Annotated in this window: 250 protein-coding genes, 4 tRNA genes, 1 other RNA gene, 2 pseudogenes and 1 other annotated feature (1 of these 258 cut by a window edge); of the genes and pseudogenes, 230 read left to right on the top strand and 27 right to left on the bottom strand. The window is 48.4% G+C overall.

The window, feature by feature from the left end; translation table 11 throughout:
* Window positions 1-405 precede the first annotated feature (405 nt).
* A complete protein-coding gene (locus ACQSGY_RS02330; RefSeq protein WP_427050507.1) occupies window positions 406-600 on the bottom strand; it encodes a hypothetical protein in 195 nt (64 codons plus the stop codon).
* Between the two features lie 162 nt (window positions 601-762).
* Here ACQSGY_RS02330 and ACQSGY_RS02325 point away from each other — a divergent pair, with 162 nt between their 5' ends.
* The 26 genes from ACQSGY_RS02325 (at window position 763) to rnpB (ending at window position 24647) form a co-directional block, all read left to right on the top strand.
* Window positions 763-1146, top strand: coding sequence for a hypothetical protein (locus ACQSGY_RS02325; RefSeq protein ID WP_216517158.1), 384 nt, complete (start codon window positions 763-765; stop codon window positions 1144-1146).
* Window positions 1147-1608: 462 nt separating this feature from the next.
* Window positions 1609-1968 carry a histidine triad nucleotide-binding protein gene (locus ACQSGY_RS02320; RefSeq protein WP_111271869.1) on the top strand — a complete coding sequence of 120 codons (360 nt, stop codon included), beginning with the start codon at window positions 1609-1611 and terminating at the stop codon, window positions 1966-1968.
* Between the two features lie 178 nt (window positions 1969-2146).
* Window positions 2147-2320 carry a 30S ribosomal protein S21 gene (rpsU, locus tag ACQSGY_RS02315; RefSeq protein WP_005547957.1) on the top strand — a complete coding sequence of 58 codons (174 nt, stop codon included), beginning with the start codon at window positions 2147-2149 and terminating at the stop codon, window positions 2318-2320.
* 15 nt (window positions 2321-2335) lie between these two features.
* Window positions 2336-2779: a GatB/YqeY domain-containing protein gene (locus tag ACQSGY_RS02310; protein WP_111271870.1), complete on the top strand. Its 444-nt coding sequence runs from the start codon at window positions 2336-2338 to the stop codon at window positions 2777-2779.
* A 282-nt stretch (window positions 2780-3061) separates the two neighbouring features.
* Window positions 3062-4387, top strand: coding sequence for an NfeD family protein (locus ACQSGY_RS02305; RefSeq protein WP_427050560.1), 1326 nt, complete (start codon window positions 3062-3064; stop codon window positions 4385-4387).
* Between the two features lie 165 nt (window positions 4388-4552).
* Window positions 4553-5560: a flotillin-like protein FloA gene (gene floA, locus ACQSGY_RS02300; RefSeq protein WP_188591250.1), complete on the top strand. Its 1008-nt coding sequence runs from the start codon at window positions 4553-4555 to the stop codon at window positions 5558-5560.
* 13 nt (window positions 5561-5573) lie between these two features.
* A complete protein-coding gene (locus tag ACQSGY_RS02295; protein ID WP_427050506.1) occupies window positions 5574-6176 on the top strand; it encodes a hypothetical protein in 603 nt (200 codons plus the stop codon).
* 237 nt (window positions 6177-6413) lie between these two features.
* Complete coding sequence (yqfC, locus tag ACQSGY_RS02290) at window positions 6414-6707, top strand: sporulation protein YqfC (RefSeq protein WP_145404117.1); 294 nt, start codon at window positions 6414-6416, stop codon at window positions 6705-6707.
* Window positions 6704-7897, top strand: coding sequence for a sporulation protein YqfD (gene yqfD, locus ACQSGY_RS02285; protein ID WP_427050505.1), 1194 nt, complete (start codon window positions 6704-6706; stop codon window positions 7895-7897). Before yqfC ends, yqfD begins: the two co-directional genes overlap by 4 nt.
* 6 nt (window positions 7898-7903) lie before the next feature.
* A complete protein-coding gene (locus ACQSGY_RS02280) occupies window positions 7904-8875 on the top strand; it encodes a PhoH family protein (RefSeq protein ID WP_184182278.1) in 972 nt (323 codons plus the stop codon).
* A gap of 16 nt (window positions 8876-8891) precedes the next feature.
* Window positions 8892-11141: an HD family phosphohydrolase gene (locus ACQSGY_RS02275; RefSeq protein WP_427050504.1), complete on the top strand. Its 2250-nt coding sequence runs from the start codon at window positions 8892-8894 to the stop codon at window positions 11139-11141.
* 33 nt (window positions 11142-11174) lie between these two features.
* Window positions 11175-11672, top strand: coding sequence for an rRNA maturation RNase YbeY (ybeY, locus tag ACQSGY_RS02270; RefSeq protein ID WP_427050503.1), 498 nt, complete (start codon window positions 11175-11177; stop codon window positions 11670-11672).
* Entirely contained in the window at window positions 11672-12043 is a 372-nt protein-coding gene (locus ACQSGY_RS02265) for a diacylglycerol kinase family protein (RefSeq protein WP_289370816.1), read from the top strand. Before ybeY ends, ACQSGY_RS02265 begins: the two co-directional genes overlap by 1 nt.
* A gap of 588 nt (window positions 12044-12631) precedes the next feature.
* Window positions 12632-13045, top strand: coding sequence for a cytidine deaminase (locus ACQSGY_RS02260; protein ID WP_188591246.1), 414 nt, complete (start codon window positions 12632-12634; stop codon window positions 13043-13045).
* A 31-nt stretch (window positions 13046-13076) separates the two neighbouring features.
* Window positions 13077-13976, top strand: a complete 900-nt coding sequence (gene era, locus ACQSGY_RS02255) for a GTPase Era (RefSeq protein WP_111271879.1) — start codon at window positions 13077-13079, stop codon at window positions 13974-13976.
* A gap of 128 nt (window positions 13977-14104) precedes the next feature.
* Window positions 14105-14245 carry a YqzL family protein gene (locus tag ACQSGY_RS02250; RefSeq protein WP_110897984.1) on the top strand — a complete coding sequence of 47 codons (141 nt, stop codon included), beginning with the start codon at window positions 14105-14107 and terminating at the stop codon, window positions 14243-14245.
* A gap of 33 nt (window positions 14246-14278) precedes the next feature.
* Window positions 14279-15031, top strand: a complete 753-nt coding sequence (gene recO / locus ACQSGY_RS02245) for a DNA repair protein RecO (RefSeq protein ID WP_427050502.1) — start codon at window positions 14279-14281, stop codon at window positions 15029-15031.
* Window positions 15032-15119: 88 nt separating this feature from the next.
* The gene (locus ACQSGY_RS02240) at window positions 15120-15266 is read left to right on the top strand and encodes a hypothetical protein (RefSeq protein WP_216517174.1); all 147 of its coding nucleotides are present in this window, start codon (window positions 15120-15122) and stop codon (window positions 15264-15266) included.
* 137 nt (window positions 15267-15403) lie between these two features.
* A complete protein-coding gene (gene glyQ / locus ACQSGY_RS02235) occupies window positions 15404-16291 on the top strand; it encodes a glycine--tRNA ligase subunit alpha (RefSeq protein WP_427050501.1) in 888 nt (295 codons plus the stop codon).
* Window positions 16284-18359 (top strand): glycine--tRNA ligase subunit beta, encoded by a 2076-nt coding sequence (glyS, locus tag ACQSGY_RS02230; RefSeq protein WP_427050500.1) that lies wholly within the window; start codon window positions 16284-16286, stop codon window positions 18357-18359. Before glyQ ends, glyS begins: the two co-directional genes overlap by 8 nt.
* 231 nt (window positions 18360-18590) lie before the next feature.
* Window positions 18591-19058, top strand: a complete 468-nt coding sequence (locus ACQSGY_RS02225; protein WP_427050499.1) for a YaiI/YqxD family protein — start codon at window positions 18591-18593, stop codon at window positions 19056-19058.
* A gap of 47 nt (window positions 19059-19105) precedes the next feature.
* Window positions 19106-20926 (top strand): DNA primase, encoded by a 1821-nt coding sequence (gene dnaG / locus ACQSGY_RS02220; protein ID WP_216517180.1) that lies wholly within the window; start codon window positions 19106-19108, stop codon window positions 20924-20926.
* A gap of 45 nt (window positions 20927-20971) precedes the next feature.
* Entirely contained in the window at window positions 20972-22111 is a 1140-nt protein-coding gene (gene rpoD / locus ACQSGY_RS02215; RefSeq protein WP_110897979.1) for an RNA polymerase sigma factor RpoD, read from the top strand.
* Window positions 22112-22294: 183 nt separating this feature from the next.
* Window positions 22295-23053 (top strand): tRNA (adenine(22)-N(1))-methyltransferase, encoded by a 759-nt coding sequence (locus ACQSGY_RS02210; RefSeq protein WP_427050498.1) that lies wholly within the window; start codon window positions 22295-22297, stop codon window positions 23051-23053.
* Window positions 23029-24144 carry a Nif3-like dinuclear metal center hexameric protein gene (locus ACQSGY_RS02205; protein WP_427050497.1) on the top strand — a complete coding sequence of 372 codons (1116 nt, stop codon included), beginning with the start codon at window positions 23029-23031 and terminating at the stop codon, window positions 24142-24144. Before ACQSGY_RS02210 ends, ACQSGY_RS02205 begins: the two co-directional genes overlap by 25 nt.
* Before the next feature lie 91 nt (window positions 24145-24235).
* Window positions 24236-24647, top strand: an RNA gene (rnpB, locus tag ACQSGY_RS02200) — RNase P RNA component class A.
* Between the two features lie 198 nt (window positions 24648-24845).
* Here the strand turns inward: rnpB and ACQSGY_RS02195 are convergent.
* On the bottom strand, window positions 24846-26075 hold the full coding sequence (locus ACQSGY_RS02195; RefSeq protein ID WP_427050496.1) for a PLP-dependent aminotransferase family protein: 1230 nt from the start codon (window positions 26073-26075) through the stop codon (window positions 24846-24848).
* A gap of 107 nt (window positions 26076-26182) precedes the next feature.
* Here ACQSGY_RS02195 and ACQSGY_RS02190 point away from each other — a divergent pair, with 107 nt between their 5' ends.
* Together ACQSGY_RS02190 and ACQSGY_RS02185 are read left to right on the top strand one after the other, a co-directional pair.
* Window positions 26183-27715, top strand: a complete 1533-nt coding sequence (locus ACQSGY_RS02190) for a PLP-dependent aminotransferase family protein (protein WP_427050495.1) — start codon at window positions 26183-26185, stop codon at window positions 27713-27715.
* Window positions 27716-27779: 64 nt separating this feature from the next.
* Window positions 27780-28058, top strand: a complete 279-nt coding sequence (locus tag ACQSGY_RS02185; RefSeq protein ID WP_427050494.1) for a hypothetical protein — start codon at window positions 27780-27782, stop codon at window positions 28056-28058.
* A 170-nt stretch (window positions 28059-28228) separates the two neighbouring features.
* On the opposite strand, the gene ACQSGY_RS02180 is transcribed toward ACQSGY_RS02185, so the two are convergent.
* Window positions 28229-30103: a S8 family peptidase gene (locus ACQSGY_RS02180; RefSeq protein ID WP_427050493.1), complete on the bottom strand. Its 1875-nt coding sequence runs from the start codon at window positions 30101-30103 to the stop codon at window positions 28229-28231.
* A gap of 304 nt (window positions 30104-30407) precedes the next feature.
* Here ACQSGY_RS02180 and ACQSGY_RS02175 point away from each other — a divergent pair, with 304 nt between their 5' ends.
* The 6 genes from ACQSGY_RS02175 to thiI all read left to right on the top strand — a co-directional run bounded on the left by ACQSGY_RS02175 (window position 30408) and on the right by thiI (window position 35339).
* Window positions 30408-30914: a YpuI family protein gene (locus tag ACQSGY_RS02175; RefSeq protein ID WP_111271888.1), complete on the top strand. Its 507-nt coding sequence runs from the start codon at window positions 30408-30410 to the stop codon at window positions 30912-30914.
* 202 nt (window positions 30915-31116) lie between these two features.
* Window positions 31117-31335 carry a DUF1540 domain-containing protein gene (locus tag ACQSGY_RS02170; RefSeq protein ID WP_110897971.1) on the top strand — a complete coding sequence of 73 codons (219 nt, stop codon included), beginning with the start codon at window positions 31117-31119 and terminating at the stop codon, window positions 31333-31335.
* Between the two features lie 35 nt (window positions 31336-31370).
* Complete coding sequence (locus ACQSGY_RS02165; protein WP_427050492.1) at window positions 31371-31799, top strand: hypothetical protein; 429 nt, start codon at window positions 31371-31373, stop codon at window positions 31797-31799.
* Between the two features lie 223 nt (window positions 31800-32022).
* A complete protein-coding gene (locus tag ACQSGY_RS02160; RefSeq protein ID WP_427050491.1) occupies window positions 32023-32766 on the top strand; it encodes a lytic transglycosylase domain-containing protein in 744 nt (247 codons plus the stop codon).
* Between the two features lie 174 nt (window positions 32767-32940).
* The gene (locus ACQSGY_RS02155) at window positions 32941-34089 is read left to right on the top strand and encodes a cysteine desulfurase family protein (RefSeq protein ID WP_427050490.1); all 1149 of its coding nucleotides are present in this window, start codon (window positions 32941-32943) and stop codon (window positions 34087-34089) included.
* 8 nt (window positions 34090-34097) lie between these two features.
* On the top strand, window positions 34098-35339 hold the full coding sequence (gene thiI / locus ACQSGY_RS02150; protein ID WP_427050559.1) for a tRNA uracil 4-sulfurtransferase ThiI: 1242 nt from the start codon (window positions 34098-34100) through the stop codon (window positions 35337-35339).
* A 144-nt stretch (window positions 35340-35483) separates the two neighbouring features.
* On the opposite strand, the gene ACQSGY_RS02145 is transcribed toward thiI, so the two are convergent.
* Window positions 35484-36185 carry a TerC family protein gene (locus ACQSGY_RS02145; RefSeq protein WP_188591235.1) on the bottom strand — a complete coding sequence of 234 codons (702 nt, stop codon included), beginning with the start codon at window positions 36183-36185 and terminating at the stop codon, window positions 35484-35486.
* A gap of 88 nt (window positions 36186-36273) precedes the next feature.
* Between ACQSGY_RS02145 and ACQSGY_RS02140 the strand changes: the two genes are divergently transcribed.
* The 6 genes from ACQSGY_RS02140 (at window position 36274) to ACQSGY_RS02115 (ending at window position 42149) form a co-directional block, all read left to right on the top strand.
* Window positions 36274-36933, top strand: a complete 660-nt coding sequence (locus tag ACQSGY_RS02140) for a TerC family protein (protein ID WP_184182309.1) — start codon at window positions 36274-36276, stop codon at window positions 36931-36933.
* Between the two features lie 380 nt (window positions 36934-37313).
* On the top strand, window positions 37314-37808 hold the full coding sequence (locus ACQSGY_RS02135) for a hypothetical protein (RefSeq protein ID WP_427050489.1): 495 nt from the start codon (window positions 37314-37316) through the stop codon (window positions 37806-37808).
* A gap of 187 nt (window positions 37809-37995) precedes the next feature.
* Window positions 37996-39843, top strand: coding sequence for a translational GTPase TypA (gene typA, locus ACQSGY_RS02130; protein WP_427050488.1), 1848 nt, complete (start codon window positions 37996-37998; stop codon window positions 39841-39843).
* A 310-nt stretch (window positions 39844-40153) separates the two neighbouring features.
* On the top strand, window positions 40154-40450 hold the full coding sequence (locus tag ACQSGY_RS02125; RefSeq protein WP_427050487.1) for a YlaH-like family protein: 297 nt from the start codon (window positions 40154-40156) through the stop codon (window positions 40448-40450).
* Between the two features lie 90 nt (window positions 40451-40540).
* On the top strand, window positions 40541-41602 hold the full coding sequence (locus ACQSGY_RS02120) for an LCP family protein (RefSeq protein WP_427050486.1): 1062 nt from the start codon (window positions 40541-40543) through the stop codon (window positions 41600-41602).
* A 94-nt stretch (window positions 41603-41696) separates the two neighbouring features.
* Window positions 41697-42149, top strand: a complete 453-nt coding sequence (locus ACQSGY_RS02115; protein ID WP_289370851.1) for a pyridoxamine 5'-phosphate oxidase family protein — start codon at window positions 41697-41699, stop codon at window positions 42147-42149.
* Window positions 42150-42156: 7 nt separating this feature from the next.
* Here ACQSGY_RS02115 and ACQSGY_RS02110 read toward each other — a convergent pair whose 3' ends face one another.
* Window positions 42157-42813, bottom strand: a complete 657-nt coding sequence (locus ACQSGY_RS02110) for a YhcN/YlaJ family sporulation lipoprotein (RefSeq protein WP_427050485.1) — start codon at window positions 42811-42813, stop codon at window positions 42157-42159.
* Window positions 42814-43040: 227 nt separating this feature from the next.
* Between ACQSGY_RS02110 and ACQSGY_RS02105 the strand changes: the two genes are divergently transcribed.
* Together ACQSGY_RS02105 and ACQSGY_RS02100 are read left to right on the top strand one after the other, a co-directional pair.
* Entirely contained in the window at window positions 43041-44375 is a 1335-nt protein-coding gene (locus ACQSGY_RS02105; protein ID WP_427050484.1) for a PhoH family protein, read from the top strand.
* 250 nt (window positions 44376-44625) lie between these two features.
* Complete coding sequence (locus tag ACQSGY_RS02100; protein ID WP_427050483.1) at window positions 44626-45900, top strand: extracellular solute-binding protein; 1275 nt, start codon at window positions 44626-44628, stop codon at window positions 45898-45900.
* Here the strand turns inward: ACQSGY_RS02100 and ACQSGY_RS02095 are convergent.
* Both ACQSGY_RS02095 and ACQSGY_RS02090 read right to left on the bottom strand, forming a co-directional pair.
* Window positions 45897-46976: a hypothetical protein gene (locus ACQSGY_RS02095; protein ID WP_427050482.1), complete on the bottom strand. Its 1080-nt coding sequence runs from the start codon at window positions 46974-46976 to the stop codon at window positions 45897-45899. The two genes, ACQSGY_RS02100 and ACQSGY_RS02095, sit on opposite strands and share 4 nt — an antisense overlap.
* Window positions 46977-47143: 167 nt before the next feature.
* Window positions 47144-47380 (bottom strand): DUF2626 domain-containing protein, encoded by a 237-nt coding sequence (locus ACQSGY_RS02090; RefSeq protein WP_090923772.1) that lies wholly within the window; start codon window positions 47378-47380, stop codon window positions 47144-47146.
* A gap of 314 nt (window positions 47381-47694) precedes the next feature.
* Between ACQSGY_RS02090 and ACQSGY_RS02085 the strand changes: the two genes are divergently transcribed.
* The 37 genes and pseudogenes from ACQSGY_RS02085 to ACQSGY_RS01905 all read left to right on the top strand — a co-directional run bounded on the left by ACQSGY_RS02085 (window position 47695) and on the right by ACQSGY_RS01905 (window position 90023).
* A complete protein-coding gene (locus ACQSGY_RS02085; RefSeq protein WP_427050481.1) occupies window positions 47695-48345 on the top strand; it encodes an RsfA family transcriptional regulator in 651 nt (216 codons plus the stop codon).
* 206 nt (window positions 48346-48551) lie between these two features.
* On the top strand, window positions 48552-49526 hold the full coding sequence (locus ACQSGY_RS02080; protein WP_427050480.1) for a ketopantoate reductase family protein: 975 nt from the start codon (window positions 48552-48554) through the stop codon (window positions 49524-49526).
* Window positions 49526-49900, top strand: a complete 375-nt coding sequence (locus ACQSGY_RS02075; RefSeq protein ID WP_110898521.1) for a DUF3397 domain-containing protein — start codon at window positions 49526-49528, stop codon at window positions 49898-49900. The genes ACQSGY_RS02080 and ACQSGY_RS02075 overlap by 1 nt, the downstream gene beginning before the upstream one ends.
* A gap of 150 nt (window positions 49901-50050) precedes the next feature.
* Window positions 50051-51751 carry a peptide ABC transporter substrate-binding protein gene (locus ACQSGY_RS02070; RefSeq protein ID WP_145404091.1) on the top strand — a complete coding sequence of 567 codons (1701 nt, stop codon included), beginning with the start codon at window positions 50051-50053 and terminating at the stop codon, window positions 51749-51751.
* Window positions 51752-51942: 191 nt separating this feature from the next.
* On the top strand, window positions 51943-52875 hold the full coding sequence (locus ACQSGY_RS02065) for an ABC transporter permease (RefSeq protein ID WP_145404090.1): 933 nt from the start codon (window positions 51943-51945) through the stop codon (window positions 52873-52875).
* Window positions 52876-52922: 47 nt separating this feature from the next.
* Window positions 52923-53804 (top strand): ABC transporter permease, encoded by an 882-nt coding sequence (locus ACQSGY_RS02060; protein ID WP_373288430.1) that lies wholly within the window; start codon window positions 52923-52925, stop codon window positions 53802-53804.
* A gap of 17 nt (window positions 53805-53821) precedes the next feature.
* Window positions 53822-55591, top strand: a complete 1770-nt coding sequence (locus ACQSGY_RS02055; protein ID WP_427050479.1) for a dipeptide ABC transporter ATP-binding protein — start codon at window positions 53822-53824, stop codon at window positions 55589-55591.
* Between the two features lie 154 nt (window positions 55592-55745).
* Window positions 55746-57377: a bacillithiol biosynthesis cysteine-adding enzyme BshC gene (bshC, locus tag ACQSGY_RS02050; RefSeq protein ID WP_427050478.1), complete on the top strand. Its 1632-nt coding sequence runs from the start codon at window positions 55746-55748 to the stop codon at window positions 57375-57377.
* 85 nt (window positions 57378-57462) lie between these two features.
* Window positions 57463-58728 carry an adenosylhomocysteinase gene (locus ACQSGY_RS02045; RefSeq protein WP_184182332.1) on the top strand — a complete coding sequence of 422 codons (1266 nt, stop codon included), beginning with the start codon at window positions 57463-57465 and terminating at the stop codon, window positions 58726-58728.
* A 277-nt stretch (window positions 58729-59005) separates the two neighbouring features.
* Window positions 59006-59443, top strand: coding sequence for a division/cell wall cluster transcriptional repressor MraZ (gene mraZ / locus ACQSGY_RS02040; protein ID WP_427050558.1), 438 nt, complete (start codon window positions 59006-59008; stop codon window positions 59441-59443).
* 18 nt (window positions 59444-59461) lie between these two features.
* Window positions 59462-60412, top strand: a complete 951-nt coding sequence (gene rsmH / locus ACQSGY_RS02035) for a 16S rRNA (cytosine(1402)-N(4))-methyltransferase RsmH (protein WP_145404085.1) — start codon at window positions 59462-59464, stop codon at window positions 60410-60412.
* 26 nt (window positions 60413-60438) lie between these two features.
* The gene (locus tag ACQSGY_RS02030) at window positions 60439-60867 is read left to right on the top strand and encodes a hypothetical protein (RefSeq protein ID WP_427050477.1); all 429 of its coding nucleotides are present in this window, start codon (window positions 60439-60441) and stop codon (window positions 60865-60867) included.
* A gap of 12 nt (window positions 60868-60879) precedes the next feature.
* Window positions 60880-63228 (top strand): penicillin-binding transpeptidase domain-containing protein, encoded by a 2349-nt coding sequence (locus tag ACQSGY_RS02025; RefSeq protein ID WP_427050476.1) that lies wholly within the window; start codon window positions 60880-60882, stop codon window positions 63226-63228.
* Between the two features lie 92 nt (window positions 63229-63320).
* A complete protein-coding gene (locus ACQSGY_RS02020; protein ID WP_145404082.1) occupies window positions 63321-65273 on the top strand; it encodes a stage V sporulation protein D in 1953 nt (650 codons plus the stop codon).
* 70 nt (window positions 65274-65343) lie between these two features.
* Window positions 65344-66900, top strand: a complete 1557-nt coding sequence (locus ACQSGY_RS02015) for a UDP-N-acetylmuramoyl-L-alanyl-D-glutamate--2,6-diaminopimelate ligase (RefSeq protein WP_427050475.1) — start codon at window positions 65344-65346, stop codon at window positions 66898-66900.
* The gene (locus ACQSGY_RS02010) at window positions 66900-68312 is read left to right on the top strand and encodes a UDP-N-acetylmuramoyl-tripeptide--D-alanyl-D-alanine ligase (RefSeq protein ID WP_427050557.1); all 1413 of its coding nucleotides are present in this window, start codon (window positions 66900-66902) and stop codon (window positions 68310-68312) included. The genes ACQSGY_RS02015 and ACQSGY_RS02010 overlap by 1 nt, the downstream gene beginning before the upstream one ends.
* A gap of 12 nt (window positions 68313-68324) precedes the next feature.
* Window positions 68325-69293 carry a phospho-N-acetylmuramoyl-pentapeptide-transferase gene (gene mraY / locus ACQSGY_RS02005; protein ID WP_123062528.1) on the top strand — a complete coding sequence of 323 codons (969 nt, stop codon included), beginning with the start codon at window positions 68325-68327 and terminating at the stop codon, window positions 69291-69293.
* Window positions 69294-69296: 3 nt separating this feature from the next.
* Window positions 69297-70718 carry a UDP-N-acetylmuramoyl-L-alanine--D-glutamate ligase gene (gene murD / locus ACQSGY_RS02000; RefSeq protein WP_427050474.1) on the top strand — a complete coding sequence of 474 codons (1422 nt, stop codon included), beginning with the start codon at window positions 69297-69299 and terminating at the stop codon, window positions 70716-70718.
* Between the two features lie 48 nt (window positions 70719-70766).
* Entirely contained in the window at window positions 70767-71864 is a 1098-nt protein-coding gene (spoVE, locus tag ACQSGY_RS01995; protein ID WP_427050473.1) for a stage V sporulation protein E, read from the top strand.
* An 8-nt stretch (window positions 71865-71872) separates the two neighbouring features.
* Window positions 71873-72982, top strand: coding sequence for an undecaprenyldiphospho-muramoylpentapeptide beta-N-acetylglucosaminyltransferase (gene murG / locus ACQSGY_RS01990; protein WP_427050472.1), 1110 nt, complete (start codon window positions 71873-71875; stop codon window positions 72980-72982).
* Window positions 72983-73137: 155 nt separating this feature from the next.
* A pseudogene (locus ACQSGY_RS01985) lies at window positions 73138-73233 on the top strand (UDP-N-acetylmuramate dehydrogenase); the annotation flags it as partial.
* Between the two features lie 146 nt (window positions 73234-73379).
* Complete coding sequence (gene murA / locus ACQSGY_RS01980; protein WP_111271940.1) at window positions 73380-74663, top strand: UDP-N-acetylglucosamine 1-carboxyvinyltransferase; 1284 nt, start codon at window positions 73380-73382, stop codon at window positions 74661-74663.
* Window positions 74664-74722: 59 nt separating this feature from the next.
* Complete coding sequence (locus ACQSGY_RS01975) at window positions 74723-75490, top strand: cell division protein FtsQ/DivIB (RefSeq protein WP_289370891.1); 768 nt, start codon at window positions 74723-74725, stop codon at window positions 75488-75490.
* 296 nt (window positions 75491-75786) lie between these two features.
* Window positions 75787-77064: a cell division protein FtsA gene (ftsA, locus tag ACQSGY_RS01970; protein ID WP_184182354.1), complete on the top strand. Its 1278-nt coding sequence runs from the start codon at window positions 75787-75789 to the stop codon at window positions 77062-77064.
* Between the two features lie 150 nt (window positions 77065-77214).
* Window positions 77215-78324, top strand: a complete 1110-nt coding sequence (ftsZ, locus tag ACQSGY_RS01965) for a cell division protein FtsZ (protein ID WP_184182356.1) — start codon at window positions 77215-77217, stop codon at window positions 78322-78324.
* A gap of 355 nt (window positions 78325-78679) precedes the next feature.
* Complete coding sequence (gene spoIIGA, locus ACQSGY_RS01960; RefSeq protein ID WP_216517436.1) at window positions 78680-79660, top strand: sigma-E processing peptidase SpoIIGA; 981 nt, start codon at window positions 78680-78682, stop codon at window positions 79658-79660.
* An 11-nt stretch (window positions 79661-79671) separates the two neighbouring features.
* Window positions 79672-80394 (top strand): RNA polymerase sporulation sigma factor SigE, encoded by a 723-nt coding sequence (gene sigE / locus ACQSGY_RS01955; protein ID WP_110898502.1) that lies wholly within the window; start codon window positions 79672-79674, stop codon window positions 80392-80394.
* 111 nt (window positions 80395-80505) lie between these two features.
* Window positions 80506-81288: an RNA polymerase sporulation sigma factor SigG gene (gene sigG, locus ACQSGY_RS01950; protein WP_110898501.1), complete on the top strand. Its 783-nt coding sequence runs from the start codon at window positions 80506-80508 to the stop codon at window positions 81286-81288.
* 224 nt (window positions 81289-81512) lie between these two features.
* A complete protein-coding gene (locus ACQSGY_RS01945) occupies window positions 81513-81905 on the top strand; it encodes a YlmC/YmxH family sporulation protein (protein WP_240636762.1) in 393 nt (130 codons plus the stop codon).
* Between the two features lie 58 nt (window positions 81906-81963).
* Entirely contained in the window at window positions 81964-82860 is an 897-nt protein-coding gene (gene pgeF, locus ACQSGY_RS01940) for a peptidoglycan editing factor PgeF (protein ID WP_427050471.1), read from the top strand.
* Window positions 82861-82865: 5 nt separating this feature from the next.
* Window positions 82866-83567: a YggS family pyridoxal phosphate-dependent enzyme gene (locus tag ACQSGY_RS01935; RefSeq protein WP_427050470.1), complete on the top strand. Its 702-nt coding sequence runs from the start codon at window positions 82866-82868 to the stop codon at window positions 83565-83567.
* Window positions 83558-84025, top strand: a complete 468-nt coding sequence (locus ACQSGY_RS01930; protein WP_111271924.1) for a cell division protein SepF — start codon at window positions 83558-83560, stop codon at window positions 84023-84025. The genes ACQSGY_RS01935 and ACQSGY_RS01930 overlap by 10 nt, the downstream gene beginning before the upstream one ends.
* A gap of 7 nt (window positions 84026-84032) precedes the next feature.
* Window positions 84033-84302: a YggT family protein gene (locus ACQSGY_RS01925; RefSeq protein ID WP_184182362.1), complete on the top strand. Its 270-nt coding sequence runs from the start codon at window positions 84033-84035 to the stop codon at window positions 84300-84302.
* 16 nt (window positions 84303-84318) lie between these two features.
* Window positions 84319-85101, top strand: a complete 783-nt coding sequence (locus tag ACQSGY_RS01920) for an RNA-binding protein (RefSeq protein ID WP_216517243.1) — start codon at window positions 84319-84321, stop codon at window positions 85099-85101.
* A 249-nt stretch (window positions 85102-85350) separates the two neighbouring features.
* Window positions 85351-85860 (top strand): DivIVA domain-containing protein, encoded by a 510-nt coding sequence (locus ACQSGY_RS01915; protein ID WP_111271926.1) that lies wholly within the window; start codon window positions 85351-85353, stop codon window positions 85858-85860.
* A 57-nt stretch (window positions 85861-85917) separates the two neighbouring features.
* Window positions 85918-86209 (top strand) — a binding site (T-box leader).
* Window positions 86210-86337: 128 nt separating this feature from the next.
* Window positions 86338-89436, top strand: a complete 3099-nt coding sequence (gene ileS / locus ACQSGY_RS01910) for an isoleucine--tRNA ligase (protein ID WP_427050469.1) — start codon at window positions 86338-86340, stop codon at window positions 89434-89436.
* Between the two features lie 224 nt (window positions 89437-89660).
* On the top strand, window positions 89661-90023 hold the full coding sequence (locus ACQSGY_RS01905) for a DUF5665 domain-containing protein (RefSeq protein WP_427050468.1): 363 nt from the start codon (window positions 89661-89663) through the stop codon (window positions 90021-90023).
* Here ACQSGY_RS01905 and ACQSGY_RS01900 read toward each other — a convergent pair.
* Window positions 90020-90748 (bottom strand): TraR/DksA C4-type zinc finger protein, encoded by a 729-nt coding sequence (locus tag ACQSGY_RS01900; protein ID WP_427050467.1) that lies wholly within the window; start codon window positions 90746-90748, stop codon window positions 90020-90022. The two genes, ACQSGY_RS01905 and ACQSGY_RS01900, sit on opposite strands and share 4 nt — an antisense overlap.
* A gap of 237 nt (window positions 90749-90985) precedes the next feature.
* On the opposite strand from ACQSGY_RS01900, the gene lspA reads away from it, so the two are divergent.
* The 4 genes from lspA (at window position 90986) to ACQSGY_RS01880 (ending at window position 94171) form a co-directional block, all read left to right on the top strand.
* A complete protein-coding gene (lspA, locus tag ACQSGY_RS01895) occupies window positions 90986-91480 on the top strand; it encodes a signal peptidase II (RefSeq protein ID WP_090923795.1) in 495 nt (164 codons plus the stop codon).
* The gene (locus tag ACQSGY_RS01890; protein WP_427050466.1) at window positions 91473-92435 is read left to right on the top strand and encodes an RluA family pseudouridine synthase; all 963 of its coding nucleotides are present in this window, start codon (window positions 91473-91475) and stop codon (window positions 92433-92435) included. Before lspA ends, ACQSGY_RS01890 begins: the two co-directional genes overlap by 8 nt.
* Window positions 92436-92547: 112 nt before the next feature.
* The gene (locus ACQSGY_RS01885; protein ID WP_145404069.1) at window positions 92548-93801 is read left to right on the top strand and encodes an LL-diaminopimelate aminotransferase; all 1254 of its coding nucleotides are present in this window, start codon (window positions 92548-92550) and stop codon (window positions 93799-93801) included.
* A 139-nt stretch (window positions 93802-93940) separates the two neighbouring features.
* Window positions 93941-94171: an HTH domain-containing protein gene (locus ACQSGY_RS01880; protein WP_427050465.1), complete on the top strand. Its 231-nt coding sequence runs from the start codon at window positions 93941-93943 to the stop codon at window positions 94169-94171.
* An 853-nt stretch (window positions 94172-95024) separates the two neighbouring features.
* Here ACQSGY_RS01880 and ACQSGY_RS01875 read toward each other — a convergent pair.
* Window positions 95025-97700, bottom strand: coding sequence for a YhgE/Pip family protein (locus ACQSGY_RS01875; protein ID WP_427050464.1), 2676 nt, complete (start codon window positions 97698-97700; stop codon window positions 95025-95027).
* 673 nt (window positions 97701-98373) lie between these two features.
* Here ACQSGY_RS01875 and pyrR point away from each other — a divergent pair.
* The 20 genes from pyrR (at window position 98374) to ACQSGY_RS01775 (ending at window position 119241) form a co-directional block, all read left to right on the top strand.
* On the top strand, window positions 98374-98937 hold the full coding sequence (gene pyrR, locus ACQSGY_RS01870) for a bifunctional pyr operon transcriptional regulator/uracil phosphoribosyltransferase PyrR (protein ID WP_184182374.1): 564 nt from the start codon (window positions 98374-98376) through the stop codon (window positions 98935-98937).
* Window positions 98937-99848, top strand: a complete 912-nt coding sequence (locus ACQSGY_RS01865; protein ID WP_397366371.1) for an aspartate carbamoyltransferase catalytic subunit — start codon at window positions 98937-98939, stop codon at window positions 99846-99848. Before pyrR ends, ACQSGY_RS01865 begins: the two co-directional genes overlap by 1 nt.
* 126 nt (window positions 99849-99974) lie before the next feature.
* Window positions 99975-101279, top strand: a complete 1305-nt coding sequence (locus ACQSGY_RS01860) for a dihydroorotase (protein WP_427050463.1) — start codon at window positions 99975-99977, stop codon at window positions 101277-101279.
* Between the two features lie 395 nt (window positions 101280-101674).
* Entirely contained in the window at window positions 101675-102817 is a 1143-nt protein-coding gene (gene carA, locus ACQSGY_RS01855) for a glutamine-hydrolyzing carbamoyl-phosphate synthase small subunit (protein WP_427050462.1), read from the top strand.
* A 1-nt stretch (window position 102818) separates the two neighbouring features.
* Window positions 102819-106034, top strand: a complete 3216-nt coding sequence (carB, locus tag ACQSGY_RS01850) for a carbamoyl-phosphate synthase large subunit (protein WP_427050461.1) — start codon at window positions 102819-102821, stop codon at window positions 106032-106034.
* Between the two features lie 105 nt (window positions 106035-106139).
* Window positions 106140-106880, top strand: a complete 741-nt coding sequence (gene pyrF, locus ACQSGY_RS01845; RefSeq protein ID WP_427050460.1) for an orotidine-5'-phosphate decarboxylase — start codon at window positions 106140-106142, stop codon at window positions 106878-106880.
* On the top strand, window positions 106877-107518 hold the full coding sequence (gene pyrE / locus ACQSGY_RS01840) for an orotate phosphoribosyltransferase (protein WP_427050459.1): 642 nt from the start codon (window positions 106877-106879) through the stop codon (window positions 107516-107518). The genes pyrF and pyrE overlap by 4 nt, the downstream gene beginning before the upstream one ends.
* Before the next feature lie 273 nt (window positions 107519-107791).
* Complete coding sequence (locus tag ACQSGY_RS01835) at window positions 107792-108733, top strand: ABC transporter ATP-binding protein (RefSeq protein WP_427050458.1); 942 nt, start codon at window positions 107792-107794, stop codon at window positions 108731-108733.
* Window positions 108696-109808 (top strand): efflux RND transporter periplasmic adaptor subunit, encoded by a 1113-nt coding sequence (locus ACQSGY_RS01830; RefSeq protein WP_427050457.1) that lies wholly within the window; start codon window positions 108696-108698, stop codon window positions 109806-109808. Before ACQSGY_RS01835 ends, ACQSGY_RS01830 begins: the two co-directional genes overlap by 38 nt.
* Window positions 109808-112717: an ABC transporter permease gene (locus ACQSGY_RS01825; protein WP_427050456.1), complete on the top strand. Its 2910-nt coding sequence runs from the start codon at window positions 109808-109810 to the stop codon at window positions 112715-112717. The genes ACQSGY_RS01830 and ACQSGY_RS01825 overlap by 1 nt, the downstream gene beginning before the upstream one ends.
* A gap of 2 nt (window positions 112718-112719) precedes the next feature.
* A complete protein-coding gene (locus ACQSGY_RS01820; protein WP_110898476.1) occupies window positions 112720-113583 on the top strand; it encodes an ABC transporter ATP-binding protein in 864 nt (287 codons plus the stop codon).
* 22 nt (window positions 113584-113605) lie between these two features.
* A complete protein-coding gene (locus tag ACQSGY_RS01815; RefSeq protein ID WP_427050455.1) occupies window positions 113606-115057 on the top strand; it encodes an ABC transporter substrate-binding protein in 1452 nt (483 codons plus the stop codon).
* Window positions 115058-115223: 166 nt separating this feature from the next.
* Window positions 115224-115388, top strand: a complete 165-nt coding sequence (locus ACQSGY_RS01810; RefSeq protein WP_167434093.1) for a hypothetical protein — start codon at window positions 115224-115226, stop codon at window positions 115386-115388.
* A gap of 69 nt (window positions 115389-115457) precedes the next feature.
* A tRNA-Met gene (locus ACQSGY_RS01805) sits at window positions 115458-115531 on the top strand.
* Between the two features lie 59 nt (window positions 115532-115590).
* Window positions 115591-115664: transfer RNA gene (locus ACQSGY_RS01800), tRNA-Ile, on the top strand.
* Between the two features lie 240 nt (window positions 115665-115904).
* A complete protein-coding gene (locus tag ACQSGY_RS01795; protein WP_427050454.1) occupies window positions 115905-116327 on the top strand; it encodes a hypothetical protein in 423 nt (140 codons plus the stop codon).
* Window positions 116328-116529: 202 nt separating this feature from the next.
* Complete coding sequence (locus tag ACQSGY_RS01790; protein WP_427050453.1) at window positions 116530-118083, top strand: tetratricopeptide repeat protein; 1554 nt, start codon at window positions 116530-116532, stop codon at window positions 118081-118083.
* 111 nt (window positions 118084-118194) lie between these two features.
* Window positions 118195-118374 (top strand): hypothetical protein, encoded by a 180-nt coding sequence (locus tag ACQSGY_RS01785; protein ID WP_427050452.1) that lies wholly within the window; start codon window positions 118195-118197, stop codon window positions 118372-118374.
* 266 nt (window positions 118375-118640) lie between these two features.
* On the top strand, window positions 118641-118754 hold the full coding sequence (locus ACQSGY_RS01780; protein WP_260410912.1) for a YjcZ family sporulation protein: 114 nt from the start codon (window positions 118641-118643) through the stop codon (window positions 118752-118754).
* Window positions 118755-118911: 157 nt separating this feature from the next.
* Window positions 118912-119241: a DUF1904 family protein gene (locus tag ACQSGY_RS01775; protein ID WP_111272233.1), complete on the top strand. Its 330-nt coding sequence runs from the start codon at window positions 118912-118914 to the stop codon at window positions 119239-119241.
* A 47-nt stretch (window positions 119242-119288) separates the two neighbouring features.
* Here the strand turns inward: ACQSGY_RS01775 and ACQSGY_RS01770 are convergent, their stop codons facing one another.
* On the bottom strand, window positions 119289-119903 hold the full coding sequence (locus ACQSGY_RS01770; RefSeq protein ID WP_427050451.1) for a hypothetical protein: 615 nt from the start codon (window positions 119901-119903) through the stop codon (window positions 119289-119291).
* 609 nt (window positions 119904-120512) lie between these two features.
* Here ACQSGY_RS01770 and ACQSGY_RS01765 point away from each other — a divergent pair.
* Window positions 120513-121661, top strand: a complete 1149-nt coding sequence (locus tag ACQSGY_RS01765) for an ATP-binding protein (RefSeq protein WP_427050450.1) — start codon at window positions 120513-120515, stop codon at window positions 121659-121661.
* A gap of 118 nt (window positions 121662-121779) precedes the next feature.
* Window positions 121780-122265 carry a NucA/NucB deoxyribonuclease domain-containing protein gene (locus ACQSGY_RS01760; RefSeq protein ID WP_427050449.1) on the top strand — a complete coding sequence of 162 codons (486 nt, stop codon included), beginning with the start codon at window positions 121780-121782 and terminating at the stop codon, window positions 122263-122265.
* A gap of 319 nt (window positions 122266-122584) precedes the next feature.
* Here the strand turns inward: ACQSGY_RS01760 and ACQSGY_RS01755 are convergent, their stop codons facing one another.
* Complete coding sequence (locus ACQSGY_RS01755) at window positions 122585-122809, bottom strand: hypothetical protein (RefSeq protein WP_184190483.1); 225 nt, start codon at window positions 122807-122809, stop codon at window positions 122585-122587.
* 214 nt (window positions 122810-123023) lie between these two features.
* On the opposite strand from ACQSGY_RS01755, the gene ACQSGY_RS01750 reads away from it, so the two are divergent.
* The 16 genes and pseudogenes from ACQSGY_RS01750 (at window position 123024) to ACQSGY_RS01675 (ending at window position 134051) form a co-directional block, all read left to right on the top strand.
* The gene (locus ACQSGY_RS01750) at window positions 123024-123473 is read left to right on the top strand and encodes a general stress protein (protein WP_427050448.1); all 450 of its coding nucleotides are present in this window, start codon (window positions 123024-123026) and stop codon (window positions 123471-123473) included.
* A gap of 226 nt (window positions 123474-123699) precedes the next feature.
* A tRNA-Leu gene (locus tag ACQSGY_RS01745) sits at window positions 123700-123785 on the top strand.
* A gap of 155 nt (window positions 123786-123940) precedes the next feature.
* Window positions 123941-124900 (top strand): tyrosine-type recombinase/integrase, encoded by a 960-nt coding sequence (locus tag ACQSGY_RS01740; RefSeq protein ID WP_427050447.1) that lies wholly within the window; start codon window positions 123941-123943, stop codon window positions 124898-124900.
* Between the two features lie 702 nt (window positions 124901-125602).
* Window positions 125603-126064, top strand: a complete 462-nt coding sequence (locus tag ACQSGY_RS01735; protein WP_427050446.1) for a hypothetical protein — start codon at window positions 125603-125605, stop codon at window positions 126062-126064.
* Window positions 126064-126492 carry a helix-turn-helix domain-containing protein gene (locus ACQSGY_RS01730; RefSeq protein WP_145412406.1) on the top strand — a complete coding sequence of 143 codons (429 nt, stop codon included), beginning with the start codon at window positions 126064-126066 and terminating at the stop codon, window positions 126490-126492. The genes ACQSGY_RS01735 and ACQSGY_RS01730 overlap by 1 nt, the downstream gene beginning before the upstream one ends.
* Window positions 126493-126761: 269 nt before the next feature.
* A pseudogene (locus ACQSGY_RS01725) lies at window positions 126762-127292 on the top strand (SLOG family protein).
* Window positions 127293-127580 (top strand): hypothetical protein, encoded by a 288-nt coding sequence (locus ACQSGY_RS01720; RefSeq protein ID WP_427050445.1) that lies wholly within the window; start codon window positions 127293-127295, stop codon window positions 127578-127580.
* Window positions 127581-127703: 123 nt separating this feature from the next.
* Window positions 127704-128054, top strand: coding sequence for a hypothetical protein (locus ACQSGY_RS01715; RefSeq protein WP_427050444.1), 351 nt, complete (start codon window positions 127704-127706; stop codon window positions 128052-128054).
* A gap of 79 nt (window positions 128055-128133) precedes the next feature.
* Window positions 128134-128874, top strand: coding sequence for a BRO family protein (locus tag ACQSGY_RS01710; protein ID WP_427050443.1), 741 nt, complete (start codon window positions 128134-128136; stop codon window positions 128872-128874).
* The gene (locus tag ACQSGY_RS01705; protein WP_427050442.1) at window positions 128875-129276 is read left to right on the top strand and encodes a hypothetical protein; all 402 of its coding nucleotides are present in this window, start codon (window positions 128875-128877) and stop codon (window positions 129274-129276) included.
* A gap of 243 nt (window positions 129277-129519) precedes the next feature.
* Complete coding sequence (locus ACQSGY_RS01700) at window positions 129520-129891, top strand: hypothetical protein (RefSeq protein WP_427050441.1); 372 nt, start codon at window positions 129520-129522, stop codon at window positions 129889-129891.
* A gap of 431 nt (window positions 129892-130322) precedes the next feature.
* Window positions 130323-130754 (top strand): hypothetical protein, encoded by a 432-nt coding sequence (locus tag ACQSGY_RS01695; protein WP_427050440.1) that lies wholly within the window; start codon window positions 130323-130325, stop codon window positions 130752-130754.
* On the top strand, window positions 130744-131058 hold the full coding sequence (locus tag ACQSGY_RS01690; protein ID WP_427050439.1) for a hypothetical protein: 315 nt from the start codon (window positions 130744-130746) through the stop codon (window positions 131056-131058). The genes ACQSGY_RS01695 and ACQSGY_RS01690 overlap by 11 nt, the downstream gene beginning before the upstream one ends.
* Before the next feature lie 148 nt (window positions 131059-131206).
* The gene (locus tag ACQSGY_RS01685; protein ID WP_427050438.1) at window positions 131207-131641 is read left to right on the top strand and encodes a hypothetical protein; all 435 of its coding nucleotides are present in this window, start codon (window positions 131207-131209) and stop codon (window positions 131639-131641) included.
* Window positions 131642-132117: 476 nt separating this feature from the next.
* On the top strand, window positions 132118-132435 hold the full coding sequence (locus ACQSGY_RS01680; RefSeq protein ID WP_427050437.1) for a hypothetical protein: 318 nt from the start codon (window positions 132118-132120) through the stop codon (window positions 132433-132435).
* Window positions 132436-132695: 260 nt separating this feature from the next.
* Window positions 132696-134051, top strand: a complete 1356-nt coding sequence (locus tag ACQSGY_RS01675) for a DNA helicase (protein ID WP_427050436.1) — start codon at window positions 132696-132698, stop codon at window positions 134049-134051.
* On the opposite strand, the gene ACQSGY_RS01670 is transcribed toward ACQSGY_RS01675, so the two are convergent.
* A complete protein-coding gene (locus ACQSGY_RS01670) occupies window positions 134052-134267 on the bottom strand; it encodes a helix-turn-helix domain-containing protein (protein ID WP_427050435.1) in 216 nt (71 codons plus the stop codon).
* 152 nt (window positions 134268-134419) lie between these two features.
* Here ACQSGY_RS01670 and ACQSGY_RS01665 point away from each other — a divergent pair, with 152 nt between their 5' ends.
* Together ACQSGY_RS01665 and ACQSGY_RS01660 are read left to right on the top strand one after the other, a co-directional pair.
* A complete protein-coding gene (locus tag ACQSGY_RS01665) occupies window positions 134420-134632 on the top strand; it encodes a helix-turn-helix domain-containing protein (RefSeq protein WP_427050434.1) in 213 nt (70 codons plus the stop codon).
* Complete coding sequence (locus ACQSGY_RS01660) at window positions 134629-135612, top strand: toprim domain-containing protein (protein ID WP_427050433.1); 984 nt, start codon at window positions 134629-134631, stop codon at window positions 135610-135612. Before ACQSGY_RS01665 ends, ACQSGY_RS01660 begins: the two co-directional genes overlap by 4 nt.
* A 52-nt stretch (window positions 135613-135664) precedes the next feature.
* Here ACQSGY_RS01660 and ACQSGY_RS01655 read toward each other — a convergent pair whose 3' ends face one another.
* On the bottom strand, window positions 135665-135928 hold the full coding sequence (locus tag ACQSGY_RS01655; RefSeq protein WP_427050432.1) for a helix-turn-helix domain-containing protein: 264 nt from the start codon (window positions 135926-135928) through the stop codon (window positions 135665-135667).
* A 101-nt stretch (window positions 135929-136029) separates the two neighbouring features.
* Between ACQSGY_RS01655 and ACQSGY_RS01650 the strand changes: the two genes are divergently transcribed.
* Entirely contained in the window at window positions 136030-136620 is a 591-nt protein-coding gene (locus ACQSGY_RS01650) for a hypothetical protein (protein WP_427050431.1), read from the top strand.
* 264 nt (window positions 136621-136884) lie between these two features.
* On the opposite strand, the gene ACQSGY_RS01645 is transcribed toward ACQSGY_RS01650, so the two are convergent.
* Complete coding sequence (locus tag ACQSGY_RS01645) at window positions 136885-137022, bottom strand: hypothetical protein (RefSeq protein WP_427050430.1); 138 nt, start codon at window positions 137020-137022, stop codon at window positions 136885-136887.
* A 121-nt stretch (window positions 137023-137143) separates the two neighbouring features.
* Here ACQSGY_RS01645 and ACQSGY_RS01640 point away from each other — a divergent pair, with 121 nt between their 5' ends.
* From ACQSGY_RS01640 to ACQSGY_RS01460, 37 genes are all read left to right on the top strand, one after another.
* A complete protein-coding gene (locus ACQSGY_RS01640) occupies window positions 137144-137584 on the top strand; it encodes a hypothetical protein (protein ID WP_427050429.1) in 441 nt (146 codons plus the stop codon).
* Between the two features lie 131 nt (window positions 137585-137715).
* A complete protein-coding gene (locus tag ACQSGY_RS01635; protein ID WP_427050428.1) occupies window positions 137716-138480 on the top strand; it encodes a single-stranded DNA-binding protein in 765 nt (254 codons plus the stop codon).
* Between the two features lie 23 nt (window positions 138481-138503).
* A complete protein-coding gene (locus ACQSGY_RS01630) occupies window positions 138504-138764 on the top strand; it encodes a hypothetical protein (protein ID WP_427050427.1) in 261 nt (86 codons plus the stop codon).
* Window positions 138765-139193 (top strand): hypothetical protein, encoded by a 429-nt coding sequence (locus ACQSGY_RS01625; protein ID WP_427050426.1) that lies wholly within the window; start codon window positions 138765-138767, stop codon window positions 139191-139193.
* Window positions 139194-139231: 38 nt separating this feature from the next.
* Window positions 139232-139792: an HNH endonuclease gene (locus tag ACQSGY_RS01620; RefSeq protein WP_427050425.1), complete on the top strand. Its 561-nt coding sequence runs from the start codon at window positions 139232-139234 to the stop codon at window positions 139790-139792.
* Between the two features lie 31 nt (window positions 139793-139823).
* On the top strand, window positions 139824-141668 hold the full coding sequence (locus ACQSGY_RS01615) for a DNA polymerase (protein WP_427050424.1): 1845 nt from the start codon (window positions 139824-139826) through the stop codon (window positions 141666-141668).
* A gap of 2 nt (window positions 141669-141670) precedes the next feature.
* Entirely contained in the window at window positions 141671-142000 is a 330-nt protein-coding gene (locus ACQSGY_RS01610; RefSeq protein WP_427050423.1) for a DUF7296 family protein, read from the top strand.
* Entirely contained in the window at window positions 141997-143085 is a 1089-nt protein-coding gene (locus ACQSGY_RS01605) for a DNA polymerase (RefSeq protein WP_427050422.1), read from the top strand. Before ACQSGY_RS01610 ends, ACQSGY_RS01605 begins: the two co-directional genes overlap by 4 nt.
* Before the next feature lie 233 nt (window positions 143086-143318).
* Window positions 143319-143651, top strand: coding sequence for a hypothetical protein (locus ACQSGY_RS01600; RefSeq protein ID WP_427050421.1), 333 nt, complete (start codon window positions 143319-143321; stop codon window positions 143649-143651).
* A 633-nt stretch (window positions 143652-144284) separates the two neighbouring features.
* On the top strand, window positions 144285-144683 hold the full coding sequence (locus ACQSGY_RS01595; RefSeq protein WP_427050420.1) for a hypothetical protein: 399 nt from the start codon (window positions 144285-144287) through the stop codon (window positions 144681-144683).
* A 211-nt stretch (window positions 144684-144894) separates the two neighbouring features.
* Window positions 144895-145437 carry a crossover junction endodeoxyribonuclease RuvC gene (locus ACQSGY_RS01590; protein ID WP_427050419.1) on the top strand — a complete coding sequence of 181 codons (543 nt, stop codon included), beginning with the start codon at window positions 144895-144897 and terminating at the stop codon, window positions 145435-145437.
* Window positions 145434-145625, top strand: a complete 192-nt coding sequence (locus ACQSGY_RS01585; RefSeq protein ID WP_427050418.1) for a hypothetical protein — start codon at window positions 145434-145436, stop codon at window positions 145623-145625. The genes ACQSGY_RS01590 and ACQSGY_RS01585 overlap by 4 nt, the downstream gene beginning before the upstream one ends.
* Before the next feature lie 144 nt (window positions 145626-145769).
* Window positions 145770-148085, top strand: a complete 2316-nt coding sequence (locus tag ACQSGY_RS01580; RefSeq protein ID WP_427050417.1) for a ribonucleoside-diphosphate reductase subunit alpha — start codon at window positions 145770-145772, stop codon at window positions 148083-148085.
* Between the two features lie 50 nt (window positions 148086-148135).
* Window positions 148136-149167: a ribonucleotide-diphosphate reductase subunit beta gene (locus ACQSGY_RS01575; protein ID WP_427050416.1), complete on the top strand. Its 1032-nt coding sequence runs from the start codon at window positions 148136-148138 to the stop codon at window positions 149165-149167.
* A gap of 531 nt (window positions 149168-149698) precedes the next feature.
* Window positions 149699-150172, top strand: a complete 474-nt coding sequence (locus ACQSGY_RS01570) for a hypothetical protein (protein WP_427050415.1) — start codon at window positions 149699-149701, stop codon at window positions 150170-150172.
* Between the two features lie 155 nt (window positions 150173-150327).
* The gene (locus ACQSGY_RS01565) at window positions 150328-150627 is read left to right on the top strand and encodes a hypothetical protein (RefSeq protein ID WP_427050414.1); all 300 of its coding nucleotides are present in this window, start codon (window positions 150328-150330) and stop codon (window positions 150625-150627) included.
* Window positions 150624-150767 carry a hypothetical protein gene (locus ACQSGY_RS01560; RefSeq protein ID WP_427050413.1) on the top strand — a complete coding sequence of 48 codons (144 nt, stop codon included), beginning with the start codon at window positions 150624-150626 and terminating at the stop codon, window positions 150765-150767. Before ACQSGY_RS01565 ends, ACQSGY_RS01560 begins: the two co-directional genes overlap by 4 nt.
* 20 nt (window positions 150768-150787) lie before the next feature.
* Window positions 150788-151441, top strand: coding sequence for a PhoH family protein (locus tag ACQSGY_RS01555; protein ID WP_427050412.1), 654 nt, complete (start codon window positions 150788-150790; stop codon window positions 151439-151441).
* 20 nt (window positions 151442-151461) lie between these two features.
* Window positions 151462-151701, top strand: coding sequence for a hypothetical protein (locus ACQSGY_RS01550; RefSeq protein ID WP_427050411.1), 240 nt, complete (start codon window positions 151462-151464; stop codon window positions 151699-151701).
* A 153-nt stretch (window positions 151702-151854) separates the two neighbouring features.
* Window positions 151855-152253: an HAD family hydrolase gene (locus ACQSGY_RS01545; protein ID WP_427050410.1), complete on the top strand. Its 399-nt coding sequence runs from the start codon at window positions 151855-151857 to the stop codon at window positions 152251-152253.
* Window positions 152250-152444, top strand: a complete 195-nt coding sequence (locus ACQSGY_RS01540; protein WP_427050409.1) for a hypothetical protein — start codon at window positions 152250-152252, stop codon at window positions 152442-152444. The genes ACQSGY_RS01545 and ACQSGY_RS01540 overlap by 4 nt, the downstream gene beginning before the upstream one ends.
* Window positions 152445-152602: 158 nt before the next feature.
* Window positions 152603-153268, top strand: coding sequence for an FAD-dependent thymidylate synthase (thyX, locus tag ACQSGY_RS01535; RefSeq protein ID WP_427050556.1), 666 nt, complete (start codon window positions 152603-152605; stop codon window positions 153266-153268).
* Window positions 153269-153493 carry a hypothetical protein gene (locus ACQSGY_RS01530; protein ID WP_427050408.1) on the top strand — a complete coding sequence of 75 codons (225 nt, stop codon included), beginning with the start codon at window positions 153269-153271 and terminating at the stop codon, window positions 153491-153493. It abuts the gene before it with no gap.
* A complete protein-coding gene (locus tag ACQSGY_RS01525) occupies window positions 153490-153699 on the top strand; it encodes a hypothetical protein (RefSeq protein ID WP_427050407.1) in 210 nt (69 codons plus the stop codon). The genes ACQSGY_RS01530 and ACQSGY_RS01525 overlap by 4 nt, the downstream gene beginning before the upstream one ends.
* Window positions 153696-153866, top strand: a complete 171-nt coding sequence (locus ACQSGY_RS01520; protein WP_427050406.1) for a hypothetical protein — start codon at window positions 153696-153698, stop codon at window positions 153864-153866. The genes ACQSGY_RS01525 and ACQSGY_RS01520 overlap by 4 nt, the downstream gene beginning before the upstream one ends.
* Window positions 153841-154284 carry a hypothetical protein gene (locus ACQSGY_RS01515; protein WP_427050405.1) on the top strand — a complete coding sequence of 148 codons (444 nt, stop codon included), beginning with the start codon at window positions 153841-153843 and terminating at the stop codon, window positions 154282-154284. The genes ACQSGY_RS01520 and ACQSGY_RS01515 overlap by 26 nt, the downstream gene beginning before the upstream one ends.
* Before the next feature lie 21 nt (window positions 154285-154305).
* Window positions 154306-154803 carry a hypothetical protein gene (locus ACQSGY_RS01510; RefSeq protein WP_427050404.1) on the top strand — a complete coding sequence of 166 codons (498 nt, stop codon included), beginning with the start codon at window positions 154306-154308 and terminating at the stop codon, window positions 154801-154803.
* A gap of 35 nt (window positions 154804-154838) precedes the next feature.
* A complete protein-coding gene (locus ACQSGY_RS01505; RefSeq protein ID WP_427050403.1) occupies window positions 154839-155273 on the top strand; it encodes a 3D domain-containing protein in 435 nt (144 codons plus the stop codon).
* Between the two features lie 23 nt (window positions 155274-155296).
* Window positions 155297-156631: a hypothetical protein gene (locus ACQSGY_RS01500; protein ID WP_427050402.1), complete on the top strand. Its 1335-nt coding sequence runs from the start codon at window positions 155297-155299 to the stop codon at window positions 156629-156631.
* Window position 156632: 1 nt separating this feature from the next.
* On the top strand, window positions 156633-156845 hold the full coding sequence (locus ACQSGY_RS01495; protein ID WP_427050401.1) for a hypothetical protein: 213 nt from the start codon (window positions 156633-156635) through the stop codon (window positions 156843-156845).
* Window positions 156842-157384 (top strand): AAA family ATPase, encoded by a 543-nt coding sequence (locus tag ACQSGY_RS01490; RefSeq protein ID WP_427050400.1) that lies wholly within the window; start codon window positions 156842-156844, stop codon window positions 157382-157384. The genes ACQSGY_RS01495 and ACQSGY_RS01490 overlap by 4 nt, the downstream gene beginning before the upstream one ends.
* Window positions 157381-157551: a hypothetical protein gene (locus ACQSGY_RS01485; RefSeq protein ID WP_427050399.1), complete on the top strand. Its 171-nt coding sequence runs from the start codon at window positions 157381-157383 to the stop codon at window positions 157549-157551. Before ACQSGY_RS01490 ends, ACQSGY_RS01485 begins: the two co-directional genes overlap by 4 nt.
* Window positions 157535-158761 (top strand): DNA cytosine methyltransferase, encoded by a 1227-nt coding sequence (locus ACQSGY_RS01480; protein WP_427050398.1) that lies wholly within the window; start codon window positions 157535-157537, stop codon window positions 158759-158761. The genes ACQSGY_RS01485 and ACQSGY_RS01480 overlap by 17 nt, the downstream gene beginning before the upstream one ends.
* On the top strand, window positions 158761-158988 hold the full coding sequence (locus ACQSGY_RS01475) for a hypothetical protein (RefSeq protein ID WP_427050397.1): 228 nt from the start codon (window positions 158761-158763) through the stop codon (window positions 158986-158988). The genes ACQSGY_RS01480 and ACQSGY_RS01475 overlap by 1 nt, the downstream gene beginning before the upstream one ends.
* Window positions 158988-160148 carry a phosphoadenosine phosphosulfate reductase family protein gene (locus ACQSGY_RS01470; protein WP_427050396.1) on the top strand — a complete coding sequence of 387 codons (1161 nt, stop codon included), beginning with the start codon at window positions 158988-158990 and terminating at the stop codon, window positions 160146-160148. The genes ACQSGY_RS01475 and ACQSGY_RS01470 overlap by 1 nt, the downstream gene beginning before the upstream one ends.
* Before the next feature lie 320 nt (window positions 160149-160468).
* Window positions 160469-160861: a hypothetical protein gene (locus tag ACQSGY_RS01465; RefSeq protein WP_427050395.1), complete on the top strand. Its 393-nt coding sequence runs from the start codon at window positions 160469-160471 to the stop codon at window positions 160859-160861.
* Complete coding sequence (locus ACQSGY_RS01460; protein WP_427050394.1) at window positions 160830-161393, top strand: hypothetical protein; 564 nt, start codon at window positions 160830-160832, stop codon at window positions 161391-161393. Before ACQSGY_RS01465 ends, ACQSGY_RS01460 begins: the two co-directional genes overlap by 32 nt.
* Window positions 161394-161407: 14 nt before the next feature.
* Here the strand turns inward: ACQSGY_RS01460 and ACQSGY_RS01455 are convergent, their stop codons facing one another.
* Window positions 161408-161638, bottom strand: coding sequence for a helix-turn-helix domain-containing protein (locus ACQSGY_RS01455; RefSeq protein ID WP_427050393.1), 231 nt, complete (start codon window positions 161636-161638; stop codon window positions 161408-161410).
* Window positions 161639-161776: 138 nt separating this feature from the next.
* On the opposite strand from ACQSGY_RS01455, the gene ACQSGY_RS01450 reads away from it, so the two are divergent.
* The 4 genes from ACQSGY_RS01450 (at window position 161777) to ACQSGY_RS01435 (ending at window position 163237) form a co-directional block, all read left to right on the top strand.
* The gene (locus ACQSGY_RS01450; protein WP_427050392.1) at window positions 161777-162049 is read left to right on the top strand and encodes a hypothetical protein; all 273 of its coding nucleotides are present in this window, start codon (window positions 161777-161779) and stop codon (window positions 162047-162049) included.
* Complete coding sequence (locus tag ACQSGY_RS01445) at window positions 162046-162333, top strand: hypothetical protein (RefSeq protein WP_427050391.1); 288 nt, start codon at window positions 162046-162048, stop codon at window positions 162331-162333. Before ACQSGY_RS01450 ends, ACQSGY_RS01445 begins: the two co-directional genes overlap by 4 nt.
* Before the next feature lie 8 nt (window positions 162334-162341).
* On the top strand, window positions 162342-162536 hold the full coding sequence (locus tag ACQSGY_RS01440; protein ID WP_427050390.1) for a hypothetical protein: 195 nt from the start codon (window positions 162342-162344) through the stop codon (window positions 162534-162536).
* 206 nt (window positions 162537-162742) lie between these two features.
* Complete coding sequence (locus ACQSGY_RS01435; protein WP_427050389.1) at window positions 162743-163237, top strand: hypothetical protein; 495 nt, start codon at window positions 162743-162745, stop codon at window positions 163235-163237.
* 37 nt (window positions 163238-163274) lie between these two features.
* Here the strand turns inward: ACQSGY_RS01435 and ACQSGY_RS01430 are convergent, their stop codons facing one another.
* Entirely contained in the window at window positions 163275-163730 is a 456-nt protein-coding gene (locus ACQSGY_RS01430; RefSeq protein ID WP_427050388.1) for a hypothetical protein, read from the bottom strand.
* 595 nt (window positions 163731-164325) lie between these two features.
* Between ACQSGY_RS01430 and ACQSGY_RS01425 the strand changes: the two genes are divergently transcribed.
* The 6 genes from ACQSGY_RS01425 to terL all read left to right on the top strand — a co-directional run bounded on the left by ACQSGY_RS01425 (window position 164326) and on the right by terL (window position 169549).
* Window positions 164326-164988 carry a hypothetical protein gene (locus tag ACQSGY_RS01425; RefSeq protein ID WP_427050387.1) on the top strand — a complete coding sequence of 221 codons (663 nt, stop codon included), beginning with the start codon at window positions 164326-164328 and terminating at the stop codon, window positions 164986-164988.
* Between the two features lie 345 nt (window positions 164989-165333).
* The gene (locus ACQSGY_RS01420; protein WP_427050386.1) at window positions 165334-165543 is read left to right on the top strand and encodes a hypothetical protein; all 210 of its coding nucleotides are present in this window, start codon (window positions 165334-165336) and stop codon (window positions 165541-165543) included.
* Window positions 165543-165782 carry a hypothetical protein gene (locus ACQSGY_RS01415; protein ID WP_427050385.1) on the top strand — a complete coding sequence of 80 codons (240 nt, stop codon included), beginning with the start codon at window positions 165543-165545 and terminating at the stop codon, window positions 165780-165782. Before ACQSGY_RS01420 ends, ACQSGY_RS01415 begins: the two co-directional genes overlap by 1 nt.
* Window positions 165783-165863: 81 nt before the next feature.
* Window positions 165864-166544, top strand: a complete 681-nt coding sequence (locus ACQSGY_RS01410; RefSeq protein ID WP_427050384.1) for a hypothetical protein — start codon at window positions 165864-165866, stop codon at window positions 166542-166544.
* Window positions 166544-166924, top strand: a complete 381-nt coding sequence (locus ACQSGY_RS01405) for a phBC6A51 family helix-turn-helix protein (protein WP_336120395.1) — start codon at window positions 166544-166546, stop codon at window positions 166922-166924. Before ACQSGY_RS01410 ends, ACQSGY_RS01405 begins: the two co-directional genes overlap by 1 nt.
* Window positions 166925-168079: 1155 nt before the next feature.
* A complete protein-coding gene (gene terL, locus ACQSGY_RS01400) occupies window positions 168080-169549 on the top strand; it encodes a phage terminase large subunit (RefSeq protein ID WP_427050383.1) in 1470 nt (489 codons plus the stop codon).
* Between the two features lie 8 nt (window positions 169550-169557).
* Here the strand turns inward: terL and ACQSGY_RS01395 are convergent, their stop codons facing one another.
* On the bottom strand, window positions 169558-169917 hold the full coding sequence (locus ACQSGY_RS01395; RefSeq protein WP_427050382.1) for a hypothetical protein: 360 nt from the start codon (window positions 169915-169917) through the stop codon (window positions 169558-169560).
* A 72-nt stretch (window positions 169918-169989) separates the two neighbouring features.
* Between ACQSGY_RS01395 and ACQSGY_RS01390 the strand changes: the two genes are divergently transcribed.
* The 25 genes from ACQSGY_RS01390 to ACQSGY_RS01270 all read left to right on the top strand — a co-directional run bounded on the left by ACQSGY_RS01390 (window position 169990) and on the right by ACQSGY_RS01270 (window position 190274).
* The gene (locus ACQSGY_RS01390; protein ID WP_427050381.1) at window positions 169990-171549 is read left to right on the top strand and encodes a portal protein; all 1560 of its coding nucleotides are present in this window, start codon (window positions 169990-169992) and stop codon (window positions 171547-171549) included.
* A complete protein-coding gene (locus ACQSGY_RS01385) occupies window positions 171549-172385 on the top strand; it encodes a phage minor capsid protein (protein WP_427050380.1) in 837 nt (278 codons plus the stop codon). The genes ACQSGY_RS01390 and ACQSGY_RS01385 overlap by 1 nt, the downstream gene beginning before the upstream one ends.
* Window positions 172386-172464: 79 nt before the next feature.
* Window positions 172465-173124 carry a scaffolding protein gene (locus ACQSGY_RS01380; RefSeq protein WP_427050379.1) on the top strand — a complete coding sequence of 220 codons (660 nt, stop codon included), beginning with the start codon at window positions 172465-172467 and terminating at the stop codon, window positions 173122-173124.
* Between the two features lie 74 nt (window positions 173125-173198).
* Window positions 173199-174317, top strand: coding sequence for an SU10 major capsid protein (locus tag ACQSGY_RS01375; RefSeq protein WP_427050378.1), 1119 nt, complete (start codon window positions 173199-173201; stop codon window positions 174315-174317).
* Window positions 174318-174375: 58 nt separating this feature from the next.
* A complete protein-coding gene (locus ACQSGY_RS01370) occupies window positions 174376-174618 on the top strand; it encodes a hypothetical protein (RefSeq protein ID WP_427050377.1) in 243 nt (80 codons plus the stop codon).
* Between the two features lie 15 nt (window positions 174619-174633).
* Entirely contained in the window at window positions 174634-175020 is a 387-nt protein-coding gene (locus ACQSGY_RS01365; protein WP_427050376.1) for a hypothetical protein, read from the top strand.
* The gene (locus ACQSGY_RS01360) at window positions 175020-175340 is read left to right on the top strand and encodes a hypothetical protein (protein ID WP_427050375.1); all 321 of its coding nucleotides are present in this window, start codon (window positions 175020-175022) and stop codon (window positions 175338-175340) included. Before ACQSGY_RS01365 ends, ACQSGY_RS01360 begins: the two co-directional genes overlap by 1 nt.
* A complete protein-coding gene (locus ACQSGY_RS01355; protein WP_427050374.1) occupies window positions 175340-175741 on the top strand; it encodes a hypothetical protein in 402 nt (133 codons plus the stop codon). Before ACQSGY_RS01360 ends, ACQSGY_RS01355 begins: the two co-directional genes overlap by 1 nt.
* Window positions 175742-176122 (top strand): minor capsid protein, encoded by a 381-nt coding sequence (locus tag ACQSGY_RS01350; protein ID WP_427050373.1) that lies wholly within the window; start codon window positions 175742-175744, stop codon window positions 176120-176122. It begins immediately after the preceding gene.
* 44 nt (window positions 176123-176166) lie between these two features.
* Complete coding sequence (locus ACQSGY_RS01345; RefSeq protein ID WP_427050372.1) at window positions 176167-176697, top strand: hypothetical protein; 531 nt, start codon at window positions 176167-176169, stop codon at window positions 176695-176697.
* A 61-nt stretch (window positions 176698-176758) separates the two neighbouring features.
* On the top strand, window positions 176759-177148 hold the full coding sequence (locus ACQSGY_RS01340; protein ID WP_427050371.1) for a hypothetical protein: 390 nt from the start codon (window positions 176759-176761) through the stop codon (window positions 177146-177148).
* A gap of 134 nt (window positions 177149-177282) precedes the next feature.
* Window positions 177283-177432, top strand: coding sequence for a hypothetical protein (locus ACQSGY_RS01335; protein WP_427050370.1), 150 nt, complete (start codon window positions 177283-177285; stop codon window positions 177430-177432).
* Window positions 177429-182027, top strand: a complete 4599-nt coding sequence (locus ACQSGY_RS01330; protein WP_427050369.1) for a phage tail tape measure protein — start codon at window positions 177429-177431, stop codon at window positions 182025-182027. The genes ACQSGY_RS01335 and ACQSGY_RS01330 overlap by 4 nt, the downstream gene beginning before the upstream one ends.
* Window positions 182024-182566: a phage tail domain-containing protein gene (locus ACQSGY_RS01325; protein WP_427050368.1), complete on the top strand. Its 543-nt coding sequence runs from the start codon at window positions 182024-182026 to the stop codon at window positions 182564-182566. Before ACQSGY_RS01330 ends, ACQSGY_RS01325 begins: the two co-directional genes overlap by 4 nt.
* Window positions 182567-182577: 11 nt before the next feature.
* Entirely contained in the window at window positions 182578-182976 is a 399-nt protein-coding gene (locus ACQSGY_RS01320) for a phage tail fiber protein (protein ID WP_427050367.1), read from the top strand.
* A gap of 12 nt (window positions 182977-182988) precedes the next feature.
* Complete coding sequence (locus tag ACQSGY_RS01315) at window positions 182989-184887, top strand: tail fiber protein (protein WP_427050366.1); 1899 nt, start codon at window positions 182989-182991, stop codon at window positions 184885-184887.
* A 5-nt stretch (window positions 184888-184892) separates the two neighbouring features.
* Window positions 184893-185201: a hypothetical protein gene (locus ACQSGY_RS01310; RefSeq protein ID WP_427050365.1), complete on the top strand. Its 309-nt coding sequence runs from the start codon at window positions 184893-184895 to the stop codon at window positions 185199-185201.
* A gap of 1 nt (window position 185202) precedes the next feature.
* Window positions 185203-185442 (top strand): hypothetical protein, encoded by a 240-nt coding sequence (locus tag ACQSGY_RS01305; RefSeq protein ID WP_427050364.1) that lies wholly within the window; start codon window positions 185203-185205, stop codon window positions 185440-185442.
* Window positions 185435-185956 carry a phage distal tail protein gene (locus ACQSGY_RS01300; protein WP_427050363.1) on the top strand — a complete coding sequence of 174 codons (522 nt, stop codon included), beginning with the start codon at window positions 185435-185437 and terminating at the stop codon, window positions 185954-185956. Before ACQSGY_RS01305 ends, ACQSGY_RS01300 begins: the two co-directional genes overlap by 8 nt.
* 20 nt (window positions 185957-185976) lie before the next feature.
* Window positions 185977-188157: a phage tail protein gene (locus tag ACQSGY_RS01295; RefSeq protein WP_427050362.1), complete on the top strand. Its 2181-nt coding sequence runs from the start codon at window positions 185977-185979 to the stop codon at window positions 188155-188157.
* 50 nt (window positions 188158-188207) lie between these two features.
* The gene (locus tag ACQSGY_RS01290; protein ID WP_427050361.1) at window positions 188208-188768 is read left to right on the top strand and encodes a stalk domain-containing protein; all 561 of its coding nucleotides are present in this window, start codon (window positions 188208-188210) and stop codon (window positions 188766-188768) included.
* Window positions 188769-188891: 123 nt separating this feature from the next.
* The gene (locus ACQSGY_RS01285; protein WP_427050360.1) at window positions 188892-189053 is read left to right on the top strand and encodes a hypothetical protein; all 162 of its coding nucleotides are present in this window, start codon (window positions 188892-188894) and stop codon (window positions 189051-189053) included.
* A gap of 67 nt (window positions 189054-189120) precedes the next feature.
* A complete protein-coding gene (locus ACQSGY_RS01280; protein WP_427050359.1) occupies window positions 189121-189342 on the top strand; it encodes a hypothetical protein in 222 nt (73 codons plus the stop codon).
* Between the two features lies 1 nt (window position 189343).
* The gene (locus ACQSGY_RS01275) at window positions 189344-190030 is read left to right on the top strand and encodes an N-acetylmuramoyl-L-alanine amidase (protein WP_427050358.1); all 687 of its coding nucleotides are present in this window, start codon (window positions 189344-189346) and stop codon (window positions 190028-190030) included.
* 1 nt (window position 190031) lies between these two features.
* A complete protein-coding gene (locus ACQSGY_RS01270) occupies window positions 190032-190274 on the top strand; it encodes a hypothetical protein (RefSeq protein ID WP_427050357.1) in 243 nt (80 codons plus the stop codon).
* Between the two features lie 54 nt (window positions 190275-190328).
* On the opposite strand, the gene ACQSGY_RS01265 is transcribed toward ACQSGY_RS01270, so the two are convergent.
* Window positions 190329-190862, bottom strand: coding sequence for a hypothetical protein (locus ACQSGY_RS01265; RefSeq protein WP_427050356.1), 534 nt, complete (start codon window positions 190860-190862; stop codon window positions 190329-190331).
* Between the two features lie 92 nt (window positions 190863-190954).
* Window positions 190955-191353: a hypothetical protein gene (locus tag ACQSGY_RS01260; RefSeq protein WP_427050355.1), complete on the bottom strand. Its 399-nt coding sequence runs from the start codon at window positions 191351-191353 to the stop codon at window positions 190955-190957.
* A gap of 748 nt (window positions 191354-192101) precedes the next feature.
* On the opposite strand from ACQSGY_RS01260, the gene ACQSGY_RS01255 reads away from it, so the two are divergent.
* The 4 genes from ACQSGY_RS01255 to ACQSGY_RS01240 all read left to right on the top strand — a co-directional run bounded on the left by ACQSGY_RS01255 (window position 192102) and on the right by ACQSGY_RS01240 (window position 195036).
* Window positions 192102-193859 (top strand): tail fiber protein, encoded by a 1758-nt coding sequence (locus ACQSGY_RS01255; RefSeq protein ID WP_427050354.1) that lies wholly within the window; start codon window positions 192102-192104, stop codon window positions 193857-193859.
* 155 nt (window positions 193860-194014) lie between these two features.
* Window positions 194015-194254: a hypothetical protein gene (locus ACQSGY_RS01250; RefSeq protein WP_427050353.1), complete on the top strand. Its 240-nt coding sequence runs from the start codon at window positions 194015-194017 to the stop codon at window positions 194252-194254.
* 29 nt (window positions 194255-194283) lie between these two features.
* Entirely contained in the window at window positions 194284-194496 is a 213-nt protein-coding gene (locus ACQSGY_RS01245) for a phage distal tail protein (protein WP_427050352.1), read from the top strand.
* Window positions 194497-194508: 12 nt separating this feature from the next.
* Entirely contained in the window at window positions 194509-195036 is a 528-nt protein-coding gene (locus ACQSGY_RS01240) for a hypothetical protein (protein WP_427050351.1), read from the top strand.
* Window positions 195037-195315: 279 nt separating this feature from the next.
* On the opposite strand, the gene ACQSGY_RS01235 is transcribed toward ACQSGY_RS01240, so the two are convergent.
* Complete coding sequence (locus ACQSGY_RS01235) at window positions 195316-195987, bottom strand: SOS response-associated peptidase (protein WP_427050350.1); 672 nt, start codon at window positions 195985-195987, stop codon at window positions 195316-195318.
* A gap of 252 nt (window positions 195988-196239) precedes the next feature.
* Between ACQSGY_RS01235 and ACQSGY_RS01230 the strand changes: the two genes are divergently transcribed.
* Window positions 196240-196527 (top strand): hypothetical protein, encoded by a 288-nt coding sequence (locus ACQSGY_RS01230; RefSeq protein WP_427050349.1) that lies wholly within the window; start codon window positions 196240-196242, stop codon window positions 196525-196527.
* Between the two features lie 484 nt (window positions 196528-197011).
* Window positions 197012-199933, top strand: a complete 2922-nt coding sequence (locus ACQSGY_RS01225; protein ID WP_427050348.1) for an insulinase family protein — start codon at window positions 197012-197014, stop codon at window positions 199931-199933.
* A gap of 232 nt (window positions 199934-200165) precedes the next feature.
* Here the strand turns inward: ACQSGY_RS01225 and ACQSGY_RS01220 are convergent, their stop codons facing one another.
* A complete protein-coding gene (locus tag ACQSGY_RS01220; RefSeq protein ID WP_111272242.1) occupies window positions 200166-200873 on the bottom strand; it encodes a helix-turn-helix domain-containing protein in 708 nt (235 codons plus the stop codon).
* Between the two features lie 266 nt (window positions 200874-201139).
* Between ACQSGY_RS01220 and ACQSGY_RS01215 the strand changes: the two genes are divergently transcribed.
* The 5 genes from ACQSGY_RS01215 (at window position 201140) to ACQSGY_RS01195 (ending at window position 204986) form a co-directional block, all read left to right on the top strand.
* On the top strand, window positions 201140-202405 hold the full coding sequence (locus ACQSGY_RS01215) for a MalY/PatB family protein (protein WP_427050347.1): 1266 nt from the start codon (window positions 201140-201142) through the stop codon (window positions 202403-202405).
* A gap of 264 nt (window positions 202406-202669) precedes the next feature.
* Window positions 202670-203338: a uracil-DNA glycosylase gene (gene ung / locus ACQSGY_RS01210; RefSeq protein ID WP_184190514.1), complete on the top strand. Its 669-nt coding sequence runs from the start codon at window positions 202670-202672 to the stop codon at window positions 203336-203338.
* A gap of 20 nt (window positions 203339-203358) precedes the next feature.
* Window positions 203359-203778: a hypothetical protein gene (locus ACQSGY_RS01205; RefSeq protein ID WP_427050346.1), complete on the top strand. Its 420-nt coding sequence runs from the start codon at window positions 203359-203361 to the stop codon at window positions 203776-203778.
* A 372-nt stretch (window positions 203779-204150) separates the two neighbouring features.
* Window positions 204151-204735 (top strand): TIGR00730 family Rossman fold protein, encoded by a 585-nt coding sequence (locus tag ACQSGY_RS01200; protein ID WP_427050345.1) that lies wholly within the window; start codon window positions 204151-204153, stop codon window positions 204733-204735.
* Between the two features lie 122 nt (window positions 204736-204857).
* A complete protein-coding gene (locus ACQSGY_RS01195) occupies window positions 204858-204986 on the top strand; it encodes a YjcZ family sporulation protein (RefSeq protein WP_216517289.1) in 129 nt (42 codons plus the stop codon).
* A 157-nt stretch (window positions 204987-205143) separates the two neighbouring features.
* On the opposite strand, the gene ACQSGY_RS01190 is transcribed toward ACQSGY_RS01195, so the two are convergent.
* Window positions 205144-205488: a hypothetical protein gene (locus ACQSGY_RS01190; protein WP_427050344.1), complete on the bottom strand. Its 345-nt coding sequence runs from the start codon at window positions 205486-205488 to the stop codon at window positions 205144-205146.
* 331 nt (window positions 205489-205819) lie between these two features.
* Here ACQSGY_RS01190 and ACQSGY_RS01185 point away from each other — a divergent pair, with 331 nt between their 5' ends.
* The 7 genes from ACQSGY_RS01185 (at window position 205820) to ACQSGY_RS01155 (ending at window position 212540) form a co-directional block, all read left to right on the top strand.
* Window positions 205820-206881 (top strand): FecCD family ABC transporter permease, encoded by a 1062-nt coding sequence (locus ACQSGY_RS01185; RefSeq protein WP_145404038.1) that lies wholly within the window; start codon window positions 205820-205822, stop codon window positions 206879-206881.
* Window positions 206881-207912 carry a FecCD family ABC transporter permease gene (locus tag ACQSGY_RS01180; protein WP_427050343.1) on the top strand — a complete coding sequence of 344 codons (1032 nt, stop codon included), beginning with the start codon at window positions 206881-206883 and terminating at the stop codon, window positions 207910-207912. The genes ACQSGY_RS01185 and ACQSGY_RS01180 overlap by 1 nt, the downstream gene beginning before the upstream one ends.
* Window positions 207913-207962: 50 nt before the next feature.
* Window positions 207963-209678: an ABC transporter ATP-binding protein gene (locus ACQSGY_RS01175; RefSeq protein ID WP_427050342.1), complete on the top strand. Its 1716-nt coding sequence runs from the start codon at window positions 207963-207965 to the stop codon at window positions 209676-209678.
* A gap of 250 nt (window positions 209679-209928) precedes the next feature.
* Window positions 209929-210252 carry a hypothetical protein gene (locus ACQSGY_RS01170; RefSeq protein WP_427050341.1) on the top strand — a complete coding sequence of 108 codons (324 nt, stop codon included), beginning with the start codon at window positions 209929-209931 and terminating at the stop codon, window positions 210250-210252.
* 276 nt (window positions 210253-210528) lie between these two features.
* The gene (locus ACQSGY_RS01165) at window positions 210529-211707 is read left to right on the top strand and encodes an IS110 family transposase (RefSeq protein ID WP_427050340.1); all 1179 of its coding nucleotides are present in this window, start codon (window positions 210529-210531) and stop codon (window positions 211705-211707) included.
* 221 nt (window positions 211708-211928) lie between these two features.
* Entirely contained in the window at window positions 211929-212108 is a 180-nt protein-coding gene (locus tag ACQSGY_RS01160) for a ribbon-helix-helix protein, CopG family (protein ID WP_188591202.1), read from the top strand.
* 138 nt (window positions 212109-212246) lie between these two features.
* Window positions 212247-212540: a DUF6809 family protein gene (locus ACQSGY_RS01155; RefSeq protein WP_427050339.1), complete on the top strand. Its 294-nt coding sequence runs from the start codon at window positions 212247-212249 to the stop codon at window positions 212538-212540.
* Between the two features lie 172 nt (window positions 212541-212712).
* Here the strand turns inward: ACQSGY_RS01155 and ACQSGY_RS01150 are convergent, their stop codons facing one another.
* On the bottom strand, window positions 212713-213615 hold the full coding sequence (locus ACQSGY_RS01150; RefSeq protein ID WP_427050338.1) for a manganese catalase family protein: 903 nt from the start codon (window positions 213613-213615) through the stop codon (window positions 212713-212715).
* 337 nt (window positions 213616-213952) lie between these two features.
* On the opposite strand from ACQSGY_RS01150, the gene ACQSGY_RS01145 reads away from it, so the two are divergent.
* The 4 genes from ACQSGY_RS01145 (at window position 213953) to ACQSGY_RS01130 (ending at window position 215253) form a co-directional block, all read left to right on the top strand.
* A complete protein-coding gene (locus ACQSGY_RS01145) occupies window positions 213953-214222 on the top strand; it encodes a hypothetical protein (protein ID WP_427050337.1) in 270 nt (89 codons plus the stop codon).
* 57 nt (window positions 214223-214279) lie between these two features.
* The gene (locus ACQSGY_RS01140) at window positions 214280-214609 is read left to right on the top strand and encodes a DUF3889 domain-containing protein (RefSeq protein WP_184190458.1); all 330 of its coding nucleotides are present in this window, start codon (window positions 214280-214282) and stop codon (window positions 214607-214609) included.
* Between the two features lie 151 nt (window positions 214610-214760).
* Complete coding sequence (locus ACQSGY_RS01135; protein WP_427050336.1) at window positions 214761-214988, top strand: hypothetical protein; 228 nt, start codon at window positions 214761-214763, stop codon at window positions 214986-214988.
* Window positions 214972-215253, top strand: a complete 282-nt coding sequence (locus tag ACQSGY_RS01130; RefSeq protein WP_427050335.1) for a helix-turn-helix domain-containing protein — start codon at window positions 214972-214974, stop codon at window positions 215251-215253. Before ACQSGY_RS01135 ends, ACQSGY_RS01130 begins: the two co-directional genes overlap by 17 nt.
* A 122-nt stretch (window positions 215254-215375) precedes the next feature.
* On the opposite strand, the gene ACQSGY_RS01125 is transcribed toward ACQSGY_RS01130, so the two are convergent.
* Together ACQSGY_RS01125 and ACQSGY_RS01120 are read right to left on the bottom strand one after the other, a co-directional pair.
* Window positions 215376-215612 carry a DUF3892 domain-containing protein gene (locus ACQSGY_RS01125; RefSeq protein WP_111272271.1) on the bottom strand — a complete coding sequence of 79 codons (237 nt, stop codon included), beginning with the start codon at window positions 215610-215612 and terminating at the stop codon, window positions 215376-215378.
* A gap of 149 nt (window positions 215613-215761) precedes the next feature.
* Window positions 215762-216205: a GNAT family N-acetyltransferase gene (locus ACQSGY_RS01120; protein ID WP_216517306.1), complete on the bottom strand. Its 444-nt coding sequence runs from the start codon at window positions 216203-216205 to the stop codon at window positions 215762-215764.
* 727 nt (window positions 216206-216932) lie between these two features.
* On the opposite strand from ACQSGY_RS01120, the gene ACQSGY_RS01115 reads away from it, so the two are divergent.
* From ACQSGY_RS01115 to ACQSGY_RS01080, 8 genes are all read left to right on the top strand, one after another.
* Window positions 216933-217005, top strand: a tRNA-Val gene (locus ACQSGY_RS01115).
* Window positions 217006-217218: 213 nt separating this feature from the next.
* Window positions 217219-219444 (top strand): M1 family metallopeptidase, encoded by a 2226-nt coding sequence (locus ACQSGY_RS01110; RefSeq protein WP_427050334.1) that lies wholly within the window; start codon window positions 217219-217221, stop codon window positions 219442-219444.
* Window positions 219445-219596: 152 nt separating this feature from the next.
* Window positions 219597-221321: a CotH kinase family protein gene (locus ACQSGY_RS01105; RefSeq protein ID WP_427050333.1), complete on the top strand. Its 1725-nt coding sequence runs from the start codon at window positions 219597-219599 to the stop codon at window positions 221319-221321.
* 205 nt (window positions 221322-221526) lie between these two features.
* Window positions 221527-221946, top strand: coding sequence for an organic hydroperoxide resistance protein (locus tag ACQSGY_RS01100; protein WP_111272259.1), 420 nt, complete (start codon window positions 221527-221529; stop codon window positions 221944-221946).
* 272 nt (window positions 221947-222218) lie between these two features.
* Window positions 222219-222407 (top strand): hypothetical protein, encoded by a 189-nt coding sequence (locus ACQSGY_RS01095; protein ID WP_427050332.1) that lies wholly within the window; start codon window positions 222219-222221, stop codon window positions 222405-222407.
* 39 nt (window positions 222408-222446) lie between these two features.
* The gene (locus ACQSGY_RS01090; protein WP_311768674.1) at window positions 222447-222692 is read left to right on the top strand and encodes a hypothetical protein; all 246 of its coding nucleotides are present in this window, start codon (window positions 222447-222449) and stop codon (window positions 222690-222692) included.
* A gap of 200 nt (window positions 222693-222892) precedes the next feature.
* A complete protein-coding gene (locus ACQSGY_RS01085) occupies window positions 222893-223447 on the top strand; it encodes a copper amine oxidase (protein WP_111272261.1) in 555 nt (184 codons plus the stop codon).
* A gap of 109 nt (window positions 223448-223556) precedes the next feature.
* Window positions 223557-223877, top strand: a complete 321-nt coding sequence (locus tag ACQSGY_RS01080) for a DUF1292 domain-containing protein (protein ID WP_111272262.1) — start codon at window positions 223557-223559, stop codon at window positions 223875-223877.
* A gap of 171 nt (window positions 223878-224048) precedes the next feature.
* Here the strand turns inward: ACQSGY_RS01080 and ACQSGY_RS01075 are convergent, their stop codons facing one another.
* Window positions 224049-225524 (bottom strand): aminotransferase class I/II-fold pyridoxal phosphate-dependent enzyme, encoded by a 1476-nt coding sequence (locus ACQSGY_RS01075; RefSeq protein ID WP_216517316.1) that lies wholly within the window; start codon window positions 225522-225524, stop codon window positions 224049-224051.
* A gap of 177 nt (window positions 225525-225701) precedes the next feature.
* On the opposite strand from ACQSGY_RS01075, the gene ACQSGY_RS01070 reads away from it, so the two are divergent.
* Window positions 225702-227012, top strand: a complete 1311-nt coding sequence (locus tag ACQSGY_RS01070; RefSeq protein WP_427050331.1) for an MFS transporter — start codon at window positions 225702-225704, stop codon at window positions 227010-227012.
* A 429-nt stretch (window positions 227013-227441) separates the two neighbouring features.
* Window positions 227442-228041 (top strand): hypothetical protein, encoded by a 600-nt coding sequence (locus tag ACQSGY_RS01065; RefSeq protein WP_427050330.1) that lies wholly within the window; start codon window positions 227442-227444, stop codon window positions 228039-228041.
* A 150-nt stretch (window positions 228042-228191) separates the two neighbouring features.
* Here ACQSGY_RS01065 and ACQSGY_RS01060 read toward each other — a convergent pair whose 3' ends face one another.
* Window positions 228192-228797, bottom strand: coding sequence for a suppressor of fused domain protein (locus ACQSGY_RS01060; protein WP_427050329.1), 606 nt, complete (start codon window positions 228795-228797; stop codon window positions 228192-228194).
* A gap of 212 nt (window positions 228798-229009) precedes the next feature.
* Here ACQSGY_RS01060 and gndA point away from each other — a divergent pair, with 212 nt between their 5' ends.
* Window positions 229010-230419: an NADP-dependent phosphogluconate dehydrogenase gene (gene gndA / locus ACQSGY_RS01055; protein WP_184190443.1), complete on the top strand. Its 1410-nt coding sequence runs from the start codon at window positions 229010-229012 to the stop codon at window positions 230417-230419.
* A gap of 266 nt (window positions 230420-230685) precedes the next feature.
* A protein-coding gene (locus ACQSGY_RS01050) for a shikimate kinase (RefSeq protein ID WP_253299272.1) crosses the window boundary here: on the top strand, window position 230686 shows a 1-nt sliver of it. Its footprint extends 509 nt past the window's final position; just 1 of its 510 coding nucleotides falls inside the window; only part of the start codon is in view: it crosses the right edge, with 1 base visible at window position 230686; its stop codon lies off the right edge, out of view.

The following is a 230686-nucleotide window of genomic DNA, read 5'->3' as shown; positions in this document are numbered from 1 at the left end:
ACATCACAGATACAGGTTCAACCCGCTGTTATACTACAGTTAAGCCGACAAACTTGCTTTAAGCCCCCCGTCGGACATCTGTTCAGGAATGCTTCCTGTATGGATGTCCGCGCAGCCGGACTTCTCCCGAAGCCCGCTCACGAGGGGCTTCTTTTTTATGCTGTTTTTTACGGATCGTGTTAATTATATATATAAAACTAAAGAAACGACATTATGCCGCTTAACGATCCATGATCGTCAAAGATCGCTGTAATGGGGCAAGATACCAGCCTTGGTAGGCTGTTTAAGTCGAAGAGGGAAGGCTAACGATCTCCATAGAGCTTATTTTCCCTGAATCGGGGACATTTGAATTCTAACGATCTCCAGGAAGCTTATTCCATTCGAAATCCTGAAAAATGAGCCTGATCAAGCTGATTTCAGCAGAATAGCGTCTCTGGGGATCGTTAGAATTTTCCAAAGCCCGAATATGCCGAAATAAGGCTTCTCCTGATCGTTAGCGCTCGCAGTAGAGGGTGGCAGACTTGCACTTGCCATGAGCGATGGACGATATTGGACTAATGTGCCTGGATTGATGAGTATATTGGAGTGGATTGTGTACATTCTTTAGTTCAACTTATATAGTTCCTCCTTAATTACATTATTTAATGCTCCCTTAATTGCTTTATATAATGCTTACTTAATTAATTCACTTGATGCACCTTAGGGTATACTGCTTGCTTCAAATCCGGCGAAGCAGTGTCAATTCGCCCAGTTCTGAATACGATGAAGGGAGAAGAAGAGCTGAACTGGGAGGCGTTAAATGTGGATAAAGCAGAAGCAAAGAAACTGTGTAAGGATCACATCCATCGGTACGTATGTATTCAGATGAACGATGGTTCGTACTATGATGGCATTGTAGAGAATGTGGATGATGAGATGATTTATCTGGCAGTTCCGGTTGGAAACGAAGTTATGGCAGCCCATGCCAACATGGGGCCGAATATGATGCCTGCTGTTCATTATCCGGCGGCTCAAGCCCGCGGGTTCTATCCTGGATATGGCTATCCTGGTCCGTACCCGTATTATGGATATGGACGGAGACGCTTTAACAGGCTCGTACTGCCTTTATTTGCGCTTACGGCATTAACGCTGTTGCCTTATTATTAAGCATTGCGGAATTATAGCTGCATCAGATATGGAGAAAGTATGCACAAAAGCTGACCAAGCAAACAAGAAAACTTAATCAAGGTCATACCCGGTCAAGAGCATTGTTGGCCTCAGGGTGTGGCTTTTCTTTTTCCATACAACAGGGGGAACTGACATACAGCCGGAAAACGGATGAAACGGAGTATTTTATTTAGGGCGTGTCTTGAAACCTGCTGAAGTGCATCTTTTACCACCTTTTCGCCCCCTGCTGCCTCATTTTCCCTTGGCGTGCCCCGGCACGCCTGCGGTAAACTTCCTGACTTGGAACGAAAATTCGGCAAACTCTGCATCCTTCAGCGTTTTCAGACACACCCTAGATCAACTGGTTAAATCGTGACGGGGCAGCATTGGACGTAGCATTTTACTTTTAGTATGATATAAAGGAATACATAATTTGAACTCAAAGGAAGGAGGGATTGTACGATGGATTGCTTGTTTTGCAAAATTGTAGAGGGCACCATTCCCTCCAACAAAGTATTGGAGAATGATCATGTCATCGTTTTTCATGACATTCAGCCAGCGGCTCCAACCCATGTGCTGGTCATTCCGAAGAAGCACATCACTTCGATGAATGACGTAACTGCAGAAGATCTGCCCTTGATCGGGGAGATGCATGCAGCTGCACAGGAGGCGGCAAACCGGCTTGGAATCAAGGAATCGGGATATCGCCTGATTAACAATTGCGGCCGCGACGGAGAGCAGACTGTGCATCATTTACACTATCATTTGCTGGGCGGTGCTCGTATGGGCGCGCTCACAAGTTTGTCTGATTCACATCGATAAGAGCCAGAAGAATGCAATTTAGCAACTTTTCTTGTTTTGGACTTGAAAAACTGCTGCGGCTCAGCTAATATTAAGGGATCACGTTAAGGTTGACACTTTTATTGCCTTTCGCCTATAATGAAAGATGATGAACCGTGTTATTGCTCTTGGACGGTCTGGTCGGAGGGAGGGAAAACTGGTGTCTGAAACTAAAGTTCGCAAAAACGAGACTATTGATGCTGCACTTCGTCGCTTTAAACGTTCCATCGCTAAAGATGGCGTATTGGCTGAGGTGAAGAAACGTAAGCATTATGAGAAGCCAAGCGTAAAGCGCAAGAAAAAGTCCGAGGCTGCTCGTAAGAGAAAGTTTTAGGAGGATTTTAACTACATGAATCTTAGCGAACGATTGAACGAAGATATGAAGCAAGCGATGAAGAGTAAGGACAAGTTCAGACTCTCCACCATTCGGTTGATTCGTTCGACGATCAAGAATCTTGAAATAGATTTGAAAAGAGATTTGGATGACAACGAAGTGCTTGATATCCTGAGTCGTGAAATCAAACAGCGCAAAGATGCCCTCCAGGAATTTGGCAAAGCAGGTCGCGAAGAACTCGCGGCAAATGCCGAAGCGGAAATTGAAATACTTATCCAGTATCTTCCTGAACAGCTTACCGAAGAAGAAATTAAAGTTATTGTACAGCAGACCATCCAGGAAACCGGTGCTTCTTCGAAAGCAGAGATGGGGAAAGTGATGGCGGCCCTTATGCCTAAAGTAAAAGGTAAAGCGGACGGCAAACTGGTTAATCAAGCAGTTCAACAATTTCTGCAATAAAGCAAATTCTATAAACACCTCCTGACTTGTCAGGGGGTGTTTTTTCAATGGTTTCGCAGTGTTTTTCACTGAAAATACATAACTAATTATAGAAAATGGGTTTTATTCATGATTATGGGTATATATTTCTTGCATTTACGTATGCATTCAAATATAATTTAAAGTTTTTGAAACGCAAGCTTGCTTTGTGCGTAATAAATACCATAAGCTGGACAGTATAACATTATTGGAAAAGGAGGGACTATTGTGAAGGGAAAGCGCCGGAAGAAGCTTACGGGGTCCATGCTGCTCTTGATGCTGCTGACGCTTTTGCTTCCTCTCTGGATTGGAATACCGTCAGCGCAAGCAGCTGAAAAAAGCGGCGCCGTATATATTATTCCGGTTGATAAACCAATCGAGCAGGGGTTAGGCAAATTTATGGAGCGCGGATTCAAGGAAGCAGAGAAAATGAACGCTGGCTTGATCGTTCTCGATATCAATACGCCGGGAGGCCGTGTCGATACAGCTGAAAAGCTCGGTTTGATGATTAAAGAAAGCCCGATCGAAACCGTGGCATTTGTTCGCGGTGATGCTGCGTCAGCCGGGAGTTTTTTAGCGCTGAATGCAGATAAGATAGTAATGTCGCCCGGAAGTATGATCGGGGCTGCTGCCATGGTGGATAGCACAGGCAAACATGTGGATGATCCGAAGCTGGTAGCCTTCTGGAAAAGCAAAATGCAGGGAGCTGCCGAGAAGAGCGGTCGGGATAGTGATATTGCGGCAGGCATGACGGATGTCAACATCGTAGTCGAGATGCCGGAGATCAATAAAACCAAGCAAAAAGGTGAAATTATTGCTCTCTCCGCTGAAGAAGCGCTGAAGGTAGGATATGCGGATCATATCAGCAATACACCGGAAGAAGCGGCAAGCTGGCTTGGGTATGGTCAAGGAGATGTGTTCAAGATGGAACGCACGACTGCGGAGAACATTTCCACTTTTCTGACCAATCCGATTGTGATGACGATATTGCTGTTTATCGGTATTGCCGGTGTCATCATTGAGCTTATCGTTCCTGGCTTTGGCGTACCGGGAATCGTTGGTATTGTATGTTTTGTTCTTTATTTCTCTGGCAATTACATTGCGGGGTTTGCCGGAGCGGAAACATGGGTATTATTTACGATCGGGCTCGTGATGATGATTCTGGAGATGTTTATCCCAAGCTTTGGTATTCTGGGCATTGTGGGATCGATTGCGCTGGTGGCTGGTGTAGTACGGGCAGCCTATGATACAAGTGATGCCTTTGTATCTCTTGGGATTGCCTTTGGAGCCGCACTTGTCGTTGTAGCCATCATTGCGATTGTGTTCAAAGACAGAGGAATATGGAACCGGTTTATATTAAGTGAGCGATTGTCTACTGATCGCGGGTATTCCTCGGCAACAGAGCGCAAGGAGCTGATTGGCATGCAGGGCATCAGTTTGACTCCGCTTCGTCCAGCAGGCACGGCGATGTTTGATGGTGAACGGATCGATGTGGTTACGGATGGCGGCTTCATTCCTGTGGATACGCCAATTATCGTAATCAAAGCGGAAGGTACCCGAATTGTTGTACAACAGGCATTGCCTGTGTAATTCTGCAATGGCCGAAGTGAGATGATCGCTTCGGCCGTGTACATAACCACATTGCCGACATGCGGGCAATAGGGTGGAAGCATGCTTCAGCAGCGCATGTGTACAGCGTCAGTTCTGATGCTCTTTTTTTCAAAAAAAATTATTGCAAACGGAGGAATTTAATTTATGGACCCAATGATTACGATTCTGCTCATCGCGGTGCTGGCTATTATCGTGTTGAGCGTATTTTTCAGTTTTTTCCCGGTTATGCTCTGGATTTCGGCCATCGCATCCGGCGTACGAATCGGTATTATTACACTGGTCGCGATGAGATTGAGACGTGTAACCCCTAGCCGAATTGTTAACCCGTTAATCAAAGCAACAAAAGCAGGTCTTGGACTGAATATTAATCAGCTCGAGAGTCACTTCCTGGCGGGTGGTAACGTTGACCGCGTTGTAAACGCACTTATTGCTGCACAGCGTGCAAATATTCCACTCGAATTCGAACGTGCCGCAGCGATCGACCTTGCGGGTCGTGACGTACTGCAAGCCGTGCAGATGAGTGTTAACCCGCGTGTTATTGAAACGCCGATCGTATCTGCGGTTGCCAAAGACGGTATTGAAGTAAAAGTCAGAGCGCGTGTTACGGTGCGTGCCAACATTGATCGACTCGTCGGTGGTGCTGGTGAAGAAACGATTATCGCCCGTGTCGGCGAAGGTATTGTAAGTACGAACGGTTCCTCGAATTCTCACAAAGACGTTTTGGAAAACCCGGATTTGATCTCTCGTACCGTTTTGTCCAAAGGGCTTGATGCGGGTACTGCATTTGAAATTTTGTCAATCGATATCGCGGACGTAGATGTAGGTAAAAACATTGGTGCCTTCTTGCAAACCGAGCAGGCTGAAGCCGATAAACGTATTGCACAGGCAAAAGCGGAAGAGCGTCGTGCGATGGCCGTAGCCCAAGAGCAAGAGATGAAAGCGCGCGTTGTTGAGATGAGAGCGCGTGTCGTAGAGTCCGAGTCTCAAGTACCGCTTGCTATGTCTGAAGCACTCCGTAGCGGTAAAATTGGCGTGATGGATTATATGAATCTGAAAAACATTGAAGCAGATACTCAGATGCGCAGTACTTTGGGAAAACCTGCTGAAGGTTCGAATTCCAGCGATCAGGGTGATTCCAAAAACGGAAGATAGGCGGTGAATGCATATGAGCCTATTCGAATGGATATTTAATAATCTGTATGTGGTAGCCGTTGCGGCCTTTGTACTTTTTTCATTCCTGGGCAAGCTGGGTAAGTCGGCCAATCCGAATCAGAAGCGTCCTGGTAACGGAATGCCAACATTTGGCGGCGGTGAAGACCGCAATCGTCGCGTAGACAATGCTCCTCCGCAGCAGCCATCCAGAGCGGATGACCGTCGATATGAGGAACAGTATGATGAACGCTATGACGATGAGCGCTATGATGACCAATATGATGAGCGTTATGATCAGCCTTACTCCGAGCCTGCTGCATCCTCTCGCCAAGGGGATGATTTCAGTCGTGAACAGTCACTGGACAGCATGCGCAGCTCGGTGGATGAGCAGATGCGCAAGATGGAAGAGCAGCAACGTCTAATTCAGGATAGACTGAATCGTATTTCCTCAGGAGGTCTTCCTGCTGTGTCGGGTTCAAGTGTAGAAGATACGGATACTTCGGATTCAGGCAGCTCGCGTCTTCGTGCCGAGGATATTCGCACAGGTGTGCTTTGGGCAGAGGTGCTTGGTGCTCCGCGCGCGAAGCAGCCATTCGGTACAAGAGGTAAGCTGTAGTTTGTGGTGAGTGATCCGATGAATGCCGATATGAAGCCTTTAGAGTAAACGTTCAGATAAACCTTTTAAGTGAAAGTTGAAACGAAGCCTTTTCTGGTGAGTAATGTGCTCCCGGAGAAGGCTTTTTTCGTATGCTTGTTTTTTCTGCAAAATAAGTACCTAACCGCTCACCGATTCTTCATAATTCCCTGAATTTGCGCATAAGTTGAACTGTAGAGGAAGGGGGAAGACCTTCGAATGACCCGGATCAGCCGCAAGCTGCGCAGATGGACCAGTGAGGTGCTCGATCTGCCGCAGGATGTGCTTTATGATATGCCACGGTTAACCCTGATCGGCAGCAAGCAGCTGTATATAGAGAATCATCGGGGTGTGATTCATTTCACGCCGAATCGCATCGTGCTCGCCCTGTCACAAGGCCAATTGGAGATCAAAGGCAGTGCCTTGGTTATACGTAACATTTTGCCGGATGAAGTAGCTGTAGAAGGTACGATTCTGGATATTCATATGAATGGAGTGGAGGGGAACGAATGAAGCAGCCAAGTCTGTATAAATTGCGAGGCGCCGTGCGGATTAAGGTTACAGGCGGAGATATCGAGACGTTAATCAACATGATCACTGAACAGAGACTAAGTGTATGGGATTTACGTGCGCAGGATGGACGCCAGGCGGAGATGAGCATATTGCTTCCGCATTTTTTCAGACTGCGTCCCATCGTAAAAGGGACAGGCTGCAGGGTGAAAATCACGCATCGCAGCGGTTTTCCCTTTTTTGCGGCTCGCCTCCTGCGCAGGAAGTTTTTTGTCTTGGGCATGGTGTTTTTTATGGCAGCGTTATTTGCATTATCCTCTATGGTCTGGAATGTGGAGGTTAAAGGCAATGTGAGAATTCCGACAGATGAAGTGCTGGCCGCAGCTAAAAAGGAAGGCATTTATCCTCTCCAATGGTCATTTCGAATGGGAAGTCAGGACAAGCTCTCAAGGCAGCTGGCCCTTGCGCTCCCGGATGTAACCTGGGTTGGCGTAACCAAAGAGGGGACAAGTGTCACCATCCAGGTGGTAGAGTCGGCACAGCCCAAGCGTGAGCCTTTGCTGAGCCCCAGACATCTCATCAGTAAATCGGATGCTGTAGTCACCCGGATTTATGCAGAACAGGGACGACCTGTTGTGCAGAAGGACATGCGTGTGAAGAAAGGACAAGTGCTGATCTCGGGTATTCTCGGTGATGAGGAGAACACCAAAACGATTGTGGCCAAAGGAGAAGTTCGTGGAATGGTATGGCGGGAGTATGATATCCAGGTGCCGCTTCTTCAGAAACATCAAACGATGACGGGGGAGAGCAAAGAGCGATTTTATGTGGTGCTGGGGGATTGGGCTATTCAATTATGGGGTTATGGAAATACACCCTTCAAGTCATATGATACGGAGACCTATCACAAGCCGCTGACATGGCGTTCCTTCAACCTGCCTATGGGATGGATGACGGAGAAGGATATGGAAACAAGCTTTCATCAGGAAGAACAGACGGTGACCTGGGCCAAAACGAAAGGTTTGGAGGGGGCGCGAAACGATATTTTAGCCAAAAACGGCAAGGGAACGAAAATTTTAAGTGAAAAAATTTTGCATGAGAAGAAAGAGAATGGTAAAGTTTATATGAAAGTATTATTTGAAGTGGAAGAGAACATCGCGGAAGAACTTCCGTTAGTCCATAGTCAAGGAGAATGAGGATATTTGTCAGAGCAAACACGCAGCATACAAATCTCGCTCCAGAGTGCGGGAGAGGGTCAAGCACTATTCGGACCCCAAGATATTTTTCTGAAACTGATTGAGAACGAAATTCCTGCCCAGATCGCATCACGCGAAGCGGAGATTAATATCTTTGGTACTGCGCAGCATGTAGAATCACTTGAACAATTATTTGATGTTTTATTACAATTGATCCGTAACGGGTATGTGTTAACTGAACGAGATGTCCTGTATGCTATCGAGCTTGCCAAGGATTTGCGTGCAGAACAGCTGCTGGATCTATTCAAGGGTGAAATTACAACGACATTCCGCGGGAAGCCGATTCGTGTAAAAACGATTGGACAGAAGCACTATGTCACAACGATCAAAAAGAGAGATATCGTATTCGGGATCGGACCTGCCGGAACGGGCAAAACCTATCTGGCTGTTGTACTGGCTGTAGCCGCGCTCAAAGAAGGCAGTGTGAAACGCATCGTGCTGACACGACCTGCGGTTGAAGCGGGTGAGAGTCTGGGATTCCTTCCGGGGGATCTTCAGGAGAAAGTAGACCCGTACCTGAGACCGCTGTATGACGCGCTCTACGATGTGATGGGGCAGGAGCAGACGGCGAAGGCTCTGGAACGCGGATTGATTGAAATCGCTCCTCTGGCTTATATGCGCGGGCGTACACTGGATGATTCCTTTATCATTTTGGATGAAGCGCAGAACACAACGCCTGAACAGATGAAAATGTTTTTGACTCGTCTCGGCTTTGGCTCCAAAATGGTCATTACCGGAGACGTAACCCAGATTGATTTACCGCGCGGCAAAAAATCAGGACTGGTGGAAGCGAGTGCAATTCTGAGTGAAGTTCAGGAAATCGGATTTGTGCATTTCGCTGAGCAGGATGTTGTCCGGCATTCTCTTGTCCAGAAAATTATCGTAGCTTACAACAACGCCGCAGAAAATCAAGCATAGAAAGGGATTGTCTAAAGTGACCTCGAAAGAAATGTCAAAAGGCAAATCTTTTCAGAATAGAGCGACAGGATGGAAGTATAGCGTGTGGGCACGCTATCTTCTCTTTTTGTTTTTAGTGCTTCTCTTTTATATAAGTCTATCTTCAAAGCTGTTACCTGAACGATATGATATTCAGGAAGGGACACGCAGTGAAGTGGACATTGCTGCGCCAATGCAGATTCCGAATAACAAGGCTACACTCAAGGCTCAGGAAGAAGCAGCCGAACGAGTACAGCCGATATATCAGATCGTGACGATGCGTAACGAAAACCTGATGACCACGCTGCTTGACCGTATCGATCGTTTGAATCAGGATGATCAGATCTCAAGTCAGGACAAAATTGATATCTACCGAGATGAAATTCCGCAGCGTCAAAAGGATTTTGTGTCTAATTTTATTAATAATAATCGGAAAACAGGTACATACTCTGACACGCTGCTCGAAGAGATTCGAAACGTGGTGCAGGAGCAGAGCTATCGTATTCCTGAGGAGACATACATCAAAATCTCTCGTCTGACTTCGGATGACATTCAGGAGATGAAGCCTGTTGCGCGAAATATCGTCGCCAGATTAATGACTGATCAGGTTAGTGAGGCGACAACGGCGCGTGCCAAAGTGGCAGAGATGGTCAGTGCGAGCTCACTCAGCAAACGTACACAGCGGGAAGTGGTGCAGGAGCTCACACGCCTGGTAGTTACCGCCAACCGTTTTTACGATGAAGAGGGCACCAAGGAAGCGAAGGTTCAGGCACGTGAAAATACACCTACGGTGTTTATCAAACAGGGGGATACGCTGGTAGCCAAAGGGGAAATGATTACCCCCGAATTGTATGCACTGCTTAGTGAGAATGATCTACTGAAAAATGAAGTTAACTACTGGCCGCAGCTGGGACTGCTTCTGTTCTCGTGTATGCTGTCAGCGGCGATTTTGATGTTTATTCAGCAGAGCAGCGGGACACATTTCAAATATAATAATGCGCAGCTGCTTATGCTTGTTATTATTTTTATGATCACAATTGTAGTTATGCATGTCACAGCAGTGATTCAGACAAATGAGCGACCATTTATCGGTTTTCTCGCTCCGGTGGCCGTGGGAGCCATGCTGATTGCGTTGCTGCTGGATACAACACTTGCTTTTGTATGCTCCATCCTGATCGGACTGTTGTCCAGTATCATTCTAAATACACATCAGGGGCAGCTTTTCGACTTTGAGCTTGGCTTCTTTGCCATTGTTGTTTCGTTTGTAGCGATCTTTGCTACCCATCGTGCGAGTCAGCGCTCGACCATCTTGAAGGGTGCCATTATGGTCTGCCTTTTTGGATCATTGGCTGTATTTACACTGGCTCTGATTGATACTGGTGACTGGAATCGTACAACCGCGTTATATGGCATTGGGTATGCCTTTGCAGGCGGGGTGCTTACAGCAATTCTGGTTATCGGATTAATGCCGTTTTTTGAAACGTCATTTGGCATCTTGTCCGCACTCAAGCTGGTGGAGCTCTCCAATCCCAATCATCCTTTGCTTCGCAAATTGCTTACGGAGACACCAGGCACGTATCACCACAGCGTTATGGTTGGCAACTTATCCGAGGCAGCAGCTGAAGCGATAGGGGCTAACGGATTGTTATGTCGTGTCGGATCGTATTATCATGATATCGGCAAGACCAAGCGGCCTGTCTATTTTATAGAAAATCAGAACAATATGGAAAATCCGCATGATTCGATTGATCCCAAGCTGAGCAAGTCTATTATTGTTGCTCATGCAAGGGATGGTGTAGAGATGCAGAAGGACTATAAGCTGCCAAAGCCAATTCGTGACATTGCCGAACAGCATCATGGGACAACGTTTTTGCACTACTTCTACCATAAGGCATTGCGTCAGGCGGAGGAGGCCGGAATTGAACCGGACTTCACGGAAGAGGATTTTCGCTATCCTGGCCCGAAGGCACAGTCCAAGGAATCTGCTATTGTGGGTATAGCGGATAGTGTTGAAGCGGCGGTTCGTTCGCTGCGCAAGCCAACAGTGGAGCAGGTAGAGTCTATGATTGAAAAAATTATCAAGGGACGTCTCGATGATCATCAGTTCAACGATTGTGATCTTACGATGCGTGAGCTGGATATCGTCGCCAAAACGCTGAAGGAAACGGTGATGGGTATTTTCCATTCCAGAATCGAATATCCGGAAGAAATCAAGAAACCGAAGCCGACATCACCTGAAGCCGGCTGATCAATATTACGAGCAGACAGGAGTTATGAAGGAATGAGTCTTAACCTCGCATGGAATAATGAACAACAGGATAAAGAAATTACGGAGCCGATGATCGCAATGCTCGAGCAGCTGCTGGCTATTGCCGGTGAAGCAGAAGGAATCACTGAAGGAGAGGTTGCGCTCACGTTTGTTAACGATGAGCAGATTCACGAGCTGAACCGTGATTACCGAGGCATCGACCGTCCGACAGATGTGCTGTCCTTTGCCATGAATGAAACCGTGGATGAAGAGCTGGATATTATCTATGAGCTTGATGAGGACGAGGAAATGGAAGAAATGCCTGATGTTCTTGGCGATATCATTATTTCCGTTCCCCGCACCGTCTTGCAAAGTGAGGAGTACGGGCATTCATTTGAGCGTGAGTTAGGATTTCTATTTGTACACGGTTTCCTGCACCTCCTCGGTTACGACCATCAGGATGAAGCCAGCGAAGCGGAAATGATGGGCAAACAGGAAGCTGTCCTTGCTCAAGCCGGGTTGACACGATAATGAAAAGGCGCTCCTGGGGTCTCGTATTCCTGAATGCTCTGGAAGGAATTGCATACGGCTTGCGAACGCAGCGGAATGTTAGAGTTCACACTGGAGTAGCCATTTTGATGTGTGGAGCCGGATTTTTTTTCAACATTTCGGGAACGGATTGGATGTTTGTACTGACAGCCGTATTTATGGTTATCGTTACGGAATTGATGAATACAGCGGTAGAAGCAGCCGTTGACCTGGCACAGCCGCATATCCATCCGCTCGCAAAAGCGGCAAAAGACACCGCTGCCGGGGCCGTACTGCTGGCTGCGGTGTTCGCCGTCATCATTGGATGTTTTGTTTTCCTGAAACCTGTGATGACCTGGCTGGGTCTCTTATGAGGATAACAGCGATCGAAAGCTTGTTCTTTCATCGGAGTGGCCCGTGTAATCCAAAAAGGGTTTTCAAGCTTTGAATCTTTAAATGACACACACCAATAAAGTGTGAATCTGCCTTTAAGCTGATTTCTGTTGAGATTACACCCTAACGGAGAGGACAGAAAAAAGCTGGAGAAGCGGAGCGCTCGCGTTTATCACCGGATTTTCACTTTGGAAAAGTGATGCAGAAAAATTCGGGGATAACAGCGATCGAAAGCTTGTTCTGTCATCGGAGTGGCCCGTGTAATCCAAAAAGGGTTTTCAAGCTTTGAATTTTTAAACGACACACACCAATAAAGTGTGAATCTGCCTTTAAGCTGATTTCTGTTGAAGATTACACCCTAACGGAGAGGACAGAAAAAAGCTGGAGAAGCGAAGCGCTCGCGTTTATCATCGGATTTTCACTTTGGAAAAGTGATGCAGAAAAATCCGAGGATAACAGCGATCGAAAGCTTGTTCTTTCATCGGAGTGGCCCGTGTAATCCAAACGGTCTAATCAGCTTAACGAAATGAGCTCACAGTTTATACACACCCTAAGGGAGAGAAAAACAAATGGACAATGGCTTGTTAATGCAAGAAGCAATAAAGGCACGTACGAAAGCGTACACGCCATATTCCCATTTTGGGGTAGGTGCAGCACTGCTCGATAGTGAAGGTCATGTGCACCATGGGTGCAATATTGAAAATGCCGCGTACACACCAGGAAACTGTGCGGAGCGTACCGCGATGTTCAGTGCCATCGCAGGAGGACAGAAGCCTCGCAGCTTTAAGGCGATGGCGATTGTCGGAGATACGGAAGGGCCAATTGCCCCTTGCGGGGTATGCCGCCAAGTCATGTATGAGCTGTGTGAGCCAGACATGAAAGTCATTTTGGGAAACTTAAAGGGTGACCTGTTAGAAACAACAGTGGCAGAGTTGCTGCCATGGGCTTTTGGGCCCTCAGATCTGAACAATGTTAAAAAATAAATTCCAGGCCTAGGCGCCTGAGGAGGACCATATGAAAAAGCAAGCATTCAAATCCGGATTTGTCGCGATCATCGGACGTCCTAACGTAGGCAAGTCTACCTTGATGAATCAGGTAATCGGGCAAAAAATCGCAATTATGTCGGACAAGCCGCAAACCACACGCAACAAAATTCATGGAGTATACACGTCCGAGGAACAGCAGATTGTATTTCTGGACACGCCGGGCATTCACAAACGTCAATCCAAGCTTGGCGACTACATGAATGAAACGGCTCTCAACACCCTTGGTGAGGTAGAGGCGGCTTTGTTCCTGATCGATGCTTCAGAAGGCATGGGAGGCGGAGATCGTTACATTGCCGAGCAATTGAAAAGTGTGCGCACTCCGGTCATTCTCGTTATGAACAAGATCGATAAAATTGCACCGGAAGCTCTCCTGCCGCTGATTGAAGAATATCGCAAGCTACATGATTTTGCAGAAATCGTGCCTGTGTCGGCGATGCTGGGCAGCAATGTGAGCACATTGCTTGAGCAGATCGGCAAGTATTTGCCTGAAGGGCCGCAGTATTATCCGGACGATCAGGTAACGGATCACCCTGAGCAGTTTGTATGCGCAGAATTGATTCGTGAGAAAATTTTGCAAATGACTCGTGAGGAAGTTCCTCACTCTATCGCCGTAACGATCGAAGACATGAAAGTACAGGATAATGGCGTGGTTTATATATCCGCCGTTATTTTCGTTGAACGTGATTCACAGAAAGGCATCATCATCGGCAAGCAAGGAGCTTTGTTAAAAGAAGTAGGCAAGCGGGCGCGTCAGGATATCCAAAATCTGCTTGGCTCCAGAATCTTTATGGATTTGTGGGTCAAAGTGAAAAAAGACTGGAGAAATCAGGACCGTGTGCTGCGGGATCTTGGTTTTGGACGTGAATAACTGTATGAAATCGTGAGACTACGATCGTGATTTTCATATCCATTAATTGCAACACATAGTTTCCCTTGCAAGGCTCCATCCTATCGGGTAGAACCAGACGTCATTTCCGAAGAGAGGATGAATTTCCGATGCGGGATTTTTCATGGAAGGTATTTGCGATGACAGGGGATGTTGAATCCTATTTGTTATATACCGAGACGTGTAACTCGTCAGGTCAGGAGTCGGATACTGCAAGGGAAGTGAATGAAGACGAAGAAGCTGAAGCTTGATAGGCTGATTCAGGAATGGTTAGGTGACGAGGCATGCTATACAGGGTGGAAGGCATTGTCATCCGCAGCATGGACTACGGCGAGGGTAATAAAATTGTTACGCTTTGTACCGAAAGTGGCGGAAAAGCAGGAGTTCTCGTCCGGGGTGCGAAAAAGCCAAAAAGTCGGCATGCTGCACTGGTGCAGCCGTTTACGTATGGTCAATATGTTTATTTTCGTAATACAGGTCTCGGCACACTGAATGCAGGCGAGATTATTGAATCCAATCATGAGCTGCGAGAGGATCTGGTGAAGGCAGCTTATGCTTCCTATGCATGTGAGCTGCTGGATCGGGTGCTTCAGGATGAAGAGACCGGTGCGTTCTGGTTCAAACAATTGAAAGCTTGTCTGCAGGCCTTGAAGGAAGATAAGGACCCTGCCATTATCATTAGTTTGTATGAGATGAAAATATTACAGGCAGCTGGTTACGGTCCGCAGCTGCTTGAATGTATTTCCTGCAACCATGAACGGCCCGATGAGCAGCTTTTTATTAGTCCCAGACTCGGCGGTGTTCTGTGCAGAGCATGCAAACATTTTGATCCGCCGGCAATGGCTGTCAGCTCAAAAACGTTAAAGCTGCTGCGTTTGTTTGGGCAGCTGGACCTGCAGCGTTTGGGAAATATATCAGTGAGTGAGTCAACCCGTAATGAAATTAAAAAAGTCATGCGGGCTTTTATGGACCATCAGCTTGGTCTTCACCTTAAATCCCGTTCTTTTCTGGATCAAATGGAGAAGTACGGGATATGACTTGTGTAAAGAACTCTTAAAATTTGTATTGACTTCATATTTGATTTTATATATTATAAAGTATAAATTCTCTTTTTGGAGACATGCATTGAACGAGAAAGTAGGAAGCTGGATTCAGAGTGATAAGCGAGTCAGGGACGGTGGAAGCCTGATTGAATCGGTTTGTGAACAGGGCACTCGGGAGCATGAATGGACACGGAAAAGTGGGCCGGAGCAGACAATAAGTGTTGTTTGACTCAGGCCAAGTAGGGTGGAACCGCGGGAACAGCTCTCGTCCCTACGTCTGTATATCAGGCGTAGGGCGAGGGCTGTTTATTATGGACTTGACTTCTTCTACGCTTGCTAACAAACCAACCGAAAAGGAGCATGATTATGAATTTTCAGCAGATGATCTTGACGCTGCAGCAATTCTGGGCCGAGCATAACTGTATTATCGTTCAGCCATATGACACGGAAAAAGGGGCAGGCACGATGAACCCGATGACCTTTTTGCGTTCACTTGGACCAGAACCGTGGAAAGTGGCTTATGTAGAGCCTTCCCGCCGTCCATCTGACGGACGATATGGAGAAAATCCGAACAGGCTCTATCAGCATCACCAGTTCCAGGTCATTATCAAGCCTTCCCCGGACAACATTCAGGAGATTTATCTGGAAAGTTTGAACCGCCTTGGTATCGACCCGCTCAAGCATGACATTCGGTTTGTGGAAGACAACTGGGAGAACCCTTCGCTTGGCTGCGCAGGACTGGGCTGGGAAGTATGGCTGGATGGTATGGAGATAACGCAATTTACGTATTTCCAGCAGGTCGGTGGAATTGAGACGAATCCGGTTGCTGTGGAGATTACGTATGGTATGGAGCGACTTGCTTCTTACATACAGGAAAAAGAAAATGTATTTGATCTGGAGTGGGTAGAAGGCATCGCATATGGAGATGTGTTCCGTCAGCCTGAGTATGAGCATTCCAAATATACGTTTGAAGTTTCTGACGTTAAAATGCTGTTCACTCTTTTTAATATGTATGAGGAAGAAGCAAACAAAGCAATAGCACAGCACCTGGTATTCCCGGCTTATGATTATGTGCTGAAATGCTCACATACCTTTAACCTACTGGATGCACGGGGAGCGATCAGTGTAACCGAACGTACAGGATATATTACACGTGTTCGTAACCTTGCTCGTCAAGTGGCAGCGACATATGTGGAAGAGCGCGAGAAGCTGGGCTTCCCGCTGATCAAGAAAGGGGGAGCCGAGAATGTCTAAAGATCTGCTGTTTGAAATTGGTTTGGAAGAAGTGCCTGCACGTTTCATGCGTGCAGCCATCGCACAGCTTGAAGAACGCATCGTGAAATGGCTTGATGCATCCCGTATTGCTTATGGTGAAGTTAAGGCCTATGCTACACCTCGTCGTCTTGCAGTTCTGATCCAGAATGTTGCAGAGAAACAGGAGGATGTGGAGGAAGAAGTTAAAGGTCCTTCTCGCAAAATTGCGCTGGATGACAGCGGCAGCTGGAGTAAGGCAGCGCTCGGATTCGCGCGCAGTCAAGGTGTGGAACCGGATCAGTTCATATTCAGAGAGCTGAATGGTGTCGAATACATTTATGCAACCAAAAGCAGCAAAGGCGTAGATACGGCTTCAGTGATTGGCGAAGGACTGCTTTCCGTTCTGCATGCGATGACTTTTCCGAAATTTATGCGCTGGGCGTCCTATGACTTCAAATTTGTTCGTCCAATCCGCTGGATTGTAGCGCTGTTTGGAACCGAAGTAATTGAACTTGAAGTAACGGGGGTCAAATCAGGCAACGTTACGCGCGGACATCGCTTTCTGGGCAGTGAAGCTGTCGTGACCGAGCCTTCCGCTTATGTGGAAGTATTGCGTACCCAGCATGTTATTGCAGATATTCAGGAACGTGAACAGATGATTGTGTCCCAGATTGAAGCACTGGCTGCCGAGAAAAGCTGGAATATCGCCATCAAGGAAGATTTGCTGGAAGAGGTGCTTTTCCTGGTTGAGACGCCAACGGTACTGTTTGGCACATTTGATTCCTCTTTCCTGAACATTCCACAGGAAGTGCTGATTACATCAATGCGTGAGCACCAGCGTTATTTCCCGGTACTGAATCAGGAAGGTCAGCTGCTGCCGTACTTTGTTACGGTTCGGAACGGGGGCAGTGATTCACTGGATGTCATCGCAAAAGGAAACGAAAAGGTGCTGCGCGCCCGTCTGTCCGATGCGAAGTTCTTCTACGAGGAAGATCAGAAGCTGGAGATTAAGGACGCATTGTCCAAGCTCGAAAGCATCGTGTTCCAGGAAGAACTCGGTACCGTCGGGGACAAAGTACGCCGCATTCGTAAAATTGCTGATAGTCTTGCTGCAAAGCTGCAGGTATCGGCAGATACAGCTCAGGCGGTTAGCCGGTCCGCAGATATTTGCAAATTTGACCTTGTGACGCTGATGGTTGGGGAATTCCCTGAACTGCAAGGTGTAATGGGTGAAGATTATGCCCGCAAAGCTGGTGAAAAAGAAGAGGTTGCCAAGGCGGTATTTGAACACTACCAGCCACGCTTCGCCGGAGACCAGTCTCCTGCATCTCTTGTTGGAGCCATCGTTAGTGCAGCAGATAAAATCGATACGATTGTAGGCTGCTTCTCTATTAATATTATCCCTACAGGATCCCAGGACCCTTATGCACTGCGCCGTCAGGCAGCGGGCATTGTACAAATACTGCTGGATCATCAGCTTCCGCTGACCTTGTCCGATGTATTTGGGGCTGCGCTTGAAGTACATGCTCAGATGAATCTGTTGAAACGTGCTGACGCAGAGGTCCGTAAAGACCTGCAGGACTTCTTCGCATTACGTGTGAAAAAATTGCTGTCCGAAACGGTACGATATGACGTCGTGGATGCGGTCATTGCTTCCGGATTCGACGATATCAGTGCGATCGTTCCTAAAGGTGAGGCATTGATGAAAGCTGTGTTGTCAGGAGAAGAGTTCAAAACAACGGTGGAGTCCTTCAATCGTGTCGGAAACCTGGCGGCCAAAGCATCCAACGCTTCTGTACATCCTGAACTGTTTACAGAAGATGGAGAGCGTCAACTGTTTGATGCCTGGAATCAAACGAATGCAGCTTATCGTGATGCACTCGCTAAGCACAATGCTGAAGAAGCATTAGCTACCGCTTCCGCTTGGAAGGCTGCGATTACGGTATTCTTCGATTCTGTCATGGTTATGGCTGAAGATGAAGCGATTCGTGCGAATCGCCTTGCACTGCTTGCTGCCATTGATCAGGATTTGAAAGGTTTTGCAGACTTCTCCAAATTGGTAGGCTAAATTGTGCTGTAACTGCAATTCACGTTACAAAGTACGACAGCTGTACATGATCAGTATTAAAGAAGGATACATGAGGGTATAAATATACGGAGCGGATTGTAGAATTTGCCTTAAAACAACCGCTCCGTATTTTAGACTTTGTTTTTCTCCATTGGACGCAGAAGGAATTTGAATGGCAAAGGTCGTATATTACCATTATGCAGTTATTTTATGAAACCGGGTGGTTTGGGTTTGAGTGAATTGAATATACGTCACATCGTTGTGGATGGAGATGCGTGCCCGGTCAAGACCGAGATTGTCAGCACCGCACGTCTTTTTAATATTCCTGTGCTGATGGTATCTTCCTTTGATCATTTGCTGCAAGGAGGAGAAGGCGTACGAACCGTGCAGGTGGATCGCAGTGATCAAAGTGCAGACCTGTATATTGCAAATCACATCAAGCCATACGATGTGGTCATAACCCAGGATTATGGACTTGCAGCGCTTGCACTTGGTAAACGTTGTTATGTTCTGTCGTTTAGAGGTCGTGAATTTAATGACCGGGATATTGATTTTATGCTTGATTCTCGCCATACTGCGGCCAAAGCCAGACGCCGAGGTCATTATGGGAAGGGGCCAAAGCCCTTCACAGAGCAGGATCGAGAAATTTTTCAACATAAACTGACAAAACTTTTGAAAGATTTGCAGGAGAATGTGTAAGTTTATCGAATTATATTTACGTGTTAGAAGAGATGAAGGTGGCCGAGATGAGTAACGGACAAGGCGGTATACCCGAAAGTATTATTGAATCGGTATTGCAGCAACATGATATCGTCGATACGGTAAGCCGATTTGTACATCTGACCAAGCAGGGGAAGTATATGAAAGGCCTCTGCCCTTTTCATTCCGAGAAGACGCCTTCGTTCACTGTTACACCCGAGAAACAGATTTTCTATTGCTACGGATGCGGCACGGGCGGAAACGCCATCAAATTCAGGATGGAAATCGAAGGATTATCCTTTCCCGAGGCTGTCAAAACGATGGCAGAAGAAAGTCACATCTCCATGGGTGACTGGCAGGGACGTGAAGCAGCTCATGTGAATCCGGAGACGGCACGTCTGCTGGAGGCTTATGAGCTGACCGCGAAGCTGTATCATTTTCTATTGAAAAATACAGAGCATGGCAAGGCGGCCATGGAATATTTACGCTCACGCGGTATTGGTGACAAATTGATTGATCAGTTCCAGATTGGATATGCACCCAATCGTTGGGACACGCTGGTACAGTTTCTGGAGAAGCGAGAATATCCGCTGGAAGAGATGGAGCGGGGCGGACTTCTTTCAGAGCGAAGTGAAGGTCACGGATATGTGGACAAGTTCAGAGACCGAATCATGTTCCCCATCCATGGCAGGAGCGGTAAGCCGATTGCATTTGCGGGCCGTATATTGGGAGAAGGCCAGCCTAAATATCTGAACTCCCCGGAAACCCGGTTGTTCAACAAAGGTCGTGTTCTCTACAATCTGCACCAGGCCAAAAATGCAATACGCAAACAGAGACAAGTTATTTTGTTTGAAGGTTATGGTGATGTGATCTCTGCATGGGATCAGGACGTTCAGAATGGTGTCGCTGCTATGGGAACGGCGCTTACGGAAAATCAGGCTTTGATGATCAAAGGCATGTGTGATGAGGTCATTCTGTGTTATGATGGCGACCGGGCTGGACAGGCCGCTGCCATGAAGAACTTTCCCATCTTGGAGGAAGCCGGATTACAGGTGAAAATCGCGCTCATTCCTGAGGGACTTGATCCGGATGATTTTATTCGAAAGCACGGCGGTGAACGATTCCGTAACCAGATTGTGGACGGTGCCGTAACAACTACAAAATTTAAGCTTATAAACCTTAAAAAAAACCATATACTGCTAGAAGGCGGCGGTCAGATCGCTTATTCCAAAGAAGCAGTAAAACTGATTGCTCCTCTGTCTTCACCGACGGAGCGTGAAGTATATCTTCGTGAACTTGCGGCTGAAGTTGATGTATCCTTCGAGACATTGAAGCAAGAATGTAACGAGGAACGGGAAGCAATGAAAAATAACGAGGATTATGGGGATAATAACACGAAAAGGTGGAATAATGGTAGGCAACAAAATAGGCATGTGCCTACACCCAATCTGTTGCCGGCTTACCATGCTGCTGAGCGCAAGCTGATCGCCTGGATGCTCCAGGATGATGAAGCAGCCCAGTATGTCAATGAGCATCTTGGAGAAGCCTTTAACTTGGATGATCATGCAGCTATTGCTGCTTATCTATATGCCTATTACGCGCAAGGCAAACCGCCGGATACAAGCCGTTTTATGTCTTCTCTGCATGATGATCGTCTGGAAAAGACGGTCAGCTCAATCTCGATGATGGATGGTCCAGGTGAATGGAGTGTTCAAGTGCTTGATGATTGTATCAGGGAAGTTCTGAAGTATCCGCGCAAAAAAGAGTACGATCTGAAGAAAGAAGAAATGATTGCTGCAGAGCGGGCAGGTGATTCTGTACGCGCGGCACAAATTGCACTTGAGATGATTGCCCTAGAGAGACAGTGAACATCTAGATTACACGGATGTTTCTAGGGAGGAGGGAGTCGAGTTATGGCGAATGATCAGCATACTGAACTAGAAACAGAATTAACACTGGATCAGGTTAAAGATCAATTGATTGAATCAGGTAAGAAAAGAGCTTCACTGAACTACAAGGAAATTATTGAAAAACTCTCTCCGTTCGAGCAGGATGCAGAGCAGATGGATGAGTTCTACGAGCAGCTCAGTGACCTTGGAATTGATGTGGTTAACGAAAATGATGAAGAGGTTACCCTTCGTCCAAACGATGATTCCGAAAACGGAGGAAGAGATGGGGACGATGAGTTCCATTTTGATGATGATCTGAGCCTGCCGCCTGGCATCAAAATTAACGACCCTGTGCGGATGTACCTCAAGGAAATTGGACGCGTGCCTTTGTTGTCTGCTGATGATGAAGTACAGCTTGCCAAACGAATTGAGAACGGGGATGAGGAAGCCAAGCGTCGCCTTGCTGAAGCTAACCTTCGTCTCGTTGTAAGTATTGCCAAGCGTTATGTAGGACGTGGCATGCTGTTCCTTGATTTGATTCAGGAAGGTAATATGGGTCTGATCAAAGCGGTAGAGAAATTTGACCATAAAAAGGGTTACAAGTTCAGTACGTATGCAACATGGTGGATTCGTCAGGCGATTACACGTGCAATTGCTGACCAGGCACGTACAATTCGTATTCCTGTACACATGGTGGAGACGATTAATAAGCTGATTCGGGTATCCCGTCAGCTGCTGCAGGAACTTGGACGCGAACCGACTCCTGAAGAGATCGCTGCGGAGATGGACTTGAGTGTAGAAAAGGTTCGTGAAATTACAAAGATTGCGCAGGAACCGGTTTCCCTGGAAACACCGATTGGTGAAGAGGACGATTCTCATCTGGGTGATTTCATTGAGGACCAGGAAGCACTCGCTCCAGCCGATGCTGCTGCCTACGAACTCTTGAAAGAACAACTCGAAGATGTTCTGGACACATTGACAGAGCGTGAAGAAAATGTTCTTCGTTTGCGTTTTGGTCTGGATGATGGACGTACAAGAACTCTCGAAGAAGTGGGCAAAGTATTTGGTGTTACGCGTGAGCGTATTCGTCAGATCGAAGCCAAAGCTCTTCGTAAATTGCGCCACCCGAGTCGCAGCAAACGACTCAAGGATTTCCTCGAATAATTGAACTGTGGGAGACTTTCTGCGAGACGCTTTGGCGGCGGCGGGGTCTCCTTTCGTTTTAATTTGAATAGTTAGATTTCTTTCTTTTGGAAATTCATCCTTGAAATGTTTGATTGGATTTCATTTTATCGTTTTTCTTCACGCAATGCAAATCAATAAATTAAATGAATGGTCAGGTGCTTCATGAAACTTTCGAATCGATTACAACGGATACATGATCAAATTCCTGAAGGAAGCCGGATGGCGGATATTGGCTCAGACCATGCTTTGTTACCTGTTGCCGCAATTCGTAGTGGCAAAGCTTCAGCGGCTGTAGCAGGGGAAGTCAATCCTGGTCCATATGATGCTGCCTGCAAGCAGGTCAGTGATGCCGGGTTAAAAGAAAAAATTACAGTGCGTCGTGGAGACGGACTGGATGTGATCTCCACAGGAGAAGTCGATGTCATTACGATTGCGGGCATGGGCGGCGCATTGATTGCCTCCATTCTGGAGCGCGGCTTGTCCAAATTGGAAGGTGTACAGCTTCTGATCTTGCAGCCTAACGTAGGTGAAGATATTCTGAGACGTTGGCTGCTGGAGCATCATTGGGTTGTCGTAGCGGAGCAGCTTCTGGAGGAAGACGGAAAAATTTATGAGATAATCACTGCGATGCCGCAGGCGAGCAGTCCAATTGCGAATGAAGAGGTATACCGTGCTCGTCCCCTAAAGGACGGCGTGGAATTGACCGAAGATTTGCTGCTGCGTATGGGGCCGTATCTGACGGACCGTGCTACCGAAGTGTTTTTTGCCAAATGGGAGAGTGAGATCTGCAAGCTGCAGGGCGTGTTACAGTCCATTTCCAAATCGGATCAGGAATCATCCAGGGACAAAGCAGCTGAGGTGCAGCAGCTGATCAGCAGTTTACAGGAGGTGTTGGCATGTTTGCCAAAGGTCAAACCGTAATTCAACTGATGGAGCGGCTGGCTCCGAAACATCTGGCTGTACCTGATGATCGCATCGGTTTGCAGCTGGGAAGTCTGCAAAAAGAAATTACCCATGTGCTTGTGGCACTGGATGTCACTGATGAAGTCGTGGAGGAAGCAATCCGTATTGGAGCCAATCTGATCATTGCGCACCATGCTATTATGTTCCGTCCCGTAAAGTCACTGAGTACAGATACACCTATGGGCAAGCTGTATGAGAAACTGATCAAAAACGACATCGCGGTTTATATTGCCCACACCAATCTCGATGTAGCCGAGGGCGGAATTAATGACTGGATGGCTGAAGCGCTTGGCATTGAGAGCAAGGAATCGCTGGAAGACGTGCATACAGACCAACTCTACAAGCTGGCAGTGTTCGTCCCCCGTACGCATCATGAGCAGGTGCTGCAAGCGATTCTGGAGGCAGGGGCAGGAAGTATTGGTCAATACAGCAAATGCAGCTTTAACACTGAAGGAACAGGCACGTTTGTTCCGGGTGAAGGCACACAGCCGTTTATCGGAGCGCAGGGGCAGATGGAGCGTGTCGAAGAGATGCGGATTGAAACGCTTGTACCTCAAAGCTTGCGAAGCAAAGTGATTCAGGCGATGTTAAAGGCGCATCCGTATGAAGAGGTGGCGTATGATCTCTTTGCAGTTGATTTAAAAGGGCGTACACTTGGCCTGGGACGTCTCGGTCCTTTGAAGGAGTCTAAAACCCTTGGTGAGCTGGTCGAAGTCGTTAAAGCGCAATTTAACGTTCCGCAAGTACGCGTGGTCGGTGATTTGAATAAAAAAATCAAAAAAGCGGCCGTGCTCGGCGGGTCAGGCAGCCGGTATGTGCTCACAGCCCGTTTCAAAGGAGCGGATGTCATTGTAACGGGAGATATTGACTATCATACGGCACATGATGCTTTGATGGCGGGCATGTGTATCATTGATCCGGGTCATAATACAGAAAAAATTATGAAGCCCAAAACAGCGGATTGGCTCCGTGCTCAGCTCGCAGATCAGCGATATGAGACGAAGGTGACTGCATCCGAGGTGAATACAGAAGTATTCCGTTTCATATAAAAGGGTAAAAAAGCAGGCTGTACGCTGATTTCCATTAATATTTAGCTTGTATGGGGAGGCAAATGCCTGTATACTATGTAATGTTGTTCGGAAAGCTTGACAGACAATCGCTGGTGGCCTTCGTTGCCACGAGAGGAAAGTCCGGGCTCCACAGGGCAGGATGCTGGATAACGTCCAGTCAGCGCGAGTTGAAGGATAGTGCCACAGAAATGGACCGCCGATGGCCGGGTATCCCCCGGTACAGGCAAGGATGGAACCGAGGTGTAAGAGACCCCGAGGAACGCTGGTGACTTCGTTCCTGGTAAACCCCATCTGGAGCAAGACCTAAAGGGACACCGTCACCTCTTCGGAGGAGACAGCCTTAGCCCGAGGTGTGTCTAGGTTGGTCGCTTGAGCTGTGCAGCAATGTACGGCCTAGATAGATGATTGTCGCTTCTGGTGGGAGGGTAGTTCCCGTTTGAACCACGAAGAGCACAGAACCCGGCTTACGGTAAGCTTTCCTAACTGCAACAACAAAACGATGTATGAATTCCTGTTCAACACAACAGGTTATATAAAAATAAGGCGTCAGATTCATTTTTGAATCTGACGCCTTATTTTTATTCCAACGTAAGTAGCACGGCTATAGAAAAAGAAAAACCGCTTAGCCTGTAAAAAAAGGCTAAAGCGGTCAACTGTTATGCTATCGGAATGACAGTTTGTTACATTGTAACCACATGATCGGATTGGCTGGAAGCATGCCAGCGCTGAATGGCACGATCCATACGTTCTACCGCTTCAGGAAGAAGCTCAGGGTCTGTATGGGTAAAGTTGATCCGCATCCGGTTAAGCTCTGGTGTTCCGGCATAGAAGGAATCACCAGGTACGATACATACCTTCTCCTGGATGCCGTATGTGAACAGGTTGCTGGCAAGCATGCCTTCAGGAAGTGTCAGCCACAAGAACATGCCGCCTTGCGGCGAGTTCCATGTAATGCCCTCCCATGATTTACGGGCCATGAGCTCGGTCAGCGTTCTCATACGCTGTTCATAGTCCTGAGAAATGTGGCGAATATGAGCATCGAGATCAAACGTCTCAAGTAATGCGTGCAATGCTCGCTGATCAATGCTGCTGGAGTGCAGGTCTGCGCCTTGCTTGGCGCGAGCAGCAATTTTAACAATATCGGGAGCAGCGAGAATCCAGCCGGTACGGAGGCCCGGAGCTACTGTTTTGGAAAAAGTGCTGGTATAGATTACGTTGGACGGCCCTTCATATGATGCAGCATCCAGTGCAGCGAGAGCAGGTGCATCTAATTGTTCAGGGTTAAAGCGGATTTCACCATAAGGATCATCCTCCAGAATAAGTACACCGTATTTTCGGCATAAATCCACGGCTTGTTGTCTTCTCTCACGGGACCACACTTTGCCTGTCGGGTTAGAGAACGTGGGGTTAATGTAGACCAGTTTAGGGCGATGCAGCTGAAGCTGCTCTTCCAGAGATTCTGGCAGCATACCGTGATCATCACAGGCTACGCCGTGTGATACGCCCTGATAAGATTGGATGACCTGCAGAGCCGCCAGATAAGTAGGTGATTCCACAAGTACGCTGTCACCCGGATCAAGCAGGATGCGGCAGACCAGGTCGATGGATTGCTGTGATCCAGTCGTTAACAGCATATGATCAGGTGAAGCAGGCAGTCCTTTGGCTTCCAGACGCTCAGCAATTTTGACACGAAGCGGACGATAGCCTTCCGTTTCTGCATATTGAAGAGCGGAAGATCCACTCATGAATACTTTCTCATAAGCTGCGCGGATCGCTTCAAGCGGGAAAGAAGTTTGTGCAGGAAGGCCACCTGCAAGTGAAATCATTCCGGGCGCTTGTGCGGCCTGTAACATGTCGCGAACGACAGAGGACGGGGTGTTTTGTGCCATTTTAGACCAAGGTGTACTCATGATATTCTCATCTCCTGTTATTCACTGTTATACTGATATTATAAACTATAATAGATAGAACGCACTATAACAGTAAAACGACGATAATAACAGTTGGGGGAGTGATTATGCATATTGAATTGAAACGGGGGAGCAGCACCAGGCTGTATGTGCAGATTGCTCTTACGATTGCAGACCGTATCCGTTCAGGATTAATTGAGCCGGGAACCCGGTTGCCCTCTGTGCGAAAAATGACTGTTGATCTGGGAGTGAGCCTGGTCACAGTGACCAAAGCTTATGCTGAACTTGAAGCCATACAACTGATCAGCTGTTCCCAGGGCAAAGGCTGTTATGTGACTGGTTCGGCGGCTTCCGCTACAACACCTCAGACCCAAGAGGATGGTGCTGGTAATGTTCACAGGAAGGGAAGCAGTGATACAGGTGCAGCGCTGAATTGGCAAATGACATTAATCGACTATTTGCCAAGGGCGCAGTTGTGGCGGCATTTTGACGTCTCTCCTCAGGTTCGCTATGAACTGCATATGTCCGCGATTCAACCAGAAATGCTGCCTACGCGTGATATCATCGACAGCGCCTACCATCTCTCATCAGATCATACGGAGCGCATGGCCGCATATGGATCATTTCAGGGGGATTGGGAACTAAGACAAACTTTTGCTTCACATTTCAATTCTCGTGGACTTCATGCGGCACCTGAACGTATGTTAATCACGAGCGGTGCACAGCAGGGTATTGATCTGGTAGCTCGTACATTTGTCGGGCCTGGCGATGTTGTATATATGGAGGCCCCAACGTATACAGGAGCAATTGATGTATTTACGAGCAGGGGAGCCAAGATTATCACAGTTCCTATGGATGATGAAGGCATGCGTATCGATCTGCTGACTCGTCTGTGTGATACCTATGCACCGAAGCTGATTTATACTGTTCCTACCTATCATAATCCAACGGGCATAACGATGAGTGCAAGAAGACGGGCCCAACTGCTTAACATTGCGCAAAGTTATCACTGTCTTATTCTTGAGGATGACCCTTTTGCTGATTTGTATTTTCATGAGCCGCCGCCAGCTTCCATTAAATCGATGGATAATGCCGGACATGTCGTTTACATCAAAAGCTTCAGCAAGGTGCTGTCTCCGGGATGCCGTGTAGCTTGCGCCATTGCCGATGGAAGTGTGCTTACCCGGCTTGTAGCCGCCAAATCTACAGCTGATCTGGGGAGTCCACTATTAACACAGAAGGCCCTGCAGACGTACATTCAGAATCAGTACGATGTTTATGTGCGTAAGCTTCGAGAGAAATTGTATGCGCGGCTGTGTGCTGCTTCCGAGGTGTTGAACGAGCATGCAGCGAAGGGGATGCAGTGGCGTCTGCCAGATGGAGGACTTAACTTGTGGCTTGAATTACATGGGAACTTTGATATACACGAGCTGCATCGGCAGTCTCTTGCTGCGGGGGTATCCTTTTTGCCTGGATCAGCCTGTTTTGTCGGGGAGAGTGATACGTCAAGCTTGCGCATCTGTTTCACGGTGACCAGCGAAGAAGCGCTGCGGCAGGGGCTAATTACGTTATGCGAAGTGATTGAAAGATACACTTCCCAGCAGGCCGGGTCAGCTGCGGACAGGCTGCCGCTCATATAATTTTTTTGACTATGGACATCCATCCATACCACTTCGGGTGAACTGCAATAGGTTATAGTATCACTTGAAAGGGAGTTGGTTTGAAATGAACCATTGCTGTCCAGAGGTTTCTCCAATTGTATGTGATCCGATCCAGGTCGTTCAAGATTATTACATTCCACAGATCGTACCAGTTATTCACCCGATTGAAATTGTAAAGCAGCATCACTGCGTTCCGATCCCTCACCATATGTATCCGGTTGTTGTGAAGGAAGAAGGACCAGCACCGCTGTATGTGTCCAGCCATAAGAAAAAATCCGTGAAAAAATCACGCAAAGCCCGCACTACTTCTCGCAAGCGCTAGTCGTAGCGAGTGCCTCGGGGAAAACAGGTGCAAAACCAAAGAGCAGCATACGCCCCGAGGCGCAGCTGCTTTTGTTTGTTTCCATATTCAATCAAGGCGAACAAAATACATTGCTGCATGATGGAGTATATTTTGTTCAGCATATTGTTGCGTGTAGATGCTCAACGTATTTACCGAGTATATTTGTTCAACGTATTATCTAACTGCTGTCTGACATGCTGCGGCCAAAATTGCAGCGGGGCACTGCTGCCCGAGGCGGCCTGCAGCGCTTTGTATACATCAATCTGCCCGTAGCCGTAGTATTTATCGTGGCCCGGATCACCCAGATCAATAACGCTCTGACGCATCAAGTCCATAACTTCGGTATTGGTCAGGTCTGGATTCAGAGAGCGAATCAGGCCAGCCAGTGCGGCAACGTGCGGACTCGCCATGGATGTACCTGACAGAGCGGCATATTGATTATCCGGGTACGTACTGGCGATGCTCGAACCCGGGGCGGTCACATCAACGTAGTCCCCATAGTTGGAGTAAGATGCCTTGTTCATATCCGGGTCAGTGGCCGAGACAGCAAAGACCTCCGGATACGCGGCGGGGTAACCTGGACGCTCGGTATTATCGTTGCCGGTAGCAGCGATGAGTACGATATCCCGGTCAAAAGCGTATTTGATGGCGTCATGCAGAAATTGGGCATCTGCATAATTACCCAAACTCATGTTAATGACTTTGGCGCCATGATCTGCTGCCCAGATGATTCCTTCGGCAACAGCATACGTTGTACCCGATCCCGAGTTATCGAGCACCTTGACGGGCAGCACCTTGTTATACCAGCTCATGCCAGCGACACCTTCGTTATTGTTCACGATCGCTCCGATAATACCGGCAACATGTGTACCGTGGCCCACATCATCCATCGGCTTGCTGCCCGGTTTTACGACATTGTATCCTTCGAGTAATTTGCCTTTGAGATCCGGGTGATTCACATCAACCCCTGTATCTACTACGGCCACAATGACATCCTTGTTCCCTTTGGTAATGTTCCATCCGCGATTCGTCTCGATTGCAGGTAAATTCCACTGATAATCCGAGAAGAGCACGTCATTGGGGATGGTGACATCGGTTTGTTCAGCGGGTGCTTCATTGGTTAAATACATATAGTGAGGTTCCATATACAGCGGGTTCCACTTACTGCCGAAATAATCCCGCAATTGTTTATAATTCATCGTCTCGGATCGAAAAACATACGTATACCCAAGCTTGCGCGCAGATTGTGTTTTCAAGTCCGAACGAATGATCCGCATATCGCGTTCACTAGGATCTTGCCGGAAGCGTATGACGATTTCATTTTCGTAAAAATGGCTTGCATTCGCGTTGTCATGTCCGGTCTTGACTGTAATTTCGTTCAAGGTATCGGGGTGCACCGATTCGATTTTGAATTTCCCTTCACGCGGGTATGGGATCATCCGCAAATTTTTGCGCTGGTGTTCTTCCACGGCATTAAGTACACTTTGACTGAACAAAGCGATGACTGCCCGTTTGCCATCCTTGGAGGGCTGTCCCATCACAAAATATTTCTCTTTCCCCAGCGGAAACGAAGAGGATTCAAAGCTCTGGCGTTTGTTGACTGCCTTTTTTGCCAGATTCAACGTATGATTTAATTTCTGCTGCTCGAGCTTGCTTCCGGGTTTGACTGTACGATCAAATCGTTTGCTGGATGTGCCATCCATGTTCATAAGCTGGATCGAACGAATGTGTCCGTGTGAATCCTGGAGATGCTTCATGTATCGGTTGAGCTGGGCCTCGTTCATTGAAGCCGTTTTGTTCAGCATAATACCGAGATGCTGTTTGGCATCTACACGGGTAAGCTGATCGGTGGCTTTGATATCCTGAACCTTCAGGCGTTGCTTGCTTGCATGTTCCTTCTGTGGATTTTCTTGCAGTGCACTTGGTCTCGGAACAGTGCGGTTGGATGTGGGAAGCAGTAAAGTGAGCGCGAGTGCGCCAGCGCCTGCGGCAAGAGCCCAGTTCATCCATCGTGGTCTGGACATGGAACAGAACCTCCTTCGTTCATTTTGCACAAGCTCATTGGATGTGTTTGTTACGCATCCAGGCTTGTTATGGATTGTAGTTAGCGTTAGGAGAACGGCATATTTTTATGCAAAAGAGTTTCAGTTCCTATGCCGGGTATCCACCAGGTTCCGTGACATGACTGGAAAGCAAGATTAAGGGATACCGCTCGTCAACTTTTTATGGTAGGATTATATCTGAGTATTCAAAAGGTCAGGAACAAATGTTGTTTTGACCAAACTATATGTAAATATGTAAGGACTTATTTAAGGGGGAGCTACCTTTATGTCAGCAGCCAATGTACAGAAAACATGTGAGTCAACTAGGGAAAAGTTAAAACCGGCGATCGATCGGATCGAAAAGTTTTTAAATGAAAATGCTTTGCCTGAACTGGATCAGAATCAGACGGAGGAATCAACAGCCTTCTACAAAGGATTCCTTTCAGATCTCCGTCATTTGCTCGTTTTTTCTGAAGTTTCTTACGAAAAACTTGGCGTTGTGCTGCGTCGTGCCAACTTTGATGTCGAATTTGCCGAAAAGGCTCTTTATAATACGTATCACCAGAGTGTAAACAGCTTTTTCTATCCGAAAAACGAGTGCTACTCCGAAGACGGAAGATACGCTTACACTGGTCAGGATGCGATTCGTTTCCGTGATAAGCCCGTTCGTGCCGTGCGCGACGTTATTCTTGAAATTTCCAAAACGTATGAGGAACTTCGCGATGATCTGGCTTATTATGAAAGTGATTATCTGACCCAGCGCCGTATGCAAAATCAACGTAATCACGCTTAATTTTGCTATAGTTTTGAACTTATTTATTGAATGACAATATGTTTCTAATGGAAAAACCGCCCTTGTGGCGGTTTTTTGTGTTGGACGGATGGAAGAAATGGCTGACGATCAGCGGTTTGCTCCCGACATGTTATCATCTGGCATTTAGGCGGAGAATATCGGATTTCACGCGGGGCAACAATACATGTCGAGGTGATAAATAATGAGCCATGACAAACCAATCGTCAAATGCAGCGTATCTAACTGTCATTTCTGGGGAGAAAACAACTTCTGTCAGGCCGATGCCATCATGATTGACATCGACCAGCATGCTACCCGTCGTTTGCATGAGGAATTTGCCGGGGAGACCTTCGACTCCGACCATCATGATCATGCGCGTACTTCGTCAGCTACCTGCTGCCACACATTCAAACCCAAGTAAGCAGTCATCCTATTGAATAACGGAGGTGCTTTCACGTGAAGAATGATGATACTAATGATGATCGCTTGGAACGTTACAACACGGATGGACAAGGTGAGCATCAACGTCAGCGAGTGGACTACCCTAGAAAAGCATTCCGTGAGGAATACGGGGCAGAGGTGGCACCACCAGCAGCTGTAAGGAGAGAACGTACAGATCGTACAGATGAAGTGCCAGCAGATGCAGTGCCTGTGAAGCATGAAGCAGACAGGGTGATGGAATCTACAGGCCGTGCAGCGGGCTATTTGGGTCTTGCTTTTGGTATCGCATCTTTGTTTATGTGGTCCATCGTGCTTGGTCCGGCGGCAGCTGTGCTTGGGTATTATGCGTATGTGAATGGTCGCAAAACAGCAGGAGCCTGGTCGATCGGGCTAGGTATTGTTGCTACGTTAAGTTACTTTTTTATGATTCCTTTTGCACGTTAAAAAAATCGAATCACAGGATAGGGGTAGCCGCTATCCTTGTCTGTGAAGAAAATGCTAACCTTCTGTCCTCACTTGTTTATGGTGAAAGGCGGAAGGTTTTTTTCGTATTAACGCATATGTGAACGTGGAATCGATTATTTTTTATGAAAATGATGGAACCTGTATGTAAAACAATGTAGAATAAAGTCAGCAAGGTTAAATGAAACGGGAGTGAATATACCACATGCAGATTGATCCACGCAGTTCACGGCAGCTACTGGAGCTGCAATTGTCCAATATGAATACCCAAACGAGCGGGTCGGCTGGGGCTGATTCAACGAATGATTTTTCCGATGTGATCAGCGGTTTGTTAAATACAAATGCTAGCGGTGCAAGTAATGCGGAGAATCAGGCTTTACTTTCCAAAAGGTCGAATGATGGCCTGCTGTGGCTGCAGCTTGGCGGTACATATAGCCCGGATATGCATACAGGAAATACAACCGATACGAATGCTTTGAGCGCTCTGCTTGCATCCTCTGATGCAGGAGCAGTGGATTCCGGTAAATCGGTACCTACCGATTATGAATCGCTAATCGCACAGGCAAGCATCAAGTACGGTGTACCCGAATCTTTAATCAAGGCTGTCATTGATACCGAATCGGGCTTTAATCCGAATGTGGTCTCTTCTGCAGGGGCGAAGGGTCTAATGCAATTGATGGATGGCACAGCTGCTGGCCTTGGCGTAAGTGATTCATTTGATCCGGCTCAAAATATTGATGCGGGAACCAAATATTTATCACTTCAGCTCCAGCGTTTCGGAGGTCAGGAAAAGATGGCTTTGGCTGCTTATAATGCCGGACCCGGAAGGTTATCGAGACTTGGGATTACGAGTGATAGCGAGCTGATGAGCATGCTTCATCTTCTGCCTGTCGAAACCCAGAATTATATTTCCAAGGTAGAGCGGGCTCGCTCTAAATATATGCTTTAATTGAACATGTTAAACACAGCAATCGGCACATCATGCTGTGCACGAAGATCCAACGCAAAAGGCGGGGCTTAGATACAGCCTGCTCCTGGTTGGTCTTTTTGTGTTGTACAGAGATCGTGGTACAATGCTCACTGTAGGCTGATGAACGAACTGATAAGGAGGGTACACCTCGTTTTGAAATATTTTGATTATGCTGCAACGACACCCCCGCATTCTGACGTGGTCCGCACGATATCGGAAATTATGGAAACCCAGTTCGGGAATGCCTCTTCCATCCACGGATATGGTGAACGTGCAGATCAATTGCTGCGCCGGGCGCGTGCGGGTTGTGCTGCTGCCATCGGTGTAAAAGCAGATGAGATTATATTTACATCCGGGGCTACGGAGAGCAACAATCTGGCGATTAAGGGAGCAGCGCTTCGGTATGCTTCTAGGGGGAAACATATCATTACGACTGCTGCGGAGCATGCCTCTGTGTATGAGAGTGTGCTGCAGCTTCAGCAGTGGGGATGGGATGTAACCTTTTTACCAGTGGACTCGGGAGGTGTGGTTACTGCGGAGCAGGTGACAGACGCTGTGCGTTCAGATACAGTGCTTGTCAGTTTAATGCATGTGAACAATGAAACGGGTGCAGTTCATCCGGTGCAGGAGATTGGCAGGCAGCTGAAGCAAAAGGCACCGAAGGTTCTTTTCCATGTAGATGGTGTCCAGGGCTTCGGAAAATTACCTGTGGCGCCAGCCCGGTGGCAAGCAGACCTGTACAGCCTGTCTGCCCATAAAGTTCGGGGGCCGAAAGGCACGGGATTGCTTTATGTACGAGATGGTGTAGAGCTTACACCTCTCCTGTCCGGAGGTTCGCAGGAACATGGTCTCAGGGCAGGTACAGAGAACGTAGCCATGATCGTGGGTATGGCTAAAGCGATGCGAATCGCGGCGGAAGGACAGCCTGATTTTGCAAGGCGTATACAAGTTCTTCGTGATCGAATGATCGATACAATTGCTGTTATTCCTGGACTGCAGCTGAACAGCACCAAAGAAGGAGCCCCGCATATCGTGAATTTCTCTTACCCCGGCATGAAGGCTGAGGTGGCACTTCATACGCTGGAACAGCTGGGGTGTACTGTATCTACCCAATCTGCTTGCTCCTCGCGTTCGGCTGAACCGAGCCGTGTGCTGCTTGCAATGGGGAGAGATGATGCCTGCGCCGCGGGGGGATTACGAATCAGTTTTGGCGATGAACATACAGAAGAGGATGCAGCAATGCTGGAACAGGCACTGCATCAGATGGTGGCACAGCTGCGGCCACTCGAAAGGCGGATGTAACTTAAATGTTGAATTATGATATGCTGCTTCTCCGTTTTGGAGAGTTTATGTTAAAAGGAAAAAATCGTGCACGTTTCGAAAAAACGATAATTACTCAAGTCAAAGCGCTGCTCAAACCTTACCCTGGAGCCTCGCTGCGTAAAGAATACGGACGGGTCTACGTGGACCTCGGCGGGGAATCCCATACACAGCTCATCCCAGTACTGAAACGAGTGTTTGGTGTAATGTCAATTAGCCCAGTTAAAGTTACACCTTCTGAGGTTGACGCCATAGTACAGACGGCGGTTGCATTTATGGATGAACGTGCAGAGGAATTCGGAGAAGATACAACCTTTAAAGTAAATGCGCGGCGGGTATGGAAGGCGTTCCCCCATTCCTCGCATGAAACGAATCATTTGGTCGGCTCGCCGATACTACGTAAATTTCAGCAGCTGAAGGTGGATGTGCGTAATCCTGATATCGAACTGCGTGTGGAAATCCGTGAACAAGGCACGTACATTTTCAGCGAAGTGATTCCAGCGGCAGGCGGATTCCCGCTTGGAACCAATGGCAAGGCGATGGTGCTGTTATCTGGTGGCATCGACAGTCCTGTGGCAGCCTGGTCTTCCATGCGCCGGGGACTTGAAGTGGAATGTGTACATTTTTACAGTTATCCTTTTACAAGCCAGCGCGCCAAGGAAAAGGTCATTGATCTGGCCCGTGCGCTTGCCGATCATGCGGGATCGATCAAGCTGCATCTCGTTCCGTTCACGGAAATCCAGACCGCATTCACCCAGTTGGGGCAGGATAATCTGATTATTACATTGATGCGCCGTTCGATGCTGCGTATTGCTACGAAGCTGGCTGAGCGTGAGCGTGCTCTTGCCCTGATTACCGGAGACAGCCTGGGACAGGTCGCGAGCCAAACGCTTCCAAGCATGAATGTCATCGGACGTGCTACAGACTTGCCGCTGCTGAGACCGCTGGTCATGATGGACAAACAGGAGATCGTGACACTTTCCAAACAGATTGGCACCTACGATATTTCCATTCTGCCCTATGAGGACTGCTGTACACTGTTTGTTCCAAAATCTCCGTCTACCAATCCAAATCTACGTATCGTGGACAAAATTGAAGCGACGATGAGCCAGCTGCCGGAATGGCTAGATCAGGCGGTTGAACAGACTGAAACGATTACCTTGCATGCAGGCGAAGCTTCCGTGCTCACAGGGCAGCCGGAGGACAGCGTAATGAAGGATGATTGGTTTTAAATTGCGGACTTTGCAGCCAGGAATGGGTAGACATAACAAATGAAATGTTAATAGACACAAAACAGGACTGGCCGACATAAACGGACAGTCCTGTTTGTGTTTGGAATATTCATGCGCTGCAAGTTTGTATTTTTACTGTGCGGGCTATGAATAGGAACGCTGGCGTTCGCCCTGGGCTTTGCTGCTTGCACTGCGTTTGCGATAACCTGCTAGAACGATGCCGACAATCACCGCAATGATAAACAGAATGCGCAGCGCCGGGTGTTCGGTGAAAAAAGGCATGAGCCGCTTCTCTTCGGTAATCATGTTAGAGGCGGTGTAGCCCAGTACAATCGCGCCAACATAAATAATCCATGGAAACCGGTTAATCAATTTGATAAACAAGGTGCTGCCCCAAACAATAATAGGCACACTAATCAGCAGTCCGAGGATGACAAGCACCAGATGCTGCTGCGCAGCCCCCGCTACGGCAATCACATTATCAAGTCCCATGGCCGCATCCGCGATAATAATCGTGCGCACGGCGGCCCAGAGTGAGGTTCCTGCCTGAATGTCGGTGTGCTCATCCCCTTGATCAGCCAGCAGCTTGTAAGCAATCCATATGAGCAGCAAGCCTCCTACAAGCAGCAACCAAGGTACTTTGAGCAGCCATAGTACAACGACGGTAGCCACGATTCGAATGAGAAGCGCGCCGCCAGTGCCGTACAGAATAGCTTTTTTTTGTACAGAAGGGTGTAGATTTCTGGCAGCAAGTCCAATAACGATGGCATTATCGCCAGCCAGAATCAGATCAATAAAGACAACGTTCAACAAAGCCAGCCAGAATGCGGGACTAAACAGCTCCATGGCAATATGTCACTCCCTGTATATTCTTCAATCACTAAGAATAGCATGTACAACTTCGACATACAAGTTAGAGTGGGGGGATGAGGACATGGATACACTGTGGCTGTTAACTCAAATTTTAATGATCAATCTGGTGCTGAGTGGAGATAATGCGGTAGTCATTGCACTAGCAAGTAAAGACTTACCTCCAGCTCAACGTAAAAAGGCGGTATGGTGGGGGGCGTTCGGAGCGGTGCTTCTGCGCTGTGTGCTTACGTTTGCTGCTGTATTGCTGCTGGGCATTCCATTTATTCAGGCGGCTGGCGGATTGTTATTATTCTGGATTGCCTTTAAACTGCTGCTTCAGAACGATGACGAAGTACATATTCGCAATGCGTCCACAACCTGGAAGGCGATTCAAACCATTCTGGTTGCTGATTTTGTGATGAGCCTGGATAATGTATTGGCTATTGCAGCTCTGGCAGATGGAGATCTGGCTTTGATTGTCATCGGAATTGCAATCAGTATCCCTATTGTTGTGTGGGGCAGTGGTATTATTGTAGGTTTGCTGAAGCGTTTCCCCATTCTGGTGTATGCCGGATCAGGCATACTCGCATTTACGGCTGGTGAGATGTTAATGAAGGACCCGAAGCTTGGAGAGTGGCTGGGAGGTATGGCGGGGGAAGCACACGCGATGCTTCCTGCAGCCATGGCTTGTCTGGTCATTGCGGCAGGAGGCGCACACAGATTCGTTCGCCGCAACGCATAAATGATTCTGAAATAAAACGATTGCTCATATTAGGCGGGGTGTCTTAGGCGGACACCCTCTTTTGAATGTGTAAAAAATAAATCAATGTATACGAGTGACTGAATTTATAATTGTTCCTGCTCAGGGGAATACAGAATCATATTGGACTCTGATTTCATACGTCTTGAATAGGGAAAACAGGTTGGTACTGTGACTTTTGATGTGTTAGTTCTGGCTTGTCGAATGAGTGTATTTTCGACATCAAGTATAGTTTTTTGCAGAAACATCAGATACACTAGAGATAGTGAGACAGCTTGTTTTTGCGAATAGAAATGTGTTCAGTGCTAAAAGTTGGCACAGCTTGGAAATTACATAGCTAATGAAAACAAGAGGTGAATAAGATGAAAAATGAAAAAGCGATCGGACTGTTTATAGTTGCTGCCGGGCTGGTGATTTTGCTTGGCAAGCTAGGGGTGTTTGCATTTATCGGACGAAACTTCTGGCCTCTTCTGCTTTTGCTGCCGGGTATCGCGCTGTATGTATTATTTTATGCTCGCATGACACCTGCCTGGTCGTTATTACCAGCCGGAGTGCTCACCGTATATGGCCTACTGTTCAGCATAACGAACATATGGGGGGCTGGACTGATGAGAAATCTGTGGCCTGTTCTGCTGCTGGGCATTGCTGTCGGTTTGCTTGGATACGGCATGGTTGAGCGGCGAAGACCCGAATTTGTATACCCTGCAGCATTGATCATCGGGGCGGTATCTGTTGTCTTGCTGGCGTTTACATTGCTGCAAACCGGTATCATTTATGTGTTTGCTGTCCTGCTTATTCTGGGCGGCATCTGGTTGCTTGCTGGACGAGGACGTACAGGCCGAGGCAGGGGATGGTAAACATCTCCGCTCCTGAACTGTGCAGCTTCGAGCGAAATATCTTGATTTTTACCTATGATAAACTATAATATAAGGGATATAGACATGCGTCGGGTTATCACCGACGCTTATTTTGTGAGTAACCTGCGATTTTTGCGGGAAGTTTAGTAGATAAGAATTGAAATTGGAAAGGATATGGATACAAACCATGCATTCAAGAGAACACATTCGCAATATTGCGATTATTGCCCACGTCGACCACGGGAAAACAACACTCGTCGACAAGTTGCTCCAGCAATCCGGTACATTCCGTGATCACGAGACGGTACAGGAGCGCGCAATGGACTCCAACGATTTGGAGCGTGAACGCGGTATTACGATTTTGGCCAAAAACACGGCTATAACTTATAAAGACTACCTGATCAACATCGTGGACACACCAGGACACGCCGATTTCGGCGGTGAAGTAGAACGTATCATGAAAATGGTTGACGGCGTATTGCTCGTTGTTGATGCTTATGAGGGCTGTATGCCACAAACGAAGTTCGTACTTCGTAAAGCACTGGAGCATAACCTGACTCCAATCGTTATTGTAAACAAAATCGACCGTCCAGCGGCTCGTCCGGCTGAGGTTATTGATGAAGTACTTGACCTGTTCATCGAACTGGGTGCCAACGATGAACAACTTGAATTCCCTGTCGTATATGCTTCCGCATTAAACGGAACATCCAGCATGGAAGACGATCCTGCCAAACAAGATGACAACATGATGGCGATCTACGATACCATCGTAAGTCATATCCCCCACCCAACAGAGAACGTTGAAGAGCCGCTGCAATTCCTCGTTACTCTGATGGACTACAATGAATACCTCGGACGTATCGCTATCGGTCGTGTAAACCGCGGTGTGATTCGTCAAGGCCAATCCGTTACTGTTATTATGCGTGATGGCAAAAGCAAAACAGCTCGTATCGAGAAACTGTTCGGTTTCCAAGGACTGAAACGTGTGGAGACAGAGGAAGCTGGCGCAGGTGACATCGTTGCGATCGCGGGTATTAAGGATATCAACATCGGTGAAACGATCGCTGATCCGAATAATCCTGAAGCTTTGCCGGTTCTGAAAATCGATGAGCCAACACTGCAAATGACATTCCTCGTAAACAACAGTCCATTCGCAGGACGTGAAGGTAAATGGGTAACTTCCCGTAAATTGCGCGAGCGTTTGTTAAAAGAATTGGAAACTGATGTATCCCTTCGTGTTGAAGAAACAGACAGCCCGGATGCATTTATCGTTTCCGGACGTGGTGAGCTTCACCTGGGTATCCTGATTGAAAATATGCGTCGTGAAGGTTATGAGCTTCAAGTATCCAAACCGGAAGTTATCGTCAAAGAAATTGACGGTAAAAAAATGGAGCCTATCGAGCGCCTGTTGATTGATATTCCTGAAGAAAGCATGGGCTCCGTAATGGAAAGCCTTGGCGCACGTAAAGCAGAGATGGTTAACATGATCAACACAGGTAGCGGTCAAGTGCGTCTGGAGTTCCTGATCCCTGCACGTGGTCTGATCGGATACAGCACGAACTTCCTGACATTGACTCGTGGTTATGGCGTAATGAACCATGCATTTGACAGCTACGCTCCAGTCGTATCCGGTCAAGTAGGTGGACGTCACCAAGGTGTGCTTATCTCAACTGAAACGGGTACATCTACGTTCTACGGAATGATGGGCGTTGAAGATCGTGGTACGCTCTTCCTTGAGCCAGGAACAGAAATTTACGAAGGTATGATCGTTGGTGAGCATACACGGGACAACGACATCGTTGTCAACATTTGTAAAGAAAAACAACTGACTAACGTTCGTTCTTCAGGTAAGGATGACACGGTTAAAATTAAAACTCCGATTATCTTCTCGTTGGAGCAGGCGCTTGAATATCTGAATGAAGATGAATTTTGTGAGATTACACCAAAATCTATTCGTCTTCGCAAGAAGATCCTGAACAAATCCGAGCGTGAGCGTGCAGAAAAACAACGCAAAATGGCTCAAAATAACGCGTAATACCACTACCCTAAGAGGTACAAAAGTCAAAGTTTGAGGGGACATCATTGCACGATTGAACGATTCCTGCCTCTCGCCACAGGTAGTGGAGGGAGAGGAATCGATTCTGAAGAAGCGAAGCGTTCGCCTTTGTCACCGAATTTCACCACTTGATAGAGTGTTCAAAGAAATTCGGGGACAACAGCGATCAAAAGAACGATCCGAACCCGGAATGGTCGAACGAGCGACGAAGAATCTCATGGTGCAGCAGTAAGGTCCGATCAATGAATTGATTTTTGTACAGCATGATCATGAAAGGAGATGCTTTAACATGCAAGCATGGTTTGCATCACACCCGATCATTGCCTATATCGTCATCTTTGTACTGATTACTTACGTGTATAACAAGGTCTTTCGGGTACGTCAGAAATTGCCGATCGGTAAGGAAATTGTGTTATATATATTGATGGCGATGGGCACGTTCATGCTTCTTATTTTTCAGATCGACAAGCTGCCCATCATTCAATGTTTGCTGGTAGCGGTAGGTTTGATGCTGTTAGTGCGCGTGCGTTATTTCGTTGAAGGTCGTCAAAAGAAAAAAGCGGAAGCTGCCACTCGAAACTCATAATGCTGTCTATGCATAAATACATCCGTTTTCCTTCGGGAAAGCGGTTGTGTTTTATTTAGAACAAACAGATGTGATAAAGGTGTTGAACATATGAACTCAAATTCAAACGGGCTGCCTCCACGGAGACAAGCTTCGAATTCATCAGGCACTTCAGGAAATAGAAACAGCAAAGGGAAGCAGCCGAAGAAGAAGAAACGCATGAACGGGTTTGTAAAATTTTTTCTGAGTATACTGGTCATCGGCATTCTGGTGGGTGGGGGTTATTTGTACTGGATCTATAATCAAGTGGCAAATACAGGTGTAGACAAACCTGTTCCTCCTGGTATGTCGGCAACGACGAAGCCCCTTACGATGCTGCTGCTGGGTACGGACAATCGTCCCGAAACTGGTACGTTTTTATCTGATGTGGTTATGGTTGCTGCTCTCAATCCGAATACGAAAACGGCAACGGTGGTCTCCCTGCCTCGTGACACGCGCATTCAGCTTGATGGATATAAGTCCAACAAACTTAACGCTTATTATCCAAGGTTCAAAGCGCAGGAGAAGACCTCGGGCAAAAAGGCTGAGGATCAAATGAAGGATATGATGGGACAGTATCTGGGAGTAGATATCAATTATGCGACAGTAATCAACTTCCAAGCCTTTCGTGATGCAGTGAATGCTGTGGGCGGAGTAGATGTCACGGTGGATAAAAATATGTGTTGGCGAGACAAAGCTGACAATACAGATATCAATCTGAAGGCCGGTGCTCAGCATTTGGACGGTAAAGAGGCGCTCGATTTTGTACGTTATCGTAAATCCAATTGCACACCCAAGACAGCAGAGTCAAACGATTTTGACCGAAACAAAAGACAGAATCAGGTCATGAACGCGATGCTTGATCAGATGAAATCTCTCGGTGGCATTGCCAAAATTGGCAAAGTAATCAGTGCGGTAGATAAAAATATGACCACGGATGTGGAATCCGAGCAAATGAAAAATTTCATTGCTACCTACTGGAATATCTCGACCACCGATGTACACTTTACTCCGGTTACCGGTGAGTGGAGAAGTCCTTATGTTTATATTAATGAAACGGAACTGGCAAATGCAAAACAGGCGATTCAAGATACACTTGAAGGGAAAGTGAAGGCCGCGACATCAGCTCAATAGACTCAAGCTTTGGGGATTGGAAGCCGGGTTCGCAGTGTGTTATAATAACTTCACAAGATAAGAATTGCATAAAGAAGGTTAGGGGGCTGGTTGAATGTCCGAAGCCGTCACACAATTAACAGAGTCTTTGTTACAGCAATTCAAAGATGAGACCTTTGTGCTTCTGAACACCGTGGATGTGGAATCCGGAGGTCCGACTTCAACAGCAATCTCCTGGATTTATGCCGAGAATGCTTCTACTTTTCGTTTGGCGATTGACCATCGATCCCGTCTTGTGAACAATATGATTCAGAATCCGTTGATTACGATAACCGTTTTTGGCGAAGAAATGGTGTATGCGGTGAACGGACGTGCCTCCGTGCGACAAGATCCGTTGCTGGGTGTACCCTTTAATATGTGCTGTTTCGACATAACGATTGAAGCGGTGAGAAATGCGCTGTTTTATGGCGCTCAGCTGTCCTCTGTGCCTCAATTTGTCAAAATATATGATCAGCGTGCTGCGGAGAAGCTTGATGAACAAGTTTTTGCAGCCATGAAAAAAGCCTAGTGAGAGATCACTGGGCTTTTTGTTGTCTTTTTTCAGAGGTGTGCTGCTGCATATACTGATCTTGGGCAGGTTCATCCGGGTTTTGACGAACTTTGACATCTTTCGGAAGCTGTGGAATGATGCGTCCAACCATATCAGCCAGCTCTGAAGCAAAACCGGAGATCGGATGTCCTTTGCGGATATGTTCACCAATTTCTTTAACTCGTTCGGTGACGTCCGCATCAGCGGTTACGATGGAGTCGACACCTTCCGGGTCTTTGCGCAGGGCTTCTGCAACTGCATATTTAATGGTGCCGACACGAGCGCGTTCCAGATCACCATCTACATCAATGCCGACAACAGCTGTGTTGCCAAGGATTACACAGTTTGCATCTTTCACACCTTCAACTTGTTTAGCAAGTGCCTTGAGATGACTTACTCTTTTTTGATTTGACATACGGCCTGTCTCTGTTTCGTTGGCAGTATTAAGGTTAGGGGCTTCACCGGTATTTTCATTTAAATGATCCAGCCGTGAAGCATTCATTCGATCTTCCTGCTGTGTAGTTATGTTTCCTCCGTAGCTTCTCGGATGCATCTCGTGCAGGTCTTGTGAAGCATTGCGTGTAGAAGAGTTACAGCCTGTCAGTATAAAAATCAGAAGCAGCGTGCAGATCCCCTTTTTCATAAATGTTCAATCCTTTCTTGGCGTTTTTCAGAATGGTTGACAATTATTTTGCCCTAGTCGAATACATTTATGTATGGGAGCATGATTGTCCATGCCGCTGCTGAAGATCACACGACCAAGATGAACTCGGGAATGAAGGGAAACGGACGGCTCATAGAGCCCCTTCGTCATTCCCGAGAACACGTTCCAGCCCATGCATTTAACGACGCCGCTTTGGAGGGGATTGAATGAAAAAGATTTTTGTATTGGATACCAATGTGCTTCTGCATGACCCCAATGCCATTTTTGCCTTTGAAGAACATGAGGTAATCATTCCCGCGGTAGTACTGGAGGAGATTGACTCCAAAAAAAGAAATGCCGATGAGATCGGCCGGAACGCCCGCAATGTGTCCAGACTGCTGGATGGACTTAGAGAACTCGGCCATCTGCACAGCGGTGTACCTCTTGCGAATGGAGGCAATCTGAAAGTTGAACTGAATCACCGCAGCTTTGTGAAGGTTCAGGAGATGTTTGGGGAAGTGTCCAATGACAATCGAATCTTGGCCGTCGCGCTGAATTATCAGATTGAAGAAAACGAAAAAGAAGTGGTGGAGCGTCAAGTTGTTCTTGTCAGCAAAGATGTTCTGGTACGAATCAAAGCGGACGTACTTGGATTGTTCACACAAGATTACTTATCGGATCGTACGGCAGGTCTTAGTGAGATGTACCCGGGATATACCGCACTGAAGGTTCATCCGTCCGTGATTGATGAGTTTTACACATATCGTTTCTTGCCGATCAAGCCATTGCAGCTCTCCTACTCGCTCTATCCGAATGAGTTTGTGATTCTGAAGGATGAGATGGGTACGAACAAATCCGCTTTGCTTAAAGTGAATACGGAAGGCACCAAGCTGGAGCCGCTGTTTCTCAGCAATGATAGTGTGTGGGGGATAAGCGCACGTAATGCACAGCAGCGGATGGCACTGGAGCTTCTGCTGAATGATGATATTCCGCTGGTGACTATTACTGGAAAAGCAGGCACAGGTAAAACGCTGTTAGCACTGGCGGCAGGACTGCTGAAGGTGGAGGATGATCACAAATATAAAAAGCTGCTGATAGCACGGCCGGTCGTACCTATGGGGAAAGATATCGGCTATCTGCCAGGAGAGAAGGAAGAAAAGCTTCGTCCATGGATGCAGCCTATATACGATAATCTCGAGTTTTTGTTTGATACCAAGAAGGCTGGAGATATTGACAAAATTTTGATGGGTCTTGGCAGCATTCAGGTAGAAGCACTCACTTATATTCGCGGCAGATCGATTCCTGGTCAGTTCATCATCATTGATGAGGCCCAGAACCTGTCACGTCATGAGGTGAAAACAATCGTATCTCGGGTAGGGGAAGGAAGTAAAATTATTCTGATGGGAGATCCTGAACAGATTGACCATCCTTACCTCGACTCTGCAAGTAATGGCTTAACGTATATCGTAGAACGTTTTAAACAAGAGGGTATCAGCGGACACATTATGCTTGAAAAAGGAGAACGTTCCAAGCTGGCTCAGCTTGCGGCAGATTTGTTGTAATAAAAAGTTAAACCTATGTCTCCTGGATTTATTTCCCGGAAAATGTTTTGAAGAAAGCCGACTCTAGCAGTCGGCTTTTTTTGCTAAAAAAAGAAAAGCGAGTTGTTATACAGAACTGGATATGCTCGTAATATGCAAAAGAGATGAAAAGTGTTTTTTGGCAGGATAGGACAACAGCACTATATATTTGTTACAATGGTTGTTGCGGGAAAATATCAAAGGAACAGAAATGATCTAAGGAGGAGAGTGAATGAAGCGTAGACATCAAGTAGTTTTATTTGCAGTGCTGCTGCTCTCGCTAACGATCCTTTCTCCTAGCTTTGATTTTAGAGGTTCGCAGCATAATCAGGAACGAAATCAAGAGAACGATACATATCCGGGAACTTTATCCCGAGCTGATGATACAAGAGCACCTTTGAATGTAACGGTATCGATGTCCAAAGAGGAATTTGCTGCTTTTGAGAAGCTGGCCGAAGAAGTGGCGGCTGCTCGTTATGTTGAAATTAAACTTCGGAATGTGGAGCCTGGAGAATATAATGATGTGCTTGATCAGGAGTTTTCTTTGGGGGAGAACGGAGATGTTATTCTGCTCGAAAATGGTCAGGTACAGCTATACGCCAAAAAGGGGTACTTGCTTCCGTTAAACGGAACGCAGCTGTCTAAATCTATCGGAGAAACGGTAGCTGAACTTCGCGCCATAACAGAGTGGAACGGGTACCAGTGGGGGCTGCCTTTTGATTTTGACCCATATGTAATGGGGGCCAGAACGTCATTTTTGAATAAAGCCGGGCTGCAAGCGTTCCCTAACAATAAGGAGCAGTGGTCCAAACTGATTCAGGAAGCACAGGCGGAGGGCACGGCTTTGATCTCGCTGGGCATGGAAGATATTGAAGGAGCAAATGTATGGATGAGCTACTTGCCGCCTGGAATGAGTCCGGATCAAGTGCTCCGTTCACAGTCTGTATCCCCTGCAGATGAGCTTCAACGTGGAGTCAGATTGCTGAGTGACTTGCAGCCATACATTAAAACGATGGCTGCTGTTCCGGTGCTTTCTTCGTCAAATTATAACGTAAAAACGCCGATGTTTGTGACCACATTGTCCCGAATTCTTTACGCAGACGAATCCGCACAGGATGGAGCAACAGTTCGTGCGTCCATTTCCTTGGAACCGCTTCAGGCGGTAAAATCCAGAACCCTGGTCATTACGGCCGGTTCTGCGGAGACCGATGCGGCCAGCCGATGGATTGAGGGAATGACGTCTGCGGCAGTTCAGAATAAATGGTATGTCCAGACCAAACGTTTATCTGCCAGGCAGCAGGAGCAGAACCAGCAAGCTTCACAGGTTCAGGCGCGTTATAACGCGCAGCTGAAACCATTGTGGTTTTCGAAAGACGACGATCCGATCCGGCTGGCTGAACGTCAAACCATGCTTGTTCGTTTTCAGAAACAGGTGAGGCAGGTTCTTCAAGGAGAAATAAGTGTAGCTCAATACGTGAACAGTATCAGAAATGCGATTAATCCCTAGAACGAAATTGCTAATTTCACTTCCAGAATACCTTCATCTGTGGCAACATCGGTTGCTTTGACAAAGGAAAGAATTTTTTGCGGGTAAAAACCGAGATCGAATTCTCTCTCCAGCATGCTGCGTGTTGTGTCTGGCAGTTCAAGTTGATTGAACACCAGCTTATCTACATGATAACGAATCGCGTTTTGTGGCTCGTTTTCAACCGTGTAGTGCCCTTCAATGCTTAGCTGCAGTTGATCACGTTGGCCTGACGCTGTAATTTTGTCCTGTTCAAAGGTAAAAGCAAAATCGTTGAAAATTTCATTTTGTGAGCGCAGAAATGTATTTAACTCGTCTTGACCAATGCGAATCGTATACGTTGTTCCTGTGGTAGAGATGGCCCCGTTCTGCTTCTGAATAAAATCAGGAAGATTCTGCATCGCGGATGCCAGTGCCTTGAAGTAACGCTTCACCTCATATATTCCGATATTTTCCCAATACAAGGTCAATTCGTTCATTAATTTCTGAATAGCTGCCGCGTCCCCGCTGGCGGTTATTTGCTCATCGACTTCATTTTGCAGTGATGCTACGCGTGTGCGTTGATTTTGAAGGTTTGTTTTCATCTCCGCCAGTTCTACAGAGGTTTGCCGAATTTGATTGGAGGTTTGCTGAAGGCTGTTATACCGGGTCTGGTACTTGTCCAGCGTGGCTTGATCTCTGCCAATAATAATCTGATAGTAGTCATACAGCACAAACAAATCTTTAAATGATTTGGCTCCAAGCACCGTCATAAGCAGACTGTCCCGCTCTCCCGTATAATAGGACCTCACAACGGCTCCTGCCCGTTCTTGCTGGATATGTATCTCCTGCTCCTGCTGCTGCAGCTGTGCGGATAGTGTCTTATGCTGTGCGGCCAGTTCCTCCTGCTTTTTAGTGATGCGCTCAATTTCATGATCTATCTCTACAATAGATAACGCCTTTTGTAAAATGGCTTGTGTATCTGCGGGTGTAGATTCTCCATAGATATAAGATGATGCGGGCTGCAGGAATAATCCTATCGTTAATATGATGGCTCCTAAGTTATGTCGAAGCTTCACCAGGCATGCTCCTTTCCCTGCGAACTTGATTTATTCTTCCAGACAATATATGAAATCCATACGTAAAATATCCTTACTGGTTACATAACACCATAGCTTTATATGTAAGCTGAGAACAACAAAAAAGCAACCCGACATAGCCGGATCGCTTTGATGCTGCTGGCGGATTAGAGCGGCAGCCCCATTTGAAATACTGTCCAATAGCTGAACCCTGTGAACGTCACGATCATATAACCCCAGAAGAGCAATATGTATGTGCGTTCTGTAAACTTCAAGTATCCCAAAAGGACAAAAAACGCAGTCTGCAGGAAGAAAAGCAAAGCCATTTCGACCAAGTCTCCTGCAAAAGCCATCAGGCCAATCGCAAGCGTGAAGAACCCGAGTACCCGAAACATGCGTGCCACGGTAAATCCTCCTCTCTTATGTACGTTCATAGATTGTCTACACAACATTATACCGACAAAGGAAAAAGGTGTAAACAAATTTGGGTATGAAAGCGAATTCTTTTTTTGGCATAACTACTCAAAAGCAAGAGGATTTGCATCAATTACGTATGCGGGAGCTTGAATATGGAAATACATTTTAGTATGAAAATCAATTCTATGAACTCTATGAGAGGCATAAGAATGAGTAAAGCAACTTTTATACCTAATTCACATAACGGTTTACCGGTTATGCGGACGGTTATTTCAGGATGGTGTTAGGAGGGTATTATAGCATGACTGCAGTGAGACAGGATGCTTGGAGTACAGAGGATGATTTGATTTTGGCAGAGGTTACATTGCGTCATATTCGGGAAGGTAGCACGCAGCTGGCCGCGTTTGAAGAAGTGGGTGAGAAAATAGGAAGAACTTCAGCCGCATGCGGGTTTCGCTGGAACAGCTGTGTACGTAAAAAGTATGAATCAGCAATCAGTAATGCGAAAGCGCAAAGACAGAAGCGCAGTTATCTCAGAAAACAGCCGGCTATGCTTGGTCCACAAGTCGCCGCTCTGGCTGCAATGGAAACTGAAGAGGGGATTTACAAGACAGATGGTGTGTCTGAAGAGTCTCTCTCCATCGATGCGGTGATTCGCTTCCTGCGGCAGTGGAAGGGCACTGTACAGGAGAGCAGCCGCCAGCTTAAAATGCTGGAGAAAGAACTTCGTGAGAAGGAAGATGAGCTGCTTGAGCTTCGCTGTGAAAACGACCGACTTTCCAAGGAGGTCAACGAGGTTCAGACGGATTATCGTGTTGTCAACGATGATTACAAGGCATTAATCCAGATTATGGATCGTGCACGCAGGCTTGCCTTTTTATCAGAAGAAGAAGAGGAACTCAAAACAAGATTTAAGATGGATGCTAACGGAAATTTGGAACGAATTGAGTAGTGTGATTCGATCTGGATGTAACATTGTAATATGAGCCCGCCACACCTCCGTGACATTACGGAAGGTATGACGGGTTTTTAGTGTGTGCATTTTGTTCTATTATAGAAGAAGAAAGATTGAGCCAGTTATATGAGTCAGGTATGGAAGATCAAAAATGGAATCAGGAAGCCTGAAGGATTCGAGGCCATGAAAGTGGGGATGGTAATATGAATATAGACGTTGTCGGAGCGGGATCATTAGGTCTCTTATTTGGAGGCAAGCTGCAGGCGGCTGGCATCAGTGTACGGTTCTGGACTAGAACCTTAGAACAGGCGGAGCAGCTTCAACATAAGGGAATTGTTATCACGGAGAGGAGCGGAGATAGCTATATCAAACCAGAGGTTGTTCAGGCCAAGCCTCTATCGAAACTGGCAGAGATTTGGCGTGAGGCGCCGGGAGACTGGATGCTTCTTACGGTGAAGCAAACCCATGTGCATGATTTTATAGATCAGATGAAATCTCTCAAAGAGCTAAAAGACAGGCAGCATGTAAGGATAGCTTGTTTTCAAAATGGTATGGGACATCTGGACAGGCTTCATGCAGCTTTACCAGATTCTTTGTTATGCAGTGCCATTACAACAGAAGGCGCAAAACGTGATGTATCCCGGGTGCATCGGGCAGGAGCAGGAGAGACACATCTAGGTTTTAGCGTTACTTCAATGGACAGAGGTGAAGATGCGGAGCGGGAACTAAGTATATTTACTTTGGCTGAGGTTATGCGGCAGGCAGGATTTGACTGTACAGTGTCGAATGAAATCGATAAGCATTTCTTCAGAAAACTGTTGATTAACGCGGTGATTAATCCGCTTACGGCAATATGGAGAATCCCTAACGGTGAACTGCTTCAACGCACGGAGCGATTAAATATGATGAGGCAGCTGTATGATGAGGCCATTGCTGTATATAAGGCTATGGGGGTACAAATGGATGAGGACTTGTGGGAACAAGTGATGGGCGTGTGCCGCAGCACGGGTTCCAATACATCCTCCATGCTTGCAGATGTACTGCATAAACGCACAACAGAGGTTGAATCGATTAATGGATCAATTATAACTATGGCGAAGCAGTTTAATTTGAATGTATCTGCACATGAAACGCTGCTTCATCTGATCCAAGGCATGCCATCAGAAGGAGTGAGTTAATGGAGATTTTCATCGTATTGAGCATATTGCCCTTTTTTCCTTTTCTTCTAGTGTACTGGGGCATGATTGTTTGGAAGAAGGACAAGTCCATTGCGCTTCGAACAGCGATGGACGTCACTACATTTTTTCTTATTTTCTCTGTATCAGCGTTATTCAACTTAACATTTGACTCGAATTTCGGATTTTATTTAACTTTAATACTCATACTAATTGCGCTTGGATTTATCGGAGGTGCGCAAAATCGACTAAAAGGGAAGGTTGATGGGGGAAGAATGTTCCGGGCCGTATGGCGCATGTCATTTGTGATCATGAGTTTTGGATATATTTTGTTTACTTTATTTGGATTATTTAGATACATTATGAATCAAATGTAAGGTTACATAACGCGAAATGCCCAAATATTGTGGCGAATTTGTCGAAAACTGAAAAAAACATTACTTTCTGAAAAAGTAATGTAGATTTTTTTGACCGGTGGTTGTATAATCTATAAACATAAACCACATCAATTTAGGGGGAAAAGTTAGATGAAAAGGAAAAGTCTATTAGTCCTTTTGACGCTGATCTTGGCGTTCGGTACCGTACTTGCAGCGTGCGGATCGAAAAATGAAGGCACAGGTACCACAACAGATAACGGTTCTGCAAGTGAAGAAAAGGGTCTTGCCAAAGATCAGGTTCTGAAAATTAACTTGTCAGCTGAACCTCCTACGTTGGACCCGGCTCAAGCAAAAGACAGCCAAACCAACACGGTACTGAAGTTCTTGTATGAAGGTCTTGTTCGCATTGGTGCTGATGGTAAAGAAGCTCCAGGTGTTGCTAAAGACTGGACTATCTCTGAAGATGGTTTGAAATATGTATTCAACCTGAACCCGGATGCTAAATGGAGCAATGGTGATCCTGTAACAGCTGAGGATTTCGTTCGTTCCTGGGAACGTGCTTTGAAACCGGAAACAGCTTCTCCTTATGCATACCAATTGTACTACATCAAGGGTGCAGAAGGTTTCAACATGAGCAAAGACAAAGACTTCAAAGGGACTAAAATCACTGATTTCTCCCAAGTGGGTGTGAAAGCTACGGACGAGCACACACTGGAAGTAACGTTGGAAAATCCAACTCCTTACTTCCTGGGTCTGACAGCATTCTACACATACTACCCAGTACACAAGTCTGCTGACACAAATGACAAATTCTTCACAGATTACAAAAACATGATCGTTAACGGACCATTCGTAATGGATCAATACGCTAAAGGTCAAAAAATTGTTGTGAAGAAAAATGAAGGATACCACGCAGCTTCTGATATTAAATTGACTCAAATTGATATGTCCCTGACAAACAGCAGTGCTTCCGAGCTTCAAGCTTACAAATCAGGACAATTGGATTACACAGGTGCACCTAACGGTGAGATTCCTTCTGACCAAATTCCAGCTGTAAAAGCTGAATTGCCAAACGAGTTTAAAGCTACTGGTATTGCAAGTACTTACTACTACCAGTTCAACGTAAATGAAGCACCATTCAACAACGCTAAAATCCGTAAAGCATTTGCAATGTCCATCAACCGTCAACTGATCGTTGATAAAGTAACACAAGGTGGTCAAATTCCGGCATTCGGATTTGTACCTCCAGGTATCCGCGGTGAAAATGGTGAGTTCCGCGATGAGCACAAAGATGATTACTTCAAAGAAGATGTAACTGAAGCTAAAAAGTTGCTTGAAGAAGGTATGAAAGAAGAAGGATACACTACACTTCCAGCTGTTACTTTGATCTACAACACAAGTGATGGTCATGCGAAAATCGCTTTGGCAATCGCTGATATGTGGAAACAAAACCTTGGTGTTGATGTGAAAACAGAAAACCAAGAGTGGGGCGTATTCCTTGAGAACCGTCAAAACCAAAACTTCCAAATCGCTCGTGCGGGCTGGTCTGCTGACTACAACGATCCGTACAACTTCTTGGAAATGTGGACTACTGGCAACACAAACAATGACTCCAAATTCAGCAACGAACAGTATGACAAAGATGTTAAAGACACTGTAAAAACAGCTGATCCAGCTGCACGTATGGCTGCGTTTGCTGATGCTGAGAAAGTTCTGATTCAAGATGAAATGGCTGTAATGCCAATCTACTACTACACTAACGTATCTTTGACTAAGCCTTACCTTAAAGGTGTACAACTTGATTTCAGTGGAGCAATTGACTTCACTCGCGCATATTTGGAAGAGAAGTAAGTTGTTCTGAAGTCTAATATGATTTACTTCGGGATATATATGTGGAATTCCATATATATCCCGATTTTTTTGTATGTGCACTGATTTTCCTTATAATTCTTGAAATTTCCGATAAATGGATTGGACTTTATCGCTGTCTAATTCTACAATCGATTTGTATACAAAATATTGTTTGTGGAGGTGTGCAAGGGTTGGTTAAGTACGTTTTGAAAAAACTGCTATTTATGCTGCTATCGCTTTTCATACTCGCTTCAATGACCTTCTTCCTGATGAAGGCCATTCCTGGTGACCCTTTTACATCGGAGAAAAAAGTATCACCTGAAATCCGTGCGCTTCTGGAAGCCAAATATGGATTGGACAAGCCGATGTATGAACAATATCTGCAATACATGGGTGGAATCATCAAAGGTGACTTTGGAGTTTCAATGAAGTATCTGAACCGTGATGTGTCCGGCATGATTGCGGAAACATTCACTGCTTCATTGAAGCTGGGTATATTTGCGATCATTATCTCAATCATTGTCGGAGTGCTGCTGGGTCTGCTCGCAGCTGTTTATCACCGCAAACTGATTGATGACGTAACCATGGTTCTTGCTGTTATCGGGATCGCTGTACCAAGCTTCTTGCTGGCGTCCCTATTACAATATGTATTTGCATTTAAACTGGGCTGGTTTAACGTTATGGGCTTCGATGGACCACTAGACTATGTGCTTCCTGTTGCTGCCTTGTCGGCATCACCAATTGCCTTTATTGCACGTTTGACGCGTTCAAGCATGCTGGAAGTTTTACATGCAGATTATATCAAAACCGCTAAAGCCAAAGGTTTGAAATGGCCTGCAATCATGTTCAAACACGTTGTTCGTAACGGTATTTTGCCTGTTGTTACGTATGTAGGTCCAATGACCGCCAACATTATTACGGGTTCTGTTGTTATTGAGCAGATCTTTAATATTGGTGGTATTGGTAAAGTGTTTGTTGAAAGTATCACAAACCGTGACTATACAATGATCATGGGAATCACTATCTTCTATGGTATTCTCCTGATGTTGGCACGTTTCCTTACAGATATCGCTTACGTATTAATTGATCCTAGAATTAAGCTGGAAAGCCGGAAGGGGGCATAACGTTGTCTGGCACGAATAATAACAATAATGGAACGGCGAACACTGACCTGAACAGTCAGGCAGCGGTGAAGCCGCAGGAAAGTGTATCCCTTTTTAGAGACGCAATGTACAGATTGGCTACCAACAAAGCTGCGATGATCAGTCTTGGTGTATTGGTTCTCGTTGTACTCTTTGCTTTGATTGGACCAACTTCTTTGTTTACGAAATACAATTATTATTCCAATGATTTGCTTAATGCGAACAGTGCGCCAAGTGCGGAGCACTGGTTTGGTACAGATGACCTGGGTCGTGATGTATGGGTAAGAACATGGGTCGGAGCACGGGTATCCTTGACAGTGGGTCTTGCTGCAGCGTTGATTGACCTTGTGATCGGTGTAATCTATGGTGCAATCATGGGTTATTATGGTGGACGCGTCGATGGTATCATGAACAAGTTTTCCGAAATTTTATACTCTTTGCCATACATGCTGGTAGTTATCCTGCTGTTGGTTGTTCTGGAGCCAAGTCTTACAACAATTATTATTGCACTTACCATTACTGGCTGGATCAGCATGTCCTGGATTGTACGTGGTGAGATTATGCAGCTGAAAAATAGAGACTTTATCCTTGCCGCACGTTCGATGGGTGCAAGCACTGGACGTCAATTGTTCCGTCACTTGCTGCCAAATGCGGTCGGACCGATTATCGTTACATTGACATTGTCCATTCCAAATGCAATCTTTGCTGAGGCCTTCTTGAGCTTCCTCGGTTTGGGTGTATCTGCACCAAGATCTTCCTTGGGATCAATGATCAACGATGCACTTACAGGCTGGACACTGTATCCATGGCGGATGTGGTTCCCGGCAGGTCTGATGGTTGTTACGATGCTTGCATTTAATTTGCTCGGTGATGGATTGCGTGACGCACTTGATCCGAAATTACGTAAATAGAAACAGGAGGTGGGATTATGGAGCCGATTTTAACAGTCAAAGACTTGAGTGTATCGTTCTCGACACGCTCGGGAGAATTTGATGCCGTTAAAAATGTAAGTTTTGAAATTGGCAAAGGAGAAACGCTGGGAATCGTAGGTGAATCAGGTAGTGGTAAGAGTGTTACCGCCCAGACCATCATGAAATTGATTCCCTCCCCGCCTTCAAAAGTTAAGAGCGGAGATATTACGTTTCACGGGCAAGATCTGTTGAACAAAACAGATAAAGAGATGGAATCCATTCGTGGTAAAGATATCGGTATGATCTTCCAGGATCCGATGACTTCCCTGAACCCTACAATTAAAGTGGGTAAACAGATTACGGAAGTATTACGTAAGCACCAGAATATGTCCAAACAGGCAGCGGACAAAGCTGCGCTTGAGATGCTGGAGCTTGTAGGTATCAAAAATGCTGCAATTCGTATGAATCATTACCCGCACCAATTCTCTGGCGGTATGCGTCAGCGTGCCATGATTGCAATTGCGCTTGCTTGCCGTCCGTCTCTTCTGATTGCCGATGAGCCGACTACAGCACTTGACGTTACCATTCAGGCTCAAATTCTGGATGTAATGAAGGACATGCAGCGAAAACTGGGTACCTCCATTATGCTGATTACGCATGACCTTGGTGTCGTTGCGGGCATGTGTGACCGTGTTGTAGTTATGAAGGAAGGCGAAGTGGTTGAAACGGGAACAACGACTGAAATCTTCAGCAACCCGCAGCATCCATATACGATTAAATTGCTGAATGCACTTCCTCGTCTGGACGAGCCGAAAAAGGAAAAACCAGCGCCAGCAGGCATTGTTAAAGGCAGCAACAAACCTTTGGTTCAAGTGAAAAACTTGAAGCAATACTTTAACCTTGGTAAAGGTAACGTTCTTAAAGCCGTTAATGATGTAAGCTTCGATATTTTCGAAGGAGAAACACTTGGCGTTGTAGGGGAGTCAGGTTGTGGTAAATCTACGACTGGACGTACCATTTTGCGTCTTTACGAGCCAACGGGCGGAAGTGTGAACTTCAATGGCACGGACATTTACAAGTTGTCCCCACGCAAAATGAAGGAAATGCGTAAGGATATGCAGATGATTTTCCAAGATCCATACGCATCGCTTAATCCACGTTTTAACGTTATGGATATTATCGGGGAGTCCCTTGATATTCATGGCTTGGCGACTAGCTCCAAAGAGCGTAAGAGACGCGTGGAAGAGTTGCTTGATCTGGTAGGTTTGAATCCAAGTCATGCACTGCGTTACCCGCATGAATTCTCTGGTGGACAGAGACAACGGATCGGTATTGCGCGTGCGCTTGCCGTTGACCCTAAATTTATCATCTGTGACGAGCCGCTTTCTGCGCTTGACGTATCCATTCAGGCACAGGTTGTTAAATTGCTCGAGGAGCTGCAGCAGCGCCTTGGCTTGACGTATCTCTTCATTGCCCATGACTTGTCTATGGTTAAACATATTAGTGACCGTGTAGCCGTTATGTATATGGGTAAAGTGGTAGAATTGGCAGAGAGTGAAGAATTGTACTCCAACCCGATCCACCCGTATACCAAAACATTGCTTTCTGCGATTCCGGTACCAGACCCGGAAGTGGAAGCGAATAAACGCCGCATTTTGCTGCCGGAAGAACAATCCGGCCCAATTCAAAATGCTGCGGGCGGTCCTGTAAATGATCCATATAACCTGGAGAACGCTCAATTAATTGAGGTTTCCAAAGGACATTGGGTCGCAGAGCCCTACGTATAATAGTCAGCAAAAAGAATATGCTATTATATACATCATAACCGCCGACATGTTCGGCGGTTTTTTTTATATAATTTATGACTTTGCTTTGACGAAGCGCTACTGAATTCGGTACAATCAAGGAAGGCTCTTTGAAGCAGAATAGGAGGCAGACCTCATGAAAGGGATTACTGAGGCGCTCCGCAGCGGATCAAAGCTTGCAGAGGATTATATCTGTACGGCAGATGCTGCGCGAAGCCTGTATGAATATGATATTCGCTGGGAAAATGGCCTCCACGCGCGCGCTGAATGGCTTAAACAATCGGAGCATACACGTGTTGATCGTCATGAACTGGCGTCATATTTACGTATATATAATAAACGAGTGAACAATCATGATCATGTTCATGCTTCCATTACCCGTCTTGTGGAAGAGAACGCATGGGTCGTTACTGGAGGGCAACAGAGCGGGCTTCTCACCGGACCTTTGTTTGTCATATACAAAGCAGCGAGTGTGGTTGCCGCCGCTCGTGAAGCAGAGAAGCAATTAAAACATCCGGTTGTACCTGTGTTCTGGATTGCGGGTGAGGATCATGACTGGGATGAGGTTAACCATACGTATCTGCCCGAACCACAGGGGGATATGCGCAAAGTAAAACTGCAGGGACACTTTACGGGAAGAGACTCTGTCAGTCATGTGCAGGTGAAACCGGAACAGTGGGAGCATGTGCTTGAGCAGGTAGAGCACTTGCTGCCGGATACCATTTATAAGCCTGGACTAATAAAGCAGCTTACAGAAATTCATCGTGCCAGCTCTAATCTGAGCGATGCTTTTGCCCGTATTATATCGGCTTTGTTTGCAAGCAGCGGCCTGATTCTTATGGATGCAGCCGATCCGGAATTGCGTAAACTGGAGCAGCCTGTATTTGCAAGAATGATTCAGCAAAATACGTCATTACGTACCTCTTACTTACAGGGTGCTTCGTTAGTTGAACAAGCGGGTTATGCGATGCCAGCCGAGGTGGCAGAGGATGGTGCCAACCTCTTTTATATTCACGAAGGGGTCCGTTTGTTATTGACGCTCAAGGATAACCTTTATCAGGACCGCAAAGGGCTTGTATCGTTTACAGAAGAGCGTTTGCTGCAGGAACTGAAGCAGCATCCTGAACGTTTCAGCAACAACGTACTGACTCGTCCATTGATGCAGGATTCTTTACTGCCTGTGGCAGCTGTAATTTTGGGACACGGCGAGATTGCATACTGGGGTCTGACACGCGAAGCGTTCCGCACATTTGGCTTGCAGATGCCTATACTGCTGCCGCGTCTCTCTTTCACGATTCTGGAGGATGTGCACGATAAACATATGAAACAATATGGACTTTCTTTCCAGGACGTGCAGTATCATTTGCAGGAAAAGAAAGAAAATTGGCTTGCACAGCAGGAAACGTTCCAAGTAGATGAGCAGTTTACACGGATTCGTGAAGAGTTTATGACACTGTACCAACCGTTGCTGGAGCAGGTAGCAGAGCTGCATCCTGGACTGGGCCGAATCGGTGAAGCGAATGTGGGTAAAATTCATGAGCAGATTCAATATCTGGAGCGGCAGACTCGCAAGGCTATTGAAGATAAACATGCAGTGAGTTTAAGGCATTGGAACGGTATTCAGCATGCTCTGTTCCCGATGGGGAAACCGCAGGAACGAGTACATAATGCACTCTTTTACCTGAATCGTTATGGAACGCATTGGATTGAGGAATTGATTCAAGCATCTGCTGAATTCAAAGGGCAGCACCAGGTTATTAAATTGTAAGTATGTTGATAATATCAATCTTTACTAAGTGTGATGATGACATGAATGTTTTAAATAGAAGAAACACATATGAGGAGGAGATCGAGTGACCACATCTTCACTGCAGAACAGTATCGTTAAAGATATGGGCCTTGCTTCAGAGGGACATTTGAAAATTGATTGGGTTGAGGCGCATATGCCGGTGTTGAACCGAATTCGCCGTCAGTTTGAACAGGATCTTCCGTTTAAAGGGCTCAAGGTTGCTATTTGTCTTCATCTGGAAGCAAAAACAGCTTATCTGGCAAAAGTCATTCAGGCTGGAGGGGCTGATGTAACGATTACACACAGTAATCCGCTCTCCACTCAAGATGATGTCTGTGCGGCATTGGTTGAAGACGGTGTGACGGTATATGCTAAATATAATCCGGAGCCAGCAGAATTCAAGGCATTGCAGCTTCGTGCTCTTGAAGTGAAGCCTGATCTGATTATAGATGATGGCGGAGATTTTGCCACGATTATCGCGTCGGAGCGCCCTGACCTTGCTGCTACGATTCGCGGCGGGGCAGAAGAAACGACAACAGGTATTATTCGACTGAAAGCTTTGGCGAAAGAGGGACAGCTGAGATTCCCGATGGTTGCGGTGAATGACGCATATTGCAAATACCTGTTTGATAATCGCTATGGTACGGGACAATCCGCTTTTGACGGGATTATTCGTACAACCAACCTGGTGGTTGCTGGTAAAAATGTTGTCGTTGCTGGCTACGGATGGTGTGGCAAAGGGGTAGCGATGCGTGCCAAAGGCCTGGGGGCCAATGTCATTGTCACTGAAATTGATCCGATTAAAGCGGTCGAAGCTCACATGGACGGTTTCCGGGTGATGACGATGCTGGAGGCGGCGAAGATCGGAGACTTCTTTATCGCAGTGACAGGTAATAAGGATGTTATTACAGGTGAGCATTACGATGTAATGAAAGACGGAGCGATTTTGAGTAATGCTGGTCACTTTGATGTTGAGGTTAACAAACCTGAGCTCGCCAAACGTTCCGAATCCATACGCACCGTTCGCCGCAATATTGAGGAGTATCGCTTCAAGGATGGTCGCAAAATGTATCTTCTTGCAGAAGGACGTTTGGTTAATCTGGGAGCTGCTGACGGGCATCCGGCTGAAATTATGGACACGACCTTTGCGTTGCAAGCGCTTGGGCTGCGGTATGTAAGTGAAAACTACGAGGCTCTAGGCAAAAACGTGGTAAATGTTCCGTATGAGATTGATCAGCAGGTCGCAAGTTACAAGCTGGAAAGTTTGAATATCGCGATCGACACCTTGTCTGCTGAGCAGGAAAAATATTTGGATAGCTGGAAATTTTAAACGATATCCATTAATTACAAGCTGATAACCTGATTCAAAAGATATAGAATGGTGTATTGATGATATGGCTCATATGCGGGTACACATAATACGATTGCCCGTAACCGGGAAACGTCTTTGATCCTGAATGACAGGATCAGAGACGTTTTTTTTGATGAAATGAAAATAAAAAGCAGGAATGTCAAGAAGGGTTTTGATTTTTTTAACCGAATCTATTATGCTTAGGTGGTGGAAAGTGGGGCAAAGTGGGGGAAATGGGTGAGGGGTGAGTGGACCAATGTTTATGGGAGAGTTTCAGCATAGCATTGATGATAAAGGTCGGGTTATCATTCCGGCTAAATTCCGCGAATCACTCGGACCTTCTTTCGTTGTCACACGAGGTTTGGACCAGTGTCTTTTCGTGTACCCCATGGAGGAGTGGGGGATCATGGAACAGAAGCTCAAAGCACTGCCACTGATGAAATCTGATGCACGTGCGTTTACCCGGTTTTTTTTCTCAGGTGCAACCGAATGTGAACTGGACAAACAGGGCAGGGTAAATCTGCCGGGCAACTTGAGAGAGTTCGCCAAACTGGACAAGGATTGTGTTGTTCTTGGCGTGTCCAACCGGGTGGAGATTTGGAGCAAAGGCATATGGGAGAGTTATTTCAATCAATCCGAGGAAGCATTCAACGACATTGCCGAAAAGCTGGTCGATTTTAATTTTGACTTATAACGTTAGGAGGGGTGCAGGTTGTTTCACCACATCACCGTACTCAAAGAAGAGGCAACCGAGGGACTAAACATCAAGCAGGACGGTATATACGTGGACTGCACTTTAGGAGGCGCGGGACACAGCTCTGTCATTGCATCCAAGTTAGGTCCGGGGGGACGTCTGATCGCACTGGATCAGGATGATTGGGCTTTGGATAATGCACGAGAGAAGCTCGCTGCTTATGAAAACCAGGTTACATTGGTGAAAACCAATTTCAGGGATTTGGAACAGGTTCTCAAGGACCTTGACGTTCCGATGAAAGATGGCATACCGCAAGTTGATGGAATTTTGTATGATCTGGGGGTTTCCTCTCCACAATTTGACGAGGGAGAACGCGGGTTCAGCTACAATCACGATGCACCGCTGGACATGCGTATGGATCAGGATGCTTTTCTGACAGCCAAAGAGATTGTGAATGAGTGGCCGGAAGAAGAGATTGCCCGGATTCTCTATCGTTACGGGGAAGAGAAGTTTTCCAAACGGATCGCTCGCGTCATTGTGGAGAAGCGCAGTCAGTCCGAGATCGAAACGACAGGTGAGCTTGTGGAATTGATCAAGGAAGGTATTCCGGCAGCTGCCCGCCGAACCGGTGGACATCCTGCCAAACGAAGTTTTCAGGCGCTGCGTATTGCTGTGAATGATGAACTGGGTGCTTTTGAAGAAGGGCTGCATCAGGCTGTTCGTTGTCTCGCGCCAGGGGGGCGCGTATCTGTGATTACCTTCCATTCCCTTGAGGATCGGATATGTAAGCAGATCTTCAGCAGTTATCTTGAAAAATGCACATGTCCACCTGACTTTCCGTTATGTGTATGCGGCGGCAAAGGGACCCTGCGTCTCGTGAACCGAAAACCGCTGACTCCAACGGAGGCGGAACTTACTGAAAACTCTCGTGCGCGATCAGCCAAGCTGCGTGTAGCTGAGAAATTGTAGAACAAAAATGGAGGAGGAGCCTTCGAATGGCATATACACGTGGCAATCTAGCGGTAAAACCAAAAGCACAAGAGCGTGTAACGCAGCAGAGGTATAAGGAAACCACCAAAGTAGTTACACGTCGAACGGGTCTGCCAGCTCGCGAAAAGTTTCTATATCTGCTCACGCTTATAGCAGTGATTGTTGTGGGGGGAATGCTGATGTCTCGCTACGCACATATTTATGATCTGAACAAGCAGGCCCAGTCCACCATTGCAGATGTCAAGAAAGATCAGAATGCAATTGCTGATTTGCAAGTGGAGAAGGAAAGACTGAACAATCAGGTAATAGAAAATGCAAAAGCTCTAGGTTACGTTGAAGCTTCCGACAAGGATGTTATTTTTGTACCTCGCACAACAACGACAAACACATCAACGGGTGCTGAATCATCCTCGAATGCAGCTAGCAGCAAATAAAGAGGTGTTTCGATGGTAAAACGAATAAAAATGCGCACGTTGTTAATAGGGGGATTTATTACCCTCTTTTTTCTTGTACTCGTAACACGTATATTTTTCATTCAGGTAGTCAATGGCGGCGAATGGCAGGAACGGGCAGCAGGTCTGATTGAGAGGGAACAGACGATCAAGGCTGCTCGGGGAACAATTACAGACCGCAATGGCAATGTGCTCGCCACGGATTCACCGGCCTACACGGTTTCAGTGAACCCGCTTTTGATTAATCAATTGGGCATTGAGGACGAAGTGACACAGAAGCTGTCCGCTTTGCTGAAAAAAAATGAGAGTGAGATGCGTGCTCTTGTTACAGCGAAGAAGGATGATGGAGAATTCTTTCAGCAGCGTGAAGTGCGCAGTGAAGGCTACAAAATCAGCCCCGAGCTTGCTGAAAAGGTTAAAGCACTGCGTGAAGAGCTGCAGGATGAGTACAAGGCTGGTAATGCAATTGTCATGACACAGGAATCCAAGCGTTTTTATCCTGAGCAGACGCTGGCTTCTCATGTGCTCGGTTATATGAGCCGTGATGGTAAAGCAGTCAATGGGCTTGAAGTATCATACAACGATGTTTTGACAGGCACAGACGGCTATTTGAACTATCAGAAGGATGCCAAGGGCATCAAGCTTCCAGATTCACAAGATAGCTACCTGCCACCTCAAAACGGTAAAAACCTGAAGTTGACGATTGATGATACGATCCAGCTCTATATTGAGGAGGCCATGAAAGAGACGGTTGCCAAGTATAATCCGCTTAGTATGACCGTCATTGCTGCCGATCCGAACACGATGGAAATTCTGGGCATGGCCAATTGGCCAACCTTTAATCCGAATACGTATGCGTCCACGCCGGATCAGAAAAACTTTATCAACCATGCAACGCAGTCCATCTATGAACCGGGTTCCACGTTCAAAATTGTTACCCTTGCGGGCGCCGTGGAAGAGAAGCTGTTTGATCCAAATGCGATGTTTGAATCAAAACCAACACGTATTGGTGGCTATACCATCAGTGATAATGGGCATTCCTATGGATTAATTTCTTATCTTGAAGGCGTCAAACGCTCCAGTAACATTGCTTTTGTTAACCTTGGTTATAAAATGCTTGGAGGAGAACGGTTGCGCCACTATATTGATGAGTTCGGTTTTGGTAAAAAGACGGGTATTGATCTGCCAAGTGAAGCAGCTTCGCCAATCAAACCACTGATTTATAAATCGGAAATTGCTACCGCTGCTTACGGTCACGGTCTCGTTCAAGTAACTCCGATTCAGCAGTTAGCTGCCATCTCGGCCGTTGCCAACGGCGGAAAGTTAATTCAGCCTCACCTGGTGAAGGAAATTATTAATCCGAATGACGGTTCAACAGAAGTGATCAAACCGAAAGTTGTTCGTCAAGTGATCTCGAAAGAGTCTGCCAAGCTCGTCAGCGGGTATCTGGAACAGGTCGTGGCAGATCAGACGATGGGTACAGGTCGCAATGCCTATATTGAGGGCTACCGAGTTGCAGGCAAGACGGGAACAGCGAGAAAGGTTATTAATGGTCAATACAGCAAAAGCAAAGATGTCGTTTCGTTTATCGGTTTTGCACCAGTCAACAATCCGAAGATTGCCATGCTGATTGTTATTGACCAGCCAGATGGTACCAACATTGGGGGAGGCACTGCGGCTGCTCCGGTGTTCAAAAAGGTTGTAAGCCAAACGCTGCAATATATGGGTGTTCCGAAAGATACCGCCAAAACGAATGACAAAAAGTCAAAAGAAACGGTTGTATTGCAGGCCAAGGCTCCAGACTTGAGTGGTAAAACAGCGAAGCAGGCCAGAAGTCAGCTTCTGAACTCAGGTATCGCTTATGTAACACTGGGTCAGGGCGAAAATGTCATTCGACAGTATCCGCAGGCCGGGGCTTCGATGAATCCGGGTCAGCGTGTGTATCTGCTCACTGAGGAAAGCAGCAAGATGAAGGTGCCTGATCTGACCGGTGAATCCCTGCGTGATGCTTTAGAAATACTTTCACTCATGAAGGTGGGAGTTACAACCAAGGGTGAGGGATACGTTGTGAAGCAAAAGGAACAGGTGTCAGGCGAGCAGCGTACAGTACAGCTGACGTTACAGACAGCGAAGGCCGCTGTAACCGGCATCGCTGATGACGCGCCAGATTCATCCGATCCGGACGCAGAGAAGAAGGATGAGAACGCGAAAACCAATGATAAGGTTGCAACGGAGGAGAAAGACGAGTCTGGGGGAACCCAGAGTCAAAGCGACTCCCAAAAGCAGACAAATCAGGAAGCAACCTCGGATTCATCAGCCGGTGAAGGGGCTTCGCTTCCATAAGCTTCATAGACAGCTTGTTCTAACCCCCGGTTGTCCTGAATATTCATGAATGAGACAGTTCATGATTTTGGGACGAGTGGGGGGATCTTTTCGTGAAGGGATCAAGTGTGAATCTGCGGCGCAGGCTGCTGTGGAGTTTATTGATTTTGGTGATGTTATTCTCAGCCTTGGTAATCAGGCTTGCTTATGTACAGTTGGGTCAAGGCCCGGAATTATCGGCAAAAGCGGAGGAATCCTGGCGCCGTAACATACCTTACACAGCCAAAAGAGGAGAGATCCTTGATCGAAACGGCACCGCTCTGGCCTATAACGTAACTACTCCGACAATTATGGCGATCCCGGCTCAGGTCAAGGAAGCCGAGACAACGGCTCGTGCACTTGCACCGTTATTGGGGATGACGGAAGAAAAAGTGCTGGCAACCATCAAGAAAAGAGAGCTAATCGTACGACTACAACCCGGCGGCCGCAAAATTACGATGGAGAAAGCTCAGCGCATCCGTGATTTGAAGCTTCCGGGTATCGTTGTTGCCGAGGATAATAAACGTTTCTATCCGTATGATGATCTGGCCGCCCACATTCTTGGATTTACAGGTATCGACAATCAGGGGCTGACGGGTGTGGAGAAAAGGTATGATGACAAGCTGAATGGTCTGAATGGCAGTGTATCCTACTTGTCCGATGCGGCCGGAAGGCTTATGCCGGGCTCATCCGAGAAGTATGTGGAACCGAAGGATGGGCTTAATCTCAAGCTGACGATTGATAAATCCATTCAGTCGATTATGGAACGTGAGCTCGATCAGGCTATGGTCAAGTTTCAGGCCAATTCCGCTCTGGCGATTGCCATGAATCCCAAGACAGGCGAGATTCTGGGGATGTCGAGCCGCCCGGGCTACGAGCCGGCAGATTATCAGCAATACCCGTCGGAGATTTATAACCGCAATCTGCCCATCTGGATGACCTATGAACCAGGTTCAACCTTCAAGATCATTACACTCGCTGCTGCGCTGGAAGAAAAAAAGGTGAATCTGCAGCAGGATCAATTTTTTGATCCAGGCTTTGTCGAGGTCGGCGGTGCGCGTCTGCGCTGCTGGAAGAAGGGGGGGCATGGAAGCCAGACCTTCCTTCAGGTGGTAGAAAACTCTTGTAACCCGGGCTTTGTCGCTTTGGGACAAAAGCTTGGCAAAGAGTCCTTGTTTTCCTACATCCGAAATTTCGGTTTTGGTACCAAAACGGGAATCGATCTTAGCGGTGAAGCAAGCGGTATCCTTTTTAAATTATCCAATGTAGGTCCTGTCGAGCTTGCCACAACGGCTTTCGGTCAAGGTGTATCTGTAACGCCTATTCAGCAGGTAGCTGCAGTATCCGCTGCGATCAACGGAGGCAAGCTCTACAAACCTTATGTGACGAAGGCCTGGGTACATCCCGAAACCGGAGAGGTATTGGAGGAAGTGAAGCCCGAGCTGGTTCGTCAGGTGATCTCGGAGAATACATCCAAGCAAGTGCGAGAAGCGCTTGAAAGTGTCGTAGCCAAAGGTACAGGACGTCCGGCATTTATTGACGGGTACCGGGTCGGCGGCAAAACGGGTACAGCTCAGAAGGTTATTAATGGACGTTATTCCTCCACCGAGCATATTGTATCTTTTATCGGATTCGCTCCAGCCGATGACCCGCAGATCGTTGTATATACTGCAGTGGATAATCCCAAGGGCATTCAATTCGGGGGTGTGGTTGCCGCTCCGATTGTGCAAAATATTCTGGAGGATTCACTGCACTACATGAATGTGCCTGTACGCAAGGATCAGCTTTCCAAAGAGTATAAATATGGTGAAACCAAAATTGTGACGGTTCCTGATCTTACCGGCGCAACGGTTGCAGATTTGTACGAGGACCTGAACATGAATTTTATGTTGGCAAAGTCCGGCAGTGGCAAATATGTAATTAATCAGGCACCCAAACCCGGGGCGAGGGTGGATCAAGGCTCAACGATACGCATATATATGGGTGACGTGCTGAAGGATGGGCATGACCATAGCAAGGACGAATGAGTGGGCAGGCGCGGGTTTCAGGCTTACACCGCAACAAAATTCTTTAAAGTGCGTTTCATTATTTGGTGATATGGCCGATATTAATAATGCAGCGTATCCGTTAATTACAGAAGTCTATTTGAAAAGTGAGGTTATTCATGTGCTTTTAAACCAATTTGAATCCAAGTTGACGACCGCTCGTCTCGTAGGCGACTCCAATATAGAATGCCACAACCTTCAGACAGATTCCCGGCAGGTTCAGCCGGGTGATCTGTTTATCTGTCTTCCGGGGCATACGGTGGACGGTCATGATTATGCTGCAAAAGCAGTGGAAGCTGGAGCATCAGCTCTTGTGGTGGAGCGTCAGCTGGATCTGCCTGTGCCGCAGCTGATTGTCAAAGACAGCCGTTTTGCAATGGCAGTTCTTTCGGACTTCTTTTTCGACTCGCCAAGCCGCAAAATGAAAATGATTGGTGTAACAGGCACCAACGGCAAAACAACCACTACGTATTTGATCGAGAAAATTATGAGCGATTATGGTCAGAAAACGGGGCTAATCGGTACGATTCAGATGCGCTATGATGGGCGTACATATCCGATGTCCGGAACAACGCCTGAGGCGCTTGATCTGCAGCGCAGTCTGCATGATATGGTTCAGGCCGGTACGGACTGCTGCGTGATGGAGGTTTCATCTCATGCGCTGGAGCAGGGGCGTGTCAAAGGTACAGATTTCCGCACAGCGGTATTCACCAACCTGACGCAGGATCACCTGGACTACCATCACTCGATGGAGGAGTATCGTGGAGCTAAAGGGCTCTTCTTTGCACGGCTGGGTAACACTTACGCTGATGAAGCTTCCCGTCGCAAATATGCGGTAATCAACGCAGATGATCCGGCATCGGCATATTTTATTTCAGTAACAGCTGCTGAAGTGATTACATACGGCATGGGGGAAAAGGCAGACGTGCGTGCTTCTGAAATCTCGATCACAGCTCAGGGAACGTCATTCCATGTAGATACCTTTGCAGGCAGCACTGACATTGGGCTGCGTATGGTAGGCAAATTCAATGTGTACAATGCAATGGCAGCAATCTCTGCAGCACTGGTGGAGGGGGTTCCACTGGAAGAGATCAAGCGCAGTCTGGAAACTGTTCCAGGCGTGGATGGCAGAGTGGAGGCCGTTGATGAAGGGCAGCCTTACGCCGTTATCGTCGATTACGCTCATACACCGGATGGACTCGAAAATGTACTGCGTACCGTCAAAGAGTTTGCAGCAGGACGAGTGATCTGTGTGTTTGGCTGCGGCGGTGACCGTGATCGAACCAAGCGGCCGTTGATGGGGAAAATTGCTGCGAAATATAGTGATTTTGTGCTGGTAACTTCCGACAATCCGCGGACAGAAAATCCGGATTTGATTCTGAAGGACATTGAACAGGGGCTGATTGAAGATGCTGTTCCGGCTGAGCAGTACACTTTGATTGTGGATCGGCGTCTGGCAATCCAGGAAGCTATTGAAATGGCAAGCCCAGACGATGTAGTATTGATTGCGGGCAAGGGTCACGAGACTTATCAGATTATCGGTACGACCAAGACTGATTTTGATGACCGAATCATAGCCAAAGAAGCGATAAGGGGCAAATCCAATTGATAAAACGAACATTGGCGCAAATCGCCGAAATGTGTGGCGGTACAATAAATGACGCTGCCGTCTATAGCGGAGTTATGGCCGAAGGGGTGTTTACCGATTCCCGTAAACCGGTGAAAGGCAGTCTGTTTATCCCTTTGGTTGGTGAACGTTTTGATGGACATGAATTTGTGCAGGCATGTCTGAAGCAGGGAGCTGCGGGTGCCATGTGGCAAAAGGATCACGGACTTCCGCCGCAGGGCGCTGTTATTATCGTCGAGGATACACTCACCGCTTTGCAGTCACTTGCTTCAGCCTATCTGGCCGAGAGTCAGGCGTCTGTCGTAGGCATCACGGGCAGCAACGGCAAAACAACAACGAAGGATATTGTAGATGCTCTTCTCTCCACAACATTCAAAGTGCATAAAACGCAGGGCAACTTCAATAATCATATTGGCCTGCCCTTGACGGTATTGAGTATGCCCGAGGATACAGAGATAATCATTCTGGAAATGGGCATGAGCGGCCGGGGCGAAATTAAAGAGTTGTCTCTGATTGCGCAGCCCGATGCTGCAATCATTACAAACATTGGTGAATCACATCTGCTGCAGCTTGGATCAAGACTCGAAATTGCGAGAGCCAAGGCTGAAATTGCCGCGGGATTGAAAAAGAACGGGCTGCTCATCTACAACGGAGACGAGCCTTTGATTGCTCAGGTGCTGGGTGAGTCCGAGACCAGACAGCCAGAGAACATGCAGCGATTTACCTTTGGCCTGCAAGCCGGGAATGATGATTATGCAACAGGGCTGATGAACGCGCAGAATAGCATGGTGTTTACAACGAAGCAGTCCGGGGAGCAAGCATATACCCTTCCGCTGCTGGGCACGCATAATGTGGTCAACTGCCTGGCTGCGATGGCTGTGGCACGTCATTTTGGCGTTACCTCAGAGAATATGGCGGCGGGTTTATCACAGCTGAAGCTGACAGGCATGCGTATTGAGGTGACACAGGCGGTTAGTGGGCTGACTCTCCTGAATGATGCATACAATGCAAGCCCCACTTCGATGAAGGCGGCCATTGATGTGTTGGAAGGTCTGAAAGGATACCGGATGAAGGTTGCTGTGCTCGGAGATATGCTTGAATTAGGTCCTCAGGAAGAGCAGCTTCATCATGAGATAGGCATGTATATTACCCCTGCCAAAGTGGATAGAGTGCTGGTATACGGACCGTTATCCCTGCATATTGCCGAGGGAGCGAGGAAGCATATGGCGGCAGATGCTGTGCATGCCTTTGACAGCAAAGAAGCGCTGACCCGTTATTTGCTGGAGCATCTTCACGCCAGAGACGTTGTTCTGTTCAAGGCCTCCCGAGGCATGAAGCTGGAGGATGTGGTTCAGGCACTGCAGACAGCACCATTACACAATCGAGTAGACTAGAGGGGTGAACCCATGGATTTCCAAGTATTACTGTTAACAATCGGCGTTTCATTTATTCTGGCGGTGATTGCCGCACCGCTTCTCATTCCGCTGCTGCGCCGAATGAAATTCGGGCAGCAGGTCAGAGAGGATGGACCTCAGAGCCATCTGAAAAAAAGCGGGACACCAACGATGGGCGGAGTTGTGATTTTACTTGCCTTCACGTTGGCTTTTCTTAAATTCTCGGCGGTCAAGAACACCGATTTTTATGTGCTGCTTGTCGCAACGCTGGGATTTGGACTCATTGGGTTTCTCGATGACTATATCAAAATTGTATTCAAGCGCTCGCTTGGACTTACAGCCAGACAAAAAATGCTGGGACAGCTGCTCTTTAGTGCCCTGATGTGTTATTTGCTTATTCAAAATGGACACAGCACCGCGATTTCCATTCCCGGAACCTCGGTTTCATTTGACTGGACAGGATGGTTCTATTATCCGTTTGTTGTATTTATGATGCTTGCCATTACGAATGCGGTGAACTTCACGGACGGACTTGATGGTTTGCTTTCTGGAGTCAGTGCGATTGCGTTTGGTGCCTTTGCTATTGTAGCGATGCAGGCAACGTCAATGCCAGCCGCCGTGTGTGCAGCTGCGATGATTGGAGCTGTTCTTGGTTTCCTAGTCTACAATGCACATCCAGCCAAGGTATTTATGGGCGATACGGGCTCACTCGGAATCGGGGGAGCAATCGGTGCGATTGCTATCGTTACGAAGACAGAGCTTCTCTTCCTCGTCATTGGAGGTATTTTTGTCATCGAGGTTCTCTCTGTCGTGATCCAGGTCGTATCTTTCAAGACCCGTGGCAAACGTGTATTCAAAATGAGTCCCATTCATCATCATTTTGAGCTGAGTGGCTGGTCAGAATGGCGGGTTGTCATTACCTTTTGGGCGGTAGGTGCGATTTTGGCCGCTCTTGGACTTTATCTCAACAAGGGGTTGTAAACTATGAACCATCCAGAAACCTATCGCGGACAGCAAGTGGTTGTGCTTGGACTTGCAAAGAGCGGTGTACAAGTTGCCAAAGTGCTGCATCGTGCCGGGGCAATCGTTACGGTAAATGACAAAAAAGAAAGAGAACAGTGTCCCGAAGCTTCCGAACTGGAGGCTTTGGGAATTTCTGTTGTATGCGGTGGACACCCGACTGACCTCATTCATGATCAGGTGAAGCTGGTTGTGAAAAACCCGGGCATTCCTTACCATGCCGCTCCAGTGCAGCAAGCGCTGGAATTAGGAATTGAAGTGGTGACAGAGGTAGAAGTGGCGTACCATCTCTGTGCAGCACCTATGATTGGCATTACAGGCTCTAACGGAAAAACAACAACAACAACCTGGGTTGGGAATATGCTGGAGCAAGCAGGCCTGAAGCCTATTGTTGCCGGCAATATTGGCACTCCACTCTGTGAGGCGGCTGAGCAGGCTACGCCCGATAACTGGATGGTGGTAGAACTGAGCAGCTTCCAGCTGAAAGGCACCGTTGAGTTTCGACCGCGCATTGCTGCGCTGCTTAACGTGGCAGAGACTCATCTGGATTACCATGGAGATATGGAGGATTATGTCGCTTCCAAAGCAAAGCTCTTTGCAAACCAGCAAGCAGATGATGTTGCTGTTCTGAATTGGGATGATGCGGTCTGCCGTGGGCTGGTTCCTTATATCAAAAGCAAACTGATTCCGTTCTCGCTGACTGAACGACTTGAGACAGGAGTATATGCTGACCCGCCATATGTGGATGACCAGGAGGATGATGTGAAACGTCAGGTGGTCTACGCAGATGACCAGGGCAAGAAGCTTGTCATCATGGACATAGAGAACATTGGCCTTCCCGGCCGCTTTAATGTGGGCAACGCACTTGCTGCTGTAGCGATCGCCGTTGCGGCTGGTGCTGATCCTGCACAGCTGGCTGCGCCCCTTGCTGAGTTCAAAGGCGTTGAGCATCGACTTGAATATGTGCTGGAGCACAATGGCGCAGCGTATTATAACAATTCCAAAGCAACCAATTCCAAAGCAACGGTAATGGCATTGAATTCCTTTAAGAAACCGGTTGTGCTCATTGCGGGCGGCCTGGATCGTGGCTCGGATATGATGGAGCTGCTGCCAGTGTTCGAAGATCGTGTCAAAGCGGTCGTACTGCTGGGTGAAAATCGGGCCAAAATTGCCAAAGTCGCAGAGCTTGCCGGACTAAAGCAAATTAAGGTCGTCGATAATGAGGAGGACGCTGCCCGTACATTAACGGCTGCCGTTCAAGAGGCAGCAAGGCTTGCTGCACCGGGTGATGTTGTTTTGCTGTCACCTGCATGTGCAAGCTGGGACATGTTTGCTTCGTATGAAGAACGGGGACGCATTTTTAAACAGGCGGCGCATAACTTGTAAGTAGGGGGGTGGAAAAGCCCCTACTTCCATGCAAGGGGTGGCCTCCTGATGAAACAGACGCGACCGGCGCCGGACATTTGGCTCCTGATTTGTATTTTGGCTTTGCTTGCCATCGGCATCATCATGGTATACAGTGCAGGTTCGGTGCTTGCTTTTCGCAACTATGGCGATTCATTCTATTTTGTGAAAAGACAGGTTTTGTTCGCCGTACTGGGACTGGCAGCGATGTTTGTAACAACGAATGTGGATTACAGGGTATGGAGGAAATATGCCAAGCCCATTTTAATTGTTTGTTTTATTATGCTCATTGCTGTGTTAATCCCGGGGATTGGTGTCGTTCGTGGAGGTGCACGTAGCTGGCTGGGCATCGGGTCCTTTGGTATTCAACCCTCGGAGTTTATGAAACTGGGCATGATCCTGTTTCTTGCCCACTGGCTGAGCAAAGATCCTGGCAAGATTCAGACCTTTACAACGGGGCTGCTTCCTCCCTTGGGGCTCATGGGGGGCGCCTTTGGCATCATTATGCTGCAGCCGGATTTAGGTACAGGCACTGTAATGATGGGAGCTTCCATGCTTATCATTTTTACAACGGGTGCACGCATGAAACATCTGGCTTTGCTTGCATTAGGGGGAGTGGCAGGTTTTGCGGCATTGATCGTGGCTGCGCCTTACCGTTTGCAGCGAATTACTGCATTTCTGGACCCGTGGTCCGATCCGCTTGGGGCAGGGTATCAGATCATTCAGTCACTCTACGCCATCGGTCCGGGTGGACTGGCAGGTCTCGGTCTGGGCATGAGCCGGCAAAAGTACAGTTATGTGCCTGAGCCGCAGACGGACTTTATTTTCAGCATTTTGGCAGAAGAGCTTGGTTTCATTGGTGGAATAATCGTTTTATTATTGTTTCTGGTACTGGTGTGGAGAGGCATGCGTGTAGCGATGACCGTTCCAGATGCCTTTGGCAGTCTGCTGGGCGTGGGCATTATCGGCATGGTTGCCGTGCAGGTCATTATTAATATCGGTGTCGTGATTGGCCTGATGCCTGTTACGGGCATTACACTGCCGCTGATTAGCTATGGTGGATCATCCTTAACGCTTATGCTGACAGCACTAGGTATATTATTGAATTTATCCCGTTATGCGAGGTGACTTATACGATGCGAGTCGTTCTTAGCGGCGGCGGTACGGGGGGACATATTTATCCGGCCGTTGCCATAGCAAGACAATGCGAGGCGGAGAACCCGGACTCGACATTTCTATACATTGGCGGGACGCGCGGGCTGGAGAGCAAACTTGTTCCGCAGGAGGATATTCCGTTTAAGTCTATTGATATTACTGGCTTTCGCCGTAAGTTATCTCTTGAAAATGTGAAAACCATTATGCGTTTCGTTCAAGGGGTACGCAAGTCCAAAAAAATGCTGAAGGAGTTCAAGCCGGATGTTGTGATTGGTACAGGCGGATATGTTTGCGGACCTGTTGTGTATGCGGCAGCGAAGCTTGGAATTCCATCTGTAATTCATGAACAAAATGCAATTCCGGGTTTGACCAACAAGTTCCTGATGCGTTATGTGGACACTGTTGCGGTCAGCTTTGAAGGCTCTGAAAAATCATTCTCGGGTGCTAAAAAAGTTATTTATACGGGTAACCCGCGAGCAACAACGGTCGCTCAGGCCAGTCGGGATCGAGGCTTCGCTACACTTGGAGTGCCGATGGACAGCAGGGTTGTGCTTGTTGTTGGCGGAAGCCGGGGAGCCAAAGCCATTAATCAGGCGATGATCGAGATGGCGCCTCTGCTGGAACAGTTACATGATGTACATGTGGTTTACGTTACAGGAGAGACCTATTTCGATGAAACCCGTGAAGCGATTCGCAGTTCACTTGGAACGATGCCTAATCATCTGCATGTGCTTCCTTATGTGCATAACATGCCTGAAGTGCTGGCCTGCACCTCGCTGATTGTCAATCGGGCGGGAGCTTCATTCCTGGCAGAAATTACGTCACTGGGCATACCGTCCATTCTGATTCCTTCGCCAAACGTGACGAACAACCATCAGGAAGCTAACGCGCGTACCCTTGAAAAGGGCGGGGCATCGCTCACTATGCTGGAGAGAGATCTTACAGGCCAAGGATTGTATGAAGCGATCGCAGGTATTATGAACGATGAATCGGGGCGTAAACAGATGGCAGCGGCCTCACGAAAATTGGGTAAACCGGATGCCGCTGAAGTGCTTGTGAGCGAGATCAAACGTCTTGCTTCACGGCGGTAATGTGCGTTAGTGGGCGATTGTCACACACCAGGCGGGACTGACATAAGATACCGTATAAATCGTGACAATCGTTCCATGATACCGCAGCACAGCATTCAAGCCGCAGAAAACGCATGTTGAGGTGAAGAGTTTGGAGCCAGGCCTCAAGGTGTGATATTCCGGTATTGTTCGGTGGAGCTGTAGGATGGATTGCAGGTGCTCATGGATCGGATGTGTCACGGATATTTCAATTCGCTGGGATTGTACTGGAGATGATCCAGGCCAAGCGACAGCAGAGGACGTCTTCACCCTTATGCAGCCTATTCAGAGCACGATATCATCTCATAACGGTATGAAGGTATATTCTTGGTACCGTATGTCTTCGCAGTGGGTGAGCGTAAACCCCGGAGGTGATACATTGGACAAATTGGTGATTGAAGGCGGGAGACCCCTATCAGGAACCATACGCATCCATGGAGCAAAAAATGCCGCTTTACCGATTATGGCCGCAAGTTTGCTCGCAGACGGTGAAATTACGCTGCACAACGTTCCACACTTGCTGGACATCGAAGTAATGCTGTATATCTTGGAACGGCTTGGATGCACGTGTCGGCATGAACAGGGAACCGTGACGATTAATACGTCGCAGATTCGGTCACATGATGTGCCAGAAGATCTCATGAAACAGATGCGCTCCTCCATTTTTCTAATGGGGCCATTGCTGGCAAGATTCGGGAAGGTTTCCGTATATCAGCCCGGTGGCTGCGCGATTGGAGAACGGAAAATTGATCTTCACCTTCGTGGTCTGGAGGCTCTCGGAGCACGGATTGAAGAGCAGGATCAGCAAATCATCTGTCATGGAGCTCATCTGACAGGTGCGGATATTCATCTCGATTTTCCAAGTGTGGGAGCAACCGAGAATATTATGATGGCAGCTGTGCTGGCTGAGGGGACAACGACGATATTCAATGCGGCGAGAGAGCCAGAGATCCAGGATTTACAGCACTTTCTGAATGCAATGGGTGCACGTATTATGGGGGCAGGGACCGACACAATTACGATCAGTGGTGTTAAGAAGCTGCAGCCATGCACCTATGAGATCATTCCAGATCGCATTGTGGCCGGCACGGTTATGATCGCTGCTGCTGCAACCCGAGGTAATGTTACGCTCACACAGTGCAATCCGTCACATCTTACTTCACTTATACATGTGTTGAAGCGCACTGGTGTTCAAATCACAGTCTGCAATGATATAATGACTGTGAGTTGCATGACTCGCCCGAAATCGGTGGATCGTATTGTGACTTCTCCATACCCCTCATTCCCCACCGATCTGCAATCACAGATTATGGTGCTGCTCAGTTTGGCAGACGGGTTTAGCGTGATGAAAGAAACGGTATTTGAAGGCCGATTCAAACATGTGGATGAGTTGAACGTCATGGGAGCCGATATTTCGGTGGATCTGAACGCAGCATTTATCCGTGGAGTTCCGAGGCTGTATGGCGCTACTGTGGAAGCAACAGACCTCCGTGCAGGTGCTGCTTTGGTTATTGCAGGACTAGCGGCTCAAGGTAAAACGGTTGTGGAGCAAGTGCATCACATTGACAGGGGATATGATCGGATCGAAAAGTTATTTCAGAGTCTTGGAGCCTCGGTGGAGAGACAGTCAACTGTTTCGAAACAGTTGGATTTTGCCAATTAACGTCCTTGGCGTCCCCTTCTTGAAAGGGAGGGGGACCTGAGGCTTTGTGGAGCGTTATTATGCCTAAAAGTCAAATTCCGGTTCTCAAGGAGAATCGCCCAAAAAGAAACACAAGCCGAAAAGTTGTAATTATCCTGTTATTATTATTTATTGTATTACTGGCCGTATTATTCTTTCGTTCTTCGATGAGCCGTATATCAGCCATCGAAATTACGGGTAATGTATACACGGCGACTTCGGAGCTACTGGATAAAAGCGGTTTGAAGGAAGGCGACCAGTTTTTTGGAACAACCGCTTCTGAAATCATCGAACGTCTCAAAACGATTAAAGCTGTTTCAACCGTTACTGTGGACAAGCAGTTTCCCGGAACGATTCACATCAAGGTTCAGGAATATCCCACTGTCGCTTATGAGCTTGACTCCAGCGGCGCATTGAAAGCAATCCTGTCCAGTGGGACAAGCCTGAATGTTCCACCAACGATTGGCGTTGCAGTAGAGAAGCCGATTCTGACGCAATGGAAGCCGAATGATCCGCTCAAAGCAAAACTGAGTCAGGCGCTGGCTCAAATTCCGAACGAGCTGACTACAGACATTTCTGAGATTATTCCGAACCCGACACCTTCATTTCCGGATCAGATTCGCATGTACACCAAATCACAGTTTGAAGTGATTACAACGATATCGTTGTTAACGGATAAAGTGGAGTATTTGAATCAGGTGATTGAAACAGAGCGGCCGGGCAAAATTACGATGCTTGAGGCAGATACGTATGTGCCGTTTATCCCCGATGATGAAGAGAATGACGCAGAACCAGGAACAAAGCCCTGATCATTCGCTTGTCTTGCTTTATGCAATACGCAAAAGTGTAGGCGGGATAAGGCTTTGGGCCCGATTGATGTGTGAAACTTGTTCTTTCTGAAAATAAGAAAAAATGGTACACTTGAGCTTATGGCGCCTGAAATGCCTCCTTCTTTTTTCTTCAAGGTTTTATGTTTCGCAACCAGAACTTGGCACCCAAAAAAATTGTAGAAAAAAGAGGGAAAGTCTAAAGTGTGTTGAATATGTTTTAATGAGTGTTTGAACCCGAACGTAATTTATTATTGAAGTCAGGAGGTGCCACAGACTTGAGCAACAATGACATCATTGTTAGTTTGGACATCGGTACATCCAAAATTCGCGCTATTATTGGGGAAATTAATAATGGAACCTTTAATATTATTGGAGTTGGATCTGCCGACTCGGAAGGAATTCGCAAAGGTGTAATCGTAGATATCGATCAGACGGTGCAGTCGATCCGCAATGCAGTGGATCATGCAGAGCGTATGGTAGGTATTCAAATATCCGAAGTATATGTTGGAATCTCAGGGAATCATATCGGACTGATGAGCAGTCATGGTGTGGTGGCAGTATCGAACGAGGATCGTGAGATCGGAGAAGAAGACATGGAACGGGTGTTGAAAGCAGCCGAGGTCATTGCGGTTCCGCCGGAACGGGAAATTATCGATGTTGTCGCCAAGCAGTATGTTGTAGACGGCTTGGAGGGCATACAGGACCCGCGGGGTATGATTGGTGTTCGTCTCGAGGTTGAAGCGACTATCATTACGGGTGCAAAAACCGCGATACATAATCTTTTGCGCTGCGTGGAAAAAGCGGGATTAAAAGTGAGTGATCTCGTTCTCATGTCACTAGGGGCTGGCCAACTGGCTTTGTCCAAGGATGAGAAAACGATGGGATCGGTACTCGTGGATATCGGAGCCGGGGCAACAACCATCGCGATCTTTGAAGAGAACAGCATGGTTGCAACTTCAACGTTGCCAATTGGCGGGGAATTTGTAACGAATGATATTGCTTATGGTTTACGTACTCTGACGGATCAGGCGGAGAAAGTAAAGTTGAAATACGGCTGCGCCTGGCTTGATGATGCTGCTGCAGATGTGATGTTTAAAGTTACCCGCATTGGCAGCAATGTAGACAAGGAGTTTTCACAAGAGGATCTGGCGGCTATTATTGAACCAAGGGTTCAGGAAATATTTCAGATGATCGGTCAAGAAGTGAAACGCCTTGGTTACAACGAGCTGCCTGGAGGTTATATACTTACGGGTGGTACGGTCTCCATGCCGGGTGTACTGCAAGTAGCACAGCATGAGCTTGCTGCATCGGTACGGGTTGCCGTTCCGGATTACATTGGTGTGCGTGATCCTGGATACACCAGCGGTGTTGGCATTTTGCACAATGTTATTCGCGGTTTGCGCATCAGGCCCTCGAGTAGCGGCGGCGGTAACAATAATAACACCAATAACAAAAAACCGACGAACCGTCCGAAGCCAAATACGGCACAGGAATCGGAACAAAAACCCGGTCTGTTCGAACGACTGAAGAATATGTTCAGTGAATTTATATAACAGGTTGGATCCATTTCATACATTCTTGAAGCCGTCTGAATGCGCTGGTACTAAAATAAACGCTTTCGTTCGTCGATATATGAAATTGATTCGGTTCAAATCAAAAATTGGACGGGCCATCCATGCACATTGAGGGGGAGATGGAATAATATGTTGGAATTTGATTTTGAGATGGAGAGCTTGGCTCAGATTAAGGTCATCGGGGTAGGCGGCGGCGGAAGCAACGCGGTTAACCGAATGATTGAAGGTGGAGTACAAGGTGTTGAATTTATTACAGTGAATACGGATGCTCAGGCGTTACACCTGGCAAAATCCGAGCATAAATTGCAAATCGGTGATAAATTAACCCGTGGTCTTGGCGCTGGTGCCAACCCGGATGTAGGTAAAAAAGCAGCGGAAGAGTCTCGAGAGCTGATCATGAACACTCTTAAAGGGGCGGACATGGTATTTGTTACAGCAGGTATGGGCGGCGGTACAGGTACTGGGGCAGCTCCAGTCATCGCTGAAATTGCCAAGGAGTGCGGTGCACTTACTGTCGGTGTCGTAACACGTCCCTTCACTTTTGAAGGCCGCAAGCGTTCCACCCATGCAGAACAAGGGATTGAGGCACTCAAAGAAAAAGTGGACACGCTGATTGTCATTCCGAATGATCGTTTGCTTGAGATTGTTGACAAAAAGACGCCGATGCTGGAAGCATTCCGTCAAGCGGATAATGTACTGCGTCAAGCCGTACAAGGTATCTCCGATCTTATCAAGGTGCCAGGTCTGATCAACCTTGACTTTGCAGACGTCAAAACGATCATGCATGAGCGCGGCTCAGCCCTGATGGGGATTGGTGAGGCAACTGGTGAGAACCGTGCAGCTGAAGCGGCACGCAAAGCTATTATGAGTCCGTTGCTTGAAACGTCCATTGAAGGCGCGCGCGGTGTCATCATGAACATTACAGGCGGCATTAACCTGTCTCTGTATGAAGTCAATGAAGCAGCTGAGATCGTCACTTCGGCTTCCGATCCGGAAGTGAATATGATCTTTGGTGCGATTATTGACGAAGATCTGAAAGAGGAGATCAAGGTTACGGTCATTGCTACCGGATTCGAAGATAAACCAGCAGCTCCGCCAGTGCGTAAACCTGCCGCGGCAGCAGAAACAGGAGAGACCCGTTCGCCGAATCTTCGTCCATTCGGAAATCAGCCGAGCAGTGATCAGCTGGACATTCCGACATTTTTACGGAATCGTTCCCGCAACAACAATAACGAATAAATGATCGATCTTTACCTGGAAACCCGGTACTGCTTCTGAAGCAGCCGGGTTTTTTGCTGTTTTTTTATCTAGCGTAACATACAGGAATGAACAAATTCTGAACAAGTCGCCTGCGCATTCCGACAAAAAAAGTTGGAAACAAGCTCCCACATTTAGACAGACTTTGAACAGGAGGCTCCGTATACTTGGGAATATGCTCATGAAATATCGAGAAGATTAAGCAGCTGAGGTTGTTACAGGTCGGATATACCTGAGTTCGTCTAATGGGTTGCATCTGTAGTCATTACAATCTGATACATCTATGATCGTTGCAATCCTTCGTTTCGGCAGGTTCCGATGCAGGCAGGTGAAGAGCGTGGTTGTGTATGTCGATCTGATTTTTTTGACCAATCTGATTATTGATGGAGCGCTCATTGGACTGACCGCCTGGATGCGCCAAACGAAGCTGGTCTGGTGGAGATGGCTGTTATCGGCCATTGTTGGCGCGTTATACGTGGTGATGATGTTTGTACCGCAGTTTGATTTTATGTTCACGTTTCTGATCAAGTTTGGCTTTTCTCTCGTTATGTTAAGTATTGCGTTTGGATATAAAGGGCTGCAGGCATTTACGCGGATACTGGGCACATTCTACGTCATCAACTTTGTCGCGGCTGGAGGTATTCTGGGTGTGCATTACATGCTGCAGAGCTCGGGAGAGCTGTTCAATGGCATCTGGTTTACAGCTTCGGGCGGCATGTCATTTGATCTGAAGATTGCGTTCTGGTTTACATTCATTGTATTCTTCGCGGTCCTTTTATTATTCAAAATTGTGCAGAGTGCCAAACGAAAATCGGATCGGTTATCCACCTACCTGGGTAAGGTCGAGGTCTGCATTGATGAGATAGTTGTGTCTTGTACAGGCCTTCTGGATACGGGCAATCAGCTTACCGATCCTTTGTCGCGAATGCCGGTGATGGTGATGGAGGTGGCATTGTGGCAGGAGTGGCTGCCTGATTCCTGGAAGCACAGACTGAAGCAGGAATCACCGGATAAGCTCATTATGGAGCTGGATCAGGAGCAGTTTAAGTGGCAGGACCGACTGCGGCTGGTTCCCTACCGGGGGATTAACAAAGGAACAGCCTTTATGCTGGCTATCAAGCCGGACCGCGTAAGAGTGACGATGGAGGAAATGGCTTATGAGACAACCAAGGTTTTGATTGGGCTGGATGGGGGCGTTTTGTCGTCCGATGGAAAATATCAGGCCGTGATTCATCCTGAACTTGTGCAAGAAGCTGCTTCTGCGCAGTCTACGGCTCAATCCGCGGAAGCTACAGAAAAGCCGCTGAATGTGGTATAGGAGGAACCGACATGCTTGTGAAATGGAAACTGGCTGCTCAACTGAATTATTACCGCTTGTTATTCCTGTTTGGGCTGAAAAGTGAAGAGATTTATTATATCGGGGGAAGTGAAGCGCTCCCGCCTCCACTGACACGGGAAGAAGAGGAATATTTGCTGCAGAAGTTATCGTCTGGGGATGCTGCTATTCGTGCGATGCTGATCGAGCGCAATCTGCGTCTGGTGGTGTACATTGCACGCAAGTTCGAAAATACAGGCATTAACATCGAGGACCTGGTATCGATTGGTGCGATTGGCTTGATCAAGGCCGTAAATACATTTGATCCCGAAAAGAAAATCAAGCTCGCTACTTACGCCTCGCGCTGTATCGAAAACGAAATATTGATGTACTTGCGGCGTAACAGTAAAATTCGTACCGAAGTTTCTTTTGACGAACCGCTGAATATTGATTGGGATGGAAACGAGCTTTTATTATCCGATGTGCTCGGTACCGAGAACGATACAATCTATCGAAATATTGAAGAACAGGTAGATCGCAAGCTGCTGCACAAGGCACTGGAGAAGCTCACGGATCGGGAGCGAATGATTATGGAGCTTCGTTTTGGCTTGACCGATGGCGAGGAGAAGACACAGAAAGATGTGGCTGATCTGCTTGGAATCTCCCAATCCTATATTTCTCGTTTGGAAAAAAGAATCATTAAAAGGCTTCGCAAAGAGTTCAACAAAATGGTCTGATCCGGTTAAAAAGGAAGAATGGGTATTACTGGCAAGGGTGCCAACTACGAATAAAAAAGCCTGCCCCGGAGATAATGTACATTAATGTTTCTCCTTGGGAGGTAAATCACGATGACCCGAAACAAAGTCGAGATTTGTGGGGTGGACACCGCAAAATTGCCTGTTCTCACCAATATTGAAATGCGGGAATTATTTCATTCCCTTCAACAGCACCATGATCGCTCAGCAAGAGAGAAATTGGTGAATGGTAACCTGCGTCTGGTACTCAGTGTCATTCAACGTTTTAACAATCGGGGGGAGTTTGTCGATGATCTGTTCCAGGTCGGCTGCATCGGCCTGATGAAAGCCATTGATAATTTTGATTTATCCCAGAATGTCAAATTTTCAACCTATGCGGTACCGATGATTATCGGTGAAATTCGCAGATATCTGCGTGACAATAACCCGATTCGAGTATCCCGTTCTTTGCGGGACATTGCCTATAAGGCACTTCAGGTTCGGGACAGCCTGACCAATAAAAATTCACGCGAACCGACGATATTTGAAATTTCCGAGGCGCTGAACGTGCCGAAGGAAGATGTTGTTTTTGCACTCGATGCGATTCAGGACCCGGTATCCCTGTTTGAACCGATCTACCACGACGGTGGGGACCCGATCTATGTGATGGATCAGATCAGTGATGACAAAAACAAAGATGTGTCCTGGATCGAGGAGATTGCTTTGCGCGAAGCGATGCACCGACTCGGCCAGCGGGAAAAAATGATTTTGTCGATGCGCTTCTTTGAAGGAAAAACGCAAATGGAAGTTGCAGATGAAATCGGGATATCACAGGCGCAGGTTTCACGACTTGAAAAGTCAGCCATACAACAGATGCAGAAACATGTGAAGTCGTAGTGTGATCGTGTGAAATAAGTAAAAGGGCGATTGATCGGATAACAACTCCATTGATCGTCCTTTTTTTGTGCACAGCCACAGCAAAATTTGCAGCTGAAGCCACTATCTCGTTTATGATTTTGGAGCATGCAAGCGAAAAAACAGGACATTTTTCACCCAAAGGACATATATTAAATACAGATGGATGCAGAACGGGAGACGAGTGTTAACAGGGGGCGGAAGGAATGAGAGTGAATACAAATGAGCCGGCTTCGCGCGGTATGAAAATTTCCGATTTTCAAACGAAGGATGTTATTAATATCACGGATGGCAAACGACTTGGACAGATTAGCGATCTGGAACTGGACCTGCAGCAGGGCAGAATCGAGGCCATCGTTGTACCGGGGTATAGTCGTTTTATGGGGTTGTTTGGCGGCGGAACGGATCTCATCATTCCTTGGAGAAATATTGTGAAAATTGGTTCGGACGTCATTCTTGTGAAAATGGATGAGGTCAAAGAACAGACCTATGACGAGCGTGAGCGGGAAGCTCGGCTTTACGATGAGCAGCAGCAGAGCCGCACCGACCGAGCAGAACGACTGGAACGCCTGAATCGGAGTCAGCGCAGAACGATATAAATGATAAGTGAGACAGAACTCTGCTCATTTGGTACACTGGAAGTTGTGAGGTGAGAGAATGGAACCATTTGTATTGGACAAAAATGTATTGAAGGAAATAGCTGAGCAAACGTATCGTAATGATCAAGATCCACTTTTGTTATACATTCAACCTTGGCAATCGTTCGAACGGTTGACTGCCGGATTTACAACCAGACATGGTGGCATTGGTCAAGCGCCTTACGCTTCGCTGAATTGTGCGTATCATGTCGGGGACGATGCTGAAGCTGTATTGAGCAATCGTCGTCTTGTTACGGATAAACTTGCTTTTCCACTGGAGGCCTGGACTTGCGGAGAGCAGGTGCATGGCAAGCATGTAGCTGTTATTACCGCTACAGAGCGCGGCAGAGGGCTGCTGGATCGTCAATCGGCCTTACAGGATACAGATGGCCTGGTGACCAATGTGCCAGGTGTGCTGCTGACTTCATTTTACGCTGACTGTGTTCCGCTGTATTTCTATGACCCTGTGAAACAGGCTGTAGGCCTTGCACATGCGGGATGGAAGGGCACGGTAGCAGGCATTGCTGTCTCTATGGTGGAAACGATGGAACGCGAGTATGGAAGCCGGAGAGAAGATATCCGGGCGGCTATCGGTCCATCTATCGGGGAATGCTGCTATGAAGTAGATGAGGCTGTAATGCAGCATGTCCGGGTTTGGCTCGATGAACCTCAGGGTAATGATGAATACGAGCGCTCTGTATCCAGAAGCGTATATACCCCTGCTGAAGACGGCAAAACGATGTTAAACTTGAAAGAATGTAATCGACACATTATGATGAAAGCAGGAATATTGCCGGATCATATCGAATGTACAACATGGTGTACAAGTTGTCATCCTGAGCTTTTTTTCTCTTATCGTAAGGAAAACGGGACTACAGGAAGAATGGCAAGCTGGATTGGGCTGGAAGAGAGGTGACCTCTGTGTCATTGGAGGAGCGTATTCAACAAGTTAATCAGAAGATTGAAGATGCGTGCAAGCGCAGCAACCGTCAGCGTGAGCATGTGAATGTGATTGCGGTCACGAAATATGTCTCATTGCAAACGACAGGGTCTGTGCTTGAACACGGTCTTGAGCATATTGGAGAGAATCGCTGGCAGGATGCACAGGCAAAATGGGAAGCTTTCGGGCAGAAGGGCACCTGGCATTTTATCGGTCATCTGCAGACAAACAAAGTGAAGGACGTCATTGGCAAGTTTGCATACATACATTCACTGGATCGTTTGTCACTGGCCAAGGAACTGGATAAAAAAGCCGGCTCACTCGGCCTGAAGGTAAACACATTCATGCAGGTGAATATTTCGGGTGAAGAGAGCAAGTATGGATTGCAGCCTGAACAGGCAAGTTCATTTTTGAAAGAAATTCAATCGTTGAACAACCTCAATATCATCGGTCTGATGACGATGGCACCTCATGAGGAAGATCCAGAGAAGACGCGTCCTGTATTTCGAGGGCTGCGCGAGCTGAGAGATGATCTGAATGGACAAGCGTTGACAGCACAGCCGCTGACGGAATTGTCAATGGGCATGTCCAACGATTTCGAAGTAGCCATTGAAGAAGGGGCAACCTGGGTGCGGCTTGGATCAATACTCGTAGGAAAAGAGGAGGGAACACGATGGGCGTAATGAATAAATTTATGAATTTCCTTGGACTTCAGGAAGAGGAAGAGATTGTGGAGCGTGAGCGGCTTGCTGCACAGGAGGAACAAGAGCCAGAGCAGCAAGAAAATGAAACCTCTGCGTTAGATAAACGTAGAAACCAAAGGGGTAATAATGTGGTCAGCATTCATTCCCAGAAAAATGTTAAAGTTGTCCTGTATGAACCTCGTTCTTATGACGAAGCACAGGAGATCGCCGACCATCTTCGCTCGCATCGTACCGTTGTGGTCAATCTGCAGCGAATCCGTCAGGATCAGGCTTTGCGTGTCATTGATTTTCTGAGCGGCACGGTATACGCATTAGGTGGCGGTATATCTAAAATTGGCGGCAACATTTTTCTCTGTACGCCAGATACGGTTGAAATTCAGGGAACCATTACGGAAATACTGGCTGACAGCGAGCAAGATTATAACAGAATGAGGTGAGCCGCTTTTGTATCAAGTTGAAGTTATATTGTCAACGCTATATCAGATTTATTTTTACATGGTCATTGTCTACATATTGATGTCATGGCTTCCTAACGCGCGGGAAAGCTTCATCGGTGAATTGTTAGGCAAATTCGTGGAGCCGTATTTAAGTCCTTTCCGCCGGTTTATTCCGCCTTTGTTCGGCGTGCTGGATATTTCCCCGATCGTTGCGCTGCTTGTTCTTCGACTTGCGCTTGTAGGGTTAATCTCGGTACTTCGGTATTTTGTATACTAGGCTAAGGGTGACATAGATGAGCAATGAAATTTACGAACATTTTAGCCATGATGAGCGGGATTTCGTAGATAAAGCCTCCGATTGGATTGAGCGGGCGAGCAAGTATCATGATATGAAGCTCACCGACTTTCTTGATCCAAGACAGGTCTTTATTTTGCAATCCCTGGTTAATCGCAGTCAGGACGTTCAGGTTCGTCTGGATGGCGGATATGAGGCGGCTGAACGCAAACGAGCATTAATTGCACCGGATTATCGTTATCTCGATGAGGAAGATATGGGAATGCAGGTGCTCAGCATCACGTCAGATGACGCGAAGATTTCGGAACTGGAGCATGGGGACTACATGGGTTCCCTGCTCGGACTCGGGATGAAGCGTGGCAAGATTGGAGACATTCAAGTGCTGGAGGAAGGTTGCCACACAGTCGTGGCAGCGGAAACCGGCGCTTTTTTATCGCTTCAACTGAATCAGGTCCATCGGTTGCATGTGTTCACAGAGCTGCTGCCGCTGGATCAGATGAAATGGTCTGAGACAAAATTGGACACCATAGATATTACCGTAGCTTCCTTGCGGCTTGATGGCATCTGTGCGGATGTGTATCGATTGAGCCGCAGCAAGGTGCTGGTTCCCATCAAGGCAGGGCGCTGCAAGGTGAACTGGAAAGTGGTGGAAGATCCCTCGAAACCGCTTAAGGCAGGAGATGTCGTATCCATTCAAGGCTTTGGTCGTTTTAAGGTGCTGGAGCAGGAAGGAATGACCAAAAAGGGACGCTGCAGGGTGAAAATCGGGAAATTTGCTTGATCATGTTGCAGGAAAATCTGAATTCTTGTCGAAATGTTAAACGTAAAGGGTAAAAGGGTAAAAAAATACTTGGTGTTTCCGATATACATTAAAGTACATGTTGTCAATGGACCTCTGATAAGTCGAGGCAGGTCCTTCATTCCGTACCAGATGCCAGCTACAGGTGTCTTGCTACGGCTTCTTGGGTGGAACCCATGTGCTGCAAACCTTCTCTGGATTGGGAAGGAATTTTTACAGGAGGTGGACAGCATGCCATTAACGCCGCTGGACATACATAACAAGGAATTCTCCCGACGCTTGCGCGGGTATGACGAGGATGAAGTCAATGAATTTCTGGATCAAGTCATCAAAGACTACGAAGGCGTCATTCGCGAGAACAAGGAGCTGAGCAATCAGTTGCTGTCCGTTCAGGAGAAGCTGGATCATTTTGCTACGATTGAGGAAACCCTCAGCAAAACAATCATCATTGCACAGGAAGCTGCGGATGATGTGAAAAACAATGCGAAGAAAGAAGCGCAGCTCATCGTGAAGGAAGCAGAGAAAAATGCTGACCGAATCGTGAACGAAGCGCTTGGCAAGTCCCGCAAGATTGCTTTGGAAGTGGAAGAACTGAAAAAGCAGGCTTCGATCTATCGCGCACGTTTCCGCACGCTTGTAGAAGCTCAGCTTGAATTGCTGACTCAGGATGGCTGGGAAGCGCTGGAGAGCCGGGAACAGGAAGTAAAGGACCGTGAGCGGGAGATGAAAGAGATTTATTAGTCTGCCGCCCGGTTGACTTTTGCGGGCAAAGAAGCTATAACTATATTCATATTGAATAGTGATTCCATGACGGGCTCAGTACGTTATGATCTCATCCCTCAGAGAGTTGGTGTCTGGTGCAAACCAACGGATGAGTTATAGCCGAATATCTTCCCGGAGAAGTGACGCTGAAGCGGTGTAAGCATGACCGTGTGTAAGCTGAACCGTAAGCCGTACGTTATAACGGTACCCTGCAGCATTACAGCGGGGCTTAAGCGCTGTTGATGACAGAGCATACTCAGAGTGATCTGAATGTGGTTTGTGATGAACAGAATTAGGGTGGTAACGCGAGCAGAGCCTCGTCCCTTTCCAGGGATGAGGTTTTTTTGTGTTCTCAAACGGCGGTTGGAGCGGAAGGCAAGGAAAACCTGAAGAGGTTGAAGTGCTCGTCGCGAGCAATCCAATATTGATTTAATAAGAGAAAGGAAGTTGAGTAGCATGCAGCGAGTTGATGTCAAAGAGAAAGCACGTGCGAGAGAATTACGCATGTTAAATAAATGGAAGACAGAGAACACCTTTAAACGTTCCATTGAAAATCGGGAGGGCAAGCCAAACTTTGTCTTCTATGAAGGCCCGCCTACAGCGAACGGTAAACCTCATATCGGGCACGTGCTCGGACGTGTAATCAAGGACTTTGTTGGTCGTTACAATACGATGAAGGGATACCGTGTCGTTCGTAAAGCCGGATGGGATACCCATGGTTTGCCGGTAGAGCTCGGAGTACAGAAAAAATTGGGTATCTCTCACAAGTGGGAGATCGAAGATTACGGTGTGGAGAAATTCATCAACGAATGTAAAGCGAGCGTATTTGAATACGAGCAGCAATGGCGCGACTTGACGGAAGGCATCGGTTACTGGACGGACATGGATAATCCATACATCACACTCGATAACAACTATATCGAAAGTGTATGGAACATCCTTGCGACAATTCACGAAAAAGGACTATTGTATCGCGGTCATCGCGTTAGTCCATACTGTCCTTCCTGTCAGACAACGTTGAGCTCGCATGAAGTTGCACAAGGCTATAAGGATGTCAAAGACCTGAGTGCTACAGCCAAGTTCAAATTGCATGATAGCGGTGAGTTCGTGCTGGCCTGGACGACAACACCTTGGACACTGCCTTCTCACGTGGCACTTGCGGTCAACCCGGACATGGATTATTCCCGTGTACGTCAAAACGATGAAGTATACATCATGGCAACCAATCTGGTAGAGAAGGTCATGAAGGACAGCAAAGGTGAATATGAGATCATTGGCACACTGAAGGGCGCCGATCTGGTTGGCAAAACCTACAGTTCGCCATTTAATTATGTTCAGGCAGAGAAAACAAATATCGTATTAGGTGCCTCCTTTGTAACGGATGCAAGCGGTACGGGTATCGTGCACATGGCTCCTGCACACGGTGAAGATGACTATCGTGTCTGCCGCGAGAATGGCATCAGCTTTGTTAATATGGTTGATCTGGAAGGTAAATTTGTCGCACAAGTGACGGATTTTGCTGGCCGATTTGTGAAGGATTGCGACATCGACATCGTCAGATACTTGTCCGAAAATGGTCGCCTGTTCAGCAAGGAAAAATACGAGCACAGCTACCCGTTCTGCTGGCGTTGTGATACACCGCTTCTGTACTATGCAATGGACAGCTGGTTTATCCAGACCACAGCGATCAAGGATCAGCTTATCGCCAATAACAGCGAAGTGGAATGGTATCCAGGGCATGTGCGTGAAGGCCGCTTCGGGAAGTTTCTGGAGGACCTCGTGGACTGGAACATCAGCCGTGACCGTTACTGGGGTACGCCGCTGAACATTTGGGTATGTGAAGAGACAGGGGAACAATTTGCACCACACAGCATTGCTGAGCTTCGCGCCCGTGCGATCGGAGAGGTGCCTGAAAATCTCGAGCTGCACAAGCCGTATGTGGATGAAGTGAAGGTGCTAAGCTCATGTGGCAAATATGAGATGAGACGTACGCCAGAAGTGATTGATGTCTGGTTCGACAGCGGCTCGATGCCGTTTGCACAGCAGCATTATCCTTTTGAAAATAAAGAAGTATTTGAACAGCAGTACCCTGCGGATATGATCTGTGAAGGCATCGACCAGACGCGCGGCTGGTTCTACAGCCTGCTCGCGGTGTCCACTCTTTTGACAGGCAAAGCACCTTACAAAGCCGTTATGGCAACAGGGCACGTACTGGACGAGAACGGCCAGAAGATGTCCAAATCCAAAGGCAATGTCATTGACCCATGGGAGGTTATCGAGGAATACGGTACGGATGCGTTCCGCTGGGCATTGCTGTCTGACAGCGCGCCATGGAACAGCAAACGTTTCTCCAAAGGCATCGTCGGGGAAGCCAAATCCAAAATGGTCGATACATTGGTGAACACCCATGCATTCCTGACGCTGTATGCAACGATCGATGGATTCGATCCGCAGGAGCATCCGTTCCAATTGTCTGCACACAAGCTGGACCGCTGGATTCTGTCGAGACTTAACAGTCTGATCCTTGTTGTGGAAAAAGCACTGGCAGTGAATGATTACCTGAATTCCTCCAAAGCTATTGAAGCGTTTGTAGATGAGCTGAGCAACTGGTACATCCGCCGTTCCCGTGACCGATTCTGGGGAAGTGGTCTGACAGAGGATAAGCTGGATGCGTATCGTACCCTGACCGAAGTGCTGGTGACTTCAGCGAAGCTGGTGGCGCCATTTACACCTATGCTGGCTGAAGATATCTATCTCAACTTGACGACGGGTGAGAGCGTGCATATGGACGATTACCCGACAGCTAATGAAGCCTTGATCGATGCAGCGCTGGAGCAGGATATGGAAACGGCTCGCCGCGTGGTAGAGCTGGCTCGTAACGTTCGTAATGAAACGGGCATCAAAACACGTCAGCCATTGTCCGAACTGATCGTTTCTTTGGATAAAGGCTTTGATCTGGCAAGTTATGAAGAGATCATCAAGGAAGAGATCAATGTCAAAGGAATCCGTACCGAGCATAATGATGCGGAATTCGTAGACTTTACACTCAAGCTTAACTTGAAGGTTGCGGGTAAAAAATACGGCAAAAACGTAGGTTTCCTACAAAACCTGTTTAAAGGCATGACTGCGGATGAGACACGTAAAGTGGTAGCGGAAGGCGTATTTAACGTCGTTTCTCCAGAAGGAGAGGAGCTGCAGGTGACGAACGAGGAACTGCTGGTTGAGAAGCAGGCGAAGTCCGGGTTTGCATCGGCGTCAGGTTATGGTCTTACTGTTGCACTGAACACAGAAATTACGGAAGCACTTGAACAGGAAGGCTGGGTGCGTGAAGTCGTTCGAGCTGTACAGGATACACGGAAACGACTCGATCTGCCGATTGAAAAAAGAGTGCGTTTGACGCTGGATGTCGATGCGGATCTTCAAGCAGCGATTCAAGCATTTGACGAAGTTCTGCGCGAGAACGTACTTGTAACAGACGTGACCTTTGGTACGGCTGATGACATGGAACGTGTAGATGCCGGAGGCAAAGCGATCGGAATCTACATTGAAGCGTAGCCTGTAGAGTAGTTTAATTAAAATAAGGATAACCTAATTAAATCGTGAACCAACATAAATGAGCCTCAGCCAGGGAAGCAATTCCTGAAGCTGGGCTCGTTTGTTTTTTGCACGATAAGGAAATGATTAAATTGTGAACTTCCATCAAATGCTTGAATTGTGCACTTGTATCAAATGATTAATTGTGAACCTTGCATTAATATTATAAACGATTGGAGCGAAATATGAGCAAACAGGACCAGCAAGGCGCATCCACTCCTGCCGTCTCTAGTGCGGGATCTGTGCATACGCCTCAAGACAAAATTGAAGAATTACATACATTAACGAGCAGGATCGCAAATGAACTGGAGCGTTCACGCATTGCACAATATACAGAGCTGCTGAACCGACCATGGAAGCTCATCTGGTTAAATCTGTTGTCTGGAACGGCGAGAGGTGTAGGGATCGCCATTGGATTTACTTTTTTTGCAGCAACGATTATCTATGTGTTACAGGTTCTGGGCGCATTAAATCTGCCGATTGTCGGAGATTACATCGCTGATATTGTGCGAATCGTGCAGCGTCAGCTGGATATGAATACGTATTAATCCTCCTCGGAGCCCGGTTCGAGCAGTCCTGACCCTTCACCATTTTCCAGGTACTTCCGATACTGCCGATTACGAACAATGGATACATCATGACCATAAATATCTGTTGCCACAAAGCTCTCGTATGCTTCAACAAAACCGTCCAGCTCTTCTGCAGCTTCAATAGCCATCACATCGTAACTGTCGATATCACCGCTTTCTGCCATTGCAGGAGTATTGGAGGTTCCCCAGCTCTCTACAATCTGCCAGGCATCTTCACCGTCGAAGCCGTTCTGATCCTCTCGTTCGTCCAGACTGGTACGTCCAAACGCCGGGGCAAGAAATTGTTCTTCCACAGGACGGTTCTCGGAAACGACCGTTTCGGGTTGATGTTTTTTGCAGTATTTGGTGTACGGGACAGCTTCCATACGCTCATAAGGAATCGGCTGCTGGCAGACTGCACAGGTTCCGTAGTGACCTTCTTCCATCGCATGCAGTGCAGAATCAATGCGTTCAAGTTGAAACTCATCATGCTCAAGCAGGGAAATATCCTTCTCTCGTTCATATACCTCTGTAGCCAAATCGCCAGGATGATTATCGATGGGTGACAGTTCTCCGGTCTGGAGCTTTAGAGAATCCCCCAAGCCATAATGTTCATTCTCGGACAATCGGTGTTCAATATCACGTTTATTGCTCATTAGCTGGGAATGCAGTGATTGCAGTTGCTTGGCTGTGAAATGTGACATGGCTTTCCCCTTTCTGGTTCGTTCGGAATCCGGTTGATGTCTCCAATCTAGGATGTGCCTTTTCAGGCGGGATTACAGAAGGCAAATGTTATCGCTTTTTCCAAGGCTTTTTCCAAGGAATCTGCGGACCGGAGCGTTTGCCTGTCATGGACGATCTCTGAATAGCTGTGCTACAATAAATAAGTCTGGCGAATGCGTGTTATCGCTGGAAAAGACAAGAACGGAGTGACAACAAACGTGGTGTATTATATCCTTGCTTTTATCGTATTTTTAGTCGATCAGGGAACAAAGTACCTGATTGCTACCCGGATGGAGCTTAGAGAAGAGATTCCGGTCATTGGCAATTTTTTTGTCATCACTTCCCATCGTAATTCAGGTGCGGCGTTTGGCATTTTGCAGGACCAGCGCTGGTTCTTTATTGTGGTTACAATTATTGTGGTTGTCGCTTTGATCTGGTATTTGCAAAAGGTAAAAGATACACCGCACAAATTGCTGCCAGTGGCTCTTAGCCTGGTGCTTGGTGGAGCGATCGGCAACTTCCTTGACCGGGCTTTGACAGGGGAAGTTGTAGATTTTGTACAGCTTAATTTCGGAAGTTACACGTTTCCCATCTTCAACATTGCTGACTCGGCGATCTGTATCGGAGTAGCATTAATTATTGTGGAGACATTATTGGAAGGACGCCGTGAGAAAGCGGCTGCAAAGATTGAAGGGAATGAGCATCATGAGTAATGTGAATGAAGAACAGGTTCATAACGAAGAAGAATTTAACGGTGAGGAACGTATGGAATGGACCGTTGCCGCTGAACATAAGAAAGAACGCGTGGACAAATACATTACCGATGCTTTAGAGGACGTATCCCGTTCACAGGTCCAGCTATGGATCGGAGACGGTGCGGTTACAGTAAACGGTGCTATTGTGAAAGCCAACGCCAAGCTGTCTGAAGGCGATCAGATTGTTCTGCAGATTCCTGAGCCGGCAGCGGTGGAGATTATTGCAGAAGATATCCCGCTCGAAGTGGTTTATGAAGACAGTGACCTCATTGTCATTAACAAACAGCGTGGACTTGTTGTGCACCCGGCACCAGGTCATACGTCAGGCACGCTTGTAAACGCTTTGATGTATCATTGCAAGGATCTGTCCGGCATTAACGGGGAGCTGCGTCCGGGAATTGTGCACCGGATTGATAAGGACACGTCAGGTTTGATTATGGCAGCCAAAAATGATCGTGCCCACGCCTCCCTGGCTGCACAGTTGAAGGAACATAGCGTAAACCGACGTTATATTGCGCTGGTGCATGGTCATCTGAGCCATGATCAAGGTACGATTGATGCACCAATTGGCCGTGACACGAATGATCGTAAAATGTACACTGTGACCGAGCGCAACAGCAAACATGCGGTGACTCATTTTACAGTGACGGAGCGCATTAACGATTACACTTTGCTGGAGTTAAAGCTCGAAACAGGACGTACCCACCAGATTCGGGTGCATATGAAATTTATCGGACATCCGCTCGTGGGTGATCCGACATACGGACGCAACAAAGGGATCAAAATGAACGGACAGGCCTTGCATGCTGCAACGCTTGGCTTCGTACATCCTTCTACAGGAGAATACATGGAATTCAGCGCGCCGATCCCGCAGGATATGGAGGATGTACTGGCTTCGCTGAGAAGCCGCTGACGTTTGTAGAAAGTACAAATGTTCGGATATTTTGTCCATGGTGTTGTTTGCTCAAATGCTTCATATTAAGACATGAGAAATTTGCGTCACAATGAGGAGATGAATCGCATTTATGAGTATTGAACAATATCAAGAAACGTACATCCAAACTAATTTTGCCGACCGTATCGGCGGCTCCAACTATGGTAAAGACACTAACATCTATAAATTCGAGAAAATCAAACGTGCCAAAGCTTCTGCCAAAAAAGACTTTCCCGATGTCGAGCTGATCGACCTTGGGGTAGGTGAACCGGATGAAATGGCAGATGCAGGCATCGTTGCTGCACTTGCTGCAGAAGCGGCCAAGCCGGAGAACCGCGGTTATGCCGATAACGGTATCCCTGAGTTCAAGGCAGCGGCAGCAGCCTACCTGAAAAACGTATTTAACGTGGATGGAATTGATGCAGATACGGAGATTGTTCACTCCATCGGCTCCAAGCCCGCTTTGGCGATGCTGCCTTCCTGCTTCATCAACCCGGGAGACGTAACCATTATGACGGTTCCTGGTTACCCGGTAATGGGTACGCATACCAAATATCTCGGTGGAGAAGTGTTTAACGTTCAATTGACGAAAGAAAATAACTTCCTGCCTGATCTGCAAGCAATCCCTGAGGATATTGCAAAACGCGCAAAATTACTCTATCTGAACTACCCGAACAACCCGACTGGTGCAAGTGCAACAGTGGAGTTTTTCACTGAGGTTGTTGCATGGGCGAAAAAATACAATGTCGTTGTTGTACATGATGCACCCTATGCAGCCTTGACATATGACGGTAAAAAACCGTTCAGCTTCCTGTCCGTGCCTGGCGCGAAGGATGTTGGTGTGGAGCTTCACTCCTTATCCAAATCCTACAACATGACAGGCTGGAGAATTGGCTTTGTTGCTGGTAATCCGCTCGTTGTCAAAGCATTCAGTGATGTGAAGGACAACAATGACTCCGGTCAATTCATCGCAATCCAGAAAGCGGCAGCATATGGCTTGAATCATCCGGAAATTACAGAGAAAATTGCTGAGAAATATTCCCGTCGTCATGACATGCTGGTAGCGGCATTGAATGAACTTGGCTTCCAGGCTGAGAAACCGAAAGGTTCCTTCTTCCTTTACGTAGAAGCGCCAAAAGGTGTTGTTGGCGGACGCCGCTTCGAATCCGGTGAGGATTTCTCTCAATTCCTGATCCGTGAGAAGCTGATCTCCTCCGTACCTTGGGATGATGCAGGTAACTTTGTTCGTTTCTCCGTAACGTTTATTGCAAATGGCGAAGAGGAAGAGAAACGGGTTATTGCTGAAATTAAACGTCGTTTGAGCGATGTAGAGTTTGAATTTTAATTGAAGCATACAGTGAAATAGACGATGTAAAGTGTGAAGAGTGAACTGTGACCCGTAAGATGGACACTTTGAAAAAAGTGCCCTCTTACGGGTCTTTTGTGTTTTAATCAGATTATAAAAGTTTGTGGGGATGTAGATTATGAGGAAAATTAGACGGGTTTTTACGGAGAAAGAGATCAAGCTACTGGAGTCGAATCCATCCGTTCTTCGCGTATCAGAGAAGAATATCACGTATTCCCCTGCCTTTAAGATTGTGGATGTACAGGCCAGTCAGGCGGGGCATACACCCATGGAAATCTTCTTACAGGCAGGATTTAACGTTGAACTGATCGGACAGGAGACGCCAAAAAGATGTTTGGAGCGTTGGTGAAAAACATATGTTTCTTCAGGTGAAGCTGGACTACTGGAAGAGCGTAGGGGGAAGGGAAGCTCGGGAAGACCGGTTAGTCGTGAGCTTTCGGCTGAGGAAAAGCTCCGTCTTGCCGAGGCACGTATCAAGCTTTTGGAAGCCGAGAATGAACTCTTAAAAAAGCTAGAAGCGCTCGAAAGGCACAAGGACAACAATGAATTACTAGCGTCTTCCGAGCGCTTTCAGCTCATCAATCAGGTCATTCGTAAACATGGACCTGAGACGCGTGACTCGCTATCTTTGTAAGCTTGCTGAGGTAAGTACAAGCGGGTATTATCGCTGGTGTGCGGCGGAAGAACACCGCCAGCTTCGAGAGGCTGCCGATGAACGAGACAATGCATTATGGAAATGGCCAGCGGGCTTATTTGTCCTGTGTAAAAGATGGTGCAACCAAAGAAATCTTAGCTCACTATCTGTCCTCATTTTTGGGATTGTCTCTTGTTCAACGAACAGTGAAGCGACTGCTTAACCGTTTAGATGGGGAAGTACATCCGGAGGCTTTAAAGAATAGGGACCCTTTTTAAGAGGATTCATAAATGGGGTCACAGTTCAGAGACCGGAAACGGTCTCTTTTTTCCTATTCGCTTATGGAAAATCTATTGGAAAGTCTTTATAACTAATATTTACACTTTAACGGAGAGGACAGAAAAAACCTGAAAAAGCGAAGCGTTCGCCTTTATCACCGGATTTTACCCTTTGGAAAAGGGAATCCAAAAAATCCGGGGATAACAGCGATTGGAAGGTTATTCTGTCATTGGAGTGGACTGTGTAAAATCTTTAGTTCAAGTTATATAGATGATGAAGTAAAAATCAATCAAGCGATGATTTTTGTTTTTTTCGCATTTTCGGCGGAACGCTTGGTCAGACTGCTTAACGGTCGTTTTAACAACAGAGCCAGAACCAGACTTAGTACAATGAACAGACATAACCACAGAATGTCCTTAATAGCAGAGGACCATAGAATGCCGCCAACCGCTTCTCGCAGCAGGCTGATCGCATAGGTGAACGGCATGAACGGATTGAGCGCCTGGAAAAAGGGCGATGTCATGCTGATCGGAAAGGTGCCGCCCGAACTGGAAAATTGAAACACCATAAAAATAATGGCAATGCCCTTGCCGATATTACCGAACACGGACAGCAGCGTGTATGTGATGGTTACAAAGACGGCACTTACGAGCATTGCAAACAGAATGAACCACCATTTATCTGCCACGTAAGTTCCGAGAATCAGAATATCTCCTGCCGTGACGCATATCGCCTGTAAAAGTCCAATCGTCAGAAACGTGGCGAGACGACCAAGGTACAGCTCATATCCGCGATATTGTGCCTCCGGATTTTCCGCTTCCGCACGCAGCAATGATATAAGGAGGGTCGAGCCCACCCACAAAGACAATACGGCATAGAAGGGAGACATGGCTGAGCCGTAATTCGGAATAGGGTACAGCTGCTGTTCTTTAATCTGTACAGGACTCGCTAGAAAGGCACTTTCCTTTTCGATATCCCCCCGCAGCAGCTTGGCAAGCTCGGCAAACTGATTATTGCCTTCGACTTCTCTCAGCTTGACTGCAGCTTTGCGGATTGCATTTTCCAGTGCAGGCAGGTCATCACGTACAAGGCCCGCTACACGATGAACACCCTTCTGCACCTCAGGCAGCTGATGTTGTACAAAGCTGGACGCCTTGCCAATCTGCTTCTCTGCCTGCGGCAAATCATTACGAACGAAGTCGGCGGCTGCATTCAGCTTGTCCTCAAGCTTGGGCAGGTCACGCTGAACAAGAGAGGACACGGTATGGATTGCCTGGATGAAGGCTTTGCTTTTCGTATCCAGAGCTTGCGAGATTTCATGTATTTTAGCCTGAATCTGAGGCAGATCACCCTGAATTTTCTCAAGCTCGGATTGCCCAAACGTAATCCCTTGCTTTGCCGTTGCAAGAATGTCTGCTATGTCGGGAAGACGCTCCTGTACTCCCTCCAGTGTAGTTGCTGAAGTCGAGAGGATCGATTTTAATTGATCCGTACCTGCCGAGAGCGCAGGGGAGATTTGGCTGTCATAGGTGCTGATGAACCGATCTATGCCGCTGCTTATACTACTTGTAATCTCGTTTAATCTGGCAACCATGTCTGCCGGGGGCGTAGTATTGTTACGCAGTGCGTTACTGATGATGCCGGCAATCCTTATCTGCTGCTGAAGCTGATCGGATATCGTTTGCAATTGCTGTACCTTTGCAGATAACGGATGAGACGGCAGTAAGTCATCCATTTTCCCAAGCAGGGCAGCCATGCTGTCCACGATCTTCAAGGCAGTGCCTAAACGTGATTTAATACGGTCTATATCGTCTGCGCTTGGAAGCTTGCTCAGATCGGTTTTATTTAATTGTGCAAATACATCACCAGCCGCATTGGTGATTTGCTGGATCAGCAGCAGGTTTTGCCTAATCGTTGGTGTAATTGTCTGGAATGCCTCCTGAGTGGCATCAACGAAGCGATTCAGGCCCTCCGTCAGCTGCGCGCCACCTGCAGCGATGTCGGATATTTTATCAAGATCCTGCTCGGCAGCAGATACTATAGCCAGTGCTTTGTCGGTTTTATCCAACGCAGTCTGTATTACGCCGGATACTTGTCCGAAGTTGGCATCCACTTCTTGAATGCGGGCAACAGCCTGCTGAATGTCAGGAATGCGAGTCTCCAGAGCCACGACTTCGGCAGCGGCTGCTTTAATCTGCGGCCAGTATTGCTGTACCTTCAGTACGTATCCGGCCGCTTCATTGATTTCAGGCAATCTCTTCTCCAGCTCTACGATTTTTTGTGCTTGTGTCACAATCTCGGGCATGGCCTGATCCACTTCCAATACCTTTTGACCAGCCTCCTGAATGGCAGGAAGATTTTTCTCCAGCATAAAGATGCCGTGTTCCATTTTACGCAGCGTTGGAAGCTGGGCATTGACCTCGATCCCGGCTTCCTTCAGCTTGGTGAGCACTGCTTCACTGACGGCTTCGGTGAAATTCTCGTTAATTTGTTTGGTAATCGCCGACACACCGGAACCCGTTATTTTGGGCGCGATGGCGTTTACCTTTTCATTAACGGTATAGATTACTTCCGGCCGATCCAGCTTTCCTTCCACAATGCCAGTTATTTTGGACGAAAAATCAGCAGGAATCAGCAAGCTGGCGTAATACGCTCCTGTTTGAACTCCGCGGCTTGCCTCTTCCTTATCAACGAAGGTCCATCCCAGCTTTTTGTTTTGCTTTAAACTTCGAATGAGCTCCTCACCTATATTGACCGAAGTTCCCGTGACAGTTGCACCTTGATCTTCACTGGTAACAGCTATTTTGATGCCTTGTGTATTGCTGTACGGGTCCCAGACGGATTTCACATTTACCCAATCATACACACCAGGTAGAAGAATAATTGCAGCAATCAAAAATATGCCTGTCGGTACTTTCAAAATATGCATCCAGTCTGTCTTGTAAATATGCCATATGTGACGCATTGATGTCCTCCTTCTTATAACAGTGCGGGAGTTTGAGCATAGGAAGGCTGGTCATCCTTCCGTCGTCTGCTCCCAAGCTATATGTATATCGGAAAAAGAAAGCTTTTATTAAATGGTGCTGTGTATAAACTTTCCCCAATTTACAGTGGACTGATTCATGTTATTACATCTAAATAAGGACTGGTTTGCACAGGTGAAAATTGGATAAGCAGCTTGCTGTAATTGTCTATGGATAAATATGCAGGTTTGTTGTATAATTATAAACGACGAATGACATGTGATGTGACATGGATGTTTTTCGGCCCAAATGCTGATTCTAATCATAGATAAAGCAGAGGATATGCACCTGAGATGGTGAGGTGTTGACAGAGAGTTGTCTTTCTGTCATAATTCATGAAGACAAACGGGCATAATGAGATAGAACTCTGTGAGGTTCCTCATATGCACGACATGAATAGCACCTTTAAATCAGTCCCGTGAGACTGGCAAGGTAACGTGAATGATACATCGTTTATTTGCTGCGGCAGATAAGAGATGCATCCTGAGAGTAAACGTTCTTCAGCGACGTCTGAAGTTTGGAGACTCCTTGCCAATAAACACGGCAAGGAGTCTTTTTTGTTCTCCTCGTCACGGGGCCATGGTTTCGAAGGAACATCCTGAGGAGGCTGAACGCATGAGCACAGAAACACATGTCATTATGGATGAAACGGCGATCCGCCGAGCACTGACAAGGATTGCCCACGAAATACTGGAGAAGAACAAAGGTATCGACGATTGCGTACTGGTTGGAATCCGCACACGCGGAGTGTACCTGGCCGAACGAATCGCCGCCAAGATTGAAGAGATTGAAGGCGCCAAAGTTCCATGGGGCGAACTGGATGTAACCCCTTATCGCGATGACCGTCTGGATAACAATCAGGCGAGCCGCAAGGAGCTGTTGATTATGACGCCTGAATCCCTTTCCATCCACAACAAGAAAGTGATCTTGTTCGATGATGTGCTGTACACCGGACGTACGATTCGGGCCGCGATGGATGCGCTGATGGACTGCGGGAGACCCCAGAACATACAGCTGGCTGTACTCGCAGACCGCGGACACCGGGAGCTTCCGATCAGGCCTGATTTTATCGGCAAAAACGTGCCGACGTCCAAATCAGAAGAGATCGAGGTTGCACTGATGGAAACGGATGGACAGGACGAAGTCAAAATCATTCAGAACCGGGGGGAGCAGGCATGATGATTACACAGACAGCGTTGAAAGACCGAAGCTTGCTTGGACTTAAGGACATTAGCCGTGAAGAGATTGAATCCATTCTGAATCGTGCAGCCCACTGGGAAGCCCAGCAAGAAAAGCTGGTTCCGATTCTGGAATCTCGCTTTGTAGCTAACATGTTCTTTGAGAACAGCACGCGTACCCGCTTCTCCTTCGAGATGGCCGAGAAACGTCTGGGAGCTCAAGTGCTGAACTTTACGGCAGCCGCATCCAGTGTGGAAAAGGGAGAATCGATCTACGATACGGTTCGCACACTGGAATCAATGGGCATTGATGCCGGGGTTATCCGGCTGAAACCGGCTGGTGTGCTGCAGCAGCTGGCCCAGAAAGTGAACGTGCCACTTGTGAATGCGGGAGACGGGAACAATGAGCATCCGACGCAGGCGCTGCTTGATCTCTATACGATGCGGAAGACCTTTGGTGAACTGAAAGGCTTGCGAGTGTCAATCATCGGAGATATTTTGCACAGCCGGGTCGCGCGCTCCAATCTGTGGGCATTGCAAAAGTTTGGTGCAGATGTGCGCTTCTGCGCACCACCAACAATGCAAGCACCCGAGCTTGCACAGCACGCACCTTATGTGGCTCTTGAGGAAGCGCTGGATGCTGATGTAGTCATGATGCTCCGGGTTCAACTGGAACGTCACCAGCATGGACTGATCACTTCAGCTGAGGATTATCGTGAACACTACGGATTGACGGAAGAACGGGCATCCCGCCTGAAGCCAAGCACAATTATTATGCACCCTGCTCCGGTAAACCGTAACGTCGAGGTGGATGATGCGGTTGTGGAGAGTGAAGCTTCACGAATTTTCCCGCAGATGGCTAACGGAGTTCCGATCCGCATGGCGGTTATGGAACGTGCGATGAAGCTGTAACAGGGTCTGCACGATAATCATAGGCTGGCGAGACGATGTTTTCTGCAGAACAAATAAACAGAGTAGACGATAAACCATTCATTCAGCGGATTCATCTGCTGGACAGAACTGAAGCGGAGGTCAATTATGGTACAGGTGATTAAGAACGCAAACGTCTTGAATCAAGAAGGGGAACTTGAACGGAAAACCATTCTTATAGAAGAAGGTAAAATTAAAACGATCGCTGACCCGGAAAGTGAAATCGTACGGAATGCCGAGAAGTCAGCGCAAAATGTAACAGATGCTTCAGGAAAACTGGTCATTCCTGGATTGATCGATATGCATGTGCATCTGCGAGAACCTGGATTCGAACATAAAGAAACGATTGAAACAGGCGCACGCTCTGCTGCACAGGGTGGTTTTACAACGATTGCCTGCATGCCAAACACAAGACCTGTCACCGACACACCAGAGATTGTAGAGCTGGTGCTGAACAAAGCGAAGGAAGCGGATCTGGTTAAAGTGCTGCCTTATGCGGCAATAACCAAAAACGAACTTGGACGCGAGCTGACCGACTTTGCTGCCTTGAAAGCCGCAGGCGCGATTGGTTTCACGGACGACGGAGTAGGTGTACAGAACGCACAGATGATGAAGGATGCCATGAGTCTGGCAGCCAGCATGGATATGCCGGTCATTGCTCACTGTGAGGATGATTCACTGGTTGTGGGCGGATATGTGACCGAAGGTGAATTCTCCAAGCGTCACGGGATCAAGGGTATTCCGAATGAATCCGAAGCGATCCATGTAGGCCGCGACATTCTGCTGGCTGAAGCAACAGGTGTTCACTACCATGTGTGCCACGTCAGCACAGAGCAATCGGTTCGTTTGATCCGTCTGGCGAAATCTATCGGTATCAAGGTGACTGCAGAGGTTTGTCCGCATCACCTGGTGCTGTCGGATGAAGATATTCCAGGTATGGATGCGAATTGGAAAATGAACCCACCACTGCGCTCCCCGCGTGATGTGCAGGCTTGTATCGAAGGTTTGCTGGACGGAACACTGGATATGATCGTGACCGACCATGCACCGCACAGTGAAGAAGAGAAGGCAAAAGGCATGGAGCTCGCACCATTCGGTATCGTTGGATTCGAAACAGCCTTCCCGCTGCTGTACACCAAGTTTGTTGAAACGGGATTGTGGACACTGGATTTCCTGGTGAAACGCATGACGACTGATCCGGCTCGTGTATTCAGACTGGATACGGGTAAACTGGAAGCGGGAGCACCTGCCGATCTGACCATGATTGATCTGGGTGAAGAGAAAGCGGTTGACCCGGCAACGTTTGCGACCAAGGGAAGAAACACACCATTCACAGGCTGGAAGCTGAAAGGCTGGCCGGTACAAACATGGGTGGATGGCAAAAGCGTATGGAATAACACGTTACAGCAATAAAACAGCACTATGCTGACGTAATACATCGTTAAAAAGATACAATTGCACTTATAACATATATTTTTAAACGAACTAAATGCTTGATCAGTAATAACTTTTTATGAACAAACTCAAGGCAAGTCAAGCCTTGAGTCAAAATATACGCAACAAAGAAAAGTTGAATCCTGCTTTTGAACATAGACTCGAACGTAACTGCGGAGTGGGCAGAAAAGACCCGAAGAAGCGAAGCGCTCGCCTTTATCACCGGATTACCCCATTTGAAAAATGGAAAGAGAGTAATCCGGGGATAACAGCGATCGCAGGGTTTTCTGACCACGAAGCTTCAACCTACGTAACATCGCTTATGTTCAACTCCAAGTATTCAACTTTGATAAACACAGAGGGAGTGAGATGGGATGCAGGGACAGGCAAGATTATTGTTGGAAGACGGCACACTGTTCACCGGTAAAGCATTTGGTGCGGAAGGTGAAACGACAGGTGAGGTCGTTTTTAATACGGGAATTACAGGCTATCAAGAGGTGCTTTCAGACCCTTCATACTGCGGACAGATCGTGACGATGACATACCCGCTGATTGGTAACTACGGTATTACTCGGGATGACTTTGAGTCCATTCGTCCATATGTGCATGGCTTTGTCGTAAGACGCCATGAGCCAACACCAAGCAACTGGCGTGCGGAATACAGCGTGGATAATCTGCTGAAAGAATACGGAATCGTAGGCATCAGCGAGATTGATACACGTATGTTGACTCGCCGGATTCGTCATCAGGGTACAATGAAGGGAATTCTCACAACAGGATCGAAACCTGTCGCAGAACTGCTGGAGATGATGGGCGACACTACGATTGCCGAGCTGCGCAACCAGGTTCCAATGACTTCTACGGAGCATGTGTACAACAGCCCGGGTACAGCAGAGCGTATTGTACTGGTGGACTACGGTGCCAAAACAGGTATTTTGCGTGAGCTGAGCAAACGGAACTGTGACGTCGTTGTGGTGCCGCATAACGTAACGGCTGACGAGATTCGCCGCCTTAATCCGGATGGCATTCAGCTCTCCAACGGTCCTGGGGACCCGAAAGACGTACCTCATGCCGTGAACATGATCAGTGAATTGCTGGGCGAATACCCAATCTTCGGCATCTGCCTTGGTCACCAGCTGTTCGCTTTGGCAGCAGGTGCGGACACGGAAAAACTCAAGTTCGGACATCGCGGTGGCAACCACCCGGTTAAAGAGCTGGAGAGCGGACGCTGCTTCATCACATCCCAGAACCACGGCTACACTGTAAACGAAGAGTCTGTGAAGAGCACAGATCTTGAAGTTACACACATCAACAATAATGACAAGACCATTGAAGGTCTGAAACATAAAAAATATCCTGCCTTCTCCGTACAATATCACCCGGAAGCAGCGCCAGGACCGTATGATAACAGCTACCTGTTTGACCGTTTCATCGAGATGATTCGTCAGCACAAGATCACTAACCCGCAAAAGCCGCGTCAAGCCGTATTGGCAGCCGCAGTGAAAGGAGCGCAATAACATGCCGATTAACAAAGATCTCAAAAAAATCCTGGTGATTGGTTCCGGTCCAATTGTCATCGGTCAGGCGGCCGAGTTTGACTATGCCGGTACACAAGCTTGCCAGGCCCTGAAAGAAGAAGGCGTGGAAGTTGTACTCATCAACAGCAACCCTGCAACAATCATGACAGATACAAATATGGCAGACAAAGTCTACATCGAGCCAATTACACTCGATTTTGTAACTCAGATTATTCGTCAGGAGCGTCCGGACGGCTTGCTGCCAACGCTCGGTGGTCAAACGGGGCTGAACATGGCGGTAGAGCTGGCACGTGCAGGCGTACTTGAACGTGAAAATGTGAAATTGCTCGGAACACAGCTCACTTCCATCGAAAAAGCGGAAGACCGCGATCTGTTCCGTGATCTGATGCGTGAACTGGAACAGCCGGTACCTGAAAGTGTTATCGTGACAACCCTTGAAGAGTCCCTGCAATTTGCAGGTGAGATCGGTTATCCAATCATCGTTCGTCCTGCCTACACCCTTGGTGGAACAGGCGGTGGTATCTGTGCGAACGAAGAGGAGCTTCGTGAAACCGTAGCAGCCGGACTTCGTTACAGCCCGATCGGTCAATGTCTGGTCGAGAAGAGCATCGCTGGCATGAAAGAAGTCGAGTACGAGGTTATGCGTGACAAGAACGATAACTGTATCGTGGTCTGCAATATGGAAAACTTTGACCCGGTAGGTGTTCACACAGGGGACAGTATCGTTGTGGCGCCAAGCCAAACGCTGTCTGACCGTGAGTACCAAATGCTTCGTTCCGCTTCCCTGAAAATCATTCGTGCCCTGAACATCGAGGGAGGATGTAACGTACAGTTTGCGCTTGATCCGCACAGCTTCCAATACTATGTAATCGAGGTTAATCCACGGGTAAGCCGTTCCTCCGCTTTGGCTTCCAAAGCAACAGGATACCCGATTGCGAAAATGGCTGCCAAAATTGCCATGGGATATACGCTGGATGAGATCGTTAACCCGGTTACAGGTCAGACGTACGCTTGCTTTGAGCCAACGCTGGACTATATCGTGAGCAAAATCCCGCGCTGGCCGTTCGACAAGTTTACAACGGCGAACCGCAAGCTGGGTACACAGATGAAAGCGACAGGCGAAGTCATGGCGATTGGACGTACCTTTGAAGAATCCATTCATAAAGCGGTTCGTTCCCTGGAGATCGGTGTACACCGTCTCTACCTGAAAGGTGCAGAAACACTGGATGAAGAAACACTGAATGAAAGACTTATCAAAGCGGACGATGAGCGCATGTTCCTGGTGGCAGAAGCGTTCCGCAGAGGATATACATTGCAGCAGCTTCAGGACCTGACGAAGATCGACTGGTGGTTCCTGGATAAAATTGAAGGGCTCATTAAGTTCGAAGATCGCGTTCGCGCAGAATCCGAATTGACTTCCGAAACGCTCTATCAAGCGAAACGCCTTGGCTTTACGGACCGTGCTATCGCTGAGTTGCGCGCTGAAGGGCAGCCTGGCGGTACGCTGACAACAGAGGCAGAAGTCAGAGCACGTCGTAACGAAGAGAACCTGCGCCCGGTATACAAAATGGTAGATACATGCGCGGCCGAGTTCGAAGCAACAACGCCTTATTACTACTCGACATACGAGACAGAAAACGAAGTTCTGCCTTCCGACAAGAAAAAGGTTGTTGTTCTTGGCTCCGGTCCAATCCGCATCGGTCAAGGGATCGAATTTGACTACTCCACCGTACATGCGGTATGGGCTTTGCAGAAAGCCGGATATGAGGCAGTTATTATCAATAACAACCCGGAGACGGTATCGACAGACTTCAACACATCGGATCGTCTGTACTTCGAACCACTGTTCTTCGAGGATGTCATGAACGTTATCGAGCAAGAGCAGCCAGTTGGGGTTATCGTGCAGTTTGGTGGCCAAACGGCGATCAACCTGGCGGCACCGCTGCGCAACGCAGGCGTGACGATTCTCGGAACAGACCTGGAAAGCATTGATGAAGCAGAGGACCGCAAAAAGTTCGAGCGTCTGCTCTCTCGCCTTGAGATTGCACAGCCAAAAGGCAAAACAGTAACTTCCGTAGACGATGCGGTGGAAACAGCTCAAGCGCTCGGATATCCTGTACTTGTTCGTCCTTCGTATGTCCTGGGTGGTCGCGCAATGGAGATTGTATACTCCGATGCAGAACTCTTGACTTACATGGAACAGGCGGTAAAAATCAATCCGGAGCATCCGGTTCTGATCGACCGTTACATGCTGGGTAAAGAGGTTGAGGTAGACGCCATCTGTGACGGCGAAACGGTACTGGTGCCGGGTATTATGGAGCATATCGAACGCGCAGGGGTACACTCTGGCGACTCTATCGCGGTATATCCTCCGCAGCACCTGTCTGCTGATCTGAAAGAGAAAATTGTAGAGATCACCATCAAAATTGCGAAGGAATTGAAAACGGTCGGACTGGTGAACATCCAGTTTGTTATCCATGAGGGTCAGGTTTATGTGATCGAGGTGAACCCGCGTTCTTCCCGGACCGTGCCTTTCCTGAGCAAAGTAACCAACATTCCGATGGCAAACCTGGCAACACAAGCGATCCTCGGTGTAAAACTGAAGGACCTTGGGTATGTCGATGGACTGTGGCCTGAAACAGATCATGTATCGGTTAAAGTACCAGTGTTCTCCTTTGCGAAGCTGCGCCGCGTTGAGCCTACGCTCGGACCTGAGATGAAGTCTACTGGTGAAGTTATGGGGCGTGATCCGAACTATGCCAAAGCTTTGTTCAAAGGTTTGATCGGAGCGGGCATGAAAATTCCGGCTACTGGAGCAATTGTGGTAACGGTAGCAGACAAAGATAAGGACGAAGCAGTACCTTTGCTCGAAGGTTTCTACAGACTGGGCTACAAAATCATGGCAACTGGCGGAACGGCAGCTGCGCTTCAAGCAGCGAACATTCCGGTAACGGTTGTGAACAAATTAAGCGAAGGCTCTCCTAACATTCTCGATATGATCCGCAGCGGTGAAGCGAACTTTGTGTTCAACACCCTGACTAAGGGTAAAACACCGCAGCGTGACGGATTCCGGATTCGTCGTGAAGCGGTAGAGAACGGTGTGGTATGTATGACTTCCCTGGATACGATTCGCGCGCTGCTGATTATGCTGCAAACGATCAACTTCTCCTCGGAGGCTATGCCAGCCTTTGTATAACAAATAGTCACTTGATGAAGGACATCAGTCAGCCTGCGGGCTGGCGGGATGTCCTTTATATCGGGCAAAAACGGAAAAATAAGCACGCGGAAGGGGCGCTGGGTTATGAATCACCCGAATTTCAATGAGATGGCCGGACGTCTGATGGTTGCACTGGATTATCCGGGAGTGGAAGAGGCTCAGAAGCTGGTACAGGCCCTTGAGGGCATCCCTTGTTATCTCAAGGTTGGTATGCAGCTGTTCTATGCAGCGGGGCCAGATTTCATTCGGCAGTTGAAAGCGAAAGGATACTCCGTGTTTCTCGATGTGAAAATGCATGATATTCCCAACACGGTGCGCGGCGGAGCCGAGAGCATTACCCGTCTTGGGGTGGACATGTTTAATGTGCATGCAGCGGGCGGAGCCAGCATGATGCGTGCGGCGTGTGAAGGCGCAGAAGCAGCGCTTGCCGTTGACCCTTCTCTGAAGAAACCCGAGATTATCGCGGTAACACAGCTGACCAGCACCAGTCTAGAGACAATGAATAACGAGATCGGCATTCCCGGGAGTGTGGAGCAAGCCGTGGTTCGTTATGCAGGACTTGCTCAGGAAGCGGGGCTGGATGGCGTAGTGGCCTCACCGCTGGAGGTGCCAGCTATTCGTGCTGCGTGCGGCAGTGATTTTCATACAGTGACTCCAGGCATTCGTCCTGCGGGCAGTGGCCTTGGTGACCAGACACGTGTCCTGACACCAGGTGAGGCCATCCGCAGAGGCAGTCATTACATTGTTGTTGGCAGACCGATTACGGGTGCACCCGACCCGCGTGAAGCAGCAGAAACTATTTTGAAGGAGATGTTGAACGCATGATCAAACTAAGTCAAATTCCAAACCATATCGCTTCCCAGCTGTTAAAAATCAAAGCCGTGGCGCTGCGTCCGCAGCAGCCATTCACATGGACGTCCGGCATCAAATCACCGATCTATTGTGATAATCGCCTGACGATGTCTTATCCGGAGATCCGTAACGACATTGCCGAAGCATTTGCGGCTATCATTCGTGACCAGTACCCGGATGCAGAAGTGATCGCAGGTACTGCAACCGCTGGTATTCCGCACGCAGCATGGGTCGCTCAGAAGCTGAACCTGCCTATGGCCTATATTCGTGATAAAGCAAAAGGTCATGGCAAGGAAAACCTGATTGAAGGCTTGATCAGCGAAGGGCAGAAAGTAGTTGTGATCGAGGATTTGATTTCAACTGGAGGAAGTTCGATTAAAGCGGCAGAAGCTGTACGTGCGGCAGGAGCTGAACCACTGGCTGTGCTGGCCATTTTCAGCTATCAGCTGGATAAAGGTGTGAAAGCATTCGAGGAAGCGGGCATTCCGCTGCAAACCCTGTCGAACTATACAGCGCTGATGGAGGTTGCACTCGCGGAGGGAACGATTCAGGAAAGTGACTTTGCTTTGCTTCGATCATGGCGTGAAGATCCTTCTTCATTTGGTAAATAATATCATTGGGCGAACGACAAGTTACCGTCTGGCAAACGGTATCAAAATTGTAATGATTGCCGTTACGACGGTAAAACGATTGAATATTCAGGTGGCATCCCGCATGTTGGGATGCTTTTTTGTTATGTTCATCAAAATATTAACTTTTTCACGCTGACGTTGTAAAAAGCTTGTAACTTTTAGTAGAGAGCAGTCGTTTATAATTCAGTGTAGTATGGAACAGATTTCTAGTTTTAGGGCGCATGAAGGAAATGCGCAGGATAACAAGAGAGGATGAGCGTGATTGCTGGCATGAAAAAGTTATTCTCAAAAAAAAGACCTGCCAAGAGCCAATCGGGCGATGAACATCAACTGGAGCAGCCTAAGCCGGAGGAGGGAGCAGCAGCGGAAGCATCTTCATACATAGTACAACCCGAGCCTTCTGTCGTTGCCGGGGTCTCTTCAGATGTGCAAGCTGCGGTGGAGGAGACAGCTGTTGCTGTCGAGGAACAACCTCAGAAGGCTGCAAAAAAGCCAAAGAAGGAGCTGCTTCCTCCGTATGATGGTCCTGTTCTGGAGGTTCGCAACGTTCATCGCAGCTTTCAGACAGGCAGTCGCATTATTCATGTGCTCAAAGGCATTGATATGGAAGTGAAGCCGCAGCAGCTTGTTATGCTCAAAGGACGATCGGGTTCGGGTAAAACGACGCTGCTCAATATGCTTGGCGGGCTTGACCAGCCTTCCAGCGGGGAGATTTTATTTGCCGGACAGCCCTTGCAGGATTGGGGAGACCAGCGGCGAACGGCTTTGCGGCGCAAGGAAATCGGGTTTATTTTTCAGGCGTATGCGCTTATGCCCTTGTTATCGGCTTGGGAAAATGTAGAGCTGTCGCTTCGCATGGCGGATGTGCCGCGCTCGGAATGGAAGGAAAGAGTAGGTCACTGCCTCGATCTGGTCGGCTTGACCAAACGGGTGAAGCACCGTCCTTTTGAAATGTCCGGGGGGGAACAGCAGCGGGTAGCTATCGCGAAAGCGATTGCACACCGGCCAAGGCTGCTGCTTGCGGATGAACCAACGGCTGAACTGGATTCCAAGATGGGCGCACAGGTAATGACCGTGTTCCGCAATATTATTGAAGTAGAGCAAGTAACGATATGTATGACTACACACGATCCTACAATTTTGGAGGTTGCGGACCATGTTTATGAAATGGCGGACGGCAGATTTCTCAAGTAAAGGTGCCGCTCCGAAGAGGGGGAAACGCGCAGCACTTATTGTACTTGGTGCAATACTCGCTGCAACGATGTCAGGCTGTTCATTGCTGCCATCCGAATCGGAGGAAGAGGTGCTTCCACCGATCACACCGCCAACGATCTCCAAGAAACCGGAATATGAGGTTCGCACGGAGACGCTGGAGAAAAAGGTCAGCGGAAGCGGCAAGATGATGAGTCAGCGCGAAGAGAAGGTATATTTTACACTGGATGGCATGCATGTCAAAGAGCTGAATGTTAAACCGGGGGACAAAGTGAAGAAGGGGCAGGTGCTCGCAGTACTTGATGTCGCCAGTGTGGAGAAGGAAATTCGCGGCAAGCGGCTTCAGATTCGCAAGTCCGAAGTACAGATGAAGGAAACGCTGCGCAAAAAAGACGAGATGGACCCGGTGGAGTTCGAGGAAGCAACCATCGCTTTTGAAGAGCTTCGTCAGGAGCTTGTCGATCTGGAGGAACAGCTTGGTCAGTCCACATTAACGGCCCCATTTGGCGGAACCATTATTGCGGTTCAAGTTGAGAAGGGGGCTGCGGTCAAAGCCTATGATCCCATCGCAACGATTGCGGATACGTCCAATCTTGTTGTGGCGGCTACGTTTGCGAAGGAGGATCTGGAGAAATTTACGGCAGGTATGAAGGCTGAAGTAGATATTAATGGTGCTGGCAAGGTGGCTGGCAAAATCAAAGTGATGCCTACCGCTGAAGCTTCAAACAACAACAATAACGGCAGCGGATCAGGCCAGGGAGGATCACCTCCTCCGAAGGAATCACTTGATCAGTATGTCATTGTTACCCTGGCGAAAATGCCGAAAGGTGTGGAACGCGGCACGCCTTTAACGGTTTCGATCGTAACACAGCGTACCGAGAACGCAATTGTCATTCCTGTATCCGCTCTGCGCTCCATCGGCTCCAGAACCTATGTACAGGTCATTGAGAGTGATGGAAGCAAGCGCGAGGTGGACGTTGAGGTTGGACAGCAGACATCGACCGATGTCGAGATTCTGAAAGGTCTGACAGTAGGTCAGAAGGTTGTGGGACGCTAATGGGGCTGCCATTGCTACGGCTGCTGTTCCGCAAAATGTGGAACACACGCTGGATGACCTTCAGTACACTAATCGGCTTGATTGTGGCGGTAGCGTTCACCGTCAGTATTCCGATGTATGCCGATGGTGCACTGAAACGGGTTGTCGCGCAGACGCTACAGGATAACAGTGAGGGTTTGCCAGCAGGATCGCTGCTAATGAGTTATCAGGCACCCGGGGGTGCAAAGACAGATTTAAGAGGCCTTGATGAGGTCGATCGCTACATTCGCGAGGATGTTGCCCGTGACATAGGCTTTCCATTCCGTACGTATGTGAATACAAGATCCATTCGCAGTACCGAGGTCAGTCCTGAAGATCCAACCAAAGTGGATGCAAGCCGGGTACGGAGCATGACGCTGGCAACGATGAGCGGGCTGGATGCACAGGTGAATTACTCTGCCGGTGTAAAACCCGGAAATCAGGTCAAGGACGATGTGATCGAGGCCGTGATGCTGGAAGAAGGAATGTACCGGAATGATCTGCATGTGGGCGATATTCTGGAGTATCCGATATACAGTGGTCTTGACATCACACTTCGTATCAAAATTACAGGTTCATTCAAAGCGGACGATGTAAACAGTCCTTACTGGGTACAAGGGTTCGATGGCATGATGAACGGGCTTTATGTGAATGATACGGTTTTTAATGACGTATTACTCAAGGAGAAGGGCATTCCGCTTCAAAACTCGCGTTGGTATTATGCCTTTGACCTGAAAGACATTCAAACCAGCCAGCTGTCTGGTCTCAGCGCTATGCTGGAAAGGCTGGATATTGATCTGTATCAGCGGTTGAAGGATACCAAAGTAGATATTACGTTCGGTGATCTGCTGAAGCAGTTCCGCAGTCAGAGTCTGCAGCTGCAGACGATGCTGTTTACCTTGGCTGCGCCGATGATTGCAATGGTCTTTTATTTTATCGCGATGAATGCAAGACAATCGCTGCAAAAGCAGGAGAGTGACATTGCGGTGCTTCGCAGCCGCGGAGCCTCGGCTCGTCAAATCTTCTCGCTGTATCTGTTGGAAGGCATCTTTCTGGGGGCTATAGCGCTGGTGGTTGGACCGTTTCTCGGGTGGTTCATGGCAAAAAGCATTGGCTCTGCAAGCGGCTTCTTGTCTTTTGTTGATCGGAAATCCATTCCGATCGGTGTATCCAAGGAGGCGGTGCTGCTCGGGATAGCAGCTGTACTCGTTGCCATTATTGCATCTCTGATTCCAGCAATCACTTATGCACGGGCGACGATTGTATCCGCGAAACGGCGTCAGGCTCGTACAGACCGTGCGCCGCTGTGGCAGCGCTGGTTCCTCGATGTCGGGCTGCTGGGATTGGCAGGATACGGCTATTATCTGTTCTATGAACGTCAGATGCTGACGTTCCAGACAGGCATGACCACAGATCAGTTACAGGTGCAGCCGTTTCTGTTCTTCGTACCTGCACTTGCCATCTTTGCACTGGGATTGTTTTTCCTGCGTTTGTTCCCTTGGATTCTGAAGCTGATTCAGTTCATTGGACGCAAGCTGCTTCCAGTCCCCCTGTATCTGACGTTGACGCAGTTGTCCCGTTCCTCTTCATCCTACTACCCGCTGATGATTCTGCTGGTGCTGACACTCGGTCTTGGGGTGTATAACTCGGCTGCGGCCCGCACCATTGATTTGAATTCGACAGAGCGTACACTATACCGTTACGGTTCGGATGTTATTATGCAAACGGTATGGGAAGGAACGCCGGAGATTAAGCCTGGAGGTTCTGGACAGGGCGGAGGATCAGGTGGCGGCCAGCAAGGCGGAGGCGGCAGTGGTGGCGGAGCTAATGGCGGTGCAGGAGGAGGAAATGGTGGTGGCGGTGCTGGTGGCGGTTCGTCACAGCCAACCAAAATTATTTACTCCGAGCCTCCGTTTGAAGTGTTCCGCAAGCTGCAAGGTGTAGATCATGCTGCGCGTGTCCTGCAAACGAAGGGGAACATCATTGTTTCGGGTAAATCTGGCGGTCAGGGGATGTTAGTCGGTATTGATAATGTTGATTTTGCCCAGGTAGCCTGGTTCCGAAACGATCTGTTCCCTGCCCATCCGTACAAGTATCTGGATTTGCTTGGAAAGTATGAAGGGGCTGTGCTCATCTCTTCGAAATTTGCAGACAAATTCAAGCTTAAAACCGGAGATATGGTCTCTATGGGTATTCAAGGTCAAGCGATCGAATTTGTTGTGTTTGGTATCATTCCATACTGGCCTTCACAATACCCGGATCAGATGCCGTTCTTCGTGGCCAATCTGGATTATATATATGATCAGGTGCCTCTAATCCCTTATGAGGTATGGTTGAAAATGAAACCGGACGCCAAGGTGGCTCCGTTAATGGAGAAACTTGCGGCTGAGGGGATTGAGCTGTCATCCGTTCGGGATGTACGAACAGAACTGGTTACTCAGGGAAAACATCCTTCAAGGGGTGGAGTGTTCGGTATTTTGAGTCTGGGCTTCCTGGTATCAGTAATTATCTCGTTAATCGGGTATGTGCTTTACTGGTTCTTTAACCTTTCGGGACGTGTGGTGCAGTTTGGTGTGCTGCGTGCCATGGGGCTGTCGAGGGCACAGCTTAGCGGCATGCTGCTGCTGGAGCAGGTGTTCACGGCGGGACTTTCGATCCTGCTGGGGATCGGTATTGGTCAGGTTTCAAGCAGGCTCTTCCTGCCATTCCTGCAAACGACAGATAATGTGTCCGCCCAGGTACCGCCATTCCGCATCGTCTTTGAACAGCAGGATATGCTTCAGCTCTACGGCGTAACCGTGGTCATGCTGATTATTGGAGCGTCCATGCTGCTTTGGCAGATTCGCAGGCTGAGAGTGCATCAGGCGGTCAAAATGGGAGAGGAGAGGTAAACGTGATCCAATGCGAGGGACTTGTCAAAATTTTTAAATCCAGCGATGTGGAAGTCGTTGCCCTTCAAGGCCTTAACTTGACTGTCAATCAAGGAGAGATGATGGCGATTATCGGCAACAGTGGCAGCGGCAAATCGACCCTGCTTAACATTCTGGGTGGTCTGGATCGTCCAACTGCCGGCACAGCCGTTGTAGGTGACTGGGATCTGCTCAAAATGACGGATGCTCAATTGGTCGAGTATAAACGTCACACGGTCGGGTTCATCTGGCAGAACAATGGGCGCAACCTGCTGCCCTATCTCACAGCGCTGGAGAATGTAGAGACACCGATGATTCTGGGAGGCAAGCGTGATCGTGCGTATGCGATGCAGTTGCTGGAATGGGTTGGTCTGAAAGACCGGATGCATAACAAGCTGCATCAGTTGTCAGGAGGGGAGCAGCAACGGGTAGCCATTGCCATCTCCTTGTCCAATCGACCCAAAATTCTGCTGGCAGACGAACCGACAGGCTCGGTGGATTCCGAGACATGTGATACGATCATGAATATTTTCCGCAAAATGAACAAGGAACTCGGGGTAACGATCGTTATCGTTACCCATGATTTGACACTGGCGGGCAAAGTGGACCGTATTGTTGCAATTCGGGACGGCCTCACAAGCACCGAATTTGTGAAGCGGAATCCCAATCTTGACGATGAACAGGGCCTGTCTGAGGCAGGGGCACCTGACGTTCATGAAGCCTTTGTTATTATTGATCGCGCAGGGCGGCTTCAGGTGCCTAAAGAGTATCTGGAAGCTTTGTCGATTGATAGCCGGGCAACGTTGGAGTTTGATGGTGAACGGATTGTCATTACACCGCCAAGATAATAAATGAGGGGGAAATTGTGAGATGAAGAACAGGTTGTGGGGAAAGCGTGTGCTGGCTATTATGGCAACAGCAACGTTGGCATTGCCTTTAATTGCGGGATGTACAGCCAGTGAGAGTAAAGATAACGAGCAGCGTGTGCTGCGTGTAGCTACACTGTGGGGAGGACAGGATGACAGCTATTTCCGTCAGCAATTCACGGATGCTTTTGAGCTTACACATAGCAATGTTACTGTCGAAATCGTACCGGCTGTCGATCAGGGCAGCATGTACGGCTATGGAAATTCGGAAGAGCAGCAAGAAATCCCGGATACGCTGGAAAGTTTGAAGAAAATTATGACTGGAGATAATCCGGTTGATGTTGTCATTGCCGGCACCTCTACAGTAAAAGCATTAATTCAGGAAAATATGGTTAAACAGCTTGATCCATTGATGCAGGAAGACAAGTTTGACACCAGCGATATTGTGCCAAGTGTACTTGAGGGAATCAAGGATCTGGGTGACCAGAACATCTATGCATTAACACCTACATTCTCTTCCTCGGCGCTGTTTTACAACAAAGGGTTGTTTGAAAAAGCAGGTGTTGAACCGCCTACAGATAATATGACGTGGGATGATATCTTTAATCTGGCCAGACGTCTTACAAAAGGGGAAGGAAAAGATCATGTCTTCGGATTGGCATTTTCCACCTATCAAGGCGGTTCTTCGTATTACTCCATGGCGCAGTATTACAACGCGCTGCAGTTGAAGGTGTTTGACGATAAGGCAGAAAAGATGACGGTGGACTCTCCGCAGTGGGAGAAGGTATGGAGCACGATCAGTAAGCTGGCGATTGATAAAGTGATCCCGAAAGGTGATGAGCAGCAGGATCAACAGTCGGAAGGTCGCTACAATCCTATGCAGGGCGACTTGTTCATGAGTGGTGAGGCGGCGATGGCGATCGGAGATTACAGCTATATTAATCAACTGATTGATGCGAACAAAAATGCAGATAAAATGAAGGATTTCACCAAGGTTGAATGGGACGTCGTAACACCACCGGTTCATCCGGAAGCGCCTGAAATTGGCGGCAACATTTACTTGAGTAATTTGATGGCAATCAACAGCTCGGCTCAGAATCCGGATGATGCCTGGGAACTGATCAAGTATATGAACAGTGAGGATTGGGCGAAGATCAAGGCACGCAGCAGCTACGAGATGGTATCCCGGAAGAGCTTTATCAAATCGAAAGATGGTCTGGACTATAATATTCAGGCATTCTACACATTGAAGCCGGTACCGCCTACCAATACCAACCTCGACAAGCTGTATCAAAAGATGCCTAACCTATGGCAGGTAAGCGATAAAGGAATGGAATACTTTAATCAGGTATTAGAAAACAAAAAAACACCAAAAGAAGCACTTGCCGAATGGGCAGCGAAAGGCAACGAAATGCTTGAAAAGTTGAAGAAGGACCCTAAAGCGACATTCCAATAAGTCATATTTTTTCACGTTCGTATCTAGGGAAAACATAAAATGTAGCGTGAATTCTTAATTTTAAATGGCCGCCGGAGATTTATTAATCTCTGGCGGCTATTTTTACGAAAAAGGGGCATTCTACAATTAACAGCAATATATGATGCCATTGGAAAGGACGAGCAGCATGAGATGGGTATATTTCGGCAAGCTGTACACAACTAAATTTCAGGCAGGCTGTCTGGCCAAAAGACTGGAGCAGGATGGCTGGATTTATGGTCATAACGAGCCTGAAGAAGTCGAAGTATATCGTTCACGCAAAGGCCGTTATGGAGTGCGATTTATTCCCTGAGATTACCCCTTGACTTATAATGTATTAATAGTGTATATTAATTAAGTCGCTGTTTATTATTCTTAACGACGCGGGGTGGAGCAGCCCGGTAGCTCGTCGGGCTCATAACCCGAAGGCCGCAGGTTCAAATCCTGCCCCCGCAATATAGCTTTACTGGATGATTTACAGCCATCATCTGCACTGTTATATATTATTTTGTCTAGGGCCCTTAGCTCAGTTGGTTAGAGCGGTCGGCTCATAACCGATTGGTCACAGGTTCGAGTCCTGTAGGGCCCATATTTCAAAACCCTTGCGATGCAAGGGTTTTTTTCTGTTTTCATAGTGAAGATTCCATAGATTGCAGAGGAATTTGATGTGCACGATACGTTGGACACCAAGTTACACCTATTTGAGTGAACGAGTTGCAATTCTACATCTCTAGTCATCTGACTTTTTTTCACACCGGGTATGTATGTCCATGCCAGAATACAATTCTCACATATACTATCTTATCCCAACACATAGGAGGTAGATTTCATGAGTCAATTTATTGACGCAAGAACATCGCAGAATGCGAGCTTGGCGAACTCTATTGCGATTCCGATCCTTGCAATTAACACACCGCAATTGTTTGGTCAGATTGGTCTGGTTACAGATAATATTGGTGCCAATCCACGGGTTCAAATGAAAGGAACCGTTTCGGTACAATTGCCGCTTGCACTAGTAGGAGTTACAATCACTATAGTCAGAGGTACAGTTTCAACAGATCCGGTTATATACTCTGCCACATCTACATTCAGTTTGAGTGTACTTGCGCCTCAAGTTATCACATTCTCTGCGGATGACTTTAATCCACCAATCACACCTCAATTAACGTACACGGCATTTATTAGTTCTAACTTGCTCGGTACCATTCGTGTAGGCCCTGAAAACTTTGATGGTGCATTGTACTCTGACTAAGATTGAATTGGCTATCAAGAGATTTGAGTCTGCTTATCTACTAAGCAGGCTTTTTTTGTAGTTTAGAAAACGTGAATGCATTTTTTCTTCAGGGGGAATATTAATAGGGAGTATTGAAAATGAAGTATGATATAATGATATTTTTGCATCGAATGACATGGGTGATATTTTGGATACATAAATAGAAAGCAGGTTAATACAAGTGAAGATAGAAAAAGAAAGTCAGCTTTTCCGGTTCAGTGAAGCACCAATCTGGGAGTGGCAGAGAGCGTATTACGAACAAAAGGGTTTACAGGCCTGGGAGGGCAGCCAGGTACCGCAGTATATTACGAGCAACCCGTTCATTGCAACGGCGTATGCGGAGATGATTTTTGCGTTTTTGCAGGATTTGGCTGCCCGAGGTGTACAGCGCGAGACGATCACCATTGTTGAGCTTGGTGCAGGAGCGGGACGTCTAGCCCATCACATATTAGTCAAGCTATGTGCGCTGAAGGAACTTGCGGGGATTGAGCTGCCAGCTTTTCGGTATGTCATGACAGACCTGGCTATGGAAAATGTAATGGGATGGAGAGAGCATCCCTCTATGCAAGCTTATATAGCCCAAGGGCTGCTGGATTTTGCATGTTTTGATGCGATGCAGGACAAGGAATTGAATCTGGTTGTGTCGGGAATGACCATAAGTCAGGGGGATTTGCAGCAGCCGCTGCTGCTCATTGCCAATTATTTTTTTGACAGTATTCCGCAGGAGCTGATCTATATTGGTGAGGGGCAGGTATTTGAGTGTGATCTGCTTGTGGAGCTTCCGCAAGATGTAGATACACAAGAGCCTGCCGAGATGCTGGAACAGATGTCATTACACTATACCTATCGTGTTGCACCCGAGTATAGTTCGAACAGTTATCCATACTCCGAATTGATCGGCCTGTACCGGGCTGAATTGGAGGATTCGCACATTCTGCTTCCGACTGCAGGTCTGAGCTGTCTCGAACGTCTGGGCAAGCTGTCACGGTCAGGTTACATGCTGATAACGGCAGATAAGGGGGATCATCGGCTGGATTACTGGAAATATGCGGAGCCTCCCGAATTTGCCCTGCATGGCAGCTTCTCGCTGTCAGCTAATTACCATGCAATCCAATATGTGCTTGAACAGCAAGGCGCTGAGGCCTATTTTACGGCACATCATTATAAAGACCTGAACATTGGTATGATTTTGATGCTGGAGAACCCGATCAGTTATGTGAACACAAGGCTGGCCTACCATCGCTTTGTTGAGCGATTCGGTCCAGATGATTTTTTCAGTCTCAAGGAGTGGAGCGACTCCAAGGTGCATCAGATGGAGCTGAAGCAGCTGCTGCCCTTCTGGCGTTTGGGTGGGTACGATGCCGAATTTCTGATGCATGCTTTTCCTCGTTTTAAATATCTGCTGCCAGATGCAAGTGATGAGGAAATGTCTGACCTTCAATCGGGGATCAGGCAGATGTGGTCCGCTTATTACAATATGGAGCATCATGCGCAGCTTGCCTTGATAACGGGCCAGTTGTTTATGGAGATGTTTATGTATGAAGATGCAAAGCCTTTTCTGGAGAAATCACTCACAGCTACCTCTGATGAACATCTGACAAAACATTTATATGAACTGGCTGTGTGTTGTTATGAGCTTGAACTGGAGCAGGAAGCGCTCAGCTATGCTCGTCGTGTGGTAGAGTTGGACCCGAGCCATCAGGATGCTGCAGCCCTTTTGCAAAGTCTGGAGTGACGCTCACTCCAGATCCAGCTTGTTCAATTGATTCCATTAAAATGAAACTTCCCTTCAAGTGTTGACGTATAATTAACAGAAGTTTACTTTTTAGAAGAAGGAGGGTACGCGATGAAAAAAGGTCTTTCCATTTTGTTTTTTCCTTTGTTATGGCTTTTAGGGGCATTTAGCATTCTCAGCGTTAATAGCGACGGTATGAAAAATCTTATATTACTTGGAAGAGATGTTGCGCGGGAACCTGGCTATGATGGGCAAGCGATCTATGATCAGATTGAACGTAGAAATGGTTAGTTACATAGTTTAATGAAGACATGAGCCGAGCCGTGTCATACCTGAACGTTTGAGGTGTGATTCGGCTTTTATTATGAAAGTCAGAGCACTTGTCTTGTGGCGGTTTGCTCTTAATGCAGGCATCAGGCAGACATGATGTGGATTTCGGACCGAGATCATGTACACCCCCCAAGGATTGGGCGACTAGACTTGGACATCCGCCCGGTCACTGCCAGAAAAACCGCATATGTTATGGCATACCTTGAAATTCAAAGGAGGCCAATCAAATGAGTCATGTTGGATATGGTTACGGTTGTGGATATGGAGCATGGACTTCGACTAGCGCTATCCTCGTTCTCTTCATTTTGCTTGTAATCATCACGAAATCTTTCTGGCTGTAATTTAGCGTTTGGGTGTGGCAGCATCAGCTCCATCAAAACATTGGTGGGGCTTTGCTCTCGTTCGTAGGGCCATATATGGCATGAGTGACATTTGACAACTGAAAACAATGTGCTTAAAATCACATAAGAGACTATTATAGAGATTGAAGGGATCGCAATGCCGTTTATTCGTTTTAAAGGATTCACAGGTCATGAGCTGGAGGAGGTTGTACCTCAGATTACCGAGCAAATGGCTCTGATCACTCAACTTCCGCAGGAAAGAATGAAAGCAGAGCGTCATGATGTACAAGCCCTGACACCTTCCCCGGCCTCCATCGAGATTTTGATGTTTCAGCGTGACCAGGAAATACATGATCGGATCGCATCATGCATGCAGTCTATCCTTGAGAAGGCGGACATGCCGGATGTGCATATTTTTTTCAATATATTATCGCCGAATTTGTATTATAAGCAGGGCAAGCCATTGACGGATTATCGCTTGGATTAGAGTGTGGAGACAGCAGTAGACGAGCCCGTTAACCGTGCTCGTCTTTTTTATTTGTGGTGTGCGTGCCTGGGGCTGAGTTTTAGTGAAGAATGAGAGGGGGTGCGAATCAGGCGCTGAACGGTACCGATTAGCGCCAGTGCAGCCAAGGACAGGCTTGCCGCGATCCACAGTGCCAGTGGGATACCGGCATACAGGATGGTAATTGAGGTCATAATCAGCCCGATGCCTGTTACAGTGTAATTTGCAAACGAGATCAGATTGTTTGTTTTGTCCAAGTCTTCTCCTTCAATGAGTTGTGGCTGAAGAGCCTCCAGAAGCAAGCTTTCCCAGCGAATTACAACGGAGAGTGAAATGAAGCTTATATATATTAAAGCGGCATATTCTGTCAGGTGAGACGATGCAAAGGCAGCTCCCACAAGTAGCAGTGCTTTGATCAAGGGCATTGCAAGCATTAGTCCTGATGATGCAAAGTGTTTGGTCAGCCAAGGAAAGATTAGCTTGGCTGCTGTATGACCGAGCGAATAAATACATAGAAGCAATACAGCATAGATAACGGAATCTGTTTGTTTATAGGTCAGGCAGGTCAGCGTAGTAATGGAGATAACCTGGATGAGTGAGAGCAACGTGCTCGCAGCCCAGAATGGATAAAATGCAATATTCATAATGTAATGTCCTTTCTGAAACGATAATTCTATATTACGGCGCTTATTCAAATTTCACCACAAATAAAGTTATCATTTTCCCGTCAGTGCAGGGCAAAGACCAGCTATCCTAGAGACAGCTGGTCTTTTTCTTGCAGTTATTTATCGGTTCATGCCATTGTGAGAGTAAATGCGATTATCAGCATAAACAGACTGGACATTCGGACCATAAGCATGTAAGATTTGCTAGGTTCGCTCTCACCATGAACGAGCCAGCCATATCGCAGGTACCAGCCAAACTTGGGGAAGCACAGATTGATCATACATAACACCATAAAGATAAAAAAGAGAGTTTTCATCACCGATCTTCCTTCCTCGTTAACCATTAACGGCCCCGCCTTGAGGTCTGGCGTTAGGAAATGCAGACAATCAGTACATGCACGATGATGACACATCATAAATGGATATCTGTATAATCTGATAAAAGGCGGTAGATTGTCAACAGTTGTGCAAGGTATAATTAAGAACTATTACCCAAGAACTACAATGAATGAATAACTGTGGTACAATAATATAGATTGTATTATATCAACACATACCATCTAAAGGATGTGAGATGGAGGAGCAGACATGAGTCTATATAGTCAAGTCCCAATGCAATGGGAATTTATCATCTCAAAATTAAAATCCTCCGTTACGGTAGTTGATGCTACCACACCTGAGTTTCCGCTCATGTATGTTAATGAACATTTTACCTCGTTAACTGGATATACGTACGCAGAGTCAATCGGCCGGAATTGCCGATTTTTACAAGGAACAGATACCGACCCCGAGACGGTTACACGAATTCGGGAAGCATTAGCGAAGAAACAATCCATTAAGGTGGAGATATTAAACTATACCAAAAGTGGCCAGAAGTTCTGGAACGAGCTGAATATTGATCCTATTTTCAATGAATCCGGAGATTGCCTGTATTTTGTGGGGATTCAATATGATATTACGGAACGCAAATTTGCGGAACAACAGTTGAAGCTTGCCGCTTCTACGGCTGAGAAAACGAGCAGAGGGCAGCTGGAATTCATCGGTAAGCTTAACCATGAGCTTCGTACACCGCTGAACGGTATTATGGGCATGATTGAGCTTGTTGGCATGGGCGATATCACTGAGGAGCAGCAGGAATATTTGGAGCTGGCCCGTCAATCCGGGGAAGCACTCCTGACTATCGTAAATAACAGTCTGGATATGGCGAAGCTGGGGAGAGGCAAAATGGGAATGGAGCATATTGAATTTCAGCCTCTCAAGCTGATTCAGCAAATTGTGAAGACCCATGAGCCAGCGGCTGTTAATAAACAAATCCGTTTGTTCTGCCATGCGGATCTGAGCATGCCTGATGTGCTCTGGGGTGATCCGCTGAGACTTCGGCAGGTACTGGATAATCTGCTGAGCAATGCGGTTAAATTCACGGAAAAAGGTGAAGTACAGCTGCAAGTGGATGTGAAGCAGCATTCACAGGAGGAAACGATGCTCGCATTCTCGGTTCGGGATACAGGCATCGGAATACCTTCGAATCAGATAGATCAGCTGTTTGATGCCTTCACTCAATCCGATATATCCCATGCGAGAAGGTTTGGCGGAAGTGGTCTGGGTTTAACCATTTGCAAAGAGCTATTAGAGCTGATGGACGGCAGCATTACAGTAGATAGCGTGGAAGGAAAAGGAACGGAGTTCCATGTAATGGTCCCATTCCTAAGCAGACAGAGTATTACTAATGCAGGATAGGAAAATTGCATAACATTAGGCAGCCGGAGCAATCCGGCTGTTTTTATATATGCATATTATTGTTCTGCGAACTGACGTTCTGTTATAATGCTAGTGTGCTATATGGGGGAGGAACATCATGAGTAAAAGACGCAGCAGCAGAAAAGGCAGTAGAGGAAACCGTCGATTTATCAAACAAATGCTGACATTAGCAGGTATGGTATTGATTGCATTATACGCCTGGGCAGGAGGAGAGTGGCCGCAGCAATTCCCGTCTCCATTCAATGCTACCGACAAGGGTGTTGATCATACGATTACTTTTCCTGCAGATCGGTATCCCGAGACAGCGAACCATATTCGTAAGGCGATCAAGGCGGGGCATTCGGATGTCTGCACGATTGACCGAAAGGGTGCCGAAGGGAACAGGGAGCTCTCGCTCCGAGGTGTGCCGGTGAAAAAAGGCAAGGATCGGGATGAGTGGCCTATGGCGATGTGTGCCGAAGGGGGAACGGGAGCAGATATCCAGTATATTACACCCAAAGATAATCGCGGTGCAGGCTCTTGGGTAGGAAATCAGTTAAGTACATATCCTGACGGTACGCGTGTCAGATTTGTTGTGAAGTAGTATTGTTGAATAAACAAAAACCATAAGAAAAGAAAAACCAGACGTCTATCGTCTGGTTTTTTGAATATAGGCGTGCTGTTATATAAGTTGAACTAAAGATTTTACACAGTCCACTCCGATAACAGAATAACCTGGAGAGTAGCGGTTATCCCCAGAGTTTCTCAATTCCCTTCTCCAAAGGGAAGAATCCGGTGATAAAGGCGAAGCTTATGCTTCCGATGTAGCTTTCTTGCAGAAAGCTTTTAGCTTCGCTTTTTCTTATCTGTTGAAGTGTACTGAGGGCTCCAGGAGCGTGATTCAACATCTGGGCGGCCAGATGTTATACAAGCTGCATAGTACCCAGATGGTGAGAACGAAGGGTCAACAGGCGAGTCACCTGTTCCACTTCATCAAATGGAATCCACACATTGCCCTGTACGGTGCGCAAGGAGAGAATGGAACTGTCCGCTGTGCGTTCCGGGAAGCCGGTTACGGTCTGCCCGCTCGTATTACGAACCATAACTTGTTGTTTGCGTCGAATGGCAATTTCTACCTCTTTTTTCATATGTCATTACTCCTGATTAATAAGATATTTATTACAAGGTTAAAGTTTTCAATGGTTAATTTGTCTTCTTTATCTAGTCTATCAGAACTAGGTATGGATTTCCAGTCAAGAAATATTTCAGTTGTTCTAGGTGAATTGACTTAGCATAGACGTTTAGCGTTACTGAACAGCGTCTTCGGGGTTATATGTAGATAAGAAAGGGGAGGGGAACGGGATGACAAAATTGCTGGTAGGGCTTGCTCATACAGAGCAGGATGCTATTATTTTATTAAATAATCTTAGAAGAGAAGGCATTGAGGAGAAGCATTTGGGTGCTGTAGCGAAGGAGCAGCTTGATCTTGAGATGATTAGTGAGCAAACAGGGCTGCCGAAACCACTCAAGGGTGCTGGAACGGATGGCGCATTTGGAGCACTCAAGGGCATATTGGCTGGATTGGGAAAACGCATGCATCAGACGGCATCCATCGGAACAGCGGTGCGACGATTGGCGGGCAATGAGATTGGCAGTGAGACGGATGATCTGGTCTTAACGCTAACGGATGCAGGCATCACTGAAGAGGATGCACGTTATTATGAGGAATGGCTGCTGCAAGGTCATATTCTGATCTTTGTAGAGTGCAGCGAGGAACAGGCAGAGCAAGTAAAAACAATTTTGCATTTTTAGTTTAATTTAAGGCTGATTTTAGGTTTCTTTAATGTTGGGGAGGTATTCTTATATCACACCTCCCTTAATATAGATGGTTTACCGGAAGTCCGGGACCGCAACTCGGACTTTCTAGGCACTGTGAGCTGACGCTTGCAGTGCCTGTTTCATTATTTTAGGAAAAAGGGTTGCATTATTAATTTATTCATGGTAAGATATTTCTTGTCGCCAAGAAAAAATTACATTTGCCGGGGTGGCGGAATTGGCAGACGCACAGGACTTAAAATCCTGCGGTAGGTGACTACCGTACCGGTTCGATCCCGGTCCTCGGCATCTCGCGGTTTTACCCCGCAAACACAGCGTTAAATGAGCGTCAAAACACGTCGGGTCCTGCGTACTTAAAGCGAGGTAATTCGCAGGTACACAGGATTCGCGCAAACACATCGGAGCATCCCACCGTTCACCAAACGGAAGGGGTGCTTTTTGCATTGGCGCGATTACGCGAAATTAAAAAGAATAACGGAAGCAAACGGCGAGACTGGCCGGAGGTATTAACGGAGTTTCTTGAATACAAACGGTTCGATGACGGAGTGGGCCAGCAAACACTAGCGGACTATACGCGGACTGTGGAGTTACTGTTCAAGCGGTTTCCCGACGCGTGGGAGACGGATAGCACGCTCAAGGACGCCGTCATGACGCACTTAGCGGAAGACATCAAGCCAGCGACGTTTAATAACCGGCTTGTCTATCTGCGCGCATTCTTTAAATACTGCGTAAGTGAAGGAATACTCACGATGAATCCGCTCGAGAACGTTAAAAAGAGGAAGACGAGTGATCGTGCAGTGGCGGTGGAAACGGGGGTACTACAGGCGCTACTTGCCGCGCCAGATCAAAATACGTTTGTCGGACTACGCGACTACACGTTAATCCTGTTAACGCTTGATTCCGGGATACGTCCGTCGGAGGCTACGAAGCTAATACCGCAGGATTTTGTACTATCGTTAAAGGAAATACGCGTGCCTGCGGAGGTTGCGAAAGACCGGAATACGCGTACACTGCCACTATCGGATATGACCGTTAAGGCCCTGCGTAAATTAATTTCCGTTAGGGACCCGGAATGGAAAGAGAACGTTCCGATATTCTGTTCATACGAGGGGCGTCCGCTAAACCGGCATACCTGGGGTGATCGTATGGAAATATATTGTAAGAAAATCGGAACTAAGATTCGACCGTATGATTTGCGGCATGTGTTCGCGTTGGAATTTCTTCGTAATGGAGCGAATTCCTTCGCAGTACAAAAGTCTCTCGGACACTCCACTATGGAGATGACGCGTAGATACGTTGCCCTCGTAAATAACGACTTAAAAGCGGAGCACGCGAAGGCTAGTCCGATCAACCGTTTGCTCTCGAAACCTAAAGCGAAACGTAATACGAAAATTAAACGATAAACACTGACGCATGTCTCTCCGGAGGCGTGCGTTATTTTTTTTTTTTATTTACGATGTCCCAATTCCGCGATTTTGTGTCCCTATATAATACGAGAAGTAAAACGGAGAGGAGACGGAGACATGACGCGCAGTCCTAAATTGAACCTCGAGCTTTTACAAGACGCATTAGATAGCGGAGCTTCAATAGCAGATGTTGCTCGTAAATTTAACGTTCATCACGAAATTATCCGCAGGCAGATTAACCGCGGACACGTAGAGTTATACGTTGCGTACGATGAAGACATAGAAATTAGTACCCAGGAAGTGACGACCTGGGATATAGAAGATATATTGGACGACTGGTGGCGAGCCGCATTCAGTGGAGACGAAGTGTATATTCCGCCACCCAATCGAAACAGCGCAGTAACTACGAAGTTGTATCAATATATTGGGGAGATTTATGGCGGGGTAGTTGGTTGGATGCGAAAAAGAGGTATCACGCGACTTCGGTCATCCTTTCTAAAAGTATGCACAGGATGTGGTCTTTTTCAATCGCTTAACCAATTTACGCAAAAGAGTCAATGTCTTATTGGTATGAGTTCTAGATGCCGAGTGTGTACATCCGATCAACGTAATATAGACGCGGTGCGATCGGCAGCAAATCGTAGGCGAACGCTATTGCTAAGTCTCCCTACGAATTGGGAACGTAGTCATCGTCTAGCAATGCGACTTGACGGAGGAGGTACGTGCGATCTTACGGATGAACTCGAATGTGACGATGACCACTTCATCCCGGTAGCAACCGGACATTGCGGAACTTATCTCGGAAATATGCGCCCGTTAGCTTCGTGGCTGAACGCTAACAAAAGCGCTGCAAACCCTTACGAATGGTTCGAAGCGAACAGGCAACGCTTTGACCTCGATCAGTCCCGTTTTGACGCGCTAGTTTGGCGATTAGCGGCACAGAACGGATTGACTCCGGAAGAGTTTCGCAAATTCACGTATTGGTGTTTCGAAAATCCGCGCACCGTCGAACAGATTGCGGAAGATAACGCACGATACGGATACAAAAAATCATCGATTGAAATATGGCGCGACCAGACGGGATTACCGTTTCCTATCGCAGTAGACTTCGGATATACAGCGCTTAACAACGATACTACACGAAAGGAGGACGCAGCATAATGACGCAATCAACCGAATCCCAACGCCTAGTCTCCGTCGAATCCCAAACGGAATACTCCGTCACATCCGGCGCAACTGAAACGCGCATATTCGTTAAAATGTACGTCGATGCCGCCAAAGCCGGGCTCATTGCGGATATGGGCGCGCAGAACTGGACGACGCTATGCGTAATCGCTTCGTTTATGGACGCGGCAGGCAACTGCTATCCAACGCAGGAGCAAATAGCGCGGTTCCTTGGGGTCAACCGGACGACGGCGAATAAGTATGTTCGCAGGCTTACGGAATACCGCTGGAACGGGCGGCCAGTCATCCGCGCAATAAAGGATAGAGCGCCGAAGGGAACGTGGCAGAATACGCGCTATACGGTGCTGCCGATCAGTCAGCTTGCGATATTTGATGCGGAACCGGCTGCGTTGGAGAGCGGTTAGCGTCCATGTCTGCAAACCTCAACATGGTAGGTCCCGACATGGTAGACGTCACACTAACTATAACCACCTTTAACAAGAGCCACTAAGAACTAGATAAAACATTACCGCTTAGTTGATTTTGCTGCCGCAAACTAAACTGCGCGGGACGAATTACATTAGAACATATTTATCCGCGCGGAGAATGATACGGAGCCAAAGGCGACGGCGAGTATGAACGAAGTGAATCGCGAGCATATACGCACTTATAAAATAAACGGAGGAATCACGTTATGCCAAACCGCAACTTAACCGCATGTTTCACCGGACACCGACCGAATAAACTCGGCGGCTACAACGAAAGCAACGCGATCATGACGGACGTAAAAACCCGCTTAGAACGCGCCATCGACTACGCGTTAGACTCACTCGGCATCACAACGTTTATATCCGGCATGGCGCTCGGCGTTGACATGGCTGCGGCCGAAATCGTATTGAAGTGGCGCGAACAGTTTCCACGTTAAGGCATCCGCTTAGTCGCCGCAGTCCCATTCGAAGGCCAGGAACGTATGTGGCCGGACGCTTCGCAGGATCGTTGGCACGATATCCTAGCGCAAGCTGACGCGGTCGAGTACGTATGTGATCCCGGATATGCCGCGTGGAAGATGCAGAAGCGTAACGCGTGGATGGTCGATAATTCTTCGCTTGTGATCGCGGTGTGGGACGGAACGAAAGGCGGCACCGGTAATTGCGTAGACTACGCAAGGAAGGCGGAACATAAGCCGCGCATCATACGAATTGATCCGACTAAGGAGGCGTTATAAATGTCAAACCGCAAACTCACGAAATATCCCGTCATTGCCGAAGACGGCACGGAGTATCGCGTCACGATCGTTGAAGATCGCGGAGATACATCGGTTCTCATATACGCTACCTGGCGCGGTATTACGTGGCCCTGGTCGATATTCGCTGTGAAAGTAACTCGCTACATGTACCATAGCTACGAGGATATAGTGCGCGCGGTATTCAGAGAACGCGATAGGAGACGTAAGGTTGCGGAAGAAGAGTCCGCCGCCATCGACGCATTCCAAGCGTGGGACGGACGCCTATGAAACGTCCCGACCGCAAGCTCAACGTAATCATCGTTATTTACGTCGTCGTTTCGCTGATTCTCGCCGGCCTAATAGCCTACGATTACTACGCGATGACTCATAACATACCGGAGGTGTTTCCGCATGTTAAACAACGTTAAAATCACGGCAAATTACGCACTCAAAACGGACGACCGCAACTTTATCGTCCTGCAGCGCAAGCTCGTCGATCCTACGAAGGCGCCCGGATACAAACCGGTCGAAGGCGCGGAGCCACCACCGATCCGCGAACGTTGGGATGAAGTCGCATTTTACCCGCTAACAACCGCCGGCCTGACCGCGCTTATCGATAGCGTAAGGATGCGTACAGTTGCGGAGGCTGACGTTACTAATCTGGCGCAAATGATCGTAGCTTTCCGCGAGACTACGGCTGAGATTATCGCGGCGATTAACGCGGGCTTATCGCCTGAATTTAGCGTGAAGATGGGCGCTTAGGAGTAGACGGGGGGTATTCGGTAGGGAGCGGAGCTAGGACGCTAATATCACGGCCAAATCACGGGAGGAGATGAGTAGTGTGGCACAATTAACAAGAGTATTTAATTACGGTGATTGGGAGGTAAGGACAGTTCTGATTAAAGGGGAGTCTTGGTTTGTGGCTAAGGATGTCTGCCGGGTAATTGGAGTGTCCAACCCCACGGTTGCAGTGCAAAGGTTAGATGAGGATGAGGTGACTAAGTTCAACTTAGGCGGCTTACATGGAGAGACCAACGTAGTAAACGAGCCAGGTGTCTACACTCTTATTCTTGGGAGTAGAAAGCCCGAGGCGCGAGAGTTCAAACGATGGATCACACACGAGGTAATTCCAACAATACGCAAGACAGGTGGATACGTTGCAAATGACGAGTTATTCATCGAGACTTACCTGCCTCACGCTGATGAAACTACGCGTCTACTTTTCCGCACGACGCTCGATACGGTCCGTAAGCAAAACGAACAAATTGCGGTGTTAAAGCCGAAGGCCGATAAGTACGACGAGTTTCTCGACTCGGAGGGTTACACGACGTTTACTACGATTGGTAAACACTTTCTCGGAGGGGTCAGTCCGCAAAAGTTGAGCACGTTCCTACGCGAGCAAGGCGTACTGTATAAGCGCAAGGTCGACGGAGTATATCCACCGCGCCAAGGACTCGAAAAGTATTTCCGTGTTTTTACGTTCTATCGCGACGGGTGGATTGCGGGACGATCCGTCAAAGTCACGCCGGAAGGAATCGATTACGTTGTCAGTCTCTATCGTGAAAAAGCGGAGGTGGCGTAAATGAAGAAAGCGCAATTACTCGCGGAACAGGAGCGCCTTTTAAAACGCGCAAACGAACTCGCGCAGCTCCATTGGGGCGTGGACTATACGGGAACGTTGCGGCTATTGACGCGTAAGTGGGCTCGGAGGGAAGCGGCTTTTGCCTTCATGACGGACGGCTCCGTGCAGGAAATACGCATGTCGGCGCCGACGAATGAACGGCTGATTCCGGAAGAAATCGAAGCCAACTTGCTGCATGAACTTGTACACTGGCGCCTATGGTCGCTCGGTCTGCCCTTTGGAGATGAAGATCGGGAGTTTGTAGCGGAAGCCATCCGTGTAGGCGCGGCAATATCCCATGCGAAGAGAGCGCGAGAAGCTTACGAAAGATACTTGGAAGAAGCGGAGGTGGTTGCGGTATGAAGCTGCGCCTGACTACGCAGGAGATATCCGAGTATAACGAAACCCGACGCAAGATAATGTGCGCAATGACCAGCGCAGAAGTTGCTGAGTACACACGCAAATGTCACGAGATTTTACGCAAGGGAGAGCGCAGATATACCGCAAAATTATCAACGGAGGATTAACGAATGGAGAACGAAGTTTTCGAAACACCTGACGATATCATCGAATATTATCGCAAACAAAACGGAGAGGGTGACGCGAATGAGTAACAAGCCGACTATTCCCGCAGAGGTTGCGGACGCGCTCGAGGCTTTGCGTAGTGATACGTTTAAGTATACAAACGAGAATATACTGGACCTACTTGCTAACGGTCTAACTACGGACCCGACAGTGAGAGCGCTATGTTCAATTCCGTTTGATATTCTACTGGCCGCGCTGGTTAACGGGTATGCGCGTGAGAAGACGGAGGAAGAGAAGCGGGCGGACGTGGAGCGCGAGATTCGGCATACCTACGATGCGAACCGAAGTGGATGCGGAATCTACGATAGCGCATATGAAGATGACGCGTTTGCTGACGGGGTGAAGTACGCGCTCGACATGCTCGGCGTCAAAATCGAAGGAGTGAACGTGTGATGATGGCGCGGGAAATTACGGGAAATATTCAGGAACCTTTAGGGAAAATTTATAACTATACACGAAAAGGGACTTTAAACAAAACCCGAAAATAGTCCGAATATTTAAAACACAAGAGCACCGATCCTGTAAATATCTCCCGAATACTCGCCGGCTCGCTCCCTAGCTCGTTCGCATCTAATTCCAAACAATGGTACCTTAGGAATATGAAATATGCTAAAGCGGTGAAAATGAGAGAAATAGGGAGTAATTTTAAGAGAAATCGATCATTTCAGTAATTAGTCAATATTAACGAAGAAATTGACTTACTGGGAGCCGTACTCTCCGTTTGCCTGAGGTGTATTTAGCGTAATCTTTACGTTCTGAGAAACCGCCGAATATGCGGTTTGAAGGAAGCGCAGGACTAACATATAATCGGAGGTGTCAACAAGATGAAACGAGATTTACACGCTGACCTGGCGTTGTGCGTGGCGGCAACGTCGGGTCCTTGGTTCTCGGTAGAAAACGCGTACACTTGGCAACTGTTTGGCGGACTTTACGGAAACCTGCAACTAGTGAAAGCGCCGAAGCGTGGAACGAATTACGCGGAGTACTGGCCGGGCGAAGACGACGCAAGGTTTATCGCAGAATCACGCGAAGGTTGGCCGGAAGCAATACGTAGGGCGATCGCTGCCGAGGCGGAGGTTGTGCAGATACGCGAAATACTCGGTAGTATCTTCGCAAAAGCACAGAACGATGTTGCGCGTTGGGATGGCGGAATGTGCGTTGGTACTCCCGTATTTCAGGATCGACCGTACACTAGGCGTTTAGTCGATGAGCTCCGTCCGCTACTATTCCCGGAGGTGTCCGCCGATGTCGATTAGAGACTACGTTACCCGACGCAGAGAGTTCGCTAGTCGCCGCGCAGAGCAAGTCAAAGCTGCGCACGGAATTACACCAAATCAGACGCATAACTATTTCGGAGGCCATTCGCTAGGTTATTGGGAGGGACGTGTTGCAGCGCTGGACGACGTGCTGTACGAGATCGAACAGATAAGCGCGGAAGATAACAACGAGGTTCAACGGTTACGTGCCGTACTCGAACGGTTTGACGACCGTAAACATGCGATGATGCCACGTTCCCAAATGGCGCGGATTGCGAAGGAGGCGCTAGACGCAAGCTCTTAATTGTAACACGCGGATAATGTCCCGTAAAGGTCTGTAAAAAGGCGTTTACCCTACGGTCGGTCTAGACCGTTTATAGCACTAGCTCACGTTCACGTCGATTTAAGCATCTATATGCGAATTGGATAACTACAGAAAGGGTGATACAATCATGCCACGCGCTAAAAAGCCGCCTAAGCCGAAGATTACCGCAGACCAGCGCAAGGACTGGAGCAACCTTCCGCTCGAACACTGGAATGTACTCACGCTGCAGACGATGTTCGCCGACCTGAACCGTGATCATTTCGGAGTCACCGTATACGTGCCAATGCGCGGTTACGGATTTGAACAAGGTGTACTCAAACGCGCACTCACCGATTATGGAGCGGCCGCACTACGCGAATCCATTACGCGAGCCTTCCGCGAATATAAGCCGACGCCACAATATCCGCAATTGACGGCCGGGTTTTTGATAGCGTATTTGCTGCCGCGAATCATGCCGCAGGTACTTGCGGAACAGGCGCGGGCAGAGAAACAGGCGGAGTATTGCGGTAATAGTGCGGATAACAACGTATTGACTGACGATGAGATTATCGATTTATTTTAACGAAAGGAGGAACGCAATTGTCCAACGCTAAAAACTGCATACTAGCGCAGCACTGTTCGTTAGCGGGCGGCGCGCAATGTACGAATCTCTGCGGATCATATATCGCAACGCACGGCTTAAACGGCGCAGGCGGACGTGTAGGCGCGGCAAACCTACCGTCAGAATATCGCGGACTAACGTTAGCTAACTCGCCGGCACGCGCTGACCAGGCGGGCATATACCGCGCAATGGACGAATACGTAAAGACGTTCGTGCGCCAATTCGAAGAGGAGCCGGAAGCTCCGATCAAATCGTTGTACTTTTACAGCGACTCGCCCGGCACCGGTAAGACTACGACGGCGGCCGCAATACTCGGCGATTTCATTACGCGTCATTATATCGGATCAATCCAGCGCAACAGGCAAGCGCTAGATCGGCCGGCGTATTTTCTCGATGTAAACGCGTGGCAAACGCTGTACAACAAGTTTAACCGACCGATGGTGCCGGCGGACGTTGCGGAGCCAGCTTCACGCCAATATTACGCATGGATGGCGGCGGCAGAAACGGCCCCCTTTGCGGTGCTTGACGATATCGGTGTGCGTGATATGTCGGATGGATTTCGCGGAGATTTACACACGATTATTAACCACCGTGTAACTAACGGGATGGTGACGGTGTATACGAGCAACATTGCGCTAAATGAATTAAATACGGTGTTTCGCGAAATGAAACCGCGGCTTGTCGATCGAATGCGTGATTTATGTATCCAGCGTGAGTTTGGCGGCGTCAGTCATCGAGGGCTCAGGCGAGCATAAATTCGTAAAACGACGAAAACGGGAGCTTTCGCGAGGTGAGAAAAAGTCAACTTTTATAGACGACAATTGTTCGACAAAATGCGACTTGACATCGGTGTTATAAATCACAGTTTGCAAAATTTATTTCCTAAATGTGTCCAATTAATTACGTAAATTGGGTTATATGTCGAAAGGCAAAACCTTGTCAATAGGGAAAATTGTCCTAAAACGGGGTTTGACGACAAATACGTACAAGGTGTACAACAGGAGGTGTAGGCTACATGGCAGTTACAGGTCAGCAACTTTTGTCCAAGATCATTGACGATGGCTCAACGCAGGCCCTCGCAAAGTATAGCGTTAAGCGAACGGACTTTCCATCGCGCATCGAACAGGCAGCGTATGACTTCGTGGTCAGCTACGCGGAGACTAACGGAGGAGCCGCGCCATCAGTAGCGACGTTCGTTGCGAATAATCCGCAGATTACGTACATTCCGGAGGTAACGGACTCGTACGAATACCTTGCGGGCCAATTAAAAGATGCGGTCGGCAAGCGTGAATTTGCGGAATATATTAACAGTCCGGAGTTTATGCGGTCTTACGAGACTTTACCGACCGAAGCGTTTTTAAATAGCTTGACCGCAAAGGCTGAGCGGATTAAAATGGAAACACGAACAGGCGTTCCGGAAAAGGTAGGTAATTCCTTCTCGGACCTAGGCGAAATGTTCACACATGAATACGAACAACGAAAGGCCGGCAAGTCGTTCAAACTCTGGCGCACACCTTTCGAATCGCTCAACGAAGAGATCGGCGGCCTATATTCGGGCGACGTTTACGGGATCATGGCGGAATCCGGCCGCGGCAAAACGTATCTATCCGAGGTAGTTGTCGACGCGCTATTACGTCAGGGTGCGAACGTATTCGTCAAGTCCTACGAGGTCAAGTGGTATTCGTGGATTGCGCGGCTGTTCTCGATCGCGACCGCGTACGAAGAAGTGCTCACGGATGACCGCGGAGTCAAAGTCGGCGTGCCGAACAAAGGGCTCCTATCGGGCGCATTGGACAGCGAAATTGAGGCGTATATACTAGACTTTGCCGCGAAGATTAACGAGTATTATCCGGGGAATCTCGTCCTGCAGGCGAAAGGTGATCCGGAGTTAACGCGAACACTTGACGAGCTCGACCGTGAGCTTGCGGACCATCCGGAAATTGACGTAGTGGTTATCGACCCGTTTTACGGGCTGTCCGATGTATACGGGCGAAATTCGAATAAGACTACGGGCGGAGCTGCGGAACAGGCGGCGCGAAGGTTGGAGACGATTATCGGCGCGCATGATGTCGTCGGAATATATACGATACAAGCGCACACCGAAAAGCAGGATACGGAAGACGGAGAAGCGCGGGAAGTAAAGCTGCCGAAACGTGACCGAGTGAAGACGACGAAAGCCGTGCTCGAAATCGCGACGAACCTATTTGCGTTTGATGCTGCGAACGGAGTTGGTAAGTTAGGCGTAGAGAAGGGGCGGAACGGCGGCGAAGGTTTTGTGATCGAACTGCTTGCGTTGATGGACTACGGGGTATTGCGCGAACCTGATAGGCGGGAGCAAGCGGGACAATTTGCGGGCGTGAGCGGTTTTTGATTACCGCTCGTCGCTGCGACCCAAAACGTAATCAACGGATACTTTAAAATAGTCTGCGATTGCAATAACTACTTCTAAGTTAAATGGACGATGTCCAGTCATATATCCGTTGAAAGTTTGAGGCTTAATATGTAGGTGTTCTGCTAGCTGCTTCTGCTGTAAATCGGATGAGACAAGTAATTCATTTACACGATTAATAATTTTTTCCTGAGACATCCCTTACACTCCTTGACAATACGCATGGCGCGGATTACTATGTTGGTAGGCGGAAATACGCGATACGCGAATTACGGTAAAGCGTAATCCTAAACTAACCACATTATACCACGATCCCTATGTATTATCATTCTTTACAAGGAGGTAAGTCAATGACTATTACAATCACACTTAAAGAGCTTCTCGCTAAAAAAGGGCTCAATCAAAAACAACTAGCGCAACTGACCGGCATTCGTGCGGCGGCTATCTCCAATTTATGCCGCGGATATGTCGATCGGATTTGTATAGAACATCTAGAGAAGATTGCGCTTGCGTTGGATATTCACGATATCCGCGAACTTATCAAACTGGAGGCGGTGGCTTGACGCAGATAAATACGGATATTTTCCTTGCCGCACTCGACTCGTACGACTGGCGTAACGTCCAACCTAACTCACGCGGACGCCTCAACGCCTCTACGCCATTCGGTTTCCGCGAAGATAAAATGCCGTCATTCAGCGTTATTATCGATCCGGACTCGCCCGATTTCGGCTGCTGGCGTGATTCAGGCGCCAATAATCCGGAGTTTGCCCGTGGCGGTCCCGTTAAGTTATACGCATTCCTCCGCAACATCACGTATGAAGAGGCGCGCGAGGAGTTAACGACGGGCGAGGCGACTGAAGACGGTCCGCCTAAGCTGCGCGTCAAGATAAAGCCGCCAACTATCGCGGAACGTCCGAAGCCGATCGATATCTCCGTGTACAAAGACGACGCCGTTCCGTATCTTACCGACCGTGGAATTAGTCCGGAGGTTCAGCGTATGTTTGACTGCGGATTTGACGCGCAGAAGAATGCGGTAGTGATGCCGTGGCATGATCCGAGCGGCGCGCCTATTAACGCAAAGTGGCGGGCAACGTGGGGTAAGAACTTTTGGTATGCGGAAGGTGGCTCGCCGGTCCGCAAAATGCTATACGGAATTCACCTCGTTTACGCACGGAATATCAGGCGTGTGATTGTCGTAGAATCCGAAACTGACGCGATGTACTTGTGGAGTAACGGATATCCTGCGATTGCGGTCGGCGGCTCTACGTTTACGGATAGCCAGGCGGAGATGTTGCGTATGTCGCCCGCTCAGGAGGTCGTGATCGGGACGGATAATGACGCGGCTGGCGAAAAGTTGCGTGAGGAGGTTGCGGCTAAGATGCGCGGATATTGCGAGTTGTATGACGTTAGATGGCCAGAAGGTGCGAAGGATGCGAACGATGTGCGCGATGAAATTGCGTTGAGGCGTGCGGTAAAAGCTGCCATACGAAGAAATATTTTCACGTCGACGCGCAACATAGTATCGACACATATCGTCATATGATGTAATATTAGGCAGTACACAAACCTGTGTACTATTAGTCGGTACAAGCGAACTAATCGCTTGCAGCCTCTTCGGGAGATTGCGGTACCTTGGCGGGTACGTATTTCATTTCATAAAGTTCATAAGGAGAGTCAAGATTAAGCGCCTCAGCGATGGTGCGAAGGGCCTCTAACCCCATTACACCGACGACATGCTGACGGTTTATCCAGTTGTTTATCTGTTGCTTACTATACCCGGTAAGCTCAGCTAATCTAACTTGAGACATCCTTTTGGACCTAAGTATCTCCCGAAGTCGGCACTTACCGACTTCATACATAAAACCCTCCAACAACAAGAATAAAAATATTTCAGAACAATGTCCCAATAATCAAAAATAGTGTCCTTATATACTATGTAAGCCAAACAAGGAGATGATAAATGTTGAATAAACAACAATTGAATAACCTAGCCGTAAAGGCTAAAAATGGTGACTTGGATGCAATGTGGGAAGTGAAATTCCACTTTCAGAAGATGATTCACCAATTGTCGGAGTATAATCGCAACCGACTTAACCAGGCGGATTTCGAAGACGAATGCTTTAAGATAATCGAAGAAATAGTCATGAGATTCGAAATCGATAAAGGGGACTTACCGCAACTGGTCGTTAACTTTATCAAGCGCAGGGTGGGGAGATCAACTAAGCGCTACGAAAAGAAAACAAAGTCGGAGAATTACGTTACAGTATCCATGATACAAAGTGAAACCGCAGAAGGGTACACGGAGTTTGAGATACAAGACGATTTGGCGATCGTCGACAAAGATTTAATGTATAACGAAAGAATCACCGGCTTGGCGGCCGGCGACTCGAAGAAATTGGCGATCTTGAAAGCTTGGTCAGAACCAGGGCATAGCGTAACTGCAACCGCACAGGAGTTGGCGCTCCTATTCGGGGGTAAAGCAGAATCGCACCGCAAGTCCATTACAAGATTCAGATCAGATTGTAAGAAAGCGCTGGCGTGCGCTATCTAACAATGAACGTGGGTCGGAGTTTCAGGCACGAAGCCCGACCTCGTTCGTTAAGAGTATATCACACTTTTTTAACAATTAACCAATACGAAAAAGATATGTATGTTGTAAATCTTTGGTAACGTGACCAACTCACAATTAGCATGTTACCACGGATTGATAACGCTTGTCAACGCTATCTACCTATATTATACCCGGAGGTGGCCGCCTTGAAACGCGCCCTTGCTAATAATTTACGTTCGTCTAACACGGAAGTTTCACGTTTTCTTAACATTTCTCTTCCGCAGTCTCGCCGCTACCCCGACGTCTGTTACCACGGATCGATCCGCGAATACGAAGACGCCGCCGATTATATTGACGCACGCCACTTGCGGAGAGGCCGGGTGATTGCGTAATGACCGTCATGTACGCTATTGATCCGCAGGCCGGCACGCATTTTATCGGTAAGATTTTCGTAACGCCTCACGCTTGTGACCGCGCGGTTGAGCATTTCGGCGTCGACCGCAGCAAAGCGCCAATGTACGTCATGGATATGTTGCGCAAGGCATCGCTTGTATCCGAACACGTCATCGATGAAGACGGAAAGCCAGCGCGCATGTTCTCGTATCGGCGAACGGTATTTATCGTTCATCCGACCGAAGCGACCGTTTACACGCTTTATCCGCAACACAAGGCGCATGAGTCTGTCCGCAATCCGATCGAGCGCATTATCCTCCGCGCTATGAAGGCGGCTGAACGTAAGGAAAAGCGCGAGGTTAAACGGATTAATGTACGCAAGGCAGAGCTAATCGTTGAGCGCTCGCAGGCTGAGTTGCGCCGTGTTAAATCTGAGTCGTCCCGCGTGGTTGCCGAGATGACTGCGCGGATTAACGAAATTGACTCCGAATTGAAAGCATTGGAACGCGAAATACTGCAGGTGCAGCGCGAGAAAACGAACGTTATGAAAAGCGTAGTTGCTTACGTTTGATCCGCATCATTTCCTATTTAAATAGCGCATCAAGTCGGCCCCTGCGTCGGCTGCGCGGTATTAACGTTTAGTACCGTACAGCGGGCGTAGGAATTGCGACCCGAAAATAAACCGAAAAGGAACGTGATCGAATGAGTATCCGCGACCAACTGAAACAACGTGAGGAAGACCGCCAAACTCCGAAAGGTAACGGGCTGAACGAAGGGCTTCCGGAAGGCGTAACGCGTTATGTTCGACTAGGCTCCGAACTTAAAGACGGCCGCCAGTTCGTAATGCTCGCGGACCCCGATACCTGGTTCTTCTACTTCTGCCACGAGGACGGCGATTTTGCAACGCGAGCCACTTACGTTAAGAAGCACACGTGCCTGCACTCACCACGCGGGACTGGCGCAGAGCTGAAAGGGTTCACGAAGGCTAACGGTGGCGCGTGTATCTCGTGCAAAGCGAAGGCTAAGCGTAAGCTCTACTTCATGGTTCCGGTATTTGACCTCGAATATCAAACGTGGAGAGTCCTCGATATCAAAGAGTTCCACGCAATGAACTTAATCGGAGACTACGACAAGCTCGAAAAGGCTGCGAAAAAGTTTTCGAAGGACTACACGGTGGTCGGCGACATCATTACGATCACGAAGACGTCCGACGGAAAATCGTATTCTCTCGGCTCAGGTGACGCAGAGGTACCCGCAGACGCTGCGCAATTCGTCGGATTCGACTTCCCGTACGAAGAGCTCGCGAACTTCCGTGACGAAGACGATATTATCACGTTGTTGAACGAGGCTGATCCGGGACACGTCGATAAGTCCGTATTGCCTGGCGTTAGTGGCGCTAACTCCGCACCTGCACCGTCAGATGCCGACGCGCCTATCGATATTAGTGACGAAGAACTTCCGTTCTAACTTAACGTAAAGGAGGCGGTAATATGCGCGATAACAACGTAGCGGGCCCGGATAGCCGCAAACTTACCGTAATGCTCAACGTACACGACATGCGCAAACTACCGCAAGCCGGGAAAAACCTCGCGAAGTTTATAACGGAGCTCTCGAACGAACACGGTCTGTTTACGACAGACATCGTAATGAGCGTTGAGCCTACCGTTTACACTTCGCTGGGACCGGCGGAAATGCCAGCGGACGAGGGCGACTTCGAGATCGTCTTCGTACCGGAAAGGGAGGACGATTAATTGGCCCACATAACGGAAACAGTCGCCATGTATTCGGAGCTGATTGCGCAAACCGCGCTTTTAGCAAACGGATGGACAACGCATGTACCGCGTACAAAAGAGGCGTACGATATCCTCGCTACGAATCCGGCAACCGGCCGCGCGGAAAAGGTGCAGGTCAAAACGATCCGGCGCCGGACGGACCGTAACGGTGACCTCGTCATCTATACGCGGAAGGGTAATGGGACGACGTACGACTTGGCTGAGGCGGATTGGATCGCGGGCGTACTTGCGGAAGATGGCGCGCCGCCTCGCGTGTTCCTTTTGGAGAATACGTGTCAGTCCGAATACTGGTGCGTAGAATCGCGTTTGGCTGAGCGGTGGCCGGAGTTGCCGATATCGCTAGACCGACGGATGCTCGCGTTGCTAGAAGCGGAGACGGCGGCGTAGACCTGTAGGTTAAACGTGGGAACAGGGAGGGAAGAATTTTGAAAAACGAGATCGTAAACAACGGCGACGGTACTTCCACAATTATCGTTAACCGTAAGAACGGAGAGAGGGTTTGTGTTCTGGTGGATACTAGTAGTGTTCCAAACCTAATGAAGGTCTGCAGCACAGTGATGGTGGACAGATTTAACGGAAAGTATTACGCAAAATCTTGGCTGAAATCTGGGAGGAGAGAATATCTACACAGGATAGTCTGTATTCCTGAAGGCGATAAAGTTGTAGATCATATTAATATGAATCCTTTAGACAACCGTAGAGAAAATCTTCGGGCAGTATCCAGAGGCGTTAATAACCGTAACACGGGAACTGCCAGTACTAATGCTTCTGGTTTTAAGTGGGTCAGCTTTGAGAGGCATATGAAAAAGTATAGAGCGAGATTCACATTTAATAACTCAAGGATAGATGTTGGATTCTTTGATGACCCAAATGAAGCCTACGAAGCAGCTTACGCAAAAAGAACCGAAATGATGACGGAGGCAGGAGAGCTAATTGTTCCGGTAGAACAACGCTTCGACCGCGCAGAGGAGGTGGACGCCGCGTAAATGCAAGCTTCACGCAATCTGAACGAAGGGAGTGAGCGCTATAACACCGAAATTAACGCTAAACTTGCGCCCGCCTGCGCCAGATGACAGAGCCGCCGAACGGGTGGCCGACGCAACCAAGCGTAAGAAGGCGGCGCAGGAGACGGATGTAGAAGCGATAGACCGCGTATTGCGGATGTCATTAACGGATAAACAACGCGAAATGGTCGAGGAGCTGCGGCAGGCGTACGGATCGGGCGAAACAGGCAATCGTCCGGCCCTGCGTACTGCGGGCGGTACCATCTCGAAGGATGACGTTATTCGCGCAGCAGACGCATTGTTACGGCAAAGACAAGCGGATGCGCGTGCGGATAGAGTTGCGGAGACACTTGCGTCAAAGCCGGCGAATTTCCACATCGTAACGGACGACGCGGAGCTGCCCGCTTTCGTCGAGAGACTGCGCGAAGAATGCCGGCGTCAAATGCGAGAGTGGCCGGACAGATGGGCGATGCTTGGCGTAAAGTCGTTGACCGCGAATGACTTCGAGGGAACCGGAATCGACACGTACATTGACGTTTCAATCGGATACTCCGTGTGGCTTCCGTTACTTGACGAAGGTTATTACCTTCCGTACGGACACGTTGATATGCGCGGCGCGGAGGGCTTCGAGTTCCTAGACGATATGAGCGCGTATAAAGCGACCGACCGACAACTCACGCGCTCGAAAGTGCTTGCGGCAATATCACCGTATCTTACGCAATCAGCGCATGGCAAGTCGTTTCATATGGGATCGGCGCGCTATGACTTACACGTTGCGATTAAGGACGGCTACGAAATACGCGGCTGCGTTTGGGATTCGCTGGATGCGATGAACTCGCTTAATGAGCACGAAGAGTCGTTCGGTCTTAAACCATTAACCGCAAAGTACGGACGCCTATTCGGTATTGACGGCCCTGTCTTTACCTTCGAGGACATGTTCGGTAATCGTTCGCCGGCTCCGTTTAATATCGAGCTAGTTGGAATCTACGCGATCAAAGACGTTCTGTACGGTTGGCGGTTAACGGAATGGCAATTCGAACAAATGAAGATCGCGCCGTCTGCAGAGAAGCCCGGTAAGCTACTCGAATGTTACGCGCAGATTGACTCGAAGCTACCGGAAACAGACGTATTCTTGGCGCGGTCGGGGTTCTGCGTTGACCTTGACGGATTGGCCGCGTTAGAGAACGAGTTCGAACCGCTACTAGAGAAGGCGCGTGCTGACGTATTCGAAGCGTACGAAATTGACGACGCGTTTGTTCGTAAAATGGATCGCACGATTAACGCGGCTAAAGTTGCGGATTGGATCGAAAAGCAGCGCAAGAGGATCGACCGCAATACGGAAGCCCAGGCGAAGCAACTCGCGATAATCTCCGAGTGTGAGGCGCAGGGTAAAACGAATCTCAAAAAGTATACGAGCGCGGTCGATAGGCTTGCGCAATTAAAGGCGGAGAACCTAGCGCCTGCAGACGAAGATCACGCGCCACTTAACGTAACGGAATTTTCGATTACGAACGGGAACCACCTTGCGTACTTGATTTACGATCACCTCGGAATACGCGACCGCACCGGACAGTTTAAGCGCGGTAAGACACGTAGTACCGCGGCTGACGTAATGGAGGCGTACTACGAAGAAGAGGAAGCGCTAAAGCCGCTCGCAACCGTAGCCGCGTACGAGAAGCTACTAACAACGTATATACAACCGATGTTAGGGAGTGCGGGCAAGTCGTCCATTATCGAAGTTGATGGGCGCGTACATTCGGAGTTTAAGGCCGGAGGAACTGCGACAGGGCGCTACAGTTCGACAGGATATAGCGGAAGACCTATCGATATATTACGCGAATTTGAAACGGAGGAATAGAGATGTTCTATACATTTTCGCAAAACAATTCAGGTGGATTTTTCGACGTAGATAACCGCGTCTGTGAGTACGTAATTGTTGAGGCGGATTCCGCGCAAGAAGCCAATGAGAGAGCGGAAGGCGTAGGCATCTATTTTAACGGCTGCGACACAGGCGATGATTGTGAGTGTTGTGGTGACCGCTGGTATGCGCAATGGGACGATACAGATGGAAACGCCGTACCTTCGATTTACGGGACGCCAGTGTCCGAAATGACTGCGAATTTCTTCCGTACACAAGCCTACGTCTATTACAAGGACGGACGGAAGGAGGCGGTAGTATTTCCGGAGTGAAAATAACTGACACCAACTATCACGCAATCGTCCGTAAACTCATCACAGATGATCGCAAGGTAAGACGCGGCCAGAATTTACAAAACCTACCGTCAAAAGGCGCAGGCAGCCGTGTACGTAATCAATTCGTTCCTCGCGAAGGCTGCACGTTTGTCGGCGCCGACCTTGGGCAGATAGAGCCGCGCATCATGGCGCACATCATGTATACGCGTTACGGCGACAACTCCATGCGTCAAATCTTCGTAGATGGCGTCGACCTCTATACGACAATGGCGATGATGACGTTTGACCTCGCAGAAGAGTATTGCGTCGACAAAGCGTATGATCCAACCGGAAAATTCAAGCCGCGCGCCATGATGAAGACCGGACAACTTGCGGTATCATACGATCAGTCTCCGGCATCCTTCGCGAAGAAGATGGGCGTAACGGACGACGTGGCCGCGATGTTCTTCGAAAACTTCGACCGTACATTCCCGTCATTCAAAACGATGGTTGCGGACATTCGCGAGTTTATGCGGACTCATGGTTACGTCGAAACGCTATACGGACGAAAGCGCCGGTTTCCGGATTACAAACGCGTAGCCGCCGCGTCAGCCAAGAACGAGCAACGCCGAATCCGTTTGTACACTGAACGGAAAGCACTCCGTAATAAGGCGAATCCGACGGCGCCGGACCTGGCGAAGCTCGACCGCATACAAACGGAGATTGACGAGTTATCCGAATCACGCGGACTCGTAGGCTATTGGGAACGTGCATCTTTTAACGCGGTCATTCAAGGGACTGGCGCGGATATCCTCAAAATGAACGGAAACCGAAACGCGCAACTATGCAAGGAACGCGGATGGGAGTTCAACGCGTCAATCCACGATGAAATTAAAAACTCGCTACCGAACGCGGATTTAACGCGAGAGTCTATCGCGCTTATCGACGATGTGATGACGAAGACCGTTTCGTTGTCCGTTCCGCTTGTTACCGATATCGTGATCGAGCCGCGTTGGATGATGGAGTACGGAATTGACGAATGGGATTACGTTAATTGCCGGCCCTTGCCGGAGTTTGCGAATAAATATGGGGAGGCTGTTTAACTATGGCAAAGACAATTAAAATCGCGGTGACTAAATAGGAACTTGCCGCAATCATCTCCGCTCTTGATTACGTGCTCATCGATTCGACATCTGAGCAATTCACGGAGGACTCCGCGCTGCTTGGAGAGATTTACGCAGCCTTAGACGCAGTAGACATCGATGACACAGCGCTGGACACGTTCACTAAGGCGTTGACATTACGCCTGTCCGATAGTTTTAAGGAGGCTGCGTAGATGGCGAAAGGCAAGATCAATATGCCGACGTGTCCGAAATGTGGTAAAGAGTCGGAGTGGGTTTGGTGCCGTGATTGCCGATGTCATATGGAATTAACCGCGCGGGATAAGCGCCAAGTATCCGGAGATTTGGATATTGTCGATTGGTTCTCAACGCGAGCAAGCGCAGGGATAACCGTTGAGGATAAGCGATCAGGCCAACGGTATAACCTTTACATGTCCGATGTTTTTGAGCTTTTAAAGGGAATACGGCTATCTGGCCTGACGCTGGAGGAAACGAAGAAAGGTTCCGCGTACGGATGGAAAGTAATTACGAAAGAGGAGGCGGTTTAAATTACTCAACAACTCGCAAATCAAATCGCGCAGCATTTCACGGTATTTCTCAACGAAGTACATTCCGGACCTGAGGTATACGATGATCCACTTGACGCGCAAATCCATCGCTGGTATGCGGATATCCTGACGGACCGGGAGCGCAAGTTATGGCCGCCGCGTAATATGCCGTACTTCTCCCCGTCAGCCGCCGACGCAGACCCACGCGCACTCTACGAAAAGGCTCGCGGTACGAAAAAGGAATCACGCGCAGTTCAGCCGAACCAAGGCCGACAGACTCGGATAGGGACCGCTATTGGGGACGTGATCCAACGCGACTTATTATTCGCGGAAAAGCACTACGAAAAGACGTACGGACGGCGACCGCGTTTCATAGTCGAACGTAACGATCGCGGCGAGCCGATGTTCGAGGACTTCGCCAAACGGAGCCACGTCGTAACGCATAACGGAAAGACGTTCGCACTATACGGGACCGGCGACGGAATCATGCGCTATGTCTCCGATGACGGCGAAGTGCTACGCGTTGGCCTCGAAGTGAAATCGAAGCAAACGACGTACGCGAAGACATCGCCGTACTCAATGCGGAACGGCGCGGAAGATAAGCACGTTAAGCAATGCGCTTGCTATTCGATTATGTATGACGTCGACTATTACGTAATCCTCTACGTTAACGGCGCACGTAAGGCGTGGTCAATCAGCGCGGAAGACTACGAGAAGAATCCGGACATTGCAGCGTTCGGTGTGTACTTTACGGATGAGATGCGCGCGGAAGTGCTCGACTACTTCACGTCGATTCTGGACGCGGTAGAAAGCGGAGTGCCACCGCTGACCGATCCGGACAAGTGGACGTTTAACGATTACAAGCGGACGATTGCGTTATCTCTCACGGATGGCGAGATGGACGCGCTTAGACGGAAAGTAGCCGCAATTATGCGCTCAGGCTTACCGGACTGGAAGAAGCGCGGACCAGCGGAGGCGCTTGCGGATATTGAACGGATTAGGGCGGAAGAGATTGCGAAGGAGGCTGCGTAAATGAAATTCCGATATGGACCGTTTGGTAACGACCATTGGATCGCCGGCCTCGAAGACTTCCTCGGCTGGTTAAGCGTGGAAAGACGTAAATGTATCCCGCGAGGTCCTTGCGGCCAAGACGTTGAAACTACGTCAGGAACGCGCGGACTCATGGGCAAATATCCAACGTTCGAATCCGCGTATAGAGCGTACGTTTCGGAGATAGGAGGCGATGACAATAACGAAGCCAAAAGCGCAGACTAAACGTTACGCCGGACTCGATCTCTCGCTAACTTCGCCAGGATTCGCGGTAGTGGACGTGAAGAATCGCGTCCCTACGCTAGTCGCGACATCTATCGTTAAGACTGACGCAGGCGAGGCGCGCCCCTTACGTTACGAAGTTATCGAAGCTCATGCGCTGTTATTCTTCCGCGAACACAAGCCTGATTCCGAAATCATCCGCGAGGTATGGCCGCCGGCGCGCAACTTTGATCAGAACGACAAGGTACACGGAGCATGGTCGGCCGTCGACCGCGCACTCTCACGGTTGGGGTACGGGGTGGCCGATAACCTGACTCCGCCAAACGTTAAGAAGCTGGTCACCGGAAATGGCCGCGCTGAGAAACCGCAAGTTGCGGAGGCCGTGCGGAGAATATTGCGGCTTGGTCCGGATTATAAGTTCGCGGCTGGCTACGATGACAGCGATGCATGTGCGGTAATTCTGGCGTACTTGTTGCGCGAAAATCTAATTGATACGGAGGCTGATGCGGCATGAGAGAAGATGTGAAATACGCGCACATTGCCTATGACATAACTAGGTTCGGTCCGAAAGTCGAAGAAGCGTTAAAATCATTCCTCGACGAAGGGTTTTCTATTACTGTTCATTACGCGCAGTCTACGCAAATTGACGGAGTTATTTGCTTCTCAGCTCTAATCATCGGTGAGCGCACAGTTGCCGTATGAGCGAATTATCCGAACGCCTCGCCGCTCACCAACGCCAGGAAATCGCATCCCTCGAACGGGCCGTCGCGGTCCACCGAGGGCTTGCGGATAAGTACGAACGGAAACTAAACGTTGCCAAACAACGACTAAACGAAACGGAGATGATTGCGCTTGACGACACCGCGAACAGTAACGAAGCCTAATAACCGCACCTTGACGTTTGACCCAGCGCGCCTATCTACGTATGCAGACCGTATTCTTGCCGGACTGGAAGGCGTAGATAAGACGACTTTATTGCGCGGAGTTAACGGTAAGCTCCGGCAGTCAACGGTTTCCGGAGAAGACGTAAGCCAGGCGTTCATTATGAGCGCGCTCGAACTCGTAACGAAAGAGGAGCCGAATTGGAAATACGCAGCGGCTCGCGGACTGCTTACGTCACTGTACAAGAAAGCCGCGCATAATCGTCGGTATAAATCGTACGTTGATCGCCCGTATGGCGCATTCTATCCGCTGGTAACCGATATGGTGGCGCGCGGCCTGTATCGGACGGAGCTCACCGAAGCATATACGCGTGAACAAATCGAAGAGCTCGGCGCAGAGATCGATCCGACGCGCGATTTACTGTTCGATTACATCGGACTGCTTACGCTGCAGGAACGTTATCTGACGCATGACTTCGATGGGCGCGTGATGGAACTGCCGCAAGAACGCTATATGATTATCGCGATGTTCCTAATGCACCAAGAGCCAGCCGATAAGCGCGTTGAACTGGCGAAAGAGGCGTATTGGGCGATGTCAAATCTGTATATGACGGCCGCGACACCTACGCTATCTAACGCGGGCAAAGCAACCGGCGGGCAGCTATCGTCGTGCTTCATCGATACCGTTGACGATTCGCTCGAAGGCATATTCGATTCCAATACGGACGTGGCGCGCCTATCGAAAATGGGCGGGGGAATTGGCGTCTATCTCGGCAAGGTTCGCGCAAGAGGATCGGACATTCGCGGTCACAAAAACACTTCAAGCGGCGTCATTCCGTGGATTCGTCAGCTTAATAACACGGCGGTTAGCGTTGATCAACTCGGAACGCGTAAAGGCGCAATTGCCGTCTATCTCGACGTATTTCACAAGGATATTCTCGCGTTCCTGGACCTCAAGCTCAATAACGGGGACGAACGGATGCGTGCGCACGATATTTTCCACGGCGTTTGCCTGCCGGATTTATTCATGGAAACCGTTGATGCGCGCGGAGATTGGTCGCTGTTCTGTCCGCATGAGGTGCGTAATACTCTCGGTTGGAAAGACGCGGACGGTCGCGCGTTAGCACTCGAAGATTTCTACGACGAGGAGTTCGGCGCTGGTTCATTCCGCGATAAATACGCTGAGGCTGTCGCACATCCGTTGCTGCCGCGCATTACGGTGCCAGCGATCGATATCATGAAACGGATTATGAAATCGCAGCTCGAAACGGGCACGCCGTACATGTTCTACCGCGATACAGTCAACCGCGCTAATCCGAATAGTCACCGCGGTATGATTTATAGCTCGAACCTGTGTACGGAGATCATGCAGAACCAGTCGCCGACCGTAGTTGAAACGGAAGAGCTTGTAACAAAGGACGGACAGGCGCGCATTGTGATTACGAAGTTGCCGGGAGATTTCGTTGTGTGCAATCTTAACTCGATCCACTTAGCGCGGGCTGTTCCGCACGGCGTACTCGACCGCCTGATTCCGATCCAGATGCGTATGCTCGATAACGTAATCGATATCAACAACATCGAGATACTGCAAGCGCAACATACGAATAAGACGTATCGCGCGGTCGGACTCGGCACATTCGGTCTGCACCACTTACTCGCGCTTGAAGGTATCCGATGGGAATCCGATGAGGCCGTCGCCTACAATGATACGCTGTACGAGCGGATCAATTACCTCGTTATCAAGGCAAGCGCTGACCTAGCGAAAGAGAAAGGCGCATATCCAGCTTTCGAGGGCTCCGATTGGCACAGCGGCGAATACTTTACGAAGCGCGGCTATGTTGACGAAGAGTGGGCGGCACTAACGCTGCAGGTCGTACAACACGGCGTACGTAACGCGTGGATGTTCGCGGTTGCTCCGAATGGGTCGACGTCTATTATCGCGGGCTCTACCGCGAGTATTGATCCGATTTACGAGCTGCTATCGTACGAGGAAAAGACAACGTATAAGATTGCGAATCCAGCGCCCGACCTCAGCGCTAAGACGATGTGGTACTATAAGACCGCGTTTATGGTCGATCAGCACGCGTCGATCCGTATGGCGGCCGCTCGGCAGCGTCATATCGACCAGGGGCAATCGTTCAACCTTTACGTTACGCCGGATATTAAGGCGACCGCGTTCCTTGCGCTTCATATGGACGCGTGGAGAAGCGGAATGAAGAGTACGTATTACGTACGGAGCCGTGCGCTGACCATCGCCGAGTGCGAGTCTTGCGCCTCTTAATTGGAGCGCCGGCTTTACGTTTAACATATACGAATAGGGAGCGTGATTAGTTGAAAATTCAACGCATATTTAACGTAGAGGCACCGAACAAGTCTACGCGCATTATCGAAGGGGAAAACTCCGGTATATTAAACTGGAACGATATCCGGATGCCGCATATGTATAAGCTGTACAAAGTGCTGCTGCTCAATCACTGGATCGCGGACGAAATTCCGATGTCCAAAGACGCCCAGCAATTCGCGCAACTTGATCCGGAAGAGCGCCGCACGTTTAAGATAAACATTGCGCTACTGGCCGTGCTGGATTCGATGCAGACAGCGTTCGTTGGCGATGTCAAACGTTATTTCACCGACAGCTCTCTCGAAGCGATTTCCGCAATCATCGCGCAGCAGGAAGTCGTCCACAACCAATCGTATTCATACGTGCTTTCTTCGTTAGTCTCCGATCAGGAACAGCGCGAGATATTCGAATACTGGAAGCACGATCCGGTGCTACTCGAACGGAATACGTTTATTGCGGACATTTACCAGGAGTTCCGCGATGATCCGTCGCCGCAAACGTTCTTCAAAGCGATGGTGGCCGACCTCATCCTCGAAGGCATCTTCTTTTATAGTACATTCGCGTTCTTCTATAACCTGGCGCGTGACCAAAAGATGATGGCAACGTCGCAAATGGTGTCTTATATTCAACGTGACGAGAACCAACACTGCTATTTCTTCGCGGAAGTATTTAAGCAGCTTCTCGCAGATTTCCCGGAGCTCGATACGCAGGCTAACCGCGATTACGTATACGCAACGATCGACCGCGCCGTTGAGCTGGAAACGAATTGGGCGCATTATACGCTAGCGAACGTACGCGGCATCGACTTGGCGGAACTCGGCGATTATATCCGTTTTATTGCGAACCGCCGCTTACGTATGCTCGGCTTTGATAACGCGTATGAAGGCGTAGACGTCAATTGTATGCCGTGGATTAAGCCGTTTTCTGATGACGCGCTCAACGCAACGAAGTCGGATTTCTTCGAGGCTAAGTCTCGTAACTACGGGAAAGTATCGGAAGATAACGGATTTGACGACTTGTAACGGAGGGCCTTCGGGCTGCTCCGTTATTTTTTTTTTTTATTTACGATGTCCCAATTCCGCGATTTCGTGTCCCTATATATATTGTAAGGCGCAAGACAACGAAAACGAAACGGAGATGATACGATGTCCAACGCAACTCAACCGCAATATCGTGAAGTCCAACGTAAAGCCAGCGTAGGTGAGCGCATCAAGATCGTTAAGGAGCGCACCACTTTCGGTCATTACCGGAACGGCGACGTACTGCGCGTAACTCGCGTCGATTCGAACGGTGACGCATACTTTCCGGTAGAGAAACGGGTGGATAATCCGGACGGAATCATGTTCGCGGGACTCGATGAATATGTAGTCCTCGAACCGATCGTAGCTCCCGCGCCATCAACCGCAACTCTCCCAGACCTCTTCGCGCAATTCATCCGCGACAATGCCGACGCCGTACGCAGCTACTTGGCGGAGATCGATCCGGTTGAGAGCGCGGAAGTAAGCGCAAGCGATCCGCAGCCTACCTCGTTAACACGCGCCAAAGTTATCGAAATGGCTCGCGCAAGGGTAGCGGAGTTGGAGCGGGTCGGACGCTCTTTGGCCGCAAGGTTACCCCAAGGACCGTTTGCCGCCGAGTTCTATCGAATCGAGTTCGTAGTTAATCGCGATAAGCGTACGGTTGTTGCGATGGTACGTAAGAGATCGACCACTAGCGGAAAGCCCGACGCAGTAGGCATCGCAAAGTGCGCGCCTGATGACGTATTTAACGCAGACATCGGCAAGGCAATCGCGGCTGAACGTGCGCTCGGCCTGACGTTGACACCGGAGTTTGTAAATGCGCCGAAGCCGGACGGAATGGTTGCGGGGATGATCGTAAAGTATGCGCATGGACGCGTTGCTCAGACGGTGGACACTCCGCAGTCACTTCGTGGACGTATAACTCGATTGACGACCGCTCGTATGTGTGGCGCAGTTATTCTGGACGACACCGACGCAATATACGCAAAGGATGGTGAGGCCGCGTGACCAAAGACGAATTAGTTACCGCGCTCATACGTTCACCTCTCCCAGGCGATACACAAATCCTCGTATGGCGAACGGAAGGACAGCGTTTAACAACGGATATTAGCTTGCGCGAGGTCGGCGCAGGTCAGATCGTAATCGAGGAGGTGGGCGCGTAAATGGACGTGTTGAATACGTACGGCGGCGGAACTGACACGGTGCTCATCGTTCTCGGAGTCATTATGTGTATAGTCGGCTTAACCGTCCTAATCGCAGGATTCGCCGCAGTCGAAACACCTCCGCTCGTCCTCGGCGGCCTTATGATGTTAGTCGGATTATTCGCAATCGCTTCCGCAAACTCACCGGTCCGCCACGAAGTCACTCTCCGTCCGGGCCACGTTATCGACGCGGCTAAGTACGAAGTTATCGATCAGCGCGGCGCGATTTACGTAATCGAGGAACGGGAGGTGAGCGAATGAAAGTAGCGGAGTTACTCGTTAAGCTCGCTGACTTTCCTCCAGACGCGGACGTCTACGTTTGGGAAGGATACGATGCCGGAATTATGACAACGGATATTGCCGTTAATTACGACGGCGACGTTGTACTCGAAGCCAAATAACGCTAAGGAGGCCGCAAGCCATGCCGCTACCCAAAGATACGATGTTCTTCGGATTCCGCGAAAAGTTAACGCCTGAGCAACGCATATATGTCGATAGCATTTTCGATAACCGCATCACGTTCGTTAACGCCGCGGCAGGAACCGGTAAGACTACGATGGCCGTCGCGGTTGCAAAGCTTCTTAACAAGCCGCTCGTCTACGTAATCAGTCCGGTCGAAGAGAAGCGCATGGGCTATCTGCCCGGCGGAGTCAAAGCGAAAGAGTCCGTTTACTTCACTCCGTTGGAAGACGCGCTATACGAGATCGGCGAGGACCCGCGCAAAGCGATATTCAACGAAGAGAACATCGAAGCCCAGAAGCGCGGCGACGTTTGGGTCTATCCGAAATCACACGTTTATGTCCGCGGCTCTAACGTAAAAGGGAAAACGGTAATCATTTCGGAGGCGCAGAACTTTACACGCGGCGAGCTCAAAAAGGTTCTTACGCGTTTACACGACGATTGTACCGTTATCGTCGAAGGCCACGCCGGCCAGTGCGATCTGCCCGATCCGAAGAAATCCGGATTCGTCCCGTATCTCGAACACTACCGGACGGAGTCATACGTAAATGTCTGCGAATTAACCGTTAACTTCCGCGGCCAGATCGCAACACATGCGGATAAGTTGACGTGGTGAATACGAAAGGAGACGGCAACATGGACGATAAACTATTGCGCAGACTCATGGTACTTTCCGCGATGTATCGAGTATCAGTTGAGGATGGCGTATCAATTCGCGACAAGGAGGAAGACGAGATCATGCGTTATGTAGGCGCAGCTCTTCCGTCATTGCACTTAAAGCCTAAGCCGGAACTTAACGCGTTAGCGCGGCGAGCATTCGTTGAGTTATTAACGGAAGTCCGCGCGGAAATGAGGGACGCAGGCTATGGCGTATAAACTCGAACGCACGCCGACCGGCTACAGCGTCAGAACCGCGCCAGCCGAACGTATCGAACGGGAACAGGCTACGTGTGATTGGGCGGCGATTGCGATCGTGGTTGCGGGGCTGGTCGCGGTATACACGTTACTATAACGAAGGAGTGATCGTATTTGAACGAACAACACGAAAAGGTGCGCGAGTTTCACGATAAGTTCGGTGTACCACATGCGGATAAGCCCTTAGTTATGTCGGCGCAACGTCGCACGGAGCGCTATCTGTATATGTCCGAAGAGTTGAACGAATTTGACGAAGCGGAATCGGTCGTCGACCAAGCGGACGCGATGATCGATCTGATCTACCTGGCGCTCGGCACTCTCGTAGAAATCGGCGTTAAGCCTGCCGCGCTATTCGATATTGTACATGACGCGAATATGTCGAAGGTGTGGCCAGATGGTACGGTCCATTACGATCCCATTACGAATAAGGTCGTTAAGCCGCCGACATTTGTCCGTCCGGAACCGTTACTGCAGGCGGAGATTGAGCGACAAATGAGCGGAGTAATCGTATGAGTCGGCCGCGCGAACACTATACGGTACTCTGCGACGGCTATCCGCTAGGCATCTCCGGAAAGTCCCGCATGATGCGAACGTACAAGTCACGCAAGGACGCGGAAGCCGCTGCGAAGTCACTCGGCGAAAACAGACCTACGCAGAAATTCGAAGCCGCGCGCATATTGTTCGGAGTTATTAACGAGGAGTGAACGAATGTTTAAACGTTATACCTACGCAATCATCACCGCATACTGTACGACGTTTTGGGTCGGAGTCGCGATCCGGACGATTATACGATAGGAGTTGACGCTAATTGAACGATAAAATCAACGTACTCGACAACGGCTACGTACGCTTAGTCGACGCAATGGGAACGGACCTGACACCGGTTAATGCCGCACGCGTCTCATACGCAAAGGAATCGCAAGAACTAACGGAACGCGACATACGCCTTATTAAATTCCTGGCGCGTGAAAATCATACGAGTCCATTCCGTCATGCGATCGCGCAGTTCGAAGTGTACGCGCCATTAATGGTTGCGCGACAATGGTGGAAGTACATCGTAGGGTCAGCGCATCAAGAAGGCACCGGCGATAGCCTCGACGCTTGGAACGAAAGCAGCCGCCGTTATATTACGGAGGAGCCAGTATTCTACGTACCTGGCGCGGACGAATGGCGTAGCGCTCCGGAAAACTCGAAGCAGGGCAGCGGAGACATTATCCGTTGGGAACTCGGTGAGGAAGCGACGTACCGATTGATGAGCGCAGTGGATCGCGGAATGGCGGGCTACGAATGGGCACTCGCAAAAGGCATCTGCGCAGAGCAAGCGCGCCTATTCTTACCGGCCTACGGAATGTACGTCCGCTGGTACTGGACCGCAAGCCTGCAGAGTGTCGCGCATTTCCTGGCGCAACGTCTCGAGCATGATGCGCAGGCCGAAATTCAGGCGTATGCCAAGGCGGTACTCACGCTGATTGAAGCGCGATTCCCGGTGTCGATTGGCGAATTGCTTGCGAAAAAGGAGGACGCGTAAATGAACGAATCTATCTACGTAATTTTAATCAACGGGCGTCCTTATCGGAAGGAACGAGCAATTAGGACGTATGTATCGTCGGAACGCGCGGAGAAAGAGGCGAAGAAGCTGTCGCGCTACAGAGCGTACGAAGAATACACGTTCAAAGTCGCAGAGTTCGCCATAATCAATGAACGCTTCGTCGCTGGCGTAACGGACGAATACGTAGAGGAGGACGTAGAATGAGCGCTGTCAACGTCTCTTGGAATTATCACGATATTGATACGACGTATGATTATATGGAGAAAAACGCGGACGCCTGCGTGCTCTACATCGAAGGCGATCCGGAGTACAACGAGCACATCGGACTGAGCGCGGCACAGGCGGAGTATCTTATCGTAGACTTGCGTAATATGCTCGACAAACTCTACGTAAAGGAGGACGCAGAATGAGAATTATCGGAGCGTTAATCGCCGGCCTTATCACACAGCAGTTTGCATTCCACATCTTCGACGCGAGTCCTGCGGAAGGATTTCTCGCTTATGTAGTCGGAATCGTCCTCGCGAAACAAATTATATCGGAGGTGAGCGCGGATGAGCAACGAAGTCAAAACGGATGACAGAGACGAGGCCGCTTTCGGATTCACATACACGCACATTCCGGGTACTTACAAATGCGTAAAGGCGCGCTTTAGTGGTGCGAGGGTTGGCGGATTTTACTCCCGCGAGTTTATCGATTCTCTTGCGGAAAAGTTTGACGTAGTCGTAGCTGAACCGCGCCAGCTAGCCGAAGTCCTCCCGTTCGTACCGCGTCCATCTCCGGAGTCGATCGCCCAGGACGCCGTCATCGCGCTGCTCGAACGCTACGCAGACCTGGCGCGTGCTGGCGAAGTCACCGGCGTAGTTATCGCGGCGAAAACGAAGGATGACGTGTTGACAGGCGAAATCATGGCGGAATATGTGAACGTTAATACGCGGGAACGGACGCTATTGATCGAGGAGATTCGCGAGGTTAGTTCGTACGATTACGACATATAACAACGAAAAGGAGCGGATAAGATGGCGAAGTATCTCCACATGTTGAAAAGCGGATTGGATATAACGCGCGGTAGGTCGTACGAAATCGTACTCGAAACGGACACGACGTTTTATATTCGCGATGATGTTCACGATGAGCACGCGTTTTCTAAACAAGATGAGAACAGGTTGTTCACGTTAGACACCGAAGTCTCTCTCGAATACAAGCGCACCCAACTCGCAACGCTCACATCCGAAATCGCGCAACTCGAAGCGCAGCTCGCCGAGGAATCACGCTTGAAAGTCGGAGATTATGCGCGGGTTACGGATACAACGTCGGTCGACAACTTTACGTTAGACGATATCGTACGAATCACGCGGTATGAAGACGCGACGTATCCTCTGCGCGGAGTGTCACCGATAAGCGATGTAGTAGAGTGGTTTGCGCCCGCATCGCTCACGAAAATCACGCCAGACGAAGCCCGCGCATCTCTCATCGCTAAAATTGACGCACATTTCGACGGACAGGAGGCGGATTAATCTCGCTAAACACTATCGCGCAAATCATCATCGCAATGTCAATCGGAATCAGCGCTATTAACGGCATCCCGCCGAATGATCCGCCGAAACCATCCGCAGTCTCTTCGCAGGTAACAGGCAAATCTGCGAAGGAAGCGGAGAGTAAGGCGCAAGCCGACGAGTGGACAACGTATGAAGCGACCGCATATACGGCGTTCTGCGCGGAAGGTTGTACCGGGATAACTGCGTCCGGTCTCGACGTCAGCGAAACGACAACGTATAAAGGGCGCGTCATCATCGCAACCGATCCGAAAGTGATACCGCTTGGCACGCGCTTAACTATACGGACGGCTGACGGCGAGGAAATCGCAGCAATTTCGCAAGATCGCGGCGGCGCGATTAAAGGCCGCAAGCTTGACGTATTAGTCGCGTCGGAAAAGGAAGCGCGCCAGTTCGGCCGCCAGAAAGTACGCGTTAAAATCGAAAACTAAACGATAAGGGAGCGGATTTGTATATGAACGCAAACATTACCGTATTGAAAGACGAAAGTTTGAGCGTTGCAGGACGCGTCATCGAACGTGAGTATCGCGAGGTTAAGCGGAAGGCGAGCGCAGGTGAACGGATTAAGATCGTTAACGCGGATTATGACGAGTTGGGAGCGACCTGGGGCTATGATAACGGCGAAGTCCACACGGTTGTTTCCTCGGACGCAGCGCAGGAAGTTAATATCCGACCAGACGGAACTGAGGATAGCGAAATTTACGTAGAGGAAGACGAATACGTAACGCTCGAACCTACGGATACCCTCCGCATTGACGGCGCCCGCTTCCGCATGGTCGATCGGAAAGCTGCGGTGGGCGAACGTGTGCTGGTCACGGTTACAGATAAATTCTTCACGTCCGGCGCAACTTTCGAATTACATCGCAGAGCTGAGCCGCTGAGTTGCGGACATGTTAATTACGCGGACGGCACGTACGGACTTAGATACGGAAATTACCGCGTACTCGAACCGGTAGAAATCGCAGAAACAGCTCCTCTCTCCGCCAAGCCCGCGCATGACCAAGCGGCCGAACTTATCGCTAAGTTGACGACGCGTGTGGGTGCGCTTGAGAAACGTGTGACAGCGTTGGAAAATCCGCCTATTGCTCCGCGCTTATCTGACGTAGGAGTTAAGACGCAAGAAGCCGCAGATGAAATCGCCAAGGCCACGCAGAAAACGTCTGTCACAATTGCGGAGGTTACCGCTATCTTGGCGCAACGGGCGAAGGAAGCGCGCCAAAGAAAGCGCGATGACATCGTTAAGCGTGCGAAGGAGGACGTTTTGGACTTGCTCGATATAGGCGAACTCCAAGAACGTGTACTACCGGCAGATAATCCGTTATACGACGATTTTTACCGTGTAGAGTTCGTAGTTAACACGGAGAAGCGCACAGTGGTCGCGCTGTTACGCCCCAAATACGGTGATCTTTTCCACTTGGAAACCGGAACCTTCCGCGTATTTAAAGGCATCGCAAAATGTGCGCCAGGCGCCGTGTTCAACGTATGGATCGGGAAGGCTATTGCGCTGAGACGTGCGTTAGGGCTCACGATTCCGGCGGAGTATTTCGAAGCGCTGAACCCGACGGAAGTACGCGTTGGTGACGTCGTAACCTTCGAGTATGTCCGCTCATATGGAACGGAATACCGAGTTCTATCGCTTGAGGACGGTCAAAACCTCATCATTACCGCGGATGAGGACGAGGACATGGTCGGTGAGTATGCGTTCGGCGGAGATAGGGTCGCAGAAGGCGCGATTATCCTCGACGACTCTCGCGAAGACAGCGCAGAGCCGCGGAAGGAGGTGGCGTAATATGGCCGGACCACTCTACGCAATTATTAACCGCGAAACGGGCGAGATTGTGCGTGATAAAACGTATACAGATGTCCGCCACGCAAAGAGCGCTGTCCGATATCACTTTCGCGGTCAGACGCATCTTTACGGAATCGGCATCGTAGAAAGAAGCGCCAAACTCGCATGGTACGTTGACGATAACGATAACTGGTCGGAGGTGACTGCGGAATGACTACGCTACCTAACATCGCTCTCTCAGGCAAATTACGCGCAGGTAAGGACGAAGTTGCCCGTTACCTTGCGTCAGAGTACGGATACACCACGTTCGCATTCGGCGACGAGCTTAAGCGCTATTATCACGAATTGTTCGGTGAGACTGACGCTAAGCCGCGCGAAGGCTACCAATGGTTCGGCCAGGCGGTACGTGAGCGTGATCCTGACGTATGGGTGCGGAAATGTCTCGATAAAATTGCGTGGGACGAAGACGTAGTAAACGCGGTGGTCACCGATACGCGCCAGTTAAACGAGGCTGAACGCTTGAAGGCGGAAGGCTACATCCTAATCCGCGTTGAAGCACCGGAAGCCCTCCGTATTGATCGCGCCATTAAGTCGGGCGACCGCTTTAATCTGCGCGATCTTACGCATGGCACGGAAACGGCACTTGACGATTACGCGGCAGACTTCACGGTCGTAAACGATGCGGGCTTGCCGGAGCTGTACGCGCAGATTGACGAGATCGTACGCCAACTCTCCGGAAGTGATGCCGCATGAGAACTGAAACGACGTCTAACATCGCGGAAGAGTGGCGAAAAGGATACGAGGCCGGTTACGTAAGTGGGCGGATTGACGCGTTAGATGGGCGCGAGTACGATGATCGGACACCGCTGCAGAAGCGGAAGGATAGCGGGGAGGTGGACGCGGATGATTGCGAATCATGACCCGAAGCCGCTAAGCGCAGCGGTAGCGCAGAAACTATCTGACGGAGGATACGCGCAGTACATTCGTAAACATCCGATTGCCCAACTGAATGCGCCATGTTCCGCAGTAGTCTCGCAATGGGCTAAAGGCGCGCCAAACGGTTTAGTTAATCCACAAGGAAAACGAGAGGAGACGATGACCATCCGCAACTACAACGTTACTTCGCAATTACCTTCGAACGGCCTTACGGTCGCCGAGTTCTTCTGTGGCGGCGGTCTGATGGCCGTCGGGCTCAAAGCGGCGGGCTACGATATTACATTCGCAAATGACTTCGATAAACGCGCGGCAGAAGCTTACGCGTACAACCTCGGTGATTACGTGGTCTGCGGAGATATTACAAGCGACGAAATCCAAGCGCAGATACCTGACGCAGATATATTCGCAGGAGGTCCGCCCTGCCAGGATTACAGCGTTGCGGGAACGGGCGCCGGCGAAAAGGGAGAGCGCGGCAAGCTCGTATGGACGTACCTCGATATTATTGCACGTAAACAACCGAAAGCCTTCGTATTCGAGAATGTAAAAGGATTGATTACGAAGAAGAACTGGCATACTTTCGACGCGTTAATCGCTTCGTTCGCTGAGATCGGATATAACGTGTCCTGGCGCTTAATCAACGCATGGGATTACGGAGTGGCGCAGAAAAGGGAGCGCGTATTCATCGTCGGTGTGCGTAAGGATATCGGATTTACGTTTGAGTTTCCGGAGACGCGCCCCGAAGATTACAGAACGCAAGTTTTACGTGATGTGATCGGAGATTTACCGGAGCCAGCCGAGCGCAAGTATACGTCTGTTTCTCCTTCACGGCACGACACTCCTAGCTTGATGGATGACGCGGCTAAAACTATTGTAGCGTCAACAACGGGAGGCAAAAACTCATTTTACACTCACGCGTTGGGTGGCGCGAGCAACACGATACTCGCGCACCATAACAGCGGGCAGCCGATCCACCCAACGCAAGCGCCACGCAGATTCACCGTCCGCGAGTGCTTGCGTATCCAGTCCGTACCTGATTCGTACGTGCTTCCGGAGTCAATCTCGTTATCTGCGCAATACCGCATCGTCGGAAACGGAGTGGCGAGCCGAGTATCATACCTTATCGGAGTCGCGCTGGCGGAGCAACTTAACGCAGCTTTATCGGTGGCTCAACAATCCATATCGGAGGCCGCGTAATGGACGGCGCGGACTTCTTTGACCGTTTCCAGCCGCCAGATGAACGCGTGGATACCGTAGGTCCGTGCTACGAACCGGAGGTGAGAGCTTATTGCGCCTATTGCGGCGAGCCTATCGAGCGTGGATCATTCGCAAGCACCTATGCAAGCGGTGCGCAGACACATGACGGATTTTGCGAGGAACAGTACGTAGAGAACGAGTTAGGGATTACGAGAGGAGCGGTTTAATGCAGACATACTACGGTGATTTAACGACAACTAACACGCGTATTCCGAAAGAGAGGATCGTTGAGGCTGAGGAATGGCACAAAACCGCGAGCCTAGACTGGAAAGAGCAACGCGCATTAGGTTTGATTCGCGAAACCTTGACAATGGGGCAGGAGCGTTACGGTGCGGAGTTAAAGGTCGTCGTATCCTGCTCGTTCGGAATCTATTCGATGTTGACGCTCCATCTCGTTCGACGTGTCGCCCAAGAGCTCGGCATCTCGTTCGACGTCGTTTGGAATAACACACTTAACGAGTATCCGCAAACTCGAGCGTACGCAAAGCGCATGACGGAAGAATGGGCGCTCAACTTGATCGAAGCGCGGCCGGAAACTACTCTACGCAAAATTTACGAGGAAAACGGAGTAGATACGCTGTTCAAACGGAAAGGTGACCGCAGCGGTGACGCAGGCAATAAAGAGCCGGTCGTCGAGAAATGTTGCGGCGCGCTCAAGCATAAGCCGATGAAGAAGGCGATTAAGGAAAACGGATGGCACATTATGTTTAACGGAGTACGCGCCGGCGAATCTCGCCAACGTTGGATGAGCGCCCGCCGTGACGGTGACTTGTTTTACTCGTCGCACACGTGGAAAACGTGGGTCTGCCGGCCGATTCTGTGGTGGACCGCGCTATCCGACTCGTTCAATTACGGAAATAACCGCCAGGAGGACGTATGGAACTACGTTCGCAAGCACGATATGCCGTACAACGAGATATACGATATGAACGCGGTCATTGATGATTCTTACACGGGAAAAGACGTCGTTGTTGACCGTGTGACTGCGGAGTTTCTGGTCGCGAAAGGTCTAAACGTATTTATGCCGCGTACCGGATGCATGGCGTGTCCAATTCCGATTAAGCGAGGATATCTCCGCTATCTGCGGACGACGTTCCCGAAAGTATACCGCTCGATGCTGTTCCAGCTCGGATTCGCGCGTGTTCTTATCGCAGAGATGCCGGAAGATCAGCGCGCAGAATTACTCGATGAACTAAACGGATTCGGCATCATAACGGAGAAGACGGAGGAGGCCGTGCTCGACCGGTTAGAGGACGTCATCGAATGGAAGCCGTGCGTATTTGACGGAGTAGGTGTAGTTAAGCCGCGCCAGAAGAAGTCCGCGTAAGTATATGAAAACGTAAGTGTTCGAAAAATTCACGATAGAGGAGCGGCGGGCTCGGCGGCGTCTTGTTAACGCGAGATAGTCCGTTCGTCCTGCGCCTTCTCGTCGTTAAAAGGGAGCGGATTTGCGTGAAGGAGTTCGGAGACGATTGCCTAGCGACAGAACTTGAATATAACGGTGAACTCCACGTAAGAGAGTGCGCACATTGTTATCGCGAACTTATTCACGGAGAGAAGCTGTATAAGACGAAAGAGAACGGAAAAGTTTGTCTCGAATGCCGCGATGTTATTCGCGAGTTTGAATCGGAATGGGGCGGTCTATAAATGGGCGCAGTAACCGTAGACTTATGGCGCTTGGAGCGTCAGTACGACGTAAAGTACCCGATGGATAATCCGTTCGGAGTGCGTGCGATACTAGAGGATTATCATTCGTTGTGGGAGCGTACAACTACCGAGGGGGATTACGACGCGCTTATCGTTGTACTAGACTTTATTAGCGCGTTAGAAGAAGCGAGGCTTACTCCGAAACAGAAGCGCGCACTTTACTATGTCTACATGGAGAAAATGACACAGGAAGAGGCGGCTGCGGAACTGAGGTACTCAGGTAAACCTGCTGTAAATAACCTCATAGATAGGGCAATCTCGAAGATTGCGGAAGCACAAGGATATAGCGAGGAGTGGTGGCGTGAAACTTACAGACATAAACAAGTTGTTTGATGCGGACTCTTGTATGAGTTGGATAATTAAGGAGCTTCGTAAAATCACTTGTTCCTATGAAAAGAGCGGTATACATGTATTGTTCTTATTGAGTAATTTGTACGAACTTCCCCATACTACGTATTTAGACTCCAAAGAAAGAAGTATTTGGTCGGCTAAGCTAACAGAATATCACTTTGAGCAGTTTGGCAAGATGCCTGATAGCGCTCAACTGGAGAGACTAGCAACGTGGATACTCGCTCCTGAGATGCCTGCGGACGTGTTTTCTGATCGTCAAATGAGGCGGAGAGTTAACGACAAGGAAGTCCTATTTTACGCGCCTCAAAGAAATAACTATGACATGGAAATTGACGGCAATCGTTACGTTAAACCAAAGCCCGGAATGGATAGTGAGGAGTCGCATAAAGAACGGGTTAGACTTCCGTCCGATCGCGCGGATAAGCGTCAGTACAACGGACCTCTCGGAAAGTATCTACTCGACGGAGGATTCGAGGACGGCACGGAAACAATCGAAGAAGGGATCGCCGCATAACGAAAATAAGCGCCTCATTCCGGGGCGCTTTCGTTTTTATCTAATTCGAGTATATCCGCTATCTCTACGCCGAGGACTTCGCACATTATCGCGAGATTGTCAAGCGGTAGCCGTTGCGTCTTGTTAGCGCGCATCTCTCCGACAGACGTGCGGCGTATTCCGGTTAATCTGCCGAACTCGCGATCTCCTATGCCGCGCTCCTTAAGTAACTCATCGAGTTTGAGGCGGACTTTATACGTGGACATTGGATTGCCACCTCCTACGTTCAGTATAGCGTAAAATTCGTCACGTTAAAAGTGCCAAAAATATATTGACACGTTAAACGGGACGTAGTATATTATGATTATAAATGGAACGTTAAACGGGACAGAGGAGGAACTACAATGCTTGACATCAGAACAGACTCAGACGGATTTAAAGTAGCGGAGTTGGCGGCGGTTGCAGGAGGTAGAGTTGTAATATCGGATTACGGAGTAGAGTATGGGACCGACATCGGTTCGGTTTCAGTCGTTAACAGTCACGGCCTTGGAGGTAATGAGTGGATTCGTAATGTAGATGATATTGAACGTCATGTAAAAGACATCGAGGGTACTCGCTGGCTTTCTGCTGAGGAGAAGCGTGTGTGCATCTTGTTCCTACGCTCAATTGCGGAATGAACAATGCCGCAGACGTATGCTGCGAACGCTGCGACGGTTCCGGCCGCTATAACGAAACCTACGTCTGCTACGGTTGTGCTGGCACGGGCAACGCTAATACGCCGACCAAGCGTGTAATCTGCGTCAAGCCTTTCGCCAAGTTCGGATTTAATCGCCGTGATTTCGCAATCGCACGCATGACAACGCCGGCCGCTTACACCGGAGAGACGCGCTGGATTATACGCGGCCATACGTTGCTTGAGCGCCAGGTTAACGAATACTTTCGGGAGGTGAGCGGAGGATGAGCAAAGAGATGTACGCGTCAATCCTGCTGCAGCACGTTTATGCAATCGCACCGGACGAAGCGGATCGTATATCGCTAATCTCCGCAACATTCATCGGTATCGTCGACTCTATCGTAAATCAAGCGGACTACACAACCGCGCAAAAAATAGCGAAGATACGTAATCTAAACGACGCGCGTAAGGAGGTATTAGCGGATGAATAAGCGGTTTTTTGCGGCAGGTAAGCGTGAGGGTGGGCGGAGTTATATTCGGGTGGCGGGCGGAGAATGGGTCGAGGTTACAGCGGCGGTGTCGGATGAAAAGGCGCGTTGATTTACGTAAAGTTATCGCGCAGACAGGTCTTTGTGAGAATGACGTAGAAATAGTGAGTTGCGGGCGTGAGAAGGCGCCGGACTTTAGGGAGAACGTTATGGGTATTAGTGTAGATGTATACGGAAAGATGCGCGTATGGGAAAATATACGGGGATTTGAAATAGAAGAGAGAAACCGAATACTCAGCGGTAAGAAGCTGGAGACTGACGAATGGAGCATGTGGGCAACTTCGGAGGAAGAGATAGAAGCAGAGCATCGTGATCAGCTTACTCGTTCTATCGATCAAGCAGAAGAAATAAGCAAAGAACTTAGTGAGTTAGGGATAGACGTTGAATACGTAGTTACATCATTTTACACTAATCTTCGTAGAGGTTTCTGGCTTCACAATTACTATATCGAAGAAGTTAAACAGGATAACAGTGGATATATTTACCAAACTTATGAGCATGAAAAGTCTAGCGATTATAAGAGAGAGGTATACTCAGACCTCAAGGAAGCGATCACGAATATCTTATCTTACTATCACTATCTATCGGATAACCCGAAATCTGCGGATGAGGTAATTCGCGCTAAGTGGGATATACTCGTTTGAAAAGTGAGCCGGAGATAATCCGGCCCTTTTTGCGTCTTTATTTCCGTTTAAACTCGTAAACTGTCCCGCGCGCAATGACATCGACGGTACTCATCCGTTCATAGACGGCGTTAACAACCGCAAGTACCTCCGATTCATCTTCGTAGCGCTCTAGCTGCGCCTGGCCTGCGTCCTTAATCGCCTTCATCGCGTCTTCCGGCAGTCCTAACGTCCTTATCGCGCGAATAACGTTAGTCTGCGCGTCAATTAAGCATAGCGTAACTACGTTTCCCCCTCCGTTTACAAACGCTGATGCGACATCTTTCATGTCCCGCGTAGCTACCGTCAGTGTTACGTCATAAGTCCAGTCTTCGCCAAGGTAAGATACGGTAATAAACGGAATATCCTCGTAAATCCATACGTGTAATCGCAGTAACGTGTCCCTGAACGTCCTAATTTCGCGGTTTGTCGCGCTATTTATGTAGTACAACACGTCAAAGCTTGCGCTGGTCAAACGCGAGGTACAACGCTCGACTCCGGGCGCTTCGTTATCTTTCGGAAATGGCGCGCCTACTTGGTATTTTTCTGTCACGTTAATTCCTCCGCCTCAAATTCGTATACTCCGCGTACGTAATATGTACTGCCTATCTTAACGCTCGATCAGACCGCCGTAGCCCGCTATCTGGCGGTCTTGTTCACGGATCATTACGCGGACCTGAAGCAGCGCGGTCGCCAGCAATTCCGTATTTGTATGTAAACTGCGTATGCTTAACGCCTCCTTTACGAAAATAATTCGATGATATACTAAATAAATCCTCTAAAAACGTGAACTTTTGCCTTACTTTACGGGCAATAAGGGGAGAGTACTTTTCCACCACGCTAAGGCTACGAATGATGCGGGTATACTCCGCACGCCCTTACGTTAATCCAACGCTAAGGAGACGATATTATTGGCCGAAATTAAGCGCCTAGTTGACCCGGAAACGGGCGAAATCTACGAACGTACAGCGGTATTAGCCGATGGCGACCGCATTTCAACCGCAGCACAACGAGAATCTTACGCAAAAGTTAAAGCGGTAGGCAAGTCCGCTGAATTTACGATAACGAACATGCGCAATATTGACGAAGTCATAGAGAGGGTATCCGATAAACACTGCGGGTACCTTCTTTATTTGCAATGCTTCGTTAATTACGACGCGATACTAGAGAATCCGGACAAAACCGCAATGAGCCGCGAGGATATGATGCGTACGCTTAGGATCGGCCGGACTACGCTGCACCACTTCTTACGGGAGACAACGGAGGTCGGCGTGATCGAGGAGGACGGCGATAAATACCGCCTGAATCCGCGCTATCACTTCCAGGGTAAAACGGACAATACAACGGTCATTAAGACGTTTGTAGCGCGCGTTAAACGGCTGTATACGGAGGTCAGCGCTAAGGACCTCGGCTTCGTGTACAAGTTGCTTCCGCACGTTCATCTCGAGACGAATACGATCTGCGCGAATCCTTACGAGCACAGCGTTGAAAATACGTTGCCGCTTACGAAAGAGGATATCGCCAGGCTGACGGGCGTTACGGAGAAATCGGTATATACGAAGTTGCGTAACTTGCGATTCGGCGATCAGTACGTATTTGCCGAAGTCGTATACGGGACATCGCGCTATTACAAGATCAATCCATTCGTGTTCTACCGCAAATCCGGACAGCCTGACGCTACACTTCGCGAGATGTTTTCCATCCGAAATAACTTCGCAAAACGGTCTTCGTAATTCCTTATCGGTAAAAACGCGAACAAAATCGGCCTCTTATCGGTAAAAACGCGAACACGAAAAAAGTGACCTCCGCCTTACTGCCGCAAGGGTTTGCGCGTTTTAGGGGGTCAAATTTATTCTTAGTCTTTAGAGAGCGAAAAACAGCCGCGCAGTTAAGTATACGAGGTACAGCGAGACAAGGGAATTCGGGCAAGATCAGCCCGACACTTCGGACATGAAAACCTGTCCTTGTGAACATGTTGAATAGCGCGGATTAACTTTGTCCCGGAGCCGACAGGCGACGGAGTAAGGAGCGCAGCGACGCGCTAGTATCACTACGCTAAGCGAACGGAGAGTGAGCGTATGTTAAACGTACTATTCGTTATACTAGGCGTTCATATTGCGTTAGTACTTGTCGTATTAATCGCGTACATTCCTAACGCTATACAGTCACGTAATGGATTCGTAGAGGTAAAGAAGAGTCTCGGATACATTGCGTTTATACCGTATGTGCCGGCGCTCTTTATTATCGTAATGTGGATCGATGACATTAATGATTGGAGGCGTAAGTAATGCGCGCAGTTGAACTCGAAGATGGACGTTACGTAATGGCACTTACTCCGGACGATCTTAGACAGAATTTGTCAACGGTAAGTACGCGTGATTTGCAAGCGGAATTAAGCCGCAGAGATGGCGTTAATACGTACTTCCTTTCAAACGAAGGACTTGCGAGAATAACCTTTTCCACAGGACATAGACGGGACTGTGCGGAGGTTAAAGGACCGGCGGTTATCACGGTAAGTATCGATTAAATTAGCGCGTCTATCTTACGCCTTGCCTGAGCGTAGGAAGGCGCGTTATTAGCGCTAAATTAACGGAAGGAGGACGTAAGAATGGTGGAAGGAAAAGCGTGTAAGTTATGCGGAGAGTTTAAGACGTTTGATCAATACGGGGTGCAAAAGAACGTAAAAGACGGTCGGAAGTCTCGCTGTAAAACTTGTCTTGCGGAACTGAGCCGAAAGTACAACACAGATAATCCGGATAAGCGACGGAATGCGGAACGTAATTGGCGTGAGAGTAACCCAGACAAAGTACGCGATATGGCGAAGAGAAGCCGAACTAAGCATGCAGATAGTTACCGCGAGCGACTTCGTAGGTGGAAAACAGATAATAAAGAACGTGTCGCAGTCAATCATCAACGCAGACGCGCAATGAAAAGAAGCTTACGTGATGACTATACCGACAGACAACGCGTTATCATTCTCGAAGTATTTGACGGATGCGCACTTTCTGGGAGCCGCGATAACGTCCACCTTGACCACTTTATAGCTTTAGACACAGGACATGGTGGCACCTGGTGTGGAAATATGATCCCCCTTAAAGAGACATTGAACCTGTCTAAGGGGGCAAAGAACCCTTTTGAGTGGGTTAAAGGACGTACTGATATAGACTTAACGCGCTTCTGGCTTGCGGTCGACATACTTGCAGCGGTAAATGAAATGACTAGAGAAGAATATGTCCTCTATGTTTACTTCTGTTATGAGAATCCAATTGAACTAAGTGAGGTGAGTTAATGCTGAAAAGGATCGAAACACACCATGCGATCGCAATACAGTATCTCGCGCAGCCTAAACGCGGTGGACTGACGATGGAACAGATAGCTACGGAAGCTGGCGTCAGTAGGCGCGCCGTCTATGATTGGTTGAAGGACCCGCTATTTGACCGTGAGTTGAAGAAGGAGATTGTGCGCCAGACAACCGCAAGATTGCCGGAAGTAATGGAATCGCTAACTGACGCGGTACTGACGGACCATAACGCAGCAGCAGCGAAGCTACTACTGCAGGTGAACGGAATGCTGACGGATAAGGTCGAAGTAGAGACGAAGGTTAGCGGAGATGTCGATATTGATGCGTTGAGGGAACGGATTAAGAGAGCGAAAGGGAAGGATGCGTGAAGTGAGCGTTCTACGTGCGCGCGTATATAGTAGGGATGCGGTGGGCTACGGATGCATAGCGGTTCACATGCGAATCTATAACCTACAACGCGACCGTCCCGCGCACCCTCTCCGAAACTTTCAGCGCACATCAACGCTTCACTACGTTACAGTGCGACGGTTTATACATAGCGCTTATTTTCCGCTGTATATTGCCCGTATAATAGGCGCGGTAATGGTCGGGAAATAAGCGCATAACCTTCCAGCTACTAACGGGCATAATCCGCGTAGGAATGCGGGTTGTACGCGCTAATAACTGGAAATGCATATGCGATGTATAAGGCACGTTTATGCATCGGTCACTAACGCAGGCGGGGCGCGGGTTTGCGGAGCGGACTTGTGTTCAGAATCTGACTTTTGTGCACATGTCCGTGCATATCCGTGATTAAACGGGATCATTACGATTATACAACGCGAATGCATAAACGGACCAAGGCGCAGTGATTGCGAAGAGGGGCGGCGGTGTTTGCGTGACCCCCAAGGGGGCCTGCGTCGGCGGGCGCATCAGGTACGTTTAAAATCGGCGCGCCAAAATAAACGTTTGGACTTTACGGAGGCGAAGCGGTATGGCTCGAATCAAACGCGAACTCACGGATTTGGCCGTTGTATTGGCGGTATTAACATGCGCGGTAGCTGTCGGAAGATTGATCCGCTGTCTAATCACGTAAAATCACCGTGAAATTAGCGCGATTCACCTATTCGGAGTGTGTCCGGTAGGGTCAGCGCCTAAACACGGTAAATCCACACTAATTTCACGCTATTTCAACGTAACTACGAAGGGAGGCGATATCTATCGCATGGACTAACGGAAAATGGATCGGAAGAGAAGCGCGCGCGGCTAAGTTAAACGAGCTGTCCGCGCTATTAGACGTGGTTGACGAACTCGACAGCGATGAGATCGCCTCCCTTTCAGCGGATGACGCGGCGGAGATTGACGCACAGCTAGCGGAGTATGAGCGGCTGGAACGTATACACCGCTGCGAAACGGACTTGATCGAGTTTGCGCTTGAATACTTTTCAGAAGCGCGGAATCCCGGCAATGACGGAAATTGGGACGGCTTCGATATTACGGACGCGGACCTAGCGCCTATATTTCACCGTGAAATTGCCGTGATAATGGACGATGTATCCAACGTTACGACAAACGATAAGGTCGCGGTTGCGGCGCCTCGTTCTCACGCTAAATCAACGTATTTATCCAAGGGCTTCCCTTTGCGGGAGATCGCGTATAGGAAGCGCCGGTACGAGATTATCATCTCCGACACACCTACGGTCAGCTCCGGTAACCTTGATTGGATTGCGATGCAGCTTAAAAGCAACGTTAAACTGCGCGCAGACTTCGGTCCGTTACTGAGTCCGAAGCAACAAGAAAATCCGAAGGACAACAGCTCGGAGTTTATTGCGTGGGAGCCGCGCGAAGACGGTACGAAGAAACTGCTAACGAAAGTCGAAGCGGCATCAACAGGCCAGGCGCTCCGTGGACGTAACTGGAACGGTGTGCGGCCGGACCTAATCGTATGTGACGACTTAGAGGATGCGCGGCCAGGCGGTAACGCATCAACGCCGGACTTGCGTAAGAAGCTGCGCGATTGGTTCGCTCAAACGGTGGTACCGCTCGGCGATCCGAAGGGTAAGCGTACCGCATTCGTTTACATGGGAACGACGGTCCATCACGAAGCGCTGCTCGTTGACGTGCTTTATAATCGCGCGGACTTTAAGTCGAAAATCTACCGCGCCGTTATTGAATGGCCTGAGCGTATGGATTTGTGGGAAGCGTGTCGACTCGTTTACAAAGACCCGGATCGACCGAAAGAGGCGCGGATAAAGGATGCGCTCGAGCTTTACGAGATGAATCGCGAGGAAATGGATCGCGGCGCTATCGTATTGTGGCCGGAAGCACAGCCGATATGGCGCTTGATGAAATTCAAGTGGGATAACGGAAGCAAAGCGTTTAATACGGAATACCAGAATAACCCGGTCGATGAAGAGTCGATGGTGTTTAATCCGGAGTCATTTACGTATTGGGATAGCGCGGAGATCAAGGAATTGTTAACGCAGTACCCACCGCCACCTAACGTATTTGACGTCTATACCGGCGTGGACTTTGCGATGGGTAAACAGCGCGGCGACTATTCAGCCATTGTTACGATCGCGCGGCATAAGAAGACCGGTACGAAATACGTAATCGATGCGTATGGGGAACGCGTTAAACCTGACGAGTTTATCCGCGTTATCGTCGAAAAGGTCATGCGGTATCAACCGAATGCGATCGCAGCAGAGGCGCAGGCGGCGCAGGAGTTTTTCGTGCAGAAGCTAAAAGAGGCGCTGAGAGCTGCGGGATACCCGGCAGGCACTCGCGTTAAGGAAATACATCAGCGAAGCCGTAAAGAGCTCCGTATTGAAGCGCTACTCCCGGATATCGAGAGTGGCGCTATTCAATTTTCGAAGCGACATGCGTTGTTACTTGAACAATTCGAATACTACGGAACCGGAAGCCACGATGACGTCATAGATGCGGCAGAAATGGCCGTTAGCATTGCGAAAACAGGACGTAAGAAAGTACGGAACAAACCGCGCGGCCTTTGATCTTATAGTTATTTAACTTGTTCTTTTAATTTCTCTTTGAGTAAGTCTAATATTATGTTTTTGTAGTCTGGTACTCGATCCGTTGAGTTCTCAATTGATGTCAGTAATTCCCTGACCTTGATAGATGCTTTAGCAAATTTTAGGTCAAACAAAACTACTGTACCATTCGCTGTTTCTTTAAACTCACTTATAAAGTGTATATGGTCACTAGCATAATGGTTCAGCCTTTCAACCGCTTGCCTTAATGACTGAATGTGCTCATTCTCCTTGGTTATTTTATCGTGAAGAGCTCTTTCTTTTTCCTTGTTTGCCTCGTCAATCTTGCCTACCAAAGAAGCAATATCAGAGAACTGCTTTGCTAAATCCATACAATCATACCTCCAGTTTATGTAGTTGGTGACACATAAGTAATACGCAGACTTAGAGGGGAGGGTTCCTATTTGACAAAATTATTTACAACAGGCGAGCAATATCCGCCAGAACGAGATATCCCACGCCTTGCCCGATATAAACGCGGAAGGATCATATTTGACGGACGCCACCCGGAAATTTACGATCGCGCATCGTCACTGCTGCAGGATACGCCGCACGCTCCGCAACTAAAGACGCTATTCATCGCGGTTAACTTGATGGACATTTTGCTTACGAAGCCTGCGGATTTGCTTACCGGAGAGCCGCCGACGTTCGAAAGCGGTACAGGCGCAGGCAGCCGAGAGCAGGAACGGCTTGATTCCATCGTTGAGGAGAACGATTTAGTCCAAGCTACGCACGAACTTGTTATCGGCGGTGGATTTCGCGGAGATTCGTACTTGAAAACGTATTTCGGTGCGCGGGCAGACGTCAGTGAGACGGAAGAACTCGGCCTTGAAGCGCCCGAAACCGCGTTAGAGCCAATCATCGAAGCTGTCCCGGCTAATATCGTCTTTCCGGAACTGTCAAAAGGCTCGCGCAAGAAGTTCAAGGCGTTCAACATCGCGTGGATCGATTGGGTTGAGGAGCCGAACGGTCGCGTTGTGCGGTTTATCTCCGGAATTGACCGTAGTTACACGCCGTATCTCGTAGTCGAGCGTCACGTTCCCGGATACATCATCTACGAGCGATTCAAACTCGAAGATAAATCCGTCAATACCGAGTGGGGCGCGCCAATAGCAACGTTCACAATCGGAGAATCCGTCCCAACTGGGCGCGATAATGACGTAGTTGCAACGGGGACAGACCGCTTACTCGTCCATCACATTCCGTATAAGAGCGTGGATGACCGTTGGGAAGGTATCAGCGGAATTGAGAAGCTGGAGAGCGTTCTGGCCGCGATTAACGACCGTCTCGTACAGATCGATTATATCCTCTGGAAACATAGCGATCCGACCGCATATGGACCCGATATTGACGAAGACAGTGACGACGCTGTTAGACTTGGCGGCAAGTGGATTCCGCTAGAAAAAGATGACGTAACTCCGGGATATATGACGTGGAACTCGCAGCTTGAGGGCGCGTTTAAAGAGCTCGATATCCTACTCGGACTCGTTTATCAGATGAGCGAAACGCCGCAGTGGCTATTCGGTACGACACTCGCCGCGGACAAAGGCGGCACAGGTACGTCACATACGGATTCCGGCGCAATCAAAGCGCGGTTTATGCCGATCTTGGCGAAGGTCAACCGGATTCGTGCTCACGTAGATAAAGCACTCCGCGACGCGATTTGGACGGCCATGCAGCTCGAAAATTACGCGAATGATGGCGTTCCGAACTTCGAACCGTACGAACCTGTTTATCCGCGTATTAACTGGCGTGATGGATTGCCTCGCGATGAGAAAGAAGCCGCAGAGGTTGCGAGTATCAGAACCGGTGCTAAACCGACGATGTCCGTTAGTGACGCGGTCAAATACCTTGATGGAGTTGACGATAAGCTCGCGGAAGAGATGATCCGCCGTATTGACGAAGACGAAAAGCGCGTAAACGGGACGGTCGGCAGTACGATATTTAACGAGGTTGTAGCGTAATGGCAGCGCGCATACCTGATCCGAACTATGACCGCGACATCAACGTCCTGGTCACCGCATATAAGCGCGCCATCCTCGCAATAGCAACGGAATTAGCGCGCTTAGACCTGTCCGACATATCCCGCGCACATGCAAAGGTCGCACTCGCCGAAGTAGCGGCTATTTTGCGTGACCTTAATGCGGAGTCAGCCGCCTGGGTTGCGGAGTATATTCCGAAGGCCGCGACGGATGGAGTAGCGCGAGCAATCGTCGAACTCGGCGTTGCCAGTACACTAGTCGAGGCGGAGAAAATCGTTAAGTTTAACCGAATCAATCGCGAGCTTGTTGCGTCGGCCATTGCGGATACTCAGGCGGACTTGCTTGCGGTTACCCAAAACATCGACCGACGAGTTCGCACGGCCGTCCGTCAAGCAACCGCAGAGTCATTTCGCGCTAATATGGCCGCGGGGATCAACGGTCGCCGCACGATCAATGCCGATATATTGGCGCGGATTAAACAGACGCTCGGTCAGGCGACGGATACAGGCATTATTGATAGCGCGGGGCGGCGCTGGAGGCCGGAAGTCTACGTCGACACCGTAACCCGAACGAAAATGAATGCGGCGCACCGAGATGCAACGACGAATGAGGCGATCGGCCGCGGAGTTTATTACGCACAGATATCGAGTCATGGCGCCAAAGACGCGTGCCGCAATTACGAAGGCCGAATCGTCAAGTTAACGCCAGATGCCCCCGGAGATTATCCGTATGTGGGCGATCTGCCACGCCGTGAAATTTTTCATCCGCGCTGCAGACACGTATTGAGTCCAATTAGAAATCCGGAAAGTATCGTCTGACGCAAATTAGTCCGAACGTACACGACATTAAACTGATACGGATGCTATAGCCGACGGGCTTTAAACGGGAGGAAGCGACATGAAAAACGTTAAGTATCCGATGAATTTGCAACTTTTCGCAGAGGACCCGCAAGAACCGCAAGCTGATCCGCAGCCACCAGCGCCGACGAAGACATTTACGCAAGAAGAACTCGACGCAATCGTACGGGATCGCCTCGCAAGAGATCGCAAAGGACGCGAAGACTATGACGATGTTAAAGCGAAATTGACCGCGCTTGAGCAGGCGGAAGAGGATCGCAAGAAAGCGGAGTTATCCGCAACGGAACGGCTCGAAGCCGAGAAGGCCGAAGCTCTGGAACGCGCGCAGAAAGCGGAACAGGCGAAAGAGGCCGCACTAACAGCCGCTAACCAGCGCCTTATCAAAGCGGAGTTCAAAGCGGTAGCTCGCGAATTGAACGTGCGTGCTGATGCGCTTGAGGATGCGTATGTGCTCGCTAACCTGACGTCAGTTAGCGTGGATGAAAACGATAATCCTGTGGGCGTAGAGGACGCAGTTAAGGCGCTGTTAACGAATAAACCGTATCTCGTCGATGTGCCGAAGAAACCGCAACCGATTGGTGATGCGAAGCCGAATCCGGGAGATGACGAACGTAGGACGCTCGAACAACAATTGAGCGATGCGAAGAAATCGAAGGATTTCGCGAAAGTAATCGAACTATCAAACAAATTAAGCAAGTAATTCAGGGCTTTGGATAAATTCCGAGGCCCTTTTTCTATGCCCACTTTTCCAAAATCTAAGGAGGAAACAAACACATGTTGAAAACTTACTCTTTCCAGGACCAAGTACGCCAGCTCGAAGCGGGTATCTCTCTTATTATCGACGACGAACCGACGCTGCTCGGTTTGATCGGCCTCGGAACTAAGCCGCTGTATCAAACGAAATTTGAATGGATGTCTGACTCTTTGAACTCTAACCGCGCGGTTGCCGCTTCTGCCGCAGTAGCGTCTGCAACATCGATCACAGTCGCGGAAGGTGACGGTCTGAAATTCCGCGTTAATGCGGTTGCGGTTGCCGGCGAAGAGTACTTGAAAGTTACCGCGGTTGCTGGCGACGTTATCACGGTTGTCCGCGGATTCGACGGAACAACTGCCGCAGATATCGGCGCAGGTGACGAAATTCGTATCGTAGCGCGTCCGCAATTGGAAGGCGCACTGCCTGGCGTAGACGAAGGACACGACCGTTACGTGGACTATAACGTTACGCAAATTATCGAGCGCTATGCTGCGGTATCCAAAACGCAACAAGCAGTCCGCACTTACAACGTTGACGACGAGCTGAACTACCAAGTCCAATTGCGTCTGAAAGAGCTGCAGCGCGAGCTTAACGACTGGTTGATCTACGGCCGCCGTATCGACGGTGCTCCAGGAACTCCGCGTATGACAGGCGGTCTGCTCTACTTCGCTGATAAGAAAGGCGCAGCTAAAGAGAACGCAGCAGGCGGTGAGATCACGCCTACATTGCTGAACAATCTGGCGGAAAAAGTGTACCAACGCGGCGGCTCCGTTAACACGATCCTTACGAATACTGCCGGTGCGCGTCAAATCTCGAAGTTTGCGAGCGACACTATCCGCACTGAGCGTACCGATACGACTACTGGTCACAAGATTCAAACGTTTGTGTCTGATATCGTAGGCGGCTCCGTTGCGACAGTCATCGTTGATCCGAACTTCCCGAAAAATAAAATCGCGATGTTCGATCGCTCGATCCTGTCTATCGACCCGTTGAATGGACGTGCGGTTCAAGATATGGACGCATCTATCGCAGGTGCAGACTTCGTTGCGCGTCAAATCCGCGGTGAGTATGGCGTAACTGTCAAAAATGCCGGCGAGAAAATCGCGATCCTCGAAAACATCAGCACATCGGTATCCTAATCGGAACAACATACGGGCGGCTTCGGTCGCCCTTTAAACAAACGGAGGTGACCGCAAAGTGGCGAAGTATAAGGCCGCGCCGCATTACGTAATTTCCGGCGGCATTGAATTTACGGCGTTTGGAACATACGAAACGGAAGACGCGAAAGAGATTACGCTACTCGATTCGTTGACTCCGTTATGGATCACGCGAGTAGATGACGGAAAGAAATCGGAGGAACATGCGCAAGTAGACGACAAAGCCGCTAAGGCTCCCACGCCTACTAAGCGCAAAGCTAACGCTACGTCCTCCGCAAAATAAACGGAGGTGTGGCGGATGGCAATTACGGTAGCTGACGCAGATACGTATATTAACGCGAACTGTATTGATATCGAGGATTGGACGGAAGCAGAAGACGCGAAAAAACAACGAATTGTTACGCGCGCATCGTTCGTGCTGACGAACAAATATCCGAAGTATACGATACCTGACGCCGCAGTATACGAATTTGCTAACGCACTCGCAACGGCGTTTAACGATACGAACCGGCTGCAGCAGCACGGCATCGCGTCATTCGGTGTCACTGGCGTCGCTAATTTCACGTTTAAGGATTGGGCAAAAAGCGGTGAGGAAGCGTGGATACCGGACGCAGCTCTTGATATTATTGGCGCGGAGAACGGCGTTAAGATCGGACGCAAGACGGCAAAGTGGGTGACGCTGTAATGGCGTTTATCCAGATGCGGCAGACCGTCATTATATCGCCTTTTCTCGGCAATGACCCGGATTATAACGAGCCGATCTACGGACCAGATTACGAAGCGAAATGCCGCTTTTCCGAAGGCGTTAAACTCGTACGTAATGGTCGCGGAGAAGAGGTCGCAAGCGTCGGATCGTTCTTATTCGACAAGTTGCCGCGCATATCAATCTCGGACAAATTTACGTACACCGACGAAAATGATCGGACGATAACGTACACACCCATTTCGATGAGCGTAAAACGGTGGATCAACGGTAAGCCGATCTTGACGGAGGTGCACGTATAATGGCGTTTGAGATTGATACAAAGACGTTGTTTGCCGGGTTAGGCGCGGCAGAAGTCAGCGCAACGAACGCAGCAGTAGACGGAATGCATGACGTGACGGACGACTTATTGCGCCGATCACGTGAAGAAGCTCCGCTCGATAAAGGTACGCTGCGGGAAACGTCCGGCAAGAACGTAGAGGTTACGCCAACGAAGATTACCGGCGAAGTGTTTTATTCCGCGACTGAAACGGGTAAAAGTGGCGACCGCGTCAACTATGCGCTAATCGTTCACGAAATGGCCGCGTTTAAGAATCCGACAACGCCGGGCACCAAGCCGAAATATCTCGAAGACCCGCTCACACAGCACGCGGACGAATACAAGCGGATGATTGCGGACGCTATCCGAAAGGGGCTGATGTAGGTGATCACGGTTCCTGAGATTAACGCTTATCTGCGCGTGGCTGTTCCGTACACTTACGTGGCTAACGAGTTCGCTGCGAATAATCCGGATGACTGTGCTTATGTACGGTTGGGGGCTGGATATGCGCCAAGCGAATGGACGAGTAAACGTAGGCCGGCGGTGCAGGTTTTAGTTCGCGCAAAGTCCGCAAACAAAGCGGATCAGATTGCGTCGGCCATTTACGAAGAGCTGGCGGGCAAGTCCGAGTTTAGCTTCGGGGCGACTCGCGTAGTGAAATGCATGGCGAATCAGTCCGCGCCAATATACCTCGGCAAAGACGCGAATGAACGAACGATGTACTCACTTAATTTCACACTGACGACGATTCAAGGCGGTCCATAACGGGCTGCCTTTTGCGTTGTTCAAAAACAAGGAGGAACCAACTAATGGCACAAGACTTTTCCAAAATCGAGCTCGGCCCGGCCATCGTTGAATACGGAGAAGGCGCGAGCATGATCACGTTCGAAACTACGATCGGCGGCGTATCATTCACGACCGAAACGACATACCGCGACCAGCTTACGGACCAAACCGGAGAGACAGTCGTAGGTAAGCGGATTACAGGACGTAACGTCAGCGTTACTATCCCGTTCGCGGAATACGAGTTGTCGGTTATTCCGAAGATCATGTCGGGCGCAAGCGTCGTAACGGATGGCACAGATTCGAAGATCGAGATTAAAACGGGCGTCGGCCTTAACTTGATTGACGCAGCGAAGAAAGCCGTTATCAAGCCGCTGGCTAAACGTAATGATCCGAATTTTTGGATCACCATGCCGAAAGCCTACTCGGAAACGGACCTGTCCTACGCGTACGACAACGATAACGAGCGGATCACAAACGTTACGTTGCGGTCCACTCCGGACGAAGACGGCGTAGTTGCGGTTCTGGGCGACGAGACAATCACGGCTACACCTTAATAGCGCGCAGAAATATACGAGGTCCTTCGGGGCCTCTTTTTAATTTACGGAGGCGATGAGATTGCGATTAATCAACGCGAACAAATACAAGATCGGCGGCAAAACGGTTACGCCGCGCAAGATCACGATTGCACAGTGGCGCGAGCTATTCGATTCGATCCACGCAGTACCGCAACTCCTCGTGAGCGTAATGACGGCAGCTCCCGAAGACAGAGCGCCTTATTTCGTCGCCGCTGTCCGGGACTCGTTTGACGACATCGTACGCGTGACGGCCGTGCTAACGGGCATTGACGAGGAGCACATCGAGCAGAATGCGAGCCTTGACGAGCTCGTTGCGTTTTATGGTGCGGTCGCAAAAGCGAATAACTTCGGTGACTTGCTAAAAAACGGGCGGGGCGTCCTGGCTCTGGCGGGTCTGGGCGCGGTGCCGACGGATCAGCAAGAAACGTAACAGTTGACGAGTTTTTCATAGAATGCGCGGTTCGTCTCGGCAAAACGCAGGTCGAGTTCGAAACGGGCTATTTCGTCATGGACGTTTTTACCGCGCTGGAAGCTAAGTGCAAAGTCGATGCGGAAGACTGGCTCATGTCAATATCCGTCCAACATTCGACCGGCGACGATAGGAAAAAACTCGTAGGTAGCTTGCGGGAACGGGCCGGATTCAACACGGCGACCAAGGCGGAGTTTGACGAATCGGGATTCGAGGCCATGCGGAGACAGTTAACGAGAGGGTGATTACGATTAGTACGGTAGATGTCGGAGGTATCCGCGCGAAGTTAGAACTAGACGTATCGAGATATAGCGCGGGCATCGCGGCCGCCAAGGTTAAGACAGCGGAATTAGGCGCAGCAGGCCGACAAGCCGCGACCGAAGTCGAACGGATCAGTGACGCCCGAAATAAAATCGCGCAACTGACTCCAGTACTCGACAACGTAAACTCGCGTATTGAGGTGCAACGTAAGAAGCTGGCGGAACTGAAAGCGGCGTACGCGACTACGTTTGACAGCTCGCGTAAAAGTAAACTCGAAGCGCAGATCGTCAGTACGGAAGGCGCGTTGTTAAAGCTTACGCAAGCTTCGGACGCGACCGCGAAGAAAATATGGGCGATGGAAGACGTAATCGCAAGCTCCGGCAAAGTAGCCGCGTTATCATCCGCAAGCTTTAAAGAGATGGGCGAGAATCTACGCGCAATGGGTATGAGTTCGTCCGGAGCGTCTGCGATTGAACAGGCGCTTAAACGTGCGAATCCTGACGTACTCCGCCGCGAACTAGAAACGGTGACGGCCGAACTTAAACGGATGGGCGCAAGTGATCTGGATATCGCGAAAGTAACGGCGGAGTTGGAGCGTAATACGAAGGCCGCAAGTGGAGTGCGCGGAGAGATCAAACAGCTCGGTCTTGCGTACGGTGCGCTTTCGGCGGCAATGGCCGTAATCATAACGAAAGCAATACAGACTGCAGCTACGTTTGAACAGTCCATGTCGAAGGTTAAGGCGATATCTGGCGCAACTGCGGAGGAGTTCGCAAAGCTACGCCAACAAGCGATTGAGCTCGGAGCTACAACGGTATTTACGTCTTCGCAAGCCGCTGATGCCCAGGCATTTTTGGCTCAAGCGGGATTTAAAACAAAAGAAATCATGGCGGCAATGCCTGGCGTTCTTAACCTCGCAGCGGCCGGCCAAATGGACCTTGCACGAACCGCAGATATCGCGTCTAACATCCTTACGGGTTTCCAGTTAGAAGCGGAAAAGACGGGCCAAGTGGTAGACGTTATGGCGAAGACGATGACGAACTCAAACACGAATATTGAACAGTTGGGATACGCGGCCAAGTACGTAGCCCCAATCGCAGCAAACCTCGGAGTTTCAATCGAAGAGGCTTCCGCAGCTATCGCTAAACTATCGGACGCGGGTATTCAAGGCGAGATGGCGGGTACACAGCTCCGCGCTATCATGCTCCGTTTGTCTAATCCGACGAAAGAAGTCGCGTACGTGATGAAGCAGCTCGGAGTCAACGTAACAGACGCGGCAGGCAATTTCCTTCCGTTCTCGCAGATCATCGGCCAATTCGAAAATGGCTTCGGCAAGTTAACGGAGGCGCAACGTGCCCAGGCGGCAAGTATCGTCGCGGGACAAGAGGCCGCATCCGGATTCCTCACGCTGATTAAAGCGGGTCAAGGCGACCTCGATGCGTTCACAGCGGAATTGCAGAACGCTGGCGGAACCGCGGAGAAGATCGCAGAAACGCAGATGGATAACTTGAATGGCGCGATCCAAGAGCTACAATCCGCATTCGAGGCGGTAGGGATTACGGTCGGAGACAAGTTTATTCCGGTCATTCGCGGTGTGGCGGAGAGCGTGACGGGCTTACTCCTTGGATTTAACGGACTCGACCCGGTATTACAGAACGCGATCATTGCGTTTGCTACGGCAACAACTGGAGCCCTTGCACTGTCTGTAGCGATTGGCGCGGTTTCATTAGCGTTGAAGGGGCTAGCGTTAAGCAATCCGATACTGTTCGCGATATCGGCTGCGATAGGTTTAGTAGTTGCGGGAGTGTCCGCGCTCATAACGAGCAATACCGAAGCTGCGGAGGCGGTTAAGCAACATGACGAGGCTCAGAAAAAGCTCAACCAGACGTTGTCAGAATCGCCGCTTGATCGCTCGGTTGCCGAATTGCAGGCGCTGCAGCAGCAAACCGCTGAGTTAAACGAGGAATTGGAAAAGCGCGCGAAAGTACAAGAGCGGTTAAACGAGATTGAGGCGTTGCAGAAGGAAGGACTCGGAACCCCAGCGCTCCTCACAGAGATGCTTGAAATAAACGATCAGCTCGCGGAGATGGACGATAAACTGCGCACTATGGGATACGACGGCATCGAAGACGCTACGTCCAAGCTCGGCGAGATGAATACCGCGATAAACAACTCAACTCCTGCGCTTTTGAAAATGAAGGAAGCGGAGATTCAAGACCTCATCGCAAAGAAAGAGAAGATCGAAGCAACCGAGCAGATGGTCGCAAGATATCGCGAGCTAGAGAGCGTTCAAAACGCCGACGCCGCGCAGAAGCAGGAATTGACCGCACTGACGAACAAACTGCGCAAGGAGTATCCGGACCTTATCCGTGAGATTGATTCGGAAGGGACGGCGCGGCTTACCAACATCGGTATCGTTGACGATCACATTGCGGCTGAGCGTTCGTTTGTTGACGAGGCCATTCGCTTAATGAACGTGTATGTAGACGGCCTTGCAAATACGGCCCGCGCACAGAGAGCGTCAATTGAGGCGCAGATCACCAACTACCAAGCCTTGTTACGTACTATGAGCGCTGTATCTGGAGCAGCGACCGGAATGAAACAACAGGTTCGTAGTATTGGCGGCGCTAGTATTAACCCTACGTTGGAGAATCATATTCAGGATAACGCAGGTAATTACGCGACTCAAATACAGCAAAAGCTCGGCGATCTGTCAGGTGATCTCTACGATTCCACGCAACATATTAAGCAGCTCGACCAATTCAAACAAGGGCTCACAGATGGTTCCGCTCTGACGCGTTCTTCCGGTTCAGGGGTAGGCGGTGGTATTGATCTCGTCGAAGACAAGACCAAAAACGGGAAGAAGACCGGGGGAAGTAAAAGTAGCAAGGCCAAGACGGGGAAGTCACCCGCCGAAGTAGCGAAAGACCTACGCGACAAAGCGTATAACGCAGACCTCGCAACCATCCGTTACCAAGCGGAGATGTACGATTGGTCTGCGGATCAGCAAATCAAGGCGTACGAAAAGTTGCGTAAGGCTCACGCACAGCACCTCAAAGAAACGGTCGATGATGCGCGCACACTCAATCTGCAGCTTAAACGGTTGAACGAAGACAGCGTCAAATCGCGCTATGACTTTTCGATCACATGGATCGACAAAGAAGAGCGCCGTATGGAGGATTCCGGTAAGTCCGAAGTCAGCATTGCGGAAATGAAGATCGCAGCATTAACCCGCGTACGCGACCGGTATAAAAAGGACTCCGACCAATATAAGGCCGCGGACGAGAAGCTGTACCAAGCGCGCAAGGAACTCGTTAAGGCGCAGGAAAATGCGGTAGCCGAAGCGTTTAAGGACTCCGAAAAGTGGATCGGTAAAGAAGAACGCCGCATGGAAGAAGCGGGCGCCTCCGAACTCGAAATCACGCAGATGAAAATCGCAGCATGGACGCGAGTACGTGACCGCCACAAAAAGGATTCGGAGTATTACGAACGCGCGGAGGATCAGCTTTATAACCTGCGCAAGAAGCTCGTCACGGAAACGCAGAAGCTCGCGGATAATCTCCTGAAAACGGAGAAGGCCAACGTCGACGCCGCGCTTAAAGCCGATCTTGCCGCAATTGAGGAACGGAAGAAAGCGTATGTGGATGGCGTTGACGAGCGCATCGAGGCGCTTAACCGGTTGATTGCGGCTGAGGCGGAGTTTAATTCGGACGCGGACTACGAGACGCAACGTGCGGAGAAATTGGCGCGCATTGACTTGCTCGCATCAGCGGTCGGACCTGACGGCATCCAGGAGCGCGAAGACCTCATCAAAGAGGTTGAACGCATGGAGCTCGAACATAACCGCGAACTCCGTAAACGCGATCTCGAATCGCAGAAACAAGCACTGCAGGACGAGAAGGATACGCGGTTGACCGGCTTCGAAACGGAGAAATCAGAGACTCAACGCCAGTACGACGCGCTCAAAGATGCGTTCGACAATCACGCGGACGATGTTAAGTTTATCGAAGCGGCGATATCCGAGTTTCGTACGAATGCTAACGCGGAAGCTAACGCAACTATCCTCGCGTCACTGGATACGTTTGTCTCCGAGTACAACGCGAAAATGTCAACGCTCAGCACCGGAGTTCCAAGCGTAAGTTCTAACGCAGACCTCACGGAGTACAACGCGAATAAAGACGCATGGGCAGCCGCGAAAGCCAAAGGTGACACGGCAGAGATGGCGCGGTTGACGGCCCGCAACGAGGAACTGCGCAAGCTCTACGGTATCGACAAAGACACCGGCAAGCTGCAGCAGTTTAAAGTCGGCGGCATCGTTAAAGGCGCACCGGGTTCCGCAGTTCCGGTAATCGCGCACGCTGGCGAAATGATTCTGAATGACGCGCAAATCGGAAACCTCTTCCGCATGATTGCGGCCGGCCCTTCGGAGACATCCGCGCAACCTACGCAAGTCGTCAACCAATTCGACATGTCTGTTAACGGCGTCACTCTTACGGATCGCGCGGATACTGAAACGTTGTATGACGAGCGTGCCCGCGTGGCTCAACGGCTGCAGACGCAAGGGGTGAAGAAACGATGAAACCGGATGTAAAAGTGAATAACGTATGGCTTTCGACATTAGGCGCTGATCTCCTCGATCGGCGTCTTCCTGTTTTACCGGAGTCTGACGAATACACCGTTAAACTTGCGGACACGGACGGCGAGCTGGATTTCGGCAGCACATACGGACCGCGCACGATTGATCTGACGCTGTTTATTACGTCGCCTGGCGCGCAGTTCCATTCGACATTAGCGCAACTTGCTCGCATGTTCAACGCTAAACGCGGCGAGATGACGATTGAGTTTAGCGATATGCCCGGCAAGTATTACCGCGCTGTTTATAACGGGACGCTTGCGCTCGGTACGACGGGCAGCCGCGAGATTAACGTTGCGCTCAAGATGAATGATCCGTGGCCGACAGGCGCGGAGAAGGTGACGGAAGTTGAGATCACGCAATCACCCGAAACGATAACGGTAAACTCGGCGGCAGATGTTAACGCGCAACCGGTCATTACGCTGACGAATACGGGCACGGTTACGATTCGCGGCTTCCGCATTACGAACGAATACACCATTTAGGAGGCGTTATTTTGAATATTTCTAATAAGTTGTCGCAATCCGTTTTAAATCACGTGTTGCGTAACATCCCATATACCGCGCCCACTACGATTTATCTCGCGCTTTACAAATCCGATCCAACTCCAGCCGATACCGGAACGGAAGTAACCGGAGGCGCATACGTGCGGATTCCTATCACATTTACGGCGCCTACGTTAGAAGCGGGCCAGCAAACGGTTAAGAGCGCGGCTGACATCGAGTTTCCCGTTGCGACTGCGGATTGGGGCCTCGTAACACACGTCGGTTTACGAAGCGCACTGACAGGCGGCGACTTACTGTGGTCAAAAGCGGTCGACAATCCGCGCACAATCCAAACGGGCGACAAGCCGAAGTTTCTAGCGGGCGGCACATCCGTCAAATTTACGAATTAAGGAGGCGTTTAGATGGCGCAATTACCTATGTACGCGGCGATGGTTAACAGTCCCGGAACGGAACTCGCCGCGGATATTACCGCATCAGCTACGAGTATTAACGTATTGGACGCGGCTAAGCTGCCGGCCGCTCCGAACTTGGTAACGCTGGGCGGCGATGAGACTGCGGAGACGATCCTTTATACGGGGAGAACGGGCAATACGCTCACCGGATGTACACGCGGATTCGAGGGAACTGCGAAAGGGTGGGCGGCAGGCTCTCCAGCGGCGCGTAATCATACCGCATATGACTACGAAGCAGGCCGCGCTAATATTGCGGATGTTAGTACACGCGTGGACAATATCGTGATACCGGACGGGACGACTGCGCAAAAGGGTATCGTGCAGCTTTCGAATGCTACGAACGGGACCCGAAGTACAGTCGCGGCTACGGAGAAGGCGGTTAATGACGCGCGAGTAGGTATCGTATCCGATTACGTTAGGCAACCGGGATATGCGGTTACGACGGGAACTGCGACGGCTTACGTTGTTACGTTGAGTCCTGCGCCTAGTTCGTTGCCGGACGGATTCGGGATTACGATTGTTCCGCACGTTGTGAGTGAGGCCGCACCAACTCTTAATGTAAACGGAATTGGTGCGGTCGCTCTTAAAAAGCAGGATGGCAGTGCATTTGCTGCGGGGGATTTGAAAGCTAACACTCCGTACACTTTCCGAAAAGTAGGATCGGATTTTTTAGCCGATAGTGGCAGTGGGGAGGTGGTAATTAACGGACAATTACAACAAGCAGTTACTTACGGCGAGACGATTAGCGCAAATGATCCAATAACTTTGCAGAATCGGCTTACTGGGGCATCTATTCCAGCTTTAAATGCTGTAGGGCGATCTGCGCAGTATAGTGAAGATGGCATTTATTTAGCAGCTGCCCCTGGTACATCTCCTTATTTGGCTATATATAAAATAAGCGGAAACGTGTATACACAACTTCCGAACCCATCTACGCTACCAACAGGGACACCATATGCCGTATCATGGAGCCCGGACGGTACTTATTTAGTAGTTTGTCACAACATTTCTCCTTTTATCACTATATACAAGCGAAGTGGTGATACCTTCACCAAACTAGCAGACCCAACTATATTACCGACGGGTCTTGCTAATCATGCGGCGTGGAGTCCGGATGGTATATATTTAGCCGTTGGTCATGACACTAATCCTTTTATGTCCATATACAAACGAAGTGGTGATACATTCACAAAGCTCGCAAACCCAACCACTTTGCCATCAGGTGGAGGCAGGGGATTGTCGTTTAGCCCTGATGGAGTTTATTTAGCGGTAGGGCACGCATCATCACCTTTTTTGACAGTGTATAAACGTAGTGGTGATACATTCACAAATCTCGCAAACCCAGCGGTGCTACCAACATCCATAGGGTTTAAAGTTTCGTGGAATTCTAGTGGTACCCAACTTGCATTGGCATATAACGCTACAAATGGCTTATTAATTTATAAGCGCAATAGTGACACATTTACCAAACTAGACACTCCATCAGGATTGATGGCAAGTACTCCTGTTTCAGTATCGTATAGCCGAGACAGTAAATATTTAGGAGTTACCCACTCATCAGGAACATACATGACAGTCTATCTTGTCAACGGTGACCAGTTCAATAAAATAGCTGACCCCAACCCATCACTACTCTCTCAGGGCACATCGTTGGATTTTAAGCCAACCTCAAACAATGTCGTCGTGACAAATGCCACTGCTCCTTTCATTGCTCTGTACGATTTATTGTCATTTGCATATAAAGGCAGCAATTTGGCATCTGACTTAGTAGATGCTGCTGGCGCTGGATATGCTCTTTCATCAGGTGTGGCAAATGATACTAAAGATGCAATCTTAATATGGAGGTAATCGAAATGAAAATTTACTTTCAACTGGACGGAGATATTATCCGCGATGCGATCACATATCCACATGACGGTTACACGGAAGTCGAACTCGACCTGACGCACCTGCCTGCGGGCATAAACGCTGGCTATTACCGCTTGCAGGACGGCATCCCCGTACTCGACTCCGCGTTAAAATCCGCAGCAGATGCCGCTAGCCGCCCGTCAGATTACGCGGAACTCGAAACGCGCCTCGCCGCATCGGAAGCGGAAACCGCCGCGCTTAATCTCGCCGTGATCGACTTGTGGGAAACGATAGCAAACGGAGGTGCTGCGTAATATGGGAACAACGTCAACTACGATTATCAACTCGTTAAAAATCGCCTACTCAACTGCAATCTACCGCCACGGTACGAAGACTTTTCCGGACATTATGACCGCTTATGTCGCGCCGGTAAAAGAGTACGCATCAACCACATATACCAAAGCGGACATCGACCGCGCATTTGGGAACGGTTGGATCACGGAGGATGAATACGCGGAGACAGTCGGCGGCGAGGACGTCGAAACCGATGTTTAATCGCGCACCCTTTAACCGCGCACCATTCAACCGGACGCTCTCGTTTGAAGCGCTATTCACCGTAGCAATCGAGTCGGCGACGGACTTGTCTGCGAGTATCAGCGTGGACTTTCCCGTTGTCGTAACGTTCGAGACCGCAACGGATTTAACTTCCGCGTTCCTCCGCGAAATGGCGATGACCGCGCATATTACGACCGCTACCGAGATGCTTGCGCAATTAGTCCGCGAGCGTCTTTTTGGCGTGGCTATTACGACGGCGACCGAGTTTACCGTAACGGTGACTCACGCGCATCTCAACGAGATTGCTTTCACGGGCGACTTTAAGCCGGGCGACGTTATCGTTATTGATACCGCGCGTCAGACGGTGACGATTAACGGGGAGAATGCGCTGCACCTTATGGACGGCGATTTCTTCGACCTCGTATACGGCGCGAACAAACTGACGTACCGCGATACGGAAACGGCGCGCAACGTACGGACACGCGTAACTCATCGCGATAAATTCCTTTACTAACGCAGAAAGGAGGCGTAAGTTTGGCGCGAAAATACCTCGAATCATTCGATAAGAACCGGCGGCGTATCGGAATCCTCGTAGACGCGGACGACATCCAGCGGACACGGCGCGTCAATTCGGACTATTCACTATCGTTTACGGTACCGATGACGTCCGCCGATTACCTCGATAAAATCGTACTCAAAGGCCACGTTCGGGATGAGCGCGGCCAGTACTACGTTATCAACAACCGGAGCCGCGTACGGGACGGCCGCAAGTTAACCGCGCGCATCGATTGCTCACACGTACTCTTTAAGCTCGCGGACTATAAGTACCCGTACGCGTCGTATATATCCGAGGCTTTCGGCGTACACATTTCGCAGCTCACAACGGCTATCAGCGCAGCAACTGGCGGTAAGTACACGTTTTCAATCGACGATACTTTTCCGCTACATGACGTTAAGGACTTCGGACGTGGCAACGCGCTTGAAGCGCTGAACGCCGTCGTATCGATGTATGGCGCGGAAATTGAGCCGGACAATTACGTGATTCATCTGCGTAAGAAGATCGGCCAAGATCGCGGCCTGCAGTATCGTATCCGTAAGAATATCGTAGCATCTACGTTTAACGACGATGCGAATACGCTAGTCACACGGATGTTCGCGCAAATGAAAGACGGACGGACATTGATCGGGCAGCCCGCGTCAATGTTGACTGCGGATGAGCGCGCGTTGTTAAATTCCGTGCCTGGCGCAATTGTCGGCGGCAATCTCGCGGTCAACTACTTGATATCGCCGTACGCCGCGTATTGGGCAACCGACGTTAATGCGTTCTATGACGGAGAGATTATCGAGCAGAACATCACGTCGTACACGGAACTACTCGAAGCACAGCGCAAGGCTCTCCGCGAGCAAGAGGTGCCTGCGCTGGAGATTACGGTATCGGCTGCGGACATTCACAAGCTGGATAGCGCGGAGCCTGCGCCCGGCCTCGGCGATACGGTTAAATGCGTTGATCCTGCGCTTGGCATGGACGGCATAACAGCGCGGATAACGGAGCTGATCGAGTATCCGTACACGAACGATAAGCATTCGCAAGTGACGATTACTAACGTGATGCTGCGGGACATGACGGATATTATTGCGGACTTGGAGAAATCGAAGAATATTGTCAGCAACTTGATCAGCAACGGGACGATCCGGACGGACGTGTTCGAGGCGTTTGCGAAGGCTGCGGTTAATGACGTCCACAACTCGAAGACCGAGGTTAAATACGATACGCGCGGAATCGTCCTGCAGGATAAAACGGATGCGCGCAATCAAGTCATCATGACGTCTAACGGAATCATTTTCAGCAAGGACGGCGGAGTTACCGCAATGACTGCGATTAATGCGAACGGAATAGCGGCGCCAGCTATCGTTGGTCAGCTCGGTAACTTCGTATCGCTATTAATTGGCGCGGGCAATAACGTCACTCAGATCAATACGAACGGGATCGCGGCGGGGCACGCATCTTTTAACTCCGCTCCTTTCCGCGTAGATATGCAGGGCAACGTAACGGCGAACCGGCTGACCGCGAACAGTGCGAATATATTTTCGTCCAACTTTACGAATGGCGCGATCGTAGGCTCGTCTATTAACGTCGGCAGCGGTAAGTTTACGGTTGATACGGCGGGGAATATGTACGCGGAGGGAAGTACGACGGTCGGCGGAACGATAACGGGCTCACTCATCCGTACGGCGGCAAGCGGACGGCGCGTTGAGTTGGACGTACAGGGGTTCCGTTCATACGATGCTTCGGGTAGAATCCGGATTCAAATCGCTACGACCGATGATTCGACGGCAGCCGCGCTTATCTTCCGTGACACAAACGGCTCTTCGGTCGGCGAGATCAATACGTATGCGAGTACGGGAACGCTGACGATGTATAGCGCTAATATCGTAATCGGATCGAACAATACGGGGAATCCGATACGTTTACAGGGCGCGGTTACGCTGGCGGGTCCGGCGGAGTTTAGGAGTACTGTAAACTTCCAGAATGGATTGAGTATTAGTCAAGTAAACGGTCTTCGTTCAGAACTAGACTCGCTATGGAGTGCGGTTAATTCTAAGTCGTCGTCTGGACACACGCATACTGTAGACATCGGAACACATAATCACGGCAACGCTGCTAACCAAAACTGGCCGCCAAACGGTGGAACCTTCACAACCTCAGCCGCGTAGTGGTATTATAGGAAAAACGAACCAAATACCAATTCGCGGAGGGGTTAATCATGAAAAAGGTAGCATACATTGCCGGCGGTATATTGATCGGATTCGTTCTTTCGACATCTGCCGGCGCGTTTGCGGACAGCGTTAAGTCACTCGTCGGTAAAAAAGTTTCCGGAGAGTACACCGTCGTTGTAAACGGGCAGAAGCTTGCGGACAAAGGGGCGGTTATCGACGGGAAGGCTAACGTACCTGTTCGCGGAATATCTGAGGCGTTAGGGGCGGATATAAAAGTGGAAGGAAAAACAATTACAGTTACGTCTGACATCGGAGTAGAAGAAAGCAAACCGACCGCGGGAACTCCTGTTACAACAGATAACAAGTATAAGGGAAGAACAAAAGAGAGCATAGAAGAAGCTCTGACAATCCTGAGAGATCGTATCCTTGCGCCAAACCTCAAAGAGCGCAATGAAGTAGCGGAAGAGATTGAGAGATATAAAGCGCAAGGGCTCGACCCTGAAGAGTACGCAGCCCGGGAAGCACAACTCGCAGGCTATGACGAAAGAATCGCGGCCACAAAAGCGGATATCGCGCAAGCCGAAGCCGCACTCGCCGCGCTAAAATAAACGAATAATCCAACGCAAGGCCGTCCGAATATGGGCGGTCTTTTTGCGTTGCAAAGAAACGGAGGAAACGCGCAAATGAAATCACGCACACTACTCGAATGTACCGTAGACCTGGCGCAACCTGTGTCGGAACTAACCGCAGTCATATCCGCAGTCCTTGCGTATCATCCGGACGGCCAGGCGGACATTCTCCGCGCACTTGATATCGAAATCGGATCGGCGCTGGCTGCGTTAGAAAAAGAGACGGAAAGCGAGGCGGCCGACGATGGAGCAGGCGATATTTAATAGCGCGATTAAAGAGGGCCTATTCGCGGTCCTATTCGTCGTGGCCGGGTTTTTACTCTGGCGTCAGATGGCGCGGATACAAGACGATGGGCGAGCGCGGGAGGAACGGATGCTTGCCGCGGCTAAAGAACGCGAGGATCAGATGTATTCGGACGCGCTGCGGAGAGAGGAGCGCCTTATGCGCTTGGCGGAAGACTTGACCGCGCGATTCGAGAAGCTTGCGTCTCAATACGATGGGCTTGCGCTTGATGTAACGGAAATTAAGAGCGTTATGAAAGGGGAGCGGTAACGTGAACTATCGCAAAGATCATATTCCGAAAGGTACCGCGTTTAATAGGCGGCCAGCCAACGTTATGAACGCGACGACAATTACGATACACAATACGGGCAACGAAAAGAGCTCCGCAGCTAATGAACACGCCTGGCTGACGAACGGATCAAACGCACGCACCGCGTCATTCCACATCGTGGTTGATGAGCGCGAGGCTATCGAATGCATTCCGCTAAACGAGAACGCGTGGCACGCAGGCGATGGAAGCGGCGCAAGTTCCGGCAACCGTACGTCAATCGGTATCGAAATCTGCGAGAGCGGCAACTACGCGAAGACGCTCGACAATGCGGCCGGCCTGGTTGCGTCAATGTTGAAAGAGCGCGGATGGGGCGTTGATCGATTGCGCCGCCACTACGATTGGTCCGGTAAGATATGTCCGCGCTTAATGTACGATGGTGGCGCGTGGACCGGTTGGGGCCTGTTTAAGGCGGCGGTGAATGCGAAACTAAACGAAAAGGTGGCGGATGCTAACGTGAAGAAGGACGTAATCGTAAGCGTAGTTGTTAACGGTAAAAAGGTAACGGACGGCGTTCTTGACGGAGGCACAACGTATACACCGGCGCGGGCCGTCGCCGAAGCGTTAGGCGCGAAGGTGACGTGGGATGCGAAGACTAAAACGGTGACGATTACGAAGGAGGGCGTATAATATGTACGAAATTGGCGTAGTGGTTGCGGTGATTATTGCGATCGGTGAGTTCACAAAGTTATACGTGGCGCCGAAATGGATTCCGCTGCTGTCGATGGTGCTCGGATTAGGCGCGGGCCTCTTTTATATTCCGGTGGATTCCGTGGCTGACGGAATTATGACGGGGCTCATGACGGGACTCGCTGCGTGTAAGCTGTACGATATCGGGGCGAAAGCGGTCGGTAAGGCGAAAAGTAACGAATGAAATGAGGCGCAGTTCTCGCGGGATTATCCGTTGAGGGCTGCGCCTTTTTTGCGTTTATCTGACTTCCGCGAAACCTGGGCGTAGAGGGTATTCGCTTAAAAGGTCCTCCACTTCGGCCGCGAGCTCTAGCGCATACTCAAACGTGCTCTTATCCGAGAAGTTGTAATTCTGGTTAACATCCGCGAGTCCGGCTTTCAGTTTAACGTTAATAAAGTCGTTGGAGGAGACGAGAGGTTTAACATAGATGGCTGGATTGTCGTTAGACGAAGTATCAAATGCCTCAAGTTTAGCTAGCGTATCAATAACCGTTCGTATGTACTTCGCTGTATCGTCCGGTTTGTACGTATTCTTTACGAGGACACTTGAATCCTTCAACTCATCATACATACTTGTTACCTCTTTAATCCTTGCGACCTCACCTTCTATCCGGCCCAATTCGGTCCGAACTTCAGGGTCTTCCTTTTCATCCAAAGCCTTACTATACACAGTTACCGCGGATGCATACTCGTTATTTAAATAATGCTCCCGCGCCTGTTCCTTATACTCTTCAAACTTCGAACTTCCGCATCCGTACAATAGTAAAGACACGACAATTAGGATTAAAGCAGACCTTAGCACACGTACACCTCTCTCGTTAGGTAAATATACCCAATTATACCGCGCTTAGATAGATTCGACAACTACCGTCTTTGTAACCATTCCGGAATCGACGGGTCGACGTAATCCTTTACTGGTACTCCGAGGTATCTCCGCATAATTACGGGAGCTTGTGGCGCCATCATCGTCCACCTCAGTCGCATCTCCGCTTCATATCCGCGACATTTATAGCGCGCTGTTACGCCGTCATTATCCGTTACCTCTTCGTAGACTTTAATGCCGCGCGTCCGGAACTGTTTGCGGATTTCGTAAATGTCTGCGGTGAGTTTGCGTTGAGCCTCCGCGATCAAGTCCGCATACGGGCCCGGCGTCTTTAGCGTTGCGTTGATTAGCGCGGCGTCACGTTCGAATGCGGATAGGATACGTGGGAGGATAATATGCGATTTGATGAGCGCGCGGTCTGCGTCGGTGATATCGATCATTTTCCGTTTCAACTCCATGTATAGAACGTTTGTTCTTAGTATAGCGCGGAATAAACGTAAACACAACGTAGCATCCACGCTTGCCATCGTCCAGAATTTACCGTATAATAACGATGAGCCAAACGCACAGAAGCGGGAGGTCAAAAACGGTAACACAACGTATAAATGAACGGTGGGTCCTCGGGTGGTTGAGCGGCCATTTAACGATAGAATAGCGTAGGAATGCGGGTTTAGGGGCGTAAACATAGCGAAACGACTTAAAATCCTGCGGTAGGTGACTACCGTACCGGTTCGATCCCGGTCCTCGGCATCTTAAAAGAGAAGGAAACTCCTTGATACATAAGGGGTTTTCTTTTTTTTATGTCCTCAAATGAAAAATGGGATTCACAGGAATTAAGCGTCTTTTTTATTCTTGGGGGCGGATTGGGGGCGATCTTTAGGAATGGATACATGGAGGTGTGCTATTTGCCTTTGCTTCAAAAGCGTAATTTGCGCATGGATTTAATGTGGGTTGCTAAATGCTCCATATATCATTGTGGCATATGTATATGAATGATGTGTACAAACTGAACCAAGCCCTAACATTTATATAACCTAAAATTAGTTGTTACAGATGTCATTCATGTAGCAGCAACTTAAAGAGCGTACCCAAGTGGTGCGCTATTTTTTTATTACTAATTTCAGACTATTTAACAACATATGTTCTAGATCGTATAGACCTAATAACAACAAAAGGGAGGAATAAATAATGCCTATTGAAACTAATCGTTTGAAGCTGCCCCTACCTTTGGGGAATGAGAGTGTAAGCCGTGTAGGGATCAATAACATTTTTGAAAAGATCGATGAGGGTGTTGCAACACGAGAAGAAGTAGAAGAACTTCGCCAATCTGTAAGCGAGATTGACATTCCAGACGCATCACTGACTGAAAAAGGTAAAGTGCAATTATCAAATAAAATAAATGGTAATAGAGAAGATGTTGCTGCAACTGAAAAAGCAGTAAGTATCGCATTGCTAAATATAGCCTCAGATTATATCCGTCAACCTGGATTTGCTAATACAACAGGAACAGGATCGGCTTATATGGTAACTCTAAATCCTGCCCCTGCCGAAATAGATAATGGATTCGGGATAACTATTGTGCCGCATATAACGAATGGAGCGAGGCCCACTTTAAATATCAATGGCTTAGGGGCTGTGCCTATTAAAATGCAAGATGGTACCCCCTATTCAGCTGGAGATTTGATCGCTGGGAAGCCATATACTTTTAGAAGGGTAGGCTCAGATTTTTTAGAAGATAATGGAGGACGGGAGGTGATAAACGGAACAAGTAGAACCACAGCGAAATTTAATGATGACATAACCAAGGGCACTGTGGTTGCGTATACAGATTATTTAAGAGATGTCGGATCAATTTCACTTCCACTTAGTACATCTAAGCTTGATATCAGTCCCGATGGTAAAAAGTTAGTTACGCATGCTGCTAATAGATTATACGTGCACACAATAAATTCTGATGGAACGCTCACGAGAACACAGAACATAACTATTTCGTCTGATTCTTCTATAATGTCAGTATCTTTATACGGTGATTATATGGTTCTAGGTACATCAGATACTCCAAGTCTCTCAATCTATAAATGGAGCACTGGCACAAATACGTATAGCAAAATAGCTAATCCAGCAATTGTACCATCCTCATGGTCAAGTTATGTCCAATTCTCACCCGACGGAAAATTTCTATTTGTCTCGGATATATCTTCATCTCCAGTTTATATGTATAGCAGGTCGGGAGACGCATTTACAAAGCTTGGGAATGTATCGGGTATACCCACAGATAATGTTCAAATCATATTTACTCCAAATATGAAATACGTCTTTTTTAAGAGCACAGTTAATTATCTTTCAGTGTTTAAAATTTCAGGTACAACTCTTACTAAATTAACAGATATTAGTTTGAAGTTCTTATATACGGGAAACTTTGCAGTGGTAACACCAGATTCTAAGTACATTATATTCCCGTTTGTGAATACTGAGAGGTTAGGTCCTGTTATAGTTCGAATTAATTCTGATGATACCTTTACAATAGTTGATCATGTGTTTGACAAGGGGTCTAAGCCAATTGGTTCAATAGGTTCAGGAACAATATGGTCATCTGATATTTCTCCTGATGGGAAGAAGTTGGTGTTTACTGAATCAGGGATCTCTAATTTGATTTTTTTGAATTATGGCGATGATAACTTGTTCCATGTTGCACCGGGTAATATGCCGCCTACCACAGGAGCTGTGAATATCTATTCTGCAAAATATGCCCTAAATGGACGACTATACGTATTGTACAATGTATCTGGCACCAGCTATATAAGTTATTTCGATCACGTTAATTTGGATAGGACAGCTGTAAAACTAAAAGATTTCACAAGTGTTCCCGCAGGAGCAACAGGTATTGGTTATGCACTAGAAAGTGGTTCAGCCGGGGAAACCAAACAGATTATGAAATTGTTATAAAGCCGTATATTTTTAATTAGGTTCGATATAAAGAGTTAAACTGAGTAAGCGCATTCCGACATTGGAGCGCTTATTTTTACGCCCTCTGGACTGGTTAGAGGGCTTTTCATATTGAAGGGGTGAGGGCCATATTTAACAGAGGGGCTTTTAACCGCATGGCCTTTAACCGCCAAATATCCGTATTCGTCTTTGGCCGGGCAGTTGCGGACATATCCGGTTCGGCTGTCGCAGCGGCAACGATGGAAATGACGGGTTCGGCGGTTATCGATGTCAATGCGGGAGCGAAGGCCGATTTTGTCCGTGAAATATCCTTTGCGGCGGTTATGGATGTAGCTGCAGATGCCAAAGCGGATTTTATTCGGGAGATTACGAAAAGGGCTGTCATGGTGCAGTAGCCAAAGGCAACAGGTATCATGTAGAGTTTTTGGAATTCGCTGGACCCTTCAAGCCAGGTGATCAGATTATTATCGATGCCAACAAATTTAAAATCACTCAAAATGGTGTGAACGCTTCGCACCTACTTGAAGGTGATTTTTTTGACTTGAATCTTGGAGAAAACAATCTCACATGGACAGACCCTGAAACAGGGAGAAACGTACTGATCCGTGTTACACATAGAGACAAATTCCTGTATTAATTGAGGTGGGTTATGCCTAATCCAACAATGAAAGTATTTGATAAAAATCTGCGGCGTGTAGGAACTTTGATAGATAGTACAGACATTCAACGGAGCAGACGGATCAATAGTGATTATGAAATAACATTCTTGGTCCCTATGACCTCGGATGATTTTCGTGAAAAAATAGCAATCAAAGGCCACGTTCAAGATGAGCGTGGCCAATTTTATGTCATTCAATCCCGGAGCAGATCTCGTGAAGGTCGGAAACTTACGGCATCTATTTATTGTAATCATGTGATGTTCAAACTTGAAATGGATTTTGATTATGGAGCTTTAAGTACGCAAGGTGTAATAACTGGATTTGGAGTTTCAGAATTAGGTTATCAGCGGAATAAGAATTCCCTTGCAAATTATACCATAAACACTTTGTTTAAAGCTTCTTACGTTGAGGACCTTTATGATAATAACGGATTTTACAATATAGTAGACGATACTGTTAAAACATATGATCAATTGGGTTATCTCGGAAAAAACAAAGGTATCGATCCGGATGACTAAAATAGAAAATCGTTGATTCCAAATGCAGTTCTTGTTTTTGAGGAACAAGCGGTTACGGTTATACAGAAATTAATAATTTTGATATAGCTTTTGAATTTATACTAGATCAGCTCAAGTTTGGTTTTTTGTATGAAAGAGGAGAGTTTAATAACATGACAGAAAAATTTTAATAAAATGGAGTTTAAATTCTAATTACTATTAGTGAAAGGTGATTTGGGTAATTAATTACACATAAACAAAATTAAGAGCAGTTATGATAACTAAGCTACTCTTTTTAAATTATATTACCTCTTCAATTAGACCCTTATTGTTATTCCTCACATTACCGACTTCCTTTGGCACTTCGTACGCCCTCATTTCAGATGCTTTATATGGTTTGAGCAAACTGAGTAAGGACTGAACGTCATTATTATCTCTTCCAAGCCACTCTGCCTCTTCCTCAGAGCGCAATATGACGGGCATGCGGTTGTGGATCTTTTCCAGTAGGCTATTTGGTTCAGTAGTAATGATAGTGCATGTGCTCAGCTTATTTCCATCCTGATCTGTCCAGGTATCGTACAAGCCAGCAAGCGAGAACAAACGGTCGTCCTTCATCAAAATGCGCATTGGCCTCTTTCCTGATTCCTCTTTCTTCCACTCATAAAATCCGCTACAAGGTATGATACAACGTTTGGAACTGATCAATCGCTTGAAGGCTGGCTTCTCAGTAAGTGTCTCAGCCCGAGCATTAATCATCTTATTCCCGATCTTATCATCCTTTGCCCAGGAAGGGACGAGACCCCATCTGAGAGCACCTAACTTGTTTCCCTCTTTGCCTGCTATGATTGTAGGGATGTACTGCATAGGTGCTGCGTTGTAATTTGGTCTGTACTCGAATCCATCAGCTATAGAAGCCATGTACCGTTCCATTATCTCATCCAAAGGATCAGTGATTGTAAATCTACCACACATACGAATGCACCTCCTGTAAAGCTATATTCAGTTGGTATACTAATCAAATACAGATACATGTTCTTCAGTAACGTTAATTAACATAGAACAGCTCAATCTAATTATAGCGATTTGCCATACAGGATTGAGGTAGTAAGTTATGGGTTAGGAGGTGTGGTATGAACCTAACTATGTAATAAATATCACATAAATATATGTAATATTATAGTATTATTGTTTGTGTGATCCATATAAAAACTAGGAGATGATCTTGTGGCTTTGAAAAAAATCTTAACGGCTTCTGTTTTGTCTCTTGCACTTTTGTCAATATCGGTGCCAGTAATGGCAAGCCAAGCTTCAGATGTAACGATTATGAACAAACAAAAAAGTGTGACTGTTTATCAAGATTACCCATCAAATGCTAATATTCCTTCAACCTATTTTTATTCTGATGCGGATCATTATTATGGCACTCTTCAAAGAACAAATGTCGTTCAAATTACTCCATCACAAGTAAGAGCCTATTATTCAGGAATTGTTACACAAGATTCCGGTTTCTAAACTTACTAAAGATAAACCCGCCAACTACTAAGGTTAGCGGGTTTTTGCTAATATTGGGGGCGAGAGGGAGCGGACGGTAGGAAAAGTAGTGGAAATCAGCCCAAAACAGTATCCTGGCCCTCGTCAACTTTTCTTAAAGAGAAGATCACGTGAGACTTGTTAAACAAGACTTGATGCGATCTTTTTTGTGCACTTATATTTTTAACCATGCCATTATATTTTCAAATTTCTCCCTCCACCCCGCATAGCTCATAAACACAACCCTTGCATAATACATATCAGAAAGTGGATTCGGCTGTCTTTTTATGAAGTAAGATCACAATGGTGTATACTATCCATAGGCAGATATTCCCTTTCACCTTGCCTGCGGATTGAGTTCCAATACAATATTACACATCTTTGGAGTGCCTGTGTAATTTTCACATGTGAACGAGTATCCAGTCATCAACCTATACAACAATTTAATGGACGGAGGACTCTATTTATGTTGAAACAGCTTAAACCCTACAAGGTGTTACAGGAGCGCAGAATCGAAGAACTGCAATCGGATGCGTACCTGCTGGAACATGAGAAATCCGGTGCTCACATTGTACTGCTATCCAACAGCGACGATAACAAGGTGTTCAGCATTGGCTTTCGCACACCTCCCGAGGATGATACAGGGGTAGCCCATATTCTGGAGCACTCCGTGCTCTGCGGGTCGAAGAAGTTCCCGGCCAAAGATTCCTTTGTGGAGCTGCTGAAGGGGTCCCTGAATACATTTTTGAATGCGATGACGTATCCAGATAAAACAATCTATCCGGTGGCCAGCCGGAATGACCATGACTTTCATAATTTAATGGACGTGTATCTGGATGCGGTGTTAAATACGAACATCTATGAGAATGAAAAAATATTTCTGCAAGAGGGCTGGAATTACAATCTCACTTCTGCGGATGATGAGCTAACGTACAACGGCGTTGTATATAACGAGATGAAGGGTGCCTTTTCTTCGCCAGAACGGTTGGTGAGACGTGAAGTGCTGAACTCCCTTTTCCCGGATACAACGTATTCCTGTGAGTCTGGCGGGTTCCCGGAGGCGATTCTGGACCTCACCTATGAAGGACTGCTTGATTTCCACAAACGATACTATCATCCGTCCAACAGCTACATCTACCTGTACGGTGACATGGACATGGAAGAGAAGCTGCAATGGCTGGATGAAAATTACCTGAGCAACTATGATCGGATCGAGATTGACTCGGAGATCAAGCTGCAACCTGCCTTCCCGGCACGGGTGGATGTGGTGAAGTCGTACTCTGCGGGAAGCACGGAATCCGAAGTGGACAACAGCTTCCTGACCTATAATGCGGTGATTGGCACAAGTCTGGACAAGGAACTGAACATTTCGTTTCAAATTTTGTTATATGCGCTGCTCAACGCACCTGGGGCTGTGCTGAAGCAGGCACTACTGGATAAAGGCATCGCGAAGGATGTTTATGGCTCTTATGATGACAGCCTGTATCAGCCTGTGTTCACGGTAGGACTCAAGAAGAGCAATCTGTCAAGCAAGGATGAATTCCTCGGAACGATCAAGGAAGTGCTGGAGCGAGTGGTCAAGGAAGGCTTTGACCCGAAAGCGTTGCTTGCCGGTATTAATTCGTACGAGTTCAATCACCGGGAAGCGGACTTTGGCCGGATGCCCAAAGGGCTGATCTACGGATTCTCGTCCCTGCAAAGCTGGCTGTATGACAAGGAGGCGCCTTTCACCCATTTGGAGGCGAATGATGTATTTGCAGAGCTTCGCACGAAAATGAAGCGAGGTTACTTTGAACAGCTGATCGAGAAATATCTGTTGCAGAACACACATACCTCGTTTGTGGTACTGACGCCGGACAAAGGCTTGAATGCACGTAAGGAAGAGGCGCTGAAGGCACGTCTGAAATCGGTGCAGGCCGGACTTAGCCCGGAAGAAGTGCAGGAGATGATTAAACGTACGGAGGCACTCGCGGAGTACCAGAATACTCCTTCGACCAAGGAACAGCAGCAGGTGATTCCAACGCTCTCGATCGAGGATATTGACACGAAGGCATCCAGGCTCTACCAAACCGTGAACAATGTTGATGGCACAACCATTCTGCATCACAATCTGTATACCAACGGTATCGGTTATTTGAGGCTGTTGTTTGATATCAAGGACGTGCCGCGCCGCCTGCTGCCTTATGCTGGTTTGTTGAAAAATGTACTGGGATACGTGGATACACAGAACTACTCCTTCAATGAGTTGTCGAATGAAATTCACATCCATTCCGGCGGCATCAACAGCGGGCTTGGCACGTATGCGAGCGCACATCAGCATGAAGACTTCAAGGCGACGTATGAATTTAACGCCAAAGTGCTGTATGACAAACTCGGATTTGCCTTTGATATGATCAAGGAGATCGTGTTTACGTCCCGTTTTGACAATACGAAGCGACTTTTCGAGATCATCTCTCAAGTCAAAGGCAACTTGCAGCGCAACCTGATCAACAGCGGTCACTCTGCGGGGATTGCAAGATCGTCCTCGAAGCATTCGGCTGTTGCTGATTTCAGAGAAGCGGTTAGCGGCATTGCATACTATCAATGGCTTGAGGATCTGCAGGCGAATTTTGATGCAAAAAAAGAACAGCTGTCCGCCAGCCTGCAAGAGCTGATGGGTTACATTTTCAGACCGGAAAATCTGCTGGTCAGCTACACTGCGGATGATCAAGGTTACGAAGGCCTGGAGCAGCAGGTCTCTGGCCTGAAATCCATGCTGTTCACTCAAGAAGTAGCGAAGGAAGCTTTTACGTTTACGCCTGCCACACATAACGAAGGGTTCCGCTCTCCATCCGAGGTCCAGTATGTGGTGCAAACCGGGAACTATATCGACAAGGGTTATGCCTATACCGGCTCGCTCCGTGTATTGCAGGGTATTCTGTCACTTGATTATCTGTGGAACAACATTCGCGCCAAAGGCGGCGCTTACGGCTGCATGTCCGGCTTCAGACGGAATGGCGACAGCTACCTGGCCTCCTACCGTGATCCGAATCTGGATAAAACGTATAAGGTATACGAGGGGATACCACAATATTTGAACGATTTCCGTGCAGATGAACGGGAGATGACACGTTATATCATTGGTGCGATTCAGGATCTGGATACGCCGAGAACGCCTTACAGTGAAGGAGCCTTCTCGCTGGAATGTTATCTGTCCAATGTGACGGAGGCTGACCTACAGCGGGAGCGGGATGAAGTGCTGCGTACGAAGGAGAGTGACATTAACGGCTTTGCCGGACTTGTCTCTGCGATTCTGGAGCAGAAGCAGCGCTGCGTCATTGGCAACGAGCACAAGATTGAGGAGCAGAAGCAGCAGTTTGACGAAACGCTGGACCTGATTAAACACTAGGCGGTACGGCTACAGTGTGTTCATAAACACACTCAAACTTTACGCAGAGAACAGAGACTTACTGGAAAAGAGAAACGCTCGCTGAAAGCTTTCTGTAAGGAAACTGCTTCGGCGTGCTGCGTATGAACATCCTTAAGCTTACATCAAAGACACCTGCTTGGGCTGGAATGAACAGCTTCGGCAGGTGTTTTTGGCTTGTCGTCGTTTTAATTGCTTCAGGTGATTGCCAGACTCAGGTTACGGCAAGCATATTGTAAATTTTGAGTGTCCGCAGATCTTCTTTGGAAATTTTCAGCTCATTATAGAGCTCCGGCGTTTCCGGCAGCGGGGTGCGGGAGAAGAGCATTTTCAGCGCAATCGGCATGAAGGGTCTGAACGAGACACCAGCCATCAGCCCCCATTTTTTCTCCGACTCCTGAAACGACGCCAAAATATTAATATACAGATTTTCCAGCGGTGTAGCCTGGTTTTTCAGAATCAGTGTGGTGAGCGTGTCGTAATGCTCCGTATGTCCCCAGTACATATTTTCACATTCCTGATAATTCTCAAAATCCTTCACATTCATATACATCACCGTGCGATAGCGATTGGCATCCGATTGAGCCATCATGTCAATGACGCAGCGAATGAGGCTGTTGTTTCGACCATCGTAGAAGTACGAATAGAAGCGGGTCGAGTTTTTGAAAAAGCTGGACTGGACTGTATTCATCAGCGGTGAGGCATGTCTCGGTTCTTTGTAAAGCAGCTGTTCCACCTGGATGTTTAGCGCGTCCGCAATCTGGTGCAGTGTCACCAGGTCCAGTGTAATATCCCCGCTCTCATATTTGGAAAGTGTTCCTTTGCTTTTGAAAATCTGGTCTGCCAGCTGCTGTATGGTGAGTCCGCGCCATTTGCGGAAGTTCTTTATTTTTTTGCCAACCTCTTGATTGATGTTGTTCATAGGGTAGGGCAGCTCCTTCGTAGAGGTGATGTTTCCTGAGAATAGATGAAAAAGATGAAAAACTTTCGTAAAAGCAAATACCTATAAGAAATATATCACTTTTACAGTGAAAAGACTATTCTGAGGAAACGTTGAATGAATTCTGTTTCTTTAGAGTAGATTCTCTTGCATTTGATGCAACTTCGGCGACATGGAACAATAGGGGCAGAGGCAGTGAACCGAGAGTGACCAAAAGTGACAAAAGACAATCAGAGGAGTTAATCACCATGACGAAGATGAACCAGCCCAACAATAGTATAGAGATTGCCAAGTCCTATAATTTTGACGAGATTATTGATCGCACCGGAACCAATGCCATGAATACGGACGGTTTTCGCCAATATATTTTCAACGCAACAAGTGAGATGACCTTTCCGTTCAAAGACGAAGAGATGATCCGCATGTGGATTGCCGATATGGATTTTGCGACCCCGCCCGAGATTCTGGATGCGGTGAAGCAGCGGCTCGATCGCCGGATTATGGGATATTCACAGATTTTTGATCCAGCGTATTACGAAGCGGTTGCGAACTGGATGAAGCGTTATTACAATTGGTCCTTCCCGAAGGAGCATCTGGAGACGTCGAATGGCATTATTCCTGCGCTCTACGAACTGGTGGAATATATCTGCCAGCCGGACGAGAAGGTGTTGATCTTGACGCCTTCCTATGGATTTTTCAAGTCGGCAGCGGATCATAACCGGCTCGAACTGGTGTGCTCGGACATGATCAATGAGCAAGGGCAATATACGATTGATTTTAAGGATTTTGAAGCAAAGGCGAGGGACGAGAAGGTTCGTGTATGTATTTTCTGTAATCCGCATAATCCGTCTGGACGCATCTGGAGCACGGAAGAGCTGAAGCGGGTGGGTGAGATCTGTCTGAGCAATGATGTATGGATCATTTCAGATGAGATTCATTGTGATCTGCTGCGCACGGGAAAAACACATACCCCGCTTGCAAAGCTGTTCCCGGCTACCGATCGTATCATTACCTGCATGTCTCCGAGCAAAACGTTTAACATGGCGGGGCTGATGTTCTCGAATGTCATCATTCCGAACAAAGGTCTTCGGGATATTTGGCAAGCACGTCATTACGGCTTCAAAAACCCACTGAGTATCGCGGCCACTCAGGCAGCATATGAGCATGGTGATGCATGGCTGCGTCAGCTGAAGCTATATCTGGACGGCAATTTTGCGTATGTTGACGAATATGTAAAGCAGCATCTGCCACTTGCCGTGTTTCACATTCCGGATGCCACGTATCTGGCCTGGATTGATATTACGCCTTATGCGCCGAAGGATGTAAGTCTGCCTCTGTTTTTTGCGGAGCAGGCAGGTGTGCTGCTGGAGGATGGCGGGATGTTTGTGGCGAATGGGGAAGGATATATCCGTTTGAATCTGGCTTGCCCCCGTTCGATCCTGAAAGAGGGTTTGAGCCGAATCAGTCGTGTACTGGTGAAGCAGCAGGAGGATATGTTGTCTGTGACCATATAGCAGAGCAGTCGGTGTCACTCACCCTTGCAATATAGATTTTTCTGAAAAAAATACGATGAACTTCAAGGGCGGAGCAGTGTACATGACTGTTTCGCCCTTTCTGGCGTTCACACGCCTCAATCCCCGCTTCTGGTCTGACGTCCGCGGTTATGTTAAAATGGTGGATAGTCTATGAGCCGCAGATTGGTCGGTTCTTGCAGGGAAGAGCCCATCCAGACGGGCTGTACGGGTATACATTCATCAGGGGAAGGGAGTCTATACAATATGTTTGGAAATGATTGGGATGAGGTACTGCAGCAGGAGACGCAGGCTGACTATTTTAACAACATCCGTTATGCGCTTGCTGCCGAGTACAAAACACAGACCGTTTATCCACCCAAGGAGGATTTGTTCTCAGCGTTAAAGCTGACTCCGTATCACAAGGTCAAAGCTGTAATCATTGGCCAGGACCCTTATCACGGTGCAGGACAAGCGCACGGATTAAGCTTTTCGGTCAGACCGGGAGTGCGTGTTCCGCCTTCATTGAAAAATATATACAAAGAGCTTCAGGATGATCTGGGAGTGCCTGTCCCCAAGCATGGTTCACTTATTCATTGGGCAGAGCAAGGGGTGCTGCTGCTGAATGCAGTGCTGACCGTGCGGGAAGGTCAGCCTAACTCACATCAGGGATTGGGCTGGCAGACGTTCACGGATGCGGTTATTCGTGAGCTGAATGAACGTACAGAGCCAATGGTGTACATGCTCTGGGGAAGTCATGCGCAGAAGAAGGGTGCTTTTATCAATAGAGACAAACATCTGGTGCTGGAATCAACACATCCGAGTCCGCTGGCGGCACATCGCGGTTTTCTGGGCAGCAGACCTTTTTCCAAAGCCAATGATTTTCTCGTCTCCCAAGGTATTAAACCGATTGATTGGACAATACCTGAAAACTAGATAGAGTGGAGGCGAGCACATTGCGACATTGGATTGGACGAAAAGTAGCAGTATATCGGGCAACAGGAATTCGCGAGCCTCTGAAGGGAACGCTGATGGAGTGGGATGAAGAAGCGGAATGTGTTCGAATCGGACCGAAACGGATCAAGGTATCGTTCGACAATATTGCAATGATCAGACCTCTCCCTGACGAAAGCCTGCCTCTGAAGAAGGCGCGTTCGGAAGTGCACAAGATCGGTTATGTCATGAAGAAGTCAGTCCAGTTCGAGAATGCGATCTATTTCAAGTCGCAGATTATGATCTGGCGGCGTGCCAAAATTGTAGCGTTATGCACAACGATTGTGCGGCATGATGAGGATCAGGTCGAACTGGAAGACGGACGATTACTTCGCAAGGACAAGCATATGTTTGTAGTGCGTTCACGGCGCGGCATACGATAGTTCGACTTGATATTTAATATAGTTTTCATACTGCGATCATATGGCATTAATGTTTCAACCTTATAGTAGGTAGTAACAACCCCTTCTAAATTAATGTGTATGGATTTGGGAACCCGGCCGGCTGCAAACGGTCGGGTATTTTTTTGATTTTTTGCCATGAAGGAGCAGGGGGACGTGGATCGCCTTGGAAATGTTTTGAGTTTTGGATGTAATCTGAGTTGGATGTAGCTGCTTCGTATTTGTGTTCTGTCCATGTCTTGTAACATAGCAATGACATTTATGTTATATACTAATGAGATATAGAAGTTGAACAATTATCTATACCATCTCTTTAGTTCAACTTGGATAGATCATAAGAAGGAGTGAAACCGATTGAAACGGATATGTGTTTTTGCAGGTTCTAATCCGGGAAATCACCCCGACTATACCCGGCATGCTGCGGGGTTGGGTAAACAGATTGCTGACAGTGGGTATGCACTCGTCTATGGCGGCTCTTGCATGGGATTGATGGGTGCGGTGGCAGATGCTGCTCTTGCGGCAGGCGGAGAAGTGATTGGTGTTATGCCCACAGGTTTGTTCAGAGGCGAGGTAGTCCATAGCGGGCTGACTCAACTGATTGAGGTGGGTACGATGCATGAACGCAAAGCAACGATGGCCCAGCTGTCCGATGGCTTCATTGCCCTGCCGGGAGGCATGGGCACGTTTGAAGAATTGTTTGAGGTGCTCTGCTGGGCACAGATCGGCATCCATCGCAAACCTGTCGGTCTGTTGAACGTTAACGGATATTATGAACCACTGATGAAATTGGTCGAGCACAGCGTACATGAAGGTTTCTCCAATACATCGCATCTCAGTCTGTGGAGTCTGGAGTCTGATCCGGCTGAGCTGCTTGCTCAGATGGCGGCCTATATTCCCAAGGAGTTAACCCAGAAATGGTCTCAGCTGAGCGAAACATAATATCGCAAAACCTTTTATGATTCATCCCCTGCTTCCAGAGAAAAACTTCTTCACCTGCCCAAGCAAAAAGCGCTTGCGGACATAGTCTATAGTGTACTTTGATGAAGAGGGGAGTGTCACTCATGAGCGAACTCAAAGGTACAGGTTACGGATACTGCGGAGGTTTCGGCGGTGGAGCATGGACATCTACAGGCGCCATTCTGGTATTGTTTATCTTGCTGGTTATCATTTCCAGTATGTTCGTACTGTAATTCAGACCATTCCTTGACGGATGAGGGCTGCCTGGGAGCAGAGCCCGAACAATATGGCCTTTCCAAAGAGACGCCGGTGGCTGCCGGCGTTTCCGGGGAACGGTTTTTTTGGTTTTTAGAAAAATAACCCGGCTGTCGTGAAAGAGACAGAATCGGGTTATACCGTAATTTCTGTAGTACCACCGCTAGGCAAAATCAGTGTTTTCCAGGCAATGTATAGTCCGATAGCTGAAGCAATCAGTGCAAGAATGGCTGCAACTAACGCCAGCTGATCCAGTGTATGTTGTGTAGGACCGTCGACAGAGGACTGATTACTCGTTCTGTCAGGTATAGCGAGTCCTCGAACGGAAGCTCGCGGACTCACTTGTCGTGATCCAGGATGTCCAAGCGGTTTAGATTTGGGTCTTGGTCCTGTTCCGTTCTTTACGAAATGGCGCGATGAAGACTTCTGAGAGGAGAGAGTTCTGGCAGATCCCGAGTGCATCCTGATTAGTGGTTTCAAAGGGCAACCTCCTTACAGCGGAGTGCAGTTGTCTACGACTGATATTATATTATGTTGATTTTCAGATTGAGTTCGCAAAAATGAGTGAATCCCCAGCCCGTTAAATGTTGTTGTAATAAAGCTCGGGATGGCCTTTTTGTGTGCATAAAAATGAGGAAATATTCATATCTGCAAGAAATATGTCCTTTTTGTCCATTGTCAGAGCGGAAGGTTTCACTTACAATGTTCTATGGGAATGAGAATCAATATCAATAAGAAGCGGCATTATTAGAGAGGTGATTGTTATGTACATACGGTTAACAGACTTCATTCATAACACAGGTGGACAAGCATGAGCTCCAATCCTTCATCTGTGCATTCCGAATCGAATACGGAGTCACCAACAGCCAAAATCCATACACGACCGTGGGCAGCTACGCTCATTCTCACAGGAGGCATTCTGCTGCTGCTTCTGGGGATGGCTTTGTCCATTTCATTCGGCGCTGCAGATATACAGCTTGGTGTGGTGTGGAAGGCTGTGTTTAATTTTAATCCCGATCTGACTCCACATCAGATCATATGGGAAATCCGGCTGCCGCGTGTGCTTGGCGGGGCGATGGTCGGCGCTTGTTTTGCTGTCGCAGGGGCGATTATGCAGGGCATGACTCGTAACCCGCTGGCAGATTCGGGGCTGCTCGGGCTGAACGCTGGCGCTGGCTTTGCACTGGCGATCTGCTTTGCCTTTTTCCCAGGCATGCCATATATGTACATCATTATGTATTCATTCCTCGGCGCAGGGCTTGGCGTGCTGCTTGTATATGGCTTCGGTGCAGCCTCCCGATCAGGCCTGACGCCGCTTCGTCTGGTGCTGGCTGGTGCTGCCGTATCGGCCATGCTGTCTGCGCTAAGTGAGGGAATCGCACTTTACTTCCGAATTGGACAAGATCTGGCCTTCTGGACTGCCGGAGGTGTAGCCGGAACGAAATGGTCCCATCTTCAGGTCATGTTCCCATGGGTGCTCGGGGCGCTTATCGTTGGACTGATCATCTCACGTTCGATTACCCTGCTCAGTCTGGGCGAGGATATTGCGGTGGGATTGGGACAACGCACGGGTCTGATCAAGCTACTGGGTCTGATCGTTGTTCTTATTCTGGCAGGTACTGCTGTATCGGTAGTAGGTGCTGTCGGTTTTGTGGGTCTGATCATTCCCCACCTCACACGCAAGCTTGTCGGGGTGGATTATCGCTGGATTATTCCTTGTTCTGCGGTCATGGGCAGTCTGCTGCTTGTATTTTCGGATCTGGCAGCACGTATGATTAACCCGCCTTACGAGACGCCGATTGGCGCGCTGGTTGCCCTGATCGGGGTACCCTTCTTCCTGTATCTCGCGCGGAAAGAAAGGAGGACGCTGTAATGGGTTCCTCAACGATAGTTGGCGCAGAACGCAAGAAGAGAAACAAAAGCATTTTTGTTCTCATTGTGCTCGGCCTTTTGATTATTACGGCTTTTATTATCAGTATGAATACCGGGTTTACCAAGCTTTCGCCGCTTGAGGTGCTGCGTACGCTGTTTGGAGGCGGTACAGCGAAACAGGAGCTGATCCTGTTCGAGTTCCGTCTGCCGCGTATCGTCATCTCGGTGCTGATTGGCGCCGGGCTTGCCCTGTCCGGCTGCATTATGCAGGGGGTATCACGCAATGCGCTCGCTGATCCGGGCATTCTTGGAATTAATGCAGGAGCGGGACTCGCCGTTATGCTGTTTGTTTCCTTTTTCCCGACAACGACAGCTGCGCCGGTCTTCCTGCTTCCGATTCTTGCCCTGATCGGTTCAGGTTTTGCTGCATTTCTGATCTATGTGCTTTCTTACAAAAAAGGGGAAGGCATTATGCCTACACGTATGCTGCTGACGGGCATCGGTATTGCAGCTGGCATCAGCTCGGCCATGATTGTTCTAACACTGAGGCTTAGCCCGGAAAAATATCAGTTCGTAGCCACCTGGCTTGCGGGCAGCATCTGGGGCTCCAATTGGAAATTTGTTATGGCCCTGCTGCCATTTATTGTTGTGCTTGTTCCGTTTGTGCTGACCAAGTCGCGTGTGCTTAACGTTTTAAATCTGGGAGATCAGACAGCAAGCGGCCTCGGTGCCTCGGTAGAGCGTGAACGACTGATTCTGCTTGCGGCTGCGGTTGGTCTTGCGGCATCATCTGTATCGGTCAGCGGCGGAATCGGCTTTGTGGGTCTGATTGGCCCTCACCTGGCACGCCGGCTTGTAGGACCGAAACATCAGTTTTTGCTGCCTGCTTCGGCTCTTGTCGGATCATTGCTTGTTCTCGTTGCGGATACGCTTGGACGTGTCATTCTGCAACCTTCGGAGATTCCGGCTGGAATACTGGTAGCTATTCTTGGAGCTCCATACTTCCTGTATCTATTAAGCAGGACGAAATAAAAGGTAATCATCATTTTGACGGAGGATTGCCGTAAGGGGGAACTTGGTTCATGCTTCGTCGTTTTTTTGCCTATTACAGGCCATACAAAAAACTGTTTATTCTCGATTTCACCTGTGCAATTTTGGTCGCGTTGCTGGAGCTGGCCTTTCCGCTAGCTGTGAACCGGGTAGTAGATGACCTGCTGCCAGGTGGACGCTGGGACTGGATTTTATGGGCATGTGTAGTGCTGCTCGGCATCTACCTGCTCAATGCGTTTCTGAACTATGTTGTGACCTATTGGGGACACAAGCTGGGCATCAATATCGAAACGGATATGCGTAAAAATCTGTTTAACCATGTGCAGAAGCTGTCCTTCCGTTATTTTGACAACACAAAGACGGGGCACCTGGTATCCCGCATGACCAATGATCTGATGGATATCGGAGAGATCGCCCATCACGGTCCGGAGGATGTATTTATTGCGGTCATGACACTTGTGGGTGCATTCAGCATTATGATGAGCATTAACGGGAATCTGGCGATTCTGACGTTTATCATTGTGCCGCTTATTATCTATCTCTCCTTGTATTTTGGTAATAAAATGTCCAAGGCTTTCAGCCGAATGTTTGGGGACATTGCAGATTTCAACGCTCGTGTAGAGAACAATATTACAGGTATTCGTGTTGTTCAGGCTTTTGCAAATGAAGAGCATGAAAAAGCACAATTCGCTGTAAACAATGGCCGTTTCCGTCAAACCAAGCTGATTGCGTACAAAATTATGGCGTGGAACTCTTCCATCAGTTACGTGCTGATGAAGCTGGTATCATTATTTGTACTCGTATGCGGCACGTGGTTTGTCATTAACGGCAGTATGACCTATGGTGAGTTTATTGCGTTTATTATGTTGTCCAACGTATTCCTGACACCGATTCAGAAGATTAATTCGGTCATTGAGACATATCCAAAAGGCATTGCAGGGTTCAAACGTTATACGGATCTGCTCGATATGGAGCCAGACGTCAAAGACCGTCCTAACGCCGTTGCGGTATCCCATCTACGTGGAGATATTCAATATGAGCAGGTGACTTTCGGTTATTCGGATCAGGAGCCTGTGCTTCAAGGGATTGATCTGAGTATCCGTGCCGGGGAAACGGTGGCTCTCGTCGGTCCGTCCGGTGCGGGGAAAACAACGTTATGCAGTCTGCTGCCGCGATTCTATGATGTGCTGGAAGGGCGCATCACGATTGATGGCCAGGATATTCAGCACATGACTCTGGATTCCTTGCGTAGTCAGATCGGGATCGTGCAGCAGGATGTATTCCTCTTCGATGGTACAATTCGGGAGAATATTGCCTACGGCAAGCTGGATGCTTCGGAAGAAGAAATCTGGATGGCTGCTCGTCGGGCTCAGATGGAATCTTTAATCCTGTCGATGCCGGATGGACTGGATACGCTCATTGGGGAACGCGGCGTGAAGCTGTCTGGAGGACAGAAGCAGCGTTTGTCGATTGCACGCATGTTCCTGAAAAATCCGCCAATTCTGATTCTGGATGAAGCAACTTCGGCACTCGATACCGAGACGGAAGCGGCGATTCAGCAATCGCTCGCGGAGCTGTCCGAAGGCCGTACTACACTTGTCATTGCCCACAGACTGGCGACGATCAAAAACGCAGACCGCATCGTGGTCGTGGCCGAGCAAGGCATCACGGAGCAGGGTCGGCATGAGGAACTGCTCGCTTCTGGCGGCATTTATAGTCGCCTGCACTATGCGCAATTTGGTGCGTAGGCGAAGCAAGCTGAAATAGTAGGGGAAATATAACCATCGTCCATGACTTGGAAGGAGTCGGGGCGGTGGTCTTTTTATTTTGGAGAAAGGGGCTTGATATATAAAGGAGGTGAAGATGGCAAGATTACGCGGGGCAGAATTGGGTAATGGTGGGCAAGGCTATGGCTGGAGTGTATGATAGGATCATGAATGATTGAAAAGTTTTCATGCATATCATCTGGAGAATGTGGAGCGTTAGGAGGTAAATGACATGTCAGATATGACTAAAATTTTACTCACCTGTCTCGGTTTTATTTTAATTTTGTGGTTGTTATTTTTAGGGATTCGTAAATTGAAGGGACATAACACGTCCTCCGATTCTCGCAGCTTGGCTGGATGGTTTATCGGACTTTTGATCGTGGGCGCTGTGCCGCTTATATTTGCATTGTATACGTACATGACTGATGAGCGTCTGGATGCCAACATCGGGTTAGGGCTTGCCATGCTGTTTGCCTGGGCGTACTGTGCGCTTTTGTTGTGCGGAGTTGTGGGCGTATGGGGAAGGTATTTGTGGCAGAGGAAGAGAGAGAAATAGAGGGCTTACAGTGAGTGCTGCTGGATCGTCTTTCGTATTATCAGGTTAGCCAGTTATTACTGGTTGGCCTATTTTTTTTGCTGTTTTACGATGGGGGGAGCCGGGAAAACGTGAGCGTCTTAGGGGCATGACCCCGTCAAAAAAACTGTTTTCCCACGACCTCCAAAAGACCATGTTTGAGCTGGTAGGGGCGGTAGACCTCGTATAACAAGCGAAGCTATGGGTTTGGAACCATCGTGGAAAAGGCCGGCGAAACCAAAGACAAGGAGTGAGGAGATGGAACCTGTTGTTGGTGTGGATGTTGCGAAAGGTTCAAGTGTGGTACAGGCGTTCCGGAAACGAAACAAACCGTATGGTAAAGCTGTAGACATTGAACATGAAACGAGTGGATTCGAACAATTCGTGGAAATGCTGGGCATGCTTCAAGCCGAAACAGGTTTGGCTCCGGTGGTGGTTCTGGAAGCGACGGGACATTACCACCGTGCATTGGTTTCATACTTGGATCGAAGTGGCTACACCTATTACATTGTGAATCCGTTGCAATCAAAACGGGCCAAAGGAACGCAGTTACGCAAAGTTAAAACGGACGCATTAGATGCCTGGCATCTGGCTGAGATGTACTATCGCGGCGATGTGAAGCCACACCGAACCTGGGATGAGACGTTTATGGAGTTACAGCATTTGACAAGGCAGCATGAGTTCGTCACGGGAATCTTTGTGCAGGCGAAGCTGAACAGTAGAGCCTTACTCGAGCAAGTGTTTCCGGAGTATGAGCAGGTATTCTACAATGTGTTTTCGGCAACGTCATTGACTGTGCTGGCCCATTGTTTAGAGGGAGATGCAGAAGAGTGGAACGAAGTTATTCAGGGAAGTGCAGGGAGATCCCATTCCAAACGTTGGGCAAATGAAAAAGCCAGAAAACTGGAGAAAGTGTTGGGTCACTGGAGAGAGTCTCGGCATAGTCCGTCTCAAAGCAAGGCGCTACTCGGGATGGTATCTTTATTGTTGACGATGATCCGGCAGCTGGACGAGTTGGAAAAGCAAATGGAGGACATGGCGGCAAGCCTGCCCGAAGTCGAACTCGTGAAGAGCATCCCGGGAATTGGGACGAAACTGGCCGCAGCGATTATAGCTGAAGTGGGTGATGTCAGGCAGTTTAGCGATGCAAAGCAACTCGTGGCGTTTGCGGGCCTTGATCCTGGGATTTTCAGTTCGGGGAAGTTTACAGCGACGAGTACACGAATAACGAAACGAGGCTCTAAAAGGCTTAGACGTTCGCTATATTTGGCCGTGCAATGCGGTATGCGGAAAAACACGAATGCAAGAATCCGTTCGTACTATGAGAAAAAAAGAAAAGAGGGCAAGCCCTACAAGGTGGTAGTGATCGCTTGCGCAAACAAGCTGTTGCATCACATTTTCGCCATCTTGCAGAAGGGGCAGCCCTACCAAGCTTAAACCATATTTAACCAAAACCTCCATAGTAGTGGAGGTTATTTGGGTTGGTCGGAAAAAGTATATCACGAAAAGAGAACTCATCCAACCTCAAATGCTTGACAAACATTAGCTGGTTTTTTTGTATGTAAATGAAAGCAGATTATTTGTTAGTGTTCTACAAATACATTGACTTTTGTCCTGACAACAATATATTATTGTCAGGACAAAAAGGAGGTGGAGCGATGTCCTCCAAAAAGATGGGGCGTCCTAAATCTGATAATCCCAAGAGCAAGACGATTGAGATCCGTGTCGATGAGGAAATTCTTAGTAAGCTGGATGCTGCGGCTGAGAAGCTGAATACGAACCGATCTGCAATCGTTCGCAAAGGGATTGAGAAGATTTACGAGGAGCTCCAAAAATAAAAAGAAGCAGCGCTCGTCCCACAAAGAACAACGCTGCTTCCTATCCCGCAATCACTACGAACGAGCGACTGCATAAATATCCTACCATGTGCAGAACGCTCATTCAAGTCGAGTGCGAATAGATATACAGGAGGATATATGAATTCGATATTAGAAGCATTATATAACGGACGACTTCGCCCGGATGAGATGATGATGCCGACACATCCTGAATACCAAGTGTTAGGGAGGCAGATTGCAGTTCTGACTGAGCAATGGAAGAATCGTTTGAGCGAGAATGAATTTCTTGAGCTTGAACAGTTATTTGACTTGTGGGGGAGATGTGAGGGCATGCATACTGAAGCTGCGTTTGTACAAGGTTTTCGTCTGGGTGCCAACATGCTTATTGAAGTCATGAGTCAGCGTGAGGAATCGGTGTCAGAGTTTAACTAAGCTTAACGACATGAGCAGAGATCAGGTTTACTTTAACAGCAAAATTCTTAGGTAATCACATGCGCAAAACATACTTATTTTACATCATAAAATTGAACATAAATTTATTATAACAAAGCCCTCAGACCTTTTCTGCATTGAAGCAGTTGGGGCGAGGGCTTTAACCTGCTCTTTAATCCGTAATATTTCCCGCCATTTTCAGACGACGTGCAATCTCTTTGAAATCCTCATGTGAGATGCCTGGTGCAAATTCCTCCTCCACCGCTGGAGCTTCGGGAATGGGAAAACCTTGAGGGATGCCCTGAATAACCTCCAGAGGTTGTCCGTCTTCGGGGTGTGTGCCTTTCCAGATCTGGCCGATGGCATTGAAGTCTTTGTCACTGTAAGTGTACAGCTTGGTGTGAACGCCTTTTTCTTCGTACTTACGCGCCTCGTTGAAGGCTTTGTTGTCGAGTGAAGGGATGGGAATCAGCTTGGTCACATTGACACCTGTTGCAATTTCTATCGCTTTGGCATACGCCACCACATGCACACCCCCGCGTACGAGCAGGAAACCGACAACTTCACGAGCGGCGGGATGATCGGTCATTTCGTAAACTTTCATCTTGTGTGTGCGGGCTCCACATTCGAGGAAGAAATTATGCAGCAGATCCTCCACCAGATTGCCACTGTTGAAGACGTTGGCACCTGTCCATGGATTGCCCATGGAATCAAAAGGCATCGCACCTTGTGCACCTGCCAGGAAATGATACGACAGCCGAGCATCCTTCACGGAGCCTAGCGGCGTCTGATCAGGCTCTTTATATTCGGTAGACCCTCTGAGACAATGGTTAATGCCGTGGGACACCAGTTCAACATGTCCTAACTCTTCGGCCGTGATGCTCATCACGAGGTCGTAGAAGGGTTTTAATTTTTCCTTGGAGCGAAAATTAAAGGACTGATAGAGGTAGTTGTTCAGGGTGGACATTTCTCCGAATTTACCACCAAGCAATTCCTGTACAGCAGCCGCTGCGTTGGGATCAGGTTTTTCGACGTTGGGAATCTCAATCAGAATTTCATCCAGACGTTTGAACATGCAGATATAACCTCCTCAAATATGGGGTGAATAAGACTCGGGTGCACGTTGGTTTAGCTTGATCAGTCAGTCAAAGTCCATTACACGGTTAATGGTTTTATTAAACAGATAAGTAGTGAAATGGGTCTAAAGCAATGTGTGATTAACTTGCATTCAGATTTCTTTTCGGATCGGCAGCAGGCTTAATTACTCTATGATTTGGTATTTCCATATTCGCAATATTTATGTACAATCAGACAAGTTATTTAGTATCCGGAACCGCGATTGTTTGGCAATGGAATTAGGCAGAAAGGAACAAATACATATGAGATTTAGATGGCTGGGTATCATAGGTTTAATGGTGATTTTAACTTACATAAGCAGTGTGGAGGTAACAGCAAGTGCGGTGGAAGATGAGCTTCAAGTGGATGAACAAACAAGGCAAATACTTATGCAAAAGTATGGGCTGGAGCCCCCCGAAGAGCCCCAAGCAGAGCAGCATTTTCTCACCGGTGATTGGGGGATGAGCTTTCGTTATAACAGTGCAATAGAGCCGCTGGATAAGCTAATGCAGCTTATTCCATTTTGGCTGTGGCCGGCAGTCTGGATATTTCGAAAGTGGGTGTAAAATGCAATGCAAAAGGGCACGATATCAGCAACACATTGTTCCCAGGGAGTGAAACGCATGAGAGTGCTAGTAATCACGATATTAACACTTATGCTTGGCTTGGCAGGCATCACAACAACCGTTTCCGCAACCGGGGACACAATCCCCGATTATGCGAAGTGGGGAATTATTGCGGTGAAGGAGACTCAAACCAAGTACAATGTAGACATTTTGGATTACAAACACATTGGCCGTTCGTCCCTTAGCGCCAGTGAGTCCAGAGAGCAGTTCAAGCTGTGGGTTCGTGCCAAGGACGGCAAGCAATTTGCTGTATATGTGCATGTGGATTTTAATCCGAATACGCAACAGTTGAAAAAAGTACAATTTTCCGAATCAGATCGCCGCTAATCGCTTGGAGAAATGAAGAACCAGATGCCTGTTTCTAACAGAGCAAGTCTGGTTTTTTATTTTGTTAAATTCCTTTTTTTGTTATTGAATAAAGAACTTATGTTCGCATATAATAATGAATACAAACAAATGTTCTGTTGGAGGGATGATCATGCTAGGAAAATATGTTGGCCAGATGGTGGAGCTTGTGTATATGGATCGTGCGGGACAGATTACACAGAGGCAGATTCGAATTAACAGTATGCGCGGCGGGAGAATTCGTGCAGCGGATGGCAAAGAGGGTGCACCCCGGACCTTTCTGGAGCAAAACATTCTGGCATGGCGTCCTGTAACCGAACAGAATCGGAGAGGAGAGTTGAAGCATGCTGAACGACTTTGAGCGGAAAATTTTGCGAATCATCGTTAACTATGCGGGACAGCAGCGGCGAATTCCACGAATGGATGAACTGGAGAACAAGACAGGCCGCAGCCGTGCCCAGATTCGGGAGTCGCTCCTGGAGCTTGAACGGAAAGGTTACATCGCATGGGGGAACCCTTCCTCGTTGGATAACATCCAGATTTTGCAGGCATGGGAGCAGGAACCAGGGCCTATGCGAAAAGCCCAGCCAGCCGGCAGTGCGGTGAAATATTTTACCGAATATTAATTGGCGATTGGGGCGGAGAGATAGATGGCATAAGATGCGGCCAAGACACAACGGGCATCAATGACACAGCAAAAACGCCAATCCGTAAGGATTGGCGCTGTATGTGGAATGCATCGTTTCTGTTAGAAAGTCGGAAGCTGGTCCAGATTGTTCGTCGGATCACCGTCGGCATCGCCGCGAATGTACATCTCTCCGTCCTTGCCTTTGAACACATTGACACCAGCAATAGCTCCGGCCTTCACCTCGTTCAGCGCTTGCTGATAGTCCAGGACACGGCCTGTTGAGGTTTGGAAGGCGGTTAAGTCACCGTCACCATTTTTCTGCACTGCTGTGAACGTCTCGCGTGTTGTCTGATCCATCATGTCACACTCTCCTTCTATGACCAAATGGGAATAGGTTACACTGTTATCCTGTCCGAACTGGCGAGAAGTATGCATGTATTGCAACATTTCGAGAATAGCTGTGCTATCTCTATGTAGTGCCAGTGATGTTAAGTTTTGCTGCGAGACTACAGACTTTTTCTCATACGAACGTGCAGAATATCGGCATCATAAAAAGGTTCCTCCGAGATCACTTCATACCCGAGTTTATCGTAAAATTTTTGTGCCTGACACTGGGCATCCAGCAGCGAATAGGTTAATCCAAGCTCACGGGCAAGCTCCTCCATCGCTAACAGAAGCACACGCCCGTACCCGAATGAACGGTAAGATTCCAGTACAGCAATGCGCTGCATTTTGGCGGTATCCTTGCTGTAATAGATCAGACGACCTGTGGCAACAGCCTGTCCGTCTTTGTACAGCAGTACATGATGCACATCAGGACTGATCACATCGTATTGATCGATTTCAAGTTCTTCGGGCACTTGCTGCTCAATCACAAAAACCTGACGACGTATTTCCAGCGCCTGCTTCAATTCTTCTTCTGTTGTGACATAATTAATCTCCGCTGCCAAATTCAATTCCTTCTTTCTGCTCCATGCGCACAAGTTCAGACTGCATTATACAAAAAAATGCTTTTCCTGTATAGTTAAGTTTGGTACATATTGGCATGCCGAAGGGAGGGGCGCGTATGGGAATGGCAGCAATAATGACGATTACACTGCTGATGTCAGCGGGCATGATTGCCTTGTTATATTACGTGACCAAGAAAGCCTACTCTCGCAAGTGGGATGAAGAGGAATGAGAGCACAAGGTCAATTCAAAATAGCGATTGTTTGTGTCTTTTCAGGGTTAAATTGGTCTCATATTGAACCCTTCATGTCATGGCAAAAATTCGGTGTTTCCTTGAGGAGAATAGACCTCCTGTACAACGGAATTGGAATACACATCCATCCACACGGGCAGTGATTCATTCTGTTCATTTGGCTGATGCAGCTGTTGGAATTGCACTGTATGTTCGTCCTTTTGCAATGTGCATCCGGTCAAGAAAGAGAGAAGAAGCGCAGATGTAGCGGCATAGGTGAGGCCTCGAAATAGCCTGTGCCGTGAATGACATTTTTTGCGGACTGCACCATGATTCGAAACGAAATATTTCATAGCGTTCACCTGCCTTCTGTAAAAGATTATACTTACCATTATTGTGCTCCGATTCCGGCAAATTATAACCAAATTAATGATTGACAATGAACGCGTTTACTTGGTATGATACTGTTACTTAATTGAACAAAATCTAATATACATGATCTGTTAGCTCAGCTGGGAGAGCACTATCTTGACAGGGTAGGGGTCAGTGGTTCGAGCCCACTACAGATCATACACGAAAAGCCTTGCTGCGCAAGGCTTTTTTTCTTTTTCCATACCTATATAGATATGTTGAAATGATGATTTGGGAGAGTTGGGGAACGATTGGGGACGAAATAGGCAAAGAATTCTTTTTTTAAACAAAACTTAAATCAAACCTAAATTTAACGTAAGATTGATCTCTTATCGTTGTATGTATACAACATATAGCAAAAGGAGAGAGAACATGCACGTTTCAAAAACCAAACCAACAATTACCCTTAAAAAGGTGATGCTGAGCACAATTGCCCTTACATTAGCGGCATCTCCGTTCGTCCATACCACTTCTGCTGCCTCTTCGAATTGGTCCAGCTTGAATGCCAGTGCCGAGACAACACAAAAAGCGTTCGAGATGCAGCAGGCTTCTCGCATGCGTTCACAACAGGCCATGTCTCAAGATCAATCCCCGATTCAGTATCAGATCAAAGCACGACTGGACGAAAAGGACATGACCATAACGGGGAACCAGATCGTAACGTATCGAAATACAAGCAAAGATACACTTCAAGAGCTGGTCATGCATACCTATGCAGATGCTAATCGATCCAAAGCAACACAAACGATCATGTATACAAGCCAGAATGAGCAAATAGCCAAAGAACACCCGGAGAAGAAAGCGTCAGATTTCTTGGGCGGGATAGATATTGTGAAAGTGTCTCAGCAGGAGGAGAAGCTTCTTTTCGATCACAAAAATCAGGCATTACGTGTGCAATTGAAAACGCCTTTGCAACCGGGTCAGTCTATTAGCTTCCAGGTGGATTATCGGCTTGACATTCCTTATGGCATGCAACGAATATCATACTACAAGGATCAGATCAACGGAGCACACTGGTTTCCGGTGATGTCTGTGTATGATGAGAATACACATCAATGGAATAAGACACCGTATAGCACTTCGTTCGAGAGTGATTACTATACTTCGTCCGATTTCGATGTTGAGTTCAATGTACCTGAGTCATATCAGGTGGTCATGCCGGGAGATATCACTTCCCAGAACAGTGCTGAACACGGACGGAAAGTGGTTACGGCGCGCGCCGCGAACACGAGAGAATTTGTTTTTTTCGCGGGTCCCAACTTAAAAGCAGAACGTGAGACGCGTAATGGTCTTACCGTAGAATATTTTTATTCGGGAGATGACTCTGCCAAAAAAGCTGCAGTGGACAAGTACATTGATTATGCATTTAAAGTCATCGCGTTTTACAGTGAGAAATATGGTGAATATCCGTATCCCGAATTTCGTGTCATTGAAACTTATGTGGATGGCTTTGGCGTGGAATATTCAAGACTAATCCAAATGCCGGAGCGTGCTGCGGAGTTGTCACCTGTAAACGATACCACATTTGTTCATGAGATAGCACACCAGTGGTTCCATGCTTTAATCGGGAATAACTCAGAAACGGAATCCTTTTTGGATGAAGGCTTTGCCGATTTCTCCACGGTGTATTTTTTAGAAAAGCAGGGAAATAAGGTAGGAGGGTTCAGATCAATTCAGCTCGATCCGTCACCTATTGATCTACCTATAGCTTCAACGAATGAACAAGTAGGAGAAATGGCTGATTATGTATTTTACCAAAAGGGTCGTCAGGCCATTTATCAATTATACCGCTCGGTTGGTGAACAAAAATTTGATGCGTTTATGAAGGAATATTTTCATCGCTTTGTCTACCAAAACGCGACAATTGATGGATTACTTGCTACCATTGAGGATGTGCTTGGTAAAGAACAGCGTCAGGACATGGAAAAAGCGCTGATTCAGCCTGATTTTGAGCTTAAGCAGGAGTATCAAATGTCCGAAAAGGAACTTGCAGCCTATATGCATGATGCCTATCAACCGCAGTATGAAGCCGTAGTGAACAGCATTCCAAATCTGCCTTACGAAGTGATGATTCGTTTAATGGAGAAGTCCTTTCGAGGGGAGCCATTAACCATTGTACTTGGAGATCAGGTGAGCAAAGCAGCAGCGAAACAACAGGAACAAGCGACCAGCCAGTTAACTCAAATTTTTGATGTATTTGGCATAAAATACGATGTAGTTCGGGATCGAAAAGAGTTGAAGCAGAAGCTGAAAGGAGAGATTGGCAGCAGTAACCTTATTCTTGTTGGTAATGCGAAGTCGAATGGTATTGTTCAAGCTTTGAAAAAAAACATTAATGTTCGGGCAAATGGTATCGGTTTGGCCTGGAAAGATGCCATGAACGCATCTGGACATTCGGGAGCATATGTCATTAAACATCCATATAATCAGAATCGTCTCATGCTTCATTACTATTGGAACGAGGATCATCTCAGCGCCAAGTCATCAGCGTCCTTTATGGAGAAGATTCTGGAATCTCTAACGCTCTCTAAAGATCTTTATCAATTCTATGAGCTGGATGGCAATGGTAAATTGAAAACCAGCAAAAAAGTCGAATAGTGCATCTTATTAAAAAGCAGAAGCACAAAGAAATGTTTATGAAGAGTCGCTCTAAAAGGCGGCTCTTTTTGTCTGTTCAGTTCCATTTAAGGTTTCTCCCTTACACTTCTCCCTAGCAGAATTAAAAAAAGAGATGTAAGGTGGGAAAAAGGATGATGAACAACAAATGGAGAAACGTCATGGCAGGAACGGTGATTGCCTCGATGCTGTTATCAGCTTGCAGCAATGAAGCGGAGACAACGACGACAACACAAACAGCTGTAAATACAGAAAAACAAACGAGTGAAAGGAATGCCCAAACTGCGTCTTATGCACAAAATTTTAATAAAGACGAGGTGATGTCCTTCTCCATTGATGTGGATGAGGATGCCTGGCAAGAAATGCTGGACACAGCGGCAGAGGAGAATTATATCAAAGCCAATGTAACGATTAACGGGACAACCATTGAAAATGTGGGTATTCGAGCCAAAGGAAACTCGAGTTTGAGACAAGTGGCAGGAGACGATACAACGGATCGGTATAGTTTCAAAATCAAGTTTGATGAATATGTTAAAGGTCAGACGTGGAATGGACTCGACAAAATGGTTGTAAATAATATGATTTCGGACGCCAGTTATATGAAAGAATATCTGAGCTACGACATCATGAGTTATATTGGCGTTGACGCACCGCTGTTTGCTTTTGCCAATATCAACGTAAACGGAAAGACATGGGGCTTATACCTTGCTGTTGAGGATATAGACAGCGGGTATCTGGACCGTGCAAAGAATGGTGAAGGCGAAATCTATAAACCCAACAACGATGGCAATATGGGAGCGAGTGGAATGAGGAATCCAATGGGAATGGGCAACCCGCCAGCAGAAGGGGATGCAGCAGGGGCGGGAGACCGTCAGCCTCCTGAAGGTATGGAGCCACCAAGTGATACAAATGCAGGAACAGGAACAGGAACAGGAACAGGCACTGCCAACTCCCAGACAGCCAACACTCGCGGAGAGGGTGGTCGCGGATTCGGCAGAGGCGGTGGAATGAATGGCGGCACGAACGGCGTATCCTTGGTATATACAGATGATAAAGTTTCCAGTTATTCTGGCATTTTTGATAATGCAAAGACCAAAACAACGGAAGAAGATGAACAACGTGTCATTGAGGCACTCAAAAACTTGAATGCAGGCACTAATCTTGAAAAAGCTGTGGATGTGGATGCTGTGCTGAAATATTTTGCAGCGCATACCGTCGTTGTGAATATGGATAGCTACACCTCCAATATGGGTCATAACTATTATTTGTATGAGAATAACGGAAAGATTAGTATGCTGCCATGGGACTACAATATGGCTTTTGGTGGGTTCCAGGCGGGTTCCGCATCCGATGTGGTCAATCTTGCGATAGATACACCGCTGTCCGGAGTAACGATGGAAGAACGCCCTATATTAAGTAAACTGCTGGAGGTACCTGAGTACAAAGCGAAGTACCATGAATATTTGCAGGAAATTGTAGACGGTTATTTCGCAGACGGGAAGTTCGAGCAAACTGTACAGACGTTAGACAAGCTGATTACGGATTATGTTAAAAATGATCCAACGGCTTTTGTCACATACGACAAGTATAAAGCGGCCGTTGCCGAGTTGACCAAATTAGGCACGCTGCGTGCGGAAAGTATTCAGGGACAGCTTGACGGTACGATTCCTGCTACTACGGAGGAACAAAAATCGAGCCCGAGTACCCTTATCGATGCTTCTTCTATCGATTTAACGAAACTGGGAGATGATCTTAATAAGGGGAAAGGGATGAATGGCGGAGGCCCATGGCAAGGCTTAGAGCGCAATTCAGGCAATCAGGAAACTAAAAAAGCGGAGCAATCGGATACAACAAAATAGGTTCTGCTATCGCTGCTATGTAATGTCCAAAGCTTGTTCATTAGATGATACCTGGAGTCGCCTTTCGTAGGCGCCTCTTTTTTTATAATTTAAAAAACTATTTACAAACCAAATTTAATTGTGTACAATCAATTTGTAAACGAGTTAATCGAAATGATGTTTAGCCAATATAACAAATATGAAATCGAAAGAGGAGAGATTAAATATGAAAACTCTATATGAAACAACAGTCATTAACACAGGTGGACGTCAAGGGATCGTACAATCGCCGGATAACGTATTCATGATGGACGTTGCTACACCTCCTGAGCTTGGTGGACAAGTAACTACGGCTACGAATCCGGAGCAGCTGTTTGCGGCAGGATACAGCGCATGTTTTAACTCCGCATTGGAGTTTCAATTGAAGAAACATAACGTAACCATTGAACGCAGTACGGTATCTGCAACTGTAGCACTGGTAGCAGACCCGGCAGACGGTGGCGTGAAGCTGGATGTTGAGCTTGAAGTGAAAATTCTCGGTCTGGATGAAGAGACTGCAGAGAAATTTGTGAAGCTTGCTCATGATTACTGCCCATACTCCAAAGCGATCAAAGGAAATGTTAACGTTAAAGTAGAACGTGCATAAATATTTCGATGTAAGATCCCCCTTTTTATAAAGTTAAATATAAATAAATCAATAAAACAGACCTCCGAGTGTTCGGAGGTTTTGTTTTATTTGCTGTTTTTGTTCTAAAATACAAATTGCTGTTTGGAAGCTAAAAACCTCTCGACTGTATAATGGACAGAATAAAATGTTAAAATGTTGAAACTTTTACATCCAAAGTGACGTAAATAAACCTGAGATGTGTAAACCCGTTTACGCTAACAGTGAAGTTGCTTAAAAAAGGGGGACGTTATATGGATTTCAGAGACTTCAACAAGCCGCCGCACTCATCGGAAGTGTACACTCATCAGCAGCGTCATGAAGAGAAATCACAGCAGATCATATCTGGTGGAGGGAAAGGGATATGGTGGGAAATCAGCAACTGGCTAATTCTGGCAGGTATTCTGTTAGGCATTTTCCTGTTATTCAAATACGTGTTCTAATGATATAAATTAAAGGCACACAATTAGGCGTTTCCCCATATGATGCATTATTCAGTCAGCATTATGGGAAATGGGGAATCCGTGATGGCAAAGGCAAAGGGAAAGAAAGCTCCCGCGTTAAAAAGTGACAAGTTGCGTGTATCCATGAAGCTGGTCACGTCCGATGTATGTGAGCGCTGCAAGACACCATGCTCGCGAGGAATGGAATATGCTGCACGAATGAGAGAAGGCGGAGCGGTTGGTAAAGGGGTTCCCTGTATTCTCACCCGCCATGTGTCATCATGACACTTCGTCTAATCCCGCATATATAATAAGCTAAGTATTGGGGTATCCTGACAGCAGGGTAGCCTTTTTTTACGTTTCCCAATGGGTGGTAAATATTTTGGATAAAAAATGAAAAATGATGAAAAACAGCGCAACTTTGTGGTTGAGTTCGCAGTATAAATGTACAAATAGCTAGCAGCAGGGGAGGGAATATTGACGGGATGAAATGGAAAAGAGTACTGCTATGTGTCATGGTATTCTCCTTGCTGGGCGGGTCTTTATTGTTTGCTGATTCTGTGAACGAGAAGATACGTGTGCTCATTAACGGCAAGGAAGCGTCTGACGGAGGCTATCTGATTAATGGAACGACATATGTACCTGTTCGGGAGGCAGGAGGTCTGGCTCGGTGGGATAACAGCAGCAAGCGAGTCACGGTGATCAAGCCGAATGTACATATTTTTCTCTTTAAGGGAGACACTGTATTTGGGAATGTTAATGTGGGCAAATTGAAGTTCAACGTGTTCTCACAAGTGGATAGCCTGACAACAGATGTCGCTGCTGTAAAAGTGACGATAACGGACCCGAGCGGCCAGGTGAAGGATATTCAAGCGCAGGAGCTGACAACACAGAAGGATAACTTCTGGTTCCGCACGTATGATTTTACGTATGATTTTAGTCGCGCAGGCAAGTACCAGATTGGTTTCCACATTAAAGAAAATGCAAATAGCAGCTACGTTCAGGTGGCCGAAAAAGTGATTACAGCGCTGAATGAATAAAGCTTAAACAAACGCTTGATCATCGTGACCCTTTAAATTGACCTGGCCCTGTGAACATGTTACGATATGCAGGGTTACACATTTTCTATTGATGAAGCGAGGTATTACAATGAGCGATCACAAACACGAGCATGGAGATAACTGCGGTTGCGGTCACGACCATGATCACGATCATGAGCACGAAGAGATCCTTCTCACGCTGACTGACGAGAACGGTCAAGACGTGGAGATGGTTTTGGTAGAGACATTTGACGTACAAGATAACGTTTATGCTCTTTTGCTGGAACGTAACAATCCTGAAGCTGACGGCATCATCCTGCGTATGGAAGAAGAAGACGAGGAAATGGTGCTCTACAATATCGAAGACGAAGCAGAGTGGAACCGTGTAGAAGCGGCTTACAACGAACTTGTGGCTTCTTCCCAAGAATAGTCGATCTTTTGGAATAACACGAAGGCTCCTTGAATTTCAAGGAGTCTTTTGTTGTCCTTCTGTATGCAGTTTGAAGGTCTGAAGTATAAGGTTAATTAGATCATAAAAAGACCAGGGCATAGCCCTGGTCTGTCATTGCGGATGTAACGATTAACGGAATAACGATTCCATCTAGAAAATAGCGTCAGCTTCAACGATGACCTTGACATTGGTTACGCTGCGGTCTTCCGGTCCTTTGACCGGCAGTCCAACCTCGACATGATCAATGATATAGTCGATGTTCTCTTGTGTAATAACTTCGCCGGGCAGCAGAATCGGAATACCAGGCGGATACACATAGATGAATTCCGAGATAATGCGTCCAGCGGATTCCTTGAATGGGATGACCTCGGTATCCCCGTAGAAGGCGTCACGCGGTGTCAGCATCAGCTGAGGAATGTCTGGCACTTTAACGACAAGCTCATGCGCCGGATTGACCTGGTAATACGTGCGAGAGAGATCCTGAAGTGCATTCAGCAAGATATTTACACTTTCATCTGTATCACCTGGTGTAATGAGGCACAGAATATTGTACATGTCGCTGAGTTCAACCTCAATGTTGTAATGCTCACGCAGCCAGTTTTCGGTTTCATAACCGGTAATGCCGAGGTGGCGCACATGAATCGTTACTTTGGTTGGATCATAATTAAAGGTGGCTTCGGTGCCTAGCAGTTCTTTACCGAAGCAATACAAGCCATCAATGTCATTAATCGTACGACGTGCAAACTCCGCAAGGTCAATGGCCTTCTGGGCAATCTCGTGTCCGTGAAGGGCCAGGTTGCGTCTGGAGGTATCCAGCGAAGCAAGCAATACATATGAAGTGGATGTCGATGTAAGCAGGCTTAGAATGGTCTGTACACGCTGTGGATTGACAAACCCGTTTTTGGTGTTCAGATTCAGGACAGAGCTCTGGGTCATGGAGCCGCCAAGTTTATGCACACTTGTGGCAGCCATATCGGCTCCGGCAGCCATTGCTGACAGCGGCAGGTCTTCATGGAAATGGATAAGCACACCGTGTGCCTCGTCCACCAGAACAGGCACCTGGTAGCTGTGAGCCAGCTCTACGATCGCCTTGAGGTCTGTACATACACCGTAATAGGTCGGATTGATGACCAATAAAGCTTTGGCATCCGGGTGGCGTTCAAGCGCACGACGGATCGATTGAATCGTTACGCCATGATCGATGCCAAGGTTGACATCCTGTGCAGGAGAGACGAATACAGGCTTCGCTCCCGAGAAAATGATGGCAGACAAAACCGATTTGTGCACATTACGAGGTACGATAATTTTGTCTCCCGGACTGCAGACGGATAAAATCATCGTCATGATTGCACTGCTCGTACCCTGTACACTAAAGTAGGTATAATCGGCTCCAAAGGCATCTGCGGCAAGCATCTGTGCTTCCTGAATAACCGCTGTAGGCTGATGCAGGTCATCGAGTGGTGCGATGTTGATCAAATCTATGGAGAAGGCGTTATCGCCAATAAATTCACGGAATTCGGAGTCCGCTCCCAATCCTTTTTTATGTCCCGGAATGTGAAACTGTACGGGATTGAGTGCCGCGTGATTTTTCAAAGCGGTAAACAGCGGCGTACGGTGGTGATTCATCAGTGCTGTCACAACCCTTCCTAAGTAAAATGGTAAACAAAGATGAGTATAGCAAAATAAGAACCGAATGCAAGCGGTATGAACGACAATTTTTTGAACTGGTGAGATTTGGTCATCATGCCTTCGGTTACACTAAGGGTAGAGGACGGGCAAATGAACCGTGAAAGGGGAAAAAGAATGCAAACCGACATCAAACCGGCCAAAATACTAAGATCGCCTTTTTTTATTGCGATGTGGCTGACGCTTTTCCTGGTAGAGATCATCAAGGGGGCACTGCTTGTAGCTGTTCTTCCCGTGTATATGGATAACATTCTGGGGCTGTCCGCCGGTGTCATTGGCGTGGCTTTCGCCCTCCAATATCTTGGAGATAATCTGTTCAGAGCACCCTCAGGCTGGGCAGCAGAGCGTATTGGCTTTCGAGCAACGATGGTTACGGCTCTGATCTGTACATTAATAGCGGTTATTATGATTCTTTTTCTCAAAAGTGCCTTAGGCCTGTCAATGGCTTGTCTGATTCTGGGAATTGGAACATCCCCCTTGTGGCCTTGTGCGATGACGGGAGTAACCGCGATGTCAGGCCCACAGAACAAAAATGGCACTGCAATGGGGGCTTTGGAGATGGCGGCCCTGGGAGGAACAGGACTCGGCCCTGTCGGCATGAACTGGCTGCTGGAACGGACCAATCATGATTATCGTATGATTTTTCTGATTTTGATGGGCTGTGCTATTATGGTCATTCTGGTGGCGATGATTCTCCCGGGCAGAGTTGTGATTGAGGGAGGGCATACTGGAGAAACAGGAGGCGCTGGAGGGGCCGCAAAGGGAGCCAGACCGAAGTACCCGGTCAAGCCGAACCTGCTCACGCCGTTTATTCGGCTGCAGCAGAGCGTAGGACGGACCTTGCATCGGGTGCGGAGCACGCTGAACGTGAATCCGCTCGTATATCCGGCTCTGTTTATGCAGTCGTTTGTGATTGGCTTGCTCAGCCCGGTCATCACATTGTACACACGCACGGATCTGAATATCTCACCTAACCTGTACAGCCTGCTTCTCATTGCTGGGGGCGGTATTACAGTGATTGCACTGCTGCCTGTGGGGAAAATGGTAGACAGGTTCGGCACAAAACCGTTCCTGAACCTCGGATTTTTGATGGCGGCATTCAGCCTGTTTATTTTCTCAACAGTGACAGCTATTCCCGTTGTTTTTGGCATTGTTATGCTGATTGGTGTCAGTTATGCCATGATTCTGCCCGCATGGAATGCGTTTGTTGCCACATTGATTCCCGAAGGTGAGCGCGGAGCGATCTGGGGCTTTTTTCTAACGCTGCAGGGGTCAGGTATGGTCGTGGGTCCTATTGTATCCGGGCTGCTGTGGGATCATATCAGTCATCCGGCTCCGTTTATTGCCAGTGCTCTTGTTATGGCGGGGCTGGCGGTGGTTCATTTTGTATTAGCGCGCAAGCCATTTCGAACCGCTCCGGCAGGATAGTTTCATTATGATCGTTTATCGGACATGTAACGTACTTCATCACTAGGGAGCTCCATCAGCCGACAGGCTGAGGGGCTTTTTTTGGTTGATTTTCATGTCAGCAACATGTTATTTAGTGCAAATGGGTCTTGTCTCGCAGAGCGGAGCATAAATTACAACATCTGATGATGTAAGGTCAAGTCATGTGATAAGGCGTCAACACAGTCCGAACGAAAGTGGGCCTGCTTCATCCGTTGTACCGCGTATCGATCGGGAAGCTTGCCCCTGTGCATTTGCGGAAAGCTGCAGTCCATAATCGGTTTCGGTGAAAAATAGTCAAATAACCAAGTACCCTTACATAAAATGAAGTATAAAATAGGGTAAGCCGATGTAACAAAAGCGCTTGAAACATGAGGCCGGAGTTGATCCGGTACAGATGGAGGGAGTGCCGTGAACAAGAGTTATGAAGTTGAATATTGCAATCTGGAGCTGCGGTTCAACCGTCGGCATATCCAAAATCTAATCAAAGACCTCATCCGTGAGGGGTATTCACTATATTGGAGCGAGGACGAATCCTTCTTTATTCTGTCAGTCCGCACCGGACGCAAGCTGGTAAAGCTCCGTTTTCAACAGACGCGCAGCGGGAATTACAAAATGACAGGGGATTATCTGATCAAGGATGCGAGGCTTGCCGAGTGGCTGGAGAAGCTGATTGGCGATACACGCGGGCATGCAGTGGTGAAACGCTTCAAGGATCAGCAGATGACGGTGGAGAATATTTTATTTGGCGAAGTGATCCGTCTGGTGGAAGTGTCAGGCTTCAAGCAAAGGGTTATTTTTCAAAAGGAACCTGCGCCGACGGCGGAAGAGATGGAAGAGATGTTCCTCTCGCGCGAAGGCGAGGAGCGGCTGATGCTGCTGCGCATGGAAATCGATGATGAGCTGGAGCGACTTCACGATGCCATAGAGATCCGTAATACAGAGAAGGCTGACGCCTGCCGTGAGGCACTGCGGCGATTGTCCGGACATCTGTTGATGCTGGAAGGATGAGGCAGAGGTGTTTGAGTATTGCTTTACGTTGAAAGGGGCTGTTCCCAAAGGTCATGTTCATGGCTAAGGGCCAGCCCTTTAATGTTGTAATGAATGTTTTAATGAAAGCTGCATCTTGTGTTCGGGGAGAACGGTCAGCTTCGTATCTTTCTACGGACGGAGGGGATCAATAACAGAGTAGTCACTATTCTCTACATGCACATCGAATTCCTCAATCCCTTGATTTAGAATCAGGTCGGCTTCATGTGCAGTGATTGGGATAACCCACAACAGAGGCACCGTCTCCTGACCAGTGTAAATTTGTTCGAGAGATTCATTTTCTCCCCGCAGCTCGTCGATTAACAGGGCAGTCGCATTCCATGCTGCTGGTGCAAGTGCACTTGGTTCCATCACACGCGGGATGCTGGAGTTCGGAGCGTTTTCGATATGGTGAGTAATCAAATCCGCTACATAAGTGTTGACTCGCTCCACCGTTACACCCCCTAGTTCCGTGGGCAGCGCAAGCATCCACTCTGCGGCGACTCGTTCCCCTGATGGTCGTGTGGCTTGAGACAAGTTCACAGTGACAAATCGGGAAATGCCTGATTGTATCGTTGCAGGAAAATAATAAATTTCCACATGAATGTTGCGAACGGGTTGGGAAAGAACTATTCTGCTCTCGGGCATGCCCCATTCATTCATATAAGCTCCCAAAAGACAGGTTCTTCGGATATCGAGCGAAAACTGTTCTTCATTTGAAAGTTGTGCAAAGGCCATTTGCAAGCTCCTCCATTTATGCTAAAGATTCGTTGCTCTTACTATAATAACGTATTTTATGAAAATACGATGAACAGCTTTGCAAATTGAGGCGTTTTATCGCTGCCCGGCGAGGGCGCGGGGTTCACTTTCATACATAAAACCGTTAAAATGGGTGTATTGTTGAGATTTTTTTTCAATAAAATTAATTGGAGCAAAGGATGGAGGACCAGATGACAAAACAGCAAATTGGCGTAATCGGCCTGGCAGTCATGGGTAAAAATTTGGCCTTTAATATTGAAAGCAGAGGCTTCTCGGTATCGGTATTCAACCGTTCGCCAGAGAAGACACATGACCTGCTGAAGGAAGCAGAAGGCAGAAACCTCACAGGTACATTCTCCATTGAAGAGTTCGTATCCTCCCTGGAGTCCCCGCGCAAAATTCTGATCATGGTACAAGCGGGTAAAGCAACAGACGCAACAATTGAGCAGCTGCTTCCACACCTGGATGAGGGCGACATCATCATTGATGGCGGAAACGCATATTTCCCTGACACGGTTCGTCGCAGCAAAGAGCTGGAGGACAAAGGCATTCGCTTCATCGGTACAGGCGTATCCGGCGGTGAAGAAGGCGCACTGAAAGGTCCTTCCATTATGCCAGGCGGACAGGAAAGTGCTTATAAACTGGTGGAACCGATCCTGACGGCGATTTCGGCCAAAGTTGGTGACGACCCATGTTGTACATATATCGGACCGGACGGTGCCGGACATTATGTGAAAATGGTACATAACGGCATTGAGTATGGTGACATGCAATTGATCGGAGAGGCGTACCACCTGCTCAAATCCGTATTGAACGTTTCTGTAGAGGAACTGCACGAAATCTTCACGGACTGGAACAAAGGTGAACTCGACAGCTATCTGATCGAGATTACGGCAGACATTTTCTCCAAATACGACCCGGAAACCGGCAAACCGATGGTGGATGTCATTCTGGATGCGGCTGGACAAAAAGGAACAGGCAAATGGACAAGCCAAAGCGCGCTGGATCTCGGCGTACCGTTGTCCATGATTACGGAATCCGTATTCTCCCGTTTCTTGTCAGCCATGAAAGACGAGCGTATCGCGGCAAGCAAAATTCTGAACGGACCTAAAGCCGAAGCCTTCTCCGGTGACAAAAAAGCATTCATCGAGAGCGTGCGCAAAGCGCTGTTCGCAAGTAAAATCGTATCCTATGCCCAAGGCTTCGCACAGATGCGTGCCGCATCCGACGAGTATGGCTGGGATCTGAAGTATGGCAACATCGCGATGATCTTCCGCGGCGGCTGCATTATCCGTTCGCAGTTCCTGCAAAACATCAAGGAAGCATACGACAAAGACGCAGCGCTCAAAAACCTGCTGCTTGATCCGTACTTCCAAAACATCGTGGAATCCTATCAGGATGCATGGCGTGAAGTTGTTGCTGTAGCGGTGAAACAAGGTATCCCTGTACCGGGCTTCTCCAGCGCGCTGTCCTACTATGACAGCTACCGTACTGAGCGTCTGCCAGCAAACCTGCTGCAAGCTCAACGCGACTACTTCGGTGCACACACATTCAAACGTGTGGACAAAGAAGGCAGCTTCCACCACAACTGGATGGAGTAAGCTTCAACCGTAGAATAATCATAGGGACCTGGAGGGCCGGTTTCATTCCGGACACCGCCAGGTCCTTTTTACTTTATTTTTTGAGAGGGAAACTGGACCTTCAAGCGATCAAGTTGGAGAAGTACAGCGTCCAAGAGGAGGAAGCGCGTGTGCTAGAGATGGTCGAAAGCCTTGTCGGTATAGGCATGGCCTTCCCCCGCTCGCAGGGCTGTGTTATGATAGGGAAAAAATGCTCACGAAATGCTTGAATTAAAGGAGTGTGCACCT

Source organism: Paenibacillus sp. TC-CSREp1, assembly GCF_050171015.1.
Taxonomy (GTDB): domain Bacteria; phylum Bacillota; class Bacilli; order Paenibacillales; family Paenibacillaceae; genus Paenibacillus; species Paenibacillus silvae.
Note: the sequence above shows the minus strand (reverse complement) of the source record. Positions and strands in the feature narration are given on the sequence as shown.

What these genes read in the sequence shown, in the direction of transcription:
- ACQSGY_RS02330 (WP_427050507.1), bottom strand. Translation starts at nt 600, where the DNA reads ATGTACACAATCCACTCCAATATACTCATCAATCCAGGCACATTAGTC.
- ACQSGY_RS02325 (WP_216517158.1), top strand. Translation starts at nt 763, where the DNA reads ATGAAGGGAGAAGAAGAGCTGAACTGGGAGGCGTTAAATGTGGATAAA.
- ACQSGY_RS02320 (WP_111271869.1), top strand. Translation starts at nt 1,609, where the DNA reads ATGGATTGCTTGTTTTGCAAAATTGTAGAGGGCACCATTCCCTCCAAC.
- ACQSGY_RS02310 (WP_111271870.1), top strand. Translation starts at nt 2,336, where the DNA reads ATGAATCTTAGCGAACGATTGAACGAAGATATGAAGCAAGCGATGAAG.
- ACQSGY_RS02305 (WP_427050560.1), top strand. Translation starts at nt 3,062, where the DNA reads ATGCTGCTCTTGATGCTGCTGACGCTTTTGCTTCCTCTCTGGATTGGA.
- floA (WP_188591250.1), top strand. Translation starts at nt 4,553, where the DNA reads ATGGACCCAATGATTACGATTCTGCTCATCGCGGTGCTGGCTATTATC.
- ACQSGY_RS02295 (WP_427050506.1), top strand. Translation starts at nt 5,574, where the DNA reads ATGAGCCTATTCGAATGGATATTTAATAATCTGTATGTGGTAGCCGTT.
- yqfC (WP_145404117.1), top strand. Translation starts at nt 6,414, where the DNA reads ATGACCCGGATCAGCCGCAAGCTGCGCAGATGGACCAGTGAGGTGCTC.
- yqfD (WP_427050505.1), top strand. Translation starts at nt 6,704, where the DNA reads ATGAAGCAGCCAAGTCTGTATAAATTGCGAGGCGCCGTGCGGATTAAG.
- ybeY (WP_427050503.1), top strand. Translation starts at nt 11,175, where the DNA reads ATGAGTCTTAACCTCGCATGGAATAATGAACAACAGGATAAAGAAATT.
- ACQSGY_RS02265 (WP_289370816.1), top strand. Translation starts at nt 11,672, where the DNA reads ATGAAAAGGCGCTCCTGGGGTCTCGTATTCCTGAATGCTCTGGAAGGA.
- ACQSGY_RS02260 (WP_188591246.1), top strand. Translation starts at nt 12,632, where the DNA reads ATGGACAATGGCTTGTTAATGCAAGAAGCAATAAAGGCACGTACGAAA.
- era (WP_111271879.1), top strand. Translation starts at nt 13,077, where the DNA reads ATGAAAAAGCAAGCATTCAAATCCGGATTTGTCGCGATCATCGGACGT.
- ACQSGY_RS02250 (WP_110897984.1), top strand. Translation starts at nt 14,105, where the DNA reads ATGCGGGATTTTTCATGGAAGGTATTTGCGATGACAGGGGATGTTGAA.
- recO (WP_427050502.1), top strand. Translation starts at nt 14,279, where the DNA reads ATGCTATACAGGGTGGAAGGCATTGTCATCCGCAGCATGGACTACGGC.
- glyQ (WP_427050501.1), top strand. Translation starts at nt 15,404, where the DNA reads ATGAATTTTCAGCAGATGATCTTGACGCTGCAGCAATTCTGGGCCGAG.
- glyS (WP_427050500.1), top strand. Translation starts at nt 16,284, where the DNA reads ATGTCTAAAGATCTGCTGTTTGAAATTGGTTTGGAAGAAGTGCCTGCA.
- dnaG (WP_216517180.1), top strand. Translation starts at nt 19,106, where the DNA reads ATGAGTAACGGACAAGGCGGTATACCCGAAAGTATTATTGAATCGGTA.
- rpoD (WP_110897979.1), top strand. Translation starts at nt 20,972, where the DNA reads ATGGCGAATGATCAGCATACTGAACTAGAAACAGAATTAACACTGGAT.
- ACQSGY_RS02210 (WP_427050498.1), top strand. Translation starts at nt 22,295, where the DNA reads ATGAAACTTTCGAATCGATTACAACGGATACATGATCAAATTCCTGAA.
- ACQSGY_RS02205 (WP_427050497.1), top strand. Translation starts at nt 23,029, where the DNA reads ATGTTTGCCAAAGGTCAAACCGTAATTCAACTGATGGAGCGGCTGGCT.
- ACQSGY_RS02195 (WP_427050496.1), bottom strand. Translation starts at nt 26,075, where the DNA reads ATGAGTACACCTTGGTCTAAAATGGCACAAAACACCCCGTCCTCTGTC.
- ACQSGY_RS02190 (WP_427050495.1), top strand. Translation starts at nt 26,183, where the DNA reads ATGCATATTGAATTGAAACGGGGGAGCAGCACCAGGCTGTATGTGCAG.
- ACQSGY_RS02180 (WP_427050493.1), bottom strand. Translation starts at nt 30,103, where the DNA reads ATGTCCAGACCACGATGGATGAACTGGGCTCTTGCCGCAGGCGCTGGC.
- ACQSGY_RS02175 (WP_111271888.1), top strand. Translation starts at nt 30,408, where the DNA reads ATGTCAGCAGCCAATGTACAGAAAACATGTGAGTCAACTAGGGAAAAG.
- ACQSGY_RS02170 (WP_110897971.1), top strand. Translation starts at nt 31,117, where the DNA reads ATGAGCCATGACAAACCAATCGTCAAATGCAGCGTATCTAACTGTCAT.
- ACQSGY_RS02160 (WP_427050491.1), top strand. Translation starts at nt 32,023, where the DNA reads ATGCAGATTGATCCACGCAGTTCACGGCAGCTACTGGAGCTGCAATTG.
- ACQSGY_RS02145 (WP_188591235.1), bottom strand. Translation starts at nt 36,185, where the DNA reads ATGGAGCTGTTTAGTCCCGCATTCTGGCTGGCTTTGTTGAACGTTGTC.
- ACQSGY_RS02140 (WP_184182309.1), top strand. Translation starts at nt 36,274, where the DNA reads ATGGATACACTGTGGCTGTTAACTCAAATTTTAATGATCAATCTGGTG.
- ACQSGY_RS02135 (WP_427050489.1), top strand. Translation starts at nt 37,314, where the DNA reads ATGAAAAATGAAAAAGCGATCGGACTGTTTATAGTTGCTGCCGGGCTG.
- typA (WP_427050488.1), top strand. Translation starts at nt 37,996, where the DNA reads ATGCATTCAAGAGAACACATTCGCAATATTGCGATTATTGCCCACGTC.
- ACQSGY_RS02125 (WP_427050487.1), top strand. Translation starts at nt 40,154, where the DNA reads ATGCAAGCATGGTTTGCATCACACCCGATCATTGCCTATATCGTCATC.
- ACQSGY_RS02120 (WP_427050486.1), top strand. Translation starts at nt 40,541, where the DNA reads ATGAACTCAAATTCAAACGGGCTGCCTCCACGGAGACAAGCTTCGAAT.
- ACQSGY_RS02115 (WP_289370851.1), top strand. Translation starts at nt 41,697, where the DNA reads ATGTCCGAAGCCGTCACACAATTAACAGAGTCTTTGTTACAGCAATTC.
- ACQSGY_RS02110 (WP_427050485.1), bottom strand. Translation starts at nt 42,813, where the DNA reads ATGAAAAAGGGGATCTGCACGCTGCTTCTGATTTTTATACTGACAGGC.
- ACQSGY_RS02105 (WP_427050484.1), top strand. Translation starts at nt 43,041, where the DNA reads ATGAAAAAGATTTTTGTATTGGATACCAATGTGCTTCTGCATGACCCC.
- ACQSGY_RS02100 (WP_427050483.1), top strand. Translation starts at nt 44,626, where the DNA reads ATGAAGCGTAGACATCAAGTAGTTTTATTTGCAGTGCTGCTGCTCTCG.
- ACQSGY_RS02085 (WP_427050481.1), top strand. Translation starts at nt 47,695, where the DNA reads ATGACTGCAGTGAGACAGGATGCTTGGAGTACAGAGGATGATTTGATT.
- ACQSGY_RS02080 (WP_427050480.1), top strand. Translation starts at nt 48,552, where the DNA reads ATGAATATAGACGTTGTCGGAGCGGGATCATTAGGTCTCTTATTTGGA.
- ACQSGY_RS02075 (WP_110898521.1), top strand. Translation starts at nt 49,526, where the DNA reads ATGGAGATTTTCATCGTATTGAGCATATTGCCCTTTTTTCCTTTTCTT.
- ACQSGY_RS02070 (WP_145404091.1), top strand. Translation starts at nt 50,051, where the DNA reads ATGAAAAGGAAAAGTCTATTAGTCCTTTTGACGCTGATCTTGGCGTTC.
- ACQSGY_RS02055 (WP_427050479.1), top strand. Translation starts at nt 53,822, where the DNA reads ATGGAGCCGATTTTAACAGTCAAAGACTTGAGTGTATCGTTCTCGACA.
- bshC (WP_427050478.1), top strand. Translation starts at nt 55,746, where the DNA reads ATGAAAGGGATTACTGAGGCGCTCCGCAGCGGATCAAAGCTTGCAGAG.
- mraZ (WP_427050558.1), top strand. Translation starts at nt 59,006, where the DNA reads ATGTTTATGGGAGAGTTTCAGCATAGCATTGATGATAAAGGTCGGGTT.
- ACQSGY_RS02030 (WP_427050477.1), top strand. Translation starts at nt 60,439, where the DNA reads ATGGCATATACACGTGGCAATCTAGCGGTAAAACCAAAAGCACAAGAG.
- ACQSGY_RS02025 (WP_427050476.1), top strand. Translation starts at nt 60,880, where the DNA reads ATGGTAAAACGAATAAAAATGCGCACGTTGTTAATAGGGGGATTTATT.
- ACQSGY_RS02015 (WP_427050475.1), top strand. Translation starts at nt 65,344, where the DNA reads ATGGCCGATATTAATAATGCAGCGTATCCGTTAATTACAGAAGTCTAT.
- mraY (WP_123062528.1), top strand. Translation starts at nt 68,325, where the DNA reads ATGGATTTCCAAGTATTACTGTTAACAATCGGCGTTTCATTTATTCTG.
- murD (WP_427050474.1), top strand. Translation starts at nt 69,297, where the DNA reads ATGAACCATCCAGAAACCTATCGCGGACAGCAAGTGGTTGTGCTTGGA.
- spoVE (WP_427050473.1), top strand. Translation starts at nt 70,767, where the DNA reads ATGAAACAGACGCGACCGGCGCCGGACATTTGGCTCCTGATTTGTATT.
- murG (WP_427050472.1), top strand. Translation starts at nt 71,873, where the DNA reads ATGCGAGTCGTTCTTAGCGGCGGCGGTACGGGGGGACATATTTATCCG.
- ACQSGY_RS01975 (WP_289370891.1), top strand. Translation starts at nt 74,723, where the DNA reads ATGCCTAAAAGTCAAATTCCGGTTCTCAAGGAGAATCGCCCAAAAAGA.
- ftsZ (WP_184182356.1), top strand. Translation starts at nt 77,215, where the DNA reads ATGTTGGAATTTGATTTTGAGATGGAGAGCTTGGCTCAGATTAAGGTC.
- sigE (WP_110898502.1), top strand. Translation starts at nt 79,672, where the DNA reads ATGCTTGTGAAATGGAAACTGGCTGCTCAACTGAATTATTACCGCTTG.
- sigG (WP_110898501.1), top strand. Translation starts at nt 80,506, where the DNA reads ATGACCCGAAACAAAGTCGAGATTTGTGGGGTGGACACCGCAAAATTG.
- ACQSGY_RS01945 (WP_240636762.1), top strand. Translation starts at nt 81,513, where the DNA reads ATGAGAGTGAATACAAATGAGCCGGCTTCGCGCGGTATGAAAATTTCC.
- pgeF (WP_427050471.1), top strand. Translation starts at nt 81,964, where the DNA reads ATGGAACCATTTGTATTGGACAAAAATGTATTGAAGGAAATAGCTGAG.
- ACQSGY_RS01930 (WP_111271924.1), top strand. Translation starts at nt 83,558, where the DNA reads ATGGGCGTAATGAATAAATTTATGAATTTCCTTGGACTTCAGGAAGAG.
- ACQSGY_RS01920 (WP_216517243.1), top strand. Translation starts at nt 84,319, where the DNA reads ATGAGCAATGAAATTTACGAACATTTTAGCCATGATGAGCGGGATTTC.
- ACQSGY_RS01915 (WP_111271926.1), top strand. Translation starts at nt 85,351, where the DNA reads ATGCCATTAACGCCGCTGGACATACATAACAAGGAATTCTCCCGACGC.
- ileS (WP_427050469.1), top strand. Translation starts at nt 86,338, where the DNA reads ATGCAGCGAGTTGATGTCAAAGAGAAAGCACGTGCGAGAGAATTACGC.
- ACQSGY_RS01905 (WP_427050468.1), top strand. Translation starts at nt 89,661, where the DNA reads ATGAGCAAACAGGACCAGCAAGGCGCATCCACTCCTGCCGTCTCTAGT.
- ACQSGY_RS01900 (WP_427050467.1), bottom strand. Translation starts at nt 90,748, where the DNA reads ATGTCACATTTCACAGCCAAGCAACTGCAATCACTGCATTCCCAGCTA.
- ACQSGY_RS01890 (WP_427050466.1), top strand. Translation starts at nt 91,473, where the DNA reads ATGAGTAATGTGAATGAAGAACAGGTTCATAACGAAGAAGAATTTAAC.
- ACQSGY_RS01885 (WP_145404069.1), top strand. Translation starts at nt 92,548, where the DNA reads ATGAGTATTGAACAATATCAAGAAACGTACATCCAAACTAATTTTGCC.
- ACQSGY_RS01880 (WP_427050465.1), top strand. Translation starts at nt 93,941, where the DNA reads ATGAGGAAAATTAGACGGGTTTTTACGGAGAAAGAGATCAAGCTACTG.
- ACQSGY_RS01875 (WP_427050464.1), bottom strand. Translation starts at nt 97,700, where the DNA reads ATGCGTCACATATGGCATATTTACAAGACAGACTGGATGCATATTTTG.
- pyrR (WP_184182374.1), top strand. Translation starts at nt 98,374, where the DNA reads ATGAGCACAGAAACACATGTCATTATGGATGAAACGGCGATCCGCCGA.
- ACQSGY_RS01865 (WP_397366371.1), top strand. Translation starts at nt 98,937, where the DNA reads ATGATTACACAGACAGCGTTGAAAGACCGAAGCTTGCTTGGACTTAAG.
- ACQSGY_RS01860 (WP_427050463.1), top strand. Translation starts at nt 99,975, where the DNA reads ATGGTACAGGTGATTAAGAACGCAAACGTCTTGAATCAAGAAGGGGAA.
- carA (WP_427050462.1), top strand. Translation starts at nt 101,675, where the DNA reads ATGCAGGGACAGGCAAGATTATTGTTGGAAGACGGCACACTGTTCACC.
- carB (WP_427050461.1), top strand. Translation starts at nt 102,819, where the DNA reads ATGCCGATTAACAAAGATCTCAAAAAAATCCTGGTGATTGGTTCCGGT.
- pyrF (WP_427050460.1), top strand. Translation starts at nt 106,140, where the DNA reads ATGAATCACCCGAATTTCAATGAGATGGCCGGACGTCTGATGGTTGCA.
- pyrE (WP_427050459.1), top strand. Translation starts at nt 106,877, where the DNA reads ATGATCAAACTAAGTCAAATTCCAAACCATATCGCTTCCCAGCTGTTA.
- ACQSGY_RS01835 (WP_427050458.1), top strand. Translation starts at nt 107,792, where the DNA reads ATGAGCGTGATTGCTGGCATGAAAAAGTTATTCTCAAAAAAAAGACCT.
- ACQSGY_RS01830 (WP_427050457.1), top strand. Translation starts at nt 108,696, where the DNA reads ATGTTTATGAAATGGCGGACGGCAGATTTCTCAAGTAAAGGTGCCGCT.
- ACQSGY_RS01825 (WP_427050456.1), top strand. Translation starts at nt 109,808, where the DNA reads ATGGGGCTGCCATTGCTACGGCTGCTGTTCCGCAAAATGTGGAACACA.
- ACQSGY_RS01815 (WP_427050455.1), top strand. Translation starts at nt 113,606, where the DNA reads ATGAAGAACAGGTTGTGGGGAAAGCGTGTGCTGGCTATTATGGCAACA.
- ACQSGY_RS01810 (WP_167434093.1), top strand. Translation starts at nt 115,224, where the DNA reads ATGAGATGGGTATATTTCGGCAAGCTGTACACAACTAAATTTCAGGCA.
- ACQSGY_RS01795 (WP_427050454.1), top strand. Translation starts at nt 115,905, where the DNA reads ATGAGTCAATTTATTGACGCAAGAACATCGCAGAATGCGAGCTTGGCG.
- ACQSGY_RS01785 (WP_427050452.1), top strand. Translation starts at nt 118,195, where the DNA reads ATGAAAAAAGGTCTTTCCATTTTGTTTTTTCCTTTGTTATGGCTTTTA.
- ACQSGY_RS01780 (WP_260410912.1), top strand. Translation starts at nt 118,641, where the DNA reads ATGAGTCATGTTGGATATGGTTACGGTTGTGGATATGGAGCATGGACT.
- ACQSGY_RS01775 (WP_111272233.1), top strand. Translation starts at nt 118,912, where the DNA reads ATGCCGTTTATTCGTTTTAAAGGATTCACAGGTCATGAGCTGGAGGAG.
- ACQSGY_RS01770 (WP_427050451.1), bottom strand. Translation starts at nt 119,903, where the DNA reads ATGAATATTGCATTTTATCCATTCTGGGCTGCGAGCACGTTGCTCTCA.
- ACQSGY_RS01765 (WP_427050450.1), top strand. Translation starts at nt 120,513, where the DNA reads ATGAGTCTATATAGTCAAGTCCCAATGCAATGGGAATTTATCATCTCA.
- ACQSGY_RS01760 (WP_427050449.1), top strand. Translation starts at nt 121,780, where the DNA reads ATGAGTAAAAGACGCAGCAGCAGAAAAGGCAGTAGAGGAAACCGTCGA.
- ACQSGY_RS01755 (WP_184190483.1), bottom strand. Translation starts at nt 122,809, where the DNA reads ATGAAAAAAGAGGTAGAAATTGCCATTCGACGCAAACAACAAGTTATG.
- ACQSGY_RS01750 (WP_427050448.1), top strand. Translation starts at nt 123,024, where the DNA reads ATGACAAAATTGCTGGTAGGGCTTGCTCATACAGAGCAGGATGCTATT.
- ACQSGY_RS01735 (WP_427050446.1), top strand. Translation starts at nt 125,603, where the DNA reads ATGCGACTTGACGGAGGAGGTACGTGCGATCTTACGGATGAACTCGAA.
- ACQSGY_RS01730 (WP_145412406.1), top strand. Translation starts at nt 126,064, where the DNA reads ATGACGCAATCAACCGAATCCCAACGCCTAGTCTCCGTCGAATCCCAA.
- ACQSGY_RS01720 (WP_427050445.1), top strand. Translation starts at nt 127,293, where the DNA reads ATGTCAAACCGCAAACTCACGAAATATCCCGTCATTGCCGAAGACGGC.
- ACQSGY_RS01715 (WP_427050444.1), top strand. Translation starts at nt 127,704, where the DNA reads ATGTTAAACAACGTTAAAATCACGGCAAATTACGCACTCAAAACGGAC.
- ACQSGY_RS01705 (WP_427050442.1), top strand. Translation starts at nt 128,875, where the DNA reads ATGAAGAAAGCGCAATTACTCGCGGAACAGGAGCGCCTTTTAAAACGC.
- ACQSGY_RS01700 (WP_427050441.1), top strand. Translation starts at nt 129,520, where the DNA reads ATGAGTAACAAGCCGACTATTCCCGCAGAGGTTGCGGACGCGCTCGAG.
- ACQSGY_RS01695 (WP_427050440.1), top strand. Translation starts at nt 130,323, where the DNA reads ATGAAACGAGATTTACACGCTGACCTGGCGTTGTGCGTGGCGGCAACG.
- ACQSGY_RS01690 (WP_427050439.1), top strand. Translation starts at nt 130,744, where the DNA reads ATGTCGATTAGAGACTACGTTACCCGACGCAGAGAGTTCGCTAGTCGC.
- ACQSGY_RS01685 (WP_427050438.1), top strand. Translation starts at nt 131,207, where the DNA reads ATGCCACGCGCTAAAAAGCCGCCTAAGCCGAAGATTACCGCAGACCAG.
- ACQSGY_RS01680 (WP_427050437.1), top strand. Translation starts at nt 132,118, where the DNA reads ATGGTGCCGGCGGACGTTGCGGAGCCAGCTTCACGCCAATATTACGCA.
- ACQSGY_RS01675 (WP_427050436.1), top strand. Translation starts at nt 132,696, where the DNA reads ATGGCAGTTACAGGTCAGCAACTTTTGTCCAAGATCATTGACGATGGC.
- ACQSGY_RS01670 (WP_427050435.1), bottom strand. Translation starts at nt 134,267, where the DNA reads ATGTCTCAGGAAAAAATTATTAATCGTGTAAATGAATTACTTGTCTCA.
- ACQSGY_RS01665 (WP_427050434.1), top strand. Translation starts at nt 134,420, where the DNA reads ATGACTATTACAATCACACTTAAAGAGCTTCTCGCTAAAAAAGGGCTC.
- ACQSGY_RS01655 (WP_427050432.1), bottom strand. Translation starts at nt 135,928, where the DNA reads ATGTATGAAGTCGGTAAGTGCCGACTTCGGGAGATACTTAGGTCCAAA.
- ACQSGY_RS01650 (WP_427050431.1), top strand. Translation starts at nt 136,030, where the DNA reads ATGTTGAATAAACAACAATTGAATAACCTAGCCGTAAAGGCTAAAAAT.
- ACQSGY_RS01645 (WP_427050430.1), bottom strand. Translation starts at nt 137,022, where the DNA reads ATGACGGTCATTACGCAATCACCCGGCCTCTCCGCAAGTGGCGTGCGT.
- ACQSGY_RS01640 (WP_427050429.1), top strand. Translation starts at nt 137,144, where the DNA reads ATGGATATGTTGCGCAAGGCATCGCTTGTATCCGAACACGTCATCGAT.
- ACQSGY_RS01635 (WP_427050428.1), top strand. Translation starts at nt 137,716, where the DNA reads ATGAGTATCCGCGACCAACTGAAACAACGTGAGGAAGACCGCCAAACT.
- ACQSGY_RS01630 (WP_427050427.1), top strand. Translation starts at nt 138,504, where the DNA reads ATGCGCGATAACAACGTAGCGGGCCCGGATAGCCGCAAACTTACCGTA.
- ACQSGY_RS01610 (WP_427050423.1), top strand. Translation starts at nt 141,671, where the DNA reads ATGTTCTATACATTTTCGCAAAACAATTCAGGTGGATTTTTCGACGTA.
- ACQSGY_RS01600 (WP_427050421.1), top strand. Translation starts at nt 143,319, where the DNA reads ATGGCGAAAGGCAAGATCAATATGCCGACGTGTCCGAAATGTGGTAAA.
- ACQSGY_RS01595 (WP_427050420.1), top strand. Translation starts at nt 144,285, where the DNA reads ATGTATGACGTCGACTATTACGTAATCCTCTACGTTAACGGCGCACGT.
- ACQSGY_RS01590 (WP_427050419.1), top strand. Translation starts at nt 144,895, where the DNA reads ATGACAATAACGAAGCCAAAAGCGCAGACTAAACGTTACGCCGGACTC.
- ACQSGY_RS01585 (WP_427050418.1), top strand. Translation starts at nt 145,434, where the DNA reads ATGAGAGAAGATGTGAAATACGCGCACATTGCCTATGACATAACTAGG.
- ACQSGY_RS01570 (WP_427050415.1), top strand. Translation starts at nt 149,699, where the DNA reads ATGGCTCGCGCAAGGGTAGCGGAGTTGGAGCGGGTCGGACGCTCTTTG.
- ACQSGY_RS01565 (WP_427050414.1), top strand. Translation starts at nt 150,328, where the DNA reads ATGGACGTGTTGAATACGTACGGCGGCGGAACTGACACGGTGCTCATC.
- ACQSGY_RS01560 (WP_427050413.1), top strand. Translation starts at nt 150,624, where the DNA reads ATGAAAGTAGCGGAGTTACTCGTTAAGCTCGCTGACTTTCCTCCAGAC.
- ACQSGY_RS01555 (WP_427050412.1), top strand. Translation starts at nt 150,788, where the DNA reads ATGCCGCTACCCAAAGATACGATGTTCTTCGGATTCCGCGAAAAGTTA.
- ACQSGY_RS01550 (WP_427050411.1), top strand. Translation starts at nt 151,462, where the DNA reads ATGGACGATAAACTATTGCGCAGACTCATGGTACTTTCCGCGATGTAT.
- ACQSGY_RS01540 (WP_427050409.1), top strand. Translation starts at nt 152,250, where the DNA reads ATGAGTCGGCCGCGCGAACACTATACGGTACTCTGCGACGGCTATCCG.
- thyX (WP_427050556.1), top strand. Translation starts at nt 152,603, where the DNA reads ATGGGAACGGACCTGACACCGGTTAATGCCGCACGCGTCTCATACGCA.
- ACQSGY_RS01530 (WP_427050408.1), top strand. Translation starts at nt 153,269, where the DNA reads ATGAACGAATCTATCTACGTAATTTTAATCAACGGGCGTCCTTATCGG.
- ACQSGY_RS01525 (WP_427050407.1), top strand. Translation starts at nt 153,490, where the DNA reads ATGAGCGCTGTCAACGTCTCTTGGAATTATCACGATATTGATACGACG.
- ACQSGY_RS01520 (WP_427050406.1), top strand. Translation starts at nt 153,696, where the DNA reads ATGAGAATTATCGGAGCGTTAATCGCCGGCCTTATCACACAGCAGTTT.
- ACQSGY_RS01515 (WP_427050405.1), top strand. Translation starts at nt 153,841, where the DNA reads ATGAGCAACGAAGTCAAAACGGATGACAGAGACGAGGCCGCTTTCGGA.
- ACQSGY_RS01510 (WP_427050404.1), top strand. Translation starts at nt 154,306, where the DNA reads ATGGCGAAGTATCTCCACATGTTGAAAAGCGGATTGGATATAACGCGC.
- ACQSGY_RS01505 (WP_427050403.1), top strand. Translation starts at nt 154,839, where the DNA reads ATGTCAATCGGAATCAGCGCTATTAACGGCATCCCGCCGAATGATCCG.
- ACQSGY_RS01500 (WP_427050402.1), top strand. Translation starts at nt 155,297, where the DNA reads ATGAACGCAAACATTACCGTATTGAAAGACGAAAGTTTGAGCGTTGCA.
- ACQSGY_RS01495 (WP_427050401.1), top strand. Translation starts at nt 156,633, where the DNA reads ATGGCCGGACCACTCTACGCAATTATTAACCGCGAAACGGGCGAGATT.
- ACQSGY_RS01490 (WP_427050400.1), top strand. Translation starts at nt 156,842, where the DNA reads ATGACTACGCTACCTAACATCGCTCTCTCAGGCAAATTACGCGCAGGT.
- ACQSGY_RS01485 (WP_427050399.1), top strand. Translation starts at nt 157,381, where the DNA reads ATGAGAACTGAAACGACGTCTAACATCGCGGAAGAGTGGCGAAAAGGA.
- ACQSGY_RS01480 (WP_427050398.1), top strand. Translation starts at nt 157,535, where the DNA reads ATGATTGCGAATCATGACCCGAAGCCGCTAAGCGCAGCGGTAGCGCAG.
- ACQSGY_RS01475 (WP_427050397.1), top strand. Translation starts at nt 158,761, where the DNA reads ATGGACGGCGCGGACTTCTTTGACCGTTTCCAGCCGCCAGATGAACGC.
- ACQSGY_RS01470 (WP_427050396.1), top strand. Translation starts at nt 158,988, where the DNA reads ATGCAGACATACTACGGTGATTTAACGACAACTAACACGCGTATTCCG.
- ACQSGY_RS01465 (WP_427050395.1), top strand. Translation starts at nt 160,469, where the DNA reads ATGGGCGCAGTAACCGTAGACTTATGGCGCTTGGAGCGTCAGTACGAC.
- ACQSGY_RS01455 (WP_427050393.1), bottom strand. Translation starts at nt 161,638, where the DNA reads ATGTCCACGTATAAAGTCCGCCTCAAACTCGATGAGTTACTTAAGGAG.
- ACQSGY_RS01450 (WP_427050392.1), top strand. Translation starts at nt 161,777, where the DNA reads ATGCTTGACATCAGAACAGACTCAGACGGATTTAAAGTAGCGGAGTTG.
- ACQSGY_RS01445 (WP_427050391.1), top strand. Translation starts at nt 162,046, where the DNA reads ATGAACAATGCCGCAGACGTATGCTGCGAACGCTGCGACGGTTCCGGC.
- ACQSGY_RS01440 (WP_427050390.1), top strand. Translation starts at nt 162,342, where the DNA reads ATGTACGCGTCAATCCTGCTGCAGCACGTTTATGCAATCGCACCGGAC.
- ACQSGY_RS01435 (WP_427050389.1), top strand. Translation starts at nt 162,743, where the DNA reads ATGGGTATTAGTGTAGATGTATACGGAAAGATGCGCGTATGGGAAAAT.
- ACQSGY_RS01425 (WP_427050387.1), top strand. Translation starts at nt 164,326, where the DNA reads ATGCGCAATATTGACGAAGTCATAGAGAGGGTATCCGATAAACACTGC.
- ACQSGY_RS01420 (WP_427050386.1), top strand. Translation starts at nt 165,334, where the DNA reads ATGTTAAACGTACTATTCGTTATACTAGGCGTTCATATTGCGTTAGTA.
- ACQSGY_RS01415 (WP_427050385.1), top strand. Translation starts at nt 165,543, where the DNA reads ATGCGCGCAGTTGAACTCGAAGATGGACGTTACGTAATGGCACTTACT.
- ACQSGY_RS01410 (WP_427050384.1), top strand. Translation starts at nt 165,864, where the DNA reads ATGGTGGAAGGAAAAGCGTGTAAGTTATGCGGAGAGTTTAAGACGTTT.
- ACQSGY_RS01405 (WP_336120395.1), top strand. Translation starts at nt 166,544, where the DNA reads ATGCTGAAAAGGATCGAAACACACCATGCGATCGCAATACAGTATCTC.
- terL (WP_427050383.1), top strand. Translation starts at nt 168,080, where the DNA reads ATGGACGATGTATCCAACGTTACGACAAACGATAAGGTCGCGGTTGCG.
- ACQSGY_RS01395 (WP_427050382.1), bottom strand. Translation starts at nt 169,917, where the DNA reads ATGGATTTAGCAAAGCAGTTCTCTGATATTGCTTCTTTGGTAGGCAAG.
- ACQSGY_RS01385 (WP_427050380.1), top strand. Translation starts at nt 171,549, where the DNA reads ATGGCAGCGCGCATACCTGATCCGAACTATGACCGCGACATCAACGTC.
- ACQSGY_RS01380 (WP_427050379.1), top strand. Translation starts at nt 172,465, where the DNA reads ATGAAAAACGTTAAGTATCCGATGAATTTGCAACTTTTCGCAGAGGAC.
- ACQSGY_RS01375 (WP_427050378.1), top strand. Translation starts at nt 173,199, where the DNA reads ATGTTGAAAACTTACTCTTTCCAGGACCAAGTACGCCAGCTCGAAGCG.
- ACQSGY_RS01365 (WP_427050376.1), top strand. Translation starts at nt 174,634, where the DNA reads ATGGCAATTACGGTAGCTGACGCAGATACGTATATTAACGCGAACTGT.
- ACQSGY_RS01360 (WP_427050375.1), top strand. Translation starts at nt 175,020, where the DNA reads ATGGCGTTTATCCAGATGCGGCAGACCGTCATTATATCGCCTTTTCTC.
- ACQSGY_RS01355 (WP_427050374.1), top strand. Translation starts at nt 175,340, where the DNA reads ATGGCGTTTGAGATTGATACAAAGACGTTGTTTGCCGGGTTAGGCGCG.
- ACQSGY_RS01345 (WP_427050372.1), top strand. Translation starts at nt 176,167, where the DNA reads ATGGCACAAGACTTTTCCAAAATCGAGCTCGGCCCGGCCATCGTTGAA.
- ACQSGY_RS01335 (WP_427050370.1), top strand. Translation starts at nt 177,283, where the DNA reads ATGTCAATATCCGTCCAACATTCGACCGGCGACGATAGGAAAAAACTC.
- ACQSGY_RS01325 (WP_427050368.1), top strand. Translation starts at nt 182,024, where the DNA reads ATGAAACCGGATGTAAAAGTGAATAACGTATGGCTTTCGACATTAGGC.
- ACQSGY_RS01315 (WP_427050366.1), top strand. Translation starts at nt 182,989, where the DNA reads ATGGCGCAATTACCTATGTACGCGGCGATGGTTAACAGTCCCGGAACG.
- ACQSGY_RS01310 (WP_427050365.1), top strand. Translation starts at nt 184,893, where the DNA reads ATGAAAATTTACTTTCAACTGGACGGAGATATTATCCGCGATGCGATC.
- ACQSGY_RS01305 (WP_427050364.1), top strand. Translation starts at nt 185,203, where the DNA reads ATGGGAACAACGTCAACTACGATTATCAACTCGTTAAAAATCGCCTAC.
- ACQSGY_RS01300 (WP_427050363.1), top strand. Translation starts at nt 185,435, where the DNA reads ATGTTTAATCGCGCACCCTTTAACCGCGCACCATTCAACCGGACGCTC.
- ACQSGY_RS01290 (WP_427050361.1), top strand. Translation starts at nt 188,208, where the DNA reads ATGAAAAAGGTAGCATACATTGCCGGCGGTATATTGATCGGATTCGTT.
- ACQSGY_RS01280 (WP_427050359.1), top strand. Translation starts at nt 189,121, where the DNA reads ATGGCGCGGATACAAGACGATGGGCGAGCGCGGGAGGAACGGATGCTT.
- ACQSGY_RS01270 (WP_427050357.1), top strand. Translation starts at nt 190,032, where the DNA reads ATGTACGAAATTGGCGTAGTGGTTGCGGTGATTATTGCGATCGGTGAG.
- ACQSGY_RS01260 (WP_427050355.1), bottom strand. Translation starts at nt 191,353, where the DNA reads ATGATCGATATCACCGACGCAGACCGCGCGCTCATCAAATCGCATATT.
- ACQSGY_RS01255 (WP_427050354.1), top strand. Translation starts at nt 192,102, where the DNA reads ATGCCTATTGAAACTAATCGTTTGAAGCTGCCCCTACCTTTGGGGAAT.
- ACQSGY_RS01250 (WP_427050353.1), top strand. Translation starts at nt 194,015, where the DNA reads ATGGCCTTTAACCGCCAAATATCCGTATTCGTCTTTGGCCGGGCAGTT.
- ACQSGY_RS01240 (WP_427050351.1), top strand. Translation starts at nt 194,509, where the DNA reads ATGCCTAATCCAACAATGAAAGTATTTGATAAAAATCTGCGGCGTGTA.
- ACQSGY_RS01235 (WP_427050350.1), bottom strand. Translation starts at nt 195,987, where the DNA reads ATGTGTGGTAGATTTACAATCACTGATCCTTTGGATGAGATAATGGAA.
- ACQSGY_RS01225 (WP_427050348.1), top strand. Translation starts at nt 197,012, where the DNA reads ATGTTGAAACAGCTTAAACCCTACAAGGTGTTACAGGAGCGCAGAATC.
- ACQSGY_RS01220 (WP_111272242.1), bottom strand. Translation starts at nt 200,873, where the DNA reads ATGAACAACATCAATCAAGAGGTTGGCAAAAAAATAAAGAACTTCCGC.
- ACQSGY_RS01215 (WP_427050347.1), top strand. Translation starts at nt 201,140, where the DNA reads ATGACGAAGATGAACCAGCCCAACAATAGTATAGAGATTGCCAAGTCC.
- ung (WP_184190514.1), top strand. Translation starts at nt 202,670, where the DNA reads ATGTTTGGAAATGATTGGGATGAGGTACTGCAGCAGGAGACGCAGGCT.
- ACQSGY_RS01195 (WP_216517289.1), top strand. Translation starts at nt 204,858, where the DNA reads ATGAGCGAACTCAAAGGTACAGGTTACGGATACTGCGGAGGTTTCGGC.
- ACQSGY_RS01185 (WP_145404038.1), top strand. Translation starts at nt 205,820, where the DNA reads ATGAGCTCCAATCCTTCATCTGTGCATTCCGAATCGAATACGGAGTCA.
- ACQSGY_RS01180 (WP_427050343.1), top strand. Translation starts at nt 206,881, where the DNA reads ATGGGTTCCTCAACGATAGTTGGCGCAGAACGCAAGAAGAGAAACAAA.
- ACQSGY_RS01175 (WP_427050342.1), top strand. Translation starts at nt 207,963, where the DNA reads ATGCTTCGTCGTTTTTTTGCCTATTACAGGCCATACAAAAAACTGTTT.
- ACQSGY_RS01170 (WP_427050341.1), top strand. Translation starts at nt 209,929, where the DNA reads ATGTCAGATATGACTAAAATTTTACTCACCTGTCTCGGTTTTATTTTA.
- ACQSGY_RS01165 (WP_427050340.1), top strand. Translation starts at nt 210,529, where the DNA reads ATGGAACCTGTTGTTGGTGTGGATGTTGCGAAAGGTTCAAGTGTGGTA.
- ACQSGY_RS01160 (WP_188591202.1), top strand. Translation starts at nt 211,929, where the DNA reads ATGTCCTCCAAAAAGATGGGGCGTCCTAAATCTGATAATCCCAAGAGC.
- ACQSGY_RS01155 (WP_427050339.1), top strand. Translation starts at nt 212,247, where the DNA reads ATGAATTCGATATTAGAAGCATTATATAACGGACGACTTCGCCCGGAT.
- ACQSGY_RS01150 (WP_427050338.1), bottom strand. Translation starts at nt 213,615, where the DNA reads ATGTTCAAACGTCTGGATGAAATTCTGATTGAGATTCCCAACGTCGAA.
- ACQSGY_RS01145 (WP_427050337.1), top strand. Translation starts at nt 213,953, where the DNA reads ATGGTGATTTTAACTTACATAAGCAGTGTGGAGGTAACAGCAAGTGCG.
- ACQSGY_RS01140 (WP_184190458.1), top strand. Translation starts at nt 214,280, where the DNA reads ATGAGAGTGCTAGTAATCACGATATTAACACTTATGCTTGGCTTGGCA.
- ACQSGY_RS01135 (WP_427050336.1), top strand. Translation starts at nt 214,761, where the DNA reads ATGCTAGGAAAATATGTTGGCCAGATGGTGGAGCTTGTGTATATGGAT.
- ACQSGY_RS01130 (WP_427050335.1), top strand. Translation starts at nt 214,972, where the DNA reads ATGCTGAACGACTTTGAGCGGAAAATTTTGCGAATCATCGTTAACTAT.
- ACQSGY_RS01125 (WP_111272271.1), bottom strand. Translation starts at nt 215,612, where the DNA reads ATGGATCAGACAACACGCGAGACGTTCACAGCAGTGCAGAAAAATGGT.
- ACQSGY_RS01110 (WP_427050334.1), top strand. Translation starts at nt 217,219, where the DNA reads ATGCACGTTTCAAAAACCAAACCAACAATTACCCTTAAAAAGGTGATG.
- ACQSGY_RS01105 (WP_427050333.1), top strand. Translation starts at nt 219,597, where the DNA reads ATGATGAACAACAAATGGAGAAACGTCATGGCAGGAACGGTGATTGCC.
- ACQSGY_RS01100 (WP_111272259.1), top strand. Translation starts at nt 221,527, where the DNA reads ATGAAAACTCTATATGAAACAACAGTCATTAACACAGGTGGACGTCAA.
- ACQSGY_RS01095 (WP_427050332.1), top strand. Translation starts at nt 222,219, where the DNA reads ATGGATTTCAGAGACTTCAACAAGCCGCCGCACTCATCGGAAGTGTAC.
- ACQSGY_RS01090 (WP_311768674.1), top strand. Translation starts at nt 222,447, where the DNA reads ATGATGCATTATTCAGTCAGCATTATGGGAAATGGGGAATCCGTGATG.
- ACQSGY_RS01085 (WP_111272261.1), top strand. Translation starts at nt 222,893, where the DNA reads ATGAAATGGAAAAGAGTACTGCTATGTGTCATGGTATTCTCCTTGCTG.
- ACQSGY_RS01080 (WP_111272262.1), top strand. Translation starts at nt 223,557, where the DNA reads ATGAGCGATCACAAACACGAGCATGGAGATAACTGCGGTTGCGGTCAC.
- ACQSGY_RS01075 (WP_216517316.1), bottom strand. Translation starts at nt 225,524, where the DNA reads ATGAATCACCACCGTACGCCGCTGTTTACCGCTTTGAAAAATCACGCG.
- ACQSGY_RS01070 (WP_427050331.1), top strand. Translation starts at nt 225,702, where the DNA reads ATGCAAACCGACATCAAACCGGCCAAAATACTAAGATCGCCTTTTTTT.
- ACQSGY_RS01060 (WP_427050329.1), bottom strand. Translation starts at nt 228,797, where the DNA reads ATGGCCTTTGCACAACTTTCAAATGAAGAACAGTTTTCGCTCGATATC.
- gndA (WP_184190443.1), top strand. Translation starts at nt 229,010, where the DNA reads ATGACAAAACAGCAAATTGGCGTAATCGGCCTGGCAGTCATGGGTAAA.